The organism is Amycolatopsis taiwanensis DSM 45107, assembly GCF_000519205.1.
In the GTDB taxonomy this organism is placed as follows: domain Bacteria; phylum Actinomycetota; class Actinomycetes; order Mycobacteriales; family Pseudonocardiaceae; genus Amycolatopsis_E; species Amycolatopsis_E taiwanensis.
The window spans coordinates 1-230686 of record NZ_JAFB01000016.1; the positions used below are offsets into that span (position 1 = coordinate 1).

The window sequence follows — 230686 nt, forward strand, 5'->3', positions numbered from 1 at the left end:
CACCGCCATCGGCCGCCGCCACGGCCCCAACGCCGCCGAGAGCTCCCGGTCCAGCCCCAGCGCCCGCGCGGTATCAGCCAGCAGCACCGCACCCGCGTGAGAAACCACCCCGTTTCCGGCCGCGTCAACAACAGGCATGGGATAGAACCCCGTAGACTCACTCACCAGAAAGGTGCTCCAGATCTCGGAAAAATCGGTCCTCAGCAAACCGGATTCTCCCAGGTCAGAGCACCTTTCTCCCTATCCGACACACCCACACATCGAATTACCGTGAAAGCCCTGGGTTAAGCCGACCACTAACGGGCGCGGGCGGTGGGCGACCATGGCATATTCGCCACGGTGAACCACGAACTGTTCCTGCTCCGACACGGACAGACGGAGTGGTCGGTCAACGGCCGCCACACCGGCCGCACCGACGTCCCGCTGACCGCCGCCGGCGAGAGCCAGGCCAGGGCATCCGGCCTCACCCTGAGCAGCCTGCGCAAGGGCTCCGCGCTCGTGCTCAGCAGCCCGCGCCGTCGCGCCGTGCGCACCGCCGAGCTCGCCGGCCTGGTCGTCGGCGAGGTCACCGAGGAACTCGCCGAATGGGACTACGGCGACTACGAGGGCCTCACCACCCCGAAAATCCGCGAAACCGTGCCGGATTGGACAATCTGGACACATCCGGTGCCGGGCGGCGAAAGCCAGGAAGAGGTGGGCGCGCGAGCCGACCGGCTACTCGTGCGGGTACGCGCGGCGCTGGCCGACACCGAGGTGATCCTGGTCGGCCACGGTCACTTCAGCCGCGTACTGCTGGCCCGCTGGATCGGCCTGCCGCCCAGCGCGGGGGTACGCTTCGCGCTCGACCCGGCCGGGGTCTCCGTGCTCGGCGACGAGCGTGGCGTGCCCCAGATCCAGCACCTCAACATCGTGCCGTCCTAGGCAGTGGTTGAAAGGGCGCGCGATCGACCTCCGGCGCGCCCCCTCCCAGAAAGGTTTGGAGTGGCAGAGATCCGCCGCATTCGCGAGTCCGATGTAGACACCGTGGTGGGGTTGGTGCACGATCTCGCGGCGTACGAGAAGGCACCCACCGAATGCCACCTCACCCCGGACAGGCTGCGCGCGGCGCTGTTCGCCCCGGCGCCCGCACTGTTCGGGCACGTCGCCGTGGCCGACGACGAAATCGTCGGATTCATGCTGTGGTTCTTGAACTTCTCGACCTGGCGAGGCGTGCACGGCATCTATCTCGAGGACCTCTACGTGCGACCGGAGCTGCGCGGCTCGGGTCTGGGCAAGGCGTTGCTGGCCACGCTGGCCCGCGAATGCGTCGACAACGGCTACGCGCGACTGGAATGGTCAGTGCTCGACTGGAACCCGGCCACCGGGTTCTATCGCACACTCGGAGCGAAACCGATGGACGAGTGGACCGTCTACCGCCTCACCGACAGCGCCCTCGACTCGCTCGCCACGCACGCCCCGAAAGCGGCGGAGTAACCGGTTCCGGCCGGCGGGAGGCGCGCCGTCACGACTCGGGGTCGTCGGACCCCTCACGCTCTCGGCGGCGCCCCTCCAGGCCACCGCGCTCCGCGGCCTCCTCCTCGGTCTCGTCCGCATGCTGGCCCAGCGCCCAGGCGCGGGACGGCTGGCGGAACAGGAGCACCAGGACCAGCACACCGACCGCGATGAGCGGCACGCCCGGCGCCGGCTGTTCCGACGGCAACGCGAGGTACCAGCCGACCCCGATGGTCATGAGGGCGAGCACGACCCCGGGCGAGCGCGCCCAGGTGTGGCCGGCGGCGAGTCCCACGCCGCACATCAGCACGGCGATCGCGAACAGGGCGTAGAAACCGGCCTCGGCGAGCACGTTGCTACCGGTGGCGCTCGGCGAGGCCAGCAACACGCCGTCGAGCACCAGCAGCGCGACACCAAGCAGCGCTGTGATCAGCCCGGCTACCCGGACTTCGCGCGGAGCTGGTGCGACCTTGTCTGCGAGCGGCACTGGCGGCTTCCGTCCCTCGTTGCGGTATCCCGCGATCGGTGATCATCCCGGGCGCCCTGCCGCCCGATTCCGCGGTGGACCTGCGGCGACAACGGTCCGTGAACGCTACCGATGGTAAGCCACCCGGTCGGCCGTTTTCGAATCGCGGTCAACCGAGTCAAGATCTGATTGTCGTCGACGAGCCGGCGGTCGCCCGGGGTGCACTTGTCACGGCAGGGGGTCTGGGGGCTTGCCCCCAGTCGGGGGTGTGGGGGCTTGCCCCCACAGAGCGCAGTAACCCGTTGGCTAGTGATGGGAGGTTCACCGGCAAGTCGTGGCGTTGGCTCGCGTGGAAGTGAGAACCTTCCCAATGGCGGCGGGCTGGTCGCCGATTGACCTACCCTGCGGTAGTGCGCGCGATTCTCGTCGTCAACCCGCAGGCCACCTCGACCACGCCCGGAGGCCGGGACGTGCTGGCCCACGCGCTGGCCAGCCAGGTGAAGCTGGAGGTCGTCGAGACCGACTACCGGGGACATGCGCTCACGGTCGCCCACGCGGCGGCGCGTGACGGGGTGGACCTCGTGGTCGCGCACGGGGGCGACGGGACCGTCAACGAGGTGGTCAACGGCCTGCTCGCCGACGGTGTCGGCGAGGCTCCGGCACTCGGCGTCGTGCCCGGCGGGTCGGCCAACGTTTTCGCCCGCGCCTTGGGCATCTCGCACGACCCGGTGGAGGCCACCCACCAGCTGCTGCATGCCATCGAAGACGGGCACAGCCGGGTGGTCGGGCTCGGCCGCGCCGACGACCAATGGTTCACCTTCAACGCCGGGCTGGGCTGGGACGCCGATGTCGTCACCACCGTCGCCGACCGCCGGGGCAAACAGACCAACTCGCTGCTCTACATGCGCGCGGCGATCGCCTGCTACTTCCGGCCACCCCAGGGCCGCCACGCACTGTCCGTGCACCTGCCGGGCGAGGAACCGTTCGAGGTCCGCACCGCCTTCATCTCCAACACCGGGCCATGGAGCTATCTCGGTGACCGGCCGCTGCATCTGAACGCCGGCACCTCCTTCGACACCGGCCTCGGCCTGTTCGCGCTCCGCCGCCTGAGCCTGCCGACGGTGTTCCGGCACACCCGGCAGGCGCTGCGCAAGGAAGCGAAAAGGCACCGCGGACGGCAACTGGCCTGTTACGACGACCTTTCCGAACTCAGCGTCTCCGCCGAAGAACCAGTAAACTTCCAGGTGGATGGCGATCCGGTCGGTCCGCGCCGGCTGGTCAGGTTTTCGAGCGTGCCCGCCGCCTTGACGGTGCTCGTCTGACGGACACGTGCGACGACCATCCCCAGGTGATCGCACGAGGCAAACTCCGGATTGCCGTTCGTCGACGCCAGGGACCCGCTTACCGCACAGACTTCCGCCTCGAACGGTCGCTTCGCGGGGAAACCGCAGGTCAGCGGGGTCGCCTGACCAGGTGAGCTGACTCACCGATCACCACTAAGCCCTTGTCGAAAGCGGTGCTTCGTGAAAGCATTCACAAGCACCCCAAAAACGACCGCCATGACGACCTGTGGCGCAGCACAATGCGCCCTCAGAAGGAGCTCAGAGAAATGGACTGGCGCCACGACGCGGCCTGCCGAGACGAGGACCCCGAACTGTTCTTCCCGGTGGGAAGCAGCGGTCCCGCTCTGCTGCAGATCGCCGAGGCGAAAGCCGTATGCCACCGCTGCACTGTGGCGTCTGACTGCCTGGCCTGGGCTCTGGCCAGTGGTCAGGACGCCGGCGTGTGGGGCGGTATGAGCGAAGACGAGCGGCGTGCCCTCAAGCGGCGTCGCGCTCACATCGGTATGCGCAGCAACGCCTGAAACAGATGCGTCGCCGACTGTCGCGCACCTGATCAAGGTCCGCGGCGGTCCGCCACATCGCCCAATCGCGCAAGAGCCGGTACCCACCCAGCGGGTACCGGCTCTTGTGCGTCTCACTCCCACAACAGCGGCCACGTAAGCGGTTGTTTCAAAGCGGCGAAGCCGCTCGCCGTGAGGCACGCAACTTGCACCGCCGCGGGTTCTGAGGCGGTTCCTGGCGAGGACAGCGCCGACGTGGTGAATTGGCCATTCATGAGGAGGCGATCCCGGAGCCAGGGACCGCCTCAGGTTCCGCTACCCGCACCGCCACGCAAGCCGCCTCAATACAACCCTCAGAGACGGCGGCTTAGGGGGATGCGTAGGGCGGCCTCTGTACCGTGCTTGTTCCCGTCCCGCAGGCGGCGCAGCGAAAGCGACCCGCGCAGTTCCGACTCGACGAGCGTGCGAACGATCTGCAGGCCCAGGCCGTCGGCCCGCTCCAGGGAGAAGCCCGACGGCAGTCCCCGGCCGTTGTCCCGGATCAGCACGTCCAGCCACCGCGCGGAGCGCGACACGGAGATCTCCACCCGCCCCGGGCGTCCGTGCGGAAAGGCGTGCTCGACGGCGTTCTGCACGAGTTCGGCCAGCACCATCACCAGCGGCGTGGCGATCTCGGCCACCACCACCCCGAACGAACCCGTCCGCGCGATGTCCACCCGCGACTCCGCGGTGGCCACCTCGCTGACCATCGGCAGCACCTTGTCCAGCAACTGGTCGAGGTCCACCCGCTCGTCGACGGACACCGACAGGGCCTCGTGGACCATCGCGATGGAGGCGACGCGGCGAACCGATTCGGTCAGCGCCTGCCGAGCCTGCGGGCTCGACGTCCGGCGCGACTGCAGGCGCAGCAACGCCGCCACGGTCTGCAGGTTGTTCTTCACGCGATGGTGAATCTCGCGGATCGTGGCGTCCTTGGACAGCAGGGCGCGGTCGCGGCGCTTCACCTCGGTGACATCCCGCACCAGCACCAGCGCGCCGGCCGGCTGCCCGTGCGGGCGCAGCGGCAGGGCCCGGAACAGCACCACCGCGCCGCGGCGCGAGTCCGCCTCCGTCCGGCTGCCGGGCTTGCCGTCGAGCGCGTCCAGGATGCGGTGCGCCACCTCGGTCGCGTCGAACGGGTCGCGGATCAAGGACCGGGTCAGCGGGGCCAGCCGGGTGCCCACCAGGTCCGACTCGTGCCCCATGCGGTGGTAGGCGGACAGCCCGTTCGGGCTGGCGAAAACCACGTTCCCGGTCGCGTCGAGCCGGATCAGCCCGTCGCCCACGCGCGGGCTCGTGTGCACGTCGGCCTGTGAATCCGGGAACGGGAACGTGCCGTCGGCGATCATCTGGCACAGGTCGCCCGCGCTGCCCAGATAGGCCACCTCCAGCGGGCTGGGCACCCGCGGCACGGCCAGGTTCGTCTCCCGGCTCAGCACCGCGATGACCTTGCCGCCAAACGTGACCGGGACGGCCTCGCGGCGCATCGGCAGATCACGGAACCAGTGCGGGTCCTCCTCGCGGCAGATCCGCACCTCACGCGTCGCCCGCGCCAACTGGGGGTGCTCGTCGAGGGTGCACCGGGTACCGACCACGTCTTCGGGATGCGCGGTCGGCCCCGTCGTGGGCCGGGCCTGCGCGACGCACACGAAGTCGCCGCCCTGCGCGTTCAGTTCGGGCGAGACCGGCACCCAGAGCAGGAAGTCCGCGAACGACAGATCGGCCAGCAGCTGCCACTCGGCAACCACGGCCTGCAGATGGTCGGCGGCTTCGCCGGACAAACCGGTGTTCTCGGCCAAAAGATCCGAAAGCGTGGACAAAGCTCTACGTCACCTCTCTGCCCCAGTCCGGTCCTCTGAGACAGCATGACACACTGAGGGACACCGTCAGATGGAGGAATGGCATGTCGAAGCGAGCCCGCAAGCGCCGCGACCGCAAGAAGAGCGGTGCCAACCACGGCAAGCGGCCCAACGCCTGATCAAACGAGAAGGGCCCCGGCACTCGCCGGGGCCTTTCTCACTCAGGTCGTGGGTCAGCTGGTGGTCGCCGACTGGTCGTCGCGGCGTTCGATGGTGACCTCGGTGCGTTCGACGGTCAGCCCGCCACGGTCTTCCACCATCCGCTGGATCGACGCGCGCAGCTTTCGCTTCAGCTCCTCGGGTGCGTGGTCGCCGCCGCATTTGCGGGCGAACAACTGCTTGAGGTGCTCGTCGATGCCGTACTCCTCCAGGCAGGGCGGGCAGTCCTCGAGGTGCCGCCTGAGTTCGGCGTCACGTTCCGGGCCGCACTCCCGGTCCAGCAGCAGGTAGATCTCGGCGAGAGCCTCCGCACAGTCGACCTTGTCCTCAGCGTGCTCGGAGTTCATCGCTGTCCCTCCGCGCAGAGACCGTAGTGACCCTGATTGCCGCGGCTTGACCGGCCGGTCATCGCGCTACCTCCTGCCGGGCGCCCCGGATGAAACCACGCTCACGTGCGACGTCCGCGAGCAGGCTGCGCAGCTGGGCGCGGCCACGGTGCAGGCGGGACATCACGGTGCCGATGGGCGTGTCCATGATCTCGGCAATTTCCTTGTACGCGAAGCCTTCGACGTCTGCAAGGTAGACCGCCAGGCGGAACTCTTCCGGCAGTTGCTGGAGCGCCGCCTTCACGTCCGTGTCCGGCAGCCGGTCCATGGCCTCGACCTCGGCCGAGCGCAAGCCACTGGAGGTGTGGCTTTCCGCCTGGGCGATCTGCCAGTCGGTGATCTCCTCGGTGGGCTGCTGCAACGGCTGACGCTGACGCTTGCGGTAACCGTTGATGTAAGTGTTGGTGAGGATGCGATACAGCCAGGCCTTGAGGTTCGTGCCTTCCCTGAACGAGGAAAACGCGCCAAAAGCCTTCAGGTAGGTCTCCTGCACCAGGTCTTCGGCGTCGGCCGGATTGCGAGTCATCCGCATGGCGGCCGAGTACAGCTGGTCCAGCAGGGGCATGGCGTCCCGTTCGAAACGCTCAACTCGCTCCCGCTCGGTCGAGCCGGACTCCAGTGCCGCGGAATTCTGCGTGCTCGGCAAACTGTTCCCTTCCCCGTGCGCGCCGCTGCGGGCGGTGCCCGCTGTTTGCGGAACGCATGTCCCCCTCGAGAATACGCGGGTACGCCCGCCGGGGCCGGGTACGTCGGGCCAGGTCACACCCCGCGTGGGCCGTTCGCGGGTCGCAAGCTTGGTAACCACGTCTGGCACAACAAGCTCCGGCGTGGACTCATTCCCGCTCCGCCCCCCACACCCCCGGTTGTTAGCCTGCGCACATGGCGGGAAAGGGAACACCGGCGACCGCGTTGCTCGCCAGGCAGAAGGTCGTGCACAAGATCCACGGCTACGACCACGACCCCAAGCACGAGTCGTACGGCACGGAAGCGGCCGAGGCGCTCGGTGTCGAGCCCGAGCGGGTGTTCAAGACGCTGGTCGCCGAGGTCGACGGCGCACTCACCGTCGGCGTGGTCCCGGTCACCGGACAGCTGGACCTCAAGGCCCTCGCGGCGGCGGCCGGCGGTAAGCGGGCGAAGATGGCCGACGCCGCCGCTGCTCAACGCGCCACCGGCTACGTGCTGGGCGGTATCTCGCCACTCGGCCAGCGAAGCTGGCTACCGGTCGTGATCGACGAGTCGGCCAACAAGTTCGAGACGGTGTTCTGCTCGGGCGGGCGCCGTGGCCTGGAAATCGAACTGGCGCCGGAGGACCTGATCCGGCTGGCAGCCGCCACCGTCGCCCCGATCGCAAGCTGAGCTTGGCTTTGACGTGATTCACGTGGCGGTGCGGGTAGCGGAACCCACAACGTGCGGCCTAGCCCCGCGAAGCGGGGCCTACTCGAGCGGGCGGAGGACTCGCGACAGCCACTCCGAGGTGATCCGCGTCAGCGCGTCGAGGTCCGAATCGAGCGCGTGTGTGCCGGGAATCACGACGACCTCGTGGTGCGGCCCGGCCTCGGGCCGGCCGAACGGGTCGCTCTCGCCCTGCACGACGAGCGTCGGCACCTCCACGGCGTCGAGTTCCGGCTGACGGGTCCGTTCCGGCTTGCCGGGCGGGTGCTCGGGAAACGCGAGGCACAGCACCGCGAACGCCTGCCCGGCCGAGGCCGTCCGGCACGCCACCCGCGCCCCCGACGAGCGGCCGCCGAACACCTGCGGCAGGTCGTCGAACCGTTCGGCCAGTTCCTCGGCAACCGCCAGCCAAGCCGCGTCGAGCTGCCTCGCGGGCGCCGGCGCCCGGCGACCGGCCACCCGATAGGGCTGCTCGACCAGCGCCACGTGCACACCGACCGCGTGTGCCGCGCGGGCGACCGCGACCAGGTCCTTGGCGGCGACCCCACCGCCCGCCCCATGTCCGAGCAGCAGCACCGCGAAGCCCTCCTCGGCACAGTGCAACTCGGCCCGTGCCGGGCCGTGCGGGGTCTCGATGGTGAGCGAGGTCATGGGGTCAGGTCACGTCGAACAGGGACTGGTCGAGGTCGGGTGCCGGGGCCGCGGCCGGTTCGATCAGGCCGGGACCGTTGTTGCGGACGCTGTTGACCTGGTCCGAGACCGGGCGCAGTTCGAGCGAGTCGACGAGTTCCGGCGTCGGCGCCAGCAACTCGCTCACGTCGCCGGTGTCCGGGTCGAGCCAGGCCGCCCAGTCGCGCCGGGGCACGAGCAACGGCATGCGGTCGTGGATTTCGGTGAGCCGTCCGGTGGCGGCGGTGGTGATGATCGAGAACGTGATCAGCGGGCTCGCGTCCGGATCCTTCTTGTCCCGCCAGCTTTCCCAGATTCCGGCGAAGGCGAGCGACGAAGAGTCGGGGCCGGTCATGAAGAACGGCTCCTTCACCTTGCCGTTGCGCCGCCACTCGTACCAGCCGTCCGCGGGCACCAGGCACCGGCGCTTCGCGAGCGCCGTCCGGAACGCGGGTTTCTCGGTCGCGGTCTCCGCCCGAGTGTTGATCATCCGGTTACCCACGGACGGGTCCTTGGCCCAGAACGGCACCAGGCCCCAGCGCATCAGGCGCAGGGTCCGCTCGGTCGGCTCATGGGTCAGCACGTTGCCTTCCGCGTCGCGCGGATGGCGCTGCACCACGGTGACGACGTTCTTGGTCGGCGCCACGTTGTAGTCGGCGTCGCGCGCCTTGCCTTCCGTCTGGTCGGCGGCACCGAATTCCTCGACCAGTTTGGCCGGGCTCTTCGATGCCGAATAGCGGCCACACATCTCGCCCAACTCCTTCGCGCCCGGGGTACCCGGGACCCATCGTGACATCATGCATGTCGCGTTGTGGATAGCGTTCCATCTAAGCACCGGAGACGGAAAGGGACGGAAATTTGGCGGCACGGGACTGGCGCAGGCTCGACGAGAGCGATGTCCGGGTGCGCCCCGGACGTGGCTCCCGGCCTCGAAGCAAGCGGCGGCCCGAGCACGCCGATGCGACGCGCGCCATGGTCGTGGCCGTCGACCGGGGCCGCTGGACGTGCGCGGTGGACGGCGATCCCCACCGGCTGGTGACGGCCATGCGGGCGCGGGAGCTGGGCCGCACTCCGGTGGTGGTGGGTGACGAAGTGGGCCTGGTCGGCGACGTCAGCGGACGGCCGGACACGCTGGCCAGGATCGTCCGGGTCACCGAGCGCACCAGCGTGCTCCGCCGCACCGCCGACGACACCGACCCGTTCGAACGGGTCGTCGTGGCCAACGCCGAGCAGTTGCTCATCGTCACCGCGCTGGCCGATCCCCCGCCACGCACCGGGTTCATCGACCGGTGCCTGGTCGCCTGCTACGCGGGTGGTCTGCAACCGGTGCTCTGCCTCACCAAGGCCGACCTCGCCGACGCCGGCGAGCTGACCGCCCGCTACGCCGAACTGGCGGTGCCGACCCTGGTGACCCGCTACGACCAGGACTTCCCGGAGCTGACCGAGACGGTGCGCGGCCGGGTGTCCGCGCTCGTCGGGCATTCCGGGGTCGGCAAGTCGACACTGGTCAACCGGCTGGTGCCGGACGCGGGGCTGGCCACCGGTGTGGTGACCGCGGCCGGCAAGGGCCGCCACACCTCCGTCGCGGCCGTCGCGCTGCCGCTGCCCGACGGCGGGTGGGTGGTCGACACGCCCGGGGTGCGGTCGTTCGGGCTCGCGCACGTCACCGCCGACGACATCGTCGCCGCCTTCGAGGAGTTCGCCGAGGCCGCCGAGGAATGCCCGCCCGGTTGCGGCCATCTCGGCCCGCCGGAAGATCCGGGCTGCATGCTCGACGAGGTCGAGGACAAGCACCGGCTCCCTTCGCTCCGGCGCCTGCTCGCCTCCCGCGCGGGCCTGGAACCTTGAGGCTCCCGAGCGAGTCCAATGGAAACCCGCACAAACAGGACCTGGGCAACAGGTACCGTCACGGAAACCTGAGCGGGTCGAAACTGGAGGGAACCATGACGAAGGCCCGGCTCGCCGTCGGCGGACTCGCGCTGGCCATCACGATCGGCGCATGCGGCGCGGGACCCGTGAGCGGGCAGGCATCACCGGCCGGCTCGGACACGCTGTTCGGCAACGCGAAGGAGTTGGTGCGGGTCGCATCCGCGAAGACCGACCAGGCGAAGACGGCGAAGTTCACGATCACCGAGACGATCGGCGGCACACCGATCACCACCCACGGTGAGGGCCGCTACGACGGCCCCAACACCGCCATCAAGACGACGATGAGCGTGGTGGGCATGGAAATGGAAACGCGGATCGTGGACCAGGCCGTCTACGTCAAGTTTCCGGCGGAGATGGGCCGCGCGATGACCGCCGGCAAGCCGTGGGGCCGGTTTTCCGCGGGCAACCCGATAGCCAAGGTCATGGGCGCCACCGCGGGCACGGCCGAGCAGAACGACCCGACCAGGATTCTCGACCAGGTCCAGCAGGCGGGCACGATCACCAAGAGCGAGAAGACCACCCTCGACGGACAGCCGGTTACCCATTACTGGGTGGACATCGACTTCGCCAAGGCGCTCGAAACGTTCGCCACGGGCTTCGGCTTGCCCGCCGATGGGATGCAGGGGCTCGCGGACGCCCAGGTCGTGATCCCGATGGAGCTGTGGCTCAATCAGGACTCCCTGCCCGTACAGATCACCGAAGACCTGACCGCGATCACGAACGAGTCCGGCCTGGCCGAAGCCGGCATGCCCGTGAACATCATGGTGAAGTACAGCGACTGGGGGACCCCGGTGGACGTCCAGGCCCCGCCCGCCGACCAGGTCGGCGAGCTGACCCTGGACCTCGACCACAACTAGCCGCGCGCCTTTCTTCACCGGACGGCACGGCGTTCTTCTTCCCTGATCTTCCGGTGCGGATCACGAATTCCTTGCTGTTTATCATGATCGCAACGCCCCGCCTGCCTGAACCGAAGAACCACTGATGTCTCAGGCGATGCATGTCGAAACCGGAGGAACCATGAAGAAGGCCATACTGGCCGTAAGCGGACTCGCGCTGGTCGTCACGATCAGCGCGTGCGGTGCGAGACCCGAGACCGGGCAGGCACCATCGGGCGGCTCGGACAGCCTGTTCGGCAACGCTCAGGAACTCGTGCGGGCCGCGTCCGCGAAGACCGACCAGGCTCAGTCGACGAAGTTCACGCTCACCGAGACGTTGGGCAGCATGGGAAAGATCACCGCCCACGGTGAGGGCCGCTTCGGCGCCGACCCCGTCATGGACATGAAGATGAATGTCCTGGGGGGCCCACAGAGCATGGAAATGGAAATGCGGCTCGTGGACAAAACCTTCTACATCAAGGTTCCGCCGGAGCAGAGCGCGAAGACCGGCGGCAAACCCTGGGGCCGGGTTGTCGTGGACGAAAAGACCGCGAAGGCCATGGGCGACGTTACACAGACGGCCGAGCAGAACGACCCGACCAAGATTCTCGACCAGATCCAGCAGGCAGGCACGATCACCAAGAGCGAGAAGACCACCCTCGACGGCCAACCGGCCAGCCATTACTGGGTGGACATCGACTTCGCCAAGGCCGCCACGTTGTTGGCCGACAGCTCTGGATTGTCTGCCGAGGAAGTGCAGGAGCTCGCCAAGAAACAGCTCCCGCCGATCCCGATGGAGCTGTGGCTCAACCAGGACTCCCTGCCAATGCAGATCACCGAGGACCTGTCTCCCCTCATGAAGGCGGCCGGGGCGCCGGAGAGCCTCCTGCCCATCAGCGTCATGATGAACTACAGCGACTGGGGAACCCCGGTCGACGTCCAGGCCCCACCCGCCAACCAGGTCGGCGAGTTCAAACCCGACGCCAAGTAAACGGGCCCGGAGGCTTGCCCCAGGCGCCGTCTGGGTTTTCCACTCAGAAAACAGACGTGGCCCCGCACAGCCGTGCGGGGCCACGTCGACTCGTTCGGCCCGTCCACCAGTTCGAGAATCCGTCCGTATTCGGCGTCCGGCTGAACAATTCGCGATGAATGCGCGCCCGGCCCCGACCATCTCGGCCCGCCGGAAGGTCCGGACTGCCCGCTCGACGAGGTCGAGGACAAGCACAGGTTCCCTTCGCTCAGACGCCTTTATCGCGTCTGAGCCATAGTCCCGCAACCACCGATGTTTCCGGCGACGCATGTCGAAATTGGAGGAACCATGAACAGGGCCATGCTGGCCGTAGGCGGACTCGCACTGCTCGTCACCGTTGGCGCGTGCGGCACGAGTTCCGGGACCGGACAGGCATCACCGACCGGCTCGGACACGCTGTTCGGCAACGCACAGGAACTGGTACGGGTCGTGTCCACGAAGACCGGCCAGGCAAAGTCGACGAGGTTCACGCTCACCGAGACGATCGGTAGCGAGGGGACGATCGTCACCCACGGTGAGGGCCGCTTCGGCGCCGACCCCGCCATGGGCCTGACGATAAACGTCTTGGGTCTAGGGGGAGGCTTCGGGGGCCAGGAATTGGAACTGCGGTTCGTGGGCCCAACCGTCTACCTCAAGATCCCGCCGAAGGAGCGCGCGAAGGTCGGCGGAAAGCCATGGGCCCGGATTACGGACAACCAACTCGGGGAGGAGTTCGCCAAAATTTTAGACATGACTAAGCAGAACGACCCGACCAAGATTCTCGACCAGATCCAGCAGGCGGGCACGATCACCAAGAGCGAGAAGACCACCCTCGACGGGCAGCCGGCCAGCCATTACTGGGTGGACATCGACTTCGCCAAGGCCACCGAGTCGCTCGCCACGATCTCCCTATTGCCCGCCGAGGAAGTGCAGAAACTCGTCGGCCAGGTGAAAGCGATTCCGATGGAGCTGTGGCTCAACCAGGACTCCCTGCCGGTACAGATCACCGAGGACCTGACCGAGATCGCGAAGGTGGCCGGTGAGGCGGAATACGAAACGCCCATGAACATCAGGCTCACGTACGACGCCTGGGGAACTCCGGTCGACATCCAGGACCCACCCGCCGACCAGCTCGCCAACTAGAAAAGCTCGCTGAAGGCTTGCACCCAGGCGTGGTCTGGGGGCTTGGGCCATAACAAGCCGACGCAAACCCGTACAAAAAGACCCGCATCACGCGCGCAACGGCTACCGTCACTGCGAAGACCCGAGCAGGGTCCAAACCCGGGGTGGTAAGGCCCCAAACGCCTGAACCACAGGCCCAGAACCACCGTGTTTCAGGCTACGAAGGTCGAAACCGGAGGAACCATGAAGAAGGCGCTACTGGCCGTGAGTGGACTCGCGCTGATCGTCACGGTCAGCGCATGCGGCTCAAGACCCGAGAGCGGGCAGGCATCGCCGCCCGCATCGGACACGCTGTTCGGCAACGCGCAGGAGCTGGTACGGGCGGCAACCGCGAAAACCGGCCAAGCGCAGTCGGCGAAGTTCACGCTCACCGAGACGGTCGGCAACGAGATGGTCACCGCCCATGGTGAGGGCCGCTTCGGCACCAACGCCGCCATGGACCTGACGATGAAAGTCCAGGGCGAAGAAGTGGAAATGCGGTTCGTGGACAAAACCTTCTACATCAAGGTTCCGCCGGAGCAGATGGAGGCGACCGGCGGCAAGCCGTGGGGCCGGATTTCCGCGGACAACGAGCTCGGGAAGGTCCTGGGCAGCCTTGCGAACACGGCCGAGCAGAACGACCCGGCCAAGATTCTCGACCAGATCCAGCAGGCAGGCACGATCACCAAGAGCGAGAAGACCACTCTCGACGGCCAACCGGCCAGCCATTACTGGGTGGACATCGACTTCGCCAAGGCCGCCGCGTCGTTCGCCGAAAGCTCCGGATTGCCCCCCGAGGAACTGCAGAAACTCGCCGGCAACAAGATCAAGACGATCCCGGTGGAGCTGTGGCTCAACCAGGACTCCCTGCCGGTGCAGATCACCGAGGACATAACCCCGATCCTGAAGGCGGCCGGCGGGCCAGAAGCCGGCCAGTCCGCGAACATCATCATGAAGTACAGCGACTGGGGAGCTCCGGTCGACGTCCAGGCCCCGCCCGCCGACCAGGTCGCCGACCTGGACCTCGGCCTCAACTAGAAAAGAGCTTCCGCGGCTGAATCCGGGGTTTTGCATTCCAGACGACACAGGTGGCCCCGCACGGCCGTGCGGGGCCACCCGCCGGTCAACCCATATGCGGGTAGCGGATGTCGGTTGGCGCGTCGAAGGTTTCCTTGATCGAGCGCGGGCTGGCCCAGCGAAGCAGGTTGAACATCGAGCCGGCCTTGTCGTTGGTGCCGGAGGCACGCGAGCCGCCGAAGGGCTGCTGTCCGACGATCGACCCGGTCGGCTTGTCATTGACGTAGAAGTTGCCGGCCGTGAAGCGCAACGCATGATGCGCCTGCTGTACCGCGGCCCGGTCATCGGCGAACACCGAACCCGTCAGCGCATACGGCGAGGTTTCGTCCACCGCCTCGAGAATCCGTTCGTATTCGGCATCCGGGTAAACGTGCACCGCGAGGATCGGGCCGAAGTATTCGGTCGAGAAGACCTGGTGCGTGGGGTCGTCGGACACGAGCACGGTCGGCTCGACGAAGTACCCGACCGAGTCGTCACACTTCCCGCCGGCCAGGAGCGTCAGTGCCGGGTCGTTGTCCACTGTAGACAGCAGCGCGCGGTGCTTGGCGAACGCGCGCGCGTCGATCACCGCGCCGCCGAACAGCGAGAAGTCCGTGATGTCACCGAATTTCACGGTCCTGGTGAGATCCGCCAGCTCCTCGGCGAGCCCGCCTTCCCACAGCGACCGGGGCAGGTAGGCGCGGGAAGCGGCCGAACATTTCTGGCCCTGGTATTCGAACGCGCCCCGCACCAGGGCCGGCGCGAGCTTGTCCTGGCGCGCCGAGGAATGGGCGACGACAAAATCCTTGCCGCCCGTTTCACCGACGATTCTCGGGTAGCTGTGGTAAGTGTCGAGGTTCTCCGCGATCCGCCGCCACAGCAGCTTGAACGTCGCGGTGGAACCGGTGAAGTGCAGCCCGGCGAAGCCCGGGTCGGCGAGCGCCACCTCGCTGACCGCCCGCCCGTCGCCGGTCACCAGGTTGATCACGCCCGGCGGCAGCCCGGCCTCCTCGAAGATCCGCATCGTGTAGTGCGCGGCCAGTTGCTGGGTCGGGGTGGGCTTCCACACCACGGTGTTGCCCATCAACGCGGGCGAGCTGGGCAGGTTGCCGGCGATCGCGGTGAAGTTGAACGGGGTGATCGCCACGACGAACCCGTCCAGCGGCCGGTACTCCATCCGGTTCCACACCCCGGGCGCCGAGTTCGGCTGCTCGGCCAGGATGCGGCGGGCGTAATGCACGTTGAACCGCAAGAAGTCGATCAGCTCGCAGGCCGCGTCGATCTCGGCCTGCTGGACCGACTTCGACTGCCCGAGCATGGTCGCCGCGTTCAACGTGTCCCGGTAGGGGCCGGCGATCTTCTCCGCGGCGCGCAGGAAGATCGCGGCGCGCTCGTCGAAGGGCATTTCCCGCCAGCCGGGCGCGGCCCGCTTCGCCGCCGCCACCGCGTCCGCCACGTCCTCCCCGGTCGCCTGCGCGGACTCCCCGAGCACGTGGCCGTGGTCGTGCGGCTGGACGACGTCGAACACCTCGCCCCGGGCCAGGCGCTGCTGCCCGCCGATGGTCTGGGGAAGCTCGTGTTTCTCCGACTCCAGCTCCGCGATCCGCCGCCGCAATGATTCTCGCTCGGCGGAACCGGGCGCGTACCCGCGAACCGGTTCGTTCACCGGCGTAGGCACCTTCGTGACGCCGTCCATGTCCGTCAACCTCCTCGGCTTGTGGCCCAGCACTCATTGTGCTTCGTGAGGACTCCGCGTCCACACCCCCAAGTTTTGCCCGACACGGAACCAACGTCACGTCTCCATCGAATCCGGCTTCATCCCCCCTCTCGCCTGACCGACTGCATCCACTCTCCCGCGTCCTACAGGACCCAAGCCAGGTGGTGTCTTCAAGCGGCGTCAGCCGCTTGCGGTGAGGCACGCAACCGGTTCCGCTACCCGCACCGCCCCGCAAGTCCCTGGACACCACACTGGCTAGAGGAGTTCCAGGAGGAAGGGGAGCTCCTGCGGCGCGTACCAGGCCAGTTCGTGGTCCTCGGCGTCGCCGAGCGCGAACTCGGCGTCCAGATCGCCCAGGTCCGCGGCGTCGATCACGTTCGCCGCGGTCCGCACCGCCTCCTCGGCTTCCTCGGAGTCGACGTGCACCGCCGCCACCTCCGCGAGCACCACGGGCCCGGCCAGCCGGACGACCGCGGCGTCCAGGTCGGGCCGGGCGGTGGCGTTGTCCACGTCGACCGAGACCACGACCCGCCGTGGCCTCTCCTTCTCGTCGTCGGCCAGCAGCCGCAACGAGGCGCGCGCCGCGTCCAGCAGCGCGGCGTACTCCAGTTCCTCCGTGGACCCACTGGTGTAGGACTCACGCAGTGCCGGGGTGAGCGCGAACCCGGTGCCACTGACCGGTTGCAGCTTCCCCTCCGAGACCAGCTTCCGCAGCATCCCGATCGTCGCGGGGAGATAGACCCTCACCAATCCGCACCCTTCAGTCGGAGTGTTCGTCACGCCTGGGGAGCCGCGGCCGGCCCACCCAGCACGGTGCCTCACCAATTCCTACCCTGCAATTCCGCCAGGGACTCCTCGATCATGGAAGCGAGGTATCCCACGTCGGACACCGCCTTGCGGTCCGCGTTGAGTCCGAAACAGACCGCTCCGCGGTAGGACGTGACACCGATGGCCAGCGCCTGGTTCCGGGCCAGCGGGATCACCGGGTACATCTCGGCCATTCTCGCCTGGCCGGCGTACAGCGGTATCTGCGGTCCCGGCGAGTTCGTGATCACCAGGTTGAAGATCCGCCCGGAGAACGAGCGGGCCGTCCGCGCGGCCAGCGAATGCATGGTGGCCGGCGCGAAACCGCCGACCTTCAGCATGGCGCGCGCGGTCACCGAACGGCGCGTGTCCGTGTAGGCCCGCATCGCGTGGCTGATGTGCTGCAGCCGCAGCACCGGGTTCGCCTCGCCGACCGGCAACTCCACCAGGTGCGCCTCCAACTGGTTGTTCACCAGCCCGGCCGTGGAGAACTCCATCGAGCCCGGCTCGAGGACGGCCATCGGCACCAGGGCGCGCAGCGACGCGCTCGGGGCGAGGCTTTCGCCCCGCGACAGCAGCCATTGCCGCAACGCGCCGGTGATCGAGGCCAGCACGATGTCGTTGACCGTCCCGCCGTGCTCGCCCCGCACCTTGCGGTAGTCCTCCAGTCGCGTACGCACCACCGTGAAGATCCGGCCGCCGGACACGGGCCCGTTCAGCGGCCCGGCCGGTGCCGGGCGGATCAGCGTGCGCGCCACGGAGGCCAGTCCACCGACGGTGTCGACGAGTTTGCCCGCCGTCGCCGCGACATCGCCCACCACCGCGCGAAGGTTCTCCGCCAGCTCGCCAGGCCGCCGGACGGTCTCGCTGACCGCGTCCAGCACGAGTTGCGTGGTCGACGGCTGCCGTCGGGGCACCCAGGTGTCCTCGGCCGGCTCGCAGCGCTGCGGGGTCGAGTCCAGGATGAGCTGGCCCAGCTCCACCGTGCCGACCCCGTCGACCACGGCCTGATGGGTCTTGGTGACCAACGCCACCCGGCCGTTCTCCAGTCCCTCGATGAAGTAGGTCTCCCACAGCGGGCGCTCGTGGTCCAGTGGCCGCGCCATCAACCTCGCCACCAGCTCGAACAGCTGCCCGTCGGTCCCGGGTGCGGGCAGCGCGGAGCGCCGGACGTGGTAGCTCAGGTCGAAGTCCACGTCGTCCGCCCAGACCGGCCGGGCGAGGTATCCGGGCACGCTCACGACCCGTTCCCGATACCGCGGCAGGTACGCCAGCCGCTGCCCGACCAGGCACAACACCTGCTCGTAGTCGAAGCCATCGCGCGGCCGCTCGAATATCGCCACCCCACCCACATGCATCGGAGTCACGGCGTCTTCCAGGTACAGGAACGACGCGTCCAGCGCGGAAAGGCGGTCTGGCATGACGCGATCCTGACACAACCTGCTGTACTTGGTGCTGTGCCTCAAGCGAACACTGCCGTTTCCCCGAAGGACCGGTTCCTCACCGTCTATGGACGCAAGCCCGTCCTGGAGGCACTGGACAACCCGGACCTCGAGGTGGACAAGGTGATTCTCGCCGACACCGCGCGCGAGCCGGCCGCGGCGGAGATCCAGCGTGCGGCGCGGTCCGCCGGGGTCGCGGTACACCGGGCCAGCGCGCACCGGGTGAAGGTGCTCGCCGGAAACGGCAAGCAGGACCAGGGCGTCCTGGCCGACGTGGTGGCTCCGCGGATGCGCCCGCTCAACGCCGCGTTGTCGGCGAAGCGGCTCCCCGCGCGGGTGCTCGTGCTCGACGGGATCACCACGCCCGCGAACGTCGGCATGATCCTGCGCACCGCCACGGCAGCCGGGCTGGGCGGGATCGTCGTGCCGCGGCGCGGGGTCGCGGCCCTGGATCCGTTGGTGGTGAAGGCTTCCGCGGGCGTCGCCTTCCGGGCGCCGGTGCTGCGCTGTGGCACCGCGGCCGAGGCCGCGCGGGCGCTCGTCGACGCCGGGTACCGGCTCTATGGGCTGGGCTCGTCCAACGGCGAGCCGCTCTTCGACGCCGAGTTGCCCGGCCGGGCCGCCTTCGTACTGGGCGGCGAGACGGCCGGGGTCTCGGCGGAGGTCGCGGAGCTGGTGACCGGCTGGCTGTCCATTCCGATGCCGGGCGACGTGGAGTCCCTCAACGTCGCCGCCGCGGCCGCCGTTCTCTGCTTCGACCTGGTGCGCCGACTCAGCTGACGCGAGTCCCCCACTCCCGTCGCGCGAGTCCCACGTTCCCGACCCGCGAGTCCCACGTTCCTGTCGCGCGAGTCCCACGTTCCTGTCGCGCGAGTCCCACGTTCCTGTCGCGCGAGTCCCGGTTTCCCGCCTACCGGAAGGTGAGACACGCGCTACGCGAGTGTGGGACTCGCGCTACCGGAAGGTGGGACACGCGCTACGGGAATGGGGGACTCGCGCTGCTTGCCGGAACCCGTTTTCACCATTTCGTGCGGTGTTTGTCCGAATCCGCGCCCCCGCGCGCTCTATCGGGCACACACGATCAGCGAACCCATGGGGGAACGGCGCAATGACGCACACCACCGTCGACACGGCCCTGAGCCCACTGCGACCCTACGAGCCCGACCGCGAGCACGTGGACCTCCTGGAAACCGGTGCGGACGTGCCGTCCGGACCGGGCGGGCCCGGCGGTAAACCCAACGGCCCGCCGATCGAACTACGGCACCTGCGCGCCGTGCTCAACCTCATCCTGGAAGTCCGCGCCGGGTACCGGCCACCGGCCCAGCTCCACGCCCTCGTCCACCCGCGCCTGGTGCGCCTGCTGAGCGAGGAACCCACGGTCACGACCGGCCGGTACACGTTGAAGTCGGTGCGCGCCTGCCGGGTCGCGCCCGATGCGGTCGAAGCCTGCGGCACCGCGCACAGCCAAGGCCGCGCCTACGCCGTCGTCGCCCGTTTCGAGCGCGCCGATCAGGGTTGGCGGTGCGTCTGCTTCAACCTCATCCGCCCGCGCCGCACCTGAGGATCAACGGCCCCGCTTGGTCTTCTTGGCCTGGGCACGTGCGGCGGCGCGGCGCTCGCGGCGGGTGCCGCCGCCCGCCTGGCCGCCACCGGCTTGGCCGCCACCGGCCTGCCCGCCGCCCGCCTTGCCGGACGAACCGCCGCTGCGCCGCGACTGCACGCCGCCCTGTTCGGCGGGCCCGGAGTAGGTCAGCCCCTGCTGCGGGGCCTGCCCGTCGAGGCCCCGGCCACGCAACGCGGTGGGCACCGGCTGCGGTTCGGGTGCCGCGACCGGCTGCTGCGGCGGAACCGGCTGAGCATGCCGGCCGGCCGAGAGCACCGCCTGCGCCGGGTCCGACGCGGGCTGTGGCTCGGGCTGGGTGGGCTGCTCGAACTGGGCGTGGAACAGCAGCGAGACGGACTCTTCCTTCAGCGAGTCGAGCATCGCGCTGAACATGTCGAAGCCCTCGCGCTGGTACTCGATGAGCGGGTCGCGCTGGGCCATCGCACGCAGGCCGATGCCCTCCTTGAGGTAGTCCATCTCATAGAGGTGCTCGCGCCACTTTCGGTCCAGGACGAAGAGCAGCACCTGCCGCTCGACCTGGCGCATCGCGCCTTCGCCGCCCACGGCGTCGACCTCGGCTTCGCGCTGCCGGTACGCCTTACGTGCGTCCTCGACCAGGGTCTCGGTCAGGAACTCGGAGCTGATGTCCTCGTCGTCCTCGGTCAGCGACTCCCAGGTCACCGACACCGGGTACAGCTGCTTCAGCGCGATCCACAGCTTCTCGTGGTCCCAGTCCTCGGCGTACCCCTCGGACGTGGCGGCCTGTACGTAGGCCGTGACCACGTCGACGAGCATGTTCTCCATCTGGTCGCTCAGGTCCTCACCCTCGAGCACGCGCCGGCGCTCGCCGTAGATGACCTTGCGCTGCTCGTTCATGACCTCGTCGTACTTGAGGACGTTCTTGCGCTGCTCCATGTTCTGCTGCTCGACCTGCGTCTGCGCGCTCTTGATGGCGCGCGAGACCATCTTGGCCTCGATCGGCACGTCGTCCGGCAGCCGCATGGTGGTCATCACGCGCTCGACCATCACGGCGTTGAACCGCCGCATCAGCTCGTCACCCAGGGACAGGTAGAATCGCGACTCACCCGGGTCGCCCTGGCGACCGGAACGGCCGCGCAGCTGGTTGTCGATGCGCCGGGACTCGTGCCGCTCGGTGCCGAGCACGTACAGCCCGCCGGCCTCACGGACCTCCTCGGCCTCCGCCTTCGCCTCGGCCTTGACCTCCTCGAGCACCTGCGGCCACGCGGCCTCGTACTCCTCGGAGTTCTCCACCGGGTCGAGCCCACGCTCGCGCAGCCGTTCGTCGGCGATGATGTCCGGGTTGCCGCCGAGCACGATGTCGGTGCCGCGGCCGGCCATGTTGGTGGCCACGGTGACCGCGCCCTTGCGCCCGGCGCGGGCCACGATCAGCGCTTCCCGGTCGTGGTGCTTCGCGTTGAGCACCTCGTGCGGCACGCTCAGCTTGAGCAGCAGCTTCGACAGGTACTCCGACTTCTCCACGCTGGTGGTGCCGACCAGCACTGGCTGGCCGTTCTCGTGCCGCTCGGCGATGTCCTCGGCGACCGCCTCGAACTTGGCCTGCTCGCTCTTGTAGATCAGGTCGGGCTGGTCCTGCCTGATCATCGCGCGGTTGGTCGGGATCGGAACCACACCGAGCTTGTAGGTCTGGTGGAACTCGGCCGCCTCGGTCTCGGCGGTACCGGTCATGCCGGCGAGCTTGTCGTAGAGGCGGAAGTAGTTCTGCAGCGTGATCGTGGCCAAGGTCTGGTTCTCGGCCTTGATCTCGACGCCTTCCTTGGCCTCGATCGCCTGGTGCATGCCCTCGTTGTAGCGGCGCCCGTGCAGGATGCGGCCGGTGAACTCGTCGACGATGAGCACTTCGGCGTTGCGGACGATGTAGTCCTTGTCGCGCTTGAACAGCTCCTTGGCCTTCAGCGCGTTGTTGAGGTAGCCGACCAGCGGCGTGTTCGCGGCTTCGTAGAGGTTGTCGATGCCGAGCTGGTCCTCGACGTACGCGACGCCCTTCTCCGTGACACCGACGGTCCGCTTGCGGATGTCGACCTCGTAGTGGACGTCCGGCTTCATCAGCGGTGCCATCCGGGCGAACTCGACGTACCAGCGCGCGGACTGCTCGGCGGGGCCGGAGATGATCAGCGGAGTGCGGGCCTCGTCGATGAGGATCGAGTCGACCTCGTCGACGATGGCGAAGTTGTGCCCGCGCTGCACACAGTCTTCCAGCGTCCAGGCCATGTTGTCGCGCAGGTAGTCGAAGCCGAACTCGTTGTTGGTCCCGTAGGTGATGTCGGCCTGGTATGCCTCACGGCGCACGTTCGGCGGCAGCTCGGACAAGACGACCCCGACCTCGAGACCGAGGAACCGGTGAATACGGCCCATCCATTCGGAGTCACGTTTGGCCAGATAGTCGTTCGTGGTGACCAGGTGAACGCCCTTGCCCGACAGCGCGTTCAAATAGACCGCCAGCGCCGAGGTCAGGGTCTTGCCTTCACCGGTCTTCATCTCGGCGACCTGGCCGAGGTGCAACGCGGCGGCCCCCATGAGCTGCACGTCGAACGGTCGCTGGCCGAGTACCCGCAGCGCGGCCTCTCTGGCCACGGCGAACGCCTCCGGCAGCAGCTCGTCCAGCGATTCCCCCGCACCACCGTCGTAGCGCTTGCGGAACTCGTCCGTTTTCGCGCGCAGCTCGGCGTCGGAAAGGTCCTTCACGTCATCTTCGAGGGTGTTGATGTGGTCGGCGATCGTGCGCAGCCGCTTGAGCATCTTGCCCTCGCCCGCGCGCAGCAGGCGGTTGAGAACCATCCGGTCGACCTCACTAGCTGTCAGAGTTGTCCGACCCCATGGTAGGGAAGGACCGGCGGGTGGCGCACGCACCGCACCCATATACACGATGACAACGCTGAACGGCCCGCACGCACTCCGAGCGCGTGCGGGCCGCCAGAGCGGAAAAGTTACCCGAGCCTGATCACCCCGTAGTCGAATCCCTTCCTGCGGTACACAACGCTGGGCCGGCCCGTTTCGGCGTCGTTGAACAAGTAGAAGTCGTGGCCGACCAACTCCATGTTGTGGAGTGCCCGGTCGACGGTCATGGGCTCGGCGGAATGGTGCTTCTCGCGCACGATCCGACCGGGGGTGTGGTCGATCGCGTCAGTGTCCCAACGTGGTTGCGGGACCTCGACTTCGGAACTGGGGATGGCGTCCCCGGACTGCTCGGCCGCGGGCGCCTCGAGCACCGCCGTGCTCGTGCCGGCCAGGGGGCCGCTCCCGGTGGTCGCGCCGGCACCGACGGCCGAAGTCGCTTCCGCGACCGATTCCGGGCGACTGCGCCCGTAGTGCACCCGGCGGCGGTCGTGTATCCGCCGCAGGCGGTTCTCCAGCTTGCTCACCGCGGCATCGAGGGCGGCGTAGAAATCACCCGCGGAAGCCTCCGCGCGGACGACCGGGCCCCTGCCCTTGACGGTGATCTCGACCCGCTGGCAACTCTTGGCCTGCCTGCGGTTGGGTTCGTGGAAGAGCTCCACGTCGTAACGGAAGACCTTCTTGTCGTAGCGTTCCAGACGGGCGAGCTTGCCGCTCACGTGCGTCCGGTAATGGTCGGGCACCTCCACGTTGCGCCCCTTGACGACGATGTCCATACACGACCTCCCTCATTCCTGATGAGTTCGAGCTCTTCGGATATGGCGCCGGAACCCGGCGCCAAGTCATCGGCTGCCCACCTCCTGCCGGGCGGAAATCGCTATAGCGCTGCACGGTAGCCCGGCAGCCCGCGTCACAACACCCCCCGCGTCGGGGGATGTGACGACGCGGAAACGGTGACCGTGCGCGCCCGAAGGCGGTAACGGAGGCGCTACGGATTGGGCCTTTCGGGGTAACGCCGGTCCGCCGATTTCATCTTGACAACGGCGCGTGTTCGAGCGTTCTCGCCACTTCATGACGCTGCGGCGACGGCGAGGCGTCAAGTCGTTCCCACTCCGGTGTCGCGCTGATCCGAGCGTGCTCACCGTTATGGCGTACCGCAGGCACGAGAATCCCTCGGCTGTGTTCGACGAAGGGAAAACCGCCGGCAGAAAAGGGAAATCCGGCGGAGTCCGCCAGTTCGGCGGGGCTTGCTCACGATCGCGATCGTATCGACGTGGCGCCCCGTTCATAACCGAACAACGGACCAGCCCGCACGCGCGTTCCCGGGCGACCACCCGAACCGGGTGAGTCTCAGCACGCGTTGGTCAAGGTGAGCACCGCGGTGACCGGAAACCCTCCTTCGTGCAGCACGCGGGTGCATGCGGTCGCCGTCGCACCGGTGGTGATCACGTCGTCGAGTAGCACCACGGGAGTGGCCGGCGGTGGCAAGCCGCGGGAGTCCAGCCGGATCCGGCCCGCCAGGTTCGCCGCCCGCTGCTCACGGTCGAGGCCGACGGCGTCGCGGACACCCCGGCCCAGGCGCAGCGCCGGAGCCACCGCGGCGGCGTGCCCCGCGGCGGCGAGTTCGGCAGCGCAGGCACGGGCCAGCCGCAGCAGGTGCGGGCCACCCCGGACCCGGGAGGCGGCCCGCCGCGACGGCACGGGCACCAGCCACCACCGGCCCGTGGCGTCGGCACGCGCCGAGGGCAGGTACGGGAGCGCGGCGGCGAGCGCCGCGCCCAGCCGGCCGGCGACGTCACGGCGGCCGCGCTCCTTGTAGGCCAGCACGAGGCGCCGCGCCGGGCCCGCGTACCGGGCCAACGCATACACCGGCGACATCCCGGTCGGCCCGCGGACCACCGGCTCCGGCCGCGCCAGTACGGCGAAACAGTCCGGGCAACACGCCGAACCCGCGGCGTCGCAGCCCGCGCAGGTCGCCGGCAGAACCAGGTCGAGGACACCCTTGACGAACCCCATGCCAGGAGTGTGCCCCGGGGCACCGACAGTTCCGGGCCGGCGCTGAATCGGGTCTGCCGCGGAGGCGGGTAAACCCGGGCCGGGTTGTGTTTCCAAGGCGGCGGAGTCGCTTGCTGTGGGCCATCCACTCGCACAGCGAAACAGTTTCTAGCCGGGGTAGAAGGGATCCGCCCCTGGGAAGGTGTGCGCCTGTGGGCGCCACACCTCGCCGAGATCGGAGGCGGTCCACAGGCCACCGCTGTCCGCCACCACAATGGGCCGGCCTGGCGCCGCGGTGATCGAACTGACCCTCGGCGTGAGGTTGGAGCTGTTGAACGGGTCGACACGGAGCCCGTCGACCGGCACCTTGACCACCGGTTGCGACGACGACTGGGTCGCCACGACCAGGCTGTCCTGGCTCAGCCAGTCGACATCCACCGCCTGTGCGTCGCTGCCGACCGGCAGGATCCGCGACCCGCGCAGCTGCACTGCGTCCTGGCTGCGGACCACCGAGGCCACCATCAGCTGCCCGTTGACCACCATCGCAACCCGGGCACCGTCCCGCGAGAGCCTCAGCACCGTGATCGAGCCGTTGGCCACCACGTCCCCGGCGTTGACCGCCTGCGGCACCCAGCCGAGGTCGGAGGTGCGCAGCACCCGGATTACGTTCACCCCGCCCACCACCGTCCACACCTCGCCGGTGCTGTCGGTGCTCGCCGTGGGACGCCAGGTCGGGCGAGTCATCGTGCTGCCGGCCAGGGGGTCGGTCGACGTTTCCACCGTCAGCGCGTCGCGGCCGAACGCACCGATGCGCAGTCGCTCACGGTTACCGTCCTGCTCCACGATGGCCAACTGCCGGCCGTCGAGGGACTGGGCGGCGCTCTTCACGTGGTAGACGCCCTGCCCGGCCGGGCCGGCGATGGGCTCGCCGTCGCCCAGTGACCGGATGCGGTCGTTGACCACCATCAAGCCCGGCTGGTCCGCACTCGGGGAAGCCATCCCCGTGTAGGACGGCAGGTCCGAGGGCAGCCATTCCGACTGCCCGTCGACCAGCGGACTCCCGTCGGAGAGCAGCCGGAGCCGGTTCGGGGTCACGGTCTGCAAGGACAGCACGATCTGCGCGGCGATCAGGCGCTTTATGTCAGGCGGCTGGCCGCTGACGCCGGTCAGCGGCACGACCAGCGCGCCATCGCCGGTGGCGGTCACGGGCCCATCCGCGTTGGCGCCTTCGGGGAGCGCGTTGCGCACCGCCCCGCGGAGCTGGTCGGAAGGCCCGTCCAGCAGCAGCCGCACCACCCGGTCCGCCAGCCCGGACTGTGGCACACCGGCGACATAGCGCAGGTCCGGCACCACGGTATTCGAGTCCGCGGCGAAGAAGTACACCGGTACCCGCACGTAGTTCATGGTGAAATCGCTGTAGGCGAGCACCATCTTGGGCGGCGGGTTCACGATCCGCCACTGGCCGTCGGGCTGCTTCTGCACCGTGACCGACTGGTTGTAGGAACCTTTGGAAGCGATGAAAGCGCTGTCCGAATTGAGCGTGCCGACGGTTTGGCCGTGGATGACCACCTCGACCTGGTTGGGGTCGGTCTGCGTCTCCGGTGCGTACACGGTGTTGAACTGGTCATCGATGATGTTCATGATGTTGTCCGGATGCCAGTTCTTGTCCGCACCCTCCGTCAGGTAGAGGCGGGCCGCGCCGTTGTTGGACAGAGGCGCGGCACTGGCGTGCACGAAGTCGCGCACCACGGTGAGCGCGTCGATGTCCTTCTCCGGCTTCTGCAGGTCCGGGTTCGTGGTCTGCCCCAGCTCCCCCCGGGGGACGGCGACCGGCTGGGACTCCTCCACCACGGTCGCGCAGCCCGCGGTCACCACGGCGGCCATGGCCAGCGCTGCGCCGGCAACGCCACGCAACATGGCGTCGCGGGTGACTCGCCTCACTTACGCGTCCTCCTTGTGCAGTTCGGGGACGCACACCACGGCGATCACCCCGTTGCGGGTCTGGCCGTTCGTCCCGGCGTCGGGCGGCACGAGCGGAAGCGGGATCTTCTCGAACGGCTCACCCTGCCGCCGCGGCAGGGTGAGCCGGAAGCACGCACCCTCGCCCGGCGCACCCCAGGCCTCCAGGAACCCGCCATGCAGCCGGGCGTCCTCGTGGCTGATGGCCAGCCCGAGCCCGGTGCCCCCGGTCCGCCGGTTCCGCGACGGGTCCGCCCGCCAGAACCGGTTGAACACCAGATCGGCCTCACCGGGCCGCAGGCCCACGCCGTGGTCCCGCACGGCGAACGCCACGGCGTGCTCGTTGGCGCGCAGGATGATCCGGACGGGCCTGCCTTCGCTGTGGTCCACCGCGTTGGCGAGCAGGTTGCGCAGGATGCGCTCGACCCGACGCGCATCGATTTCCGCCGGGGTCTCCTCGTCGGGCAGGTCCACCTCGATGGCGCTGCCCGCGTTGCCCGCGATCACCCGGACCTGCTCGACCGCGCGCAACGCGACCGGCGCCACGTCGATGTACTCGGCGGACAGCTCCTCGACACCGGCGTCCAGCCGGCTGATCTCCAGCAGGTCGCCGAGGAGGGCCTCGAACCGGTCGAGTTCGTCGACGAGCAGTTCGGTGGAGCGGGCGAGCCCGGCGGGGAACTGCTCGCGGGAGGCATGGAGGACGTCCGCCGCCATGCGCACGGTCGTCAGCGGGGTACGCAGCTCATGGGACACGTCGGAGGTGAACCGGCGTTGCAACGTGCCGAACTCCTCCAGTTGCCGGATCTGACGCTGGATGCTCGCCGCCATCTCGTTGTAGGACACCGCGAGCTTCGACAGGTCGTCCTCACCGGTCACGGGCAGCCGCTGGTCGAGATCACCTCCGGCGAACCGCGCCGCCGCGGCGGCGGCCTGCCGGACCGGCCGCACGACCTGCCGGGTGACCAGGTTGCTGATCCCCGCCAGCAACCCGAGCAGCACCAGGCCACCGACCAGCAGCGTGTTCTGCACCGTGGACACGGTGTTCTGCTCGGCCGTCATCGGGAACAGCAGGTACAGCTGGATGGGGCGGCCGGTGGTGGTGACCGGCGCGCCGACGATCAGGTACGTGGTGTGGGCGCCGGAGTTGTCTCCGACGGTGTGGATCTGCCAGGCCACCTCGTTCGCCTCGGCGAAGCGCTGCAGCGCGTCGGGCACCTTCCCGATCGGCCCGGCCGACTCGGCCGAGTTCGACCCGCCGGCGCTGAGCACGGGTTCGAAGGCGCCGGCGGCCGAGGTGGCGGAGCCTCCCGGCTCCTCGGACGAGCTGCTGGTGATCTTCTTGAGCACGTTGGTCAGCCGGTCGGTCAGCGCGTCCTGGTCGCTGATGCCGACCAGCTCGCTCTCGGCGGTGCCGACCACCTGCAGTGTCTGCGCCACCGCGGCCTGACGCTTGGTGTCGGTCAGCCGCGTGGTGATCTGGTTCTGCAGCACCATGCCGAGCACGAACACCACGGCCGAAGACAGCGCGAGCGTCGACACGGTGACCCGGAACTGCAGCGAATGACGCCACAACTCGCCAAACGCCACCACGCGGCCCCGGCCGAAGGCGATCACGCGGTGCACCAGCCGCCCCAGGCGCCCGGCGGGGTTACGCGGTGCCGGCCCGCCCGTAGGCGAACGCTCAGCCCGGGCACCACCGGTCAGGTCCGGTTGCGCTGAGCCGGCGTCGCCCTCGGCGTTGGCACGCTCAGTCGTCATCTCGTCCTGCCGCCTCGCGATTCCGCGAACTTGTTCCTGGTCGCCGGTGCTTACGGCGGGCCCGCCTTGTATCCGACCCCGCGCACGGTGAGCACCACTTCAGGATGCTCCGGGTCACGCTCGACCTTCGAGCGCAGCCGCTGGACGTGCACGTTGACCAGCCGGGTGTCGGCCGCGTGCCGGTAACCCCACACCTGTTCCAGCAGCACTTCCCGAGTGAACACCTGGCGGGGCTTGCGGGCCAGCGCGACGAGCAGGTCGAACTCGAGCGGGGTGAGCGGGATGGCCTTGCCCTCCCTGGTCACCTCGTGTCCAGGCACGTCGATGGTGAGGTCCCCGATGGCCAGCGACTCGGCGGGTTCGGCCTCCGTCCGGCGCAGCCGCGCCCGGACCCGCGCCACCAGCTCCTTCGGCTTGAACGGCTTCACCACGTAGTCGTCGGCGCCGGATTCCAGGCCGAGGACGATGTCCACCGTGTCACTCTTGGCGGTGAGCATCACGATCGGAACCCCGGACTCCGCCCTGATCGCCTTGCAGACGTCGATGCCGTTCATGCCGGGGAGCATCAGGTCCAGCAGCACGAGATCGGGCTTGAGGTCCCGCACGGCGGGCAGCGCCCGAGAGCCGTCGGGGACGACGGCCGTATCGAAGCCCTCGCCACGCAGCACGATGGTAAGCATCTCCGCGAGTGCAGGGTCGTCGTCGACCACCAAGACACGTGCCTTCATGTCCACATATTCGCACTGCGGACGCTGTTCGTGACTTCCGACCCGGCATCTGGCGACAGCTTAGCTCGGATGGCCCAGCGATCCGACCTGATCCGTTACTGGAGAGTCCTTGTCGGTCAAGGTAAATCGAGTACCCGGACGAGTTCGGCGGCGTCGTGGGTGGTCCCGCCGTCGAGCACCCGCCACGGCGAAAGCCACGCCTCGGCGGCCAGCTGGTCGTAGACCCGCGCGCAGCGGGCCTGGAGTTCGTCGTCGGATTCGAAGGCGTCCTTCGCGCGCCCCTCCTCGGTCGCGGCGCGCCGCTCGGCCCGCTCGGCGGCGACCTCCGGAGCGACCCGGAACAGGAGCTGCACGGTGGGTACCGGCAGGCCGAACCGGTCGATTTCCAGCTCACGCACCCAGCGCACGAACTCTCCGTGCGCATCCTGGTGCAGCCGCGCCGCACCGTATGCGGAGTTGGACGCAACGTAACGGTCGAGCAGGACGACGTCATGCAGTTTCAGCGCGGCCTCGATTTCCTCAACGGCGTCGCGGCGGTCGAGCGCGTACAGCATGGCCATGCCGTAGACCGAATCCCCGAGGTCACCGTGACCGCGGTGCAGCGCCTCGTGGATGAGGTCGGCGTGCACGCTCCTGCCATAACGGGGAAAGGCGAGCGTCGCCACGCTCGCGCCCGCGTCGTGCCACGCCTTGGTCAGCGCTTCGGCGAGCGTGCGCTTGCCCGCCCCGTCCAGCCCCTCGATCACCACCAGTCGGCCCACGTCACGAGCCTATCGGCAGTCCTTCAACGGACTTCGAGGCCATTGGCCTTGGCCGCCTCAGCCTGGCGCCGGTCGCGGGTGACCAATGTGGGTGGTTCCCCGATGAGCTTCGGCACGTCGTGCAGGGCGACCGCGAGGTGGATGGCGTCCAGCGTGCGAAGTGAGGGGTGGTCCAGCACGAGCCGCCTGGCCACGGGCAGGATCCGATGCGGCGCGAGCGGCACCATCGCGACAACACCGGAATCAGTGTCCTCATCGAAGCGTGAGAGGGCTGGCCCTTCATTCTTGACCCGCCCTGCGTCGCGCGCCGAAGCCAGGGCACTGGCGAACTCCACGCGGGTCAAGTCGCTGGTAAGCACGTCGTGCTCACCAGCAAAGAGGAGATTCGCGAGTTCCCGGTGCTCCAGTTCATCCGGCAGGTACGCGCGAACAAAAGCGCTTGTATCCACATACAGCGTTTTCACCATTCCCCCCGGGTCCACTCAAGAGCCTCACTGACCGCGGTTCCGCTGCCCCGCATGAGCTCTTCCAACTCCTCACGGCTGGGCACCGGGCCCTCCGGTTTGAAGGAGATAATCTTTCCTTCCCGACGCAGGCGCCGGTGCCGTTCCTGTGGGGTTTCCTTCCGGTCCACGGCCGCCCGTAGGGTTTCGGTGACGAACTCGTTGACGCTGCGCCCCTCCGCCTCGGCCATCGCCTTGATGCGGGCGTGAAGCTCGTCATCGAGCCGCGTGATCATTTGTTTCATACTTCGATGATAGCGCGTCAGCGCAAGATGATAGCGCGGTTGGCCGAGGCCAACCGCGCTATATCGGGGGTACAAATCAGTAGCGGTAGTGATCGGGCTTGAACGGGCCTTCGGGGTCCACGTCGATGTATTCGGCCTGTTCCTTGGTCAGCTTGGTGAGTTCGCCGCCCAGCGCCCGCAGGTGGATCTGCGCGACCTTCTCGTCGAGCTTCTTGGGCAGCCGGTAGACCTCGCGGTCGTACTCCTCGTGCTTGGTGAACAGCTCGATCTGCGCGATCACCTGGTTGGAAAAGCTGTTGGACATCACGAAGCTCGGGTGCCCGGTCGCGTTCCCGAGATTGAGCAGGCGACCCTCCGACAGCACGATGATCGAATGCCCGTCCGGGAAGGTCCACTCGTCGACCTGCGGCTTGATGTTCACCCGCCGGATGCCCGGGTAGCGGGCCAGGCCGGCCATGTCGATCTCGTTGTCGAAGTGCCCGATGTTGCCCACGATCGTCTGGTGCTTCATGCGGGCCATGTGCTCGGCCAGCACCACGTCCTTGTTACCGGTGGTGGTGATCACGATGTCCGCCTCGGCCAGTGCCGATTCCAGGGTCTTGACCTGGAAGCCGTCCATCGCCGCCTGCAGCGCGCAGATCGGGTCGATCTCGGTGACGATCACGCGGGCGCCCTGCCCGGACAGCGACTCCGCCGCCCCCTTCCCCACGTCGCCGTAACCGCACACCACCGCGACCTTCCCGCCGATGAGCACGTCGGTGCCCCGGTTGATGCCGTCGATGAGCGAGTGGCGGATGCCGTAGCGGTTGTCGAACTTCGACTTGGTCACCGCGTCGTTGACGTTGATCGCCGGGAACAGCAGGTCACCGGCGGCGGCCAGCTGGTACAGCCGCAGCACGCCGGTGGTGGTCTCCTCGGTCACGCCCCGGATGCCCTCGCCGATCCGCGTCCACTTGCCCGCGTCCGCCTTGAGCGACTCCCGCAGCAGCGACAGGAAGACCTTCCACTCGTCGGGGTCGTCGTCCTCCGGGGTGGGCACCACACCGGCCTTCTCGTACTGGGTGCCGCGGTGCACCAGCATCGTCGCGTCCCCGCCGTCGTCGAGGATCATGTTCGGGCCCGCACCGTCCCAGGTCAGCGCCCGATCCGTGCACCACCAGTACTCCGGCAGCGACTCGCCCTTCCACGCGAAGACCGGCACGCCCCGCGGGTTCTCCGGGGTGCCGTGCGGGCCGACGACCACGGCCGCCGCCGCGTGGTCCTGCGTCGAAAAGATGTTGCACGACGCCCAGCGGACCTCCGCACCGAGCGCGACCAACGTCTCGATGAGCACCGCTGTCTGGACCGTCATGTGCAGTGAGCCCGAGACCCGCGCCCCGCGCAGGGGGTAGACCTCGGCGTATTCGCGGCGAAGCGCCATCAGACCCGGCATCTCGTGCTCGGCCAGCCGGATCTCCTTCCGGCCGAACTCGGCGAGTTCGAGATCCGCTACCGCGAACTCCACGCCATTACGGGTGTCGTGGCGCTTGGCAACGCTTTCGGGGGTCATCTGGCATTTCCTCCAAGGATCGGCGACAAGTGAACAGTACCGTCCAGTTGTCCTATGCGTTTCACCGTGAAAAGGGAGGCTGCACGTGCCGATACCCGGCCCCGAGACCCGGATCGTCGAGCTGCGCGTGCCCGGCTCGGGCGGCACCGGCGGCGAATCGCTGCTCGATGCCGTGAGCACGGTCGAGGTGGCCGGGGACGGGATCGGCCGGGTGGTCCGCCCGTCCGACCGGCTGCGCCGCCCGGCGCCCGGCCCCGTGCTGCGGGCGCTCGGCCGCCCGGTGCCTCGCACCCTCGAAGGCTACCTGTGGAGCGGAATGACCTCCGGTGGGGCGGCGAAGGCGAGCTGGGCACTGCTGTTCCCGTTCTCGCTCGCGAACGTGGCGCACTGGATGCTGCCGCCGGTACCCGAAGGCAGCCGTGCCGCGACGGCGCTCGGCGGGATCTGCCGTGGTCTCCTGCGGGTCGCCGGGTTGCTGCTGACCATGCTGCTGGTCAGTCAGCTCGCGGTGGTCGCGCTCGACGAGTTCGCGATGCAGTGCCTTGCCCCGGCGAGTGGCTGTCTCACCGCGGTACCCGACCGGCTGCGGGAGATCGCGCCGCTGCGCATGGCGGCCGGACTGCTGCCGCTCGGCGTGGTGATCTTCGTGCTGCACCGGCTGTCCGGCACCGACTGGCAGGTCACCACGAACGACGTCACACCACGGGGCGTCGCATTGCCCGGCGACGCCCTGCGCCGGACTCGCTCGTCCGCGCTGCACGGCCTGCACACCCTGGCGGCGCTGGCATCGGTCGCGCTGGTCGCGCTGGGCGGGCCCACGCATCCGCCGGGGCTGTTGCCCGAGCTCGTCGCCTGGGTCTTCGCCCTTGCCCTGGTCCTCGCGGCCGTCGTGCTCGCGGGGTCCGGAGTCTGGGGCCTGCGCACGAGCGCGCGCCGGATCGTGATCGCGTTCGCCGCCCTCGTCATGGTCGCGACGGCGGGATTCGAACCGCCGGGCCCACGGGAATCCGGCATCGCCGATACCACCGTGGAGACGATCGGCGCAGCGCTGCTCGGCGTGTGCGTACTGTTCGCGCTCCTCCTCGTTCCGGCCGCGCTGCTGGCCCGCCGGTCCTGGCGCACCCTGCCCAACCGGCTACGCCCGTGGCTGGGCGGCTGGGCGGCCGCGCCGGTGCTCGCCCTGGCGGTGCTGCTGGGCGCCGGCTTCGGCGCCGGGCTGGCGATCGGCGCCCGCCGCGCGCTCAGGGCCGAAGGGCTGCGCCTGCCCGCCGGCTATACCGCGATCACCACGGTGTGGGGCGCCGGGCTGGTGCTGGCCGGAGTCGTCGCGCTGCTCGCGTTCGCGATCGGCGTGCCGGTGCGACGGAGGAAGCGCGGTGTGCCCGACGTGGTGCGGCTGTTGCAGGACAATCCGGGCGACGAGCGCCTCGCCGCCCGGGCCTGGGCCCGCTCGGCCTGGGAGCGGCGCCACCTGCACCATCTCGCGCTGGCCGTGGTCCTGGGTATGTCCGCCTGCGCCGCCGCGCTGCCGGCTGCCCGGTTCGGCTTCCACCGGCTGCCCGGCTGGCTCGATCAGCTGTCCGGCGTCGGGCTCTTCGCGCTGGGCGCGATGGCCGCCGGGCTGCTGCGCGTGGTGTACACCGCGGCCAGGAAACCGGGCCGCAACCGGCATCTGGGCGCACTGGCGGACCTGGTCTGCTTCTGGCCCCGCGCCGCGCACCCCACGGTTCCGCCGTGCTACGCGCTCAAGGCCGTGCCGGAGCTGACCGCCCGGGCCAAGCACCATCTCGCCGAGCCGAACACGCGGGTCGTTCTGGGCGGGCACGACCAGGGCAGCCTGCTCGCGCTGGTCGCCACCGCCCGGCTCCTGCACAGCCCGGACGTCGACCGGGAGCGCGTGGGCCTGCTGACGGCCGGTTCCCCGCTGCAGTGGGGCTACCAGCGCGCCTTCCCCGCCGTGCTCTCCCACCAGTCGCTGACCTCGTTGTACGGGGCGCTCGAAGGCCGGTGGCGGGGACTGGCACGCGGCACCGACATCTTCGGCGGCGGGGTGACCACCTGGCGCCAGCAGGTGGTGGACGGGAAGTTGATCGGCGACGGCTACCGCGTCAACGGCACCACCGGACCGTTGCCGCCCGCGCGGCCCCAGCCGACCGGCGCGCTGGTGCTCGGCGGCGATCACTGGCTGCCCGACCCGATCCGCGACACGCCCGGCCTTCGCCGGTGGCCCGCCGGCATCCTCGGGCACACCGGCTACGAGGTCGATCCCGAATGGGACCGGGCGGTGGCGATGGCCGCCGGCCTGGAGCGGCCGGACAGCCCGTCCCGCGCGCTCGGCGAGCAGGTGCCGCTGTTTCCCGACCTGCCCCGGTTCAACATCAACCTCGCGCGGTGACGTTCATTCACTAGACGGCCTCGGCGGGCTGCCGCCGTTGCTTGCCGAGGACGGCGTGCTGCCGGCCGTAGGCGAAATAGATCAACACGCCGACCACCATCCAGACCGCGAACCGGATCCAGGTGAGCACGGCCAGGTTCAGCATCAACCACACGCAGGTCAGGATCGCCAGGATCGGGACCACCGGCATGCCGGGCACGCGGAATGCCCGCGGCAGCTCGGGATGCGTCCGCCGCAGCACCAGTACGCCACCCGAGACCAGCACGAACGCGAACAGCGTGCCCACGTTGACCATCTCCTCCAGCTTCTCGGCCGGGAAGAAGCCCGCCGTGACCGCGACCAGCAGGGCGACCAGCAGGGTCGCGCCGACGGGGGTAGCGCGCCGCCCGGTGCGGGCCAGCGCTTGCGGCAGCAGACCGTCACGCGACATCGCGAACAGGATCCGGGCCTGGCCCAGCATCAGCACCAGCACGACGGTGGTGAGCCCGGCCAACGCGCCGACCGAGATCACCTGGGCCGCCCAGTTGACACCGTTGAGCGCGAACGCCGTGGCCAGCGTCTTGTGGCTGCCGTCTCCCGCCGCGGTCGCGAGGTTGGTGTAGGGCACCATGCCGACGATCACCAGCGCCACCCCGACGTACAGCACGGTCACGATGACCAGCGAGCCGAGGATGCCGCGCGGCACCGACTTGCTCGGGTTGCGGGTCTCCTCCGCCGTGGTCGCCACGATGTCGAACCCGATGAACGCGAAGAACACCAGCGAAGCGCCGGCCAGCAACCCGAACGCGCCGTAGGTGCTCGTGGTGCCGCCCGCCAGCAACGAGAACAGTGACTGGTTGAGCCCGCTCTCGCCGGCACCGCTGGTCGCGGCGGGCGGAATGAACGGGTGATAGTTGACGGTCTTGACGTAGAGCAGGCCGAGCACGATGACGAACACCACGATCGCCACCTTGATCGCGGTGATCACCATGGACACTCGTGAGGAGAGCTTCGTGCCGAGCGCCAGCACGGTGGCCAGTACCACCACCAGCGCCAGGGCGCCCCAGTCCATGCTCACTGCCCCCAGCGGAATGGTGGTCTTCGCGCCCGCGCCGAACAGGTAGCCCAGGATCGTCTGCAGATAGATCGACCAGCCCTTGGCCACCGCGGCGGCGCCGACCGCCAGCTCCAGCACCAGGTCCCAGCCGATGATCCAGGCGGCGAACTCGCCGAAAGTGGCGTAGGAAAACGTGTAAGCGCTTCCCGCGACCGGCACCGTGGAGGCGAACTCGGCGTAGCAGAGCGCCGCCAGCCCGCAGGCGATCGCCGCCAGTACGAAGGAAATCGCGACCGACGGCCCGGCGTAGTCGCCGGCGGCGCGGGCGGTCAGCGTGAAGATACCGGCGCCGATCACCACCGCGACGCCGAAGACAGTGAGGTCCCATGTGGACAGATTCCGCCGCAGTTTGGTTCGGGGTTCGTCGGTGTCCCTGATCGACTGCTCGACCGACTTCGTCCGGAACAACCCCGTACCGGGCACGCCTGCCTCCCGATGTCCTCCGCTCGCTGGCTGCGTGAATTCACCGTAACCCGGCGAAGGAGGGTGGGCATTTCAGCGAGCGCGCACAGCGGAGGCCATGGAGTGGCCTGCGGGGTGGTGCAGCCGGCGAAACCTCGACCGCCTACGAGGTCAACTCGCGGTCAAGGTCGGGTTCGAGGTAGATCAACCGCGCCGAAGGCACCTTCGCCCGCACCCGGGCCTCGGCCTCGTCGATCGCCCGCGCGACTTCCCCGGCGGTCAGCTTCGGGGTCAGCGCGAGCTTGGCAGCCACCAGCAGTTCGTCCGGGCCGAGGTAGAGGGTGCGGATGTGGATCACACGCTGCACCGGGCTGGACACCAGTTCGGCGACGATCGTCCGGAGTTCGGTCTCGGTCGCGCCCTCGCCGATGAGCAGGCTCTTCATCTCGACGATGAGGATGATCGCGATGACGCCCAGCAGCACACCGATGGCCAGCGTGCCGATCCCGTCCCACACGGGGTTCCCGGTCAGCACCGACAGGCCGACCCCGGCCAGCGCGAACGCGAGGCCCAGCAGCGCGCCGCTGTCCTCCAGCAGTACCACCGGGAGTTCCGGGGTGCGCGACTGGCGGATGAAGCCCCACCACGACACCGAGCCCTTGATCTTCTTCGACTCGCGCATCGCGGTCACGAAGCTGTAGCCCTCGAGCGAGATCGCGACCACCAGGATGATCACCGCGACCAGCGGGGTGCGCAGCGGCTCGGGGTGCAGGACCTTCTCGATGCCCTCGTACACCGCGAACGCCGACCCGAGGGTGAACAGCATCAGCGCGACGATGAACGAGTAGAAGTACCGCTCACGCCCGAAACCGAACGGATGCTCCGGCGTCGCCCGGCGCCGTGACTGCTTCTGGCCGAGCAGCAGCAGGCCCTGGTTGGAGGTGTCAGCGAGCGAGTGCACCGACTCGGCCAGCATCGACGACGAGCCGGTGAACAGGAAGCCGGCGAACTTCGCCAGCGCGATGCCCGCGTTGGCGGCGAGCGCCGCCATGATCGCCTTGGTTCCGCCGCTTGCCGACACGCGACCCCTCTCGGATCGGTTCCGGCCTTGCCGGACTACCGCCGCGGATTCTAACCGGTTGCGGGGTGACCGCCGGCGAGGCCGCCGGTCCGGCACGGTCCGTCATCGAGGCACGGCAAGTTGATGACAGATAACCGAAAGCAATCTAGTGAGTTTCTTACAAACCAAATGTCCGGTTATGGTGGCCCTCCCACGGAGGAAGGCGAGATGACGAAATTCGGCGTGCTGGGACCCCTGACGATCGAAAACGGCAGGGGTGAGGGCCTCCAGCTACGCGGAGAGCGGTTGAGGTCACTCCTCGCGATGCTGCTGTTCCGGGCCAACCAGCGCATCTCCATCCCACAACTGGTCGACGCCATCTGGACCGATCTGCCCCCGAAGTCCTACGCCTCGAACCTGCACACCTACGTTTCGCGGCTCCGCGAGCGGCTGGACGGAGTCCAGATCGACCACGCGTCCGACGGCTACCGGCTACAGGTCCAGCCCGAAGACCTCGACCTGCTGATGTTCCGCGAAGAAGCCGACGCCGGCATCCGGGCCGCACGCAGCGGCGATCCGGCCCGTGCGGCGAAGCATCTGCGCCGGGCCCTGGCCCAATGGCGTGGCCAGCCACTGAGCGACCTGCACGTGCCCCAGCTCACCACCGAAGCGAGCTGGCTGGAGGCGGAACGCCTTGCGGTACAGGAAGAATGCATCGATGCCGAGCTTGCCAGCGGCCACCACGCCGAACTGGTCGGTCCGTTGCAGGGCATGCTCGCCGAGAACCCGCTCCGGGAACGCACCGCGTCCCAGCTGATGTATGCCCTGCACTATTGCGGACAGCGTGCCCAGGCGCTGGAGGTTTATCAGCGGACTCGGGCAGCCCTGGTCGAAGAACTCGGTGTCGAGCCGGGCGCGATACTCCGCCGCGCGCATACCGCGGTCCTCAACGGCGACGATCGAAGACCGCGCACGCCGGCCGTCTGCGCGTCGCCGTGGCCGGTCTGCCAGTTGCCCCCGATGGTCACCGATTTCTCCGGCCGCGAAAGGGAAATCGGCACGCTGACCGATCCGGCCCCGGTGACCGTGATCAGCGGCGAGCCGGGGGTGGGCAAGACCACACTCGCGGTTCAGGTCGCGCACCGGCTGCGGTCGGACTTCCCGGACGGCCAGCTGTTCATCTCGTTGAACGGCACGACGGCGCCGCGGGAAGTCGGTGCCGTGCTCACCGACGTGCTTCGTTCCCTGGGCGTCGGCGCAGCGGATATTTCCGAAGACCTGCAAGCCCGCGCGTCGGCCTACCGCGGCATGCTCACCGACCGCCGGGTGCTCGTCGTGCTCGACGACGCCGCCGACCCGGCCCAGGTCCGGCCGCTGCTCCCGGGCCTGCGGGGCTGCGCGGTACTGGTGACCAGCCGCCGGAAGCTCAGCGCGCTCGAAGGGGCACGGCGGATCGAACTCGGCCCGCTCAGCGACACGGAGGCCGGGCAGTTGCTGGGCCGGATCGCCGGCGCGGACCGCATCAAGGAGGACTGGGCGGCGGCTACCCGGATCATGGCCGCATGCGGCAACCTTCCGCTGGCGCTGCGGATCGCGGGCACCCGATTGACGGTCCGCCCGCATCTCGACCTGGCCACGCTGGCCCACAAGCTCGAGGACGAGCGACGCCGCCTGGACGAGCTGAGGGCCAGCGACCTCGAGGTGCGCGGCAGCATCGCGCTCAGTTATCAGGGGTTGAGTCCACCCGCACAAGACGCCTTACGCGCGATCGCTTGGTGCCGTAACACGGAGCAACCTGCCTGGGCGACCACCGCGCTGATCAACCATCCGGCCTCCGACGGCATCGTCGAGGAACTGGTGGAGGCGAGCCTGCTCCAGCCCGTCCGGAAGGACGCCACCGGAGAGCCCCGGTACCGATTGCACGACATGGTCCGGCTCTACGCGACGGAACTCGGGGCGGCGATGGACTCACGTGCCGACCGGGTGGCCTCCATCCGTGGGCTCGCGGACGCCGCGATCGGACTGGCGGACCAGGCCGCCCGCGAGCTTTCGCCGGCTACGCTCACCCCCGCCGAGCTGCCGCCGCAACCGTTGCCGACCGATCTGGTCGAACGCCTGGTTGCCGACCCGGAGGCATGGTTCGCCACCGAGCGGGAAAACCTGGTCGGCGCCGTCGAGTCCATGTGCGCGCTGGGCTGGCGCTCCGAGGCGGTGCTGCTGACCGAGCGCCTCGCCGTCTACCTCCGGATGCACGGACACCACACCGACCTGCACACCTGTCACCACACCCTCGCCCAATACACCTCGTAGGGTCACCTTGCCGAGCCGGCAAGGTGACCCTCGTGGCAGATCGGTCAGGCGGCCTGCTTGGCCTTCACGTAGCGACGGTTGGCGGGCATCCAGACCATCACCAGCGTCGCGATGGCCAGGAGAGAGGTCAAGCCTGCCAGTCCGTTCATGGCGCCGGTGCCGACGTCGATGAGTTGGATAAGGCCCACGACGATCGCCACCGCGGCCACGATCGTGGTCAGCACGTTCGCCCAGACCCGCCCTGCCAGCACACCGAACACGAGCAGGAGTACCGCGAGCACGATGGCGACGTAGGCGCGGGTGTTCAGGGTGCTGACCGCGTCGTCGATCATCGAGCCGGCGCCGAGTTCGTTGGCCAGATCCGCCAGATCACCCAACACGCTCACCGCGGCGTCGCGACCGCCGGTGAGGAACAGGATCTGGTCGATAATGCTGACGACAGCGGTGAGGACGGCCAGGCCCAGGGTGACGGTCAGAGTGCCTGGGCGACTCATGACGGCCGCGCCATTCGGGCTGGTGACCTGGGCAGTGGGATGGGACATGACGACCGTGTTCTCCTCGTAGCGAATTGAGTTCCCTCTTTTGGGTCTTGACTGACCCGAGTGGGGGAAGGATGCCGCAACCCACTACACGGAACGAACACAATTCGTCACAACGTCCATCAGCGACGGAAGCGAGAACTCACCTGGGTGGAGTCTTGCGTCTCAACGCCGATGTACCGAGCCGGAGGTGGCGCGGAAGAGCTGGGCGCGCCCCTCGCCGACCGGGCGAAGGGTGACCGGAGGGTTCGACGCGGGCAGCCACATCGACTGGCCGCGGGCCAGCTCCACCGAACGACCGTCGTCCGCGCGGACGGACACCGCACCGGCGGTGCAGAGCAGGATCTGCGGACGGCCCCCGTGTGTCCGGAGCTCACCGCGGTCCCCCGCGTCCCATTCGCACCGCACCAACTCGAACTCGGGCGCGTCCGTGGTGTAAACGTCGCCGCAATCGCCCGCTTCACCGCGCAACACCGGCATGTCACAGCACGTGAAGTCCACCACGCGCAGCAGTTCCGGCACGTCGACGTGCTTCGGGGTCAGCCCGCAGCGCAGGATGTTGTCGGAGTTGGCCAGTATCTCCACGGCGGTGCCGTGCAGATAGAGGTGCAGGTTCCCGGCCGGCAGATAGATCGCCTCGCCCGCGCCCAGGATGAGCCGGTTGAGCAGCAGCGCGGCCAGGACCCCGGCGTCCCGCGGGTGCGCCTCGCCCAGTTCCAGGATTGTCCGGCACTCGGTGTCGAACTCTCCGTGGTCCTTGACGTGGAGCACGCATGCGTCCAGCACCTCGGGCAGCAGCTCGTCAAGGGTGGCCTGCGGCAGCGTGATCCAGGTCGTGAACAGCGCCCGCATGCCGTCGGAGTCGGGCTGCGCGGCCAGCAGTTCGGTGTACTTGGCCAGGCCGGGCGTCTCCACCGCACGCAGCAGTTCGACCGTCCGGTGCGGGTCGCGGAATCCGGCCAGCGCGTGGAACTCGGTGAGGGCGCAGACCAGCTCCGGCTTGGCCGTCGGGTCCGGGTAGTTGCGGTTCGGCGCGTCCCGCGTGATGCCTGCCGCCTCCTCGCGGGCGTAGCCCTCGCGCGCCTGCCCGGCCGACGGGTGCGCCTGCATCGACAGCGGTTCCTCCACCGCCAGGATCTTCAGCAGGAACGGCAGCCGGTTCTCCCAGCGCTGCGCGCAGTCTCGCCCGAGCTGCCCCTCGGGGTCGGCCTCGATGAGTTCGAGCAGGCTGCGCTCCACCCCATCGGTGCCGATCACCAGGGACGGGTCGCCGGGGTGGGCCCCCATCCACAACTCCGCCTCCGGATGCGGCGACGGCACCTCCCTGCCCTGCAACTCCGGGATGGTCGTCCTGGACCCCCACGCGTAGGGCCGCACGGCATTGCGGAGCAGCTCCACTTGTTTCTCAACTCCTAGTCAGTGGCCATCGTTCGAGGCGAACAAGCCGGCACTCAGGCGGTCGCCGGCGTGAAGTGACCGGCCCCGCCCATGGTTCCCGCCGCGAGCCCGAGGTAGAGCGCGGCGAGTTCGAACCGTAGCGCGAGCACGCCCGCGCGCACCGGGTCCTCCCCGGCGATCTCGTCCGCGGGTGCGATCAGGCCCGCTCCGGGCAGGGTGTGCGTCGCCTCGTACCGGGCCGTGTCCGCGGCTGGGCCGGTGTGCACCGCCAGCAGCAGGACGCGCGGTTTGGGGCCGGCCGGATCGGTGTCCGGGTCGGCGAAGATGTCCCGCTCGCTGCTGCTCGCCAGTGCCGCGCGCAGCAGCGCCGGACGGGCCACCGCCTGGCGGAAGTCGGCGACGTCGCACACCGTGCCCGCATGCGCGCCGAGCGAGTAGGCAGCGTGTTCGGCAACCGCCAGAGCAAGCGGATCGAGCCCCCACAGCAGCGGGACTCGCTCGGCGAGCTGCAGCGCCAGTGCCTTCGCGGGGTTGGCGAAGGAGTCACGGCCCAGGTGCCCGCGTTCCGCCTCGGCGTCGAGCTGGTCGGCCAGCGACTCGACGTCGGCCACGAGCAGGCCGAGCGCGTTCGCGGTGAGCAGGCCGGCGGCGAGACCGCGGGCGAAGGTCAGTTCCGGCGGCACCGGGACGCGCGGGGTCAGCAGGATGCCCTTGCCCGCGATCGACGCGGCCACGGGCCCCTCCTGCGGGCCGGACAGCACGACACTCGCGCCGTACCGCGCCGCCCGTTCGATGCCGGCGGCCAGTTCCCGGTCTCCCGGGTCGTCGGTGTGCGCGAAGACGACATCGAGCGCGCCGATCCAGGGCGGTACGGCGTCGGCGGTCACGATCGGGACGGGGCAGGAGGGCGCCAGCAGGGCGGCGAGCAGCCTCGTCACCGCCCGGCCCACGCCAGGCCGCACCACCAGCACCACCGCACGCGGCCGGCCGACGTCGAGCCGGTCGGCGAGTTCGGTCTCGGCGGCGACCTCGGTGGTCGACCGGACCTGGGCACCGGCCATCGCCGCGGCTCGCAGCAGCCCGTGCGAATCGGCCTCCGCCAGCCTCGCGGGGTCGTCGAGCAGGGTGTCGTCAAGCACCGTCGGCACTGGTGTCATCCGGGTTCGTGGCCTCGTCGAGCAGGAGCACCGGGATGCCGTCGCGCACCGGGAACACCCGCCCGCATGCGGTGCAGGTCAGTGCGTCCGCATCGGGGTCGCTCGGCGTGCCCACCCGCAGCGGCGCGTGGTCCGGCGAGGGACACGCGAGGATCTCCAGCAACTGGGCATCGAGCGTGACAGCCATAGCTTCTCCTTACCACGCCTCACCGGCGATCAACCACGGACAATCGCAAGCACGTCACCGGCGAGGGCGTCCACCGCCTCCTGGGTGGGCGCCTCGACGTTGAGCCGCAGCAGCGGTTCGGTGTTGGAAGGCCGGAGGTTGAACCAGGCGCCGTCGGGCAGGTGCACGCTGAGGCCGTCGAGCTCCTCGATCGTCACGCCGGGGCGGCCGGAATAGGCGTCCTTGACCGCCTGCTGGCGCGCCCGCTGGTCGCCCACCGTCGAGTTGATCTCGCCGGAAGCGGCGTAGCGCTGGTACTCGGCGGTCAGTCGAGAGAGCGGGACGTCCTGCTCGCCGAGCGCGGCGAGCACGTGCAGCGCGGCGAGCATGCCCGTGTCGGCGCGCCAGAAGTCGCGGAAGTAGTAGTGCGCGGAGTGCTCACCACCGAAGATCGCCCCGGTGCGCGCCATCTCCGCCTTGATGAACGAGTGACCGACGCGAGTGCGCACCACCTTCCCGCCGTGCTCGGCCACGATCTCGGGCACGGCCTTCGAAGTGATCAGGTTGTGGATGATCGTCGCGCCCGGTTCCTTGGCCAGCTCACGGGTGGCCACCAGCGCGGTGATCGCGCTCGGCGACACCGGGTCGCCGTTCTCGTCGACCACGAAGCAGCGGTCGGCGTCGCCGTCGAAGGCCAGGCCCGCGTCGGCGCCCACCTCGCGGACCTTGGCCTGCAGGTCGACCAGGTTCTTCGGGTCGAGCGGGTTGGCCTCGTGGTTCGGGAAGGAGCCGTCGAGCTCGAAGTACATCGGCACGACCTCGATCGGCAGGGGAGGCAGCGCACCGGATGCCGACGGCATGCCGAAAACGGTGGGGACGGTGTGCCCGCCCATGCCGTTACCGGCGTCCACCACGACCTTGAGCGGCCGGATCGCCGAGAGATCGACCAGGTCGCGCAGGTAGGCGGCGTAGTCGGCGAGCACGTCACGCTCGGTCACCGTGCCCGGCGCACCCTGGAACTGCGGCACGCCCTGCTCGACGGCCGCGCGGATCTCGGCCAGCCCGGTGTCCTGGCCGACCGGCGCGGCGCCGGCCCGGCACAGCTTGATGCCGTTGTACTCGGCCGGGTTGTGGCTCGCGGTGAACATGGCGCCGGGCAGGTTCAGCGAGCCGGAGGCGAAGTAGAGCTGGTCGGTGCTGGCCAGGCCGATCGACACCACGTCGACGCCCTGGGAGGTGACGCCTTCGGCGAACGCGGCGGCCAGCGACGGGGAAGACTCGCGCATGTCGTGCCCGACGACCACCGATGCCGACTCGGACTTGATCAGCCGCGCGAACGCGGCGCCGAAGTCGCGTACCAGGCCGGCGTCGAGTTGCTTTCCGACCAAGCCACGGATGTCATAGGCCTTCACGATGGCCGACAGGTCTGACACGCGTTCTCTCCGGCTCCTTCGACGACTGCGGATAAGGGAAGCCTACCGGGCTCGACCAGCGGACTCCCATGAGATCGGCACGCGGGCGCCACCGATTTTCGGATGCGCCAGGTGCACTCGTTCAGGAAATCGGGTCGGGCAGGACGCGCAGGTGCCCGCGCCGGCCGGAGGAGACGTCCGGTTCGGGGGGCGGCGCCGGGCGGTCCGAGCGGCCGGCCTCGCGGACCGCCTCGGCGAGCGCGGTCAGCTCGTCGTCGGAACGGTCGGGAGCGGCGAACTCGCCCTCGTGCCGGACGACCTCCCAGCCCTTCGGGGCGGTCAGCCGGAGCGCGTGCTGCTCGCACAGGTCGTAGGAATGCGGCTCGGACGCCGTCGCGAGGGGACCGACCACCGCGGTCGAATCGCTGTAGGCGTAGGTAAGCGTGGCGACCGCGGGATGTGCGCACCCCGTCCGCGAACACTTTCGTACGCTCGACACGAAGATGGACGATAGCGCGTCTCACCGACAACTCCACGCAGGCGCACCGGCATGCTGACCGGGAACGCCATTCAAAACGCAAGATCGGCACCCATGGCGACGGACAACGAGGGCTTGGCTGCCCGCACACGTTCTGAACAACACTGCAGGCACTTCGCGGTGGCTTCGGCGGGTAACCTTCCATCTGTGTCCACGGCTCGCAGCTCCCGACAACGACGGCTGATCCGCCGAGACCGGCATGGGCGCGGGCTGCGGGGGCCGCTCTACCCGGCGTCGCTGCCCGCGGCGACCAGCCGGGCGGAGAAGTTCGACCAGCTGGTGCTGGACGCGCTGGAGCCGATCGAGGCCCGCTGGCGCGACCAGCTGACCAAGCTCGATGTCGCCGTGGACGACGTGCCCGAGGTGCGCGGCCAGGCCGCGGAGGAGACCGAGGGCGTGCTGCACGACGGCGCGGTTCCGCTGTCGCGGCTGGTACCGGCCGGTGTGGACCGCACGGGAATGCCGACGCGCGCCCGGATCGTGCTCTACCGCCGCCCGCTGGAGGCGCGCGCCAAGGATCCGGCCGAGCTGGCCGAGTTGGTGCACGACGTGCTGGTCGAGCAGGTGGCCGGCTACCTGGGCGTGGAACCGGACATCATCGAGGGAGATTGACCTCGGCGTCCGGATCGGAGACCACGGGCTGGCCGGCCGCGGACGCGGGTGCGCGACGACGGCCGGGAACGGCGGTCAGCGCCGCGAACAACACCGCGGCGATCTCCACGAGCAGCAGAACGTCGCGCAGCGTCGACGAATGCTCGACGATGACCGTGGACACCGTGGGCGGCACCGCGACCGCCACCTGATGCCCCCAGGCCGGCACGATCGGCGTCACCTGCCCATCGACCGTGGCCCGCCAGCCGGGCTCGACCTCGGCACCGAGCACGAGCAACCGTCCCGGCACGCCCTCGGACACCCGCACCCGCACGGACGGCAGGCCGGCCTCGACCGGTGTCACGCCCAGTGTCGAGGTCGGCGACGTGCCGGTGACGGACTGCTTGGCGACTCCGGGTGGGACCAGCACGACCTGGCCGGCGGGCGGCAGCAGCCGCAGCACCTGCCGCCCGTCACGGGTCGGCGACTCAGTGGCCACGAGATCGGGTGCGAGCGCGACGATCGGCGAGGCCTCGGCGCCGTGCGGCAGGACCACGAACAGCGCCCCGGAGGCCGCGGCGCCCGACAGCGCGGCGCGTGTCGAGCCCGTCGAAGGTTGCTCCAGCGCGATCTGCCAGCTCGCGAGCCGGTCCGGGGCACCCGGGGCGAGGGCGAGCTGATCGTCACCGAAGAGCGGAAGCCGCCCGCCGGACTGGCTCGGCAGCTGGTCGCCTTCGCCGAGCACGAGCACGGACCGGCCGGTGCGGGCGAGCTCGTCGGCCTGGGCCACGGCGAGCCGGTCACCGCCGCCGGCCTGCAATGGACCACCCCGGCCGCCGAGGAACGCGCCCACCCCGACCACCACGACCAGCACGGCCCACGCGATGCCGAGCGGCCTGGGCAGCCGTGGCGGTCCACCGGAGAGGACCAGCCACAGCAGGCCCGCGCCGATGACGAGCAGGGGCACGCCGGCGAAGCCGGGCGCCGGTGCGCCGCCCTGTACCGGCTTCACCAGCACGAGCTGGACCACGGCCAAGCCGCAGACACCGGCCACGGCCACGCCGAGCCCGGGGCCGGCCAGTGATCTCGGCCGCAGCACGACGGCGACCACCGCGGCGACCACGACCACCAGGCCGACCGGCAGCGCGCCCGGGCCGCCGGGGTCGAGACCAAGCAGTTCGGCGGGGGTGGCGGGCGCCGCCGGGCCGCCGAGGCCGTGCAGGAGCAACGCGGGCTCGTTGACCACCACCGTCGGCCACGGCAGCAGCAGCGCCAGCGGCAGCAGCACCACGATGACGACCGAGGCGACCCGCCGGAGCAGGGCCCGCCGGCCGCCGTCCGGCTCGGTGGGCAGCACGACGAACCCGGTGACCAGGCCGAGCAGCGCGAGCCCGTGTGCGAGCGGCGAGAACGCACCGAGCAGCGCCACCCCCAGCGCGCACCAGGACGACCGGTGCAGCCATCCCCGGCCGCCACGGGCCAGCACCGCGGCGATACCGGCGATCACCGGGGGCAGCAGGATGTGCACGGCGACGACGTCCAGGCGCCCCTGGGCCACGGCGGCGGTCGCTGGCGGCAGGAGGGCGTAGCTCGCCGCGGCACCGGCCCGCGCCCAGCGCGCGACCGGCAGTGCCCGCGTGGCGGCGTAGGCGGTCAGCCCGGCGAGCGGCGCATCGCCGAGCAGGAGCACGGCGACGAGTGCGGGCGGGCCGCCCAGCGGCGTGAAGATCGCACCGAGCGCACCCAGCACGGCGAATGCGGTGGGCGCGGAACTGGCCGTGCCGCCCCCGACCGGGTGCCAGCCGGAGAGGTAGGCCGACCACAGTTCGCCGGCGCCACCGACCGGCAGCAGCCGGCCGCCCGCGAGATCGAGGCCGAGCCGGTGCCCGTTGACCAGCAGGCCCAGCGCCGTCAACACGACCAGCAGGCTCAGTGGCGGCGCCACCCTGGCGGCCAGGGACGGGCCATCCCCTGACTTCTGCACGAGTGGCCCGTTCCTGCCGATTTTCGGGAGTAACGGGTCACTCATGCCGGTGCTCGTCCCGAAGCGCGCCGGTCCGGCGCGTTCGGTCACACACGTCGAACAGGCAGGTCACGGTTGGAAAGCAGCCTCTCAGTCCCATTGCGAGCCCCAGGTGCGGGTGATCCCGCAACATACCGCGCACGGTTGCGCACGGAACTCGGGCATGGCGCCATGGGTCGTGCTTGCTCCTTCGCGATAGTCCGCGCGCGACCGCAAGTGTCATGCCATGCACCCGCCGGCGCGACGGAGCCCGCACGCCTTGACCAAACGCTGCCTAGACGGCGCGCTTCTTCAGTTTCCTTCGTTCACGTTCGGACAACCCGCCCCAGATGCCGAAGCGCTCGTCGTGCTCCAGGGCATACTCGAGGCACTCGCCCTTGACCTCGCACCCTTGGCAGATGCGCTTGGCCTCGCGGGTCGATCCGCCTTTCTCCGGAAAAAACGCCTCCGGGTCGGTCTGCGCGCACAGCGCACGCTCCTGCCACTCCGGTGGTTCGGCCGGGTCGAAGATCTCGGTGAGGTCGCCCAGGTCGAACTCCGGGCCCTCTCCCCAATCCACGACGTGCCCCCGTTCCCTTCCGTTCGTTTCCAACCGCACGTCCGCCTCCTCCGCGTCCACGCACTCCCCAGGCTGGCGGTGTTGAATGCCGTCCTCGTCGCCCCCTTGCCAGCAACGAATAACAGCAATGTGATTACACCTGTGTAATGCGGTGAGGTCAAGCGGAGTAGCGAGTTTGGGGGACACCTGGAGGCGGATCGCGCAAGGTGACACGCCGAGCCAAACGGACGCTGTCTGTCCCACATACAGGACAAACCAGGCCCACGGCCGGCCGTGGCCAACTGCTCCCTTTCGCTCCCCTTCACCGGTGGATAGGACAAACTGGAGACGTGCAGCGATCAGCGGTCCGCCCCAGTCCCCTCTTCTTCGGCCTTCTCGCACTCACCGTAGTCGGTGGCGTACTGGCGGCTCTCAGCAATCCCACCACAACCTCCGACGCGATGTTGACGGCCGGGGTCTTCCTGCTCGTGATCGGCGGGTGGGCGGTCTCCCTCACCCTGCATGAGTTCGGTCACGCCTTCCTCGCCTTCAAGGGCGGGGATCACAGCGTCGCCGCCAAGGGGTACCTGAACATGGACATCCGGCGCTATGCCGACCCCGTGCTGTCCCTGGTGCTCCCGCTGGTGTTCCTGGCCATCGGCGGCATCCCGCTGCCCGGTGGCGCGGTGTGGATCAACCGCTGGGCACTGCGGACCCGGGCGACGGCGTCCTGGGTCTCCCTGGCCGGCCCGCTGACGAACGTGGCGCTCGGAATCCTGCTGAGCCTCGCGGTGGTCTTTGTCCCGATGTCGCTTGGGCTCGCGATCGGCCTGTCCTACCTCGCCCTGCTGCAGATCCTGGCCTTCGTGCTGAACATCCTGCCGGTGCCTGGCCTGGACGGGTTCGGTGCGATCGAGCCCTACCTGTCGCCGGACGCTCGCGACTTCGCCGCGAAGGTCCGGCCGTGGGCGCCGCTCGCGCTGTTCGCGCTGCTCTTCGCCGCCCCGCCGGTGCGGGACGCGTTCTGGGCGCTGTCCAGCTTCATCTTCCGCGCCGTCGGCGGCGACGAGTACCTGGCGTACGTCGGACAGGTCACGTTCATATTCTGGCGATGACTCGGCCCATGCATCACTGACGTTTGCGCTCGGGCTTGACGGCCAGCGAGCCGCCGAGGGCCATGGCGGCCGGCAGTGCCCCACCGGCGAGCAGGAGCAGCGCGCGCCAGTCCTGGATCAGCACCTGGTCCCCGCCCGGCCCGAACAGTCCGAGCGCCAGCACGGTCAGCACCCAGACGACGAGCGGGGCGAACGCGGCCCGGGGATGCACCAGCCGGCCCGCGGAGGACACGAGCAACGGGGTGGTGAGCACGGCGACGAGCACCGTCACCGGGACCGGGATCCAGCCCGCGAGCGGCAGCAGCGTGCCGTCCAACCGGAGCGGGAGGAAGAACAGCTCGAGCGCCGCGAGCAGCACGGTGTCGATCACCAGCACCGCGAGGACCACCCAGCCCAGCGGCCGGATCTCCTTCACCATCACAGCCCTCCGAACAGATCCGTCGCCGCCCCGTCCGCGGGCCCCTGGGCAAGCACGTAGCCCTCGCTCTCCGCGATCGGCTGGGGCACGCCGTTGGACAACGCGAAGTTGGGCGGGCGCACCGTGACCTGGGTCGCATGAGCCCGCAGTGCGGCGATCTTCGCGGCCAGCTGGGCGCGGATGTCGATCACGGTGCTCGCCTCGCGTTCGGCGCCCGGCACCGCGCCGCCGGGCGCGGCGATGTGGAAGACGCGGCGGACCGACGACGCGTCCCGGACCGCGGCCATGGTGACCTCGTGCGCCCGGATGTGGTCGGGGTGACCGTAGCCGCCGGACGAGTCGTAGGTGACCACCACCTCCGGCCTCCGCTCGTCGAGGATCTCCCGCAGCTGGGCTACCTGCTCGGCCAGCCGTCCGCCGGCGAACGCCCGCGGATGATTCGCGGCGGGGGTACCGGCCATGCCGGAGTCACGCCAGCGGCCGATACCGCCCAGATAGCGGTGCTCGGTCACCCGCAACGAGCGGAGCGCGGCCATCAACTCTCCCGCGCGGTAGCCACCGAGTTGGTCACCGGCCCACGAACCGAGCTGATCCAGACCGTGCGGAATGATCTCGCCCTCCTCGCCGAGCGTGCAGGTCACCACGGTCACGTCGGCGCCGGAAGCGGCGTACGCGGCGATGGTTCCGCCGGTGGTGATGCTCTCGTCGTCCGGGTGGGCATGGACCAGCAACAGCCTTCGGGTCACGAGATGAGAATATTTGCCTCGTCCCGGCCATCGTCGAAGCGACCTCGGTTATTCTCTCGCGAAAGTCCTACCGACCAGTCGGTGACGCACACATCCCCCACGAAGGGCCCCTGGTGAGTTCTGACGCGACGACGGCGAGACTGGCCGCCTCCGGTTCTGTTCTGTCCATCTCCGACCTGAAGATCAGCTTCACCACCGAAGACGGCGTCGTCGAGGCGGTCAAGGGCATCGGGTTCGATGTGAAGCCGGGTGAGATCGTCGCCGTCGTCGGCGAGTCGGGTTCGGGCAAGTCCGTGACCTCGATGTCGGTGCTGGGCCTGCTGCCCAAGACCAGCAAGATCGAGGGCCAGCTGGTCCTTGCCGACCAGGATCTGGGCGGTCTCAAGGACAAGGATCTGCGCAAGATCCGGGGCAACGACGTCGCGATGATCTTCCAGGAGCCGATGAGCGCGCTCAACCCGGTCTTCACGGTGGGCTGGCAGATCCGCGAAGCGCTGCGCGCGCACCAGGACATCGCCAAGGACGCCGCGAACAAACGAGCCATCGAACTGCTCGAAATGGTCGGCATCCCGAATCCCGAGGAACGGTTCAAGCAGTACCCTCACCAGCTCTCCGGCGGTCTGCGGCAGCGCGTGGTCATCGCGATGGCGATCGCCTGCGATCCCAAGGTGATCATCGCCGACGAGCCGACCACCGCGCTCGACGTGACCGTCCAGGCGGAGATTCTCGGCCTGCTGCGCAAGCTGCGGGACACCCTGAACACCGCGATCGTGCTGATCACCCACGACATGGGCGTGGTCGCCGACCTGGCCGACCGGGTCGTGGTGATGTACAACGGCGAGATCGTCGAGCAGGCGCCCGTGCGAGAGCTGTTCGCCTCCCCTCAGGAGGACTACACGAAGCGGCTGCTGGCCGCCGTCCCGGTCCTCGGGCAGCGCCCGGCGAGCGGACGGCTGCTCGCCGACTCGTCGCTGGACGTGTCCAGCGAGGAGTCGGCGAAGATCGCCGAGGAGATCCGGCTCGCCGACGCCGAACTCGAGAAGCAGATCGAACAGGACGCTCCCGCACTGGAGATCAAGGACCTGGTGCTGGAGTACCCAGGCAAACGCGGCCAGGCCCGCAACCGCGCGGTCGACGGCGTCTCGTTGCACATCAACAAGGGCGAAATCCTCGGCCTGGTGGGCGAATCCGGGTCCGGCAAGTCCACCGTCGGCCGGTGCGCCATCCGCCTGCTCAAGCCGACCCAGGGCACGGTTTCGATCGCGGGCCGCGACATCACCAAGCTGTCCACGAAGCAACTGCGGCCGCTGCGCCGCTACTTCGCCATCGTGTTCCAGGACCCGGCGTCCACTTTGGACCCGAAGATGACGATCGGCGAGTCGATCGCCGAGCCGATGATCCTGCACAAGATGTTCTCCGGCAAGGCGCTCAACGAGCGCGTCGCCTCCCTGCTGGACAAGGTGGAGCTGTCCGGGCACTACCGGAACCGCTATCCGCACGAGCTTTCCGGTGGCCAACGGCAGCGCGTGTCGATCGCCCGCGCGCTCGCGCTCGACCCGCAACTGCTGATCGCGGACGAGCCCACCTCGGCGCTGGACGTGTCGGTGCAGGCGCGGGTCCTGGACCTGTTCCTCGGCCTGCAGCAGACCCTCGGCTTCGCCTGCCTGTTCATCAGCCACGACCTGGCGGTCGTCGATCTGCTCGCCGACCGGGTCGCGGTGATGCGGCGCGGCAAGTTGATCGAGCAGGGCTCGCGCGACCAGGTGCTGCACTCGCCGCAACAGGACTACACGAAGCGGCTGCTCTCCGCCGCCCCGGTGGCCGACCCGGTGGTGCAGGCAAAGCGTCGTGCCGCCTGGGAGGCCGGCAAGCTCGCCTCTGTCACCGGCGACTGAGCAACGGCCGACAGCCGCACGAACCCGGGAGTCGCACGTGAATCCGCCCGTACCGGGGACGCTTCACCACGTCGAGTTGTGGGTGCCCGACCTGGACCGTGCCGTGGCCGGCTTCGGCTGGCTGCTCGGTGAACTCGGCTACACCGAGTTCCAGTCCTGGTCGGCCGGGCGCAGTTGGCGCCTCGGGCAAACCTACCTGGTCGTCGAAGTCTCACCGGATCTCGCCGCCGCCGAGCACGAGCGGTGCCGTCCCGGGCTCAACCATCTCGCCTTCCACGTCGGCGACCGTGCTCGCCTCGACCGGCTGGTCGCCGACGCGCCCGGGCACGGCTGGCGGCTGATGTTCGCCGACCGTCATCCGCACGCGGGCGGCCCCGACCACGTCGCCGGCTACCTCGAGAACATCGACGGCTTCGAAATCGAACTGGTTGTCTCCTGAGAACTATCGGACGAGTTCGACCTCGCACGGCAGCCCGGACGCCTTACTCAACCGGATGTCGCCAGTGAGCAACGGAAGGCCCAGCCGCTGGGCCAGCACGGCATAAAGCCCGTCGTAGAACGAGATCGCGTGCCGGACAGTCCACGCATCGCCGAGCAGCACCACATGGTCGTAACGCTCGTCGATCAGTCCGCGAATCCCGTGCAGTCCGGCCAGGGCCTCCTCGCCGGTGATCTCGCCCCGCCGCTCCAGGCCTCGCAGAGCCTGCCCGACCTCCGCGTCGATGAGATACGGGGCATGCGTCCGGCTGCTGCCGATCAGCTTGCGGAGAGCCGCACCGACGGCGTCCTTGCGCGCCAGGCACGCCACCATCGCCGAAGCGTCAATGACGTACTCACTCACCTCTGGCCTCGCGCAGCGTCTCGTCGATCGACTCGGCCGTCGCGCCCGGAGACGAACTCGTCGCCAACTGCTCCTCAATGAGCTTGAGGTACTCGGACTTTGTGCGCCGACGTGCAAGCTCGATCAACTGCTGACGCATGTAGGCCTGCAGGGACTGACCGGCGTCGGCCGCGCGACGCCGCAGCAACTCGGCAACGTCATCCGGCACATCCTTTACCTGAATAGTGCTCATAGCGCCATAATAGCGCCAGACCAACTTCGCATTGGCGCCAAAAGTCCACCCCCGGACCCGTCAGGCCGTTGACTTCTCCGACCAGATGAGCGGGGCGAGCCAGACTCCGCCCTGGCCCCAGCCGGCGCTGCTCACCCACCACGTGCCATGGTCCTCCACCACCTCGGCGGCGTGCGACGCCAGGTGGCCGGTGAGGCCGGCGGTGCTGAAGGAGAACGGGTCGCGGCTGCGGAACACGTCAGTGCCCACGTAGTCGCCGCGCGGACCGATGAACAGGTACCACCAGCCATGGTGGAACACCACGTACGGCGACTCGGTGCCGCCGCCAAAGGTGCCGGTGGCGGGATCGGTGAACGCGGTGGCGCTGGCACTCCAGTGGGTCAGGTCGGTGCTGGTGCGGTAGCGCACGACGTGGTTGCCGCCGGCCGGCGCGCTGGTCGCTGTGTAGTAGAGCACCCACTTGGAGCCAACCCGGGTGACCATCGGATCGCGCGCGTCGTAGCCGTCCCTGAACAGCGGGCCGGAGGGCAGCCGGGTCCAGTGGTAGAGGTCGGTCGAGGTGGCCAGGTTGATCTCGGCCTGGGTGTGGTCGGGCCCGCCGCCGGCGTAGAACATGTAGTAGACACGGCCGACGCGGATGACCTGCGGCGCCCAGAGATGGGTCTCGCCGTAGCCGGGGTCCACGGTGAGCGCGGGGGCCTGTTTGGTCCACGGGCCGGTCATGCTGGGTGCGGTGGCGTGCGCGAACTCGATCTCGTTGTCGGGGTCGGCCGGTTCGGCGTGGGTGATGCCGAACAGGTGCCAGGTACCCGAGGTGTCTTGAATGAAGGTGTGGTCGTTGACGTACCACTGCTGCGGCTCGCCGATGCTCGGGTCGTAGATCTTGGTGAAGGTACCGGCGCTGACCGTGTCTGGACTGCTCGCGACGGGATCGCCGGCCGCCATCGAGGGGGGCGCGGCCAGGGCGCCGAACAGCAGCCCGGCGATCGTCATCGCGGGCAGAAGTCTCCTGCTCCGCCGTTGCATGGAGTTCCTTCTCAACCTGGTAGCGGGAAAATCGTCAACCCGCGACGCAATATAACCGGTTTCGGTCGGGCGGAGCCACATACGAACGGAGGGGCGGCTCGGTGAGCCACCCCTCCGTTGTTCGAAAGAACCCTTATGCCTGTTTCTTCGCGAGTTTGCGCGCGACCGCGATCGTGTCGACGGGGCGCTCCATCCGAGGTCGAGTCACGTTCCTCGACATAGGCGCCCCGCCGCCCCGATAGCGGGCCTTCGGGGCGCGCGCGTGGTGGTCACTTTGATTGCCGCGACTCGGCACAGCGCTACTCATGCCTTGACGCGGCGCTGGCGCGGATCGAACGCGTCGCGCAGACCGTCGCCGATGAAGTTGATCGACAAGGAGATCAGCACGAGCACGACGAACGGGCCGAAGAACAGCCACGGCCGGTTCTGCACCTGGGCGTAGTTCTCCAGGATGATCCGGCCCAGTGACGTGTCCGGCGGCTGTACGCCGAGACCGATGAACGACAGCGCCGCCTCGACGAGCACCGCCTGGGCGACCGCCAGGGTCGCGTTCACCGTGATGCTGCCGACCATGTTCGGCACCAGGTGCCGGAAGATGATCCGTGGCGTCCCGGCTCCCGCGGCCTTGGCGGCCTCGACGAACTCGCGCTGCGACAAGGCCATCGCCTCGGCCCGTGTGATGCGCGCGATCGGCATCCAGGCGAACAGCGCCAGCACGCCGGCGACCACGTACCAGTTACCGTGCCCGAACACCTTCGCCATGATCGCGGCCGCCGCGATCTGCGGGACGATCAGGAAGAGGTCGGTCAGGCGGGACAACGCCGAGTCGGTGAAGCCCCGCAGGTACCCGGCCAGTGAGCCGAACACCACGCCGATCACCGTGGCCCCCACCGACACCACGACGGCGATCAACAGGGACAGCTGGGTGCCGCGCAGGATATTCGCCACCATGTCCTTGCCGACCTGCGTGGTACCCAGCGGAAAGTCCGAAGTGGGTTTCGAGAACGACGGGAAGCTGGTGTCCTCGTAGGCATGCGGCCAGAACAACGGCATGATGACCGCGATCAGCACGATCAGCAGGAGCACCCCTGTGCTGATCATGGCCAGCTTGTGACGGAGGAACTTGCGCAGGACGAGCTTGCCCTGGCTGACTGGTTCCGGAAGTACCTCGGGCGGTAGCGTGCCTTCGCGTTCAGCGGCCGCGGCCGCCTCGCCGGCAAGCAGTGAATTCATGTCAGCCAACGCGAATCCTCGGGTCCAGAATGCCGTAAATCAGGTCTGCGATCAGGTTGGCGACCACCACCAGGACAGCCACCACGACAAGCCAACCCATGAGTGTGTTGGGGTCGTTGTGGTTGACCGCGTCGACCAACAAGGTGCCCATACCGTGCCAGTTGAACACGGTTTCCGTGATGATCGCACCGGTCAGCACTCCGGCGAAGTTCACCGAGAACAGCGTCGCCACCGGAATCATCGCATTGCGGAAGGCGTGCCGGAAGATCACTCGCGCGCCCGACAACCCCTTGGCACGAGCCGTGCGCACGAAGTCCGTGTTCAGGGTCTCCAGCATCGAAGCGCGCTGGAACCGGCTGTAGGCGGCGAAACTGATCGCCATGATCGACAAAGTGGGTAGCAGGAACGCGCCCGAATATTTCGCCAGAAAATCGCCGACGCCGGTGGCCGTGAGGTTCTCCGGGCTAGTGGTTCGCAGCCACGGGTTACCGAGTACGTCGGACAATCCGAGGTCACGCACCCAGCCGTTGATCTGGATCGCGTACGTCTTGAGCACGATGGCGACACAGAAGATCGGCATCGAGAAGAGGAAGAACGCCAGCGTGGTGGCGGTGTAGTCGATGGCCGAGTACTGCTTGACCGCGGCCAGCACACCGATCGCGACACCGATGATGACCGCGAGGATCTCGGCGCCGATCACCAACCGGAGCGTGACCTCGAAGGCGGCCATCACCTTCGGGAACACCGGCTGCATGGCGTTACCCTGCGCGACCGAGACACCCCAGTCGCCCTGCACGAAGTTGGTGAGCCAGTGGAAGTAACGCGGAATCAACGGGAGGTCGAGGCCGAGTGACTTCTCTGTCGCGGCGATCGCCTCCGGGTTGACGTTGGGTCGCCCTTTGAGCTCACCCAGCGGATCCCCGGCGGCCGCGACCATCATGAAGACCGCGAAGGTCCCGACGAGCAGGACCGGGATCGAAATCGCCAGACGGCGAAGAATGTAGATAACCAGGTTCAACGAGAGTGCTCCTCATCCGGGCCTGGCCGAAAGTATGCAGCCGCACCCGTGTCCGCCGCGATTGGGGGTCGCCCAACGGACGACAGCTACTTCCGGAGGTACTCCGGTACTTCCGGAGGTAATCCGGGGGCCGGGCTCGTGGCCTGGCCCCCGGACTACATGTGGTCAGTGCCGAAGATCAGCTGGTCTTCTTCCACTCACCAGCGTTCCACAGCGCACCGTTGTACGACTGCATGTAAACGCTGTCCAGGCCACGGAAGGCCCACATGGACGGGGTCGAGAACAGCGGCATCGACGGGTAGTCCTCGGCGATCGCCGCGTCAGCGTCCTGGTAGTGCTTGACCGCCGTGGCCTCGTCGGTGGCCAGCACTGCCTGACTCAACGCCTCGTCGACCTTCGGGTTGGAGTACGCCTGGTAGTTCTGGCTACCCATCCCGTTCGCGCCCTTGGTCTCGAAGATCGGCTTCTGCCCCGACTTGAACGGCGGCGCGGACCAGCCGAACAGCGCGATGTCCCACTGACCCGTGCTGAGCCGGCCACCCTTGAGGAAGTTGGGGTCGAGGTCGTTCTTGACCTCGATGCCCGCGGCCTTGGCCTGCGAAATGACGATGTCGACCGTCTGGTTGCGGCGCGCGTTGTCGTTGTGCGAGATCGTCACCGAGAACCGCTGGCCGTTCTTCTGGTAGATACCGTCAGGCCCCAGGGTCCAGCCATCGGCCTCCAGCGTCTTCTTCGCCGCGTCGGCGCCCAGGCCCGTCTTCGAGCCGTACAGGTCCTTGTAGCCGGCTTCACCCGGGAAGTACAGCAGGTCGTTCAGCGGGGTGATGTCCGGCTGGACTTCCTTGAGCAGCTTGTCGGTGATCTCGGTCCGGTTGATCGCCTCGAAGAACGCCTTCCGGGCGGAGAGCTGGGACAGGACCGGGTTCTTGAAGTTGAGGTCCAGGTGCTCGTAGGTCAGCTGCGGCGCGGAACCGTAGATGACGCCCTGGGAGGACAGGCCCTTCATGGTGTCGGCCGCGGTCGCGTCGGGCTGCGTCGACGCCGCGATGTCGATCTCACCGTTCTGCAGCGCGGTCGCCATCGCCTTGGTGTCCGTGAACGCCTTGACGATGATCTTCTCCGGGCCGCCCTTGGCGCCGACCCAGTTCGGGTTCTTCTCGAGGGTGACGGCCTGCTGGTTCTCGTCGAAGGCGGTGATCATGTAGGGGCCGGACCCCGGCATGATGTCCTTCTTGAAACCCTTCCACTCGTTGGTCCAGAAGTCGCCGGCCTTCTTCAGGGTCGCGGGGTCGCTGGTCGGCGTGACCTTGGTGATGTCCGGGATGCCGGTCTGCTGCTCGAGGACGTGCGCGGGCAGCATCACACCGTTGTCGAACAGACCCTTGTAGTCGACATACGGCTGCGAGTAGGTGGTGACGAAGGTCTGGTCATCGGTGCACTCGGCCTTGTCGATCAGCTCGTAGCCGGTGGTGGAAACCGCGTTGAAGTCTTTCACCTTGCCGCTGTCGGCAAGCCACGCCAGGTAGTAGTCCTTGCAGTTCCACGGGGCCCCGTCGGACCACTTGACGCCCGGCTTGATCTTGTAGGTCACCGTGAACGGGCTCGTGGAGGTCACATCCCAGGAGTCCAGCACGTCACTGTTCAACAGCACCTTGTTGTTGCCGTCGAGCACGTCAGAGCCGGAGAGAACCTGGTTGATGACGTAGATGTTGTACGAGGTGTTGGTGTCCGGCGTGACGTTGTTGTACGCCGAGAAGCCCTCGTCGACGCCCACCGTGACCGGGCCCGGGAAGCTCGGTACGTCACCCAGCTTGAACGTGCCGGCGGCGGCGTTTTCCGCCTTGCCGACCGCCATGGCCTTGATATCGGTGCTCGAACCGTTCGGGCTCGTGCCACCGTTATCGCTGCTGCCTCCGCATGCGCTCAGCACAAGCGCGGCAGCCGCAGCCATGGTTACGGCTGAGGCTGCTTTCAGTCTCATCATTTACTGGTGCCCTCCTAGCACTGGGCCAAAGCCCACACCACTCCGGTGTCGGGCCGGAGCTTATGCCACACCGTTGGAAGTGTCGGAAGCGTCCGGCGCACTGCGGATGAACGGTAGAAAGGCGAGCACAAGGAGTCATCTACCCGGGGGTAATTGTAACCAAAGGGTGACTTCCAGATACCATGAGGACACTCGTTGGTTACTTACCGCCACGCATCGGCCGGTTCCTCGTTAACCCGAATGGAGCATCCGGGGTGATCGGCCGGCGACCTCAGCGACCGCTGGTGCGGGTGGGAGTGGGTCCACGCGTCCATTCGACGGGGGTTGAACCGAACGGGCCGACCATGGGTGGCCCCTGAGTCACCCCGGCGATGGTGGAGTTGATCGCCAGCGTGTCGGCGAGCTGGAACAGCGGCAGGACGATGTGTTGAGCCCACAGTTTCGGCTCCAGCTCGGCGAGCGCGTCGTTGAGCGGCTTCACACCGGAGAGGGCGTCATCGATCGTCGGCTGAAGCGCCGGGTCGCACACCCCCGCCGGATTGGCCGGGACGATCGGTGCGGCGCTGCCCTTGGTGGCCTGCCCAGGCCGGCAACCGAAGGTCGACGCCAATACCGAGGCGTGGTCCCCGCCGACCGGCATCGGCACCACGGCGATGTCCACACCCACGCTGCCGGAGCTGTCCGTGGCGGGCTGCCCGCTCTGGCTCACCGGCATGGCCAGCAGGGTGGAGAACAGGTCGCGCGGTTGCGGGTTGATCGTGGTGACGGCGATCCCGGCGGCGGTCAGCTCCCGGGCCAGCTCCTTGGCGATGCTCGCGTAGGGCTCCAGGCGTCCGGGCGAGGCGATCACGAGTGTCAGCTGTTTACCGTCCTTCCGCCAGGTGCCCGCCTCCTTGAGATAGCCGGCGCTGTTCAACAGCTCCTCGGCCTTGGCCGGGTCCGGCACGCCGGTGCCGCCGGGGATGGTGGCCGCGTATCCGGGCGCGGACGGCGGAATCACCTGCGCGTCGGCCCGCAGGCTCGCCGACGGACCACCGGAAGTGCCTTCGTCGATCAGCTTGTTGCGGTCGATCAACGCGGCCACTCCGGCTCGCACGTCGTCGTTGGCCAACAGGCCGTTCACCGGCCGCAACAGGACATCGGCCGTGCGCGCGTCCGGGATCGTCTGCAACTGCACTGCGTCGCCGAGCTGCTGGAACAGATTCAGGCCGGCGCTGTCGGTGCGGGACAACACGAACTGGTCGTTGCCGGACAGCAACGCGGCCCGCATGCTCGGCTCGTCCGCACGGCGGAGCACAAGCTGGTCGATCGCCGCGGGCCTGTCCCAGTACCGCTCGTTGCGCTCGAGGATGATCTCACCGCGCGCGTTGTCCAGTTGCTTGATGGAAAACGGGCCGCCATAGGCCGGGAAGCTGGTGGCCAGCGCGCCCTGCCAGCCGCCAGGAGCGTCCTTGAGCAGGTGCGAGGGCAGCAGGTCGGAGAACAGCGTCTGCCAACCCGGGTACGGCTGCGAGAAGGTGACCACCACCCCCTTGCCGCCGTCCTTGGGCTGGATGTCGGAGATCAGCCGGTAGCCCGCCGGCCCGACCACCCCGGGCTGGTCCCGCATCACTTCCCGGAGGTAGGTGAAGTCCTCGACGGCGATCGGCGCGCCATCGGACCAGGAGGCGTCCGGCCGGATCTGGTAGGTCACCGTGAACGGCTCCTGCGAGGTGACCTCGGCCGAGCGCATCAACGTCGGGTCCAGCTGGTACTGGCCTTCGTCGGTAAGCCGGAACACCGAGGGAAGGAGCAGCTGGGACAGCGCGGTGGTGATGCTCGACTGGTCGGCGAGGTTGTGCGGGTTGTAGCCGCCGGCGATGTCGTCGACGCCGATCACGATCTGCGACGGGGTGGTCGCGGTCGAGGACTGGGAGACCGGCGAGGTCACCACCGGCGCGGGCGGCGTCGATGTGCAGGCAGCGAGGGTGGCCGCGAGCGCCAGTACCAGTACCAGTGCTGCCGCTTTGCCACTCTTCCGCAACGCTGCCTCCCCTTGGCGCCGACGTGCCCCGGTGGTGTCACAGGGGCAATTACCGCGGTAACGAGACTGCCAGATCCCCTCCGCAGCCTTCACGGCGGACAAAGGTACCGCCAAAAGGCGGACGCGAGGCAGCGGCTCTCGGTTCCCACGGATACGGTGCGTTCAGCCGGCAAGGCCGGCTTTCACAAGCGGCGGAGCCGCTTACCGTGAGGCCGTCTTTGACAGAGCGGCGTCAGCCGCTTGCGGTGAGGCCGTCTTCCAACAAGCGGTGTCAGCCGCTTGCGGTGAGGCACGCAACCGGCACCCTGCAGCCAAACTCTCACGCACCGCCACGCAAACCAGGCGAAACAGTCTCCGCGGTTAGCTTGCGGCGTCGCGGGACTTGGCTCGAGACCGCTCCTTGGCGCGCTGTGCGCCGTCGAGCGTCACCTTGCGTACCCGGATGGCCTCCGGCCCGACCTCGACACACTCGTCGACCGAGCAGAACTCCAGCGCCTCCTCCAGGCCCAGCTTGCGCGGACGGGCCAGGCGCTCCAGCTCGTCGCCGGTCGACGAGCGCATGTTGGTTAGTTTCTTTTCCTTGGTGATGTTGATGTCGAGGTCCTCGGCCCGCGGGTTCTCACCCACCACCATGCCCTCGTACACGTCGGCGCCCGGCTCCACGAAGAACGTGCCACGATCCGCGAGCTGAATCATCGCGTACCCGGTCACCGGGCCCGAGCGGTCGGCGACCAACGAGCCGCTGTGCCGGGTGCGGATCTCGCCCGCCCACGGGAAGTAGCCCTCGAACACGTGGTTGGCGATGCCGGTGCCGCGGGTCTCGGTCAGGAAGTCGGTGCGGAACCCGATCAGCCCGCGCGCGGGCAGCACGTACTCCAGGCGGATGCGGCCGGAGCCGTTGCCGCCCATGTGCTCCATGCGGCCCTTGCGCGCGGCCAGCAGCTGGGTGATCGCGCCGAGGTGCTCCTCGGGCGAGTCGATGGTCAGCCGCTCGAACGGCTCGTGCACCTTGCCGTCGATGATCCTGGTGACCACCTGCGGCTTGCCGGCGGTCAGCTCGAAGCCCTCCCGCCGCATCTGCTCGACCAGGATCGCCAGCGCGAGCTCGCCCCGGCCCTGCACCTCCCAGGTGTCCGGCCGATCGGTGGGCAGCACGCGGATGCTCACGTTGCCCACCAGTTCGGCGTCCAGCCGCGACTTCACCAGCCGCGCGGTGAGCTTGTCACCGCCGTTGCGCCCGGCCAGCGGGGAGGTGTTGACACCGATGGTCATCGAGATGGCGGGCTCGTCCACGGTGATCCGCGGCAACGCCTCGGGGTGCTCCGGATCGGCCAGCGTGTCGCCGATGGTGATGTCCGGGATGCCCGCGATGGCCACCAGATCGCCGGCCGCGGCCTCCTGCGCGGGCACCCGCGCCAGGCCCTCGGTGACCAGCAGCTCGGAGACGCGGACCTGCTGGGTGCTGCCGTCGGCGCGCAGCCACGCGACGGTCTGGCCCTTGCGCAGCCGGCCGGAGTGGATGCGGATCAACGCGATGCGGCCCAGGAAGTTGGACGCGTCGAGGTTGGTGACCAGCGCGCGCAGCGGGGCCTCGGCGTCGGCGCGGGGCGGCGGCACGTGGCGCAGCAGGGTCTCGAACAGCGGGTCGAGGTTGTCGTCCTCCGGCAGGGAGGCGTCCGCGGGCCGCTCCAGGCTTGCCCGGCCCGCCCGCGCGGACGCATAGACGACCGGCAGGTCCAGCACGGCATCCAGGTCGGCGTCTTCGATGTCGCCGGCGAGATCCAGCAGAAGGTCGTGCGTTTCCTCGACGACCTCGGCGATCCGCGCGTCCGGACGGTCCACCTTGTTCACCACGAGCACGACCGGCAGGCCCGCCTCGAGCGTCTTGCGGAGCACGAAACGCGTCTGCGGCAAGGGGCCTTCGCTCGCGTCGACGAGCAGCACCACACCGTCCACCATGGACAGGCCGCGTTCCACCTCGCCGCCGAAGTCGGCGTGGCCGGGCGTGTCGATCACGTTGATGGTGACCGGGCCGTCCGGGGTCCCCCGGCGGATCGCGGTGTTCTTGGCGAGAATGGTGATGCCCTTCTCGCGCTCCAGCTCACCGGAGTCGAGCACCCGGTCGACGACCTCCGCCCGCTCGGCGAACGCACCGGACTGACGCAGCATGGCATCGACCAGGGTGGTCTTGCCGTGGTCCACGTGTGCCACGATGGCCACATTGCGCAGGTCTGTGCGGACCTTCTGGGCGGTTACTGCGGGCACGCGTAGGCTCCTGTGGTTAGTGCGGGTGGGAGACCGCCTGCGGGCCCCGCGGCCATACGCGGTCGCATTCAGGATACCCGCCGCCCGTCTGTGACCAGCGCCACCGTTGACCCGAAGTGGTGAACGTAGGGCTGAAGGCGCTTTCAAAGTCCATGAGTGGCCCGTTCGTGTCGATTTTTGGGAGTAACGGGTCACTCATACCCGGGAACGCAACGGTGCCGGTGGCCGGTGGCGTCCGGCCTGGGTTATGGTTGCGGGATGAACAGCTTCGTGACCACCTGGTGGCCGCCCGACGGCGGCCCGCGAAGCTGACAATCCTGTCCGATGGCCGCCCGGTGGGCGGCCTTCGTTCTTCCAGGAGTCTTCCCCGGGCGGCAAAACCCCAGGGAAAGCAAACATGAAAGTCTCCGGGATCACCCCCTCCGGCCGTCCGCAGCTCGGCAACTACCTGGGCGCGATCCGGCGCTGGGCGGTCGACGGGTCCGAGCACGACCTCTATTTCATCGGCGACCTGCACGCGATGACCACCACGCACAATCCCGCGAAACTGCGGGCGCAGGCCGACGAGTCGCTGGCCGTGCTCGTCGCGTCGGGAATCTCACCGGAACGGGTGTTCGTGCAGTCCGATCTGGCGCGGGAACTCGGCGCGCTCACCTGGGTGCTGGAATGCACCTGCAGTTACGGCGAGGCGGCCCGGATGATTCAGTTCAAGGAGAAGGCCGACGGGCAGGCCGGCGTCCGGCTGAGCCTGTTCACCTACCCGGTACTGATGGCGGCCGACATCCTGCTGCAGGGCGCCTCGGAGGTGCCGGTCGGCGAAGACCAGAGTCAGCACGTCGAACTGGCCCGGGCGCTCGCGCGGCGCTTCAACGCGACCTACGGCGAGGTGTTCACCGTCCCTCGCGCCGTGCTGCCGCTCACCGGGGCGCGGGTGCGTGACCTGACCGACCCGTCCCGGAAGATGTCGAAATCCAGTCCGGACGCGGGAGGCGTGGTGTTCGTGCTCGATGAGCCCGACCTGATCCGGCGCAAGATCCGGCGCGCGGTGACCGACAGCGGGTCCACCCCGGTCTACGACCCGGACGGGCGGCCCGGCGTGGCGAACCTGCTGGAGATCCTCGCGGCCTGCACCGATCGCAGTCCACGGGACGTGGCGGGCGAGCATGCCACGTATGGCGCCTTGAAGGAGGCCGTCGCCGAGGCAGTGGTCGAGGCGCTACGCCCCGTCCGGGAGCGCACCACCGAACTGCTCGGCGACCCGGCCGAGCTGGCGCGCATCCGCAAGGCCGGTGCCGCCCGCGCGGCCGAACGCGGCGAGCACCGGTTGAACTCGGCGCTGCGGCTCATCGGCGCGACGGCGTCCTGAACCGGAACTCAGCCTCCCGAACCCAGAACTCAGCCTCCCGAACCGGGAACTCAGCCTCCCGAACCGGGAACTCAGCGTCCTGAGCCGGGGACACGCCGGGACTCGGTGTGTCCCCGGCTCAGGCACGCGAGTCCCCGGTCCAGGCACGCGAGTTCCCGGTCCAGGCACGCATGTGCCCGGTCCAGGCACGCATGTGCCCGGTCCAGGCACGCATGTGCCCGGTTCGGGCGCGCGTGTGCCCGGTTGAGCCCGCTAGTCCGTCAGCAGGGACCTCAGCGCGGGCAGGAGCTCGAGGTCGGCCGGGAGCCACGGCACGCTCTCCAGCGAGGAGGCGTGAATCCACCGCAATGCGTGATGCTCCAACGGTTTCGGATCCGCCGCCGGGTCGGCGAGCCGGGCGGCGTAGGCGTGCAACACGAGCCCGGCTCGCAACGGCACCTCGCTGCCCACGCGCTCGCCCACGACCACGTCGACCCCGAGTTCCTCGTGGCATTCCCGGCGCAGGGCGTCCACTTCGGACTCGCCCGGCTCGACCCGGCCGCCGGGCAGCTCCCACCGGCCGGCCACCTCCACCGGGTAGGACCGCTGCTGGGCGAGCAGGGCGCCGCCCCGCACGATGGCCGCACCCACGATGACCTTCACGGGGTGCACACGGTACCGGCACCCACACGGGTGGGCCCTCACGCCCCGGGACCCGCCACGCGCCAGATCACCTGGAACCGCGCGCCGCCCTCGGGGGACTCGCCCACCGAGACCCGGCCGCCGCGCCGCCGCACCGTCTCGGCGACCATCGCCAGCCCGAGTCCGGTCCCGCCGGACGAGCGGGCCCGGTCGTCGGAAACCCGGTAGAACCGGTCGAAGACGCGCCCCCGGTGCTCGGGCGGGACGCCCGGCCCGTCGTCGTCCACCACCACCCGGACCGTGGACCGGCCGGGCAGCACGGAAACCACGATCTGTGAACGCGCGTACCGGCAAGCGTTGCGCAGCAAGTTGTTCAGCACCAGTTCGACCTCGGCCTGCGTGGCATGCGCCCACGCCCGGCCAAGGGGTCCCGACACTCGAGCCGGTGGGGCACCGGGCGGCAACCGGTGCACCGCGGCGCGCGCCTCGGTGACCAGTTCCACCGGCTCGGCCGGGGGCAGCTCGCCCGCGTCCGACCTGGCGAGCGCGAGCAGACCGTCCAGCAGCGCGGACAGCCGTTCGGACTCGGCGAGGATGTCGGCGAGCGTTTCCTGGGCCAGCTCCGGGTCCGGATTGGCCACCGCGACCTCGGCCTGCACCCGGATCGACGCCACCGGAGACCGCAGTTCGTGCGCGGCGTCGCCGGTGAACCGCCGCAACCGCTGCGCGGCCTCCTCCTGCCGGGCCAGCAACGCGTTGAAGTCGGAGGCCAGCGCGCGCAGCTCGTCGTCGGCGTCGGGCAGCGGCAGCCGGCTCCCCGATGGCAGGGCGCGCACCGAGCGCCGCATCCGCCCGACCGGCCGTAGCGCAAGCCGCACCACCATCCAGGTCGCCACCGCGGCCAGCACCGCGCCGATCGACGCCGCCCACAGCAGCCAGTGCGAAGCCATTCGCACCGAGGCGTTGAGCCCGATCAGGCCGGTTCCGGCGACCACGAGACGCGGCGTGCCCTCCGGCGTGAACACGACGGAGCCCAGCCACCGCACCCGCGGCTGATCCGCGCCGGTGTTGAGCGGCTGCCCCGCCTTGAGCGTGCGGACCTCAAGCGCGTCGAGGCCGGTCGCCGGGCCGCCGTCGACCGGCGAACCGGCGATGTCGAGCACGCGGAGGGTGACCCCGTCCACCGGGCCGGGCAGCCGTCCCGCCGACACGGCCGCCGTCGCCGGGGCCAGGGCCTGCGCGAGTTCGTTGTCCGCCGACTCCATCCGCAGCGGCCCGAGCCCGCGGCCGGCGACCACCGCCAGCCCGAGCAGGGCGGCCAGCGTGACCGCCGCCACCGACACGGTGATCCGCAGCCACATCGGCCGGCGGCTCCACAGCGCGGCCGGCGAAGGCATTCGTGGCCGTGATCGCGCCTGGATCGGCAAGGCTTCCGTCCGTGCCGGCTCGCCGGCCTGGCGCGACCGAACCCGCTCAATGGTCACCCGGACAGAACCTCGTCGAGCTGTGGATCCGAAGCCAGGTAGCCGTGCCCGCGCACGGTGCGCACCAGCGACCCGGCGCCCACTGCGTCGAGCTTGCGCCGCACGTAGCCGACGTACACCTCGACGACGTTGCGCGTGGCCGCCTGCTCGTCACCCCACACCGCGCGCAGCAACTCGTCCTTGGTCACCACCGTGCCTGCCCGCCCGACCAGCACCTCCAGCAGCCCGAACTCGCGCGGGCTCAGCGCGACCGGGTCATCGTGCCAGCGCACCTCGCGGGTCGCCCGGTCCACCACCAGCCCGCCGATCCGCAGCGGGCCACGGCCCTGACCCTCCTGCTGCGCACGGCGCAGCACCGCACGCACCTGCGCGACCAGCACCACGAACGAGAAGGGCTTGACCAGGTAGCCATCGGCGCCCAGATCGAGCCCGTCCGCCTGATCTATCTCGCCGTCCTTCGCCGACACCAGCAGCACGGGCGTGGAGATTCCCTCCGCGCGCAACCGCTGAAGCACGCGGTAACCGGACAAGCCCGGCAGCATGATGTCCAACAGCAGTACATCGAACGAGCCGGTCTGGGCGAGCCGCAGCCCGCTCGGCCCGTCCACCGCGGTAACGACGTCCATACCCTCCGCGCGCAGCCCACGCTGCAATGCCTTGCGCACACCGGGTTCGTCGTCCACCACCAGCACTCGAGGCTTCACACGCCCAAGACTGCCGTGAAGTCCAGCGAAAAGTCGAATCGGTTGCCGCCTCTTTCCGCCGATAATGCCCGTATTCTCAGCACTCTCTCAGCCCGATCGCCTGGCGCGGCGCTTTCTCAGGTCGATCTCAGAACCCGTCGAGCATCGTGATCGCAGGGGAAAGAGCACACTGAGGGTGCTCGCCGACACAGGAAGAGACTGAGGATGCAAGCGAAGACGAAGGCGATCACAGCGGCGGTGACCGGGTGCGCGCTGGGCGTGGGCGGGCTGGCATGGCTCGCGATGCCGGCCAGTGCGGGCGAGGCTCCGCCCTCACTCCCGCCGGTCAGCGCCGAGGAGCTGGTGCAGTCGGTGCTGTCGACCACGACTCCCGCGCTCGACGGAACCGTGCAAGTGACCAACAACCTCGGGCTGCCGACGTCCACACTGCCGGGCGGTACCAGCCTGAACATCGACTCGGCCCACGTCTACAACGACGGCAACGGCAACTCCAAGCTGTCGGTGCAGCAGGGAGACGCCGACACGACCGTCGTGCACAACGGCACCACGGTCTGGACGTACCAGTCGAAGGACAACAAGGCGACCAAGGTCACCGTGCCCGCCGACAAGTGGGATTCGAAGGCCGAAACCTCCGACCCGGCGGCCATGGCCAGCCAGCTGGTCGCGAAGATCCGGGAAACCAGCACGGTCAACATCGAGGGCACCGCGCGGGTCGCCGGCCGGGCCGCCTACGAGGTGGTGCTCACGCCCAAGCCGACCGAGCGCACGCTGCTGCGCGAGATCCGCATCGACGTGGACGCCGAGAAGCGCGTGCCGCTGCGGCTGGCCGTGATGTCCAACGGCACCGACAAGCCGGCGCTGCAGGTCGGGTTCACCGACGTCCAGTTCCGCGCGCAGCCCGCGAGCGAGTTCCAGTTCACCCCGCCCCAGGGCGCGAAGGTGACCGAGGAGCAGGCCAACATGCCGGAGCCCAACCGCGCCGAGGGGATGACCAAGCTCGTCGGCGACGGCTGGGACACCGTGCTCACCGGCTCCATGCCGGCCACCGCGCTGCAGCCGCAGCAGCAGGGCAAGGGCAAGTACGGGCAGCAGGCCGACCCGCAGCAACTGCTGCAGCGCTTCGCCAAGCCGGTCAGCGGCCCGTTCGGGACCGGCTACGTGTTCAGCACGACCGCCGGCACGGCGTTGCTCACCGACGACGGCCGGTTCGCCATCGGCGCGGTGCCCGAGCAGGTGCTGATCGAGGCGCTGGGGTCGAAGTGACTTCAGCGGCATCCGGGGTGACCGTCTCGAATGAGGCGGTCACCCCCGCTCCGGCGCTGGCCGCGCGGACCAGGGGGCTGCGCAAGGTGTACCGGAGCACGGTGGCGGTGGACCAGGTGGATCTGGAGGTGCCCGAGGGCGCCGTGCTGGGCATGCTGGGCCCCAACGGGTCCGGCAAGACCACGACCATCCGGATGCTGCTCGGCCTGGTCCGGCCCACCGAGGGCGAGGTGGAACTGCTCGGCCAGCCGATGCCCGAAGGGGCCGGCTGCGCGCTGCCGGATGTGGGCGCGCTGGTGGAAGGGCCGGGCTTCCACCCGTTCCTGTCCGGCTGGGAGAACCTGTACCGGGCCGCCGCCGCGGAACCCCGACTGTCCGATCCGGACCGGAAGGGCGCGGTGTCGGATGCGCTGGAACGCGTCGGGCTGGCCGGCGCGGCGCACCGGCGCTACCGCGCCTACTCGCTGGGCATGAAGCAGCGCCTCGGGCTCGCGGCCGCGCTGCTGGTGCCCCGGCGCCTGGTGGTGCTGGACGAGCCGACCAACGGGCTCGACCCGGCAGGCACCCGGGAGATCCGCAAGATCATCGGCGAACTCCATGCGGAGGGGGTCACCGTACTGGTGTCCTCACACCTACTCGCCGAGGTCGAGGCCACCTGCACGCACGTCGCCGTGCTCCACGACGGCATGATCGTCGCCCAGGGCGAACTGGACGAGTTGCTGGAGTCGGGCAGCGCGGGCCTGCTGGTGTCCACACCGGACGGCGACCAGGCCTTGGGGGCGTTGCGGGACAACAGGATTCCCGGCAAGCTCACCCGAGACGGAGTCCGGGCCGATCTGACCGCGGCCACCGCGCCACAGGTGGTGGCGGCCCTGGTGAACGCCGGGGTGGCGGTGTACGAGGTGCGCCGCGAGCGCACCGGGCTGGAGGACCTGTTCGCCCGGCTCACCCAGCACGAGGAGACCGGACCGCACAGTCTGTCCGAAGTGGACGAGGTGACCACATGACGGCGATGGCCGTGACCGCGCCGAAGGCGGCGCACGTCGGGATGTTCCGGCTCTACCGGGCCGAGTTGCGGTGGATCTTCCGTCGCCCGCGGACCCTGGTCGTGCTCGGGCTCCTCGCGATCATCCCCGCGGTGATCGGGACAGCGCTGGCCATCGGCCGCGCGACCAACAATGGCCCCGGCAACGGCGGCGAGGCGCTGCTCACCTCGGCCACCGGGAACGCGCTGGCCCTGCCCATCGCCGCGCTCATGGTGTCGCTGAACCTGATGCTGCCGCTGACCAGCGCCATGTCGGCCGGAGACGCACTGGCCGGCGAGCTGACGCACGGCACGCTGCGGGGCTGGCTGCTGGCTCCGGTGAGCCGGGGCCGGCTGCTGGCCGTGAAGGCGCTAGGCGTGGCCACGTTCACCCTGGCCTCGACGGTGCTGATGGCGATCGTCGGCGTGATCACCGGGTTGGTGATGAACGGTACCGGCGGGCTGTTCACCCTGTCCGGCACCACACTCTCGTTCCCGCAAGCGATGGGCAACGTGGCGCTCGCGGCGGTCTGGGTAACGCTCCAGCTGTGGGCGATCGGGGCGGTGGCGCTGGCGATCTCCGCATGCACCGAACATCCGATGCTGGTGGTGGTCTCGGTGCTGGCCGGCACGATCGTGTTCACCGTGCTGCTCCTGCTGTCCGCTGTGGACTGGCTGCACCCGTTCCTGTTGCCGCGTTCCTGGGACTCGCTCGTCGACGTGCTGCGCGATCCGATTCCCAGCGCGGGCCTGACCGAGGGAGCCGTCCGCGCGCTGTGCTACATCGTGATCGGGCTGTCCCTCGCCTACGCGCGCCTGTCCACCCGTGACGGCTGAGACTTGCGCGGGTAGCCAGCGGAGTGACTTCCGGTGTCTCATGGAGCACATGGCAGAGTTACTTAACGACGAAGAGATCTCGGACGCGTTGACGAAGCTGCCCACCTGGCAGCGCGAGGGCGACTCCATCACGCGCACCGCGGAGCTCGCCAGCTTCGGCCAGGCGATGGAGGCGGTGAACCGGGTCGCCGAGCTCGCGGAGAGCGTCAACCACCACCCGGACATCGACATCCGGTGGCGGAACGTGACCTTCCGGCTCAGCACGCACTCGGCCGGCGGGCTGACCGCCAAGGACGTCTCCCTCGCCGAGCAGATCGACGAGACCATCGACAACCTGTGATCCCGGCGCCCGGGCAACCCCCGGGTGAGCGTCACCGGCCACGTGGGCGCGACGCTCGCCAGCGACCGTCTCGACGTGAAGGTCAAGGCGACGCAGAGGGGACGCGCGATGGCGAAAATCATGGTCAGGGCGGGCCGAAAGCTGGCCGGCTTGGCCCTGCTCTTCACCCTGTCGATCCTGTCCACACCGGCTTTCCTGGGCACCGCACAGGCCGCGGAGAGCGCGAGCACCGCACCAACGACCCAAAGTGCGCGGCGCGTGCCTCCGGCGGCTCCCGCGAGCGACACGCGGGTGATCGTCGTGGGCGCGGTGGTGCTGGCGATAATCGTCGGGATCGCGGCCGCGGTGTTGTGGTACGCGTCGCGTCATCGTGATCCGCTCAGGTGAGGCTCCCGATGGCGTGAACCGGGAACTCACTGACCCCAATCGGGAACTCAGGGTCCTCAATCGGGAACTCGGCGTCCCCGGGCGGGGACACGCGTGCCTGAAGCGGGGACACGCCTAGCTGCGGTTGGCGAGCACGATGTAGGTCACGATCGCGCCGATGACCAGGACCGCGGTGACGACCGCCAGAGTGATCTTGAGAGCGCTGTAGGGACGTTCGCCCCGCACCTCGCCGGTACGGCCGTTGATGAACACGTGGAACCGCTTGCCGCCGTAGATGTAGAACGCGACCCAGACCGGCAGCAACATCAGCTTGAACGTCACGTCCGCGTAGCTGGTATCGACCCGGTCGACGCGCTGTTGGTCACCGCCGATGTCGTGGCGGCAATCGTCGTGGATCACCGGCGCCATCCGGCGTTTGGCCTCCTCCAGGCCGACCTCCGGCTCCACGTCGTAGCGGAGGGTGTGATACCCCGCGAGGTACTGCGCCTGGAACGGAACCGCGTCTCGCAGCGGCCACGGCGCCAGCTCGTCGAGCCGCTTCACCGGCACGTACCCGGTTCCCGGCACCAGAACGTCATCGAAGAACCGGCTGACCGTGCCGCTGGCCGGGTACCAGCGGGTCCGGCGAACCTGCCGGGTGCGCCGGTTTCCGTTGCTGTCGGTGTAGTGCTCGGTCACGTAGTAGTACTGGCCGCGTGCGCCGGTGTACCGCGAGGTCGTGTTCGCGTCGTAGGTCCAGTGCGGCAGGTAGGTGCCCTTGGTGGACTCCGCTTCCGAGACCTTCTTCAGTGCCGACGGTGCGAACCGGCGGGACGAGACCCACCCACGCAGCGCGAGCCGCATGCCGCCGGTATCGACGGCGAAGGGCAGCACCGCTTCCGGCAGGATCTGGCCGACCGCCGCCGGGTCCACCACGAGTGGTGCAGAGCAGAACTGGCACCGCCCGGACAGCTCGTTGCTCTGAGTCCGGGCACCACACTGCTGACAGAGGAGCTCGTGCGTTCCCACCGTGCCGACCGGCTTGCGGGGCAGCGTCGCCAGCTCGGCGATCGGATGCTCCAGCACCGGCCGGTGGTCCGCCTGGATCTGCTGCTCGTACCCGCAGTACGGGCAGCGCAGCACGGTGGTGCCGGGAGCGAACTCGACGCGGGCACCACAACCACCGCACGGGTAGGACTGTGGCGACACCGACGGATACGAGGTCTCTGTCATCGCCTCTCCTCCGCGGGTTTGCGCGCGACCGTGTCCTGTGGGGGTTCAGCCTCCACGCCCCGACCGAGGGCAAACCGCCAGACGCTCTGCCTTGCGGGGGCTCCGCCCCCACACCCCCGACTGGGGGCAAGCCCCCAGACCCCCTTGACCGTGTCGACGAAGCGCTGCATAGAGGGTCGGGTCAGGTCCACGACGCGGGCGCCGCGCGGCCCCGAGAGCGGGACAAAGGCGCGCGCTCGGTGGTCACCGTGGTTGCCGCGACTTGCCACAGGGAGTGTCATGCTCAGGCCTGCGGCGGCAGGGGCGGCGGGGTGCTGCCCAGCAACGTCGCCAGCTCCGGCACCTGCGCGGCCGGCACCCAGCCCGCCATCCCCGTCTTCCAGACCAGCGTGGCCGGGGTGAGCGTGCCATCCGCAACGTGCGCGGCGAGCGCGCCGTGGTCGAACGGCCCCAACTGCTGGCCGTTCGCGCCCAGATACCACTGATCGGTGGTGGGCAGCGGCGGCGGTGCGGACGTTGGTTGCGGTGCGGGCGCCGGTGGTTGCGCTGCCGGCGCGGGTTGCGCGAGACCGGCCGCCATCTGCTGGCCCAGCGCCACGCCCATGCCGATCCCGAGTCCCTCGCCGGCCCCGCCACCCGGGTTGTTCGCCGCGTCGCCGATGGCGTTCGCGGTCTGGAACCTCGTGTACTGGCCGAGGTCGCCGAGGATGCCCATCTGGGTCCGCTTGTCCAGCGCCGCCTCGACCTCCGGCGGCAGCGAGATGTTCTCGACGACGAACTTCGCGATCTGGATGCCGCTGCCGGTCAGCTCCTGGTTGAGCACCCCGGCCAGCCGGTCGCCGATCTCACCCTGGCGAGCGGCCAGGTCGAGCATCGGGACCCCGGCGTTGGCCAGCGCGGTCCCGAGCCGGCCGACGATGAGCTGCCGCAGGAACTCCGACACCTCCTCGGTGCGAAACTCCGGATCGGTGCCGACCAGCTCGCGCAGCAGGGTCGGCGGATCGACCACGCGCACGGCGAAGGCGCCGAAGGCCCGCAGCCGGACCATGCCGAACTCGGGGTCCCGCAGGATGACCGGGTTCTGGGTGCCCCACTTCAGGTCGGTGAACTGGCGGGTGTTGACGAAGTAGACCTCGGCCTTGAACGGCGACTGGAAGCCGTATTTCCAGCCCTTCAAGGTGGACAGGATCGGCATGTTCTGCGTCTGGAGCGTGTACGTGCCGGGAGCGAAGGCATCGGCGATCCGGCCCTCGTTGACGAACACGGCCGACTGGGACTCACGGACGATGAGCTTGGCGCCCATCTTGATCTCGTTCTCGTAGCGCGGGAAACGCCAGACGATCGTGTCGCGGCTGGCGTCCAGCCACTCGATGATGTCGATCAGCTCGCCGCGGAGCTTGTCCATGAAACCCACGTGGGTTCCCCCCTCGTCACCTCGCCGCTGTCCGGCCGACCATAGCAAAAAGGGCCCGGACCGAAAGCAATATCGGCTGAGGTCCTGACCTGCGCATGCGAGGCGACCCCGGCTCACGATGCGGCTTTCCGCGCTATGCCGCGGAAAGCCGACCACCATTACGTTTCTCTGCGTGAGGAATCGCTCAGGCCGACTGGTCCTTGGCGAGCCAGGCCGCGACCTGGGTCCGCGTGCTGAAGCCGAGCTTGGCCAGGATGTGGTCGACGTGGCTGTCCACGGTGCGTCGCGAAATCACCAGCGCATCGGCGATCTCCCGGTTCGTCCTGCCCGCCGCGACCAGCTCGGCAACCTGCCGCTCCCGCTTGGTCAACACCGCCGGCGCGTCTTCCGGCTTCGGCTCCGCCGCGGGAGGAGGCACCTGCTCACCCAGTGCGAAGGCGAACGCTTCCTGCGACGACAGCTGCGCGCCACGCTGTTCGGCGGTCCGATAAGCCCGCTCACCCAGCGCGGCGCGGGTGCGCTCGATGGCTTGCGTGTGCCAGTTGAGCAGCCTGTCGAAGCCGAACAGCGGCTTGCCGATCGCCTGCCACCGCCTGCCCGCCGCACCGAACAGCACCGCCGCCCGCCGCGGATCGTCTTCCGCGATCGCCACCCAGCCGAACACCTCCATGCAGAACGGGATGCCCAACTGGTCGTCGAACTGCTCCATCGTCCGCAAAGACTCGTGGAGTTCGGCGGCAGCTTCGGCGTGCTGCCCTATTTCCCAGCGCACCACGCCGAGGTTCCAGGCCGTCCACGACAAGGCCCAGCGCTCGCCCTGCGCGGCACAGATCGCCTTGCCCTCGTTCAGCAGGTCCACCGCGTCGCCGACCCGGCCCTCCATCATCGCGACCCTCGCGAGTTGCGAGAAGATGATCAGAGCCGGCGCGGTCCACTGGCCGCGCCGACGATGCCGGGACAGCGCGTCCGAAAGCAGGGGCATCGCGCGATCGAGGTTGTTGAGAAAGGTCTCGGCTCCGCCGAGGAACTGGAGCACGTAGGTGAGGTCGGTCTCGTCACTCACCTGTCGCGCCAGATCGCGCGCTTCGGTGAGCAGACCGACACTCGCCGCGTTGTCCCCCTGGAGGAACGCGACCCACCCGGTCTGCCAAAGCGCCCTGGCCCGTTCCTGACTCGGCTCCGGATTGGTCGCCAGCGCCTTTTCCAGCCAGTGCCGGCCGTCGCGCACCCGGCCGCAACCGACCCAGTACAGCGCCAACGCCGAGGCCAGGCGCAGGCCGTCCATCGCCTCGCCGGGCGCGGTAAAGCAGTACTCCAGCGCCTCCCACGCATTGGGCCACTCGGCCCGCAACCGCTTCGCCCACTCGACCTGCCGGTGCCCGTGAGAGTCCACACTGGCCTGCTCGGCGAGCTGGAGATAGCAGTCCCGGTGCAGACGGCGTAGCCGGTCCTGCTCACCGGCCTCGGTCAGGCGTTCCGCGCCGTACTGGCGGATCGTCTCCAGCATGTGGTACCGCACGAGCGAGCCGTGGTCCTCGCGGGCGAGCACGGACTTGTCGACCAGTCCGGCGATTCCGGTGAAGATCTCCTCCTCGCCCAGCCCATCACCCGCGCACACGCATTCCGCGGTGTCCAGGTCGAAATCACCGGCGAACACCGAACACCGTGCCCACAGCACTCGTTCCTGCTCGGTGCACAGGTCGTAACTCCAGTCCACCGCCGCTCGCAAGGTCTGGTGACGCGGCAACGCCGCTCGGTTACCGGCGGTCAACAAGTCGAACCGGTGTTCCAAACGCGACAGAATCTGCTCGACCGACAGCATCCGGACCCGCACCGCGGCCAGTTCCAGTGCCAACGGCACCCCGTCCAGCCGTTGGCACAGCCGGATCACCGCCTTGGCGTTGTCCTCGCTCAACGTGAACCCCGGCACCGCGGCCGCGGCCCGGTCCTCGAACAGCCGCACCGCCTCGAACCGGCGCGCGCCCTCCGGCCCCGAGCGGGTCGTGCGCGGCACCGTCAACGGCGAAACGGGCCACACATGCTCCGCGGCGATCCCCAGCGGCTCCTGGCTGGTCGCCAGTACCCGGAGCCCGGGTACGGCCGACAACAACGTGTGCGCCACCTTGCCGGCCGCCTCCAGCACGTGCTCGCAGTTGTCCAGCACGATCAGCATGCGCTTATCGGCCAGGAAGTCCGCCAGCACCGCTTCGTCGTCTCGCGCCGATTGCACCAGCACGCCCAACTCGGCCATCAACGCCGACGGCACTTCCACGGGATCGTGCACATTCGCCAGCTCGACCAGGCAGACACCATCGGGGAACGCCCGGCGCAACTCGCCGACGACGTGCAATGCCAACCGTGACTTGCCGACGCCGCCGACCCCGGTCAGGGTCACCAGGCGCGAGTTCGACAGGGCACGCTTGATCCCGGCCGTCTCGTGCCGACGTCCCACAAAGCTCGTCATCTCACTGGGCAGTCCCACACTGTCCCGGCGTAACATCTTTGCCACACAAATCACCAGACGGTCCAGGCTACGCCGGTCTCCGGCGCCTGACCTGCCACGATACGTTCGCTGTGACGAAGGAAACGCATTCGGAACCGAGCGTCGCCGGTCGTGCGCGCAGGGCTGGAGACGGAACTCGGGCCGCGGAACCCGGAACTCAAGCGCCAGAACCGGGGACATGGACGCCTGAGCCGGGAACTCGGGCGCCGGAACCGGGAACTCGGGCGCCGGAGCCGGGGACACAGGGGCCGGGAGCGCGGGACTCGCGAAAACTGAAAACCGGTGCTGCCGGCTAGCCCTTGGACTTCGTCGGGGTGCCGTGCCGGAACTCGACCACGTCGCCGTCGGCCATCACGTAGTCCTTGCCCTCCATCCGCACCTTGCCCGCGGCGCGGGCGGCGGCGACCGAACCGGCCTCCACCAGGTCGTCGAACGAGACCACCTCGGCCTTGATGAAGGCGCGTTCGAAGTCGGAGTGGATCACCCCGGCGGCCTGGGGCGCGGTGGCGCCCTTCGGGATGGTCCAGGCCCGCGCCTCCTTGGGCCCCGCGGTGAGGTAGGTCTGCAGGCCGAGGGTGTGGAACCCGGCACGGGCCAGCGCGTGCAGGCCGGGCTCGGCCTGGCCGACCGACTCCAGCAGCTCCCGGACGGCCTCCTCGTCGTCCAGCTCCAGCAGTTCGGCCTCGACCTTGGCGTCGAGGAAGACCGCGTCGCCGGGCGCGACGAGCTTGGTCAGTTCCGCACGCCTGTCCTCGTCGGTGAGCACACCCTCGTCGGCGTTGAACACGTACAGGAACGGCTTGGTGGTGAGCAGGCTCAGCTCGCGCAGCAGATCGGCGTCGACTTCGTCGGCGGCGGCGAACAACGTGCGGCCGGAGTCGAGGATTTCCTTGGCCCGCTGCGCGTTCTCCAGTGCCGGCCGGCTCTCCTTCCGGGTGCGCGCCTCCTTTTCCAGGCGGGGCAATGCCTTCTCCAGCGTCTGCAGGTCGGCGAGGATCAGCTCGGTGTTGATCGTCTCGATGTCAGACGACGGGTCGATGTTCCCGTCGACGTGCACCACGTCCGGGTCGTCGAACACCCGGATGACCTGGCAGATGGCGTTGGCCTCGCGGATGTTCGCGAGGAACTTGTTGCCCAGCCCGGCCCCCTCGGACGCACCCTTGACGATGCCCGCGATATCCACAAAGGACACCGTGGCCGGCACGATCTTCTCGGAGTGGAAGATCTCGGCGAGCTTGGTCAGCCTGTCGTCGGGCAACGGCACGACACCGACGTTGGGCTCGATGGTGGCGAACGGGTAGTTCGCGGCGAGCACGTCGTTTCGGGTCAGCGCGTTGAACAGAGTGGACTTGCCGACGTTGGGCAGGCCTACGATGCCGAGGGTCAGACTCACGACTTCCGAGTCTAGAGACTGTTTCGACGCGGCTTGCGTGGCGGTGCGGGTAGCGGAACCCGAGGCGGCTGTGTTCTCTGGGGTCCCCCCGACTGGCAGCAAGCGCCCAGACCTCCTTGGCTCCGGGATCGCCTCCTCCTGAATGTCCAATTCACCACGTCGAAGCTGTCCTCGCCAGGAATCACCCGCCCGTCTCCCACCACCCTCAACGGAGGCGCTACAGCCTCAATCCAGAACCCGCGGCGGTGCAGGCTGACGGCCCCACGGCAAGCGGCTCCGCCGCTTTTATAGGCGGCCCGGCACCGGCGAGGCGCACCGGCACCGCGGGCGGTGGGTGACGTCGGATTTCCGCCAGCCGGGGCTGACCTGGGGTGGCACCATCGAGTTCATGAGCACGGAGTGGGCACTGTGGCGCGACGCCGAACGCTGCTACCGCGCGGTCGCCTCGCGTGACGCACGGTTCGACGGACAGTTCATCACGGCGGTGAAGACCACCGGCATCTACTGCCGCCCGTCCTGCCCCGCGGTCACCCCGAAGGCCACCAACGTTCGGTTCTACCCCACGACCGCGGCAGCACAGGCGGGCGGTTTCCGGGCATGCCGGCGCTGCCTGCCCGACGCGGTGCCGGGGTCACCCGACTGGAACCTGCGCGCCGACCTGGCCGCCCGCGCGATGCGGCTGATCGCCGACGGCACCGTGGAGCGCGAAGGGGTGCCGGGGCTGGCCCGGCGGCTCGGCTATTCGGAACGTCAGCTCGGCCGGGTCCTCACCGCCGAACTCGGCGCCGGTCCGCTCGCGCTGGCCCGGGCGCACCGGGCGCATTCCGCCCGGCTGCTCATCGAGCTGTCCGAGCTGCCCCTGACCGACGTCGCCTTCGCCGCCGGGTTCGCCAGCGTCCGGCAGTTCAACGACACCATCCGCGAGGTGTTCGCACGCACCCCCTCGCAGCTGCGCGCCGCGGCGACCCACCGGCGCGACCGCGCGGCCAGCGCGGACACCGCTACCAGCACGGGCACGGGCACCGCTATCGCCACCGGCACCGGCACCGGCACCGGCACCAGGCTCAGCCTGCGCCTGCCGTACCGGCCGCCGTTCGACGCGGCCGGGCTGTTCCGCTTCCTCGCCGACCGGGCCGTGCCCGGCGTGGAGGCCATGCAGGACGGCGGTTACGGCCGGACACTCCGGCTGCCCCACGGCCCGGCCACCGTCCGGCTCACGCCACGGGATGGACACGTCCGGTGCGAACTGAGCCTCGCCGACGTGCGGGACCTCGCCAGCGCGGTCGCCAGGGCCCGCCGCCTGCTCGACCTGGACGCCGACCCGGCGGCCGTCGCTGACGTGCTGGGCGCGGACCCCCTGCTGGCGCCCGCGGTCGCCGCCGCCCCCGGTATCCGGGTGCCTGGTGCGGTCGACGGCTTCGAGCTGCTGTTGCGCGCCATGCTCGGGCAGCAGGTTTCGGTCGCCGCGGCCCGCACCGCCGCCGGCCGGCTGGCCGCGGCCCTCGGCGAAACACCGGACGGCGACGAGGAGAGCCTCACCCACCTGTTCCCCACCGCGGAGGCGGTGGCCGAACGAGGGCGCGAGGTGCTGCGCGGACCGCGGCAGCGGGTCGAGGCGATCTGCGCGATGGCCGAGGCGGTGGCCTCCGGTGCCGTGGAGGTGCATGTCGGCCGGGACCCGCGGGAATTGCGCGCCGAGCTGCTTGGCTTGCGCGGCGTCGGCCCGTGGACCGCCGACTACGTGGTGATGCGCGTGCTCGGCGCTCCCGATGTGCTGCTCACCGGCGACCTCGTCGTGCAGAAGGGCGCGGCCACGCTGGGCATCCTCGACCTGCCCACCCACGCCCGGTCCTGGCGCCCGTGGCGTTCCTACGCTGGCATGTACCTCTGGCGCAGCGCCTGATCCCACCCCAGACCCGCGCATCCCCACCCCAGACCCCCGAGTTCCCAGCTCAGGCGCCCGTGTCCCCGCTTCAGGCACCCGAGTTCCCGACTCAGGTCACCGAGTCCCCGGCTCAGGTCACCGAGTCCCCGGCTCAAGTGCGCGTGTCCCCGACTCAGGCGCCCATGCCCCCGCTTGAGGCGTCCAAGTTCCCGCTTCAGGCGTCCGAGTTCCCGGCTCAGGCGCGCGTGTCCCCGATTCAGGCGCCCGAGTTCCCAGCTCAGGTCAGTGTGTCCCCGACTCAGGCGCCTGAGTTCCCGGTTCCGGGGTGTGATCGAGGTCGGTGCGCGAACGCAACCCGGGTTCGACGGGACTCAGGCGGTCATCTCCACCGTCGAACCGACGCGCGACTTGCGCACCCGCAGCCGGGTCGGGATGCGCTGCCGGAGCTCCTCCACATGTGACACGAGCCCAACCACCCGGCCACCGGCCCGCAGCTCGTCGAGGATGTTCATCACCACGTCCAGGGTCTCGGCGTCGAGCGTGCCGAAACCCTCGTCGACGAACAGCGTGTCCAGCAGCGCACCGCCAGTCTCCGCGGCTACGACGTCCGCGAGACCGAGCGCAAGGGAGAGCGAGGCGAGGAAGGATTCCCCGCCGGACAGGGTCTTCGCGGGACGGATCCGCCCGGAGTAGTCGTCCAGGACATCGAGCCCGAGCCCGCCACGCGTGCCGTGCGCGCCCGCCGCGTCGGAGTGCACGAACGAATAGCGGCCCTGGCTCATCTTCCGCAGCCGTGCGGTGGCCGCCACCGCGACCTCTTCCAGCCGCGCGGCCAGCACGTACGAGCGCAGCGACATCTTCCGGGCGTTCTGCCCGCGACCGTTGACGACGTCGGTCAACGCGTCGAGTTCCGCGAAGGCTTCCTCGGCGGGGGCCAGTTCGCGGCCCACCGTCTCCAGGCGTCGCGTGAGCCCCGTCAGCTCGTCGGATCTGGTGCTCGCCGCCCGCAACGTGGCGGCCGCGGCTTCGGCCCGTTCACGCGCGGATTTCGCGGCTTCGACGGCCGACGCCACGTCCACGTCGTCGTCCGGGCTGACCCCGGCCAGCTCTGGTTCGGCCAGCGTCGCGACGGCGGCGGCCTCCTCGGCCGCGGCCTCCGACAGCTGCTTTTCCAGCCGTGCCACCGTTTTCTCGTCACGGACCGCGGCTCGCATCGCCTCGACGGTCGCGAAATCAACCCGCGCCAACGCCTCCCGCACCGCGGCCCGTTGCTGGTCCAGTCCTTCCCGCACGCTCGCGCACGCCGACCTGGCTTCGACGAGTGTGTCGATCGCCCGCACCAGCCGCACGAGGTACTCGCGGCGAGCGCCGACGTCGGAGTGTTCGCCGCGCGCCTCGTCGAGCCGGCGGGCACGTTCCGCGACGAGCTCGGCCAACGCGTGCCGTTGGGTCTCGGCGGCCGTCGCCGCCTGCTCGGCGGATCGACGCTGCTCGGCGAAGTCGCCGGCTTCCTCGTCCATGGCCTGGACCTTGCTTGCCAGCTTCGCCTTCGCGCCCGCCAGCCCGGCCAGCCGCACAAGTTGTTCTTTCAGCGCGGCGAGTTCCGCGTTCAGCTCCTCGCCGGTGCGTCCGCGTAGCCGCTCCCGCAGCGCGGCCAGCCTGGTCTCCGCCGCATGCCGGGCAGTCTCGGCCGCCTTGCGCCGGCTCTCCGCCCGGTTCTCGGCTTCTTCCGCGGCCGCTTCCCCTGCCCGGTCGACCTGCTCGCCGGCAGGCCGGGCCAGGGCCGGATGCGCTTCGGAACCGCAGACCGGGCAGGCGGCGCCGGCGGCCAGCCCGGCGGCCAGTTCGGCGGCCATCCCGTCGAGCCGCAGCTCCCGCAGCCGGAGCCGGTACTCGCGTGCCTGAAGGTGCTGCTCGTGCGCCTGCCGCAGATCTTCGCCCGCCTTGGCGAGCGCACGCTCGGCCTCGGGCAGGGTCGCCGCGTCCCGGACCGCGGCGACCAGTTCGGTTTTCCGCTCCCGCAGCGCTTCCAGCTTCACCTCGGCCTCGGTGGCCGCATCCAGTCGCAGCCTCAGCTCGCGAACCTGCTCCGGGATGCCGGCCAGCTTCTCCGACAACACCTCGGCCCGCGCGCGCTCCCGTGCCGCGGTCTCGCCGAGCCGTGCGAGCTCCCGCCGGTCCCGGTGTTGCTGGTCGGCCTCGGCGACCAGCCCGGCCAGCGCCCCGGCCTCTTCCCGCAGCTTCCCGGCGTGCCGGCGCAACTCCACGATGTCCGCGCCGGTTTCGGCGTAACCGGTGGCCGCCAGCTCGCGGACGCGAAGCTCCTCGGTGCGCCGGGCCTGCTCCAGCTGTGCCGCAAGCCGATCGGCCTGCGTGACGGCGCCGATCACCGTGTCCGCCCGCCTGGCCGCCGCGACCTCGTCGGCCCACCGGGAGCGTTCGGCCTCCCCCGCGGCCAGGCTCGCCAGCCGCTGGTGCGCGGCGCGCACGCGCTGGACCCGTTCCGCGGCGATCCGCCGGCCGGCCAGCTCCTGCTCGGCGGTCTCGCGTGCCGAGACGGCCGCCGTCCGCGCGACCTCCGCCTCTGTCACGGCCTGCTCCGCGCGATGCCGGACATCGGCGACCCAGGCGGAAACGTCGGCCTCCGGCGGGTCCTCGCCGGCCACCTGCGCGAACCGGGCCAGCCACTCGCGCCGTTCGCCCCGGCGGCGCTCCAGCTCCCGCTTGCGCTCGACGCGCAGGTCACGGAACCACGCCTCGACGTCGGCGAACCGTCTGGTGCCGAACAGCTTCTCCAGCAACCGTTCCCGTTCGCTGGTGTCGGCGCGCAGGAACTTCGCGAACTCGCCCTGCGGCAGGAGAACGACCTGAAAGAACTGGGCGGCGTTCATGCCGAGGAGCCGCTCCACCGTCCGGCCGACCTCGTCGATCCGGATGAGCCCGTCCGGCGAGTGGCCGGCCGGTGCCCCGTCGAGCCAGCTCAGCGACGCCTTGGCGGGTTGCGTGGTGGTGCCATCGCCGCGCCGCTTCGGCCGCTGGTACTCGGGACTGCGCACCAACCGGATTCGCTGGCCCTGCACGGTCAGTTCGAGCGCGACCTCGGTCGGATCATCCGCCCCCGCCAGGTCGCACCGTAGCCGTTTCACCTCGCCCCGGGCGCCGGGCACCGACCCGAACAGCGCGAAGGCCACCGCATCGAGCAGCGTCGTCTTGCCCGCGCCCGTGTCGCCGTGCAAGAGGAACAACCCGTCCGCGCCGAGCGCGTCGAAGTCCACGATTTCGCGTGCCCGGTAGGGCCCGAACGCGGAGACTTCCAGACGGTGCAGTCTCATCAGTCCCCCTTGCCCGCGGCTTGCAAGGCCCGCCGCAACAACCCGCGTTCGCGCTCGTTGGGCGGCGCACCACGGCAGTCGGCGAGGAAGCTGTCCGCGATCTCGCCGTCCGACCGGCCGCGCACCGCCTCCGCGTACCGCAGGACCGCGGCGGTGCCGTGCTCCGGTTGCCAGTCGAGGTGCACCGCGAACGGGAACCGCTCGCGCAGGCGGCGCATCGCGTCGATCGGGCGGACCGGGTCGGTGAGCGTGATCGAAAGGTAGCAGTCCACCAGACCGGCGTGCTCGTCGCCGGACAGCAACTCGTCGAGGCGGCCGGACAGCCTGGCCAGCCGGCGGGGCACCGGTAGCTCGTGCCGCCGGACCCCGGCCAGGCCGCCGGCGTCGAGGTCCACCAGCCACACCGATTTTCGTTGCGCCGCTTCGGAAAACGAGTAGGCCACCGGGCTGCCCGAGTAGCGCAGGCCCTCGGCGAGGGTCTGCGGGCCGTGCAAGTGTCCTAACGCGACATAGTCGGCGCCGTCGAAGACCGCGCCCGACACCTGCTCCACACCGCCCGACGAGATCGGCCGTTCCGACTCGGTCCCCTTGCCACCGTTGACAAAGGCATGCGCGAGGACGACCGACCGAGTCCCCGGCGCGCGGTTCGCCAGATCGGCGCGAACGCGGCGCATCGCCTCACTCAGCACACCGGTGTGCCCCTTCGCCCCGGGCGCATCGAGCGCGTGCCGCGCCGGTTCCGGCTCCAGGTAGGGAATCCCGTAGATCGCGACCGGCCCGTGCGCGTCCGCGAGCAGCACGGGATCGTCGATCCGGTCGATCTCGGTACGCAGGTGGAGGCCGCCCGCCGCGGCGAACTCGCCGAACGCACCGAGCCTGGCCGCCGAGTCGTGGTTGCCGGAGGTGATCACCAGCTCCGCCCCGGCGCGCCGGATCCGCGCCATGGCCCGCGTGGCCACCCGCACCGCCTCCGCCGCGGGCACCGCCCGGTCGTAGACGTCGCCCGCGACGAGCACCACGTCGACCGCCTCGGCCGTCACCAGGTCCGCGAGGTGCCCGAGCACGGCGTCCTGCTCGGCGAGCAGGTCCGCACCGTGGAAGGTACGGCCCACGTGCCAGTCGGAGGTGTGCAGGAATCTCACGGGCACAAGCTAGGGGGGATCATCGCCGGAAACACGGCACCACGCCGTCTCCGCGTGTCCCCGGTTCCGGCACGTGAATTCCCGGCTCAGGCAGCCGAGTTCTCGGTTCGGGCGGTGGCGTGGAGGTTTTGTCGGTGGCCTGGGCCATGATGTCGGCAGGACCGGGAAGGGAGGGGTTACGGTGGCATCCACCGTGATCAGCACGGCGGCGTTGGCCATCGCCGTGGTGCTGCTGGTGGCGATCGTCCTGCTCTGGCGGTTGTACACCGACAGCGTGCGCCGCGCGGATGCGGCCGCGCGGCGGGTCGAGGCCGAACGGTCACGGGTGGATCAACAGCAGCTGGCGCTACGTCGCTACGAGGTCGCCTTCGCCTCCATCCGGGGCCGGGGCGAGCTGGGCGAACAGGTGCTGGTGGAGACCGCGCGGATGCTCGGGCTGCGCGAGGGCCTGCACTTCACCCTGCAGACCGACCTCGCCGGCGGCGGTGCGGCGAAACCGGATCTGGTACTGCGCGTCGGCGGTGACCGGACCGTTCCGGTGGACGCCAAGGCGAGCCTGGCCTGCTGGGCGGAGGCGGTGGAGACCGACGACGCCGAGGAGCGGCTGGACGCGCTGCGCGTGCACGTGCGCAACCTGCGGTCGCGGGCGGCCGAGCTGGCGGGCAAGGGATACCAGCGCTGGGCGGACGCGATCTACGGCACGATCATGTTCGTCCCGTCGGACGCGGCGGTGGTCGCCGCGCTGGACACCGACCCCGACCTCCTGCGCTGGATGCTGGACCGGCGGATCTTCCTGTGTGGCCCCACTGGGTTCGCCGTGCTCGCGTCGGCGGCGCTGTTCGCGGCCAGCGAGCGGGCCGTGGTCGAAGACGTCGAACGGGTGCGGGCGGGCGCGGCCGCGGCGCACCGGGCGGCGAGCGCGGCGGTCGAGGCGGTCAACCTGTCCGGCACCCACCTGCAGCGGTTCCTGTCGGCGCGGCGACGCGAACTGGATGCGTTGGAAGGGTTCCGGGCGGTGGTCGCACCACTGTCGGAGGCGGCGGGCAGCCCGGCGGAGATCGCGACGATCCGTAAGGGGGACGAAATGGCCGCGAGCTGACCGTGAATGTGACCGTTGTCGCACCCGGTACTGCGCGAACGGGTTGGCGTCGAGGCCGGCTTCGGGAGGAGATGGGAGGAAATTCTGCGTAACAGCTGAGTTGAAGCCTATGCTGGCGTGGCGTGAAACCGCTGGTGGAAGGGAACCCACCGGGTTCCGGCACAGCAGCGGCGCTCAACTCCGAGGAGTGGCAACCACTTGACGTCCAGTACGGGTTACGGTGTTCCCTCGTGACCGCCCTACGCGATCGCCCGAGCGATGCCGACGCCGACGAACTCGACGTGCCTTGGGACGCACGTCCGATCGTAGGTGACAGACGAGGTCTGCCCTGGTGGGCCGCCGTGCTGCTCGCATTCATCCTCGCCGCGGTCGGTGCCGTCGTCGACATGAAGATGAGCAACACGCTGGGCTGGGTGTTTCGCATCTGCTACTTCGTCGGCTCGGTAGGCGCGGTCTGCGCGGTCCAGCGACGCAGCCTGTTCGGGCCCATGGTGCAACCGCCGCTGGTCCTCGCCGTCACGGTGCCGGCGGTGGTGCTGCTGGTCTCCGGGACGCCGGCGAGCAGCGACACCTTGGGCAAGGCGCTCGCCGTCGGGACCCCGCTGATCAACGGCTTCCCGACCATGGCGGTCACAACGGGTTTCACCCTGGCTGTCGGTATTTTCCGGTTTTACCAGGAGCGTAATCCGGAATCCCGGCGGAAGGACAAGGCGCCGGACCGGCCGAGCGCCCGCCAGCGTCCGAGCACCGCGCGGCGGCCGGGCGAGGACGGCCGCCCGCGCCCGGCCGATGACGGTCGGGCACGGCCTGCTGACGAGGGTCGCCCACGATCTGGTGACGACGGTCGGCCACGACCTGGTCAGCCGAACCGGGGGGGCCGGGGGCAGCGGCCCCCCGAGCGGACCGGCGGCCAGCGCCGTCCGACCGGGGAAAACCCGTTGCCGCCCGCTGGACGTCGGCAGCCACCCGACGAGCTCCCGCGCCGGAGCGACCCAGGCGGCCGATCCGGCCAGACCCCGCCCCCGCCGGGCGCCCGGCGGGGGCGGGGTCCCGCACCCGACGACGCCGACCGGCGGCGCTCCGGCGGACAGCCGGGAGCCGACCCTCGTGGACGCCGTATGCCACCCCGTTCGGGCGACCCCCGCGGCGGCGGTCCCCGCGGCGACGGTGCCCGCGGCGACCTCCCCCGCCGTGCCCCGGGCCGAGGGACCCCACCCCCTCGCCGCCGCCCCTGGGACGATGCCTGACCGGCCGTGAGCCGTGGCGAACCGCTGTCCACCTCACCGGAATCGCCCTACGCGCAGGCTTGCGTGCCCGGACGCCGGGACGCGACCAGCGCTGACAAGCTGATCGCCCTCACCCTGACCCGCACCGGCGATGCCGAACGACGCACCGTCCTGCCGTCATCCGGAGACTGGCGGACCGCGATGGGGGACGTTTTCGGCATTCCCACCAACGCATTCAGCAGGGCGGAACGGGAACTGCTCTGGCGAACGGCCGTCAGTCAGCACGAAGCCCGCGCGAGTTGAGCACTCCCATGTGCGCCCCGTGAACTCGGCCCGGCCGGGTCACGGGGAGAGCTTGCGCAGTTCGCGGGGCAGTGCGAAGGCGATCTTCTCGTTCGCCGTGGTGACCTCTTCGACCGCGGTCCAGCCGCGCTCGCCCAGCCATTCGAGCAGCTCCATCACCAGCACGTCCGGAACCGAGGCGCCGCTGGTCACGCCCACCGTCGAGACGCCGTCGAGCCACGACGGATCGACCTCGCGGGCGTAGTCGATCAGGTGCGCGTCCCGGGCGCCGGCCTGCCGGGCGACCTCGACCAGCCGCTTGGAGTTCGACGAGTTCCGCGAACCCACCACGAGCACCAGGTCGCATTCGGCGGCCATCGCCTTGACCGCGGTCTGCCGGTTGGACGTGGCGTAGCAGATGTCGTCGCTCGGTGGATCCGCCAGTTCGGGGAAGCGCTCACGCAGTTGCTCGACCCGTTCCATGGTCTCGTCGACGCTCAGCGTGGTCTGGGACAGCCACACCACCTTCGACGGGTCGCGCACGTCTGCCTTCGCCACGTCCTCGCGCGTGTCGATCAGCTGCACGTTCTCCGGCGCCTCCCCCGCGGTGCCCTCGACCTCCTCGTGGCCCTCGTGGCCGATCAGCAGGATGTCGTAGTCGTCCTTGGCGAACCGGTTGACCTCCTTGTGCACCTTCGTCACCAGCGGGCAGGTCGCGTCGATCGTGCGCAGGTTGCGTTGCGCCGCCTCGGCATGCACGGCGGGAGACACACCGTGCGCGGAGAACACGACCAGTTCACCCTCGGGCACTTCGGATGTCTCGTCGACGAAGATGACACCGCGTTCCCGGAGCGTGTCCACGACATGCCGGTTGTGCACGATTTCCTTGCGCACGTAGACGGGCGGGCCATAAAGTTCGAGGGCCTTCTCAACCGCGATCACCGCGCGGTCCACGCCCGCGCAGTAGCCACGCGGTTTGGCCAGTAGCACTCGCTTGGCGGAGGAGGTCGCTCCAGTCATGGCTCCAGGGTACGGGCGAGGCGGATCAGCCCGCGAAATGACTCCGTGGCTTGCACCGTGTGTGTCCGGTCACCACGACCCGCCCGCGCAGCGTGGTCGTTTGGGCAGGATGGCCAACATGCGGCAGGCTGTACGCATGAAGCCGCTCCCGCTTCCGCTTCGAGTCGCCGCTGGCTTGGCCATGACCGTCGTGGAGCACGCGCGGGACCTGCCGAAGCAGCTGCTGGGCCTGCCGGTCACGGTGCTGTCGCAGGTGCTGCAGTGTTCCATGCGTGTGCAGCAGCAGCTCACCGAGCTGGCGATCAAGGGCGACGAGGCGCTGTCGACATTCCGCCCGGTCGAAGAGACGCCGAGCTGGGCCACCTTCGACGAGGACCTCCAGCCGGCGCCCAGCGACAACGGTCGCCGGACCGAACCCGTGCCCGACCAGCGTGACCCCTGGGAACAGGAGGAACGGGCGCTGGCCGAGGACCACACCGAAGGTGAGTTCGACAGCACCGCCGCCACCGCCGACGAGGTGGCCGAGAGCACGCCCGAAGCGGTGCTGGCACCCGTGGGCCTGGCCAACTACGACGAGCTCACCCTGCCGCAGCTGCGGGCCAGGCTTCGCCGGTTCTCCCTGGCGGAGCTGGAGGAACTGCTGGCCTACGAGCGCACGCACGCCAACCGTCCGTCGTTCGTCGGCATGCTCACTCGCCGCATCGGCAACGTGCAGCGGCTGTCCGAGGGCAGCACGGACAACGGCAGTCAGTGACCACCGAAACAGCCAGGGAACAGACGAGCGCCGAGCACCCGTGGCCGGTCCGCACGGTGGCGCGCAAGATCGCCGACTGGATCCACCGGCTCGGCGCGGTGTGGGTGGAGGGTCAGGTCACCCAGATCTCGGCCCGGCCGGGCACGCAGACGGCGTTTTTGACGCTGCGCGATCCCGCCGCCGACGTGTCGATGACGGTCACCTGTCCGATGCGGCTGGTCCGCGGCATCGAACCGCCGCTGCGGGACGGCGCCAGCGTCGTGTTGTACGCCAAGCCCTCGTTCTTCCTCGGCCGCGGCACGATCAGCCTGCGGGCAAGCGAAATCCGCCCGGTCGGCATCGGCGAGTTGCTCGCCCGCATCGAACGGCTGCGCCGCCTCCTCGACGCCGAGGGCCTGTTCGCTCCGGAACGCAAACGCCGGCTTCCCTTTCTGCCCAAGGGAATCGGGCTGATCACCGGGCGCGCCTCGGCCGCCGAGCACGACGTGCTGGCCAATGCGCACGCCCGCTGGCCGGCCGCGCGCTTCCAGGTGGTCAACACGGCGGTACAGGGCCCGACGGCGGTGCCGCAGATCCGTAAAGCACTGTCTCTTTTGGACGCCGATCCGGATGTCGACGTGATCGTGATCGCGCGCGGCGGTGGCAGCGTCGAGGATCTGCTGCCCTTTTCCGACGAAACGCTCTGCCGTGCCGTCGCGGCGGCGGGAACCCCGGTGGTCAGTGCGATCGGGCACGAGCCGGATTCGCCGCTGCTCGACTACGTCGCCGATCTCCGCTGCTCGACGCCGACCGACGCGGGCAAGCGGATCGTGCCCGACGTCAAGGAGGAAACCGCGCGGGTGCTCCAGCTGCGGGATCGGGCCCGCCGTGCCCTGCACGGCTGGGTGGACACGCAGTGCCGGTTGCTCGATCAGCTGCGCAGCCGCCCGGTGCTCGCCGATCCGCTCGGACCGATCGAGCGGCGTGCCGAGGACGTCGAACTCCATACCGAACGCGGGCGCCGCGCGATCCTCGCCACACTGTCCACCGAGCAGGCCGCCATCGCCGCTGCCCGGGCGCGGCTGACCGCGCTCGGACCTGCCGCGACGATGGCCCGCGGGTATACCGTCGTGCAATATCCGGACGCGGAAGGCAACCTCCAGGTACTCCGATCCATCTCTGAAGTATCGGAGGGAACTCCGCTGCGCGTGCGCGTCGTGGATGGCGCCGTGCACGCGATGACGACGACCACCGAACCAGGAGAGTAGGACGTGCACCCGAAGTTCCTCCCGCTCACCGCGGATGCCGCCGCGGCAGCAGGAGCCGGTGCCGTGTTGAGCAGCGCCGCCGAGGCCGATGCGGCGGCCAATGTCTGCTGGGCTTCCCTGCTGGGCGGCTGCGCGCCGGTCAAGCGCTGGGGCCTGGACCGGCGGCTGCGCCAGCTGTCCGAGGCCGCCGGCGAGTTCGCCGGCAGCAGGTGGTGGTTCCACGATGGCGCCGCGTACCGGCGGCGCGTGACGCACGCGCAAGGGCGTATCGAGGAAGCGATCAGCGAAGGCGACGGCCCGGAGTTCGCCCGGGCTTTCGCCGGCTACGACCACGCCGTGGCCAGCGTTGTCGTCGCGGCGCATTCCCGCCGTAACGCACGGATACGGCACGGACACGCCGTCGAACGGACGCGCCGCTGAAACCCGCATGCGCGCGATGCCGCGCAAGACAGTAGTGTGCGCACGTGAGCGAGGAACCCGGCTACGAACAGGCACGTGACCAGCTCGTGGAGGTCGTGCGCGAACTCGAGGCCGGCGGGCTTTCCCTGGAGCAGTCCCTCTCCCTGTGGGAAAAGGGTGAGCATCTGGCGAAGGTCTGCGAGCGGCATCTCGAGGGCGCACGGGAACGCATCGAGACCGCGCTCAAGTCCGTGGAAGAAGAACCCGCCGACGAAGCGTAAGCGCCCCTGTCTCGACTCGCACCTACCGCGAGTCCCCCATTCCCGACGCGCGAGTCCCACACTCCCGACGCGCGAGTCCCACACTCCCGACGTGCGAGTTCCACGTTCCCGTAGGCCGCGCTCGCCTGCGGCGAGTGAGCACCATCGCGCTGCGAGGTCTGCCTGGTTTGAGAGAATCGTTGTCCGCCCAACATGCAGGAGGCAGCGATGTCCCAGTCCCCCATGCACAAGGAAACCCCGGATCGCAACCTCGCGATGGAGCTGGTCCGCGTCACCGAGGCCGCGGCGATGGCAGCCGGCCGCTGGGTCGGCAAGGGCGACAAGAACGGTGGTGACGGCGCCGCGGTCGACGCGATGCGCCACCTCATCTCGACGGTGTCGATGCGCGGCGTGGTCGTCATCGGCGAGGGCGAGAAGGACGAAGCGCCGATGCTGTACAACGGCGAGAGTGTCGGTAACGGCGACGGTCCCCACTGTGACGTGGCGGTGGACCCGATCGACGGCACGACGTTGATGTCCAAGGGCATGCCGAACGCGCTGGCAGTGCTCGCGGTGGCCGAGCGCGGCGCGATGTTCGACCCGTCCGCGGTGTTCTACATGGAAAAGCTCGCGGTCGGCCCGGAGGCCGCGGGCACGGTGGACCTGTCGGCGCCGATCGCGGAGAACATCCGGAGAGTGGCGAAGGCCAAGAGCAGCGGTGTCTCCGACGTGACGGTCTGCATCCTGGACCGGCCACGGCACGAGCAGATCGTCAAGGAGGTCCGGGAGGCGGGCGCCCGTATCCGCTTCATCTCCGACGGCGATGTGGCCGGTGCGATCGCGGCGGCGCGCCCCACCACGGGCGTCGACTTGCTGCTGGGCATCGGTGGTACCCCGGAGGGAATCATCGCGGCGTGCGCGATGAAGTGTCTCGGCGGCGAGTTGCAGGGCCGCTTGTGGCCCAAGGATGACGCCGAACGTGAGAAGGCCCTCGCCGCGGGTCACGACCTCGACCGGGTGCTCACCACCGACGATCTGGTTCGTGGCGACAACGTGTTCTTCTGCGCGACCGGTGTCACCGACGGCGACCTGTTGCGGGGCGTGCACTACCGCGCCGGCGGCGCCACCACGCAGTCGATCGTCATGCGGTCGAAGTCGGGCACGGTGCGGATGATCGACGGCTACCACCGGTTGACCAAGCTGCGCGCCTACTCGTCCATCGACTTCGACGGCAACCTCGAGGCGACCGGCGACGACGAGAACCTGGTCCCGCCGCTGCCTTAGCCGGCGGATCCACCACAAGGCGCGGGTGGTGGAACACACGGGGCCGGCGCGGCTTCGCTGAGCGAAACTGGCCTCATGGCTGAACAGGAATACCGGATCGAACACGACACGATGGGCGAAGTGAAGGTGCCCGTCGACGCGCTGTACCGGGCCCAGACCCAGCGGGCCGTGGAGAACTTCCCGATCTCCGGCCGCGGTCTAGAGCGGGCTCAGATCCGTGCGCTGGGCCTGCTCAAGGCCGCCGCGGCCCGGGTGAACGCCAAGCTCGGAGTGCTCGACGCCAAGATGGCGGAGGCGATCGCCGCGGCGGCCGACGAGGTGGCCGAGGGGCGCTACGACGAGCATTTCCCGATCGACGTGTTCCAGACCGGTTCCGGCACCTCGTCGAACATGAATGCCAACGAGGTGATCGCCACCCTGGCCGGCCGCCGGCTCGGGGCCGACGTGCATCCGAACGACCACGTCAACGCCTCGCAGTCGTCGAACGACACGTTTCCGACGACGATTCACGTGGCCGCCACGGAAGCCGTGCTCACCGACGTCATCCCCGCGCTGGAACACCTCGCCGCGACGATCTCCGCGCGCGCCGGGGAATGGCGGGACCTGGTGAAGTCCGGCCGCACCCACCTGATGGACGCGGTGCCGATCACGCTGGGCCAGGAGGCCGGCGCGTGGGCCGCGCAGGTGCGGTTCGGCATCGAGCGGCTCCGCTCGGGCCTGGACCGGCTGGGCGAGCTGCCGATCGGCGGCACCGCGGTGGGTTCCGGTCTCAACGCGCCCGACGGCTTCGGCGCGGCGGTGGCCGAGGAGCTCGCCAGGGTGACCGGACTGCCGCTGACCGAGGCGCGCGACCACTTCGAGGCCCAGGCGTCGCAGGACAGCGTCGTGGAGACCTCGGCACACCTGCGCACGGTCGCGGTGTCCCTCAACAAGATCGCCAATGACCTGCGCTGGCTGGGTTCCGGCCCGCGCGCCGGCCTGGCCGAGCTGGCGCTGCCCGACCTGCAGCCCGGCTCGTCGATCATGCCGGGCAAGGTGAATCCGGTGATCCCGGAGGCGACCTTGCAGGTGGTCGCGCAGGTGATCGGCAACGACGCGGCGGTGGCTTACGCCGGCGCGCAGGGCAACTTCCAGCTCAACGTGAACCTGCCGGTGATCGCCCGGAACGTGCTCGAATCGGCCCGGCTGCTCGCGGCGGTCTCCAGGCTGCTGGCGGACAAGGTTTTCGCTGGTATAGAGCCGAATGTCGAGCGTCTCAGGGCTTACGCGGAGGGCTCGCCGTCGATCGTCACGCCGCTCAATGCCTACCTTGGCTACGAGGAGGCCGCCTCCGTCGCGAAACAGGCCCTGAAGGAACTGAAGACGATCCGTGAGGTCGTCATCGAACGTGGCCACGTGGCGAACGGCAAGCTCACCGAGGCCCAGCTCGACGAGGCCCTCGACGTGCTCCGGATGGCCCGCGGCGGCAAGTGACCCGGAATTGTCGGTGGGGCCAGGCATGATGTCCTCATGCAGCTCTCCGAAGTGGTCACCGCCTCCGCGACGCTCGCCGCCACGCGCTCGCGCAAGGCAAAGATCGCCACGCTCGCCGGGTTGCTGCACCGCGCCGGCGAGCGGGAACTCCCCGCCGTCGTCGCGTTCCTGACCGGCCGGCCCACCCAGGGCCGGATCGGAGCGGGCTGGCGCACCGTCGCCGGCCTGGAGGTGGCAGCCAGGGCCGGGCCACCCGAGCTGACCGTGTCCGAGGTCGACGACGCGCTGGGCGAGGTCGCCGCGGCCGCGGGCAGCGGCTCGACTCTGCGCCGTGCGGAGATCCTGCGGACGCTGCTGGCCAGGGCCACCGAGCCGGAACGGGACTTCCTGTTCCGGCTGCTCACCGGCGAGCTCAGGCAGGGAGCCCTGGAGGGCGTGATGCTCGATGCGATCGCCTCGGCCGCCGCGGTACCGGCCGAGGCGGTGCGACGCGCGTTCATGCTCTCCGGCCGGCTGCCCGTCACCGCACACGCGGCCATGACCGGGGGCGCGGGCGCGCTGGCCGAGTTCCGGCTGGAGCTCGGCCGGCCGCTGCGGCCGATGCTGGCGTCGCCGGCCGAGTCCCTGGACGAGGCGCTGGCGGAGCACACCGCGGCGATCGTCGAGTACAAAATGGACGGTGCGCGGATTCAGGTGCACCGGGACGGTGACGAGGTGCACGTCTACACCCGCACGCTGCGCGAGATCACCGCACATGTCGGCGAGCTGGTCGAGTTGGTGCGGGCGCTGCCGTGCCGGTCGGTCGTGCTCGACGGGGAAACCCTCGCGCTCACCGACGACGGCCGGCCGAGGCCGTTTCAGGAGACGATGAGCCGGTTCGGCAGCCAGCCCGGCAACAACGGGCCGCCGAAGATCCCGCGTTCCCACGAGGAACAGGTACGGGCGTTGCTGCTGCGGCCGTACTTCTTCGACTGTCTGCACCTGGACGGCGCGGACCTGCTCGATGCGCCGTTGCGGGAACGGAACGCGGCGCTGCGGCGGGTCGCCGGCGAGCACCTGATGCCCGGTGAGATCGAGCCCGAGGATGCCGCCTCGGTGCTCGACGCCGCGCTCGACTCCGGACACGAGGGTGTGCTGGTGAAATCGCTCGATTCCGGTTACGCCGCGGGCCGCCGGGGCCGCGCGTGGCTCAAGGTCAAGCCGGTGTGCACGCTCGACCTCGTCGTGCTCGCCGCCGAATGGGGGCACGGTAGGCGCACCGGATACCTGTCGAACCTGCACCTGGGCGCCCGTGACCCGGACGGTGGTCCGCCGATCATGGTGGGCAAGACGTTCAAGGGCCTCACGGACGAGTTGCTCGCCTGGCAGACCAGGACGTTCCAGGAAATCGAGACCCACCGGGACGGCTGGACCGTGTACGTGCGGCCGGAACTGGTCGTCGAGATCGAACTGGACGGCGCCCAGGTCAGCACCCGCTATCCCGGCGGGGTGGCGCTGCGGTTCGCCCGGGTCATGCGGTACCGGCCGGACAAGGAACCCGGCGACGCCGACACGATCGAGGAGGTGCGAGCAACCCTGCGCTGACCGTCCGTGCCAAGGTGCACCCTCGTCTCCGCGAGTTGGACCTAAAGCGACGGAGCCGCTTGCGGTGGGTCGTCCGCTTGCACCGCTGCGAGTTCTGAGGTGGTTTCTCGCGAGGACAGCGCCGACGTGGTGAACTGGGCAGGTCTCGACGCTTCCGACAGTTCCTCGCGGAGTCCTTCCAGAGCGGTGTGGTCGTCGTCCGTACCGGTGTGTGGGGCGGCGAACCAGCGCGCGTACTCGGCGATCTCGGCAAGGCGCCAGTCGAGGGCGAACAACTCGACCATCGCCGGGTCGGCGTCCAGCCGGTCGCCCGCACCGGCCGCGATCAGGTCGGCGTAGTCCCGTTCGCGTGGCGCGAGAGCCAGTGACTCCCAGTCGACCAGCTTCAGCCCGCATGCCCCCACAACCTGGTTGCGGTTGTGCGGCTCGCCGTGGGTCGGCACCCACAAGTGCCGACGGGTGCGAGCGAGATCCGCCAACTCGAGGTAGCGGTCCGTCCAGCGCTCGATCACGACGCCGCGTGCGGCGATCGCGCCACGCGCTGCCTCCGCCAACGGGCCGGACCTCCAGGGCTGAGCGGTGCGCGCCCGCAATTCATCGGCGAAGTCGGGACCGACCTGAGGAGTCCAGCGCCGCAGACCGGCCGGTGGTGTGGCGCGATGCAGCACGGCCAGCGCGGCTTCGACCTGATGGACGTGCTGCGGCTCGCCTGCCTCCGCCTCGGTGGGACTCCGTCCGTCCAACCACGGCGTCGCGCTGAGCGCACCGGCCTCGACGCCGACAGTGAACCGGCCGGACGAGCGGGCGGGCAACGGCGCGCACACCGCTTCCACACCGGCGGCGGCCAGTGCGGCCGCCCCCGCGTAGGCGGCTTCCAGCGACGCCTCGGTGTGCCGGGGCTCCAACTGGTCCAATGTCACGAACAGGGTCCGCCCGCCACCGGCCACCCGCCAGTGGTGTGCGCCGAAACCCCAGGGCAGGTAGGCGATCTCGGCGACATCCGGCAGCCAATGCGTGGTGACAGCACTCGCGATCGCGTCATCGCTGACGAAGGAGGGGCGGGAGAGCACGAGATCGATCGTAAAGGGCGCGTAGACCGCCGTCACCGGAATTTCGCCGGTCTCGCTCTACGCTCGAGGCATGACAACCGTGCAAAACGTGGTGACGTCGGGAGTTTTCGAGCTCGATGGTGGGCAGTGGGACGTCGACAACAATGTCTGGCTGATCGGTGACGACAGCGAGGTGCTGGTCATCGACGCCGCCCACGACGCGGCCAAGATCGCCGAGGCCGTCGGGGACCGGACGGTCCGTGCGATCGTGTGCACCCACGCACACAACGATCACGTCAACGCCGCACCTGAGCTGGCCGAACGGACCGGCGCGCCGATCCTGCTGCATCCCGACGACCGGGTGCTGTGGAACCTCACCCACTCCGATCGCGCGCCCGACGCCGACCTCTCCGACGGCCAGGTCCTCACGATCGGCGGCACCGACCTGACCGTGCTGCACACGCCCGGCCACGCGCCTGGCGCCGTCTGCCTCTACGCGCCGCAACTCGGCGTCGTGTTCACCGGTGACACGCTGTTCCACGGCGGGCCCGGCGCCACCGGCCGGTCCTACTCGGACTATCCGACGATCGTGCGCTCGATCCGCGAACGCCTGTTCACGCTCCCGGACGCCACGACCGTCAACACCGGTCACGGCGAGTCCACCACCATCGGGACGGAGAAGGCTAACTCCGCAGGCTGGGCGGACTGAGCTCACCCGGCGGGTGCTCCGCGCGGGCCCAACGGACCAGGCCGGTGACGTCGAGGCCATGCGGCGGTGCGTCGGCGTACGGTTCGATGGCGTCGGCGCCACGCTGGAGAAGCGACAGCGCGCCCTTCTCGTTGCCACGGGCGGCATGCGTGACCCCCACGGCGAGCTGCGCCAGGCCCTTCCACAGGGCACGCTCGGGGCCGTCCGCCGACTTCCAGGCGTCCTCGAAGACTTCGTGCGCGTGGAAGGGCTTGCCCTCGTCGAGCAGCCGCTGCGCCTCGCTGATCGTCTCCTCCGGCGTGCGCACGACGCCCTCCGGCTGGCGCTCGACGCCGGGCGAGCCGTACGGCAACGGCCGCCCGAGCCCGTCCCGTGGCCGGGCGTTGCGGGCCCGGCCCTGCGCGTCTCGGTCGCGATCGGCCACGAGAGACGATTGTGCCCGAAACTCCGGCGCCCGGGGAGAGCGGTTCCACGACCCAGAGCAGGTAGTCTGAGGACTCGTGCGCTTTCTCGATGGCCACGGGCCCGCTCACGACCTGACCTACAACGACGTCTTCCTCGTGCCGAACCGGTCGGACGTGGAGTCCCGGTTCGACGTCGACCTCGCCACCGCGGACGGCACCGGCGCGACCATCCCGGTGGTCGTGGCCAACATGACCGCCGTCGCCGGCCGCCGGATGGCCGAGACGGTGGCGCGACGCGGTGGCCTGGTCGTGCTGCCCCAGGACGTCGACCCGGCGGCGGTGGCCGACATCGTCGCCTGGGTCAAGACGCGCCACACCGTCTGGGACACCCCGCTCGTGCTAACCGGCGGCGACGCGGTGGCCGACGCGCTGAACCTGGTCGGCAAGCGCGCCCACGGCGCGGTGATCGTGGTCGACCACGACGGCCGCCCGGTGGGCGTGGTCGACGAGGCCGACTGCGCGGGTGTCGACCGGTTCACCCGGGTCTCCGAGGTCGCCCAGCCACCCGCGGTGACCTGCACCCTGGACACCCCGGCACGGGAGGTCTACGAGCGCCTGCACGCGGCGAGCGCCCGCCTCGCCGTGGGCGTGGACGACGCCGGCAGGCTGGTCGGCGTGCTGACCCAGACCGCGGCCCTGCGCACCGACATCTACACCCCCGCCGTGGACGCGCGGGGCAGGCTTCGCGTCGCGGCGGCCATCGGCGTCAACGGGGACGTGGTGGGCAAGGCCGAAGCCGTGCTGGCCTCGGGCGTGGACGTGCTCGTCGTGGACACCGCGCACGGACACCAGGAAAAGATGCTGTCGGCGCTGAAGTCGGTCCGCTCGATGGCGCCGAACGTGCCGGTGGTGGCGGGCAACGTGGTGACCGCCGAGGGCACCCGGGACCTGATCGACGCCGGGGCGGACGTGGTCAAGGTGGGCGTCGGGCCAGGCGCGATGTGCACCACCCGGATGATGACCGGCGTGGGTCGTCCCCAGTTCTCGGCCGTCGCCGAATGTGCGGCCGCCGCTCGCGCGCTGGGCAAACACGTGTGGGCCGACGGCGGCGTGCGCCACCCGCGTGACATCGCGCTCGCGCTGGCCGCCGGCGCCTCCGCCGCCATGGTGGGTTCCTGGTTCGCCGGCACCCACGAGTCGCCCGGCGACATCCGCTACGACGAGAACGGCCGCCCGTTCAAGGAATCCTTCGGGATGGCCTCAAAGCGCGCCGTGGCCGGGCGGACCCGCGCCGACGGTGCCTTCGACCGTGCCCGCAAAGCCCTGTTCGAGGAGGGCATCTCCTCGTCGAAGATGATGATCGACCCGGTGCGGCCCGGCGTCGAGGACCTGCTGGACTCGATCTGTTCGGGCGTGCGTTCGGCGTTCACCTACGCCGGTGCGCGCACCACCGAGGAGTTCGCCGAGCGTGTGGTGGTGGGCGTGCAGTCCGCCGCGGGTTTCGCCGAGGGGCACCCGCTCCCGTCCGGCTGGTAGGGCTCTATGAGTGACCCGTTCATGCCGAATTTCGACACAAAACGGGTCACTCATCTCGCGCGCGAGCCGAAAAGGTCGGACCGCCGAGCTACTATGTGTGATCCTCCAGCATCTCGGTGACCAGTGCCGCGATCGGTGAGCGTTCCGACCGGGTCAGCGTCACATGGGCGAAAAGCGGGTGTCCCTTCAGCTTTTCGATCACCGCGGAGACCCCGTCATGCCGCCCGACGCGCAGGTTGTCGCGCTGCGCCACGTCGTGCGTGAGCACGACCCGGGAGGCTGTGCCCAACCGCGACAGCACGGTCAGCAACACGTTGCGCTCGAGTGACTGGGCCTCGTCCACGATCACGAACGCGTCATGCAGCGAACGCCCGCGAATGTGGGTGAGCGGCAGGACCTCCAGCATGCCGCGGTCGAAGACCTCGTCGAGGACTTCCTGGCTGACCAGCGCGCCGAGGGTGTCGAACACCGCCTGCGCCCACGGCTGCATCTTCTCGCTCTCCGAGCCGGGCAGGTAACCGAGATCCTGCCCGCCGACCGCGTACACCGGCCGGAACACCACGACCTTGCGGTGCTCCCGGCGTTCCATCACCGATTCCAGACCGGCGCACAGCGCGAGCGCCGACTTCCCGGTGCCCGCGCGGCCACCGAGCGAGACGATGCCGATGTCCGGGTCGAGCAGCAGGTCCAGCGCGATCCGCTGCTCGGCGGATCGGCCGTGCAGGCCGAAGGCCTCCCGGTCGCCGCGCACCAGCCGTACCTTCTTGTCTGCGGTGACCCGGCCGAGCGCGCTGGAGCTGCCGGAGAGCAGCCGCAGACCGGTGTGGCAAGGCAGTTCGCCGACCTCGGCAAGGCCGAACTCGGCAAGGTCCACCGGACTGTCGGTGAACAGCGCGTCGATCGCCTCCTGCGGCACGTCCACATCGGCCATGCCGGTCCAGCCGGACGGGACGACCTCCTGGGCGCGGTACTCGTCGGCCTCGAGCCCGACCGAGCCCGCCTTGACCCGCAACGGAATGTCCTTCGTCACCAACGTCACGCCCGGACGCTCCGCGGCGAGGTTCAACGCGCAGGCCAGGATGCGGTGGTCGTTGGAGTCGGTGCGAAAGCCCGGCGGCAGCACCGTCGGGTCGGAGTGGTTGAGTTCCACATGCAGGGTGCCGCCCTGCTCACCGATCGGCACCGGCCGGTCCAGCCGGCCGTGGGTTCGCCGCAGGTCATCGAGCAGGCGTAGCGCTTCGCGCGCGAACCAGCCGAGTTCGGGATGGTGCCGCTTTGCCTCCAGTTCGCTGATCACGACCAGCGGCAAGACCACGGCATGCTCGGCGAACCTGGACAGCGCCCAGGGGTCGGAGAGCAGAACCGAGGTGTCGAGCACATAGGTGTGCCGCTGGGATTCGGAAGATTGCGGGCCCGGGTCCTCGGTGTCGAACGAACCGTCCGAGGTCTGTCGGGGCGAACGCTGCGCAGTCACGGCATCTCCCTCGTGGGCGTGGCACCACGCCCGCACTCGCTGGGCCGGGCAGCGCCCTGGTTGAACCGTCCTGCCGACGCCGGAGCGTCAGCGGGTGCGGCCAAGAGGGCCTGGTGCCGGCCCCCTCGTGCGTTGCGCGAACGGCATGCCGGCTGTCACCGCTGCCGTTCCCTCAACTACCGCCACGACCAGGGCCTCCCGCGATGATCCGCAAGGTCACGAACCATCATCTCGCAAGTTACCTGCGTTCGGCGACGTGTGCAGGCAGCCAGGCAGGTGATTCACAACTGTGTTATCTCACCGTCGGTAGAGATCACAAACACTCTTTGTGGTGTCAGTTGCCGAATCGACGGTGCCGCCACGCGTAATCGCGCAGCGCACGGAGGAAGTCGACCTTGCGGAACGCGGGCCAGTACGCCTCGGTGAACCAGAACTCGGAATGTGCCGATTGCCACAGCAGAAATCCGGACAACCGCTGCTCGCCGGAGGTGCGGATGATCAGGTCGGGGTCCGGCTGGCCCGAGGTGTAGAGATGCTCGGAGATATGGTCGACGTCCAGGATCTTGGCCAGCTCGCGGATCGACGTGCCTTCGTCGGCGTGCTGGAGCAGGAGCTTCTTGACCGCGTCGGCGATCTCCTGGCGGCCGCCGTAGCCGACCGCGATGTTGACCTCCATGCCCCGGCGGCTCTCGGACCGCGCTGCGGCCGCCTTGAGACTGCGCGCCACGTCGGCCGGCAGCAGCTCCAGCGCCCCCACCATGCGCAGGCGCCACGGGTTGGCCGGCGCAGCGAGCTCGTCGACCACATCTACGATGATCTTGAGCAGGGCCCCGACCTCTTCCGGGGCGCGGCCGAGATTGTCCGTGGACAGCAGCCACAAGGTCACGACCTCGACCTCGGCTTCGCGGCACCAGGACAGGAAGTCCGCGATCTTCTGTGCGCCGACGCGGTGACCGTCCGACACGTCGGCGAACCCGGCTTCCCGGGCCCAGCGGCGGTTGCCGTCGAGCATGATGGCGATGTGGCGCGGGTGGCGCCCGGCGGCCTGCTGCACCAGTCGCCGCCCGTAGGCGCCATACAGGACCCTGGAGACGAGGGATCGAAGGCTCACAGCGGAAGCCTACGCACGCTTGTCCGCTGCGTGGTTCCGGCCACCGTTTGACGGACGGACAACCTACGCTGTCGTAACCTGATGGCGTGACCGTCGCGCTCCCTCCCGAAGCCGCCGCCCGTCCCCGGTTGCGGGGACACATTCATTTCTGGTCCTTTTTCGGCGCGCTCCTAGCCGCGACGACGCTGGTCACGATCGCCGCGGCGATGATCGGCTCGACCGCCGCTCTGGCCACGTCCGTCTACGGCGTCACCGTGCTCGGCGTATTCGGCGTCAGCGCGCTGTATCACCGGCGTCAGTGGAGCCCGCGCGCGTATCAATGGATGAAACGCGCCGACCATTCGATGATCTTCCTGTTCATTGCCGGCACCTACACCCCGTTCACGCTGCTTTCGATGTCGAAACCGACGGGCTACGTCATATTCGGTGTCGTGTGGGGCGGCGCCCTCGCCGGAGTCGCCCTGAAGATGTTGTGGCCGACCGCGCCCCGCTGGCTGGGCGTGCCGATCTACATCGCGCTCGGCTGGGTCGCGATCTTCGTGCTCCCCGAGCTCGCCCGCCACGCCGGCGTCACCGCGCTCGTGCTGCTCCTCGTCGGTGGCGCGTTCTACACCGTCGGCGCCGTGTTCTACGCGACCCGCTGGCCCAACCACTGGCCCGAGGTCTTCGGTTATCACGAGTACTTCCACGCCTGCACGGTGCTGGCCGCCACCTCCCACTACATCGCGATCTGGCTCGCCATCTATGCCTAGCTCTGGATCTTCTCCAGGCCGTCCGGCCGCTTGGTCACGGCCTGGCCCTCCCTCCACGTTGAGAGCCTGCTCGAAGAACGCGTCGATCGCGCCCCGTGTCCGCTCGTGGCTACTCGGCAGTAGGTGCGTATAGACCCGCAGCGTGAACCGACAGCTGCGAGTCACGAAAGGTCCCCTTCTCAGGCCGCCCGCATCAAGGGCTGCTACGCCGTCGCTTTTCCCCTTGTCAGGGCGGGCCTTGCGGAGCCGCTGACCTGACTCTCATCGTGTCGGACCGCCAGACGCGGTCAGCGCAGTTTGGCATTGAGGGTCTCCGCGAACTTGGTCACGATTGCCGTGCGCACCGCGTCGTTTTCCTCAGCTGTAGCCAGCGACCCGGTGCGCGGGAATTCCTGGATTTTGCCAGCCACGTCCAGGCGCACCACCGGCTTGTCCGCGTCCTTGCCGTATTGAGAATCGAGCGTTACGCCGACACCGTAATAAAAGGACCCCGACTTGCAGGCCAACGAGTTGTCGCCCGCAGTCCCCTGACACGGCAGGCCCGCGATATCACTGACTTGACCGGCACTCTTATCCAGATCGTGATTCCAGTTCAGCTCGACAGTGTCCGGGCTGCCAACCACTAGATCGTCAACGGCGACCGTGCCGAGATAGCTGCCGTCGCCGCGACCTCCACCGTTGTCGTCGAACTTGAACGTGACCTGGTACTGGCAATCGGCGTTCGCCACGGCGGTCTCATATGACGCGGCCAGCGGATTCCCACCATTAGACACCCAGACATTCACTGTCTTGTCGTTCGGAAGACGGTCGACATGGTCGATCTGTGGCAGCACCGCCCGTAGTTCGTCATCGGACAGCAGCATGCAAGCATTGGGCCAGTCGACGCCATTGGCGACACCCCTTTCCACGCCGGCGACGTGAATCGGCGGACCGGGCTGGGCGAGACCGACCCGATATGGCGACGGCAGGTGTCTGCCAGGGCCGCACCCGCACACCGCAAGCAGCGCACCCACGACTGCCAGGACTCCCCATAGACGCATGAGTGCCCCCTTCCACACGCGATCAACAACGCTAGCGTGCGGAGCCTGACCGGAGGCAACCCGCCCCGACCAACTCGCTCTCTGGACCGTCGTCGAGCCGTGCGCAGTCGTGACGACCAAGGCCGCGGCGAACGAACCCACACAGCGTGTACGCACCAAGATTCCTCGATCACTAGATCGCGATCTGGCTCGCCCTGTACTCCTAGTTACAGGGTGCTCGCCCCGCCTACCGGACGGAGGAACTCGTCGCGCTCATGGTCAGCCCATCCAGCGGGAAACTCGCGTATCCAGGAAGACGGAGACGAAGTCCTCCTCGTCCTCGGGTCTGCAGGGAGTCAGGAGAACGCGCTCGGTGCGCAGAGCCGGTGTCATGAACGGGGGCGCCACCCAGGTGAAAATCAGTGCGACAAACTGGTTTCGCAATCGCTTCATTCGCGATCTGGGTTGCCCGGAACGGGTACGGCTGGATTCAGCCGCCCCACGATCCTCCTGTTGTCCCGGGGCCGGGGTTAATCTCCCAGTTTTCCCTTATCAGGCAGCTACCCATGCCTTGGTTTTCACACCTGTTTACTGCTTCTTGCGAGGCGCGGTCGGCCGACGAACCCCAGCCGCCTCCCCAAGCGGTTACCGCATTGTCTTGGCGATGAACGGCTACGGCCGCGTAGCCATTGTTCACCCAAACCGCTCCTTGGCAGTCGCCCTGGTACTGCGGATTGTTCATTCCCGTGCTCCGGCAACTGTTGATCGCGGCCATTTCGGCCGATTCGAGCCTTGGGCGCACCGACGCCGATACCGCGTCCATCGACATGGAGTAGGCCATGGCTCCATATGCCCCGGTAGGTGGCGCAACGGGATCAGCGGACACCGCTGCTGCCGATATCAAACCCAGGGAAGCGATCGCGAGCGGCATCAGCACTGATTTACGTACAGGCATGATGAATTGGCCCCCTACCCAGCCAAAGGCGAACACAATTCACGTTGACTTGATTGAATTATCGATCCGACCACACCACCGGATTCAACAGTTCGATCAACCGAAAAGTCAGTGTGGAACAGGCATCACGGTCTCAACTAGGGCCAAAGGCCCCGGAAAAGACGGGCCATGGACCCGACGGACCGCTCAGGTGTTCCGCCTTGTCGCCAGGTCGAAAACCGTCACGAGTTCGTCGCAATAGGCCATGACGTCGAATCCCGGATCGACGGACGACTGGGTCACCGATCCGTCGATGGCACTCCGCACCGCGGCTGCCATCAGCGGCGCGGAAAACTCGCGGAACTCCCCGGTCTGCTGGCCCAGTTCGAGAATCCGCACCGGATCCAGTTCCGCCAGGTCCCCCTGCGGCGGGTTCTGTTTGGTCGACTCCCCCATCACCTCGTCCAGCCGCTGCCCTGACGCCGACCGGTAACTGGTCCAGATGTCGAGCATCGCCAACGCATGTTCGCGGTGGGCGCTGATGAATTCGCCGTTGGAGCGGATGTAGGCGCGCAGCTTTCCGGCGGCCGTCGGCTCGGCCTTCATCGCCGGAACCATGACAGCGGCGCCGGCGAGAAAGATCTCCGTTACGACCGTGTTGAGCAGTTCGTCCTTGTTGGCGAAGTAGTAGAGCACCACGCTCTTGGCCACCCCTGCCCGCTCCGCGATCTTGCTGATAGACGTCTGGGAGTATCCGATCTCGGCGATCAGATTGATCGCACACTCCACGATCTGCGCCCGCCGGGCGCGCTCGGTAAACGTCGGACCATTGTCGCGCTTAGACCGCATGGCCAAATCATAGACCGGTGATCGGAGCAGGCCGGGGTTCGCAGGCCACCCGGCGGGAGGGCCCGAAAACGTAGCGTGGAACTCAGCCGTGCGAACAGCTACTCGGCGCCCGGAGCGCGAAACTCGGCACCGGAACGAGGAACTCGGGCGCTTTAGTGCTTGAGTGCTTCGGGTGCGGAACGAGGAACTCAGACGTCCGAAACGAGGGACTCGCGCGTCCGGAACCGGGACTCGCCCAACAGAACCCAGAACTCACGCACCCGAAGCCGGAACTCACGTGCCCGGACCGGGAACTCGCCTGGCGGAAGCCGGAACTCGCGGGCCTGAAGCCGGGACTCGCGGGCCTGAGGCGGACTCACCCTTCGAGGTCGGGGCCCTTCGCGCGCAGGTCGTCCACTTTGGACATCGCCGCGCGCAGTTCGGTCAGCCAACTCTCGGCGTGCTGGCCCACCAGGCGCACCGCCCAGGCCAACGCCTCGGAGCGGGACCGGGCGACACCGGAATCGACCAGCGTGTCCAGCACCTGCCGTTCGGGCTGCCGCAGCCGGGTCATGACCGGCACCGACAGCGTGGTGAACAGTTCGCGAGTGCCACCGATGTGCGCACCCCAGGCGACCTTGCGCTGATAGCGGTGCTCGGCCTGGCGCGCGATCTCGATGCGCTTGTCCCGGGTGTCCTCGCGGAACCGGCTGATCCGCCCCGATTCCGCCGCCGCCCGTGCCGCGTCGTCGCCGAACTCCTCGGCCAGCGGCGGCAACTCACCGACGATGAGGATCTCCTCGCGGTCGACCGTGATTTCGGGTGCCGAGACGAACCAGTCGTCCGGCAGCCTGCCGGCGAACCAGGCGGCGGCGTCCTCCGCCGACGGCGTCTCCGCCTGCTGCCAGCCGCCGCGGCCCTTCCAACCTCGATGTCCGTGCGTGCGCATGTCTCCGCCTCCACGATTACATAATTACGTCGATACACACGCTACGCGCGAGACGCCTACTTTGGTCCGATGTTCACCGCCAGCGAAAGGGCCTCGGGCGTGCTCACCGGCCGATCGCAGACGTAACCACGGCAGACGTAGGCGGCCGCGCCGCCGTCGACCAGCGGCCGGTCGGCCAGCAGCGGCGCACTGTCCGGGGTACCGGCGAGCACGACCGCGCCCCCGGGCGCCTTCCGGGCCGCCGTTTCGCGCAGTTCCGCCCAGGCCGCCGGCTCCGGGCCGACCACGGCGACCTGGATCGGCCCCGCCAGCAAGGCCTCCGCCACCGCCAGCCAGTGCCCGGCGAACCGGGGCATCTTCGCGGCCAGCCGGCCCACCCGGCTCACCGCTCGCTCGGCCGCGTCGCGATAGCGCGCGGCTCGCTCGGGGCCGACCAGCACCGAAGCCGTCAGCAGGGCGCCCGCCAACGCGGACGCGCCCGACGGGCTCGCGTTGTCGCCCGGATCGGATGGCCGCTGTACCAACGTTTCGGCATCGTCGGCGGTGTCGTGGTACGCGCCCGGTGTGTCCTCGGCCGCGAACCGGTCCAGCGCGATGTCCAGCAACGCCGTGGCTTCGCTCAGCCAGCGGGGCTCGCCGGTGGCCTGATGCAGGGCGAGCAAGCCGTCGGCGAAGCACCCGTAGTCCTCCAAGACGCCGGCCGCCGCGCCGACGCGGCCGTCCCGGGAACTACGCCGCAACCGCCCGTCGACCAGGTGCACCTCCAGCACGAACCGCGCAGCTCGCTCGGCGGCCTCGATCCAGCGCGGCTTGTCCAGCGCCGCCCCGGCTTCACACAAGGCGCCGATGGCAAGACCGTTCCACGCGGCGATCACCTTGTCGTCGCGCTCCGGCTGTGGCCGCTCGTCCCGGTTCGCCAGCAAGGCCTGCCGAACCCGTTGGTAACGCCGAGGGTCATCAGGATCCTGCCGCAACTGCAGGACGGACCTGCGCTTTTCGAACGTGCCCGAATCGGTCACGCCGAACAGCTCGGCCGCCCACGCGCCGTCCTCGTCGCCCAGCGACGCCGACAGCTCACTCTGCGTCCAGACGTACGTCAGCCCTTCCTCGCCCAACGTGTCAGCGTCCAGCGACGCCGCGAAGCCGCCTTCGGCCGTGCCCAGCCGATCGAGCAGGAAGTCACCGGTCGACCGCGCGACGTCGTGCGCACGGGAGGAACCGGTCAGGCGCGCCAGGTGTGCGTAGACCCGCAACAGCAAAGCGTTGTCGTACAACATCTTTTCGAAGTGCGGCACGGTCCAGGACGCGTCCACCGAGTACCGGGCGAACCCGCCGGCCAGGTGGTCGTGAATCCCGCCGCGTGACATCGCCTCGGCACAGGACTCCACCAGCGACAACGCCTCGGCCGAGCCCGTGCGCTCATGGTGGCGCAGCAGGAACTCCAGCACCATCGACGGTGGGAACTTCGGTGCCCCGCCGAAACCGCCGTTGACCCGGTCCGCTTCCGCGCCCAGCTTGGACACCGCCTCGGCGACGACACCGGCGTCCACGGCCGACTCCGGCAGCGGCCCCGTCCGCTGGGCCAGCTCCGCGGCGATCCGGCTCGCACCCTCGCGCAGCTCCTCCCGGCGGTCCCGCCACGCCTGCACGACCGCGAGCAACAGCTGCTGGAACGACGGCATGCCGAGCCGGGGTTCGGGCGGGTAGTAGGTGCCGCAGTGGAACGGTTCGCCGTCGGGGGTGAGGAAGCAGGTCATCGGCCAGCCGCCCTGGCCGGTCATCGCCTGGGTCGCGGCCATGTACACGGCGTCGATGTCGGGACGTTCCTCCCGGTCCACCTTGATGTTGACGAAGTTTTCGTTCATCAACCGGGCGATCCCGGGGTCTTCGAAGGACTCGTGCGCCATGACGTGGCACCAGTGGCAGGCCGCATAACCCACGGAAAGCAGGATCGGCACATCACGCCGCTCGGCCTCCGTCAGGGCTTCAGCGCTCCACGGCCACCAGTCGACCGGGTTCTCGGAGTGCTGCAGCAGGTAGGGGCTGGTGGCGGTGGCGAGTCGGTTGGCCATGCCTCCAGGGTGTCACGGCGGGCGCCCGCGGGCGGCGAACTAGCCGGAGCTTTCGCTCTTCTCCTTCGCCTCGGCCTTCTCCTTTGGCTTCTCCACCGCCTTCTCCGCTGCCTTCTCCTTGGCCTCGGCCTCGGCCTGGTCCGCAGGCGCCGCGCCTTCGTCGGCCTGCTCGCCGGAAGGGGCCTCGTCGTCCGTGGGCTCTTCGGGGTCGAAGCTGGCGGGAACGCGCTTCAGGTGTTTGGTCATCGAGCGCACCAGGAATGCCACCGCGATCAGGAAGACGAGCAACAGCAGCAAGCCCGTCGGCGAGGACTTGCCGAAGTCCTCGCCCTGACCGCCGTTGTCACCGTTACCCGGCTGAGCTGCCAGCACAATCGCGTGCGTGGCGACCGGCGCCGTCACGGCCAAGGTGACGTTCATCGGGGACTCCAATCGGCGGGAACCTCGAGAACGAGTTTAGGGGGTCTGGGCGTTCCCCCCGGCCGGGGGCGTGGGGGCGCAGCCCCCACACGGTAGGACGGCGTGCGAATGAGGCGTTCGGTCGGCCACGACTGGCCGCCGGCTACTGCCGGATGCCGGCGAACAGGTCGTCCTCCGGGAGCGTGCTGTCCACCAGAGAGCGGACCAGCTCGTATTCCTCGGTGGGCCACAGCTTGCGCTGCACGTCGAGCGGCACCGCGAACCAGCGGCTGGTCGGATCGATCTGCGTGGCGTGCGCCTTCAGCGCCTCGTCGCGGACTTCGAAGTAGTCGCCGCACTCGATGCGCGTGGTGACGCGCTCCATCACGTCGGGCCGGTCCGGGTCCCACCTCTGGAGCCACTCGGCGTAGGGCGATTCCTGGCCCGCGGCGAGAAGTGCCTCGTGGAACAGCTGCATCCTGGCCCGGGAGAACCCGTGCATGTAGTACAGCTTGAGCGGCTGCCACGGCGCGCCCGCCTCCGGGAACCGGTCCGCCTCACCCGCCGCGTCGAACGCCGCGACCGACACCTGGTGGCAGCGGATGTGGTCGGGGTGGGGGTAACCGCCGTTCTCGTCGTAGGTCAGCACCACGTGCGGACGGAACTCGCGGATGATCTTGACCAGGTCCCGCGTCGGCTCCTCGACCGGCACCGCGGCGAACGTGCCCTCGGGCACCGGGGGCGGCGGGTCGCCCTCGGGCAGCCCCGAGTCGACGAACCCTAGCCAGTGGTGGTTCACCCCGAGGATCTTCGCCGCCCTGGCCATCTCCTCGCGGCGGATCTGGGGCATGTTCTCCCGCACGCCGGGCCGGTCCATGGCCGGGTTGAGGATGCTGCCCGCCTCACCACCGGTGCAGCTGACCACCAGCACGTCGACACCCTCGGCCACGTACTTGGCCATGGTGGCCGCGCCCTTGCTCGACTCGTCGTCCGGGTGCGCGTGGACAGCGATCATGCGAAGTCGGCCCTCGGCACGTTCGGCCGCCCTCGATTCCTCCGCCAAGACGCTTTCGATCTTCTCTTCGGCCCTGGGCTGCGCCGCCACCGGCGACGGTATGGACCCTGGTTCGGACACCCGCTCGTCAGATTCCACGATGCCTGCAACGACCCCTTCTCACACCGGTATTCCCGGGCTGACGGATAATTGGCTCCATTGTTCCCCAGGGGTATGACAATCGGCGATGAGGAGGCCCGAGTTGAGCACGCGTGCGCTGCCGGAGGGCCGCTATGGGCGAGTGCGTGACCGGGCTCCCCGGCGCTGGCGGAAGTGGGTGTTCACCGCGGCCGGCCTCGTCCTGGGCGTGGTGGTGACGTGGGTCGCCTACGTGAACATCGGGCCCGCGCCGATCTCCGCCGACCGGCTGTCCTACGCCAACCGGCCCGGCAACGTCATGGAACTCACCATCAACGTGGTCCGTGACGACGAGTCACGGCCCGGGGTGTGCATCGTGCGAACCCGGGACAAGTCGGGCGCGGAGAGCGGCCGCAAAGAGGTATTCGTGCCGCCCGGGAACAATCAGAGCCTGCAGACGACCTTGATTCACAGCACCGACCTGCCCGTTATGGCCGACATCTTCGGATGCTCGTACACAGTCCCGCCTTATTTGTCAAGAAACTAGCGGCCAACGGAGTGAACGCGTCGCCGAACGTCCGATGAGTAGGACAACGGGCGGCACTGACCATGGTTTGCGTGCTATTCTGGTCTTTCGGCACGGCCCGAGCGGGCCGTGTCTTCCTTTATCTCAGCCGCGCCGACGTGTCGGCGGGGCTGGCCGGCTTGTATACCCATGCCCGGCAGGCCACGACGAGGAGATGGTGACCGTGAGCGACACCCAGGTGACCTGGCTTACTCAGGAAGCCTACGACAGGCTCAAGCACGAGCTCGACCAACTGATCGAGAATCGTCCGGTCATCGCCGCGAAGATCAACGACAGCCGGGAAGAGGGCGACCTCAAGGAAAACGGGGGCTACCACGCGGCTCGCGAGGAGCAGGGCCAGGCCGAGGCGCGGATCCGCCACCTGCAGGAACTGCTGCGGGCGGCGAAGGTCGGCGAGGCACCGCCGAACGACGGCATCGCGGAACCGGGCATGGTGCTCACCGTGCGTTACGAGGGCGACGACGAAGACGAGACCTTCCTGCTCGCCACTCGTGAAGAGGGTGCCGAGGGCGAGCTCGACGTGTACTCGCCGGAATCGCCGCTGGGCAAGGCTCTGCTGGGCGCCAAGGAGGGCGAGACCCGCGAGTACGACCTGCCCAACGGCAAGACCCAGCAGGTCAAGCTGGTCAAGGCCGTGCCCTACACCGGGTAATCGGCGAGGGAGTGGGAGGAGTGTGCTCGCGGAGAGCGCTCGCCGTTGATCCCTCGCCGGTGTCTTCTGGGGGTGCAACCCCCAGGCCCCGCCCGGGGGCGAGCCCCCGGACCCCCCGGAGCGGGTCGCGTTGCGTTGTTCACCTGCTGAACCGTCGTGATCGCTACGGAGACACCGTGGCTGGATTACTGAGTCGCAATGATTCGCGTGCTGAGGTGATGGGGACGCTATGAGTTCTGAACCGATTTGCGTCACGTGTGGCACACAGTACGCGGCGCCGCGGGCCGACTGCCCGATCTGCCTGGACGACCGGCAGTGGGTGCCGGCGTCCGGGCAGCAGTGGACCGACCTGGACACGCTCCGGGCCGGCGAGCACACCGCGCAGATCGAGGACGAGGGTCCCGGGCTGGTCGGCGTCGGCAGCACGCCCCGGTTCGCCATCGGCCAGCGCGCCCTGCTGGTCCGGGCCGGTTCCGGGAACTTCCTCTGGGACTGCGCCGCCTACCTCGACGACGAGATCGTCGCGCGGATCACCGAACTCGGCGGCCTCACCGGCATCGCGATCAGCCACCCACACTATTACACGACCATGGTGGAGTGGGCACACGCCTTCGACGTGCCGGTGTACCTGCACGAGAAGGACCGGGAGTGGATCGGCCGCCCAGACGACGCGCTCCAGCTGTGGAGCGGCGAGACGAAGCAGCTCGGCGACGCGCTCACGCTGATCAACCTCGGGGTGCACTTCCCCGGCGGCACCGTGCTGCACTGGCCGGCCGGTGAGGACGGCCGTGGCGCACTGCTCTCCGGCGACATCGTGTTCGCCAACCCGGACCGCAAGTCCGTCAGCTTCATGTACAGCTATCCCAACCACATCCCGGAGCGGCCGGCGATCGTGCGGCGGGCCGCCCAGATGCTGCAGGGGTACCAGTTCAACGCCATCTACGGCGCCTGGTGGGGCACCATCATTCCCGACGACGCGCACGCGGTCGTGCAGCGCTCGGCCAAGCGCTACCTCGACTTCGTTTCCTGAGCAAGCCGTTCCAGCAACGGGCGGACGCGTGGCGGGATCGGGGTCGACAGGGCCATAGACGTCGAGGTGCGGAGCACGTCGGGCACGCTGACCATTTCGTCGATCACGCGCTGCAGGTCGTCGTGGTCGCGGGCGACCAGGCGCACGAACAGGTCACCCTGGCCGGTGGTGGCGTGCGCCTCGCACACCTGCTCGATGGCCGACAGCGCCTCGATCACCCTGGCCCGCCGCCCCTGCGCGATCTCCAGCACCGCGAACGCGGTCAGCCCGTAGCCCATCGCGGCCAGGTTCAGCTCGGGCGGGAACCCGGCCAGCACGCCGCGTTCGGCCAGCCGGTCCAGCCGGGCCTGCACGGTGCCACGCGCGACGCCGAGCCGCCGTGCGCATTCGAGTACGCCGAGTCGGGGCGCGTCCGTGAGCAAAAGCAGCAACCGCGCGTCCAGATCATCCAATGTGCCCACCTCCGGACCACCATACTGGCTATTCACTAGTCAGATTGTCCAGCAAAACAGCTCGCCATTGCCCAACCTGTCCGGCGTGACGATTCTTATGCCATGACCAACAGCCTCGACGACCTCACCTACGACCAGTTGCGCCAGCTCGTCGGCCTGGTGGAGCACGACTCCACGGCCGACCCGTTCCCGGTCCGGGCCATGGACGCCGTCGTGTTCAATGTCGGCAACGCCACCCAGACCGCGTGGTTCTACCAGGCCGCCTTCGGCATGCGGCTGGTCGCCTACGCCGGGCCGGAAACCGGGCAGGCCGACCACAAGTCCTTCGTGCTCAAATCGGGTGGCGCCCGGTTCGTGATCAACGGCGGGGTCCGGCCGGACTCGCCGCTGCTCGACCACCACCGCCGCCACGGTGACGGGGTGACCGACCTGGCCCTCGAGGTGCCCGACGTCGACAAGTGCGTGGCGCACGCCAGGGCACAGGGCGCCACGATCCTGGAGGAACCGCACGACATCTCCGACGAGCACGGGGTGGTCCGGCTCGCCGCGATCGCCACGTACGGCGAAACCCGCCACACGCTGGTCGACCGGTCCCGCTATTCCGGCCCGTACCTGCCGGGCTACCAGGCCCGTGACGGCGTGCAGCGCAAGCGGTTGTTCCAGGCCGTCGACCACTGCGTCGGCAACGTCGAGCTGGGCAAGATGGACTACTGGGTGGACTGGTACCACCGCGTGATGGGCTTCGTGAACATGGCGGAGTTCATCGGCGACGACATCGCCACCGACTATTCGGCGCTGATGAGCAAGGTGGTGTCCAACGGCAACCACCGGGTCAAGTTCCCGCTCAACGAACCGGCCGTCGCCAAGAAGAAGTCGCAGATCGACGAGTACCTGGAGTTCTACGAAGGGGCAGGCTGCCAGCACATCGCACTGGCCACCAACGACATCGTCGGCACGGTGACCGCGATGCGCGAGGCGGGGGTGGAGTTCCTGGACACCCCGGACTCCTACTACGACGATCCGGAGCTGCGGGCCCGCATCGGCGAGGTCCGCGTGCCGATCGAAACGCTGAAGGAACACCGGATCCTGGTGGACCGCGACGAGGACGGCTACCTGCTGCAGATCTTCACCAAGCCGATCGGCGACCGCCCCACCGTGTTCTACGAGCTCATCGAGCGGCACGGCTCGCTGGGCTTCGGCAAGGGCAACTTCAAGGCGCTGTTCGAGGCGATCGAGCGGGAACAGGAGCGCCGCGGCAACCTGTAACTGCTTGGCGGTGTTTCACAGCAGCGGAGCCACTCGCGGTGGGGCCGTCAGCTGCACACCGCTGGGGGTTCTGAGGCGGTTCCTGGCGAGGACAGCGCCGACGTGGTGAATTGGTTTTTCATCAGGAGGCGACCCCAGACCCAGGGACCGCCTCAGGTTCCGCTACCCGCACCGCCACGCAAGCCTCTCCGACAGTCTTCTAGAGGACGGTGAAGCCGGCGCGCCGAAGCTCGGCGGTGACGCCGGCGCAGTGGTCGGGGCCGCGCGTCTCCAGGTTGAGCGCGACCTCGACCTCCCCGAGCTCAAGCGCGCCGGAGATCCGCCGATGCTCGATGTCCAGCACGTTCGCGCCGAGCTCGCTGATCCGCGACAGGACCGCGGCGAGCGATCCGGGCCGGTCGGGCACGCGTAGCCGCAGGGAAAGGTAACGCCCGCCCGCGGTCATGCCGTGCTGGATGATCTGCAGCAACAGCAGTGGATCGACGTTGCCGCCGGAGAGCACCCCCACGATCGGCGGCCGGAACGCGCCCGGATGCTCCAGCAGCGCGGCGACCGCGGCCGCGCCCGCGGGCTCGACCACCAGCTTGCGCCGCTCCAGGCACAGCAGCACGGCCCGGGACAGCGACTCCTCGCTCACCGTCACCACGTCGTCGACCAGGTCGGTGACATGGGCGAAGGTGAGCTCTCCCGGCTGCCCGACGGCGATCCCGTCGGCCATGGTGTGCGGGTCGGCCAGCCGTCCCGGCTTGCCCGCGGCCAGCGACGGCGGGAAGGCGGCGGCGCCCTCGGCCTGCACGGCGACGACCCGCACGTCCGGGCGCAGCGCCCGGACCGCCGCCGCGACCCCGGACACCAGTCCACCGCCGCCGGTGGGCACCAGCACCGTGGCCACCTCGGGAACCTGCTCCAGCAGTTCGAGTCCCACCGTGCCCTGCCCGGCGATGACGTCTTCGTGGTCGAACGGGTGGATGAACACCGCGCCGGTGTGCTCGGCGAAGGCGATGGCCTCGGCGAGGGTCTCGTCGAACACGTCACCGTGCAGCGTGACGTCCGCGCCGTAACCACGGGTGGCCGCCAGCTTCGGCAGCGGGACGCGCGCGGGCATGAACACGGTGGCCTTGATGCCGAGCAGCGAGGCCGCGAGCGCGACGCCCTGCGCGTGGTTGCCGGCGCTGGCCGCGACAACGCCGCGCCCCCGCTCGGCCTCGCTCAGCCCGTGAATCCTGGTGTACGCACCGCGAATCTTGAACGAGCCGGTGCGTTGCAGGTTCTCACATTTGAGATGAACGGCACCGCCGTGAACCTGTTCGAGGTCCCGCGCGTGTTCCATGGGGGTGCCTCGCACAACCCCTTCCAGAAGACGGCGCGCCTCGGTGATCCGATCCAGGTTCACCAGTCGCATAACACGGGATCATGCCACCCGTCACGGCAGCACAGGTACCCTGGACGCGGTCGGCATCGGAATCAGGAGTCACCATGCGAAGGCGGAACGACACGGACAGCGGCGGCGGCCGGCCTGCCACTCGTTCAGCCGGGACGCTACCCCTGGTCGCGGCTGTCGCTTCCGCGCTGGCGCTCACCGGAGCCGCGTTCTACACGGTGGACCGGGCGGGCTGCGCCGAGCCCGGACAGTATGTGCGGCACGGCAACCGGATCGAGCTGGTGGGCGGCTGCGTCGACGCCTCCACCCTGTCCGGCGTCGCAACTCCGCCGCCTCACCAGCCGGGTCAGAACCCCGACAACTACCGTCCGTAATATCCTGTTGAGGTTTGCGTGGCGGAGCCGGTCGCGTGCCTCACAGCAAGCGGCTCCGCCGCTTGTTCAAGTCATTTGAGCGCGTGGCGGAGGTCGGTGATCAGATCGCTCGCATCCTCGATGCCGACGGACAGGCGCAGGAGGTCGTCCGGGACCTCGAGCAGCGAGCCGCTCGTGCTGGCGTGCGTCATCCGGCCCGGGTGTTCGATCAGCGACTCGATGCCGCCGAGCGATTCGGCCAGGGTGAACAGCGAGGTCCGCGCGGCGGCGGCCAGCGCCCCCGACTCCCCATCGGCGTGCCGGAAGGAGATCATGCCGCCGAACCGGCTCATCTGCTTGGCGGCCACCTCGTGCCCGGGATGCTCGGCCAGGCCGGGGTAGTAGACCTTCGTGACCTTGGGGTGCGCGGCGAGCGCTTCGGCGACCAGTTCGGCGTTGTCGCAGTGCCGTTCCATGCGCACGGCGAGGGTCTTGACGCCGCGCAGGGTCAGCCAGGCGTCGAAGGGGCCCGGCACCGCGCCCGACGCGTTGCGCAGGAAGAACAGTTGCTCGCGGAGCTCGTCCTCGTTGGTCAGCACCGCTCCGCCCACGACATCGGAGTGGCCACCGAGGTACTTCGTCGTCGAATGCACGACGATGTCCGCGCCGAGTGCCAAGGGGTTCTGCAGGTACGGGGTCGCGAAGGTGTTGTCCACCACCAGTCGTGCCCCCGCGTCGTGCGCGGCTTCGGCCAGCGCCGCGATGTCGGCGATGCCCAGCAGCGGGTTCGACGGCGACTCGCACCAGATGAGCTTCGTCTCCGGGCGGATCGCCGCGCGCACACTCGCCACCTCGGAGAGGTCGGTCACGGTGTAGCCGATGCCCCAGCCGGTGAGCACCTTGTCGATCAGCCGGAAAGTCCCGCCGTAAGCGTCGTTGCCGAGTACCAGATGATCGCCCGGCCGGAGCACCGACCGCAGCACGCTGTCGGAGGCGGCCATCCCGGAGGCGAAGGCCAGCCCGTGCCGCGCGCCCTCCAGCGAGGCCAGCTGTGCCTCCAGCGCGGTGCGGGTCGGGTTCGCCGTGCGGGAATACTCGTAGTCGCCGTCCCGGGTGCCCCCGACGCCGTCCTGGGCGTAGGTCGAAGTCTGGTAGATCGGCACGATCACCGCACCGGTCCGCGGGTCGGTGCCCTGACCTGCGTGAATGGCACGGGTTTCGAAACCGAAGTTTTCCATACCGCCCAATGTAGCCGCCACGCGTGGCGCGTCCTTTGTGGGTGGCGGTGGGCGTTTCAGGACCAGCCGCTCCGCACCCATCGCCGGGTCGGCGGAGCGCATGCCAGCACCAGGGTCGTGACGGCGGGAACGCACAGGATCACGGTGTAGCCGAGGGGAAGCGTGCCGTCGGTCAACCCCAGGAAGAAGACGCCTGACCCGCCGAGCATGAGCACCGCCAGGTAGAGCAGGATCGCCGCCACGCAGCCGGCGATCGTGGCCCGGCGGCCGAACGGCTTGGCCAGCACCAGCCCGACCCCGCCGGTGATCAGCAGGCCGGCCACGACCAGGTGCAGCAGGAAGGTCAGCAGCGCGCGCCCGAGATCCCCGTCGCCGGCCATCAGCACCGCGCCCCCGGCCACGCCGACGAGATGGAACAGGCCACCCAGCAGGGCGAGCACCGCGGCGGGAATTCCCGTGCCGCCGCCCCGGGATGGCTCCCCGGCGCCCGTTGGAGTCGAAGGCAGGCGTTCGGGCATGGCCATCAGCTCACCAGCCCTGGCGGGAATAACCCAGCGGCACGCCGTAGCTCAGCTCGGAGGGCCGGTAGCGCAGGTAGCGGAAGGTCGAAGGAAGGACGGCCAGCAGGAAGACGAGCGGACCACCGACCGCCCCGGCGATGCGGGCGAAGGCGAGTTCGGGGGCCAGTTGGAACACGGCCTGGAAGAACTCGGCGAACATGCCCGGATACAACAGGATCGGCTCCAGCACGACCGCGGCGATCGCGACAAGCGCGCCGAGCAACAGCAGGATCGCCCCGGCGACCGAGCGGAAGAAGGTCATCAGCGCGCCCCACACCAGCAGCAACGCGCCACCCAGATACAGGCCGAGGACGACGAGCAGGCGGGCCGGCGCCATCTCGACACCGCTGACGATGAAGCGCTGAACCGGCAGGGCACCGAGCATGCCGCCGACGGCGAGCGCGGCGATTCCGGCGATGATGGCGGTGGCGCCATTGGGTCTGCGCGGCGCGGGCGCCGCCCAGCCGCGCGGCGGAGGCTCGCCGAACTGGTTCGTCATGACGCCCCTTTGCCGCCGGGGCGGCCGGGCCGGGCAGTGCTCGAAGTCACCTCCGGACCGGGCCACCACCTCCCGCCAACGCTGCCGGGCTCACTGTAGCGACTCCTCCGGGGGTTACGACCGGTTTTCCGGAAAACTGCCACAAAACTGAGCGCAGTAAACCGCCGGATCGGCACCCATGGCGACAGACAACGAGGGTGCACGTAGGCGGGGAGGCAGGCCGCCCCCGTGACCGACCGGCAGCCGAAAACGGATGGCACGGCCTGGCTACCCGCACACGTTGTGAATACAGACACGAGTGCCCCGGCCGGTGGGCCGGGGCACTCGGAGAGTCAGCGAGCGTTGGTCACCACTGCGGTGGCTGGCCGGGCTGCTGCTGGCCGAAGCCACCCGGCTGCTGACCGGGCTGCCCGAAACCTCCGGGCTGGCCGGGGAATCCACCCGGCTGCGGTGGCTGGCCCGGCTGCGGGAAGCCACCGCTGGACGGGTTCGGCCCGCCCGGCTGGCCGAACGGGGCCGGCTGGCCGAAACCGCCCGGCTGGCCGAACGGCGCCGGCTGACCGGGGAAGCCGCCGCTCGGCGGCCCGAAGCCACCACCGGGTCCACCCGGCGTGCCACCGCCCATCCCGATGAACTGCGCGGTCTGCGGGAAGAAGCCCAGCACGCCGATGCCCAGCACCAGGATGCCGAAGATCAGGTCGAACACGATCCGGGTGAGCTGGAACGTGTACTGCGCGCCGAAGATGATGGCGAACAGGAGGAGCAGGAAACCACCCGCGACGGCCAGGAAGTGCGCGAACTTCTGCTTCAGAATGATCATCACACCGCCGGCGGCCGCGAGCAGCCCACCGACGATCAGCATGATGAAGTAGAAGATCGCCGCGCCCGGAATGGACGAGTCAACCGAGCTCGTCGTTTCCGATACGGCGTCCAGGCAGCTCTGCCTCGCGGAGGCGGGAAGCCCGTCGCAGTAGGAGGACGGGTCCGGCGCCGAGGAGGCGGCGCTACCGGCCTCCGCCCAGAGCGTGATGGTGAGAATGGAACCCAGCAGGCCGAACAGGATCAGCGCACCCGCGGCGATCCAGCCGAATATCTGGTTGTTGGCGCCGGCTCCGCCACCGGGCGGGCCGTAGCCGGGCGGCGGGCCACCGAAGCCACCGGGCTGCGCCGGTGGGCCGAAGCCTGGGGCGCCCGGGGGCGGCTGCTGCCCGAACGGTTGCGGCTGCTGGGGCGCGAACCCACCGGACGGCGGGCCGAAGGCGGGCTGCGGCGGGGCTCCCATCGGGCTGTCCGCCGCGCTCGGCGGCGGCGCGTACGGAATAGCGGGCGGCTGCATGCCGGGCGGCACCACCTGCGTCGAGTCGCCGCCGGGCGTCTCACCGCCACCCGGCTGACCCGGCTGGCCTGGCTGCGCCGGTTGGCCTGGCTGCGCCGGTTGGCCTGGCTGCGCCGGTTGGCCTGGCTGCACGACCTGCGTCGGCTCGGGGGCGTCGCCGAAGCCACCGCCCTGTGGCGGCGCCTGGCCGGGCTGAACCACCTGGGTCGGCTCCGACGATGCGAACGGGTTGTCCTGTTGCGGTTGCGGGCCACTTGGCGGGCCCTGCGACGGCTGACCGCCGCCCCACGGCTGGTTCGGTGGCTGCGGAGCGCTCATGTGGGTCTATAACCCCCTTGAAGAGACCAATGATTCTGCTGGCGGCACACGCTATCGGATACGGTACGCCCTCGCTTGTAACGGCCTGGGCAGATCCGGCGATGTGATCAACCTTCTACCCTCTGCGACCGGCCAGAAAGCTCAGGAGATCGTGACGAGTTACCACACCCGCTGGTTTTCCGTCAAGGAGCACGAGCGCACCGTCCGCTCCAGAAAGCGCTTTCAGCGCGGCGCCCACCGGCTCGCTCCCCCCGATTGTCGGCAGTGGCGGGGACATGTGCCGATCCAGCCGGTCGGCCAGCTCGGCCTTGCCGGTGAACAGGGCGTCCAGCAGGTCGCGCTCGTTCACCGCACCCACCACCTCGGCGGCCATCACCGGCGGTTCGGCACTGACGACCGGCATCTGGCTCACGCCGAACTCGGACAGGATCGAGATCGCTTCCGCGACCGTCTCGTTGGGATGCGTGTGCACCAGATCGGGAAGCACCCCGGTCTTGGCTCGGAGCACGTCGCCGACCGTGGCGTCGGAGGAATCCGCCGGCAGGAAACCGTAGGCGGACATCCACTGGTCGTTGAACACCTTGCCCAGGTAGCCGCGGCCGCCATCGGGCAACAGCACGACGACCACGTCCTGGGGCCCGAGCCGCTTGGCCAGCCGCAGCGCCGCCGCGACCGCCATCCCGCACGATCCGCCGACCAGCAGGCCCTCTTCCAGTGCCAACCGGCGGGTCACCGCGAAAGACTCGGCGTCCGAGACCGCGATGATCTCGTCGGCGATCGAGCGGTCGTAGGTTTGCGGCCAGAAGTCCTCGCCCACGCCTTCGACCAGGTACGGCCGGCCGGTGCCGCCCGAGTAGACCGAGCCCTCGGGATCGGCGCCGATGACCTTGACCCGGCCGTCCGAGATCTCCTTGAGGTAGCGCCCGGTGCCGGAGATGGTGCCGCCGGTCCCGACCCCGGCGACGAAATGCGTGATCCGCCCGTCGGTCTGCCGCCACAGTTCCGGACCGGTCGAGTGGTAGTGGCTGGCCGGGTTCTCCGGGTTCGCGTACTGGTTGGGTTTCCAGGCGCCGTCGATCTCGGCGACCAGACGGTCGGACACCGAGTAGTAGGAGTCCGGGTGCTCCGGCGGGACGGCTGTGGGACACACCACGACCCGGGCGCCGTAGGCCTTGAGCACGTTTCGCTTGTCCTCGCTGACCTTGTCCGGGCAGACGAACACGCACTGGTAACCCTTGCGCTGCGCGACCATGGCCAGGCCCACCCCGGTGTTCCCGGAGGTCGGCTCCACGATGGTGCCGCCGGGGCGCAGCTCACCGGATGCTTCGGCCGCCTCCACCATGCGCAGCGCGATGCGGTCCTTCACACTGCCGCCCGGGTTGAGGTACTCGACCTTCGCCAGTACCAGGGGCGATAGCCCGTCGGCCAGCGAGTTCAGCTTGACCAACGGGGTGTTGCCCACGAGGTCAACGACATGCTCGGCGTAATCCACGCGCCCAGCCTAAACGTCCGCTTCGCAATGGTCACCGCCCGCCGGAAGTCGGAGAGCTGTTCGAAAGTCCGTGCACCCTACGGAAGTCAGTTCGCCGACGAGGAAGCCGTGCGCAGGCTTGTGCAACGCCTCGCCCTGTCGGCGGGCCGGAGGCTCGACGTTCGTGCTTCGGCGAGTGGAAGGCGCGCCGCCGGAGGCCTCGCGAACGCGGCTGCGGGCCAGCCGATGCGGTTGACCGAGTGCGCGGCGCCAGGTCACGGTCCGTAGACGCGCTCGTCGATCACGCGTCTTGCATAACACGGTCACCTAGACTGCACTAAGCATGCGCTTACCTGAGGTGAAGGAGCCCGTCATGCCCGAAGCCGTAATAGTCTCCGCCGCTCGGTCGCCGATCGGGCGCGCCAACAAGGGATCGCTGGTGAGCATCCGCCCCGACGACCTCACGGCGCAGATGGTCCGCGCGGCGCTGGACAAGGTTCCCCAACTGGACCCCGCCGACATCGACGACCTGATCCTCGGCTGCGGCCTGCCCGGCGGCGAGTCCGGGTTCAACATGGGGCGGGCGGTGGCGGTCCAGCTCGGCTACGACCACCTGCCCGGCTGCACGATCACCCGGTACTGCTCCTCCAGCCTGCAGACCACGCGGATGGCGTTCCACGCCATCAAGGCCGGCGAGGGCGACGTGTTCATCTCCGCCGGCGTCGAAACGGTGTCGCGGTTCAGCAAGGGCAGCTCCGATTCCTGGCCCGACACGCACAACCCGCTGTTCGCCGAGGCGGAGGCGCGCACCGCGCAGGTCGCCGCCGAAGGCGCCGAAGACTGGACCGACCCGCGCGGCGAAGGCAAGGTGCCGGACATCTACATCGCGATGGGCCAGACCGCGGAGAACCTTGCGCGGCTGAAGAACGTTTCGCGGGAAGAGATGGACGAGTTCGGCGTCCGGTCGCAGAACCTGGCGGAAAAGGCGATCGCGGACGGGTTCTGGGCCAAGGACATCACGCCGGTCACACTTGCGGACGGAACGGTGGTGGCCAAGGACGACGGCCCCCGCCCCGGCGTGACCATGGCGGGCGTGTCGCAGCTCAAGCCCGTGTTCCGGCCGGACGGACGGGTCACCGCGGGCAACTGCTGCCCGCTCAACGACGGCGCCGCCGCGCTGGTCGTCATGTCCGACACGAAGGCGCACGAGCTGGGCCTGACGCCGCTGGCCCGGATCGTGTCGACCGGGGTTTCCGCGCTGTCGCCGGAAATCATGGGCTACGGCCCGGTCGAGGCGTCCCGGCAGGCACTGAGCCGCGCTGGTCTGTCCATTTCGGACATCGACCTGGTGGAGATCAACGAGGCGTTCGCCGCCCAGGTCATCCCGTCCTACCAGGATCTGGGCATCGAACTGGACCGGCTCAACGTCAACGGCGGGGCGATCGCGGTCGGCCACCCGTTCGGCATGACCGGGGCCCGGATCACCAGCACGCTGATCAACTCCCTGCAGCACCACGACAAGCAGTTCGGCCTGGAGACCATGTGCGTCGGCGGTGGCCAGGGGATGGCCATGGTCCTGGAACGCCTGAGCTAGTGGTACCGAAGCGGCTTGCTCGGCGGTGCGGGTAGACCTGGCCTCCCGCGCGAAGCGGGGACTCGCCGGTGGCCGGCGAGTCCCCGCCCCAGGAAGTCGAGTTCCCGCTCGGGGAAGCCGTGTCCCCGGTCAGGGACAACGAGTCCCCGCCCCAGGAAGCCGTGTCCCCGGTCAGGGACAACGAGTCCCCGCCCCAGGAAGCCGAGTTCCCGGTCAGGGACAACGAGTTCCCGCTCGGGGAAGCCGTGTCCCCGGTCAGGGACAACGAGTCCCCGCCCCAGGAAGCCGTGTCCCCGGTCAGGGACAACGAGTCCCCGCCCCAGGAAGCCGTGTCCCCGGTCAGGGACAACGAGTTCCCGGTTGGGGTCAAACGGTTGTCACCGCTCGACGTCGGCGACGTCCGCCATCACGTCGTGGTCTGGCTGACCTCGGTGTAGCAGTAGGTGCTCTTGGGGTCGGAGTAGGTGACGGGCAAGTAGCGGTCGAACTCCTCACAGACCGTCTCATCGGTAACCCCTTGCACGACCTTGGAGACCTTCACCTCGGCCCTCGGGTCGGTGCAGGCGACCTTCTGGTAGCCGGCGGTGTCGCTGGTGAAGTCGGCCATGCAGTCGCCTTCCACCACGTTGGGCATCAGGCACAGCCTGTACGACGTGCTCTTGCGACTGTAGGAATACTCGTCGTAATCCCCTTGCGGACAGCTGCCCCCGCTGCTGTCCAGCTTCACCGCGATCTTGACGTTCGCCGACGGGTCCGTGCAGTCGACCTTGGTCGGGTCGGCGTGCTTGCTGAACTCCTTGACGTTCAGGCAGTCGCCGACCGCCGCGGTGGCCGGGGAACTCTTGAAGTACCAGATGCCGCCCGCCACGACCAAACCGAGGATGACCACCGCCGCGCCGATTCGCACCCACAGCATGGTCCGCTTCTTCGACGGGGGCGGACCGTAAGGCTGGCCGGGAGGCGGGCCGAAGCCGCCGGGCTGGCCGGGCGGCGGGAAGGGCGGCCCGGGCGGCCCACCTCCCGGCGGAGGACCGTACGGGGGGCCGGCCGGAGGCATGCCACCAGGAGGAGGAACGGACGGCCCACCGAGTGGTGGGCCGTAGGGCTGCCCCGGCGGTGGAGGACCGGCGGGCTGCCCCGGCGGCGGGGGGACGCTCACATAAACCTCACGAGTGTGAAGAACGAATACGAACGCTCGCATCCAACACCGCGTGATCGCCGTCCCCTGCGCGGCCCCTCCACAAAGGCGGCAAAAACACAGAGGACACCCGGATGATTACCGAGTGTCCTCTGCTCTCTCAGGACGCAGCGAACCGGTGGCGCTATGAGTGACCCGTTACTGTCGACAAGCGGCAGCAACGGGTCACTCATGCAAACAATCGTTACGACACCGTTGAGTTCGACTGCGCCAGGTCAGCCGGGCGTCAATCGTTCTGGAGGTACGACAGCAGCCGCAGGATCTCCAGGTAGAGCCAGACCATCGTGGTCATCAGGCCGAAGGCCGCGAACCACGCCCACTTCGCGGGCATACCCTCGCGGATCATCCGGTCGGCCATGTCGAAGTCGAGCAGGAAGTTGAACGCCGCGATTCCGATCACCACGAGGCTGAAGATGATCGCGAGCGTCCCGCCGCTGCGCAGGCCCATGTTCACGCCCAACAGGCTGAGCACCAGGTTGAGCAGCATCAGGATGGCCGCGCCCGCGGTCGCACCGATGATCCACTTGGTCAGCCGCGGGGTGACCTTCACCGCGCCGGTGCGATAGACCACCAGCATCGCGATGAACACGCCCGCCGTGCCAAGGATCGCCTGCAGCGCGATACCCGGGTAGATCATCTCGAACAGGCCGCTGATCGCGCCGAGGAAGATACCTTCAGCACCCGAGTACAGCAGCGTCATCGGGCCGCTGGGCTTCTGCCGGAAGATCATCACCAGCGAGAGCACCAGGCCCACCACCAGGGAGACGACCATCAGGCCGACGACCGGCCCCATCGCCCTCGCCTCGGCCTGGCTGATCGCCCAGATCGCCGAGAGCACGCCGGTGACCAGCGCGGTCCCCAAGGACAGCCCGGTCTTGATGACGACGTCGTCCACCGTCATCGGCCGCTCGGCGGGCCCGGCGGGGGCCTGCGGCATGCCGTAATCCGGCCCGCCGCCCAGCGGCTGGCCGAAGCCTACGTTCGGTCCGTATTGACCGTGTCCCGCCCTGCCGACCGGCAGGTTGCGGAACGCGGGGTTGCCTGTGGAACGCACCTGATCCTCCTGGATCTCCTGGCACCTGCACTGGGTCCAACGGCGCCGGGCGCCGACGGGTTCCCGATCGGGTAAAGGCGACTTTACCAAGATTGCGAAGATACGGTATCCGGCCGATTGCCGCCAACACGCTCTGCTTGCTAACGCGCTCACGATCCGTGCTCGATCAGTAACGCCGCCGAGGTGATCCTGCCATGTCCGCGTGAATCGCCGGAGACCTTTCATTGAATTCCGCAACCGCATCGAGCGTTTCCACCGGCTTCGACCGAGCTCCGCGGGCTCGGACCGAGCAGCCGTAGCGGATTACGAGGAGCCCTCGGCGCTTATCCGAGGACAAGAGGCGGCCGGCTACAGCACAATGTTGGGCATGGCCGGCTACCTCGTCACGGGCGCGACTGGACTGATCGGGCGCCATTTCACCCCGCTCCTGCTCGACCGCCCGGACACCGAGCGCGTCTATCTCCTCGTTCGGGAAGCTTCCCGGGAACGGCTCACGAACCTGGTCGGCGGCTGGCCGAACGCCGAGGCGGTCACCCTCCTCGTCGGCGACCTGTCGGCGGACCGTCTGGGAATCAGCGACGAGGTCCGCGCCCAGTTGCGCGGAGAGGTCGACCACGTGGTGCACCTGGCCGCTCTCTATGACATCACCGCGGACAACGAGGCCAGCATCAAGGCCAACGTGGACGGCACGCGCAACGTGCTCGAACTGTCCGCGGACATCCACGCCGGTTGCCTGCACCACGTGTCCTCAGTCGCGGTGGCCGGTGACCACCAGGGCGTGTTCACCGAGGACATGTTCGACGTGGGGCAGCGACTGCCGACCCCCTACCATCGCACCAAGTTCGAGGCCGAGCGGCTGGTACGCGAGCAGCACGACGTGCCATGGCGGGTGTACCGGCCCGCGATCGTCGTCGGCCATTCGCGGACCGGCGAGATGGACAAGATCGATGGTCCGTACTACCTGTTCCACGCGATCGACAAGCTCAAGAGCGTGCCGAACCTGCCGCTGGCCGGCCCGGACCTCGGCGACTCGAACATCGTGCCGGTGGATTACGTGGCGAAGGCGCTGGCCGACCTCGTCGTCAAACCCGGGCTGACGGAACAGGCCTTTCACCTGGTGAGCCCGCAGCCGCAGCCGGTGGCGTCCGTCTACAACGCGTTCGCGAAGGCGGCCGGCGCGCCGACCATCGACTTCCAGCTCGACCGGCGCCTGTCCGGCGGGATCATGCGGCTGGTCAAGCTCTCCGAACACCTGCCCGGGGTCACGATCGTGCGCGACGCGTTCCTGGAGCGCCTGGGCATTCCTCCCGTGCTGCTGGAGAACATGACGTTCCCGTCGGTCTTCGCCTCCGCCGCCACGCGCAAGGTGCTCGCCGGCAGCGGCATCGAGGTGCCGCAGCTCGAGGACTACGCGGACGTGCTCTGGCGATACTGGCGCGAGCATCTCGACCCGTTCCGGGCGCGGCTGCACGGCCCGCGAGGCGAGCTCGACGGCCGACGCGTGATCATCACCGGCGCGTCGTCCGGGATCGGGCGCGCGACGGCGCTCAAGGTCGCGGCCCAAGGCGGCGTGCCGCTGCTCGTCGCAAGGCGGCAGGCCGAACTCGAAGAGGTGCGGGACGAGATCGTCGCCGAGGGCGGGTCCGCGTCGGTGTATCCGGTCGACCTGACCGACGGGGAAGCGGTCGAGAAGGCCGTCCGGCAGATGCTCGAGGAGCACGGCCGAATCGACATGGTGGTGAACAATGCGGGCCGCTCGATCCGCCGGTCGATCCGGCTCTCCTACGACCGGTTCCACGACTACGAGCGCGCCATGGCGATCAACTACTTCGGCGCGGTGCGGTTGATCCTGGCCGTGCTGCCCCACATGTCGGAGCGCAAATTCGGGCATATCGTGAACGTTTCGTCGATCGGGGTGCAGGGCATCGCGCCGCGCTTCTCCGCGTATGTGGCGTCGAAGGCGGCACTGGACTACTTCAGCAAGATCGCGGCGACCGAAACGCACGGCGACGGCATCACCTTCACCACCATTCACATGCCGTTGGTACGCACGCCGATGATCCGGCCGACCAAGATCTACGACGCGTTCCCCACCAAGTCGCCGGACCAGGCGGCGGACATGGTGCTGCGCGCGCTGAAGCAACGACCGAAACACATTGGTACTCCGGAGGGGTACCTGATGCAGGCCGCGTACACGTTCCTGCCGGGCCTGGTGGACGCGATCGCCTACGAGGGCTACCGGATCTTCCCCGATTCCGTCGCGGCCGGTGGGTCGGGAGCGCTGAAGGTCGGCAAGGGTGAAAAGCACCTGTCGAAGGCCGCGACCCGGCTGATCAAGCTCACCCGAGGCTTCCACTGGTGAGACCAATTCGCGAGTCTGACACCGGCAAGACGGTAGGCGAGGGTACGGTTTTCGGCATGGTTCCCGAGCGTGACCCGGCGATGGATCGAGCCCTGCTTCCACTGAAGCGCGAGTACAACCAGGCTTGGCACGGCTTCGATCGTGGCCAGGTCCTGCAGTACCTGGATCACATCGAGGCGAACCTACGGCGGATCATGGCTGACCGGGACACGGCCGTCGCACAGACGACCAAGCTGTCGCGGGAGCTGGAGAACGCCAAGGCGGAGATCCTCAAGCTGCGTGACCGGGTCGAGGAGCTGAAGAGACCGCCGGAGCGCCTGGAAGATCTCGACGAGCGGATGGAGCGCACCGTCACGCTGGCGAACGCGCGCGCCGAGGAGATCGTCGAGCGGGCGCAGGTGGCGGCCGACGAGCACTGGGCGGTGGCCGCGGAGCTGGCCGGGAACTTGCGGGAGCGTTACCGGAAACTGCTGGGCGAGCTGGAGTCGCATGCCGCCGCGCTGCAGGCGGAGCAGGAACACGCCTTGAAGGCGACGAAGGCCGAGGTGATCAAGTTGACCACCGAAGGGGCCCGCCGGCGCACCCAGCTGGACATCGAGGCGGAGCGCAAGCGGCGCACCATCGAGCACGAGTTCGAGCAGACGATGACCGCGCAGCGGGAGGCGTTGGAAAGGCAGATCGCCGAGCAGCAGGCGGCGAGCAAGAGCGCCGCCGAGCGGCGGCTGGCCGAGGCGACGGCGGAGGCGACCCGGCTGGTCGACGATGCCAGGACGAAGGCGGAGAAACTCCTCTCGGACGCCACGACCACCGCCCAGCGGCGGGAACGCGAGGCCAACCGCAAGGTGGAACGGCTCAACACCCTCGCCGACCAGGCGTTCGTGCGGGTGCGCAAGGCCACCGAGGTGCTGACCCGCCATCACTCCTTCCTGGACCCGCTCCCCGCCGAGTCGGCCGTCGAGATTCCCCGCGCCAGTCCTGCCACACCGCCGGCCCCGGCCGCGTCCCCGAAGCCGGCTCCGAAACCCGCCGGGAAACCGGCTGCGACCCCGGAGCCGGGGCCCTCGTCTGCCGCGTCTGCCGCCACCCTTCCGCTGTCCACGCCGGCCGTGCCCGCTTCGGCGGCGAAGCCCACCCCGTCGAGCCCCACCCACAAGCCCTGACCCCGCCAGGCGGTGTTCCAAAGCGGCGGTTCCGCTACCCGCACCGCCACACAAGCCACTGCAAACAATCTCTAGGGGACGCGGCGCCAGGGGTTGAGGCGCTCCAGCTGCGCGGCCAGGGCCAGGAGGCGGGCCTCGCCACCCGGCGTGGTGACCAGTTGGACGCCGAGCGACAGCCCGGAGGGATGGCGGGCCGCGGGCACCGAAATCGCCGGATAGCCGGCGAGGTTCCACAGGCCGGTGAACGGCCCCAGCCGGATCGCCGTGACCGCGTTGGCCGCCCAGGACCGCTCGTGCCAGCGCGCGGCCTTCGGCGGCAGGGTCGCCAGGGTCGGGGTGAGCAGGACGTCGTGGCCGCCGAAGAACTCCTCGGCCCGGGCAACCCAGCGCCGCCGGGTGCCGGGCCTGATCAGCCCCGCGGCCCGCACGGCCCGCCCGATGCGCAGGTGCGTACGGGTCCGCCGCTGCAGGAAGCTCTCGTTCAGCCCGTCGGCGTCCTCCGCCACTCCGGCGAACCAGCGACCGAGAATGCCCAGGGGCGCTTCGATCCCGTACCGCGGCGTCGCGAACTCGATCCGGTGCCCCGCGCCGACGAGCACCGCGGCGACCCGATCGACGGCGGAGCGCAGAGGTCTCGGCACCGGCGCGCGCGTCAGCGGCACCACGGTCGACACGGCGACCCGCAGCGTGCCGGGCTCGCCGATTTCGGCCAGCGAAGGCTCCTCGGCTAGCACGGAGAGCAGCAGGGCGGCGTCGGCGACGGTCGTCGCGAGGCTGCCGTGCATGGACATCCCGTACCAGTCGGCCTCGCCCAGCAGGTCGGCCCCGGCCTTGAGGCCGACGAGGCCGCACATGGCCGCCGGGAACCGCACGGACCCGAGGCCGTCGGTGCCGTGTGCGACAGGCACCAGCCCGGCGGCGACCGCGGCGCCGCTGCCGCCGGACGACCCGCCCGCCGAGTAGGCGGGCTGCCACGGGTTGCGCGTGATCGCGTCCGGCGAGTCGGTCATCGGCCAGGCGACCAGTTCCGGCACCCTGGTCAGCCCGACCAGCACCGCACCGGCCGCTCGCAACCGCCGCACGATCTCGTGGTCCTGCGTGGCGGGCTCGGCGGGAAAGGCTCGTGATCCCGAGGTGACCCGCTCGCCGCGGATCCCGACGACGTCCTTCACCGCGACCGGAACTCCGGCCAGCGGCAGCGTGGCCAGGTCGTCCCGGACCTTGACCGCCCTCGCTTCGTCGAGCGCCGCTTCGGCGCGCACCGTGCGGAACGCGCCGATGATCCGGTCGGCGGCCTCGATCCCGGCGATGGTTCGTTCCGCCACCAGCACCGGGTCGAGCCGGCCGGCCCGCACCTCGGATGCGATTTCTCTCGCTGTCGCCGCCACGGGAAAATGTTCCGTCACGCCGCCAAGGTTAGTGGTGTTTCAAAGCGGCGGGGCTGTTTTGCCACTTCGAAACAGTATCCAGGTCAGGATTCGGTGACGGCGGAGGTGGTGGCGGGACTGCCGAACCGGATTCCCTTGGCCTCCTTTCCGGCCACGGCAAGTGTCGTGGCCGCGAAAAGCGCCAGGAAGACCGTCCCGCCCAACGCGAGCGGGTAGACGGAGGTGTCCGCTATAGCCTCCTGAATAGGCAGGCTGAACGCGGCCGCCAGACAATTGCCGAGCTGATAGATCACGCCGGGATAGCAGCCACGGATCGCGTCCGGCGACATCTCCGTCAGGTGCGCCGGAATGATGCCCCACGCACCCTGCACCAGCACTTGCATCAGGACGGAGGGGACCAGGAACATTACCCCAAGGAACGAGAAAAACGCGAAGAACGGCAGAAGCGCTAATGCGAGTAGCGCGCAGAGCAGGACAGTGGAGCGCCGCCCAAACTTGTCGGACAGCGTACCGAAGCCCAACGCGCCGATGATCGCGCCGACGTTGTTGCACACGGCGATCCAGGCAACCAGGCTCGGGGTCACCCCGGAGCCGGCACCAGCGTCGCCGACACCGATCGCGTTGAGGAAGCCCGGCCCCGGATGAGCGTCCTGCGTGGCATAGCTCATCCAGTTGAACGCGGTCATCAACAGCACCAGGTAGACGAACCGCCGGATGACCTTCGGGTCGAACAGGATGTCTTTCATCGAGGTCCGGGTGACGCGCAGCCGTTCCCGGGTGCTCTGCCACACCGCCGATTCCTTGACCCTGGCCCGGATGATCAGGCTGATCAGGGCCGGAATGATGCTCAACCCGAACAGCCACCGCCAGGACAACCCCGCCCAGCTCAGCACGATCACCGAGGCGAGCGAGGCAAGCAGATAGCCGAACGGATAACCCGCCTGCAGCAGGCCGGAGAAGAAGCCACGCCGCTTGGCCGGGACCTTTTCCATGGCCAGCGCGGCACCGAGTCCCCATTCGCCACCCATGCCGATCCCATAGAGCAACCGTAGGATCACCAGCACGGTGAAGTTCGGCGCGAACGCGCAGAGAAAGCCCACGACCGAGTAGAAGGTCACGTTCACCATCAGCGGAACACGCCGTCCAACACGGTCCGCCCATAGGCCGAACAGCAGCGCGCCGACCGGCCGCATGAGCAGCGTCGCTGTCATGATGAAGGCGACTTCGGTATCGCTCACACGGAAATCTTCGGCGATATCAGCGTAGACCAGGACGACGATGAAATAGTCGAAGGCATCCATCGTCCAGCCGAGCACCGCGGCCAGGAAGGAATTCCGCTGATCCGAGGTGAGACGCTCGCGCCCCGCCGACTGCCCTGTCATGCGCCGACCTTATTGCAACAGCCCGTGATCGTCTACGGATAAATGGCGCAGATTGAAGTTCTTATCCGCCTACAAGGGGCAAAACGGTCGCCGTGAGGTGGGGTCATTTTTCGGTGACGGCGGAGGTGGTGGCGGGACTGCCGAAGCGGATTCCCTTGGCCTCCTTGCCGACCAGGACCAATATCGTGACCGCGATGAGCACCGGGATTATCGTCGCGGTCAGTGCGAACGGGTAGCCGTGGCTTTCCGCGAGAGCCTCCTGAATAGGCAGGTTGAATGCGGCAAGGCAGTTGCCGAGCTGATAGGTGACGCCGGGATAGAAGCCACGAATCGCGTCCGGCGACATCTCCGTCAGGTGTGCCGGAATGATGCCCCACGCGCCCTGCACCATCACCTGCATCAGGAACGAGCCGAGGCACAGCAACGCGGCGGTCTGGGAAAACGCGAACAGCGGCACGATCGGCAGTCCGAGCACCGCGCAGAAGGCGATCGTGTAGCGCCGCCCGAACCGCTCGGACAGCGAACCGAAGACCAGTCCACCGGTGATCGCGCCGACGTTGTAGATCACGGCGATCCAGGTGGCCGTGGTCGCGGACAGCCCGGCGCCGCCGGAACCGTGTGCCTTGAGGAAGGTCGGGTAGACGTCCTGCGTGCCGTGGCTCATCCAGTTGAACGCGGTCATCAGCAGCACCAGGTAGACGAATCGCCGGATGATCTTGGGGTCGAACACGATGTCCTTGATCGAGGTCCGGGTGACGCGCAGCCGTTCCCGGGTGCTCTGCCACACCTCCGATTCCTTGACCCTGGCCCGGATGATCAGGCTGATCAGGGCCGGAATGATGCTCAGCCCGAACAGCCACCGCCAGGACAATCCCGCCCAGTTCAGCACGATCAGCGAGGCCAGCGAAGCCAGCAGGTATCCGAACGAATAGCCTTCCTGCAGCAGGCCGGAGAAGAAGCCACGCCGCTTGACCGGAATCTTTTCCATGGCCAGCGCGGCGCCGAGCCCCCATTCGCCACCCATGCCGATGCCGTAGAGCAGCCGCAGGATCAGCAGCACCGTGAAGTTCGGCGCGAAGGCGCAGAGAAACCCGACGACCGAGTAGAACGTCACGTCCACCATCAGCGGCACGCGCCGCCCGATCCGGTCCGCCCACAGGCCGAACAGCAATGCGCCGACCGGCCGCATGAGCAGCGTCGCCGTCGTGATGAAGGCGACGTCGGTATTGGTCATCTTGAAATCTTTGGCGATATCGGCGTAGACGAAGACGACGATGAAATAGTCGAAGGCGTCCATCGTCCAGCCGAGCACCGCGGCCAGGAAGGAATTCCGCTGATCCGAGGTAAGACGCTCACGGCCCGCTGACAGCTCTGTCATGCGCCGACCCTATTCCGGCAATGCATGATCGTCTACACGAAATGTGACGACTTGTGTCGTTGTTACGGAATACCCGAAAAACGAATAAGCACCGATGTCGCCGGGCCCGGCCGAACGGGGGAGCCGGTCGAGGGCACGGTGGCGGATCCGGCAGCTAGGCCTTCCGGCCGATGGTGACCAGGCAGTGCGACCGCCAGGGCTCGATCTCCGGCGGCTCCGGGTTGAGCCAGTGCGAGGTGTAGTCCAACGGGGTCACGAGCGGAAAGTCCCCGAAGAACCTCGTGATCTCTTCCGGCGACCGCATGAATGCATTGGTGGTCGTCTGGACATATTGCTTGATGAGTTCGTGGAACTCGGGGGTCGCCCCTTCGAACGTGCCGTGTGAGATGGCCAGCAGCGAGCCCGGCGGCAGCAGATCGCGGTAGTACGCCAGGGCCCTTTCGGCGCGGTCGGAGTCTCCGACGAAGTGGAGAACGGCCATCACCATCAACAGGATCGGCTCGTCCAATCGGAGGACCCGCTCCGCGACGACCTTCTCCCAGAGGTTGTTGAACTCGAGAAGATCGGCGAAGACCGCGCGATGCCGGGCGGGATCGGCGGCACGGCCGAGGAGGATGTCGGCATGGGCGTGGGCGATGGTTTCGTTGTCGACGTAGAGCACGCTGCACTGCCCTGGCGCGACCTCGTCGGCCACTTCGTGCACGTTACCGGCCGTGGGCAGGCCGGACCCGATATCCACGATCTGCCGGATTCCGTGCTCACGGATCGCGTATTCGACGACGCGACGCACCGCGCCGCGGTTGGAGCGGTAGATGTGCCGGATATCCTGGCCGGCCTCCTTGTACCGCGCCGCCGCCCGGTCCGCCCAGACACGGTCGACGGCGTAGTTGTTCGTACCGCCGATGAAATAGTCGTACACGCGTGCCGGACTGGCTTTCTCGTCGACGTCGGTCCTGCCGGTGACACGGGCTATCTCGTGGGGCGAAACCGGTTGCTCCGACATTGCGCGTCCCCTTGTTGATCATGAAAGGCTTGGGCGTCAGCCTATCCGGGCGTCGACTGCCTGGACAACTGACCGGCCAACGCCGGCGCCCGCACCTGGCTTCTACGCATTTACCAGGAAAAGCTCGGTATCCCTGGGGCAAAATGGCCCAGAATTCAGAACTCAGCGCGGACACCGAGGAGGCGGACCGGGCGGTCGTCGGTGAATCGCTCCAGCACGTCCAGCGCCGCACGCTCGATCTCCGCGGCGTCGGTGCTCGGCGCGGGCAGCGTGACGCTTCGGGTGTGGGTCACGAACGGCGCGAACCGCACCTTCACCGCGACCCGCGCGGCCGGCCTCCCCTCGGCGAGCACGTCCGCGCTGACGCGTCGCGCCAGCATGGCGACCTGTGCGGCGATCTCCGCCCGGTCGGTGAGGTTGTGCTGGAACGTGATCTCCCGGCTGCGCGATCGCGGGACGTAGGGCGTGGCGGTGACCTCGGTGTCGCCGATGCCGAGCGCGAGGAGCCGGTACCACGGGCCCATCGTCGGCCCGAACCGCGCGGCCAGCGCGGCGGGATCGGTTGCGGCCAGCTGACCCACCGTCCGCACGCCGAGTTCCGCCAGTTTCTTCGTGGTCTTCGCGCCGACCCCCCACAGCGCGTCCGGCGGCCGCGACGACATCACCTCGACCCAGTTCTGGCCGGTCAGGCGGAAAATCCCGGCCGGCTTGGCGAAACCGGTGGCGAGCTTGGCCCGCAGCTTGTTGTCGCCGATGCCCACCGAGCACGACAGGCCCGTCTCTTCGGCGACCGCCCGCCGGATGAGTCCGGCCAGCGCCTCCGGGTCGTCGGTGCGCGCACCGAGGAACGCCTCGTCCCAGCCGAGCACCTCGACCACCACGGGCAGCTCACGCAGGGTGGCCATGACCCGTTCGGAGACCTCCTCGTAGGCGGGTGGATCGGAGGGCAGGAACACCGCCTCCGGACAGCGTTTCGCGGCCGTGCGCAACGGCATGCCGGACTGGATACCGAACTCACGGGCTTCGTACGAGGCGGTGGCCACGACCGCGCGCTGCGTCGGGTCGCCGGCCCCGCCGACCACTACCGGCCGCCCGCGCAGCTCGGGGTGGCGAGCCAGTTCCACCGCGGCGATGAACTGGTCGAGGTCCACATGCAGAATCCAGTCCGTCTCGGCCATTTGAACAGTATGCGGGCTACCACGGAACCGGTCCCTGGTCGTTGAAGAAGCCGCCGGTCGGGCCATCATCAGGCAACATGGCCAGCTCGACGATGATGCGCGCCCCGTCAGCGACGGTCCTGCCCCGGTAACCGGTGAGTTCAGTCGCGGTATAGCCGGGCGTCGCCGAATTAATCTTGATGTGCGCCAGACCGCTGTCCCGTTGGAAGGCTTGCGCATAATGGACGGTCAACATGTTCAACGCGGCCTTCGATGACGAATAGGCCGACCGGTGGCCGGCGTCCCCACCGAAGTCCGTCCCGCCGCTGGTCAACGACAACGAGGCCGTCGTGCTCGAGACATTGACAATGCGTGGCGCGGCTGAGTTTTTCAGCAGAGGCAACATCGCATGGACGACCGTGACCGCGCCGAAGACATTCACCTCGAAGGTCTGCCGCAGCTCCACCGTCGTGAGGTCTTCCACAGGGCACGCGATGACCGTGCCGGCGTTGTTGACTAGCACATCGAGACGCCCATAGTCCTCTCGCAGCCGTGCTGCCACGGCCTGCACGCTGTCGGCGTCGGTGACATCGAGCGGGACCGCCACCACCGTGGCACCGCTGGCATTCAGTTCACGGGCGGCCGCGGCACCACGCTCGGGATCACGTGCGCCAAGGAACACCGTCATGCCCCGGTGCGCGAGTTGCCACGCCGTCTCCTTGCCCAGTCCCTTGTTCCCGCCGGTCACCACCGCCACCCGACGATCGGTCATCGGCAGCACCCCTTCCAGCCGACACTCGCCTCTGGCGATACAGACTGTATCATCAGATACGAGTTGTATCATCAAATTATGACGAGCGCAGGCCATGACCAGGCGGATCGGGGGTTACGCGCCGCGGGCGTGGCGCGGAACCGGCGCAACATCCTCGCCGCCGCCCGCAAGCACCTCATCCAGGCGGGCTTTCGCAAACTGAGCCTGGACCAGGTGGCCAAGGACGCCGGCGTCACGCGGGTCACCATCTACCGGCAGTTCACCTCGAAGCTGGGGCTGCTCGACGCCGTCGCCGAAGAACTCGCCCAACGAGCGAACCTCGTCGCCGGGATACAAGCCGCTGCGGCAGTGGACGACCCGGTCGCGGCCTTCAAAGTGATGGTGGCGGAACTGTGCCGCTTCTGGAGTACCGATCCGGATCTCCTGCGCCGGTTGATCAGCCTCTCGGCCGTCGATCCAGAAGCCAACCAAGTGATCAACGACCGCGAACAGTGGCGCTTCGAACAGGTCGCGAAGTTCGTGCAACGCCTCGCCGATGCCGGCCGGCTACGCACCACGTTCGATGCGCAACAGGCCGGTGTCGCCATCGGCGCCGCGACCGGCTTCCCAGCGTGTGACGAAATGGCCAACCGTCTCCGGCTCAGCCTTGATCAGTTGGACCGGTTGCTTCTTGCCTTGCTCAGCGGCGTCGTCCGTCTCGACTAAGTGCTCAGCAGGACTCAAACGTCCTTCACCGGTCCGTCCGCGCGTAGGTAGTTGACGAGGTTGTCCGGCGAATATTCCTTCGGAAGCTGCTCATGCCGCTTGTACGCGGTCGATGCCAGGCACTGCAAGGGGTCCGTGTGGTTCAGCCACCGCTCGTAGGGGCCCAGCAGCCGGTACAGGAAGCTCATCGAGTCGTGCAGCTTCCCGAACGGGTCGGGCGCGACGGTGTCCACGTCGAGCGCCAGGCCGCAGGCGCGCGCCCGCTCCACCATCCACGCCATCGCGATGTCGGCCAGCTCGCGTTCGGGATAACCGCCGCCGACGTCGGAATGCACGCCGGAGAACCACATCTGCTCCACCTGCTGGCCGTCGGCGAGCGGGTGCTTCCGCCAGACGGCCGGCCGGAACGGGCGGCGCCGCTCGTCGATCGCCAGTGACTGGAACGCCGCCTCGACGTTCCGGCTCAGCTCGGTGTCGTGGAACTGGAAACGGCGGTTGAACAGGTTGATCAGCCGGAGCCCACTCAGCGGGATGCCCAGGGCGCCGACAGTGTCCCATACCCCGAGAAAACGGATCGGGGCCTCTTGCGAATAGGCCGAACGGAAACGCTTCGCCTCCGCCGCGGCCGGGCGCGTGCGGTCCTTCCGGTTGCGGTAGAGGGCATAGGCCTCGTCGACCTTGTCCGCGAATTCCGGGCGCAGGATTCCGCAGTTCCGGATGAAGCCCACCACGCTGCGCACGGTGTATGCGCCACGGCTGAAACCGAAGAAGAACAACTCGTCGCCGGGCGTGTAGTTCTCCACCACAAAGCGGTACGCGTCCCGGACGTTGCGCGACAGGCCGAACCCGAAAACGCCGCCGATCAACCGGTCCCAGCCGTTCGTGCCGACCCCGCGGTGGTAGAAGGTTCGCTGCTCGCGCCCCTCGGCGTCGGCGGGCCGGACGGCCTCGGCGATCCGCGCGACATTCGTCGGTGCCCGCTGATCCGGCGTGTTCCAGGTGCCGTCGCAACAGATCACGATCTTCTTGACCACCGAACCTCCCCAGCGCCTTCCCCCAGCCCGGCCCTCGAACCCCCGCGAAGGCATGGACCATTGACTTTATCGCCCTCGGCCCAGCATGTTCAGCACATCAGGACAACATTGGTTTGATCCCGTCGATGCGCGCGCCTACCGGAAAATCCGCTGCGGGCAACGTTTCTCACCGTGTCGTCGAGCGGCCTCCCGCGGTTGACTCACGCGCCGGGCAGGTCTAGCTTGGCCAGCAAGTAAGTACTTGCTTTCCAGGAGGCGCACGCATGACGGCCGACGACTCTCGCGAGTCCGTACCGACCAGGGACCGCGTCGTCGCAGAGGCGATGCGCCTGTTCGGGGAGCGGGGCTACACGGCGACCACCGTCGCCGCGATCGAGGAGGCCGCGGGGCTCTCACCCGGCTCGGGCGCCCTGTACAAGCACTTCCGCTCCAAGGCGGACATTCTGACCGAGGGCATCGGCCGGCTGATCGACGAAGGCGCCTCGCTGCGCGCGCTGCTCGGCGGTAGCTCCGAAGAACCCCAGGCCGCCGCGCTCGACCAGTTGCCCCTCCGCGCCCGCATGGCCTTCGTGGCGAACGCCGGGCTGGGCCGCATGGAGCAGGAACGCGACTTCAACCGCATCCTGGTGCGCGACCTCAAGGACTTCCCCAACCTGCTCGACCGCGCCGGAGAGGACGAGATCCGCGGCAACCACCGGGGACTCACCCGGTGGCTGGCCGCGCAGGCGGACGACGGCCACGGCGACCAGGACTGGGAAGCGCTGGCCGCCGTGGCCATGGACGCGACCGCGCACTACTGGCTGCTGCGGGACGTCTTCGGCGGCGAACACCCCACCGGCGTCTCGCCACAGCGGTACGTCACCGCGCTGGCGGGCATGGTCGCGGCGCTGGTCGCCGGCCACGAACCCGCCGGCCCCGGGCCAGGGCCCGGGAACGACGACCGTCACGCATAAAACCCACCACGACAAGGAAAGTCGCCATGAAGGTCATCATCGCCGGTGCGACCGGCGCCATCGGCACCCCGCTCGCCGCCCGCCTCATCGCCGACGGCCACGAGGTCGCCGGCCTGACCCGGACACAGCGGGGCGCCGCCCGGCTGACCGCCGTAGGTGTGCAGCCCATCGTCGCCGACGCCATGGACCGGTCCGCGTTGCTGCGCGCACTGGACGGCCACACCGCGGACGCCGTCATTCACGAACTGACCGCGCTCGCCAAGGCCCCCTTGCGGCACAGCCACATGACGGAAACCAACCGGCTGCGCACCGACGGCACGCGAAACCTGCTGGAGGCGGCCAGGGTGGTCGGCGCACGCAGGTTCGTCACCCAGTCCATCGTGCTCGGCTACGGCTACACCGACCACGGGTCGAAGACACTCACCGAGGACGACCCGTTCGGCCGGGAGCAGGGCCCGTGCGCACCACACCTCGCTGCCATGGCCGAAAACGAGCGGCTGGCGTTCACCGCCGCCGGCATCGAAGGTGTGGCCCTGCGCTACGGCATGTTCTACGGCCGCGACATGTCGATGATCGTCGAGATGCTCCGCAAGCGGCGGATGCCGGTGGTGGCCGGGAAGGACCGGCCGCTGTCGTGGATCCACCTGGACGACGCGGCCGCCGCGACCGCCGCTGCGCTGACGCTCGGCGAGGCGGGGACGGCATACAACATCGTCGACGACGAGCCGTGCTCCTGGGCGCGGATGATGACCGCCACGGCCGAGGTGTTCGGCGCCCCGGCGCCACGCGCGCTGCCGGGCTGGGTCGTGCGGCTCGCCGCGCCGTACGCGGCAGCGCTCACGGTGCAGACCGCCATGCGCGTTTCCAACGCCAAGGCGAAGGAAGCACTCGGCTGGAAGCCCGCGTACCCGACGTACCAAGAGGGCCTACGGGCCCCCACCACCGAGCCAGCCCCCCGCTGACAAAACCACCCCTTCGATGTAGCCCCCATACCCGGGAACGCCGCAGCCAACAACGCACCCTGACCCACGAAGTCGCGCAGCGACAAGCAGCAATCAGCGACACTCACCAGCACCAAACCCCCACGAAGTCGCGCCAGCGACAAGTAGGGACCCAGCGACACTCACCAGCACCAACCCCCCACGAAGTCGCGCAGCGACGAGTAGGGACCAGCCCCGCACGCTGGTCAACACCAAACGAAACCACGCCGGGTCGGAAGGAGCCCGCACCGTGGGGGGTTTGGGGGGCTCGGCCCCCCAATGTTATCGGCACTCGACCCCCGCGAAGTCGCGCCAGCGACGAGTAGGGTCGGCCGGTCGAGTGCCCCAGACGGGACTCGAACCCGCACTTGATCGATTTTAAGTCGACTGCCTCTGCCGATTGGGCTACTGGGGCACGGGTCAGCCTACTGTGGCGCTCCCGTCCGCGTCAGGTCCTGGAGGCGCGGGCGAATTCTTCCTTCGGGTTGTTGATCTGGCCGAGCGAGACCGCCTCGCGCCGGAACAGGCCACCGAGCATCCAGTCGAGCAGGATGCGGACCTTGCGGTTGAAGGTCGGCATCGCCTTGAGGTGGTAGACGCGGTGGAAGATCCAGGCGGGGAAGCCCTTGATCTTGATGTTGAGCGCGTCGGCGACGCCCTTGTGCAGGCCGAGACCGGCGACCGCGCCGAGGTTCGCGTGGTAGTAGTCCTTCGGCTGGCCACCGCGCAGGACGCGGACGATGTTCTTGGCCAGCAGGCGGGCCTGACGCACGGCGTGCTGGGCGTTCGGCGGGCAGGTCGCGGTCGGGTCCTGCTCGGTGCGGGCCAGGTCGGGCACCGCGGCGTTGTCGCCGGCGGCCCACACATCGGGGTGGCCGACCGCCTGGAGCGCGGCGGTCGCCTCGACGCGGCCCCTCTTGTCCACCGGCAGGTCGGAGTTCATCAGCACCGGGTTGGCCTTCACCCCGGCGGTCCAGATGATGGTGTCGCTGTCGAACTCGGTGCCGTCGGAGAGCACGACGTGCCCGTCCTCGAACGACTTCGCCGCGGTCGACAGGTAGACCTCGATGCCGCGCTTCTCCAACTGCTCCACGGTCCACACGCCGAGCGTCTCGCGCACCTCGGGCAGGATCCGGCCGGCCGCCTCGACGAGCACCCAGCGGATGTCGTCCGGCTCGATGTTCTCGTAGTAGCGCGTGGCGAAGCGGCTCATGTCTTCCAGCTCGGCCAGCGCCTCGATGCCGGCGAACCCGCCGCCGACGACAGTGAAGGTGAGTAAGCGCTTGCGCAGCTCCGGGTCCAGGGTGCTGGCCGCCTCGTCGAGCTTGGTGAGGACGTGGTTACGCAGGTAGATGGCCTCGCCGATGGTCTTGATGGCGATGCCGTTCTCGGCCAGGCCGGGAATGGGCAGCAGTCGCGCGACCGCGCCGAGCGCGACCACGAGCACGTCGTAGTGCAGCTGCTCGATGTGGCCGTCCGCCGCCTCGACGGTGACCGCCTTCTGCTCGTGCTCGATCTTGGTCACGCGCGCGGTGAGTACGTGGCATCGCTTGAGCACGCGACGCAACGGCACGACCACGTGCCGCGGCTCGATCGCCCCCGCCGCGGCTTCGGGCAGGAACGGCGCGTACGTCATGTGTGGCTGCGGGTCGACCACGGTCACGGAGGCTTCGTTGGCACGGAGCATCTTTTGGAGTCCGAGGGCCGTGTAGAGCCCGACGTAGCCACCGCCCAGGATCAGGATCCGGGCCGGTTCTTTCTTCACTGCGGCCATACGTGCATCTTCCCACTCGTTTACCTGTCACGCTCGAACACCCCGACCAGGTGTGACCAGTATCGCCCAGCGCAAAACGATTCAGATGAACACGCAGCACCGATGGCGCCGACCCGCCGCGGCGCAGGCCTTACGAAACGGGCTCCACCCGGCAATAACTCGCCGCTGTTCGCGCGAGCCTCGCGTCGGAAGTGACCAGCGGGATGGCGCGCTCCTCCGCCAGCGCGACATATGCGGCGGCGTACCCAGAAATACTGGAGCGAAGCTGCCACATGCGGGGCAGTAGTTCATCGAGCGAGACGTGATCGACACCGAGCAGCAAAAGTCGATCAACTGCTCGGACCGCCTGCTCTTCCTTGATCTTGCTGCCCAACGTGAGGCCACGAACAACCGAGAAGACCTCGGCCTTCCAATGCGAGGATCACTCCCACGCGCACCTCGGGTCAGCCCCTGGACGGAGAGCCGGCTGTCTTCGCGAGGTGTACCAGTTGGTAGGCGCCGTTCGCAGTGCGATGGGTTTCTCGGTACCCCAGCCTGGAGTACAGCCGGAGGTTCGCCTCACTGTGCTCGCCCGTGAACAACCGAACAGTCGTGATCTCCGATGGCAGCCGTTGTTCGGCAGTCGTCAACAGCGCGCTCCCCAAACCATTGCCCTGCCGATCAGGCACTACCGCCAGCCTGCGGATCTCGGCGACCACCGCATCGACGCGCCGGACCCGCACGCTCGCCACCAACCGGCCTGATTCACGAACACCCCAGGTCACGCAGGACGGATCGGCCAACTCGGCTCGCAACTCGTCGAGCGTTTGGGTCAGCGCCGGCAATGCGAGATCGTTGTGGGACAGAGCCTCTGTCACGTAGGCGGCGCGTTGCAGCGTCAACACCTCACCAGCGTCCGCCACCGTCAACTGCAATGTCTCGATCTTGACACCGACCACGCCGGAAGCATGCACCAGCTTTGCGCACAGTGGAAGTCGTTTACCGGCGCTGGCACATCTACTCCGCATTTACTGACGCCCACCAGGAAGCCAAGGGGCGGATGCGATCCAATGTGCCGGCCAGTTTGTCCTTCTCCCGCTCAAGGTCGTACCGCGATTGCAGAACGCGTCGAAGCCGACGGGCGCGCACACTTGTAGCCGTGCCCTCCGAGGACAGGCAGGCTTACGCGCGTCTGCGGGCCGCGCACCTGAGTGCGGTGCGGGCCTCGCTCGAGGACCACGTGGCGCGGCTGGCGTGGCCGCGCGAGCGGATCGAGCGCTACCAGGTCGAACGACTCCGGTCGTTGCTCGGATTGGCGCGCGAGCGTTCGCCGTTCCACGCGGCCCGGATGGCCGACGTCGACCCGGCCACGGCGACCGTCGACGACCTCGCACGGCTGCCGGTCATGGTCAAGCAGGAGGCCCAGGACGAATGGGACAGGATCGTGACCGCGCCCGGCATCGACCGCGCCGGCGCCGAGCGGGTGCTGGCCGAGCAGCGCTGGTTCTCCTACACCTCCGCCCGGCACCAGGTGTTCAGCTCGGGCGGCTCGAGCGGCGTGCGCGGGGTGTACGTGTGGGACTGGGACCAGTTCGTCACGCTCGCCTGCCTCGCCTGGCGGTGGCAGGTGCGTGCCGACCGCGCCTGGAGACCGGCCGTGCGCCGGGCCCGGCTGGTCGTGCTGGAGGCCGGCGAGCCGCCGCACGCGAGCACACCGTTGTTCGACGTCGCGACGGGGCCGTCTGCGGCGACCGTCGTAGTCCCGGCGGCCGCGCCGTTCGACCTGGTGCTTGCGGCCGTGGCCGAAGCCCGGCCGACCCATCTCGTCGGCTACGCCTCGGTGATCGGGCGCCTCGCCCGTGCCGCGATCGCGGGTTCGCTCGACATTCCGCTGGTCCGGGTCAGCACGAACTCCGAGCCGCTGACCGAGGAGGACCGCAAGGCGATCGACACCGCCTGGGGTGTGCCCGTCCACAACCTGTGGGGCTCGACCGAGATCGGCGTCCAGGCGGTCGGCTGCGGGCTGGGCGACGGTCTCCACGTCTGCGAGGACGAGGTGATCCTCGAACGCGTCGACCCGGCCGGGCGTCCGGTCGGCCCAAGCGAGCCGGCCGCGCGCACGCTCGCGACCGGGCTCGCCGGGCACACCTTCCCCTTCATCCGCTACGACCTCGGCGACGAGGTCACGCTGCTGCCCGGACGCTGCGGCTGCGGCAGTGCGATGCTGCGCGTCAGCGACATCGCCGGACGGCGCGACGACGACTTCCGCTACGGCGAGCGCAGGGTCCCGGCCAGCGCGTTCCGGCACGTGCTGGGAACTGACCCGCTGATCTCGGAGTACCAGGTCCGTCAGACCGCGGGCGGGGCGGACGTGCTCGTCGTCGGCGCGCCAGACGTGTCTGCCGTGACCGCGGCGCTGGTCTCCTCGCTACTCCCCTACGGGCTCGCGCACCCCGAGATCAACCTTCGGTCCGTCGACCGGATCCCGCGCCACGCCGCGACGGGCAAACTCAAGCGGTTCGTCCCGCTGAGCGACTAGCGGATCCCATGGCCAATACCTCCAGCTCAGGGCCAGCCGGCCGGTAAAAGTGTTCTGCTGGCTCAACGTTGCTTGTTCACTGGTATCAGCCCCCTGGTGGGCACTCAGCAAATGCACAGGTCAACGGGGCTCGATCGAGTCCCGGATGCGGGCTGCGATGGCAGCGACATCGTCCAAGTCACCCGTGGCGACAGCGATGATGAAGTCGTATGCCTCGTCGTTGGAGAAGGTCAGCCGCCTTCCGTTCACACCGAGAAAGGCGATCGTCGCGGCCAAGGCAAGCCGCTTGTTTCCGTCGACCAGAGCATGGTTGCGAGCAAGGGAATGCAGCAAGGCCGCCGTCTTCGCTTTAAGATCCGGGTACGCATCGCCACCGAAGACTGAGGCGCGCGGCCGCGCCACCGCCGCTTCCAGCAAGCCGTAGTCTCGAACTTCGACCTTGCCGCCCAGCGTTCGCTCAGCGACGTGGACCAGTTCGTCGAGCGTCAGATAGATCACCGACCGAGCCGCTCCAGCGCCTCGGAGTAGCGCGGCAGTTCCTCGTCAAGCACCTGGTCGAGCAGATCGGCCCTGCTGTGGTTATCCACGTACTCCCGGATGGCCTGCCGGGCAACATCCTGCATCGACCGGTCCTCGTATTCGGCGCGACGGCGCAGAGCCTCGGCTTCGTCATCCGACAGACGCAAAGTCATCGCCATAGCGACATGGTATCACGCATGATACCACTCTGCCCGTCAGGCTAATCCCGCCGACTCTTTCGCCCGCTCCAGCACTTCACGCAGCATCTCAGGGGTCAGCCGGCCGGTAAAAGTGTTCTGCTGCGACACGTGATACGACCCGAACAGCCGTAGATCTCCGAGCGGCACCTCGACGCCGTGCCCGAACCGGGGCGCGGGTTTCGGCACCGGCCAGAGCGGGGCGAGCACCGGCAGCACCGCCTGCCAGCCGAACGCGCCGAGCACCACCATGGCCCGCAGCGTGGGCCGCAACATTTCGAGTTCGCGCACCAGCCAGGGTCGGCAGGTGTCCCGTTCGGCCGGGGTCGGCTTGTTCGCGGGCGGGGCGCAGTGCACGGGCGCGGTGATCCTCGTCCCGAACAACTGCAGGCCGTCGCCGATGCACGTCGACTGCGGCTGCGAAGCGAGCCCAACGTCGTAGAGCGCTTGAAAAAGCACATCGCCGGAACGATCTCCGGTGAACATGCGACCGGTGCGGTTCCCGCCGTGTGCCGCGGGGGCGAGACCGACGATCGCCAGCGACGCGTCCGCGGGACCGAACCCCGGAACCGGGCGGCCCCAATAGGTTTCGTTCGCGTAGGACGCGCGTTTGGTCTCGGCGACGTGCTCGCGCCACTCGACCAGCCGCGGGCAGCGGCGGCATTTCGACACCGCAATGTCGAGCTCCGCCAACGTGGTTTCCGTCGTCACCAGGCCAGACTAAGTTAGGATCATGCCCGAAACCACCGACGAGGAAACCGGCGAAACCTCCACCGCCGAACGGCCCGCCGAACCAGTCGACAACCTGGTCACCACCCAACACACGCTGACGGTCAAGCGCCGGAAGCTGGCCTACACCGCCCAGACCGGGCGCATCGTGCTGCGCAAGGAAGTGGTGACCGACGGCAAGTTCGACGGTCATCAGGCCAAGGCCGAGGTGTTCCTCACCGCATACACCGTCGACGACGCGGACCCCGGCTCCCGGCCCGTGACGTTCGCGTTCAACGGCGGGCCCGGTTCGGCGAGCGTGTGGCTGCACATGGGGCTGCTCGGGCCGCGCCGGGTGGTCTCTGGTGACGTGGACGCGCCCGAGCCGCCGCCGTACCGGCTGGCCGACAACGCCGAATCCCTGCTGGCGCACAGCGACCTGGTGTTCATCGACCCGGTTTCCACCGGCTACTCGCGGCCGGCCACCGGCGAGAAATCCCAGGACTACCACGGCTTCACCCAGGATGTGGAGTCCGTCGGGGAGGTCATCCGCCTGTGGACATCGCGCAACGGCCGCTGGCTGTCGCCGAAGTTCCTGGCCGGTGAGTCCTACGGCACGCTGCGCGCGGCCGCGCTCGCCGAGCACCTGCAGGAGCGGCACGGCCTGTTCCTCAACGGGATCATGCTGATCTCGAGCGTGCTGGACATGGGCACGATCCGGTTCACCGAAGGCAACGACCTGCCCTACTCGCTGTTCGTCCCGACCTACGCGGCGATCGCGCACTACCACGGCCGGCACGGCGACCGGCCACTCGACGACGTGCTCGCCGACGCGGAGGAGTTCGCGGCGCGCGACCTGCCGTGGGCGTTGCAGCGCGGTGCCCGCATGACCACCGAGGAACGCACCGAGACCGTGCGGACGCTGGCTTCCCTCACCGGACTCGAAGAGTCCTATGTGGACAAGGTGAACCTGCGCATCGAGCACGTGCGGTTCTTCACCGAACTGCTGCGCGACCGCGGGCTGACCACCGGGCGCATGGACGGCCGGTTCACCACCTGGGAGCCGGACGGCGGTCGCGAGCACATGCGGGACGACGCTTCGACCTCGCGCATCATCGGCGCCTATTCGGCCGGCTTCAACCACTATGTCCGCACGGAACTCGGGTACGAAAACGACCTGCCGTACGAGGTGCTGTCGCTGGATGTCAACCGGGCGTGGTCATTCGCCGACTTCGAGGGACGCGCGGTCTCCGCCGTCGAGTCGCTCGCTTCGGCCATGCGCGCCAACCCGCACCTGAAGGTGCACGTCGCGCTCGGCCACTACGACGGCGCCACACCGTACTTCGCCGCCGAACACGTGCTGGCGCACCTGCCCATCCCGGAAGAACTGCGGGAGAACATCGAATCGGCCTACTACCCCGCGGGCCACATGATGTACGTCCACGAACCCTCGCGACTCCAGCAGTCGCGAGACCTGGCGGCCTTCATCTCCACCAGCAGCAATCGGTAAGTCAAGCCGATCCAGCGCCGCGGCCGGCGTGGGACAAACGCGGGTCGGAATGGTCCTCGACCCGCGTGGCCCATGTCGGCCGCCACCGCCGTCCGTGAAGCCGCGGAAGAAGTCGGCGTACTCATCGAGGCCGCCGACCTCATTCATGTCCACACCATCCACGTCAACGGCTCCGGCCGCGAACCCCGCCTCGGCCTGTTCTTCGCCACCCACCACTGGACCGGCGAACCCGCCAACCGCGAACCCGACAAATGCTTCAAGCTCGCTTGGTTCGCGCTCGATGACCTCCCCGAACAGATCATCGACTACCCAGCCGCGGGCATAGCCGCCTACCGCACCGGCTCGACCTTCAGCATCCGGGGATGGACGCCTCCGTCGTCCACACAGCGAGCCGCCATCAGCTGATCTCCCTTCAGCATCAAGCACGGCCCCGGCACCCGAGCACCGAGTCGGCGCGGCAACGTGTCCCGAAACCGGAACTCGACAGCCTGAACCGGGGACACACGCGCCTGAACCGGGAACTCGGCCGCCTGAAGCCGGAACTCGGGTGCCTGGACCGGGAACTCGGGTGCCTGGGGTGGGGACACGCGGGGCGGGCGAGGAGACGGCGGGTCAGGTGCGGTCGGTGGCGGAGGCCGCCAGGCGCATCCCCTCGGCGAGTTCCTCCGCGCTGGGGGCGAGTTCGGGGTCGATCAGCCATTGCACGAGCAGTCCGCTCATCAGCACCTGGTAGAACATCCCGGCCACGCGCGCGGCCTGCTCGTCGTCCTGGTGGTTCAGGCCCAGGAAGATCTCCGCCAGCCCGAAGCGGCCCGCGCTCTGCATCGCCGAGACCTCGCGACGCAACTCGGGTTCGTGCTTGAGGTGGGCAACCATTTCAACCTGGGTCTGCCACAGCGGGCGGTCGGCGCGATAGGAGTCGAGTACCCGCCGCAGGATGGCCTCGAAGCTCCGTTCGCCGGTGGCCATCGCCTGGCCCAGCTTGTCGCCCCAGTCCGCCATCGCCTCGAAGACAGCGGCGTTGAGCAGCGCCTTCGTCGACCCGAAGTGGTAGCCGATCGAGGCGAGGCTGACGCCTGCCGCGGACGCGATGTCCCGCGCGGTCGTGCGGCTGTAGCCCTTCTCGTACAGGCAGCGCTTGGCGCCGGCCAGCAGATCCTCACGATTTCCCATATGACCCAGCTTAACAGGCGTCTCAGACAAGTGTCTTGCACAATTGTCTGACACATGTGTACGGTTCCGGTCATGGAAACCAGAACCGTCCTCATCTCCGGCGCCGGCATCGCAGGTTCGACCCTCGCCTACTGGCTGCACCGCCACGGTTTCGCTGTCACCGTGGTGGAGCGCGCTCCCCGCCTGCGCGAAGGCGGCTACAACATCGACATCCGCGGCACGGCCCTGGAAGTCGTGCGGCGCATGGGACTTCTGGACGAGGTGCGGCGCTACGCGACCGACATGCTGGGCAGCACGATCGTCGACGAGGAAGGGCACGAGAAGGCGGTCATGAGCGCCGAGCTGTTCTCCATGCACGAGGAAGACGACGTCGAGTTGATGCGCGGCGACCTCGCCAAAATCCTTTACGACGCAACCAAAAACGACGTCGAGTACCTCTTCGGCGACACGATCACCGCGCTGCGGCAGGACGGGGACGGCGTGGATGTCACCTTCGAGGCCGCGCCGTCGCGGCGGTTCGACCTCCTCGTCGGCGCGGACGGCCTGCACTCCAGGGTGCGCGAACTGGCCTTCGGGCCGGAGGAGAACTTCCGCCGCGATCTGGGCTGCCAGGTCGCGATCGGCACGGTGCCCAACTACCTGAACCTGGACCGCTGGGAAGTCACCTACCCCATGGCGGGCCGGGTGGCGCTCGTCTACCGCGCGAGGCAGGCCGACGAGGCCCGCGCGATGTTCCTGTTCAAGTCGGAGGGCTCACTGTCCGAGGCCTTCGCCGGCGCCGGCTGGGAAGTGCCGCGCCTGCTGGACAGCGTGCGCGAGGCACCGGACTTCTACGTCGACACCGTCAGCCAGATCCACTGCGAGAACTGGGCGAAGGGGCGTGTCGTCCTGCTCGGCGACGCGGCCTGCGCGCCGTCGCTCGCTTCCGGGCAGGGCACGAGCGTGGCACTGGTCGGCGCGTATGTGCTGGCCGGCGAGCTCAAGGCGGCGGCAGGCCACACCAAGGCGTTCGCGGGCTACGAGGCACAGCTGCGGAAGTTCGCCGACCTGAACCAGCAACTGGGTCCGAAGCAGCTCAAGGGGATGATCCAGCACAGTCGCGCCCAGCTGTGGTTCCAGTTGAAGATGCTCCGCCTGATGCCGAAAATGCCCGGCAAGGACAAGATGGTCGCGCGCATCACGGAACCGATGCGCGAGGCCGCGAACGCGGTCGCGCTGCAGGACTACTGACCGGCGCCGGCGTGCGGACGCGGTCGCGGCTACCGAAGCGACAGGGCGATCCCGTCGAGGATGTCGTGCTCGCTCACCAGCAGGTCCGCCGGGCCACCCCGGGCGGCCAGTTCCTCGGACAGGACTCGCACGATCAGCGCGCCACCGCCGATCACGTCCACCCGGCCGGGGTGGATCACCGGGTTGGCGGCCCTGCTCTCGTGGTCGGCGGCGAGCAGTTCGTCGGCCACCCGATGAATGTCCTCAGTGGACAGCCGGGAGAGATGCGTGCGCGTGGCGTCGTATTCGTCCAGCCGCTGGGCCACCGCGGACAGCGTGGTGACCGTGCCGGCGACGCCGATCCACGTCTTGGCCTTGGTGACGTCCACCGCTTCGAATGCCTCGGCCAGCACGCCGCAGGCGAACTGCCGGGCTGCCTCGATCTCGTCCGCCGTGGGCGGATCGGACCGTAGCGCGCGCTCGGTGATCCGCACGCAGCCGATGTCGACCGAGCGCGCCGAGGTCACCGACACGCTTTCACCGTCCCACTCGCCGAGAACCAGCTCCGTGGATCCGCCACCGACATCGACGACCAGGAACGGGCCGTCGTCGGGGTCCTGCTCGCCGACGGCGCCGGCGAAGGACAGGCGTGCCTCCTCGTCACCGCTGATGATCTCGGCCTCGACGCCCAGAACCTCCCGTGTCATGGCGAAAAACTCGTCGCGGTTGCTCGCGTCGCGGGTGGCGGACGTGGCGACCATGCGCACTCGCTCGACACCCTTCCGGCGCGCGGCGATGGTGTAGTCGGCGAGCGCGGCGCGGGTGCGCCTCAGCGCTTCGGGCGCCAGCCGGCCGGTCGCGTCCACGCCCTGACCGAGACGCACGATGCGCATTTCGCGGTGCAGATCGCGCAGGTCGACGGTGCCGTCATGGCGGTGCGTCAACTCGGCGACGAGCAGCCGGATGGAGTTCGTTCCACAGTCGATCGCGGCAACCCTGGGCATGTCCCAACTCTAAGGGCCCCGGCCGGGCGCGTGGGGGGCGGAGCCCCCACAACGCTATGGCGTCGTCATGACGGTCGTCGTGGTGGTGTCGTCGCCGGGCGACTCACCGGGTGACGCACCGGGCGGCTCGCACGGCGACGGGCTGCCGGTCGTGGAGGTCGGCGGAGTGGTCGTGGTGGTGGTCGTGGTGGTTGAGCTGGAATCGCTGGTGGTCGGGCAGGTCGGCGGAGTGGACGGCGGGTCGGGGCCGTCGGACGAGGGCACGCTCGTCGAATTCGTGCTCGTATCGGTCGGGCTCGGCGGCGTGCTGGTGCCCGGAGGCGGCGGGGCAGGCGATGGTGGCGGGGTCACCGGTGGCGCCACCGGCGGCGGGGCCGGCAACAGGGGCGGGCCCGGCGCGCCGATCGGCACCGGGCTGTCCGGCAGCGGCAGCACACCGTTGCGGTAGGCATCCGCCCACGCCAGGACGATCGCCAGGTAGATGGCTGAGTTGTTGTAGCGGAGGATCGCCGCCCGCAGCTGATCGGGGTTGGCGAGGTCCGCGCCGCCCGCACACAGGTAGCGGGCGGCGGCGAGCGTCGCGTCGAAGATGTTGTTCGGGTCGGAGATGCCGTCGCTGTTGCCGTCGGCACCCCACCGGCGCCAGGTGGACGGGATGAACTGCATGGGCCCCACCGCGCGATCCCAGACCTGGTCGGAGTCGTACAGGCCGTGGTCGGTGTCCGGGATCGCGGCGAAGCCACCGGCCCCGTTGAGCTGTGGGCCGAGAATCGGTTCGAGCGTCTTGCCATTCTTGTCGATATATCCGCCGCGGGCGTGGTTGGACTCGATACGGCCGATGCTGGCGAGCAGCGCCCAATCAAGGTGGCAGTTCGGCTGCTCCATGGACAGGATGTCGGCGGCGTTGTGGTAGGCGGTCAACACGGTGGCGGGGATGCCGAGTAACCCACCGGGCAACACGTAGGCGGCTGGTAGTTCGTAGTCGGACAGCGGCAGGTCGCTGGGCGCGAGAGCCTGCGGCAGTGACCCGTCGACGTTGACCTGCACGTGCTCCGGATTGAAGCCTTCGATGAGCGCCAGATCCCGGGTGTCCGTGGATTTGACCCGGCTGGCCCAATCGACGGCGCCGCCGCTGGCCACGAGGGCGGGCAGCACGGCGAGCACCCCACCGACCACCGCGACCAGGGTCCGGTAATGCAGGCCGATCCTGCGAATCTTGCGCCGGGCGATCCGCGCCCGTCTCAGGCTCACCGCGCCACCTCCCCAGTCACACCCGACCCTAGATCTTCACCCGGCCGCTGTTAAGTGCATGTTTGCCCGGCCGACCATCGTGGCATGAGTGACTCGTTACTGTCGAAATTCGGCATGAACGGGCCACTCATGCACTCCGGCCGGACCGCCTCGAGTGCGATTTCAGCGCAGGGGGAATCAGGCCGGAGCGGCGCAGTCGCCGGACGGCCAGTCGGGCCGCAGCAGTTCGAGGGTCTCGTCGCCGAACGGGTTCACACCAGGCCCGCATGCCAAGGTGTGAGCGAGATGTACGTGCAGGCATTTCACGCGACCGGGCATGCCGCCCGCGGTGATCTCGTGGCCGAGTGGCTCGATGGCGTCGCGCTGGGCGAGGTAGGACTCGTGCGCGCGGCGGTAGGCGGCGGCGAGCTCCGGATCGGTGGCCAACCGCTCGGTCATCTCGCGCATGATCCCGGACGCCTCCAGCCTGCCGACGAGCGAGGCCAGGCGCGGGCAGGTCAGGTAGTAGAGGGTCGGAAACGGCGTCCCGTTCTCCAACCTCGGGCTGGTCTGCACCACGGCCGGGTGCCCGCTCGGGCAGCGGGCCGCGACCGCGCGCAGCGCCCGGGGTGGCCGGCCGAGCTGCGCGGCGATGATCTCCCGGTCGGCATCGGTCACCGGCTCGAACACGGGCATTTCCGTCCTACTCACACCCTCAAGGCTAGCTGAGGCCGTCCTCCACAAGCGGCGAAGCCACTCACGGTGAAACCGCCTTTCACAAGCGGCGAAGCCGCTTACCGTGAGGCCATCTTTCACAAGCGGCGAAGCCGCTTACGGTGAGGCACGCAACCCGCACCGCCGCGGGTTCTCAGAGGCCTTCTCGCGAGGACAGCGCCGACGTGGTGAATTGGACATTCATGAGGAGGCGATCCCGGAGCGAGAAGGCCTCTGAGGTTCCGCCACCCGCACCGCCACGCAAGCCACCCGTCAAAATCTCAGCCGGAGAGGCTGGACCATAGTTGCTGATACCAGGCCTGGCTGGGGCCTGGCTTCTGCTGGCCACCTTGCTGGGGACTCTGCGGACTGTCCTCGGGGAGCTGGACCAGGTACGGGGTTTCGCCGGGCATCACGTACCGCAGGCGACGGCGCGCCTCGGCCTCCACCTCGGCCGGGTCGCTCAGCGCGGCCTTGCGTGCCTCCAGCTGTGCGACCTCGGCCTGCAGCTCGGCCTGATGCTGTTCCTGCACCTTGATCTCCGCACGCTGGCTGAGATACGTGCGCAGCGGCACGGCCAGGGTGAACGCCAGCGCGCAGATCACGATGGCGAGCACGGCGGCCCGGCGGGTGGTGGATATGCCCAGCACCCGCGCGGCGTTGCCGGCCTGCTTGGCCGCGAACCCACGTCGCAGCCGTGCCCGGACGGCCCCGGCGCGCGGCACCCGCCGGCCACGCAGCGGGTGCCGCGCCGGGACACCTTCCGTGCGGCGAACGCGTGAACTTTCCGTGCGGCGCCCACGGCTGCTGCGCTCCCGCGCCCGCTTGGTCACTCGACGACCGTCGCTCTCGCGGCGAGCACCTGGCTTCGCGACGGGCGCATCAGCCCTCCGGCGTGAACCGCGGGAAGGCCAGGTCGCCCGCGTAGCGGGCCGCGTCGCCGAGCATCTCCTCGATGCGCAGCAACTGGTTGTACTTGGCGATGCGTTCGCCGCGCGCCGGGGCGCCGGTCTTGATCTGGCCGACCCCGGTGGCCACGGCCAGGTCGGCGATCGTGGTGTCCTCCGTCTCGCCCGACCGGTGGCTCATCATCGACTTGTAGCCGTAGGAGGTGGCCAGCGTGATCGCGTCCAGGGTCTCCGAGAGCGTGCCGATCTGGTTGACCTTGACCAGCAGCGCGTTGGCCGCGCCACGCTCGATGCCCTGCTCCAGCCGGTCCGGGTTGGTCACGAACAGGTCGTCCCCGACCAGCTGGACGGCCTCGCCGAGCTGCTCGGTCAGCGCGACCCAGCCGTCCCAGTCGTCCTCCGAGAGCGGGTCCTCGATCGAGACCAGCGGGTAGGCGTCGACCAGTTCGGTGTAGTACGCGGCGAGTTGCTCGGCGCTGCGCTTGCTGCCCTCGAAGGTGTAGACACCGTCGCCGAAGAACTCGGTGGCGGCCACGTCCAGCGCGAGCGCGACGTCCCGGCCCGGGGTGTAGCCGGCCTTCTCGATGGCCGTGGTGATCAGGTCCAGGGCCTCCCGGTTGCTGGACAGGCTCGGTGCGAAGCCGCCCTCGTCGCCCAGGCCGGTGGCCAGTCCCCGGGCCTTGAGCACGGACTTGAGCGCGTGGTAGACCTCGGCGCCCCAGCGCAGCGCCTCGCGGAAGGACTCGGCGCCGATCGGCGCGATCATGAACTCCTGGATGTCGACGTCGGTGTCGGCGTGCGCGCCACCGTTGAGGATGTTGAGCATCGGCACCGGCAGCACGTGCGCGTTCGGCCCGCCGAGGTAGCGGAACAGCTCCAGCTCGACCGATTCGGCCGCCGCCTTGGCCACCGCCAGCGACACGCCGAGCAGCGCGTTCGCGCCCAGCCGCGACTTGTCCGGGGTGCCGTCGAGGTCGACCAGCTTCTGGTCGACGATCCGCTGCTCGACCGCCTCCGTGCCGATGAGTTCCGGGCCGATCTCGTCGAACACGGCCGCGACCGCGCGCTCGACGCCCTTGCCGCCGTAGCGGGCGGCGTCACCGTCGCGCAGCTCCACGGCCTCGTGCTCGCCGGTCGACGCACCCGACGGGACCGCGGCCCGCGCCAGCGTGCCGTCGTCCAGAGCGACCTCCACTTCGACCGTCGGGTTGCCGCGCGAGTCGAGGATCTCGCGCGCACCTACCTGCTCGATGACCGCCACGGTTCGCTCCCTCATCGATAGTCCAGCGACGTCGGGTTCAGACTAATAACCGCCGCGTGGCGGGTGGCGATGGGGAGACGCTTGGTCAACCCCTGCCGGAAAAGGCGAGTGGCGGGTAACGTCGATCAGACTATGGATGACGAGGACCTGGCCCGGGACCATACGGGCGAGCACCGGTTCAAGGCATTCCGGCAGGCCGAGGCGCTGATCGAGAACAGGCGGCCGCTGGACGCGCTGAAAGTCCTCCAACCGGTGCTCGAAGCAGAGCCGGACAAGCCGAGCGTGCAGCTGCTCGCCGCACGCGCCTACTTCCATTCCGCCCAGCTCAACCGTGCGGAGCGGGCGTTCACCCGGGTGCTCGAACTGGACCCCTCCGACCACTACGCCCGGTTCGTGCTCGGCCGCACGCTGCAGCGCCTCGGTCGCCTGGTCGAGGCCCTGGGCCAGCTCCGGATGGCGTGGGCGATGAACCCCGTGCCGGAGTACCAGGACGCGCTGTCCGAGGTCAACGCCCGGGTTCACCTCCAGGAGGGGTGATTCGAGTCACCGGAAGTACTTTCGGTCGACCAACGTGATGACGCGCTCGGCGAGTTCGGCCCTGGCCGGCTCCAGCGTCGCGGTCGAGGTGCCCCGGACTCCCCTCGGGTGATCCGCCGCCAGGTGAATGTGCAGGTTTCCCGGCCGGCTGATGTCGCCATAGGGCGAGTAGTAGACGTCGTACTCGGACCTGCGGGTGTCCCAGAAGGTCACCGACTGCTTCCCGTCGATCGGCTTGACTTGCCGATCGGCCCACAGGCTCGGGTCCGTTCCGTAATCGGCGGGGACGTTCTTCCCGTCGATGTCCACGTACACCAGCATGGCGTGGGTGGGCTCGACGAACATACAGTGAGTGCCCCAGATGACGGGCGAAAACGAGGAACCGTAAGCACTCTTGACGGCCTCGGAGAACGCCTCGCACTGCACCGCCTGGTCGGCTTGGGAATCCGCCGCTGCGGCTTCGAACGTGGGCGCGACGGTGACGCCGCCCTGGTATGGCGCGCACGGAGAGTTGAAGAGGTCCGCGCAGGCACCGATCCGGCCGGTGTCGTTGTCGTCGGGCCCATAGAGCAATGGGCGTTGTGGACGCGCCGCGCTTCCCTCCGGCGCCCGCTCGGCGAGTTCAACCGCTTCGGCGGCGTGGCGCTCGGCCGCGACGCAGTCGGCGTCGGCCAACTCGAAGATCACCGAACCGAACCACTCGTTGGGGCTCGACGACCCGCCTTGGTTCCACGACACGGTGCAAGCGCCCGCGGCGCCCCGGACGGCGGCGTCCTTGCCCGCGATCCGGATGAGCTGGTCGGTGCGTTTCGGCGCCCATTTGTCGTAGGTGACCTTGAGGCTCGGCCCGGTCTTCCCCCGCTCGTTACTGGATTCGCACCCGCTGAATGGGTCGCTGCTGCGGCTGTTCGGTGTCAACCGGTATCCGTCGAGGTCCGGCCCGTAGAGGCTGGTGAGGAAGGCGCAGCCGTCCCACGCGGACAAGGGGCGTTTCGCCGTGTCGACGCCGCGAGCGTCCGGGTCGGCCAGCTTGGCCACCGTCGCCGCGCCGTAGTCCTTCACGAGTTGGCAGCCCGCTGACGCGTCCGTCTTCAGCTCGATGGACAGGGTGTAGCTCACCGGAAGATCGAGCACGCAGTCCGGGAGCGAGTCGTCACCCTGATCGATTTCATACGCCTTCGCGCCGCCGAGGGCGATCGGTTTCTCACTGAACCGGCCCTCGAAATCATTATTGGCGCCGACCGCGAGGGAGAGCCTGTTGTAGCCGGGACTCCAGTTGGCGTCCGCGACGAGTGAGCAGGAATGCGGCCCGGTCGGAATCGTGACGGCGTTGGGATTCCGGTGCGATTTCGCGTAGTCCAGATCGAGCAGTGCGCAGGCGTCGAGTGCGCGCAAGGCGGCGATGACCGCCTCGCGCTCCCGGTCCGGCGGTCCCGGCTCGGGGACCACGCCGTGCGGGAACCACCCGTGCCCGCCGGTCTTCGGGCTGGCTTGCGGGCTGGCTTGCGGGCTCTGGTCAGCACGACCGCGGCCGAGCAGGAAGGCGCCGACGACGCCGAGAGCCAGCAGGACGACCGCGCCGACGCTCAGGCCTGTCCACAGGCGCTTCCGTGCTGGTGGCCGTGGCTCGCCGGCGCGATTTGACTTGGTCACCACAATTCCCCCTCCAGTGCTATTCAGCTCATGTGCGGGCCGCCCGGCGCGGGTCCCACACTCCCGTCGCGCGAGTCCCACACTCCCGTCACGCGGGTCCCACACTCCCGTCGCGCGAGTCCCACACTCCCGTCGTGCGAGTCCCACATTCTCGTCGTGCGAGTTCCACATTCCCGTCGTGCGAGTTCCACATTCCCGTCGTGCGAGTTCCNCGTCGTGCGAGTTCCACATTCCCGTCGTGCGAGTTCCACATTCCCGTCGTGCGAGTTCCGCGTACCGGGCTACCGGAACGTGGGACACGCGCTACCGGAAGGTGGGACACGCGCTACGGGAACGTGGGACACGCGCTACGGGAACGTGGGACTCGCGCTACCGGAAGGTGGGACTCGCGAGGGGAATTTAACGGACGCTTTCCGCGGTTATCCGCTTCTGTCTGAATAGCGCAGCGATAGGACGCGGCCGCAAATCAGGCGGACACAGTGGCGAAATTGTTGGCCGCGGCGAGAATGTCCCGGGTATCGGCGGGGGATTGGGTGTAGCCGAGCACCGCGGCCCACCAGCCCGGCCCGGTGGACAGGTCGGCACCACCGGCGCAGAGCGCACGGGCGGCGGTGAGCGCGGCGTCGTCGGCATTACGCGGGTCGGGGCGCTTCCCGTCGTTGGTGGCCCGCACCGACCACTGCTGCCAGATCGCGTCCGGCACCGGCAGCGGCCCCGAGCCGACCGCCTGCACCTGGCCGATCCCCGCGAGCGTGGCCCACGACAGATGGCAGCCGGGCGCTTCGTCACGCAGCCACATCTCGGCCCTGCCGTAGGCCATGAGGACGTTCGACGCGAGATGCGTGGTTTTGGCCAGCCCTCTCGCCCAACTGTCCAATGCGGCGAAGTCCGAGGCGTGCGGCCGGTCCGGCGGCGCGGCGACGGCGGCGCTCGGCGCGGGCCCCGCGGGCACGGGGTTCGACTGGGCCGACTCGACCGGCTGTGGCTGGCCGGACTGTTCGGGCCGTTCACGCCCGCCGACCCCGATGGTCAGCAACAGCACCAGCCCGGTGACGACCACGCCGGCGCCGAGCAGCAGCCGGTTGGGAATGCGACGGCTGCCGATGCCGACTGGTTGCATGGGTCCGGCCACCCGGACAGGTTAGCCGGAAATGCCCGAAGGCCAGTAGACCCGCCAGCCGTCGGCTTCGAGCGTGGCCGGGTCCACCCCGTCGGCGCGGGCCGCTTGTTCCGCGGCGCGCACGTCGGCCGCGAACCGTTTGGCCACGGCGCGCAGCTCGCCCTCGGGGTCGAGGCCGGACCGCCGGGCCGAGGCGGCCAGCCGGAAGAGCCGGGCGGCCGGGTCCGTGCCCGCCGGGAACAGGTCGGACGGAATGCCGGCGCGGCCGCTGCGTTGTCCCAGCTTGCCCGCCAGCGCAGCCGCCGGCTGACCGAGCGCGACGCCGTCCACTATGGACTCCCGCCGCTTCTCGGCCTGCTTGAGTTCCTCCCACCGGCCTTCATGGTGCTCGGCCGTGGCGTCGGCGAAGACGTGCGGATGCCGGCCGACGAGCTTGGAGACCAGCTCCCCCGCGACCGCGTCGAGGTCGAACGGGTCGGTCGGATGCTCGGCGGCCACCCGGGCGTGGAAGATCACCTGGAGCAGCACGTCGCCGAGTTCCTCGCGCAGTGCGTCGCGGTCGCCTTCCTCGATGGCTTCGAGCAGTTCGTAGGTCTCCTCGACGAGGTACTGCCGCAACGACTCGTGTGTCTGCTTCTCGTCCCACGGGCAGCCGCCCGGCGAACGCAGCCGGTCCATCACGTCCACCGCGGCCAGCAGCCCGGCGCCCTTGATGGACTGGCCGATCACGCGAGAACCCGCGTCACGCAGGGCCACCACACGGGGATCGTCGAGCCGGGCGGCGAACAGCACGATCGACTGTTCCTGGGCCTCGGCCAGCAGCTCTTCCACGTCCGGAGCCGGCTTCGCCCCGAGCTGGTCCGGATCCACCCCTGCGGCGTAAACGGCGCCGGCAGCGCGCAACGCCGGCACCGCATCGGCCGGCACGCCGAGGTCAGGATGCCGCAGTAGGACAACCGTCAAGGCTGAACGTATCCCTCCACCGGTAGAACGAAGCCGGAGACTTCCGCCGCGCTGGGCGCGACGTCCATCGCGACCGGGTCCCATACACCGTAACGCGGGTTGATTTTCACCCCGGAACGCTCCACGTCCTGCTGCAGCAGCCGGATGCCGACCGAGGCGAGCTGCCCCGCGGTGGCCTGCTGGGCCTGGTCGACGGCCGGCGAGGCGTTCAGGTCACGCTTGCGGATGACCGCGACGAGCCAGACCGACTGACTGGGATCGGCCTCGAAACTGACCACCGTGCCGGCGGGAACGCCGAAGAGCACCGAGCCCGCGAACATCGGCGACTGCAGGGCGGGCAGGGTCGTGCCCAGCTCGGCGTCCATCCCCGCGCCGGCGTCGGCGCGCACCAGCGTGGTGGCCGCGTTCGGCGAGGCGGCGAACTGCTTGGCCTTGGCCTCCGCCTGCTCGCGCCGCGGGCCGTTGTCGTCGGTGCTCACGGTCGTGTAGTCGAAGTCGACCGACAGCTTGTCGAAGTACTTTTCACCGAGCGCCCGTTCCAGCACGTAGTCCGTGGCGGCCTCGGTGTGGTCGCGGGCGCGGAGGGCGATGTCCCCGGCCAGCACTGCCGGGTCGATGCCACTGGTCGGCGACGGTTGGCTCAGCGCGTTGACGGCCTGGGCGACCAGCGCCGGGTCGGCCCGCAGGCCCTCCCGCTGCGCCGCCCGGGTGATCATCTCGTGCACCACCAACTGGCCCACGATCGCGCGGCCGAGCAGGTCCAGCTTGTGCTGCTGGGCCAACTGCTGCGCGGCCGGTTCCTGGGTCACCGCGCGGTCGATCACCTGCTGCACCTGGTCCACGGTGATCTCGTGGTCACCGATGAGGATGGCGGCCCGCGTCTGGCTCGGCCCGGACCCACAACCGGCGAGCAGCAGACAACCGAGAACGACGGAAACAAGCGCACGAGGACGACCCATGATCCGCATCACACCGGTACCCTCTCACAACCCGGGCGGACGGTGAGTGGGAGTCCTTGTGAACCCCGTCCAGTGCGGCATCGCTCGCGATCTCCGGATCCAACATTACGACAGCAGAATCGGCGATTTACCCGATTCCGCGATCGACCGCGACAGGACGCGCTAAACTCCTTGACGCGCTTACAGACGACTACGGGGAGTGACGTCTTGGCCGGGGAAGTTAACCAAAGCCGTATCAGTGGCGTGCTCGATGGCAACATCGGCGGCTGGGGCGGTTCAGCTGCCGACCTGGTCCAGCAGACCCAAAGCGCGGCCCTGGCCAGGGCTGCGGTGGAGCGCACCCGGGCCCACCTAAAGCGCGAGGCCGCCGCGATGCAGTCGGCCACCCACCCGGCCCCCGCTCAGGCCACACCTGGATCCGGCAGTGGCTACCACTTTGACGCCGAGACCATCGCCCAGCGCATCAAAGACTGGCAAAAGGTTCTTGACGACATCAGGGCGGACCGGTTGCAGTTGGAGGCCGCCTTTCAAAGCTCGAACCCCCCATCGCCAGACAGACCCGCATTGAAGAACGCCGAGGCAACTCGAAACTCGATCAAGGCTGCCATGCAGCACAACCAAGCGATGCAGCAATACGCCCTGGCATGGCTTGATGCACTTCACAAGGCCAACGGAACCTATGTCGAACACGACGAGGACACCGGCAAGGGACTGTCCAGCGCAGGAAGCGCCACGGACGGCAGCAAGCTCAACTCGTAGGAGGTCAGTTTGCTCAGGGGAAAGACCGCCACGAGCGCGGCAATCGTCTGTATGGCAATGTTGGCGGTGAGCGCCTGCACGCAGAACGGAGGCGGCACCCCGACCCCAAGCAGCAGCGCGCCCGCCACTGGCAATACCGCTTCAAGCGCCACGCCGAGCGCGACCGGTGGTGCCAACACCGTACCGGCGATCACCAATCCGCTGGACGTGTCCAAGTTCATGGCCGACCCATGTCTCAGCATCACCTCGGCCCAAGCAGCCAATCTCACCATCAGTTCGCAAGGCAAACGGGTCAACATCGAATCAGGTGAGAGCTGCACCTGGAAGTACGGCTCTAACTCCGAATGGGAAATAGGGGTCACTTACATCGTTCCCGAGGCAAATAATGGCCTGCAGAACCTGTACAACTTGCAGGCTACGGTTGGCTATGGCGATGGTTATTTCGAGCCAGCCACAGTCGATAACTACCCGGCTGTGTACCAGGACATCTCAGACGACCGCCAAAATGGTCGGTGTCAACTGTCGGTCGGGGTCAACAATCAGGTCTTCTTCACCGTGTCAAACGATGGGCCGAAGAACACTGATCTCTGCAAGGGCGCCGGCAAAGCGGCGAACGCCGTGGTGGAGACCATCAAGAGGGGGTAGGAGATGACGACGGCGGCGTTGGGTCAAGATGGCTTCGAAAACTCCATGTCGGCGCAGCAGATCTACGACAATTTCATAAACGCGAAAGGTCCCGGTGACCTCACCCAAGCACAAGTCCACCTGGTCAAGGTGATGTCCACATACCAGGACCGTGCCCAGCAGATCACGTCGCTGGCCGCGTCGATGGAAGAAGGCTGGTCGGGGGACGCCTCGCAGGCTGCGCAGGGGAGCGCCGCCCGACTCTCGATAGCCCACGACAAGGCCGCGATGCATATGGTGGAGGCGTCACAGCTAATCGACGCTCAATCGCAGGCGTTCTACGACACCAAGAACCGGGTCGTTCCGGTGCCGGAGGTCCCGAAGGCTCCGTCGTTCGTGGACACCGTCATCACCATGGGCTCAGCCAACACGACCTACCAAACCAAGGTCGAAGAATCGCTGGCTGCCGGGCGACAAAACGTGCAAGCGATGGACGGCTGGACCACGACCAGCAACGACAACGGTGCCCGGATGCCGTCGTCCTACGGAAACCTCGACCCCGGCGCCCTCAACGTCTCCATGACGAGCCCCTCGTCGGCCCCCTCGGTGGGCGGCGGCGGAGCGGCCACCATCCCCGGCGGCGGTGGCGGGGCGACCGGGCACGGCCCTGGCGGCGGCGGCTACGCCCCGGGCGGCGGTGGTTACAGCCCACCAGCCGGGACGGGCACGCCCCAGTTCGGCCTGCCGCCCAACCAGAACACCAGCGCCCAGGGATACGTTCCCCCGCCCGTCACCCGAACCCCGAGCTTCCCCGGCCCGATTTCGGGCCCCAACGGCGGCCCCCCACGCGGCGGGCTCGACGGCTGGCCACCCGTCTCCGGCACGCTCGGCCCGGACACCACCGACGGCTACCGCAGTGGCACCGGATCGCCCCGTGGCGGACCAGGAGGGGGCCCCGGCGGCGGCTCCGCCGGGCGAGGCGCGGATCGGCTCTACGGCGGCGCACCCGGGGAAAAGGGAATCGGCGCGGGAAACCGGGTCGGCGCCGGGGCGCCCGGCTCGCCGAACGGACCCGGCGGCGGCTCCGCCGGGCGCGCCGGGTCGGCGCCGGCCGGCGCCGCGGGCAGGCCGGGTGCCAGTGGCATGGGTGGCGCGCACGGCGGCAAGGGCAACGGTGAAGAGGACGCCGAGCACCAGCGCAAGTACATTTTGGACGATGACGAAGCCTTCCAGCTCACCGCCGAGGGCGAACGGCTCGTCGACCCCGTCACCGGACTGCCCGTCACTCCACCCGTCATCGGGTAACAGCGGCGAATGTGGTTCGACGACCCCGAGCGGTTTCACATCGACGAACTCGCCGCGCTGGTAGCCAACGAAACGGGAAACGAACTGCACATCGTCCTCGCGCCGCAACCCGTGTGGCGCGAGGACGAGCCGGCCGCGAAACCCGTTCCGCGCGGCACCCGCAACCGTGGCGAGCCGAGTCCGGCCGATGTCGCGAAACTGCTCAGCACTCCACCGGAAGCCCGCTACGGCTGGTCCAGCGACCTGATCAACGATGTGCACCTCAGCACGCTCGTCGCCGCCGACCCTAGGTTCGGGTTGATCGCGGTGAAGGAAAACGACGAGGTGTTCCTCCGCACGTTCTGGCAGGACCATCTCAGCTCGGTGCTCGCCGCCGTGCTACCCCAAGCAGCGCGGAAGAGCCCGAATCCGCCGTTCAACGTGCTGCGCAGCGAGATTCTCGCCGCACGCTCGGAACGGTTCGGCGCGCCCCGTCCGACCCGGGCGGTGACCAAAGCCGAGAGCATCGCCGCGGCACGCACGATGGCGGTCGCCGAGTTCTACGCCGAAGTCCGCGACCGCGACGGCCACCACCGCAGCAGCAAGTCCCCGCTACGCGTGTACGACATCGAGGAGGGACGCTGGCTGTTGATGGTCCAGCCCCAGTACGACGACGAGCTGCTGAAGTTCGAGCCCGCCGGCGCGGACGACGTGGCCCACCGTCTCGACGAACTCCGCTACGACCTCAACTGACCGCGCACTCCTAACCGCGTACAGGTGCGCTCGACGTGTAGACGGATAGGAGGTGACGTGTTGGCAATGATCGACCTGGCACCCCGTGTTCACGCTCGACGATGCCCGAGCGGCTGGAGTACGCAAGGACCAAGTCTACGACATGCTCGCAGCCGGTGAGATCGAGCGCGTCGGCCGCGGCGTCTACCTACGCCCCGGACGCTGTAGACCCCGCTTGCGCCTCGCTGGCGGCAGCGACCGCGGTGCGGGCACCTGCGACAAGGTGCTTGACCAGTGCGCTCGCGCATCACGACCTGACCGACGCGATCCCGTTCGAGACCGATATTGCGCTCCCGCGCGGCGCTCGCTACCCGGCCGGGCTCGCGCGCTGAACGCCGACGGCGCCTCCTTAGCGGACCGCAAGGCGTACCGGTTCTACTGGGAGCGACTGAACCCGGCTACCGGCAGCTGATGCGGTGACCACCTCGGAACAGCCCACGTAAAGTGGATCCGTCACTCGTCAGCAGCCAGGATTTGCCCGCAACATCACGTGAGCGGTGCAATGGGGTAACCCCAGGTCGGGACAGCTCCGTCCGGTCGATTACGCCAACGAACCACGACGTGACGGTGCTTGCTTTGCAGAACTGTATCCTATTCACAGGAGCAAATAGTTCACTCGCGATCTCGATAAGAGGGACGAAAGTCCGTTGCATGCGGCGGTGGTGGCCGCGCAGCCTCGGTGCGTGGACGAGGGGAAGCCTTCCTCGAAGACCATCGATCAGCGTGTTCTTCAGGAAGTGGCCTCCTTCGGGGAGTGAGAGCCATGAACGCTCGTGACGAGTCGCCGCGGAGACCGACAAGGCCGTGCACCCCAGAAACGAAGCTTATTAACTACGCCATCGAAGCGACTAGTCTCGCCCCCATCAACCCCGCGCGTTGATGCGGGAACGACGGAGCACCTGACCGTTTAGCTGTGCAGCAAAGGACATTCCCAGACTGCAGGACTATCAACAGCGATCCCAGCAGCGGGGCGTAGGTATACGGAGGTCCATCCAGCCGCACGCGCACCACCGTCGATTACGGCCGATGAAAGGGTTCACCAATGGATAACCAGCTCGTAACGTGGATTCCCCTGGGCCCTGCCCCCATACAGAGCTTCCCAGGCGCAACGGGCGGCGTATCCGGCAGGGTGTGGTGTATCGCAGCCTCACCCAACTACGACGGCGCGAATCATCCTGCCATGTACATAGGAACCAACGGTGGCGGGGTCTGGCGCAGCACCGACTTCGCCGCGGCCTCACCCACCTGGACCCCGTTGACCGACCGCTGGCCCAACGTCTCACCGCAGCATGGGCAAAACCTACTGAATGTTGGAGCGCTCGCCGTGGATCCGTGGAATCCGCGAACCATCTACGCGGGCACTGGCGACCCGCAGAGTCTGGCCGGCGAGTACGCCCGGGGGTACATGCTCAAGTCCACAAACGGCGGCGACACCTGGGGGCTGCTGGACTTCGCGCCGCATGAGGAACCCGCGCCCGGAATCGGGCAGATCTTCGTTGACCCGACTGACCCTACCGGCAACACCGTCTACGCCAGCGGCGGGTTCGACGCGGCGACAAAAACCGAATTCGTAATTCGCAAGAGCACCGACGGCGGCAACGGTTGGCTCATCTCGCAGAATGGCCTGCCTGCCGATATCACCATCACGGGATTCGACTCCAGCATTCGCGATGGACGCCTGGTGCTGTACGCGGGCGTCAAGGACAACAGCGGCACGAATCCTGACGCGAGCACGGTCTGGAAGAGCGACGACAAGGGTGCGTCGTGGGCTCCGATGACGTTCGCACCGCTGATCGACCGCCTAGGGCGACGGCGATCGCAATCCGAGATCGGCTGGGTCGCGCCCGTAACGAATGCCCCTCAGAATCCCACTTTTATCGGGGGCCGTCCCGCGTTTGCTGCTGTCGGATGGTTCGACCCCACTCACGACCCTCCCGTCTGGGACATTCTCAACATCTTCGAACTAGTCGGTGACACATGGGAGCCCGCGGCGCGGGGGCTCCCCAATACGCGCAACAGCATGATCCAGGTTGACAGCGGATTCGCCATGGCCATGTCCCCCGGAAACGATCTCTACATGGGTGGCGTCACGAACCACAGCTTGGGCTTATGGCAGCGACTGTTCGCGACCGGAACATGGGTGTCAATAGATAACGGAGTGGACGGCTCAAGGCCGCACACCGACCATCACGCCTGGTGTTTCGTGGCCGGAGACGTCTACAACGGTAACGACGGAGGGATCAACCGGTTCCAACCCCGCCCGGACGGTACTCCGGGACCGGGTATCTGGCAAAGCCTGAACACCCCGAGCCTGCAAACGATCCTGGTCAACGGCGTCGGAATGCACCCCACCTATCCGAATGTGCTCGCCGAGGGGAGCCAGGACAACGGAGTGGCCGTGCGCGAGCGCAACTCCTGGACTCACGTCAGTATTCCCACCGAAAGTGATGACAAAGGACCGGTTCGGTTCGATCCGTACGACGGGCGCTACGTCTACTCGACCGGTAACTCCGACGTCAAGTTCTTTTCGCGCTCGGATGACGGCGGGCACACCTGGGTGGACAAGAGCGTTCCCAATCCCCAGAACGTCCCTGATTACGCGAGCTTTGCATTCCACACCTTCGACTCCGGACGGATATGCGTCGGGTTGGATCGGGTTCACGAGACGGTGACCAGGGGGGATCAGTGGAGGACGATCAGCCCTCCACTCGGACAGCCTGGGGATCAAATTAGCGCGGTCGCTTACGGGCGGGCGGGGAGCGACATGAGCAGCCAAACGATCTTTGCCGCCTACAAAAATGGACGCCTGTTCCGAACGACAAACGGTGGAGGCCTCGCCGGTAACTGGCCGGAGGTCAATCCGGGAACCGACTGGCACGGGACAATAGTCTCAATCGTGACCGATCCCCACAGCCAAACGCGCGTCTACGCTGCGACGGACCAGGGCGCGATCTGGCGCAGCGGGGATGGCGGCGCCACGTGGAGTGAGCTCCAAAGCAACCTCGCAGGCGATGGGGGCGGACTCCGGGTGTACGCCATGGAGCTGCGATCAGACACAGGTGACCGCGAGCCGACCTTGTTCGCTGCCACATCGGTGGGCGTCTGGACGTCCACCGAAAGGAACGGGAAATTGGACTGGCAGCAGATGGCCGGCGGATTGCCCGACACCGACGTCAAAGGACTGCAATTCCATCAGACGAATAAGAACATCGTTGCAGGTCTGTACGGCCGCGGGGTGTTTGGCGCATACCTGCACCTCAAGACCGGCCTCGGGCCAGGGAGTGTCGCGGTCCGCGACCGCATATTCACCTTCGCGGTAGATCTCGACGAACGCGTGTTGGTCAACCAAGCCAAGCTCGATGACGCGTTCAGCGGCTGGTTCGAGGTCCAGGGCAACGAGTTGAGTGCCATAGCGGCGTTTCCGAGCCAGAAAACCAATGCCGCGCCGGCGGCTGTCGCCGTCGGCGACCGGGTGTTCGTGTTCATCAAGGACGCTCTGACCGGACTCGTCCTTGTCAATATGGCCGTACTGGGCGGCCTGTTCGACGACTATTGGTACGAGGTGCAGAACAGTGTGCAAGCCGATGCCGCGCCCTCGGCACTGGCCATCGGCAACCGACTGTTCGTGTTCATCAAAGACGCTGTCACCGGGTATGTCCTGCTTAACCAGGCCGTTCTCGACAGCGCGTTCCTCCCCCAATGGCTCGAGGTAGGAGGCGGTCTGGGCTAAGGAGATGCTGCTATACGGCGACGAACGAGCCTGGATACGACGGAGGGGCCGCATCTAGCCGCCTCGGACGATCCGCGACGAACTCCGCTACGACCTCAACTGACCGCAGCCGGCTTCTTCGTGAGGTTGGTCAGCAGCTTCGTGCACCACTCCAGCAGCGGCTCGTCGCGCAGTGCGGGCGCCCCGATCCGGCCGCCCGCGGGCCCCTCGGTGGGCTTCGGCACCGAAACCGTGTTGGTGACCGCCTTGAATATGGCCTTGGGGTACAACCGCTTGAGCCGCACCTGCTGCGAGTCGGCCAGCGGCAGCGGCGCGAACCGGATGGTGTTGCCCTGTGTGGAAACCTCCGTCACCCCCGCCGTGCGGCAGACGTGCCGGAACGCGGCGACCGCGAGCAGGCGGCGTACCGGGGCGGGCGGCTGGCCGTAGCGGTCGATCAGCTCCTCCTCGACGGCGCGCAGCCCTTCCGCGTCCAGCGCCGAAGCGATCTTGCGGTACGCCTCCAGGCGCAGCCGCTCGCCGGGCACGTAGTCGTACGGGATGTGCGCGTCCACCGGCAGGTCGACCCGCACCTCGCGCAGTTCCGCCTCCTCCTCGACCGGTTCGGCGCCCGCGTGCCGCCGGAAGACGTCCACGGCTTCGCCGACCAGCCGCACATACAGGTCGAAGCCGACGCCCGCGATGTGCCCGGACTGCTCGGCACCGAGGATGTTCCCGGCGCCGCGGATTTCCAGGTCCTTCATCGCCACGGCCATACCCGCGCCGAGCTCGGTGTTCTGGGCGATGGTGGCGAGCCGGTCGTGCGCGGTCTCGGTGAGCGGAACCTCCGGCGGATAAAGGAAATACGCGTACCCGCGCTCGCGGCCGCGGCCGACCCGGCCGCGCAACTGGTGCAGCTGAGCCAGACCGAGCAGGTCGCCCCGCTCCACGATGAGCGTGTTCGCGTTGGAGATGTCCAGACCGGTCTCCACGATCGTCGTGCACACCAGCACGTCGTATTCGCGTTCCCAGAAACCCTGGATGATCTTTTCCAGCCGCTCCTCGTTCATCTGCCCGTGCGCGGTGACCACCCGCGCCTCGGGTATCAGCTCACGCAGCCGCCGCGCGGCCTTCTCGATCGAGGAAACCCGGTTGTGCACGTAGAAAACCTGGCCGTCGCGCAGCAACTCGCGGCGGATCGCGGCGGCCACCTGCTTTTCGTCGTAGGCCCCGACATAGGTGAGGATCGGGTGCCGGTCCTCGGGCGGGGTGAGGATCGTGGACATCTCCCGGATCCCGGCCAGCGACATCTCCAGGGTGCGCGGAATGGGCGTGGCGGACATGGTGAGCACGTCGACGTGGGTACGCAGCGCCTTGATGTGTTCCTTGTGCTCGACGCCGAACCGCTGCTCCTCGTCCACAATGACCAGACCGAGGTCCTTGTAGCGCACGCCGGTCTGCAGCAAGCGGTGCGTGCCGATCACGATGTCGACCTCGCCGTCCGCCAGCCCGGCCAGCACGGTGTCCACTTCGGACTTCGCGGTGAACCGGGACAGCCCCTGGATGGTGACCGGGAACGAGTGCATGCGCTCGGTGAAGGTGTTCAGGTGCTGCTGGGCCAGCAGCGTGGTGGGCACCAGCACGGCGACCTGCTTGCCGTCCTGCACCGCCTTGAACGCCGCCCGCACCGCGATCTCGGTCTTGCCGTAGCCGACGTCGCCGCAGATCACCCGGTCCATCGGGACGCCGCGCTCCATGTCGGCCTTGACCTCGTCGATCGCGGCGAGCTGGTCGGTGGTCTCGATGAACGGGAACGCGTCCTCCAGCTCACGCTGCCACGGCGAGTCGGCGCCGAACGGGTGCCCGGGCGCGGCCTGCCGCGCCGCGTAGAGCTGGACCAGTTCCGCGGCGATCTCCTTGACCGCCTTGCGGGCCTTGGCCTTCGTGTTCTTCCAGTCGGAGCCGCCGAGCTTGTTCAGCGTCGGCAATTCCCCGCCCACGTAACGAGAAACCTCGTCCAGCTGATCGGTCGGCACATACAGCCGGTCTCCGGGATGCCCGCGTTTGGACGACGCGTACTCCAGCAGCAGGTACTCGCGCGTCGCCCCGGCGACCGTGCGCTGCACCATTTCCACGAACCGGCCGATGCCGTGCTGGTCGTGCACCACATAGTCGCCCGGTTTGAGCGCCAGCGGGTCGACCGCGTTGCGCCGCCGGGACGGCATCTTGGTGCCGAGGTCCCTTGTGGACGCCGCCGCGGTCGCGCCGCGCCCGGTCAGGTCCGCCTCGGTGAGCACGACCAGGCCCAGCTCCGGCGCGACGAACCCTTCGGTGAGCCCGCCGCAGGCGACCAGCACCACGCCGCCCGCGGGCGCGAAGTCCGCGTCGGCCAGCCGCGCCGGGACGTCGGCGCCGGTCAGCTGCTCGACGGCCCGCTCGGCGGTCCCGTGGCCCAGGACGACCAGCACCGCGGAGCCGCCGGTGGCCAGGTGGGCGCGCAGGTCGGCGGCGGCCCGGGCGAAATCGCCGCGGTAGCTCGGCGCGGCCTCGACCTCGATCCGGAAGACGTCGCCGTCCTCGCTGGTCAGCTGGGAAAGCGTCCACCACGGCCGGTTCGTCTCACCCGCGTGCTTGGCCACCTCGGCCAGGTCCCGGTAGGCGGACGCGCCGAGGTCGACCGGCGCCCGGCCGCCGTCCGCCGCGGTCAGCCAGGACGCCTCCAGGAACTCCTGCCCGGTGCGCACCAGGTCGTGCGCGCGGGCACGGATCTTCTCCGGGTCGGCGAGCACCACGTGCGTGCCCTCCGGCATCGCATCGGTGAGCAGCTCCAACTCGCCCTCGCACAGCACGGGAATGAGCGCTTCCATGCCTTCGCACGGGATCCCGTCGGCGAGTTTGGTGAACATCTCGGCCAGGTGCGCGTCGGCGGTGTGCATCTGTGCCAGTTCGCCGGCACGCGCCTTCACATCCGGGGTGAGCAGCAACTCGCGGCACGGAGGGGCGTGCACGGCCTTGATCTCGCCCGGCAGCGACCGCTGGTCGGCGACCGCGAACGCGCGGATCTCGCTCACCTCGTCGCCCCAGAACTCGACCCGGTACGGGTGGTCGGCGGTGGGCGGGAACACGTCGAGAATCCCGCCCCGGACCGCGAACTCGCCGCGCTTCTCGACCATGTCGACGCGGGTGTAGGCGAGTTCGACGAGCCGGTCGAGCACGCCCTCGAACTCGTGCTCCTCGCCGAGCACCAAATCGATCGGGGACAGCGAGCCGAGCCCGGGCGCCATCGGCTGGATCAGGCTGCGCACGGTCGCGACGACCACCTTGGGCGCGTCCTGTCCGCGCAGGCGGCGCAACACGTCGAGCCGGCGGCCGACGGTGTCGGCGCGGGGCGAGAGGCGTTCGTGCGGCAGCGTTTCCCAGGACGGGAACCCGGCGACCGCGTGGGGTCCCAGCAGGCTCTCCAGCGCGGCGGTGAGCTCGTCGGCCTCGCGTCCGGTGGCGGTGACCGCCAACACCGGCCGCGAGGCGCCGTCGGCCAGCGCGGCGACCACGAGCTGACGGGTCGTGGTCGCGCCCTCCAGCTCGAGCAGCGGCGCTCCGGCGCGGTCGACGATCCCGCGCAGCGTCGCTTCGCCGAGCACTGAGGACAGCAGAGAAGACAACACGCCGTCGGTCACAAGAAGACACCCCTCGCGCACATGAAGACAGACTCTGCTTTGTGGGGGCTCTGCCCCCACACCCCCGGCTGGGGGGAGCCCCCAGGCCCCCGCCGCTCTGGTGGATGGGCCAGAAGCTCTCCCCTACACCCTACGTCGAAGGTGAGACAGTAATTCCGCGACTCCTGTGAGCTGCTTCTCGAAGCCGGCGGGCTCGAGGGCCCCGATCCGGATCAGTACGTCCTGCGCGCCGGCGTCGAGAAAGCGGCCGATCTGGTCGGCAACGTCCGGCCCGGTCATCATCACCTGGATCTGTTCGACCTGATCGAGCGGCATGCGGTAGGTGGCCGCGCAGTACTCGTCCAGCGCAGCGCGCCCCCGCGCGATGTCGTCGTCGAGGTGGACCGTGGCGAACAGCGCGGGCTTCACCGGGCGATCGCCGGCCACCTCCCGGATCCTCGCGAGCGCGGTGGCGTAGTCGGCCGGATCGGGTGGGTAGGGCAGCCAGCCGTCGTAGAGCCGCCCCGTGCGCTCCAGCGCCGAGGGGGTGATTCCGCCGAGCCAGATCGGTGGACCGCCGGGCCGGTCCGGTCGCGGCACCTCCGGCAACCAGTCGTAGTGCAGCACCTTGCCGTGAAACGACTCCGGCTGTCCGCTCCACAGTTCACGCCACAGCGTGACGGTGTCGTCCACATACGAGAACCTGCGGCGGAACGGCACGCCCGCCACGGCCAGTTCCTGCTCGCTGAAGCCCGGAAAGCCCGCTCCGACGCCGACGACGAGCCGTCCGCGCGAGAGCTGGTCGATGGATGAGAGGACGAGCGCGGTGTGCACCGGGTGCCGGTAGGGCATCAGGAGCGCGGTACCGACGGTGAGGCGCTCGGTGGCCTGCGCGATCGCGGTCAGCAGAGTCAGCGGCTCGATCCGGGCCCGCACCATCGAGTCACCCGCCCACACGGAGTCGAAGCCGAGGCGCTCGGCGCGCACGGCGACGTCGACGAGTCCGGATGCGGAACCGCCGGCCTGCAACTGGGCCTGGCCGGAGGGAAGAAGTAGTCCGTAGCTCATGAGATCAAGGCTCGTCGAGCGCAGGTCATATCTTCAATTCCCGCCAGGGAATAGCCATGAGAAGACTGCGGAACGCTGTTCAAAACGCGAGATGAGCAGCCAGGTAACGCCGAACAACGCTGCACGGGGATGGGGAGGCAGGCCGCCATCGCCGCCCACCGGCAGCCGGCAACGGATGCCACGGCCCGGCTACCCGCACACGTTCCGATAATGACCGTGTGAACGACTTTCCTGCCGCGCTCCGGGAATGGCGGGTGCAGCGGCGCCTCTCCCAACTGGAACTCGCGTTACGCGCCGGGACGACTCAACGGCACGTGAGCTTCCTGGAGAACGGCCGCTCGGCCCCGGGGCGCGGGATCGTGGTGCGGATCGCGGAGTCGCTGCGCTTGCCGTTACGGGAGCGCAACGCGTTGCTGCGCATGGCCGGGTACGCGCCGAGCTACCCGGAAACCAGGCTCGACGACCCCTCGCTACGACCGGTGCTCGACGGGCTGCGCCGACTGCTGGACGGGCATCGGCCGTACCCGGCGATCGTCGTGAACGCCTTCAGCGATCTCGTCGCCGCCAACGACGGTTTCAACGTTCTCACCGAAGGCGTGGCGCCGGAACTGTTGGGGCCACCGGTGAACGTGCTCCGGTTGGCGCTGCATCCGCGCGGTATGGCACCCCGGATCATCAACTTCGACGACTGGGCGCAGCACGTGCTGGAGCGGCCTCGTCAGGAACACGCACGGGCGCCGCATGAGCGGCACGTGGCGATGCTCGCCGAGTTGGAGGGATACCTGCCGAGGCCGCGGGCCCTCGGCGAGGAGCATCTCGGCTTCGCCGTGCCGATGAGGCTGCGGAGTTCGCACGGCGAGTTGCGGCTGATCACGGCCATCACGACGTTCACCACCGCGGTGGACGTCACCATCTCCGAGCTGCGGCTGGAAACCTTCCTACCTGCCGACGCCGAGACCGCGGCCGCGCTGGGCGCATCTTCGCCGGCCATTTCGGCCGGGCGCCAAGCGGCCGTCACCTGAGTGGCTGCCTGTTTGATCAATTTTCACCATTTGAGCTATTTGAGCGGCATAGCCGGTCCCCGCCGGGGAATCGGCGCACCACCCGCGGCGTCGGCATATTCCTTGAGCAGCTCGCCGAGAGCGATCAGAAGGCCACCGAACTCCCGCTGCTTTCCCGCCGGCAAGGTGTCCGTCACAAGGGCGTCGATAATGCAGGGAACCTGATGGTTCACCGCCTTCAACGCGGTGACCAGGGCCGTGGTCATCTCGTTCATCGTTGCGCATACACCTCCCGAATTGTTCAGAACACAGGTATCCAGCTCCCGTCCTGAACAACGTTGAGGACCAAGCATATTACGGAGAGTATGAGCCCATGCCGGTTTGGGACAGTGCACGAATGGTGCACGTTCGCTGCATTCCTGGTGCCGGAGGGTCAGCGCAGCGCCCGTCCGAGTGAAATAGCGGCCGAAAATGGCTGAGCAGCGGCCGGACGCGGCGCCGAATTCCCTTTCGCGGTAATCAGCGACCGAGGTGCGCTCCGCCGTTGAGATGCACGACCTGCCCGGTGAGGTGACCGGCCCCCGGGCTGGCCAGAAACGCCACGGTTTCCGCGAGATCCGCCACGGTTCCGGCCCGCTTGTTACGAGTGTTCGCGATCAGGGTGGCGCGCCGCTCGTCGGTGAGGGTGCCACGGAAGAACTCGGTGCCCTCGATCAGGCCGGGAGCGACCACGTTCGCGGTGATGCCGCGCGGCCCGAGGTCACGCGAGAGTCCCGCCGTCCACGATTCGACGGCCGCCTTGGCCGCACCGTATGACCCGCTGCCCTGCGGGGCGGCGATCGAACCAATCGTGACGATCCGCGCGTTATCAGGAAACCGTGGAATTAGCGCGTTGGTCACCAAAACGGCGGAAAGCACATTCGCCCGAAAGTTAGCCGTCCAGGCATCGGCCATCGCAGCGAGGTCTCCGGTGGCGTTCGCCCCACCGATGTCGGTATTTCCACCGGCATTGTTGACCAGTACGTCAACGCGATCGGGCAAATCGGCCAGGGCACCGGTGACCGCGGCGGGATCCGATGCGTCGAACGCGACATATTGGACCCCCAGTGACGAAGCCGCTTCGGCAAGCACCTTCTCCCGGCGTCCGGTGATCGTCACATGATCGCCCGTCGCGGCGAACTTCGCGGCGACCGCGTAACCGATCCCGGTGCCACCGCCGGTCACCACCACTTGTCTTGGCATTGTCATGCCCATGTCCTTTACTGCTAAAGTACTTTCATGATGGACGGTACAGGCGCCGCGGAAACACCGTCAAGTGACGAAGCAGACGCCATCGCCGCCGCCTGGGCACGCGAGCGTCCCGGTACGCCGGTTGCGTCGATCGGCGTGATCACGCGCATCTGGCGGCTGGCGAAACTCCTCGAAGACGATCGACGCGAAACGATGCTGCGACTCGGCATGGACGTGGGTACCCGCGACCTGCTGTCGACGCTGCGCCGGGCGGGCCCGCCGTACCGGTTGCCGCCGAGCGAACTCGCGCGGCGAAGCCTCGTCAGCGCCGGCGCCGTCTCACAACGCGTGGCGCGCTGCGAACGCGCGGGCCTCGTACGCCGCCTGCGTTCGCCCGAGGACGGCCGCGGCGTGCTCGTCGAGCTCACCGCGGCCGGGCACGCCGAAGTCGAACGCACCGTCGACGACCTGCTGCGTCACGAGGAGGAGCTACTCTCCGCGCTCTCGACCGAGCAGCGGGCTCAGCTGTCGGACCTGCTCCGCATCCTGCTCTCGGACCTCACCGCGCGCGCCCACCACACCGCGAGTCCCCCACTCCCGTAGCGCGAGTCCCCCGTTCCCGACGCGCGAGTCCCACACTCCCGTAACGCGTGTCCCACACTCCCGACGCGCGAGTCCCACGTTCCGGTAGCGCGAGTTCCGCATTCCGGTCGACCGGAATGTGGGACTCACACGACGGGAAGGTGGGACTCGCGCGGCAGTCAGTCAGTTCGGCCGGCGAACCCGCAACTCACTCGCCTGAAGCGGGAACTCAGCTTCCTGAACCCGCAACTCACTCGCCTGAAGCGGGAACTCAGCTTCCTGAACCCGCAACTCGCCCGCCTGAAGCGGGAACTCGGCTTCCTGAAGCGGGGACACGCCGGGAGCCATCCGCGCGTTATACACACGCCGGGTTCGAAGTGCTCAGTTCAGCCGCAGCTGGGGCTTGTGTTCCAGGTGGGACAGGCCGTTCCAGGCCAAATTGACCAGGTGGGCGACCACCTCGTCACGCTTGGGCTTGCGGGCGTCCAGCCACCACTGTCCGGTCAGCGCGACCATGCCGACCAGCGCCTGCGCATAGAGCGCGGCGAGCTTTTCGTCGTAGCCGCGGGCGGAAAACTGCTGGCCCAGGATGTGCTCGACCTGCCCGGCGATGTCGTTGAGCAGGGTGGAGAAGGTGCCGGTGGAGCTGGCGACCGGCGAGTCGCGCACCAGGATCCGGAACCCTTCGTGCGATTCCTCGACATAGCCGAGCAGCGCGCTCGCGGCCTGCTCCAGCATGGCCCGCGGATGTCCACCGTGCAAAGTGGACACCATGCGGTCCAGCAGGGTCTGCGTCTCGCGGTCCACGACGACGGCGTAAATGCCCTCCTTGCCGCCGAAGTGCTCGTACACCACGGGTTTCGACACGTTGGCGCGGTTGGCGATCTCCTCGATGGATGTCCCCTCGAAGCCCTTCTCCGCGAACAGCGACCGTGCCACGGTCACCAGCTGTTGACGGCGCTCCGCCCCGGTCATCCGGACCCGGGTCACCGGGGCCGCCGGCCGTGCCCCGGTAACCGTCTCACGTTTCCCACGCCTCCTCGCCGCAGCCATCATCGGAGACTACTGCGACGCGTACCGCCCGGGCCGAACGCGGTGAGGATCACCAGTCCGTCGCCGGAAAACCGAGGCGCGCTCCATGGTCGCTTCGATGGCCGCGGCCTGCCACAAGCGGTCAAGCCTCTTCTCGCGCCAGGCGGGCCAGCCGCGATGGGGTGGGCCAACGGACGTCGTAAATCCAGCCGAGCTTCTCGAACAGCCAGAGTACCCGGGCCGAAATGTCGATCTGCCCGCGCTTGACCCCGTGCCGGGCCGAGGTGGGGTCGGCGTGGTGCAGGTTGTGCCAGGACTCGCCGAAGGACAGGATCGCCAGCGGCCAGAAGTTCGCGGACTTGTCGCGCGCGGCGAACGGGCGCTCGCCGATCATGTGACAGATCGAGTTGACCGACCAGGTCACGTGGTGCAGCACGCAGACCCGCACCAGCCCGGCCCAGAAGAACCCGGTCACCGCGCCCCACCACGACCACGTGATGAGCCCGCCGAGCAGCCCCGGCACCACCAGCGACAGCAGGGTCCACAGCCAGAACAGCTTGTCCACCACCTGGATCGCCCGGTCCTTGAGCAGATCGGGGGCGAACCGTTCGACGTTGGTGCGGTCACGCTCGAACAGCCACCCCATGTGGGCGTGCCAGAAGCCCTTCGCGATGGCCAGCGGTGACGTCCCGTAGAGCCACGGCGAGTGCGGGTCGCCGTCACGGTCGGAGAACGCGTGGTGACGACGGTGGTCCGCAACCCACGTGATCACCGGGCCCTGCACCGCGATACTGCCCGCGATCGCCAGCGCCACCCGCAACCACCGCTTGGCCTTGAACGAGCCATGCGTGAAGTAACGGTGGTAGGCCACCGTGATCCCGAGACCGCTGAGTCCGTAGAACACCACGAACAGCGCGACGTCGGTCCAACCGAGCCCCCAGCCCCAGGCGAAAGGCACCGCGGCGATCAGCGCCACCAGCGGCAGCGACACACCGAGGTAAACCGAGAGCTGCACGGAAGCGGGCCGTTGGCCGCTGGTGATCGGCTTGGGGCCTTTCTTTACCGGTGATTCGAGGGTAGCCGTCATGCACAACACTTCTTCCTGGAAATCGGCGCCGTAGGCAAGGACCACCTCGTAACCTACGCTTGCGTAACTTACGGTACAGGAGGTTTGCCGCCCTGGGGAGAGTCAGCGCGAGTTCGGACCGCGCCCACTCACCTGACCAGGTGTCGCGCGGCCTGCCGGAAGCCGGTGAACCCACCCGGCACGGCCGATTTCGTGATCGGTATCCTGACCAGGCACGATCCGCCGTAGTGTAATTGGCAGCACTTCAGATTTTGGTTCTGACAGTTCAGGTTCGAATCCTGGCGGCGGAGCAGCTACAAAACGTGCCCGACCAGGCGAGGGGGTCCGGTGCTAGGCGAAAGGGAACAGACGAGCAGGCGTCCCGCGCTGGCGGACCTCTCGGACGCCTGGCTCGTCGGGCGGTCCCGCGAACTGGTCGCGACCGTCCAGCACACCAACCCGGCCGAGCAGCGGGAGATCGCGAGCACGCTGGACGAGATGCTCGAAGAGGCGCAGCGCCGCGGTGAACCGGTGCTCGTCGCCCAGTTGCTTCGCGCGACCGCGGTGGCCCGGCTGGTCGTGGCGCCGATGGCCGCCGAGTCCGAACCCCTGCTCGACGAGATACTCGCGCACTCCCGTCGTCACGGTCTCTCGCTGTACCGGGCCGACGCGCACGCGTTGCGGGGCCGCCTGCTCGTCCTGACCGGGCAGGAGGACGCGGCGCTCACCGAGATCGCCAGGGCGCTGGCGATCCTGGACGACATGGCCGGCCAGGACATGCAGATGTCCCGCCGCGAGTGGGCCAAGATGCAGGCCGCCGCGCTCATCGACTGCTGGCTGGTGCTCAACCAGCTCGGCGTCTACGAGGCGGCGGAGGAGGTGATTGCCAGAGCACACCGGGCGAACCGGGAGTCCGCCGGCCCGCACGACATCACGCTCCAGCTGATCAACCGGGTCAAGATGCTGCTGGGCTGGGGCCTGCGGCTGGAACGGGTCGACCGGCACAGCGAGGCCGCGGCGAAGTTCACCACGGCCGCGTCGATGGCGATCGCGGTGGAGGCCCCGTTCGCCGAGTCGCTGTTCCCGCGCAAGATGGGCGTCCCGGCCGTGGACCAGATCGGCGTGCTCGCCGCCGCGCTCGCCCTGGCCGCCCCGGACGCCGCCCACATCGAGCGCCTGGAGCAGCTGACCGCCGAGCCCCGGTTCCCGCACGAGCAGGTCATCATCGCCATCGCGCTGGCGCGCTGCCACGATCACGCGGGGCAGCGCGCGGAGGCGCTCAAGGTGCTGAACGCGACCCGGGCCAGCCTCGGCGAGGACTACTCGGCGACGACCATGCGGCTCAACCTGATGCGCGAGCTGGCCCGCCTCGACAGCGACGGCGAGCACGGGGCGGCCAGCTCGATGGTCGACTACATCACCGCGCTCGAGGCCGAGCTGTGGTCCATGCGGGAGTCGCAGATCGCGACGCTCAACACGCGGCGCGAGCACGAGCGGTTGTCCGCGCAGCACGGCGCGATCAGCCAGCAGGCGCTGCAGGACCCGCTCACCGGGCTACCGAACCGGCGGGCGCTGGACGAGCACCTGCGCGCCCTGTCGGCCAAGACGACCGCCCAGCCGCTCGCGGTGGCGCTGATCGACCTGGACCGGTTCAAGGGCGTCAACGACGAACACTCGCACGCCGAGGGCGACGACGTCCTGCGCGTGGTGGCGAGCACCCTGCGCGACGCGCTGCGTGGTGACGACCTGGTTGCCCGTTACGGCGGTGACGAATTCGTGGCGCTCCTGCCGGGCGCACCGGTCTCGGCGGCCAAGCAGGCACTGGGCCGCGCGGTCTCCGCCGTGGCATCGCTGCCGATTCACCTTTCCCACGGCGTGACGCTTTCGGTCGGCCTGGTCTCACTGCGCCCGCAGGAGCGCGCGGACCAGGTGCTCTCACGCGCCGACGCCGCGATGTACCAGGCGAAACGCCGTGGCGGCAACCAGGTCGCCACGACCAGCTCGGCCCCGCCCGAACAACCCGTCGCGCCGCCGGAGACCGACCCGGCGCCGGAGGCTGAAGAGCACCCGTAGGATCGAGCGCCGTGACCGGCAATAGCGAAGTGAGTGGCGGCACCGCGGTGACAACTGAGCGCGCCATCGCCGAAGGCGTACGCTATCACGACGGCAGGGCGTCCTACCTGCCAAAATGCACATTCACCCGGCTGTCACGCCCTGGCGGCGTGATCGCGTGAGCGCGCAGATCGCGGGAAACACAGTGACCGGCTTGCTGAGCACAGTGGTCCTCGCTGCGGGCGAGGGCAAGAGGATGCGTTCTGCGACCCCGAAGGTGCTGCACCCGATCGCCGGCAGACCGCTGGTGGAGCACGCGGTGCGGGCCGCTGCCGGGCTGCGGCCGGACCACCTGGTCGTGGTCGTCGGGCACGGGCGCGAGGCGGTTACCGAGCACCTCGAACACCTCGGCGGGGAGCTGGGCAAGCCGGTCGGCACGGCCGTGCAGCAGGCGCGGCAGGGCACCGGGCATGCGGTCGCGTGCGCGCTGGAGGTGCTGCCGCAGCCATTGCACGGGACCGTCGTCGTGAGCTACGGAGACGTACCGCTGCTGGACACCGAAACGCTGTCCGCGCTGCTGGCCGAGCACCGGGGTGGCGGCCACGCGGTGACGGTGCTGACGGCCGTCGTCGAGGACCCGACCGGCTACGGGCGCATCCTCCGGGACGCGGAGGGCGCGGTGACCGGGATCGTCGAGCAGCGCGACGCCACGCCCGAACAGCTCGACATCACGGAGATCAATTCCGGCGTCTACGCGTTCGACGCCGCCGTGCTCGTCGAGGGACTCACCAGGCTGTCCACCGACAACGCGCAGGGCGAGCTTTACGTCACCGACGTGCTCACCAACGCCTGCGCCGACGGTCTCGAGGTGGGCGCGCTGGTCGTCGACGACCCATGGCTCACCGAGGGGATCAACGACCGGGTGCAGCTGGCCGCGGTCGGCGCCGAGCTCAACCGGCGGATCCTGCGCCGGTGGCAGCTGGCCGGCGTGACGATCACGGACCCGGCGACGACCTGGGTGGACGCCGCCGTCACCCTCGCCCGTGACGTCACGCTGGAGCCCGGGGTGCAGCTCAAGGGCACCACCTCGGTCGGCGAGGGCGCGGTGATCGGCCCGGACTGCACGCTGACCAACGTCGAGGTCGGCGCCGGGGCCCGCGTGATCCGCGCCCACGGCATCGACGCGATGATCGGCGACGGGGCCGTCGTCGGGCCGTTCGCCTACCTCCGGCCGGGTACCCGGCTCGGCGAGCGGGGCAAGATCGGCACGTTCGTGGAGACGAAGAACGCCGAGATCGGCACCGGCACCAAGGTGCCGCACCTGACCTACGTCGGCGACGCGACGATCGGCGAGTACAGCAACATCGGCGCGTCCAGCGTCTTCGTCAACTACGACGGGGTGGCCAAGAGCCACACCACGATCGGTTCCCATGTGCGGACCGGCTCGGACAACATGTTCGTGGCGCCCGTCTCCGTCGGGGACGGCGCGTATACCGGGGCAGGTACCGTGGTGCGGCGCGACGTGCCGCCGGGGGCGCTGGCGGTGTCCACTGGACCGCAGCGAAACATCGAAGGCTGGGTGGCCCGGCGAAGGCCGGGTACCCCTGCGGCGGAGGCAGCACTCGCCGCGCAGGAGAAGGACAGCGCGGAACAGCGTGGCCACGGCCACGCTCCAAGCGCAGGAGAAACCGAGCGGGAGCCGTCAGATGAGTCCTAAGTCCGGCACGCCGAAGAAGAACTTGATGCTCTTCTCCGGCCGCGCACACCGGGAGCTCGCGGAAGAGGTCGCCAAGCACCTCAACGTGACGATCACCCCGCAGACCGCGCACACGTTCGCCAACGGCGAGCTGTTCGTGCGGTTCGAGGAATCCGTACGCGGCACCGACGCGTTCGTGATCCAGAGCCACACCACACCGATCAACGAGTGGGTGATGGAACAGCTGATCATGGTGGACGCCCTGAAGCGGGCGAGCGCCAAGCGGATCACCGTGGTGATGCCGTTCTACCCGTACGCCCGCCAGGACAAGAAGCACAAGGGGCGCGAACCGATCTCGGCGCGGCTGATCGCCGACCTGTTCAAGACCGCCGGCGCCGACCGGATCATGACCGTGGACCTGCACACCGCCCAGATCCAGGGATTCTTCGACGGCCCGGTGGACCACCTGTTCGCGCAGAGCCTGCTCGCCGAGCACATCAAGAAGACCTACGGTGGCGCCGACATCGCGGTGGTCTCGCCGGACTCCGGCCGGGTGCGGCTGGCGGAGAAGTGGGCACAGCAGCTCGGCGACCGGCCGATCGCCTTCATCCACAAGACCCGGGACCCCGACAAGCCCAACCAGGCGGTGGCCAACCGGGTGGTGGGCCAGGTAGAGGGCAAGCTGTGTGTGCTGGTCGACGACATGATCGACACCGGCGGCACGATCGTGAAGGCCACCGACGCGCTGCTGGAGGAGGGCGCGGCGGACGTGGTCATCGCGACGACGCACGGCATCCTGTCCGACCCGGCCACCGAGCGGCTGTCGAACTGCAAGGCCCGCGAGGTGATCGTCACCAACTCGCTGCCGATCCCGCCGGAGAAGCGGTTCGCCCGGCTGACCGTGCTGTCCATCGCGCCGATGCTGGCCGAGGCGATCCAGCAGGTCTTCGAGGACGGCTCGGTGACCAGCCTCTTCGACGGCCACGCCTGACGCGTCGTCACCGGTTCACGCATCGCCAGGATCGCCGGTCCCTGGCGCGACCATGGTCGGGCCCGTGACATACCCGGGCCCGACCACATAGCCGCTGATACCTCGGCTGATCACGACGTTCAGTGCCAGCGTGCCGGTCGAGCCGGCACATCGCGGGTGCCACCGCCGATGGCGCTGATGTCGTGGCGGCCCGCGGTGAACCCGTCGGGCGCGTTATCGGGGTCCTCGCCATACACGGCCGTGACAGTGTGGGAGTTTGCTGGTGCCGTGAACGAAGCGACCGCGAGCACGCCGGTGCGCCGCGTCGACCAAGCGACTCTCACGTGGCCTCCTCGGGCCGTGGGCGAACGGTACTGACCTCCTCGACCGGGGGAAACGGTCGTTGATCGTGATTCTTACGGCCCTCCAGGCAGGACCGACAACCCTTGCCGGGGAAATTACGACCCATCGATGGAAGATTTCACCCCGAGAAAGCCGGAAGTCGGGCCGTGAGGACGCGGGCGGCGAGATCGGCGAACCGCGCCCCCACGGCTTTTCACCACCGGGCCGACGTTTTCCGGGGAGGCGGGAGCGTGGCCTCGGCTACGCCCCCGCGGACCAGCCTCCTCCGGATCAGCTGCCCGGCGGGGCCTGGTGAGCGAGCGCGCCGATCGGTCATGTGATTCACGGTAACCCTGTTTTTACGCAGTGCAATCGGCTGTCCCGGTTCACTTGTGCCGCTGTCCGGGTGTCTGCGGCTCCTCGGCTACCCACCGCGACCCGGGTCCGAGCGGTTTCCTAAACTGGATAGGTTGTCTCGGCGAGGCGGGTTCCACGTATCTGAGGTACCCGGCGTGATCGACGCGGCGGCTCGAGTGGCCCCGCGCTGCGCACGTCCGCGGAACTCGCCGCCGCCGGGCACCGCCCGCCTGATTCGCAGTCATCAGCTTTGAAGGAGCAAAACCGTGTCCGAGGTACGTTTGTCCGTCGAGCCGCGCACCGAGTTCGGCAAGGGCGCCGCGCGCCGTACCCGCCGCGCCGGAAAGATCCCGGCCGTGCTGTACGGCCACGGCAGCGACCCGCGCCATCTGGCTCTCCCGGCGATCGAGTTCGCCCGGGTCATCCGGGAGAACGGCAGCAACGCCGTGCTCACCCTGGACGTGGACGAGACCAGCCAGCTGGCGCTGACGAAGACGATCACCGTGCACCCGCTCAAGAACTACATCGAGCACGTCGACCTGCTCGTCGTCCAGCGCGGTGAGCGCGTCGCGGTGGACGTGCCCGTGGTGGTCACCGGCGAGCCCGGCCCGGGCACCCTGGTGCACCAGGAGCTGGACACGATCTCGGTCGAGGCCGAGGCGCTGCACATCCCCGAGCAGGTCGAGGTCTCGATCGAAGGCGCCGCCCCCGGCACGCAGATCCTCGCCGCGCAGATCACCCTGCCCCGCGGCGCGGCCCTGCTGACCGATGGCGAAGCCCTGGTGCTGGGCGTCAACGAGGCACCGACCGCGGCCGAGACCGAGGAGTCGGCCGAGGCGGCGGACGAGACCGAGTAACTCGAGCGGCATGACTGCGGTGCCTTGTGGGGGTTCAACCCCCACACCCAGGCTGGGGGCAAGCCCTCAGACCCCCTTTCTTCCCGGGGCCGGCGAGCAGGTGCTGCTCGTCGGCCTCGGCAACCCCGGGCCGCGCTATGCCGGGAACCGGCACAACGCCGGTTTCATGGTGCTGGACGAGCTGGCCGCCCGCGTCGGCGGGAAGTTCAAGGCGCACCGGGCCGGGGCGGAGGTCCTGGAGGGGCGCCTGGCCGGCCGGCGGGTGGTGCTGGCGAAGCCACGCTCGTTCATGAACCTCTCCGGCGGGCCGGTCGCCGGCACCGCCAAGTTCTTCAAGATCGACCCCAGCGGCATCGTCGTCGTCCACGACGAGCTGGACCTGCCCTTCGGCGCGATCAGGCTGAAGCTCGGTGGTGGCGACAACGGCCACAACGGGCTCCGTTCGATCACCAAGTCGCTAGGCACCAAGGACTACTTCCGGGTGCGCTTCGGTATCGGCCGGCCGCCCGGCCGGCAGGATCCCGCCGATTTCGTGCTCAAGGACTTCTCCAGCGTGGAGCGCAAGGAACTCGCGCTCGAAGTGGACAGCTGCGCGGACGCCGTCGAAGCGCTGGTCGGCAAGGGACTGACGGCAGCGCAGAACGCCTTCCACGCGCAGTGAGAAAATATTCACTCACACGCGTATCAAGTCTCGCCCGTACGAGGTGATACCGCGTAGCTGATCTTTCTCGGCCGACCGGGCGCGACTAGGACGAAGGCATGTCCTTTACCGCGAAAGACGTCTACGCCATCGAGTTCTCCAACTCCCCGATGGGCCGCCGCGGCTACGCCAAGAACGAGGTCGACCAGTTCGTGCAGCGAATTGCGAAGACACTCGCCGAGGAGGACGACCTCACCGCCGCCGAGGTCCACCACGTGATGTTCGGCAAGCCGCTGCTCGGCCGGCGCGGCTACGACGAACGTGAAGTTGACGACTTCCTCGACGCCGTCGAGGAACAGCTGGCCGCCCGTTTCGGCGAGGTGCCGGTGCCGCCGGCCGCCCGGGAAGAGTCCCAGGCGATCGAGGCATGCGCCGCCGCCGAGCCGGACCCGGGTGGACTAACCCTGGACTAGCTGCCGGAACGCGGAATTCGCCCGCCCCAACCGGGAATTCGCCCGCCCCAACCGGGGACACGCCAGCCCCGGGCGTGTCCCCGGTTCAGGAGCCTGAGTTCCCGGTTCAGACCGGCGTGTCCCCGGTTCAGGAGCCTGAGTTCCCGGTTCAGACCGGCGTGTCCCCGGTTCAGGAGCCTGAGTTCCCGGTTCAGGCCGGCGTGTCCCCGGTTCAGACCGGCATGTCCCCGGTTCAGGCCGGCGTGTCCCCGGTTCAGGCGCCTGCGGCCGCGTTGATCTGCTCGGCGAACCGGGTGGCGGTCTCGGCCCGCTTTACCTTGCCCGACGGCGTCTTCGGCAGGCTGCCCGCGGGCAGCACCACCACCGCGTACGGCCGGAGATCGACGGCGTCCCGCACCCTGGCCGCCACATCCTTCGCCAGCGCGCGTTCGGCCTCGGTCCCGGCCAGCTTCGACTCCAGCACCACGGCGAACCGCTCGCGCCGCGTGCCGGCGTCGATCCGGACGGCCACCGCGTTGCCTGCGCGCACGCCTTCGACGGACGTGGCGGCACGTTCGATGTCGGTCGGGTAGATGTTGCGGCCGCCCATGATGATGACGTCCTTGCGGCGCCCGCAGATCACGATCTGCCCGTCGATCAGGTAGCCGAGGTCACCGGTGGCCAGCCAGCCCTCGGCGTCCTGGGTCTCGACCGGCCCGTCGACCGTCAGGTAGCCCGGGGTCACGGCCTCGCCGCGCAGCTGGATCTCCCCGACCTGCCGGTCGCCGCGCGGGTTTCCGTGCTCGTCCACGATCTGCGCTTCCAGCCCGTCGAGCGGCCGGCCGAGCACCGCGAACGAGCGGACGGCATCCGTACCGCGTCGCGGGTCGCCCTCGGCCACCGGCACCGCGCGGTTCTCCGCTTCCAGCGCCTGAGCCTCGACGTAATCGAGCGTCAGGCCGGTGAAAAGCGGAGCGAAGGACACCGCGAGCGTCGCCTCGGCCATGCCGTAGGCGGGAAACACGCATTCCGGCGGCATCTTGAACCGGGCACCGGCCTCGGTGAACGTCTGGACCGCGGTCTCGTCGATGGGTTCGGCGCCGTTGAGCGCGATCCGCAGGGTCGACAGGTCGTAGGCGTCGTCGTCGTCGACACGCGCCATGCGGCGGCCCACGATGGCGTAGGCGAAGTTGGGCGCGGCGGTCGTGGTCGCCCGGTACTTGCTGATCAGTTCCGGCCAGATCAGCGGCCCCGACAGGAACTCGACCGGCGTGATCTTGATCAGCTCCACGCCGAAGGTCATCGGCACGGTGAGGAAGCCGACCATGCCCATGTCGTGGAACGTCGGCAGCCAGGACACCATGACGTCGGTGTCGAAGTCGAACTCCGCCCGCTCCACCATGGCCTTGACGTTGCGGTAGAGGTTGCCGTGCGTGATCCGCACGGCCTTGGGCTCGGCGGTCGAGCCGCTGGTCAGCTGGAGCAACGCGAGGTCGTCCTCGCCGACGGGCACCGGCGCTGGAATCGGGTCGGACTCGAGCAACTCGGTGATCATCCGGAAGCCGATGCCGTGCTCGGCGAGCACCGGGCCGAGCGCGTCGAACGGCTCACCGAGCAGGACCAGGTCCGAGCCGATCATGCGCAGGACCTTGACGGTGTCCTCCGCCCACAGCGCGAGGTCCGTGCGCGCGGTCGGCTGGTGCAGCATGGTGACGCTGCCGCCGGCCAACCACACCGCCTGCACGGTCGGCGCGATCAGGGCGGGCGCGGCGGCCAGCACCGCGACCGCGCTGCCGGGTCGCAGACCGTGCCCGATCAGGCCACCGGCCAGGCGCTTGGCCTCCTCGTGCACCTGCGCCCAGGTCCGGCGCACCGGCTCCTTGGGTTCTCCGGTGACCATCCCGCGCAGCTGACCGCCGCCCGCCGCCGTCGCAACGAGCGTGTCCACGAACCGACTCATGGGAGGGAGATTACCCGGCGGGTCACGGCGGCCATCGCGGTGAGGACCGTCCACTGTGCGCACGCCGACGATCACGGCCACCTCGGCGGCCCGAGGCGGGGACACGGAGGCCCGAAGCGCGGACGCGGCTCGAAGAGCGCACGAGTGACCCGTTCATGCCGAATTTCGACAGTAACGGGTCACTCATGCCACTCGAATCCGGCACACGGACGCCTGAAGCGGGAACTCACGTGCCTGAAGCCGGAACTCGGACGCCTGGAGCGGGAACTCGCGCGCCTGAAGCCGGAACTCGGACGCCTGGGGCGGGGACACGGGCGCTGCGGGTTACTCGACCAGCTCGGAGGTCTCCAGCCAGCGCGCCTCGACGTCGTCCTTTTCCGTGAGTACGTTCTTCAGCTCGGCGTTGAACTCGACCAGCTTGTCCGGGTCGGTGGCGTTCGCGGCGAGCAGTTCGTGGAGCTCGCTTTCCCGCTTGTGCAAGGCATCCAGCCTGCGCTCCAGCCGGCCGAGCTCCTTCATCGCGGCACGGTGCTCGGCCGCGCTCGGCCTCCCGTTCGGCGCCGCTGGGCGTTCAACGCTGGTAACGGCGGCTGGGGCCGACAGGAGGTCCGTGCGCCGGGCGAGGTACTCGTCGATACCACCGGGAAGATGCGTTACGCGCCCGTCCCCGAACAACGCGTAGACGGCGTCACAGACGCGCTCCACGAGATAACGGTCGTGCGAGACGACGACCAGGGTGCCGGGCCAGGAATCGAGCAGATCCTCCAACTGCTGCAGGGTGTCGATGTCGAGGTCGTTGGTGGGCTCGTCCAGCAGCAGCACGTTGGGCTCGGCCATCAGCAGCCGCGCGAGTTGCAGGCGACGGCGCTCGCCGCCGGACAGGTCGTCGACCGGCGTCCACTGGCGGGCGGCCGGAAAACCCAGCCGTTCGGCGAGTTGCGACGCGCTGAGCTCGTACTTGCCCAGCACGACGCGGCCGGCGATCTCCTCCACCGACTCCAGCACCCGCCGCCCGCCGTCCAGTTCCTCCAGCTCCTGCGAAAGGTGCGCGAGGCGGACGGTCTTACCCTGGATCCGCTTGCCGGACAACGGTTCCGCCTCGCCCGCGAGCAACCGCAGCAGCGTGGTCTTGCCCGAGCCGTTGACGCCGACCAGGCCGATCCGGTCGCCCGGGCCGATGCGCCAGGTGACGTGGTCCAGCACGGTCTTCTCCCCCGCACGTAGCGCCACATCTTCCAGCTCCAGCACCGTCTTGCCCAGCCGGCGGCGGGCAAAGGCGCTCAGCGTGAGGGAATCGCGCGGCTCGGGCACGTCCGCGATGAGCGCCTCGGCGGCTTCGATCCGGTAGCGCGGCTTCGACGTCCGAGCCTTCGCGCCGCGTTGCAGCCAGGCGAGTTCCTTGCGCGCCAGGTTGCGCCGCTTCTCCTCTGCGGTGGCGGCGAGCCGGGCCCGCTCCGCGCGCGCGAAGATCCAGTCCGCGTAACCGCCTTCGTACTGCTCGACCCGGCCATCGGCGACCTCCCAGGTTCGCTGGCAGACGGTGTCGAGGAACCAGCGGTCGTGCGTGACCACGACGGCCGCGATGCGGCGGGCCACCAGATGGTCGGCCAGCCACCGCACGCCTTCGATGTCGAGATGGTTGGTCGGCTCGTCGAGCACGACCAGGTCGAGGTCACCCACCAGCGCGGCCGCCAGCGCGACCCGTCGCCGCTCCCCACCGGAAAGCGTGCCGGAAGGTGTGTCCAGCCCGAGCGCGGTGATCCCCAGTCCATCCACAATGGACCGAACGCGCGCGTCGGCGGCCCATTCGTGCTCGGCGGAGTAATGGGAGAGCACGGCGTCGCGGACGGTGCCGGCCGGCAGCTCGGTGCGCTGGGTGACCACCGCCATCCGCAGGTCCCGCATCCGGCTGACCCGGCCCGAGTCCGGTTCGCCGAGCCCGGCCAGTACTTCCAGCAGCGTCGTCTTGCCGCCGCCGTTGAGGCCGACCACGCCGATCCGCTCGCCCTCGGCCACCCCGGCGGAGACCCCGTCCAGCAGCGGCCGGACGCCGTAGGACTTGCTCACTGCCTCGAGATTGATGAGGTTGACCATCACGCGTGCACCTGGGGCGGAGTGGGGCGGTTCAGGTCGTCGCCGCCGACGAACCGTGCTCCTGGCACGGGGCCGTGCGCGACGCGGACCGTCCGGCACACCCCCGCCCCGGCGAGCTCGGCCGCGACCTCGAGTGCCGACCGCGCGTCGGCGCACAGGAACGCGCAGGTCGGACCCGAGCCGGACACCGTCCCGGCGAGCGCGCCCGCATTCACCCCGGCACGCAAGGTCCGGCGCAGGCCCGGACGTAGCGAGACGGCCGCGGCCTGCAAATCGTTGCCCAGCAACAAGGCCAGTTGGCGCGGATCACCGGAGGCCAGCGCTTCCACGAGCGGCGCGTGCGAGCCGACCCGCGGCGGTTTCCCGGCCTCCCGCAACCGGTCCAGTTCGCTGAAGACGCGTGGTGTGGACAACCCGCGCTGGTCGAAGGCGAGCACCCAGTGAAAGGTGTGCCGGGAGAGCACCGGAACCAGTTGCTCACCGCGGCCGGTGCCCAGCGCGGTGCCGCCGTAGAGCGGGAACGGGACGTCGCTGCCGAGCTTCGCCCCGATCTCGGCCAGCTCGTCGCGCCCGATATCGAGCTTCCACAGCGAGGTAAGCGCGACCAGCGTGCCGGCCGCGTCCGCGCTGCCCCCCGCCATCCCGCCGGCCACCGGGATCCCCTTGCGCAACACCACGCGCACCTTCGGGTCGGCCTTGCCGACGTGCGCCGCGAGCGCCTGCACGGCACGCCAGGCGAGGTTGTTCGCACCAGCCGGCACGGAGTGCTCGCCCTCGCCGTGAACCTCGACGCCGGGCTCCTCGGCCACCGCGACGGTCACCTCGTCGGTGAGCGACAGCGCCTGGAACACGGTGGTCAGCTCGTGAAAGCCGTCTGTGCGCAGGTCGCCGACCGAGAGGTGCAAGTTGATCTTCGACGGTACCCGGACCGTGACAGGCGGCGGTACGACGGCAAGCACGTCTCCAAGCCTACGTTGCCGCTTGGAACCGATCTCCGTGAGGAGAAGCAAGCCCCGCTCGGGGACATCAGCTCACAACCTGTGACACCCACGAGTGCACACAGTTACGACAAGTAGTGGCCGTGCTTGGAGGAGTGAGATCTGGCGTGACACGGCTGACTGCGTGCAGCCCAGTCGGTCGGCGGCCGTCGAGAACGAACCGTACGGGCGGCCTCACGGACCACACGCAGGCCGGCCACCGTAAAGCACCATGCGAAATGCTGATAGCGGGGATGCGAAGCAGTCGTTTGTCGCATGGCTGCGGTGTCCCTAGCGTCATACGCATGGGGACAGCCGAAAACAAGCAGCTGATCCGGGGCATCTTCGACCGGATGGCACAGGGCGACACGCGGGCGATGAGCGAAGCAATGGCCGAGGATGCCCGCTGGGTGTTTCCGGGCAACTGGTCATGGGCGGGAAGCTGGGGACCGAAGTCCGTTGCGCTGGAGGACATGCTGCGACCGCTCATGGCCCAGTTCGCTGGTGACTATCGCAGCGAAGTGGACTTCATCCTCGCCGACGGCGACCGCGTCGTCGTTCAAGCCCGCGGCTACGCGACCACCAAGCGCGGCGAGCGCTATCACCAGACCTACTGCTACATCTTCAGGATCGCCGACGGTCACATTTCCGAGGTGATCGAGCACTGCGATACCGCACTGGTCGAACGGGTCCTCGACCCGCCTCCTACCCGCAGGTGACCGGGGGCCGATACCCAGGCCCCCGGCCTCCCTCGCGGCCAAACCACCAGGTCACCCGCGGGTTCGCCGGTTGTTCCGCAGCAAATCCACCTTGCTCCGAAACGACGGATCAGGCGGCGGCGGGGCAGGACAGGGTAGGGACGGCGCGCACGTGGGCCCCGTGGTCGCGGATCCAGGCCAGCGCGGCGTCGGTCCGCCGACCGCGCAGGCCGAGCCGGAAGTGGGCGACCGGGGTGTCGCCGAACCGCGTGAGACCGCCGCCGATGGTGGCCACCTCCACGTCGAAGCGGCTGGCTGCCTCGGGCAGCAGCGCACCGACGGAGGCGAACCCGATCAGCACTGCGTCGACCGTGCAGTCATAGACCGCGGCCTGCGCCCTGGACGTTTCGATCGACGGGAGCAACGCCTGCGCGGCGTGACTGCCGGGGTCGGCGAGCAGGTCGAGCACGCTGCCCTGCTCGACCAGCCGACCGGCCTGGAGCATGCCGACCTCGTCGCAGATCCGCCGCACCACGGCGCCGTCCTGGGTGGTGAGCAGCATGGTCACGCCGAGCTCGGCGCGCACTCGGTCGAGGACGGTCAGCACCGCGCCGGCCTCGTCCGGGCCGACCCCGGCCGTCGGGTCGTCGGCGAGCAGCACGGCGGGTGAGACCGCGAGCGCCCGGCCGAGGCTGACCCGGCGGCGCTGCCCTTCGGACAGCTCAGCGGGACGCTGCCCGGCGCGCTGGGTCAGCCCGACCAGGTCGAGGATCCGGCCGACCTGGCGTCGCCGCTGCGGCCCGTCGACGCCGAGCTGTTCGAGCGGCGCGGCGACGTTCCCCGCGACCGTGCGCTCGGCATACAGCGGCGGGTTCGCTTCGAGCACGGCGACCTTCCGCCGCACCTCACGCAGCCGGCGGCCGTCCAGTGCCGCGACGTTGAGTCCATCCAGCCGCACCGTGCCGCGGTCGGGTTTTTCTTGCAGGGCAACGCATCGAGCGAGGGTCGACTTGCCCGCGCCGGCGGGACCGACCACACCGTAGAGCGCCCCGGCGCTCACGTCGATGCTCACATCGCGCAGCGCAAGCACCGGCTCGGCCTTGCTGGGAAAGGATTTCGTCAGGTGTTCGACAGTGATCACGAGAAGGCTCCACGTAGACAGGCGCCATCACCTTGCGGGGGCGCCGGACGTAACCAAGTATCGTCCACAATGGACGATCATGAACAGGGAGATACAGCCGGAAAGGACGCCTCAGCTACGACACGCGGATACCGTGCGGCGGCATTCATCGACGACTCGACGCTTGGTGAGCATCGTGCGAAACACAGGTCCTCCATCGATCCTGGCGTTAGCACCTGCCCCGAAGGGAGTGGTTGCTGCGACTTCGGCGAGCCAGGTCTCTCAGTCGCTCGGGATGGATACATTAAGAGTAGAGCGGACTCCACATCCCGGGCGCAAGTCCCCGGTCATAGATCACACACCGGCATCACACGGACGGCCGCATGCCGATACTCTCCGCGATTTGGGCAAACGCCCTTACCCCCAGTTGCTCACCCCGCGCGCCCGGGTCGATGCCGGCCGCCCGGAGCAGGGCCGCCGACTCTTCGGCCGAACCCGCCCAGGACGCCAGTGCGGCGCGCAGGGTCTTCCGACGCTGGGAAAACGCCTTGTCGATCAGGGAGAAGACGAGGTCGCGGTCGGCCGCGGAGACCGGCTCCGCGCGCTCGAACGACACCAGCGCCGAGTCGACGTTCGGCACCGGCCAGAACACCGAACGCGGTACCGCGGCGACCTTCCGCGCGACGCCGTACCAGGAGAGTTTCACGCTCGGCACGCCGTACACGCGGCTGCCCGGCCCAGCGGCCATTCGATCGGCGACCTCGGCCTGCACCATGACCAGCCCGCGCCGAAGGCTCGGCAGTTCGGCGAGCAGATGCAGCACGACCGGCACCGCGACGTTGTAGGGCAGGTTGGCGACCAGGATGTCCGGCGGCGCGGGCAACTCGCCGGCGCGCAGCTTCAAGGCATCCCGGGTCAGCACGGTCAGTCGCGCGGCGGCCTCGGGCGCGTGCTCGGCGACGGTCACCGGCAGCCGGCCGGCCAGCACGGGATCGATCTCCACGGCCGACACCCGCGCCCCGGACGCGAGCAGGCCCAGCGTCAACGAGCCAAGCCCGGGCCCGACCTCCAGCACGTGTTCGGCCGGGTCGACCCGGGCGAGTTCGACGATCCGGCGCACCGTGTTCGGGTCGTGCACGAAGTTCTGGCCGAGCTTCTTCGTCGGCCGGACGTCCAACTCGGCCGCCAGCCGCCGGATCTCGACCGGCCCGAGCAAACTGCCTTGTCCGCGAGTTCGCGAGGCGCCATCACCCAGTTCAGAAGGGCGCCCTGCCGCCCCGACAGCGGACGAACAAGGCGCGCTCGGTGGGCGCCTCGATTGCCGCGACTCGGCAGCAGGGGTAGCTGGGTCCACGCCGCGACCCTACCGCCTTCGCGCGCTCACCAGACGGGACGGTAACGGGCGCCCGGTAGAACCGGGCGCCCGGGTGATTCCCACAGCGATCAGCGGAGGCCGATCTTCCTGGAGCACACCGGCCAGGCGCCCCAGCCCTGGCCCGCCTGGACCCGCGTGGCGACGGCGATCTGCTCCTCACGGGTGGCCTGGTACGCATGCTGCGCGTAAGCGCCACCGCCGTAGGCAAGCCACGTGCTGTTGGTGAACTGCAGACCACCCTCGAAACCGTTGCCGGTGTTGGCGGCCCAGTTGCCGGTCGCCTCACACTGCGCGAGGGCGTCCCACGTGCCGGCATTGGAGATGGCCGGCTGCTTGGTGCCGATGCGGACGATCTTCGGCTTGGCCGGTGTGGTCACGTCGACCGACACCTGGACCCGGCCGGTCTCCTTGCCGTTCTTCGTGGTGATCCGGTAGGTGACCTGCTGCGTGCCCGGCGCGCCCGGGTCCTCGACCACCTGCTTGCCCGAGTCCAGCGTCGAGTCCTTGATCTGCTGGACCGGCGCGTCGATGGTCTCCTGCTGCGTGATCATCGACACGCCGGTGCGGCTGATGCGCACCTCGGCACCATCGGTCAGCTTCATGTCCAGACCGCCCTCCAGGGCATCCTCCGGACCGAGGCTGAGCTGCTGCTCGTTGAGGAAGTCGGCGGCGGTGAGCGCGGTGGTGGTCACCTCGCGCGGCGCCTTGGCGCCATCGGAGACCGTGAGGTGCTTGAGCGTGTGCACCTCCACTGTCTCGCCGTTGAGCGACAGGTCCTTGTTCAGCGGCTGGGAGAACCAGGTGCCCTGGCCGAACTTGGCGCTGAGGCCGAGTTGGTCGAGCGCCTCGGCCAGGGTGTTCGCGCGAACCCAGGATTCGTGGGCGACCCCGTCGACGACCAGGTTCAGCTTGCGGCCGTGGTCCAGCTTGATGACCCCGCCGTCGCCCACCGGCGCCTGCGGCGACGGCGAGAGCGAGTCGTGCTCGCCGACGGTAAGGCCCGCGTCCTTGAGGACCTCGCCGACCGTCTTGCCGAAGCTGTGCACGGTCTGCTCGTGGCCATCGACGTCGACGGTCACGCTCTTGTTCATGGCCAGGGCGGCGGCGCCACCACCGGTGATGCTGATCAGCAGCGCGAGCACGGAACCGCGGAGGAACCGGCGCTTCCAGCTCTTGACCGCGGACACCAGCTCGTCCGGCGGGTCGTCGCTCTTGGCGGAGACGGTGCGGTCCACGGAGACCGGGTCCGGCAGCTTGAGCGCCGGCAGCAGCGTGGTTTCCGCGTTGATCAGCCGGATCAGTTCGTCGACGCCGACCTCGGCCGAGGCCATCAGTTCGTCGGCGTCGGGCCCCAGCACCGTGCGGATGTCGTGCTCGGTGATCGCGAGATCGTCCGAGAAGTCCCAGTCTTCCTCCTGGGCCGGCCAGTCCAGCGTCCCTACGCCCGCACCCGTGCTGGCGAACCAGTCCGCGGTGTCGTCCGTCTGAGCCTGTCTACTACCACTCACAGCAGGTCGATCCCTTTCGCACTAGCGGCATCCACAGCCTGTGTCATCCCCGATCCCGACCTGCACTGACACGACTGCGGGGCGTCTCGTCGGGCACTCAGGTGAGAACCCTCCGGCACGATCACGGGACAGTAACGAACCTCGACGGGTTGCGCAAACATTCCGACCAAATCTAGTGGCGTTCGTCACCATTCTCTCGGAGTAACGCTACTCACGGTGGGTAACCGAAAGACCCGTTCGGCGTTCCGGCAAGCGGACGACGCGACCTCTTCGACGCGCTGGCCGCGCAGGTCGGCGAGATAACGGACGGTGTAGGCGGTGCAGTACGGCTCGTTCGGCCGCCCGCGGAAGGGATGCGGGGTCAGGAACGGGGCGTCGGTCTCCACCAGGAACTGCTCCGCCGGAACGAACTTCGCCGCCTCCTGGAGTGCCCGGGCGTTCCGGAAGGTCACCGTCCCGGCGAATGACAGTACGTAACCGGCGTTCACACACCGTCGTGCCATCTCGAGATCGCCGGAGAAACAGTGAAAGACGACGACTTCCGGCGCGCCCTCCTCGTCCAGGATGCGAAGGACGTCATCGTGCGCGTCCCGGTCGTGGATCATCAGTGGCTTGCCGACCCGCTTGGCCAGGTCGATGTGCCAGCGAAACGCCCGTTGCTGAGCATCATGCGGCGAGTAGTCCCAGTAATGGTCGAGGCCGGTCTCGCCGACCGCCACCACCCTGTCCTGTCGCGCCAGGCGCTCTATTTCGGACTGTTCCGCCGCGCCGAACTCCTTGGTGCGGGTCGGATGTATCGCGACCGCGGCGAAGACCCGACTGTCCCATGTGGCCGCCTCGGCGGCCCAGCGGGCGGCGGCGAGGTCGTCCGCGACGGTCACCACCCTGGTCACGCCGGCGGCTTCCGCGCGGTCGACCATGGCGGTCACGTCCGCCGCCGTGACCGCGCCACAGGCGTCCAGATGGGTGTGCGCGTCGACCACCGGCGCTGGAAGCCGCTCCGGCACCGGCGGCCGTTCCCCTTTCACCACGAGACCTCCAGAGTCAGGCTAAAGCGGCGCACCGCGCTACTCACGCTTGTTCGTCCGCGAGCTTGCACACGACCGCGATCGTGTCGACAGGCGCTCTTATCACGTCATCGACGATCCGACCACGCCGCGCGTGTATGAGTGACCCGTTACTCCCCGAAAATCGGCATGAACGGGTCACTCATGCACGCGCCGACGACGGATGAATGGACGTTGAGTGCCGCGACTTGGCACCGCGCCACCCAACTACGAAGCCTCGATGGGCGCCCACTCCGGCCCGGTCTCGCCCAGCTTCGGGTCGAGCTTGGTGAACAACGGGGTCGGCTTCGTCAGCGGGTGCCCCACCTCGATCGGTGTGGACTCCCAGCGAGCCCGCTCGGCGGCGTAGTCGCCGGTGAGGATCGGGTTGATCTGGCCCGCGATGTCCAGGTCCTCGACCTCCTGCAACTCGGGCTGCGCCGCCCATACCCCGGTGCCGCCGAGCGCCTCGTACACCTTCTGCGCCGAATGCGGCAGGAACGGCGTGAGCAGCGTGTTCGCGTCCGACACCACCTGCAGCGCGGTGTGCAGCACCGAGTCGCGCCGCGCGGTGGCCTCATCGTCGCCCTTGAGCTTCCAGGGCTCCTGGTCCGACAGGTACCTGTTCGCCGCGGTGACCACGCGCATGGCCTCGTTCGCCGCGAGCTTGAACCGCGAGCGCTGCAGGTGGGCGCCCGCGGTCTCGAACGCCTTGCGCGCCAGCGCCTTGAGCTCCTCGTCGGCCGGCTGCGGCCGCGACGGGGCCGGGATCGCACCGTTGTTCTTGTACGCCATGGAGATCGAGCGGTTGACCAGGTTGCCCCACTCGTTGGCCAGCTCGAAGTTCGTCCGGCGGACGAACTCGTCCCAGGTGAAGTCGGTGTCCTGGGTCTCCGGGCCGGCCACCGAGATGAAGTAGCGCAGCGAGTCCGGGCCGAACTCGCGCAGGAAGTCGTGGACGTAGATCACGGTGCCGCGCGAGGTGGAGAACTTCGACCCGCTCATGGTGAGGAACTCGCTGGAGACGATCTCGTCCGGCAGGTTGAGCCGGCCGTACGGGCCGACCTCGCCGCCGTGATCCCCGGCACCGTTGTGGCCGAGCAGCAGCGCCGGCCAGATCTGGGCGTGGAAGGTGATGTTGTCCTTGCCCATGAAGTAATAGGTGCGCGCGTCGGGGTTGGTCCACCATTCGCGCCAGGCGTCCGGCTCGCCCGAGCGGCGCGCCCACTCGACGCTGGCCGAGAAGTACCCGATCACCGCGTCGAACCAGACGTAGAACCGCTTGAGCGGCTGGTCCCGCCAGCCGTCCAGCGGGATCTTCACGCCCCAGTCGAGGTCACGCGTGATCGGCCGGGGCCGCATGTCGTCCACCAGGTTCTTGGTGAACTTCAGGACGTTCGGCCGCCAGTCGGTGCGGGTGGACAGCCAGTCGCCGAGCGTCTTGGTGAACGCCGGCAGGTCCAGGAACAGGTGCTCGGTCTCGACGAACTTCGGCGTCTCGCCGTTGATCCGCGACCGTGGGTTGATCAGGTCGGCGGCGTCGAGCTGGTTGCCGCAGTTGTCGCACTGGTCGCCGCGTGCGCCGTCGTAGCCGCAGATCGGGCAGGTGCCCTCGATGTAACGGTCGGGCAGGGTGCGTCCGGTGGACGGGCTGATCGCGCCGGTGGTGGTCCGGGGCACCACGTACCCGTTGCGGTACAGGGCCAGGAAGATCTCCTGCACCGCGTGCGCGTGGTTGCCCGTGGTGGTGCGTGTGAACAGGTCGTAGGACAGGCCGAGGCCGCGCAGGTCTTCGCCGATCTGGCGGGCGTACTTGTCGGCGGTGTGCTGCGCGGTCAGTCCTTCCTTGTCCGCCTGCACCGTGATCGGGGTGCCGTGCTCGTCCGTGCCGGAAACCATGAGCACCCGGTTGCCGGCCATTCGCTGGTAACGGGAGAAGACGTCGGACGGGACGCCGAAACCGGACACGTGGCCGATGTGACGGGGGCCGTTGGCATACGGCCAGGCCACCGCCGTCAACACTGGGGTACTCATGCTTTATTAGCCTACGGAAGCTGTCACGGGTATTTACAACGCGCCCACGGCCGTGGGCCGTCGGGGCACCGTTGTGGGTGCTCTCCGCAGTAACGTCAGTGTTATTCAGAACGTGGGCGGGTAGCCAGACCGTGACATCCGTTTTCGGCTGCCGGTCGATCATGGCGGCGGCCTGCCTCCCCGCCCACGTGCAGCGTCGTGGTCTGTCACTATGGGTGCCGACCTTACGTTTTGAAGAGCGTTCCGTCACATGAGTACGTTCCCCGCGTTCGGAGGAGTTGGACGTGTCGGCCACCCGGCTGCTCGTACTGGGCGTCGTGCGCATGCACGGGAAGGCACACGGGTATCAGGTGCGCCGCGAGCTGCTCACCTGGTCAGCCGACCGGTGGGCCAACATCCAGCCCGGCTCGGTGTATCACGCGCTGAAGAAGATGACCGCCGAGCAGCTGCTGGAGCAGGTCGACGTCGAGCCGGGGCAGGGGCCGGACCGAACCGCCTATCGGATCACCGCGGACGGGGAGACCGAGTTTCACGTCCAACTCGCGCAGACGCTGTCCTCGGCAGACAGCGTCACCGATGCGGAGCTGGCGGCCGGGATCACCCTGATGACCACGCTGCCCCGCGAGCGGGTGATCACGCTGCTCCGGCACAGCACGATCCAGCTCGAGGCCCGGCAGCAGAGTGCGCAGTTGATGGCCGAGCAGCTGGCCGGGCAACGCGAGGGCTGGGGCCAGCCGGCGCACATCAGGGAGTTGTTCCTGGTCTGGCAGATGCAGAACGAGACGAGCCTGAGCTGGCTGCGCGGGCTGATCGAGCGCCTGGAGGCAGGCGAGTACGTGATGGCCGACGACTCCGGACGGGCATTCGGCCAGCCGGCCAAGTAATCAAGTTTGACTAGTGGGCGACACTGGGTACAGTGGCCATCAGGAGCGTAGTCAAGTTTGACTACTTTCTCCGTAGTTGAACAGGCGCCCGTTATCACGGGATATGCGTTGCCCGAGCGGGCGCACCACAGGGAGAACCAGAGGGAGAACCACAGGGAGACGGAGGGGTCCACATGATCAGGGCTCGTGGTCTGGCGCGCACCTTCACTGCGCGCGGGCGCACCGTGGAAGCCGTCAAAGGCGTGGACATCGATGTGACGGAGGGGGAACTCGTCGGTTTTCTCGGCGCCAACGGCGCCGGAAAGACGACCACCCTGCGCATGCTCACCACGCTGTTGCAACCGACCGCCGGGGAGGCCATCGTCGGCGGCTGCGACCTACGCACAGATCCGGTGGGGGTACGCCGGCGAATCGGATACGTCGCCCAGAACGGCGGCACCCACCCCGAAAGCAAGGTTGCCGAGGAAATCGCGCTACAGGGGCAGCTGTACGGAATGACCAAATCCGCGGCGCAACGGCGTGGCGCGGAACTGGCCGAGCAACTCGACCTCATCGGTCTCGACCAGCGCTCGACAAAAACGCTTTCCGGCGGGCAGCGGCGCCGGCTCGACATCGCGCTGAGCCTGATCCACGGCCCCAAGCTCATCTTCTTCGACGAGCCGACCAACGGGCTCGACCCGCAGAGCCGGGCCAACCTGTGGGAGCACATCCGCCGGCTGCGCGCCGAGCAGGGCGCGACGTTGTTCCTGACCACGCACTACCTCGACGAGGCCGACTCGCTGTGTGACCGGATCCTGGTGATCGACAACGGCGAGATCGTCGCCACGGGTTCGCCGGATGCCCTCAAGGCCAAGGTGTCCGGCGACGGCATCAGCATCGAGGTACCCCAGGACCTGGCCGAGCAGGCGGCCGAGCTCGTGGCACGTCTGCAAGGCGCGCACCAGGTGTCCATTATGGACTCCACGGTGCGGTTCCGGGTGCCGCGTGGCGACATCGCGATACCGGAGCTGCTGCGCGGGCTCGACGCCGCGGGGATCGCGATGACCGCGATCCAGGTACAGCGGCCGACGCTGGACGACGTGTTCCTCAGTCTGACCGGGCGTTCGCTGCGCGACCCCGGGGCTTCACCCGTCGCACAGGAAAAAGTGCCCGCGCAGGTGTAAGCCGTTTCACGGGGCTCGTGCCCCCACCTCAGGACATCCGTGTCCCCAGTTCAGGACATCTGTGTCCCCGGTTCAGGACGCCGTGTCCCCGGTTCAGGACGCCGTGTCCCCAGTTCAGGACATCTGTGTCCCCGGTTCAGGACGCCGTGTCCCCAGTTCAGGACATCTGTGTCCCCAGTTCAGGACGCCGTGTCTCCGGTTCAGGACGCCGTGTTCCTGATTCAAGAAGCCGTGTCCCCGGCTTCCCGACTTCCGTTCGTGGGGTTCAACCACGCCAACCGGCAATACGGATGCCCGAACCCGGAATTCGGGCCTGGCGAACCGGGGACACATATCGAAACAACAGTGAAAGGATGTGGTCGGGAATGGTGCGGGACGCCTGGTTGATCTTCCGGCGGGAACTGGCGCTTTCGCGGCGCAACCCCGCGTGGATCATCGTCGGCATCATGCAGCCACTGCTGTACCTGGTGCTGTTCGGCCCGCTGATGGAAAAGGTCGTCGCGAGCACGCCGGGCTTCCCGCCCGGCAGCAGCTGGACGATCCTCACCCCGGCACTGATCGTCCAGCTGGCGCTGTACAGCTCGTCGTTCGCCGGATTCGCACTACTCACGGACTACCGCAGTGGGGTGCTCGAACGGCTGCGGGTAACGCCGGCCAGCCGGAGCGGGCTGCTGCTGGGAAAGGTACTCCACAACGCGTTACAGACGACGCTGCAGGCGATCCTGATCACGGTACTGGCCTACGTCGCGTTCGACCTGAGCGTGCCGATCGGCGGGGTGCTGCTCAGCCTGCTGATCGTCGCGCTGACCGCGGTGAGCCTGGCTTCGGCCTCCTACGCGCTGGCGCTGACGCTCAAGAACGAGCAAGCGTTTCCCGCGGTACTCAACGCCGTCCTGATGCCGGTCCTGCTACTGTCCGGAATTCTCCTGCCGATCACCAGCATCCTGGCGCCGAACTGGCTCTACGTCATTTCGCGGATCAACCCGTTCACTCACATCGTCGAGGCCGAGCGGGCCAGCTTCCGCGGTGACATCGCCTTCAACGGCCTGTTCACCGGTGCCGTCGTCGTGCTGGTGCTGGCGATCCTCGGCATGTGGTGGGGCACCCGCACCTTCCACCGCGAAAACGCTTGATGATTCTTTGCGTCGGCCTGCGTGGCGACGCAAGTAGCGGAGCCGGTTGCGTGTCTCACAGCAAGCGGCTCCGCCGCTTATAAAAGACAGGCCCTGCTCGGGGTCACTGGTGATCTTGCGGCTATCCGCCTGAACGGCGGATAGCCGCATCTTTCGAAATATGCCTGCGTTCGACGTAGGGTGTCGGTACGGCACCCGGGAGGACTATTGACAGAAGACGGCGTCGAGCGCGGGATCAGCCTGTCGCTGCATGCGACCGTGGCCGACTGGGCCATGGTCCGGTCCGGTGCACTCTGCTTCGCCTCGATCACCGTCACGGAGAGCCTCAACTGGAGCGACATCGGCGCCGAACGGCAGATCGAGGAGGCCCAGCACGCGGGCGTCCGGGCCGGCATCCGGCACTACGCCCGCCCCGGCGCCGCCGGCGACCAGGCCGAGCACTGCGCTTCGGTCGGCAAGCGGCTCGGCGTGTTCTGCCCCGGGTCACTGGCGCCCGCCCTCGACGTGGAGGCCGAAGGTGTGGACGACCGCTTCGTCCGGACCTGGATCAAGGCCGTGCGGCAGGCGGCCGGCATCCGGCGGGTGCTGATCGCCGCCCCCTACGACCACTGGCTGCGCCGGCTGCGTCCGGACCGCTGGGCGGACCGGGACGTGGTGCTGTGGGTGAGCCGGCACAACGGGATTCCCGGCCGTCCGGGCTGGTTCCATCCCCGGCTCGGGGTCCACCAGCACGGCCCGGCCCCCGTCGGCGGCGAGTTCGACGGGCCGATCGGGTTCGACTCCCTCGTCTACCCGTTCACGCTCGCCGACCTCCTGGTCTGAAGCACGCCCACAGCTTGCCATGGGCACCGGCCGCGCCAGTGCGTCCAGTACATTGAGGACAGAATCGGCTTGCTGGTGGCTGCTGGGGAGAACGCGAAGAATGACACCGACCGAACGCGTCGAGGAAATCGCCGCCGACCCCAGCCTCTCGGTGGCTGACCGAGCACAACACATCATCGAATACTTCTCCGCACACGGCGCCCAGGGGCCGGACCGTGCCGTTTCCTGTCTGCTGGAGACGACCGACGAGGCGGTGGCCGAGTACGTCGCGGAATACCTCGAACTCGTCCCCGCTGCCCGCGAAGCGAAGACCCGAGCAGCCGAGCGACTGCGCGAGGCGGGACAACTCGTGCGTTCGGCGGCCAGGCTCGTCCCCTGGCTTCCCGAGTCCTTGATCGACGCCTTCGTCGGCGACTATCTCTCGTCCCCGAACCCGGCCTCTCCGCTTTCTTCCGTCATCTATTCCATCGGCATCCACCACCCGGACCGGCTGCGCCCGCACGCCGACCGCCTCGGCACTCCACTTCACCAATCCAGCCTCCTGTCCGGGGCCCCGGACGAGCTGGCCGACTCGCTGCTGGACGACTGGCGCCAGACCCGTGACCAGAACGACCTGATCGCCCTCGCTCTCATCAGGACGCCCCACGCGGCCAACCTGATCGCCTCCGTCCGCGACGAGGTCGACACGCCCGAGGAGTGGGAGTGCCTGATGCCGCTCGCGGGCCGGTTGCCCGACACTCCGACCGCGGCGGGATTCCCGCCCGCCTTCATGGGATTCGTCACCAATCGGGGCGAAAGCCCGCACGTGATGGGCGGACGGTACGAACACGACGTCCCCCTGTGCGTACGATGCGACGCGCCTGCGGACAGGCTGCTGACCCTCTCCGCGAACGACCTGCCGCAGACGCTCAGCAGCGATCCCTCGTTCTTCTGGTTCTCCTGCGACTGCGACGAAGTCGACATCCTGATCGTGCAGTTCACCGAAAACGGCACCCGCGCTTACTTCCAGCCGCAGGGGCCTGCCGCGGAAACGTCACGCGTCGTTCCCGGCGAAAGGTCCATGACGCTGGAACCGCACCCCAACCAGACCGGGGTGAGCCGGCCCGCGATCACCGGCAGGTCGCGACACCAGGTGGGCGGGCTACCGCGCTGGCCCGCCCCGGAGACCCACGCCATCTGCCCCGGGTGTGGAAACTTCATGCCCTTCCTGGTCGCCTTGGACAGCGGCCCGACTCCCTTCGGCCCGATGGGCTTCGACGGTTCGCTCTTCGGCTTCTGGTGCGACCATTGCTCGGTTTCGGCCACGCGGACGCAGAGCTGAATTCTTTGGGGGGCCGCGCTACCCGCGCCAGGAGTATTCGTGTTCAGGGCGGCCGGTGGAGGCGGTGTTCGCGACGCCCGCGACCACGAACCCGGGTACCTCACCGACGAAATCCGCGTGCACACCGGCGACGCGGAAGTCGTCGTCCACGATGAGCGTGCGGATCATGCGTCTCCCTCGGTCGTGGTGCGGCCACCATGGTTCCCGCCGGGGAATCCAGCAGGCCAGGCAGGGCGGCGACGAACAGCGCTCCGCCGTCGGCACCGCCCGGCGTGGCGAGCCAGGCGTCACCGCCACGCGTGCGGGCCGCCTGGCGGGCCAGCGCCAGCCCCAGCCCGTGACCCGGCGCCACCTTGGTGGACACGCCTTCGTCGAACAGGGTTTCACGCAACGGGGGGGCGACTCCCGGGCCACTGTCCACAACGGATACGTAGAGCGTGGTTTCCTCGGCGAGCAGCACGATCTCCACGGTGGGCGGCCGGCGCCGTCCCATGCGCGCGGCCCGCAACGCGTTGTCCAGAAGGTTGCCCACGACGGTGTTCATCGCGGCGGGGTCCAGTACGTCGCGCGTACCCACGAGTCTTCCGAAAGCCGCAAGAGAACACCCTTTTCCTTGGCCTGCGCCATCTTCGCGACCAGCAAGGCCTGTAGGTAGGGATCGGTCACCGAATCCGAGACCGGGGCCGTGCCCGCAACCCCGGTTTCGGTAAGCGCTTGCAGGTACTCGACCGCCTCGCCGTTGTGCCCCAGTTGCAGCAGGCCGGAAATCGTATGCAGCCGATTGCTGTACTCGTGCCGCTGTGCGGGCAGCCCGTCGGAAAGTGACCGCACAGCGTCGAGTTCCCGGGTGAGCGCGTCCAGATCGGTGCGGTCCCGGAAGGTCAGCACGGAGCCCAGGTCCTCCTCGTCCCTGGTCACCAGCCGGGAGTTGACCACCAGCACCCGGTTTCCGGCCACCACGAGCAGGGTCTTCGCGGTGTTCTTCAACGCGTTCACCGGCGCCCGCGAGGTGGACCGCAACCTCATCGACAACGCGCGGATCCTGGGCGCGCGACGGCTGCAGGTGCTGCGCGCGATCGTGCTGCCGAGCGCCACGTCGTGGATCCTGTTGTCCCTGCACACCGCGTTCGGCTTCGCCCTGATCGGCGCGGTCGTCGGCGAGTACACCGGCGCGAGGACCGGGGTGGGCTTCCTCATCTCCGACGCCCAGGGAACCTTCGATCCGGCGACCTCGCTGTACCTGAACTGCGACTTCGTCGAGAAGAACCACGACGTGGTGCAGAAACTCGCCAACGCCTTCGTGGGCACGCTCCGCTGGATCAGCCAGCACAGCCCGGAGGAGATCGCGGCGAAGATGCCGCCCTCCTTCAACGGGGGCGACCCCGCCCTCTACGCCCAGTCCATTAAGGACAGCATCGCGATGTTCAACGCCGACGGGCGGATGGACGCCGACGGGGCCAGGAACGTGCTCGACGTGCTGGCCTCCTTCTCGACGAACGTGCAGCCGCGCAAGGACTCCATCGACCTGTCGAAGACCTACACGACGCAGTTCGTCGACGCGGTGCCGATTCAGCCCTGACCGGGCCGTCTTCCCGCGGGCCGCCGCGCACCACGCGCGGCGGCCCGCATTTTACCGACCATTTAGGTCGTATTTTACGGACTGTCTATTTATTCCGTCCGAAAGTAGCTACCCGGGGAAAGGTGCACCACGAATACTTGGTCACGGTCGGCCGCCCTTCCTGTCGGTTCACGGATTGGATCCCGTCATGAAATCGACCCTCGCCAAGCGCACGAGCCTGCTCGCCGTCGTGGCCGCCGCATCAAGCGTGCTGGCCGGCGCTGGATTCTCGGCCGCCCCCGTGTTCGGAGCGCACAACTTCTCCGGTGGCAACTGGGGCGGCTACGTGAGTTTCGGCAGTTTCACCACGGCGACCGCCAACTGGACCGAACCGGCCGTCACCTGCAATTCGAGAAACAACCTGTTCGCCCCGTGGGTCGGCATCGATGGCGACGGCTCGTCCACCGTCGAGCAGACCGGTGTCGCGACCGACTGTTCCAGCGGCTCGCCGGTCTATCAGGCGTGGTACGAGATGTACCCGGCCGCCCCGGTGTACTACAACAACCCGGTCAGCGCCGGGGACCACATCACCGCCACGGTCACGCGGACCGGCACGAACACCTACCAGCTCGACATCAGCGACACCACGAAGGGCTGGACCCGGAGCACCACTCAGTCGCTGACTTCGCGGCACGCCTCGGCCGAGGCGATCATCGAATCGCCGACCGACTCCTACCCGACCATCAGTAGCGGCGTGACGTTCACCGGGGTCGAGTTCAACGGCGCGAACCTCGCGAACACCAGCCCGAGCGCCCTCGACGCCGATGATCGCGGGGTCTTCACCTGGACCCCCAGCGGGATCACCAACGGCACCAACTTCACCATGACCCGGCACTGACTCCCGACCCGGCCGTGAGCGCCCGACGCCGCGGGCCCAACGGCGTCCGCTCACGGCCGGCCACCGGAGAATTTCGTTGAAGTGGCTCAAGTGATGGCGGCTTCCTTGTGGCCGTATCGGTGCTGATCGCATAGCGTTCGGCGAGTGATAGAGCGACTCGCCATCCTCAGCGGCTCGACGTTCGAGGAGCAGATTGGCTATGCCCGTGCCGTGGTCGACGGCGACTGGGTGCATGTGTCCGGGACGACCGGATTCGACTATGCCACCATGACGATCTCCGACGACGTGGTGGAGCAGGCCGAGCAGTGCCTGCGGAACATCGAGGCCGTACTGGCCGAGGCGAACTGCACGTTCGCCGACGTGGTGCGGGTGCGCTACCTGCTGCCGGACCGCGAAGACTTCGAGCCGTGCTGGCCGGTTTTGCGGCGCTGTTTCGGCGAGATCCGGCCGGCCGCCACGATGCTCGTGTGTGGTCTCGCCGACCCCCGCATGAAGATCGAGATCGAGGTGTACGCGCGGAAGGCCACCGCATAGCCGCGATCATCCTTTGTGGATCGGTTCGACCGGTGTGCGCTGCGTTGCTCACACCGCGAGTTCGGCGGCGGTGGCAGTGTTGTCGAGCTGGGCGACCGGTCCTTGGTAGAGGATCCGGCCGCCGTGCTTACCGGGGCCCGGGCCGAGGTCGATGACCCAGTCCGCGTGCCGGATGACGTCGAGGTTGTGTTCGATCACGACCACGGTGTGGCGCTGCTCCACGAGTTGGTCGAGGACGCCGACCAGGGTGGCGATGTCGCGCAGGTGCAGGCCCGTGGTGGGTTCATCGAGAACGTAAAGGGCCGGCTCGGCGGTCTCGCGGAGTTCCTTGGCTATTTTGACGCGCTGGCATTCGCCGCCGGACAGCGTCGTAAGTGGCTGGCCGAGACGCAGGTAGCCGAGTCCGACCCGCTCGAGGTGCCGTAGTGCGTTACGGATCTGCTTGTCCGGCAGGCGCTCGATGGCGTCGGTGATCGTCAGGTCATCGATGTCCGCGATGGACAGTCCGGCGACCCGGTGGCGGAGCACGTCACCGATGAACCGTCGCCCCTGACAGGTCTCGCACACGGTTTCCTGGCCGTCCATGAACGCCAGGTCCGTGTAGATGACGCCCAAACCCTTGCACTCGGGGCAAGCGCCTTCGGAGTTGGCGCTGAACCAGCTGGCGGGTAAACCGCTGTGCTGGGCGAAAAGTTTCCGGATCGGAGTCGCTATTCCCGTGTAGGTGATCGGGGTCGAACGGCGGTTGGTGCCGACCGGACGCTGGTCGATCACGACCGCGTCGTGCTGGTCGACCAGTTCTGCCGCGAGGCTGGACTTGCCCGAGCCCGCGACACCGGTGAAGACGGTGAGGATCTCGGCCGGGATGTCGACAGTCACGTTCTGGAGGTTGTTGCGGGTGGCGTTCTTCACCGTGATCGCACCGGTCGCCGTTCGCGGCCGGGTGTTGACCGGCGCCCGCCTGCCGAGGGCATCCGACGTCGGCGTCCGCACCGTCCGGAGCTCGTCGAAGCTGCCTTGGAAGATCAGTTGTCCCCCGCCGGCGCCCGCGTCGGGCCCGATCTCGATTACCTGGTCGGCGATCGCCATGACCGCGGGATCGTGCTCGACGACCAGGACGGTGTTGCCCTTGTCGCGGAGTTGCCGCAAAAGACTTGTCATGTTGGCGATGTCGCGTGGGTGGAGGCCGACCGTGGGTTCGTCGAAGACATAGAGCATCTCGATGAGGCTGCTGCCCAGGTGCTTGACGGTCTTGATTCGTTGCGACTCCCCGCCGGACAGGCTGGTGGTGGCACGGCCGAGATGCAGGTACCCGAGCCCGATGGTGACCATGGCCCGCAGCCGGTCCTGGAGGGCGGCCACCACCGGCGCGACCGCAGGGTCGGGCACCCCGTCCAGGACGCCGACGAGCTCGGTGATCTCCATGCGGGCCAGTTCGCCGATGGTATGGCCGAGCACGGTGGCGGTGCGGGCGGCCTCGTTCAGCCGATCACCGTGACAGGCCGGGCAGATCCCGGAGCGGGTGAACCGGGCGATGGTCTCCCTCTTGCGATCCGACAGGTTGTCGGAGGCGCCCAGGTAGATCCGTTCGAACCAGGCCAGGAGGCTCTCGTAGTCCTTGGGAGGCTTGGTGCGCAGACGGTCGACGTGCTCGCCGCCGTGCAGCAACGCCTGGCGCTCGTCCTCCGTCCAGTCCCGGAGCGGGGTGTCGGGTTCGAAGCTGCCGATGTCGGCGTATTTGGCGTACCAGTAGCCGCCGACGCGGAACCCGGGTAGCAGGATCGCGCCCTGGGCGAGTGACTTGTCCAGATCAACGAAGCGCTCAACGGCATGCACCATGACCTCGCCGAGCCCGGAGCAGGTCGGGCACATGCCGGCGGGATCGTTGAAGGAGAAGTGGTTCGACTCCCCCACATGTGGTGAGCTGATGCGAGAGAACAGCAGTCGCAGGTAGGTCCAGGCCTCGGTGCTCGTGCCCACCGTGGACCGGGCGTTCCCGCCGATCCGGCGCTGGTCGATCACCACCACCGGCGATAGTCCGTCGATCTCGTCGACCTCGGGGCGCGTCCACTTCGGCAGCCGGTTGCGGGCGAACGGCGGGAAGGTCTCGTTCAGCTGATGCCCGGCCTCCGCCGCGATCGTCTCGAACACCAGTGACGACTTGCCCGACCCGGACACCCCCGCGAACACGACCAGCCGGCCGCGTGGGATGTCCAAGTCCAGGCATTTGAGGTTGTTGGTCCGGGCACCCCGGATGCGGATCATGCGCTCTTGCATGTGGCGAGGCTATGAGCAGATGTGGCCACATTCTGGCCGCGATATCGCGCAAACTGGATATATGGCTGATGTCACCCAACGCGTCCTCGCCCTGCTGGCCACGCTCCAGACCGGGCGGGCGTTCAGCACCGACGAACTGGTCGCACGGCTCGACGTAAGCCCCCGGACGCTGCGCCGCGACATCGACCGCCTCCGCGGCTACGGCTACCCGGTCCAGACTCGACCCGGTCCCGGCGGCCATTACCGGCTCACCGCGGGCACCGCCATGCCACCGCTCGCGCTCGACGACGACGAGGCGATCGCGACCCTCCTCGGACTGGCCACCTTCGCCGCCACCGGCAGCGCCGCGGAAGGCAGCCTGGGCGAGGCCGCCACCCGGGCCTACGGCAAGGTCGACCAGTACCTCCCCAAACGGCTGCGTCACCGCGCCGCGCAGCTGCGCGCAAGCCTGGAAACCAGCACCACCGTGGGCCCGAGCGTCAGCGCCGACGTCATGGCGACACTGGCCGACGCCATCCAGCACCGCCACGTCATCACGTTCGACTACGTCAGCAAGCACGGCTCGGCCACGTCCCGGCGTGTCGATCCCTACCGCCACGTCCACCACCTCATGCGGTGGTACCTCCTTGCCTGGGACGTGCAAAGGGACGACTGGCGCGTGTTCCGCATCGACCGCATCAGCCGCCTCCAGGCGTCCACCAGCACCTATACGCCGAGACCCTTGCCCGCCGACACCGCGCTCGACTACCTCCGTCAAGGGCTCGGCAAGGAGCGCGAGCGCGTCGTCCTCACCGTGGAGGCGCCCCTGCCCACCGTCGCCGACGCCTTCAAGTACCAGGAAGCCGAATTCGTGGCCCTGAGCGACCAGCGGACCAGGATGGTCCTGATGCTCGACACCTGGCAGTGGCTGCTTCTGGGCCTCGCCTTCCTGGACGCCGACTTCACCGTCCACGAACCGTCCGGCTTCCGAGCCGCTTGCCGAGCCTTCGGCGCACGACTGCTCGATCACGAGTGATCAGCCGGCGCGGCGAGCCTGAAGGACCGCGTTGTAGAGCTCCTTTGAGGAAACCCCGGTAGCCGCGGCGACCTCCGCCGCGACGGACTTGAGCCGCTCACCGGCGGCGACGCGCGACGACACCTCACCGACCAGGTCCGCCACGCTGACCGCCCGGGGCCGCGCGCCCGCCAGCACCACCGTGATCTCGCCCCGGACGCCGTCCGACGCCCAGTCCGCCAGCTCGGCGAGGGTCCCGCGCCGGACCTCCTCGTAGGTCTTGGTCAGCTCGCGGCACACCGCGGCGCGGCGGTCGCCGAGCGCCTCGGCGGCCTCCGCGAGCGTGGCGGCCAGCCGGTGCGGGGACTCGAAGAACACCACCGTGCGCGGCTGGCCGGCCAGCTCGGCGAACCACCTGGCCTTCTCGCCCGGCTTGCGCGGGACGAACCCCTCGAAACAGAACCGGTCGCTCGGCAACCCGGAAACCGCCAGCGCGGTGGTCACCGCGGAGGGCCCCGGCAGGCAGGTGACCGGCAGGTCCTCGGCCACGCACGCCGCCACGAGCCGGTACCCGGGGTCGGACACGCTCGGCATGCCCGCGTCGGTCACCAGCAGCACGGTTTCCCCGGTACGCAGGGCGTCCATCAGCCGCGGCAGTCGCGCCGTTTCCACGTCCTCGTAGAAGCTGACCACCCGGCCGGCCGGGGTGACGTTCAGGGCCGCGGCCAGCGCACGCAGGCGGCGGGTGTCCTCGGCGGCGATCACGTCGGCGTCCGCGAGCGCCGAGACCAGGCGGGGCGAAGCGTCGCGGGAATCACCGAGCGGGGTTGCGGCGAGGACGAGCGGCATAGCGCCAGCGTATCCGGGCCGGTCATGCTCGCTCCTTCGCGAGTTCGCGCACGACCGTGTCCTGTGGGGGCTCCGCCCCCACACCCCGACTGGGGGCAAGCCCCCAGACCCCCTTGATCGTGTCGACGGGGGCGCTGCATTGGGGGTCGGGTCAGGGCCCCCGCCGCCCCGATAGCGGGACAGCGGCGCGCTCGGTGGTCACCGTGATTGCCGCGGGTTGGCACAAGGGGGTGTCCTGCCTGCGGTCGACCCGCCAGAGGGACGACCTCGGCGGGTCACCGGCGACCTCACGGCGCCGCCCCTAGGATCGGTCTCCGTGACTGCCCTGCTGACCCGCCCGCACCCCAATCCGGTCGAGTCGCCGCGCCCCCCGACGGACCGCGAGGCCACCCTGCTGGGTCGCCCCATGCCCGCCGACCGCCTGCGCGGCTGGGTCGTCACGCTCGTCCTCGGACTCATCGGCGGGATCACCCGGTTCCAGAACCTCGGGTTCCCGACCGACAAGGGCACCCCCGTCTTCGACGAGAAGCACTACGTGCCGCAGGCGTGGCAGATGCTGCGCAACGGCTGGTTCGAGGACAACGCCGGCTACGAACTCGTCGTCCACCCGCCACTGGCCAAGCAGTTGATCGCGCTCGGCGAGTGGATGTTCGGCTACAACGGGTGGGGCTGGCGGTTCAGCTCCGCCGTGGCCGGGACGATCATCATCGTGCTCACCGTCCGGGTCGCCCGGCGGCTGACCCGGTCGACCCTGCTCGCCGGGGTCGCCGGCATCCTGGTCATCTGCGACGGCGTGCTGTTCATCCAGTCCCGGATGGGCATGCTGGACATCTTCATCGCGCTGTTCGTGATCGCCGCCTTCGCCTGCCTGATCGCCGACCGCGACCAGGTGCGCGAGCGGCTCGCGGTGGCGGTGCGGGAGGGATGGGCCGACGAGTCCCCCTGGGGACCGCGCCTCGGTTTCCGCTGGTGGCGCTTCGCGGCCGGCCTGTGCGTCGGGCTGACGTTCGCCGTCAAGTGGTCCGGTCTGTACTACATGGCGTTCTTCGGCCTGCTGGCCGTGGGCTTCGACGTCGCGGCACGCCGCGCCGCGGGCGTGCGGCACCCGTGGCTGGGCACCCTGATCCGGGACGTCGCACCCGCGCTGTGGGCCTTCGTCGGCCTCCCGGTCGTGATCTACCTGTCCAGCTGGTGGGCCTGGTTCGCCAGCGAGTCGGGGACCGACCGGCACTACACCGAGATCAAGAACATCGCGCCCGGCTTCTGGGCCTGGGTGCCGCCCGCGCTGCGCTCCCTCGGCGACTACTCGATGAACGTGCTGCACTTCCACGAGACCCTGCTGACGCCGAAGAACGACCCGCACCCCTGGGAATCGAAGCCGTGGACCTGGCCGATGGGCCTGCGGCCGATGCTCTACTACTACGAGACCGATCCCCCGACCTGCGGGGCCAACCCGTGCGTACAGGCCACGATGCTGATCGGCACCCCGGCGACCTGGTGGCTCTCGCTGCCGATGCTCGGGTGGGGGCTGTGGCGCTGGCTCTTCCGCTTCGACTGGCGGTACGCGGCCGTCCTCGTCGGCTACCTGGCCGGCCTGCTGCCGTGGTTCATGAACATCGACCGGCAGATGTACTTCTTCTACGCCACCCCGATGGCAACGTTCCTGGCACTCGGGCTGACGCTGGCGCTCGGGCAGATCCTGGGCAGCGCCCAGCTGAGCTTCGAGCGAAGAGGCACCGGCCTCCTCGTCGTCTCGCTCTACGTCGGCCTGGTCGTGGCCAACTTCGCCTGGCTGTGGCCGATCCTCAACGGCGACCCGATCACGAACGACCACTGGCAGGCCGAACTCTGGCTCCCGTCCTGGCGCTGATCCGGCCCGGTCCGGATCAGCCGCGGCGGTTGCGTTGCCTGGCGTCGTAGGCCGCGCGGGCCCGCTCGACCTCCTCCAGGTTGACCGACCACTTGGAAAGCGCCGAGAACAGCGGTGCCAGGCTGCGCCCCAGGTCGCTGATCTCGTACTCCACCCGCGGGGGAACCTCGGCGTGGTAGGTGCGCACGACGAGACCGTCGCGTTCCAAGGTGCGCAGCCGCTGGGTCAGCACCTTCGGGGTGATCGGACGAAGCGCTGGCGGCCGTATTCACAGAGGGTTCCACAGGATCGGAGTGGTCCAGCGGCTGAAGACGACGTCGACCACGGGGGCGATCGGGCAGGCGTGCTCGGGGAGAGCAATCATGATTGTGGTGACGGGCGCGACCGGGAATGTCGGGCGGCCACTGGTGCGGGCGTTGGTCGAGGCGGGCGAGAAGGTCAGGGCGGTCTCCCGCCAGATCTCCGGCCAGGATGTGCCGCCAGGGGTTGAGCACCGGCGCGTCGATCTCGCCGAGCCAGCGGACCTCGAACCCGCCCTTGCCGGGGCCACGGCGTTGTTTCTCCTGACCTCGGGCGCTTTCGTGACCCGGGGGGATATCGCCGAGGTGCTGGACATCGTGCGGGGCAGTGGGGTCCAGCGGGTCGTCTTGCTGTCCTCTCAGGTCAGCAGCGGGGACCACCCGTCGGAACTGGAGGACGCGGTCACGCGGTCGGGCTTGGCGTGGACCATGCTGCGGCCGGGCAACTTCGCGTCCAACTCGTTCCAGTGGGCCGAGTCGGTCCAAACGCGACGGACGGTTGCCGCGCCGTTCGGCGATATCGCACTTCCGGCCATGCCCGAGCCGATCGCCGAGCGCACCCTCGACATCCTGGGTTCACCGGCACCCGAGCTACAGCGGGTCAGCCCAGACGTCGAGCGGGTCCTCGGCCGCCCGGCAGGCACCTTCGCCGAATGGGCAGCCCGCAACGTCGTCGCCTTCAAGTGACTCGGTTCAGCGCCGGGGAGGCACGACCCGGGTGGTGCCGGACTCGAAGCGCGGGACCACCCGGGTGACCGGACCATCGGGGGTCTTGCCCGCCCGGGCGAGCCAGCCTTCGATCTCGCGGCGGATGGCGTTCAGCGTGGGACGGCGCCGGGGCTCGGCGTCCAGGGACGCAGCGAGCAGCCGCGCGTGCGCGGAACGCTGCGGCAACCGGTTCGGCGGCTCGGCGCGCGCGGCCGCCATCAGCGCCGCCATCGGCGTCTCCCGGGTGCCGCGCGGCGGGTAGCCCGCCAAGGCGTAACTCACCGTCGCGGCGAGCTGCCAGGCGTCGGAGGCCGGGCTGGCCGGGGCGCCCGCGGCCTGCTCGGGGGCGACGAAGTCGGGCGTGCCGACCACCATCCCGGTGGCGGTCATCGACGAGTCGCCGCGGCTGCGCGCGATACCGAAGTCGATCAGGTGAGGCAGGCCCTGCGGGTCCACGATGATGTTGGACGGCTTGATGTCCCGGTGCAGGACCCCCTTCTCATGCGCCGCCTCCAGCGCGCCCGCCATGGTGGCCCACAGCCGTCCGGCGGCGACGTCGTCGAGCGGGCCCTGCGTGTCCACCGCGGTCGCCAGCGCCTGCCCGTCCAGGTACTCCATCACCAGCGCGAGCCCGTCGGGTTCTTCGACGAGGTCGTACACACGCACGCAGTTCGGGTGGTTCACCATCGCCAGCGCCCGCGCTTCGCGGCGCATGCGTTCCTCGGTGTCCCGGTCCGGCGCGTGCGCGATCTTCAGCGCGACCGTCCGGCCGAGCTGGTTGTCCACGGCCTGCCAGACGGTGCCGAACCCGCCACGACCCAGGCGCCGCGTGCGGCGGTAGCGCTCGCTGCCGTTGGCGGACGCCCCGGGCGGCGCCGGCATGGGGCCAGGCGTGGCCGCGAGCTCCTGCGCCGACGGCGCGATTGCGGTCGGCGTGTACTGCTTTTGCTGGGGGTTCTGCGGTGGCGGTGGCGGCTGAGCCGGCCGGGCCGGCTCGCGCTCCGGTTCGGGCTCGGGGCGTTGCCGGTCCCGGGTTCCCCGGTTGATGACCGCCCAGGGTGGCGCGCCCACGAGTGCCAGCGGGATGAGCCCGAGCACGCTGACCGGCAGGAAGCCGAGCCAGAGGAACACCGCCGCGTTCGCCTCGACGGTCAGGCTGAACACGGCGAACACCACGTACGACAGCCACAGCAGCCGGCCCGGCCACTTCTGGCCACGCCGCATGGCCGAGCGGGCCTGCAAGATCATGAACAGCAGCGTGAGCGCCGGGAGCCCGACCAGCCCGCCGAGGTAGAAGATGTAGGCCAGGGTGTTGCCCGACGGGTAGAACAGGCTCTCGAAACCGTTCTGGCCACCACCGAGATACTCGCTCTGCACCCCGACGAAGCAGTAGCTTTGGTGCAGCGTGGTCACGTCCGCCGCCGACAGGCCGGACGCCGATCCCTCGTTCACCGCGCGGTAGATGCCGGAAATACCGTTGAACGCCAGCCAAGGCAACAGGAAGACGAACAGAAGCCCGGTCACCGCGATGACGCTGACCGTCGTCGCGTTGTAGTTGTTGCCGGTGAACTTGCGCATGATCGACACGATCAGCGCGCCAATCACCGGGAACAGGGCGACCAACGCACCCGCCGCGATCGTCGCCCACACCCAGTCCCCCGGGCAGAACCCGGGTTGGAACAGGTCGTGCGCGAGCGAAAGCAGCCAGCTCGCGAATCCGTTCACCGCCGGTGTCCTCCTACCCCGATTGGCACTGTGCGGACTTCCACCTTATTCGTATCGTCAGACGTGGCCGTTGCCCGGCGGGTTGCTCATCCGCCAAGTCGCCGCCCGCTGCACAGCCCAGTGACGCCGGAGGAGCCGCGATGCTACCCTCGGGCCCCATCTTGGCCGGAACCGTTCCGGGTAAGGCGTCTGTTGGGTTCGTTGCTACGCCGGCAACAACACCGTGCCATCAAACCCGGGCCGCTGGAAACTGCCGGTCAGCGCCCTTTACTCGTCCCCTAAAGTGAGTGCGCGAGGGGCTGGCAACGAGGAGAGCAACTCAGATGGGTATCTACGCCGAGGAGTACCAGCGCAGCCTGAGCGACCCGGAGGGTTTCTGGCTGGACGCGGCCAAGGCGATCGACTGGACGAGAGAACCCGATCAGGCGCTCGATTCGTCGAACATCCCGTTCTATCGCTGGTTCCCGGGTGGCGAACTCAACACCTCCTACAACGCGCTGGACCGGCACGTGGAGCGTGGCCGCGGCGAGCAGCCCGCGCTCATCTGGGACTCGCCCGTCACCTCCGCACAGCGCACCTACAGCTACGCACAGTTGCGCGACGAAGTGGCGCGCTTCGCCGGCGGGTTGGTCTCGCTCGGCGTCACCAAGGGTGACCGGGTGATCATCTACATGCCGATGGTGCCGGAGGCCGCCATCGCGATGCTCGCGTGCGCCCGGATCGGCGCGGTGCACTCGGTGGTGTTCGGCGGGTTCGCGCCGAAGGAACTCGCCGTGCGCATCGACGACGCGAAGCCGAAGGTGATCGTCGCGGCCTCCTGCGGGGTCGAGCCGGCCCGGATCGTGGAGTACCAGCCGATCATCTCCGCCGCGCTGGAGACGACCGAGCACCAGCCGGAAAAGATCGTTGTGCTGCAACGGACGGGGGTCCGGGGGCTGGCCCCCGGGCGGGGTCTGGAGGTTGCACCCCCAGAGGACAGAGCGGCGCGGGCCGAGCCGGGTCCACGGGACGTGGACTGGCACGACCTGATGAGCGCGGCCACCCCGGCCGACCCGGTCCCGGTCGCTTCGACCGACCCGCTCTACATCCTCTACACGTCTGGTACCACAGGGAAACCGAAGGGCGTCGTGCGCGACACCGGCGGCCACGCCGTCGCGCTGGCCTACTCGATGCGGGCGGTGTATGACGTCCAGCCCGGCGACATCTGGTGGACGGCGTCCGACGTGGGGTGGGTCGTCGGCCATTCCTACATCGTCTACGCGCCGCTGCTGATCGGCGCGACAACCGTGATGTACGAAGGAAAACCGGTCGGCACGCCCGACGCCGGCGCCTTCTGGCGGGTGATCTCCGAGCATCGGGTCAAGGCGCTGTTCACCGCGCCCACCGCGCTGCGCGCCATCAAGCGGCTCGACCCGGAAGCCGGGGAACTGGCCAAGTACGACCTCTCGGCGTTCCAAACGCTCTTCATGGCCGGAGAGCGTCTCGACCCGGAGACCTATCACTGGGCCCACGGGAAGCTCGGCGTTCCGGTGATCGATCACTGGTGGCAGACCGAGACCGGCTGGGCGATCGCGGCCAACCCGCGGGGGCTGGAACCGTTGCCGGTCAAGGCCGGTTCGCCGACGGTGCCGGCGCCGGGGTACGACGTCCGCGTGCTGGACCAGCAGGGGACGGAACTGCCGGCCGGGCAGGAGGGCGCGATCGCGATCAAGCTCCCGCTGCCGCCCGGCACCCTGCCCACGCTGTGGGGCGATGACGACCGGTACGTCGAGGGATACCTCTCGCGGTACCAGGGCTATTACCTGACCGGCGACTCGGGATACCTCGACGAGGACGGCTACCTGTTCGTCATGGGCCGCACCGACGACGTGATCAACGTGGCGGGGCACCGGCTGTCCACCGGCTCGATGGAGGCCGTGCTCGCCGCGCATCCGGCGGTGGCCGAGTGCGCGGTGATCGGCGTGCACGACCAGCTCAAGGGCCAGTTGCCGCGCGGGCTCGTGGTGCTCAAGGCCGGCGTCGAGGTCGACGAGGAAACCCTGTGCGGGGAGCTGATCGCCGCGGTGCGCCGTGACATCGGCCCGGTGGCGGCCTTTCGCCAGGTGTCCATTGTGGACGCGTTGCCGAAGACGCGGTCCGGCAAGATCCTGCGCAAGACGATGCGCGGCATCGCCGAGGGCCGCGATGAGCCGGTTCCGTCCACGATCGAAGACCCGAGCGTCCTCGACGGCCTGCGCGCCATCCTCCGTCCCTGACGGCCCTACCACGGAAGCCGCGGCCGGCCGCGGCTTCCGTGATGCTTTGGTCAACCGATGTCGAGTACTGCCTTGCCGGCTACCTTGCGGGTAAGCAGCGCTTCGGCTGCGTCGCCGGCGCGCTCCCAGCTTCCACGCCAGCCCACCTGAGGGTCGAGCTGGCCGGCGGCCACCAGCGAGGACAGGTAGGCCAGATCCGGACCGAAGCCGGGACCGACCATGAAGGCCTCGATCCGGGCGCCCGGATTGGCCAGCCGAGCCTGTTCGAAGTCGATCGTGGTCGGTTCCCGTGACGCCTTGCCGACCCCCACGGCCAGGCCACCCGGGGTGAGCAGCGCGTAGGCGTCCGCCAACAGCTGCCCGCCAACGTTGTCGATCACGCCGTACACCGGCTCCCGCAGCTCCGCCAGACCACCGGACACCACCTCGGCCGCCCCCAGTTCCGCGAGCCCCGCACCACGCTCCGGCCGGCCGACCGCGGCGACCACATGTGCGCCGGCCCGCGCGGCGAGTTGGACGGCGAACCGGCCGACCCCGCCGGACGCCCCGGTGATCAGCACCCGCTGCCCGAGTACCGGGCCCAGTCGACGCAGTGCGCGCAACGCGGTTACCCCGGCCACCGGTAGCGCTGCCGCCGCGCCGTGATCAACGGCGTCGGGCAGTACCGCCAGCTCGCCGACGTCCACCGCACGCAGCTCGGCCCACCCGCCGGACCAGCCGAAGGTGACCACCCGTGCCCCGATCGCCGGGCCGCTTCCATCCGCGGCCGCGGCCACCACGACCCCGGCGGCGTCCCAGCCGGCCACCCCGCCGGGCGCGTAGTTCTCGCCAAGGTAGGCGACCTCGCCGAAGTTGAGCGAGGTCGCCGCGACCCGCACCAGGGCCTGCCCGGGGCCGGGTACCGGATCCGGCGCTTCGCCGAGCCGGAGACCATGCCGTGCGTCCGGGTCGTACACCAAAGCCTTCATGATCCCGACAACCCTCGACACGAGACTGAAATTCCGCATGCCGGCCGGTCGGTGGCGGCTACCGTGATCCGTCGTGACCGAGGAAACATTCCTGAGTACGACGCGAACTGCCTACAACACCGTCGCGGCCAGCTACGCCGAAGTCGTACCTTCCGTCGAAGAAGATCACCCGGTGAACCGGGCCGTGCTCACCGCCTTCGCGGACCTCGTCCGAGCGGCCGGCGCCGGGCCGGTCGCCGACATCGGTTGCGGCACCGGGCGGGTGACCGCATATCTGGACAAGCTTGGCCTCGACGTCTCCGGTATCGACCTGTCGCCGGAGATGCTCGCGATGGCCCGGCGGGACCACCCCGAGCTTCGCTTCACCGAGGGTTCGATACTCGCCCTGGACCTCCCCGATGCGGGCCTGGCCGGGGTCGTGGCCTGGTATTCGGTCATCCACATGCCTACCGACCGGCTGCCCCTGGCCTTCTCGGAGTGCTATCGCGTGCTCGCGCCGGGCGGTTATCTGCAACTCGCCTTCCACGTCGGTGACCAGCGCAATCACCGGACCCAGGGATACGGGCACGACGGAATCTCGCTGGACGTCTACCGGCTGCCGGTCGAGAGGATCTGTTCGCTGCTGAAGGAAGCCGGGTTCGCGCTGGACACGAAGGTGGTCCGGGAGGCCGACGGAACTCCGGCGGCCCGGGTACCGCAGGCATACCTGCTGGCCCAAAAGCCTGCCGGATCCTGACGCCCGTCGACCTCTCCGTACCCAGCTCCCAACCCAGAACTCACCTTCCCCAACCCGCCACACACCCACCCGAACCCGCCACACACCCACCCGAACCCGCCACACACCCACCCGAACCCGCCACACACCCACCCGAACCCGCCACACACCCCCCCGAACCCGCCACACACCCACCCGAACCCGCCACACACCCGCCTGAACCGGGGACACACGCGCCCGAACCGGGGACACACCAGGTCCCGGCGTGTCCCCGGCCCCGGACAGCGAGTTCCCGGTTCAGGACCGCGTGTCCCGGGTTCAGGACGGCAAGTTCCCGGCTCAGGACCGCGTGTCCCCGGTTCAGGACGGCGTGTCCCCGGTTCAGGACGGCGAGTTCCCGGTTCGGGACGGCGAGTTCTGGGTTCGGGCAGCTGAGTTACCGGTCCGCGAAGTACTGCCAGCTCACGAAGTACTGCCGGGCCGCGAAGCGCGGCGGGACGGAAGCTGCCTGGATAGTTGCCATGGATATAGTTGCCATGTAAGGTATTTGCCATGGCGCCTACCACGGGCTATCTGATGTGGCGAACGGTGACGAAGTGGCGCACGGCCGTGGACCGGGCACTGGCACCGATCGGCTTGACGCACGCACAGTTCTCCGTACTGGGCTCACTGAGCGGTCTGTCTCGCACAGGTCAGGAGCCCAGCCAGCGCGAACTGGCGGATGTCACCGGTCTCGAACCCGTGTACGTGTCCAAATTGGTCAGAGCGCTGGAGAAGGCGGGGATCGTGCGCCGCCCAGTGGACCCCCGCGACCCGCGGGCCGTCCGGCTGAGCCTCACCGACCACGGGCGCAAGGTCGCGGCCGAGGCGATCGATCGAGTGCACGCGATTCATCAGGAACTCACCGGACCGATCGGCGGCCCGGATGGCGAGCACGACCGCCGGCTGCGCGAAATCCTACTCGCTCTCCTGGGCGAAACACCGTCGCTCCACGAGAAGAAAGGCACGAACATGACCGCACCCACAACCGTAATCAGCCGCGACATCAGCGTCGCCGGGACGGCCACCCGCTCACTCCTCGACACGCTGCTGGACCGGAACGGGCTCACCTTCCACCAGTGGGTCACCCTCCGCACGACAGTGGCCCACGCCTCGGCTACCCGGGAAACGATCATCAAGGAAGCGGCCGGCATTGACGAGAACGTGGTGCGGGACGCGCTCGACAAGATCGAGGCCGACGGCCTGATCGGTCCGGACGGGGACGGATTGGCGCCGACAGCGAAGGGCCGCGAGGTGGTCCAGCGGATCGCCGAGGAGACCGCCCGCATCGCCAGCGAGTTGTACGGAGGAATGTCAGAGGAGGATCTCGTCACCGCGAAACGAGTGCTCGAGCAGGTCATCGAACGCGCGGGCAAGGTCCGGGCCAGCCTGTAGAACAGTGCAGCAAGGGGTATTTGCTACGGATCATCCGTAGCAAATACCCCTTGCTGTTGCGGGGGCGTCGGCCGTCAGAGATCAACACCTTCCACCCACCCGCGTGCACTAGAAGTGTGACGGTGGACTCTGTCTACGCCAATTTGCTAAACAGATCTCCCAGGCGGACACGGCATGACGGAGATCTGGATGGGCTACCAACGGTTCGTCGCACTGGGCGACAGCTGCACGGAAGGGTTGCACGATCGCTACCCCGGCAGTGAGCGGTACCGGGGCTGGGCGGACCTGGCTGCGATGGTGCTTGCCGGCCGTGATCCGGAGTTCCGGTACGCCAACCTGGGCGTACGCGGCCGGCGGCTGGACCAGATCATCGTCGAGCAGGTCCCGACCGCGCTGGATCTCCGCCCCGACCTGGTCGCCCTGTTCGGCGGCGCGAACGACGTGCTCACCCGTAACTTCCGGCCCGAGGTCGTGGCCACGCGAGTGGACGCGGCCCTGCGCATCCTGACCAGGGCCGCGCCAACCGTCGTCGTGTTCACGATCAGTGACGTGTCGAGCCGGATGCCTGGGGTGCTTCGTGTGCGGTCGCGGCTGGAAGCGCTCAACGACGCGATCCGGTCCGCGACGGCCGAGCACGGGGCGCTGCTGGTGGACCTGTGGGAGGAAGAGGCCGTCCACGACCTGCGGTATTTCGGCCCCGACCGGCTGCACCTGTCCGCGCCGGGTCACCGCAGGCTCGCCGCGCACCTGTTGAACCGGCTGGACATCGCGTGCGATCCGGCCTGGCTGGCCCCGCTGCCGGGCGCCCCCCTCGACCCGGGGCTGCAGGCGCACCTGAAGTGGATGTGGCGCGAGGTGTTGCCGGTGGCGGTGACCCGCACGCGCGGCTGGTTCACCGGCCGTTCGCCCGGTGACGGGGTCATGCCGAAACGACCGGAGCTGCTACCCGTCCTCGCCGACGAGCTGAACAAGTGGTCAGCGATCCCTGGCAACGTCTGATCTCCGGCGCGGTCACCTCGATGTGCATGAGTGACCCGTTCATGCCGAATTTCGACAGTAACGGGTCACTTCATCACAATTGCTGGTTGACACGCTGGATGGCCGCCCAGGCAGTCTTGACATGGTCGCTCGTGGTCAGCGGCGCCCCGACGGCCAAGCGCAGGAAGACCTGTCCGTTGATCTTGGTGTGGCTGAGGTACAGCTCGCCGGAGTCGTTGATCCGCTCCAGTAGCGCCATCGTCTCCTCGTTCGTCCTCAGTGGACGGAAGCAGACCAGCCCGAACGGATGCGGCCGGCGCAGCTCGAAATCCTGGTCCGCGGCCACCAGTGCGGCGAATTCCGCGGCCTGTGCGATTCCGGCCTGGATGTGCTCCCGCAGGCCCTCCGCGCCATACCAGCGAATCACCGACCACAGCTTGAGCGCGCGGAACCGCCGCCCGAGCGGCACCTGCCAGTCCCGGTAGTCGATCACGGCACCGGATTCGGTGGCCGAGTTGCGCAGGTACTCCGGCAAGATCGACAACGCGTCGATCATGGGTTGGCGGTCGCTCACCCACAGCACGCTGCAGTCGAAGTTCGTGAGCAGCCACTTGTGCGGGTCCGTCGCATACGAGTCGGCGTAGGAGGCGACGCCGTCGTTGATCCAGCGCAGTTCCGGGCAGACCGCCGCGACCCCGGCATAGGCGGCGTCGATGTGCAGCCAGATCCCGTGTTCCCGGCACACCGCACCGATTTCGGCCACCGGGTCGATCGCGGTCGTCGATGTGGTGCCGATCGTCGCGCACACCATCGCCGGCGTCGCGCCTGCCGAGATGTCCGCGTCGATCAGCGCCCGCAGGTGCACCGGATCCATGGCCTGGGTGACCGGGTCGATGTCGACCACTCGCACGTTGCTGGCCCCGATCCCGGCGATCCGGCCTGCCTTCTCCAACGAGGAATGCGTCTGCGACGACACATACATCGTGTAGCGCCCGGAAATCCCGTCCGCGCCAACCTTGCCGCCACTTGCGCGGTGCAGCGCCGCCAGCGTCGCGACGAGCGACGCGCTGGACGCGGAGTCCTGGATCACGCCGCCGCCGGCGGCGTCGGTGCGGAAACGATCGGGCAGGCCGAGCAGTTCGGCGAGCCAGTCCACGACCACCGTCTCCAGCTCGGTGCAGGCGGGGCTGGTCGCCCACACCATGCCCTGCACGCCGAGCCCCGAGGACAGCAGGTCACCGAGAATGCCCGGCCCGCTCGCGTTCGCCGGGAAATAGGCGAAGAAGTTCGGGTGCTGCCAGTGGGTGACGCCCGGCAGGATCACCCTGGTCAAGTCCTGCAGCACGGCCTCGTACGGCTCGCCCTGCTCCGGCGGGTGCGCAGGCAGCGCCGCGCGGACCTGCCCGGGCCGCGCCTGCGAACGCACCGGGTGGGCTTCGATCGTGCTGAGATAGTCGGCGATCCAGTCGACGACCTGCCTGCCGTACCGCCGGAACTCCTCTGGTGACATATGACCCGTCATAGCCGCCAATCTAGCGGTCGGGCCGGGCGAGAACGGTGAGGAGCGCGTGGCGGGTGCCTGGGACGCAGTGCAGCACGGGCTCACCGTTGGGCGGTTGCACGACGTAGGTCAGGATCCGGCCGCCCTCGGCCAAGTCGATCACGGTGATCGGCCGGCCGCGTCGACGCTGACCGCTTCGGTCACGCCTGGCCGCCGACAACTGGTGCATACCGGCACGGGGCGCGTTCATGACCGCACGCACCAGGGCGGCCGGATCGGGCGGCTGACCCCGGGTGTCCATTTCGAATTCGTATTCTTCCGGACCCGGCTGTTCGGTGTATCGCGAAACCGGTGCCGAAATTTCGCCGATCTCCGCACTGTCCACATTGGGCAGCGCATCGACCAGCGCACCCGCCAGATCGTCCGCCCGTACCGAGTCGACGACCACGACCTTGTCGTCGCGCACCACCCGGACCGCTTCCCCGCCGATCGCGGCGACCAGCGCCGCACCCGTCTCGCCCTGCCGAGAAATCCAGCCGCAGTATTCGCGCTCGGCGCGGGCCAGCACCGCCAGTTTGCGCCGGAATTCCGGCGTGGGCACCCCGTTGATCCCAACCCCAGCCTGGTCCAGCAGACGATCGACCTCGCGCTGCATCATCGTTTTCGCCACGTCGTTGAACCACAGGTCGTCCACACCGATCACCGGATGCGGCTTACCGTAACCAGCCAGTTCCCACGCTCTGATAAAGGCATAGCGCGGCAACACGACAGTATTCACTTCTCCCCCTTGAACTTCCGGCTACAACCCGATCACCGGCGGCGCGGTCCGCTCATCGGTGCCGAAGATCTCGTCGCCGTCCTCGTCGACGAGGTACTTGGTCTCGTGCTCCTCGTCGTCACCACCCTGCCCCGCGCCACGAGCGCCGCCCATCCCGGCCATCCCCGACATCCCCGAGCGGCCGGCCGCGCCCGCAGCCCCGGCCGAACCCGGCCTCGACGCGTAGCCGCCACTCTCACCGGCACCGACCCTGGGGCCGGCCTGGAGCGCGCCCGCGGCCCCAGCGCCGCCACTCGCTCCACCACCCGCGCCATGGCCACCGCCTCCAGTGCCGCCGCCGATCGGTGCGAAACCAGCCGCTGGTAAACCGCTCGACGGATCCGTGCCGCCTCCACTGGCCGGGCCGAAGGTGCTTGGCCCAGAACCGCTCGGCTGGTGGGCGGCAGTGTTACGGGTCGGGACGTAACCGGCAGTGCTGGTCACGTCGCTGTCGCCGCCCGTCGACGGCATCGAGTAGCCTGGCTGCCCGGTGGTACCACTCGTCGGCGGCATCGAGTAGCCCGGCTGCCCGGTGGTGCCGCTCGTCGGATGAACCGAGGCGGCCGGAAGCGAGTAGTTGTCCGCCCCTACCGGCGCCTGGTACCGGTCCGCCACACCGTGCGTCGAACCGCGGTCACGGTAATCCTGCGCCCCACCGTCCTGATCCTGCCGCGAGTCGCCGTCAAGCTGGAAGGTACTGACCAGAGCGTCCTGCGCGTCGGGCAGATTCCCGTAGTCGACCTGAATACCCTGCTGAACCGTGGTACTGCTCTGGTGATACTGGTCGTAGATCTGCCGGTTCTGCTCCAACTGCCTGTTGTACTGCTCGACCGCCTTCTCGGCGTCCGTGGTCCAGGGCACGAAATTGTCGTACCAGTTCTTCTCCGGCGCCGGATCCGCCATCGGCAGCAGCGAATTCCTGATCTGGTCGAACATATCGGCCTGCGTCTGAATGTGCTGCCTGTTCGAGGACAACGTCCGCGACGCGTCGTCGGCCGAGACCGCCAACGGCCGGATGTTCTCCCGAGCCGCATCCGCCCCCTGCCCACTCCACGCCGCCTCCAACCGCTGCACCAGATCATGCGCGACGTCCGAGATCGCCATCTGGCTGTTCGACTGGTCCCTGGTCGATTGTGCGCCCTCGTGAAGGTCTCGTGACCCATACCCCGACTGGATCTGCCTGACGATCTCCTGGATCGACATCGCCTGTGCTTCCGGATATCCGTCAAACACGTGCGCGAACCAGTTCTCGGCGTCACTGATCCGCTGGTCCAGCCACTGCTCGGCCTGCCCGACCGCACCTACAGCGTCCTTGAACCGATCCCCCACCCACGACAAGAGGCTCATCTCGCCGCCGCCTTCAAGTTCTCCAGCACATCCTGCGCGACGATCTTCGCGACATCACACGGATCCTGCTTGCCGGCGCGGTTACCACCGACGACAAAACCGACGTCATAAGCGACGGTGTCGGTGATACCAACGGCGACGTGACAATCGGAAACAGGTGCCGTCTCGGTCGAGTTGTACGCGAGCGCGGGATAGCCCCCGACCTCCAGCGCCTCGTAATAAGCATCACCTTGCTGTCTATCATTGACTTGACTCAAACCGCCGGACACGTTGGTCAGGTAGCCAACACCGATAGTTGCCCCTGTTGACGTCTTCTGCCATCCGCACACGGGGCCCGTGGGGTCGTCTTCACGCCGGGCTGAAGGGACCATGCCAAGCAGTTCCGTGAGCTGCGCATCGGTCAACGCACTGTCGCAGGGATGTTTGCTGACCACTGACGCCGGGAGCGGGTTCTGCACCTTCGACACCTTCGGCGCGGACACGACACTGGAACCGCCCGATGACGGCGCGGCGCTCGCCGGTGTGCCTGTCATCGAGGGCGACGAACACCCCTGGAGCAGCACCAGACTGATCACCACAGCGGAAACCAGGATTTTCCTGCTCACCCGGCAATCCCCTCTCCAGCTCTGTTCACCGTGCCTGCGGCCTGCTCGTCGCCCTGCACCGTCATGCCCAACGCCTTTTGCATCCTCTCGACGACCTTGTCCAGGTACGCCTTCTGCCGACGCAGATGCCCCACGTAGTACTTCCCGCCGTTGTTCGCACTGTCTGTGGCGGCGACAGTGGCTGGGTCTTTGGCGGGTGCCCGCATGTTCTGCAGACGCGGAGCGGATTCCATCGCGTAATTGATGTCCGCGAGCAGGTTCTGGGCTCGCTTGAGGGTGTCTTCCATCTCCTCGCGGCTCATGCTGATCACGCCCGCCGAGCCGCTGCCCGAACTCACCGCGGCTCCCGCCGTACCCGTCGTGAATCCAGCCTGCCCGAGTGCGGCGCCCGAGGCCTTCCGCGCAAAGGCTTGGCCCACCATCTTGACCGCGGTGCCCTGCTCCCCGGTCACCACGAATTTGACATCATCCCACCAACTCATGACTCCCCCTGCTAAAAGTTTCAAATTACCCAAAGCGTACTCCGTCGTGTCAAGACGCGAGGCTCGTTAATGATTATTGCCGAATAGGGATTTTTGATCATGGAATGCGCCTGGGGGCGGCATGGAGCAAACGAACGCGGCAAGAACGATCTTGGGTTTGCATTGGGCGCTTTCTGTTTACCGAGAGCAGGCCACAGTGCGGTTTTGAAAGGATCTTGTTCCCTTATAGCCGGGGTGCTGAGTACGGAAGAGTTTGCGATGCCTCACAACACGGTGCCGTGGGCCTGCTGGACGGTGCGCACGCGAGGCGTTCGCTGGCAGAGTGACGGTATGACGCAACCCGTGCTCGACCTGCGCCCGCCAGAGAATCTGGTGAGCAGCCGGGCGGTGCTGTACTGGGCGGCCCGTGCCGCGCTCGGCTGGCTGGTGCCGCTGGCCGCGGAGGTGCTCTGGCAGCGCTTCGGCGACGTCGGCTTGCCGGTCACCATCCTGCTGATCGCGACCGCGGTGCTGGCGCTCGCGCACGTGATCGTGATGCCGGAATGGCGGTACCGGGTGCACCGCTGGGAGACCACGCCGGACGTGGTGTACACCCAATCGGGTTGGTTCAACCAGGAGCGGCGGATCGCCCCGGTGTCGCGGATCCAGACCGTCGACACCGAGCGCGGGCCGATCGAGCGGATCTTCGGGCTGGCGAACCTGACCGTCACCACCGCCTCGGCACGGGGCCCGGTGCGCATCCACGCTCTCGACTTCACCACCGCGCAACGGATCGCGGCCGAACTGGCCGCGCGCACCCAGGCGAGCGTGGGAGACGCGACGTGACCTGGCACCGGCTCAGCCCGAAGATGCTCGCGGTGCACCCGGTGCAGGAGGCGGTCCGGTTCCTGCCCGTGCTCGTCGGGGTGCTGTTCATCGGCAGCAAGGGCCAGGGGCACATCTGGAGCCTGGCCGGCCTCGGCCTGGCGATCGCCGCCGGGCTGCTGCGCTGGTTCACCACGACCTACCGGATCACGCCGACCCACGTGCTCCTACGGCGCGGGCTGCTGCGGCGGCAGGAAATGTCCGTGCCGCGGGATCGGGTCCGCTCAGTCGATCTCACCGCGCATCCGATGCAGCGGCTACTCGGGTTGAGCCGCGTGGTGATCGGCACCGGCCGGTCGGACCGCACCAACGAAGGCCTCACGCTGGACGCACTGGACCGGCTGGATGCGGCCCGCCTGCGCGAAGAGTTACTGAAACGCTCCACTGTGGACACCGTGGAGGCCGGAACGGCACGCACCGGTGCCGCCATCGCGACACTGTCCCCGGCGTGGATCCGCTTCGGACCCTTCACGTTGTCCGGGTTCGCGACCATCGGCGTCGTGGTCGGCTCGCTGGCGAACCTCGTCAACGAAAGCCATCTCGAACCGGACCAGTTCGGCCTGCTGCGGTCGGTGATCGGCTGGCTGGATGCGATGGGAGTGGCCACGGCGGTGGCCGTGCTCGCGGTGATCGCCGTGATCGTGGTGGCCGTGTTGTCCGCGATCGCCTATGTGCTGGCGTTCTGGAACTTCCGGCTCACCCGCGGGGACGGCACCCTGCGCGTGACCCGCGGGCTGCTCACCACCCGCTCCACGACCATCGAGTTGCGACGGCTGCGCGGCACGGAGATCAGCGAGCCGCTGCTGCTGCGCGCGGCCGGCGGCGCGCGGTGCCTGGCGATCACCACCGGCCTGCGCGTCGGCCGGGGCGCCGAGCACGGCGGGTCCGTGCTGCTGCCGCCCGCGCCGCTGGTCGAGGCCCGCCGGGTGGCGGGAGAGGTGATCGGCGACCACGACCCGACGACGGCTCCTCTCGCGCGGCACGGGCGACGAGCGCGCCTTCGCCGTCATGTCCGGGCTTTCGCCTTCGCCACGGTCGTCACCGGGGTCCTGCTTCTCCTGTGGTGGCTGGCCGGCTGGTCCGCGTGGCAATGGCAGGTCGCGCTGGCGCTGTTCCCGATCGGCGCGCTGCTGGCGGAGGACCGCTACCGCAACCTCGGGCACGCGTTCATCGGCGGACGGCTGGTGTTCCGGTCCGGCAGCGTGCTGCGGCGAAGGCACATCCTGGCCAGCGAAGGCGTGATCGGCTGGACCGTGCGCCGCTCGTTCTTCCAGCGACGTGCCGGCTTGGTCACGCTGACCGCGACGACCGCGGCCGGACGGCAGCATTACTCCACAATGGACATTCCGGCCACGGAAGCGATCACGCTCGCGGAGGCCGCCACGCCCGGCGTGCTCACGCCGTTCCTCCGTTCCCGACCAGGCTCAGCGGCGCGAGCGACGGAAGCTCGGTGATGCCGAATTCGTTGCGCAATACCGATTTCGCCGCGAAGTACCCGCACATGCCGTGCACGCCCGGTCCCGGCGGGGTCGCCGCCGAGCACAGGTAAACGCCCTCTATCGGGGTGCGGTAGGGATTCCACCGGGGCACCGGCCGGGCCAGAAACTGCCTCAGGTTCACCGCGCCGGTCGCGATGTCACCGCCCACGTAATTGGCGTTGTACGCGGCGATCTGCGGCGCGGTCGTGCTCTGCGAGGCCAGGATGGTGTCGGAAAAGCCGGGCGCGAACCGCTCGATCTGGCGGCGGATCTTCTCCGCCGGGTCGACCGGGTCGCCGTTCGGCACATGGCAGTAGGCCCACACCGGCCGCTTGCCGGGCAACCCGCGGGACGGATCGGCGACCATGGGCTCCGACAGCAGGACGTAGGGGCGGTCCGGCAGCCGTCCCCGCACCGCCGCGTTCTCGCTGGCGAAGACCTCCGCCTGGTCCCCGCACACGTGCACGGTCCCGGCCTTGCGCAGTTCGGGGTTGGCCCACGGGATCGGCTCGGACACCAGGAAATCCACCTTGGCGACGGCCGGCCCGTACCGGTATGCCTCCAGCCGGCGCCGGTAGGAGGCGGGGAGCAGCGGCCCGGCGAGGTCGACCAGGCCACGCGGACCGACGTCGAGCAGCACCGCCCGGAACTTCGCCAGTTCCTTCAGGTCGGTGACCGGGGTACCGGTGTGCAGGATCCCGTTGTGGGCAAGGATGTCGTCGGCCATGGCGTTGGTGATGCGCCGGCTACCGCCGCGCGGCACCGGCCAGCCGTTGACGTGGGCGAGATGGCCCAGCAGCAGCACGATCCCGCCCGCCGTGAGGCTGGGCAGCTTGCCGATCGCGTGCCCGGCGATCCCGGCGAGCATCGCGGGCGCCGCCGCGCCCCTGAACTGGCGCCGCACCAGCGACGTGCCCTGCGCGAGCACACGCGCCGGCAACTGGAGCAGGGCAAGCGGGTCGGGTGGCAGTCGACGCAGGTCGGAGAGGAACGCGTCCACCAGGCTCTGACTGTGCTCGACCAGCGGGGCCATCAGCCAGCGGTACCGGGCGCCGTCCACCCCGAGTTGCTCGCAGGTCTGCGTCAGGCTCCGGTAGGCCAGCCCGGCCCGCCCGCCGTCGAGCGGGTGCCCGTAGGCGATCTCCGGCCGGCACAGCTCGACCCCGCGGCCGGGCAGGTCGAACTCGCGGAAGAACCGCGCGGCGGCGGCCATCGGATGTACCGCCGAGCAGACGTCGTGGACCACTCCAGAGTCGAACAGCGCCTTCGAACGCAGGCCGCCGCCCAACTCCGGCGCGCCCTCGCGGATCTCGACCCGCAGGCCGGCGCGCGCCAGGATGACTCCGGCCGCCAGACCATTCGGCCCGGACCCGACCACGACCACATCCGAAGACGTCACGTTTCCCCTCCGCGGGTTTGCGCGCGAAAGTGTCCTGCGGGGGCTCGGCCCCCACACCCCGTCTGGGGGCAAGCCCCCAGACGCTCTGCCTTGCGGGGGCTCCGCCCCCACACCCCCAACTGGGGGCAAGCCCCCAGACCCCCTTGATCGTGTCGACGGGGTATCACACTTAAACCATACGAGCGCCGGCCCGAGAACGGCTTGCGACGGCGCGGCGCTACGAGAGGATGCCAGACTGGACGGATGAAGTTCGGCGCTTGGGGAATCCTTGGGATCGTGCTCGTCGCCGGCGCCTGCGCCGTGGCACCGGGCGACCCGCCCGCGCCGTCGAGTTCGGCGTCCGCTCCGAGCACCTCCGCGTCGGGCGACCCGCTGGCCAACCCGGACCCGTCGCGCTACGCCTCGCAGGTGGTCAACTACGCACGGGAAGCGGGCATCAACGCGCAGCTGCTCATGGCGATTCTCTACAACGAGAACTACAAGCCGCACGACCCGGCCGCCGAGCGCGCCTGGCAGAAGATCAAGCCGGACGCCGCGTTCGGCGTCGCGAACATGCACAAGGCCACGTTCGACGAGACCAAGCGGAGTCGCCCGTTCGCCGGCCGTGCCTGGGACGAACTGCCCGACGACCCGGGCCTGGCCATCGAGGCAGCGGCCTGGTACCTCCACGACCTGAAGACCAGCCTTCCGGCCGCGCACGCCGGCTTCACCACTGACGAGCTGCTCGCGCTCGGGTACAACACCGGGCCAGGCAACATGCGGGCATTCGCGAAGGGCACCAAGCCGGGGTCGGCCGCCCAGTCGTACCTGGACAGCCTCCACAGCAACTGGGGCAAGGCCGCGCAGGCGCTTCAGCACTCCTGAGCTCGGGGTGGCGGAATAGATCTTGTATCGAGGGCCGCTCCTCCAGGACGTGTTCGATGCGCAACCGGGCCGAGGTACGGACGTAAGTGGATCAAAGGAGGTCTGGGGGGCTTGCCCCCAGACGGGGTCTGGGGGTCGCACCCCCCAGACAACACAGTGGCGCTCGTCACTTTTCTGTGATGCAACCCCCGCGTGGGTTCCGGGGCTGTCTGTGGTGTGGGGAAAGATCGAACTGCTCGAGGCGGAGCGCCGTGGGAAGGCGACTACGCCGAGTTCGTGCGGTCGCGGACGGCTTCGCTGCGTGGCACGGCGTACGTGCTCTGCGGTGACTGGCACCGGGCCGAAGATCTTCTCCAGACAGCGCTGCTCAAGCTGTACCTGGTGTGGCCGCGCCTGGTACGCCACGGCGAACTCGACGGCTACGTCCGCAAGATGCTCGTGCGGGCCTTCCTCAAGGAAAACCGGCGGAAGTGGCGCGGCCGGGAACAGTCGTTCGCCGAGCTGCCCGACACCGTGGCGACGTGGGATTCCGACCACTCGCAGCGACTGGCGGTGCGTACCGCTCTCGCGGACGTGCCGCCGAAACAGCGCGCCGTGCTCGTACTTCGGTACTGGAACGACCTGAGCGTCGCCGAGACCGCCGCCGCGCTGGGCTGTTCGCCGGGCACGGTGAAAAGCCAGGCCGCGCGTGGGCTGGCCACGCTGCGGCAGTCGCTGTCTCCGGAGTTGCATGCCTGCGGGCAAGGAGGGTCCACGGCATGAACGTGCGAAACGCGCGGGAACTGCTGGCACTGGCCGGGCCCACCGGCCCGACCGGGCACGAGCCCGACCTCGACGCGATCATCGCGCGGGGACGCCGGAGCCGAAAGATACAGACCATCACGGTCGTGGGTGGCAGCGCGCTCGCGACACTCTGTGTCGTCTTCACGGTCGCGCTGACCGGCCTCCGCGGCACCGACACGGTGGAACCTGCCGCCCCGCCACCGCCCGCATCCGTCGTCTCCCCGCCGCCGACCGAGCAGGTCCCGCCGCCGACCACGGAGACCATGACGTCGACCACGCAGATCACGACGTCGACCACGCAGACCTCGATGTCGACCACGCAGGCCACGACGTCGAGCACCACCACACCGTTCACGGACACAACGACTCCCTAACCGCTCCCCAGTCACCTCACCCGACACCGCGGGGCCTTGGCCGCCGCGGCGATCGACCCTGCCCGGAAACCATTGGAGGAAAGGCATGCCACCGCTTGTGTCGACTCGCGGCAATCACGGTGACCACCGCGCGCGCCACCGCCAAACCCCGCGATCGGGGCGGCGGCGCGCCGTCGTTGAGGACGTGACTTGATCCCTCATGGAGCGCCCCGTCGACACGGTCAAGGGGGTCTGGGGGCTTGCCCCCAGTCGGGGACGTGGGGGCGGAGCCACCACAAGACAGAGCGGTCTGGGGGCTTGCCCCCAGACCGGGGTGTGGGGGCGGAGTCCCCACAAGGCAGAGCGTCTGGGGGCGAAGCCACCACAAGACACAGTCGCGCGCAAGCTCGCAAAGGAAAGAGCATGACCGCGCTCAGCGTGCGCGAAACCCGCCGGCGTGCCTCCCGGCCGTACCTGTGGGCGGCCGGGATCTACCTCGGCGTCCGTGTGTTCGGCGTCCTCGTGCTCGCCGTATTCGCCGCCCGGAACGGTCAGCCGCTGCTCGATCGCCTCACCGCGTGGGACGGGCAGTGGTACCTCGCGATCGCCGACCACGGCTACACCGGTATCACTGGTGGACTCCTCGACGCGGACGGCAATTTCGCCCCGAGCACCCCGCGCGCGTTCTTCCCCGCGTATCCAGTCCTGCTGCACGCGCTGGCCACCGTCGCCGGATTCGGCTCCGCCTTCACCGGGCTGCTGATCAGTGTCGTAGCCGGGGTCGTGGCGGCCTGCGGCGTGTTTCGCTGCGCCCGCCTCGCCGGTGGCGACGAGCGCATCGGGCTTTTGCTCGTCGCACTCTGGGCGGGCGGGCCGATGGCCATCACCCTGTCCATGGTCTACACGGAAGCCTTGTTCACGGCCTTCGCGGCGTGGGCGCTGGCCGGGGTGATGGAGCGACGATGGCTGCTCACCGCGTTGTGCTGTGTGGGAGCCGGGCTGACCCGTCCGACCGCGGTCGTCCTGGTCACCGTGGTCGTCATCGCCGCGCTGGTCGCGTTCGGGCGGTCGCCGGGCCGGGGTCCCGCCGCGTGCGCCCTGCTCGCACCGGTGGGGCTGGTGGGTTACTGGGTCTGGGTCGCCGACCGGACGGGCTCGGTGACCGGCTGGTTCGACCTCGAACGCGCGGGCTGGCACACCCGGTTCGACGGGGGCGCGGAGACCGCCAGATTCGTCTGGGAGCAACTGACTTCGGGCAGTTCGGTGATGGAAACGCTGAACGTCTTCATCGTGCTGCTCGCCATGGCCTCGGCCGTGCTGCTGGCGCGGTGGCTGAAGGCCCGCCCGGTGTGGTGGCCCATCGCGCTGTTCGGCATCGGGATGGTCGTGCTGGCCGTCGGCACGGCCGGGATCCCGTTCACCAAGGCCCGGTTCCTGGTGCCGGGATTCCCGTTGCTGCTGCCCGTGGCGTTCGGCCTTGCCCACCGGCGCCGCGCCACCGCGCTCACCACCGCGGCCGCGCTGGTGGCGGTCGGCACCTGGTTCGGCGCATACGCCCTCACCGGCTGGCAGTACGCGATCTGAACAAGGACTTGATCTTCGACCTCGTGGCCCGGTGGGAATGCCCGGTTGATCATGGACGAGCAAAGCTGACTGGTCAGCGAACGGTCATCACGACCAGTGGCGCGTTCGGGGCCCCCGCGGCCTCGATGGCCGCCGGCAGCTCGTCGAGTGCGAAGGTGGTGCGGCGGATGCGGCCGAAGTCGAGCAGCCCGGCCGCGGCGAGATCGAGCACCTCGGACACCGCCTTCGGCGGGTACATGTAGTTACCGATGATCTCGTGCCCGGACAGCATCAGCTCGTTGTAGTCGATGGGCAGCGGCACGCGCATGCTGCCCATCAGCACTAGCCGTCCGCCCCGCCGCAGGCTGCCCAGCGTGGCGAGCGTGCCGTTGGCGTCTCCGGCGCGGCCGACCATGTCGAGGGCACAGTGCGCCCCGCCACCGGCC

The 230686-nt window shown here is 68.8% G+C and carries 212 protein-coding genes, 2 tRNA genes, 5 pseudogenes and 1 riboswitch (1 of these 220 cut by a window edge); of the genes and pseudogenes, 95 read left to right on the forward strand and 124 right to left on the reverse strand.

The features are described from left to right. Positions 1-165 (reverse strand): annotated as a pseudogene (locus tag A3CU_RS54450) (IS1380 family transposase); the annotation flags it as partial. A gap of 174 nt (positions 166-339) precedes the next feature. On the opposite strand from A3CU_RS54450, the gene A3CU_RS0114675 reads away from it, so the two are divergent. Both A3CU_RS0114675 and A3CU_RS0114680 read left to right on the forward strand, forming a co-directional pair. Further along, positions 340-921 carry an acid phosphatase gene (locus A3CU_RS0114675; protein WP_027942931.1) on the forward strand — a complete coding sequence of 194 codons (582 nt, stop codon included), beginning with the start codon at positions 340-342 and terminating at the stop codon, positions 919-921. 60 nt (positions 922-981) lie between these two features. After that, on the forward strand, positions 982-1473 hold the full coding sequence (locus tag A3CU_RS0114680; protein WP_027942932.1) for a GNAT family N-acetyltransferase: 492 nt from the start codon (positions 982-984) through the stop codon (positions 1471-1473). 28 nt (positions 1474-1501) lie between these two features. Here the strand turns inward: A3CU_RS0114680 and A3CU_RS0114685 are convergent, their stop codons facing one another. Continuing rightward, the gene (locus A3CU_RS0114685) at positions 1502-1978 is read right to left on the reverse strand and encodes a DUF7144 family membrane protein (protein WP_027942933.1); all 477 of its coding nucleotides are present in this window, start codon (positions 1976-1978) and stop codon (positions 1502-1504) included. A gap of 389 nt (positions 1979-2367) precedes the next feature. On the opposite strand from A3CU_RS0114685, the gene A3CU_RS0114690 reads away from it, so the two are divergent. Further along, entirely contained in the window at positions 2368-3279 is a 912-nt protein-coding gene (locus A3CU_RS0114690; protein ID WP_027942934.1) for a diacylglycerol/lipid kinase family protein, read from the forward strand. 287 nt (positions 3280-3566) lie between these two features. Continuing rightward, on the forward strand, positions 3567-3821 hold the full coding sequence (locus A3CU_RS0114695) for a WhiB family transcriptional regulator (protein ID WP_027942935.1): 255 nt from the start codon (positions 3567-3569) through the stop codon (positions 3819-3821). Between the two features lie 332 nt (positions 3822-4153). On the opposite strand, the gene A3CU_RS0114700 is transcribed toward A3CU_RS0114695, so the two are convergent. Continuing rightward, positions 4154-5659: a sensor histidine kinase gene (locus A3CU_RS0114700; protein ID WP_027942936.1), complete on the reverse strand. Its 1506-nt coding sequence runs from the start codon at positions 5657-5659 to the stop codon at positions 4154-4156. A gap of 83 nt (positions 5660-5742) precedes the next feature. On the opposite strand from A3CU_RS0114700, the gene A3CU_RS55600 reads away from it, so the two are divergent. Next, positions 5743-5817, forward strand: coding sequence for a 50S ribosomal protein bL37 (locus A3CU_RS55600; RefSeq protein ID WP_425388248.1), 75 nt, complete (start codon positions 5743-5745; stop codon positions 5815-5817). A 54-nt stretch (positions 5818-5871) separates the two neighbouring features. Here the strand turns inward: A3CU_RS55600 and rsrA are convergent, their stop codons facing one another. Beyond that, positions 5872-6204: a mycothiol system anti-sigma-R factor gene (rsrA, locus tag A3CU_RS0114705; protein WP_027942937.1), complete on the reverse strand. Its 333-nt coding sequence runs from the start codon at positions 6202-6204 to the stop codon at positions 5872-5874. A gap of 58 nt (positions 6205-6262) precedes the next feature. Beyond that, entirely contained in the window at positions 6263-6889 is a 627-nt protein-coding gene (locus A3CU_RS0114710; RefSeq protein WP_027942938.1) for a sigma-70 family RNA polymerase sigma factor, read from the reverse strand. A 233-nt stretch (positions 6890-7122) separates the two neighbouring features. Between A3CU_RS0114710 and ybaK the strand changes: the two genes are divergently transcribed. Continuing rightward, positions 7123-7599 (forward strand): Cys-tRNA(Pro) deacylase, encoded by a 477-nt coding sequence (ybaK, locus tag A3CU_RS0114715; protein ID WP_027942939.1) that lies wholly within the window; start codon positions 7123-7125, stop codon positions 7597-7599. Positions 7600-7677: 78 nt separating this feature from the next. On the opposite strand, the gene A3CU_RS0114720 is transcribed toward ybaK, so the two are convergent. Both A3CU_RS0114720 and A3CU_RS0114725 read right to left on the reverse strand, forming a co-directional pair. Continuing rightward, complete coding sequence (locus A3CU_RS0114720) at positions 7678-8286, reverse strand: alpha/beta hydrolase family protein (RefSeq protein WP_027942940.1); 609 nt, start codon at positions 8284-8286, stop codon at positions 7678-7680. 4 nt (positions 8287-8290) lie between these two features. Next, on the reverse strand, positions 8291-9052 hold the full coding sequence (locus A3CU_RS0114725; protein ID WP_027942941.1) for an SOS response-associated peptidase: 762 nt from the start codon (positions 9050-9052) through the stop codon (positions 8291-8293). Between the two features lie 110 nt (positions 9053-9162). On the opposite strand from A3CU_RS0114725, the gene rsgA reads away from it, so the two are divergent. The 5 genes from rsgA to A3CU_RS0114750 all read left to right on the forward strand — a co-directional run bounded on the left by rsgA (position 9163) and on the right by A3CU_RS0114750 (position 14316). Next, positions 9163-10152: a ribosome small subunit-dependent GTPase A gene (gene rsgA / locus A3CU_RS0114730; RefSeq protein ID WP_027942942.1), complete on the forward strand. Its 990-nt coding sequence runs from the start codon at positions 9163-9165 to the stop codon at positions 10150-10152. A gap of 95 nt (positions 10153-10247) precedes the next feature. After that, on the forward strand, positions 10248-11090 hold the full coding sequence (locus A3CU_RS0114735) for an SCO4651 family lipoprotein (protein WP_027942943.1): 843 nt from the start codon (positions 10248-10250) through the stop codon (positions 11088-11090). A gap of 160 nt (positions 11091-11250) precedes the next feature. Beyond that, the gene (locus A3CU_RS0114740) at positions 11251-12099 is read left to right on the forward strand and encodes an SCO4651 family lipoprotein (protein WP_027942944.1); all 849 of its coding nucleotides are present in this window, start codon (positions 11251-11253) and stop codon (positions 12097-12099) included. 327 nt (positions 12100-12426) lie between these two features. After that, entirely contained in the window at positions 12427-13260 is an 834-nt protein-coding gene (locus tag A3CU_RS0114745) for an SCO4651 family lipoprotein (protein ID WP_043841183.1), read from the forward strand. 222 nt (positions 13261-13482) lie between these two features. Continuing rightward, on the forward strand, positions 13483-14316 hold the full coding sequence (locus A3CU_RS0114750; protein ID WP_027942946.1) for an SCO4651 family lipoprotein: 834 nt from the start codon (positions 13483-13485) through the stop codon (positions 14314-14316). Positions 14317-14401: 85 nt separating this feature from the next. Here A3CU_RS0114750 and pruA read toward each other — a convergent pair whose 3' ends face one another. The 3 genes from pruA to A3CU_RS0114765 form a co-directional block, all read right to left on the reverse strand. Next, on the reverse strand, positions 14402-16030 hold the full coding sequence (gene pruA / locus A3CU_RS0114755; protein WP_027942947.1) for an L-glutamate gamma-semialdehyde dehydrogenase: 1629 nt from the start codon (positions 16028-16030) through the stop codon (positions 14402-14404). Between the two features lie 276 nt (positions 16031-16306). Beyond that, entirely contained in the window at positions 16307-16798 is a 492-nt protein-coding gene (locus A3CU_RS0114760) for a DUF6912 family protein (RefSeq protein WP_027942948.1), read from the reverse strand. 71 nt (positions 16799-16869) lie between these two features. After that, the gene (locus A3CU_RS0114765; RefSeq protein ID WP_027942949.1) at positions 16870-18276 is read right to left on the reverse strand and encodes a WS/DGAT/MGAT family O-acyltransferase; all 1407 of its coding nucleotides are present in this window, start codon (positions 18274-18276) and stop codon (positions 16870-16872) included. A 36-nt stretch (positions 18277-18312) separates the two neighbouring features. Here A3CU_RS0114765 and A3CU_RS0114770 point away from each other — a divergent pair, with 36 nt between their 5' ends. Next, complete coding sequence (locus tag A3CU_RS0114770; RefSeq protein ID WP_027942950.1) at positions 18313-19077, forward strand: TrmH family RNA methyltransferase; 765 nt, start codon at positions 18313-18315, stop codon at positions 19075-19077. Between the two features lie 328 nt (positions 19078-19405). Further along, entirely contained in the window at positions 19406-19858 is a 453-nt protein-coding gene (locus tag A3CU_RS44835) for an Rv3235 family protein (protein WP_052371737.1), read from the forward strand. 3 nt (positions 19859-19861) lie between these two features. Here the strand turns inward: A3CU_RS44835 and secA are convergent, their stop codons facing one another. From secA to ahcY, 10 genes are all read right to left on the reverse strand, one after another. Beyond that, positions 19862-22717, reverse strand: coding sequence for a preprotein translocase subunit SecA (secA, locus tag A3CU_RS0114780; RefSeq protein ID WP_027942951.1), 2856 nt, complete (start codon positions 22715-22717; stop codon positions 19862-19864). Between the two features lie 149 nt (positions 22718-22866). Next, complete coding sequence (gene hpf / locus A3CU_RS0114785) at positions 22867-23550, reverse strand: ribosome hibernation-promoting factor, HPF/YfiA family (protein ID WP_027942952.1); 684 nt, start codon at positions 23548-23550, stop codon at positions 22867-22869. Positions 23551-24124: 574 nt separating this feature from the next. After that, positions 24125-24790, reverse strand: a complete 666-nt coding sequence (locus tag A3CU_RS0114790) for a ComF family protein (protein WP_027942953.1) — start codon at positions 24788-24790, stop codon at positions 24125-24127. 147 nt (positions 24791-24937) lie between these two features. Continuing rightward, a complete protein-coding gene (locus tag A3CU_RS0114795; RefSeq protein WP_043841184.1) occupies positions 24938-26686 on the reverse strand; it encodes an LpqB family beta-propeller domain-containing protein in 1749 nt (582 codons plus the stop codon). A gap of 24 nt (positions 26687-26710) precedes the next feature. Next, positions 26711-28366 carry an MtrAB system histidine kinase MtrB gene (mtrB, locus tag A3CU_RS0114800; protein WP_027942955.1) on the reverse strand — a complete coding sequence of 552 codons (1656 nt, stop codon included), beginning with the start codon at positions 28364-28366 and terminating at the stop codon, positions 26711-26713. A 173-nt stretch (positions 28367-28539) separates the two neighbouring features. Next, positions 28540-29217 carry an MtrAB system response regulator MtrA gene (mtrA, locus tag A3CU_RS0114805; protein ID WP_027942956.1) on the reverse strand — a complete coding sequence of 226 codons (678 nt, stop codon included), beginning with the start codon at positions 29215-29217 and terminating at the stop codon, positions 28540-28542. A 116-nt stretch (positions 29218-29333) separates the two neighbouring features. After that, entirely contained in the window at positions 29334-29978 is a 645-nt protein-coding gene (locus A3CU_RS0114810) for a dTMP kinase (protein WP_027942957.1), read from the reverse strand. 23 nt (positions 29979-30001) lie between these two features. Continuing rightward, positions 30002-30445, reverse strand: a complete 444-nt coding sequence (locus A3CU_RS0114815) for a type II toxin-antitoxin system VapC family toxin (protein WP_027942958.1) — start codon at positions 30443-30445, stop codon at positions 30002-30004. Further along, complete coding sequence (locus tag A3CU_RS0114820; protein ID WP_027942959.1) at positions 30439-30726, reverse strand: toxin-antitoxin system HicB family antitoxin; 288 nt, start codon at positions 30724-30726, stop codon at positions 30439-30441. The genes A3CU_RS0114815 and A3CU_RS0114820 overlap by 7 nt, the downstream gene beginning before the upstream one ends. 76 nt (positions 30727-30802) lie before the next feature. Beyond that, positions 30803-32275 (reverse strand): adenosylhomocysteinase, encoded by a 1473-nt coding sequence (gene ahcY / locus A3CU_RS0114825; protein ID WP_027942960.1) that lies wholly within the window; start codon positions 32273-32275, stop codon positions 30803-30805. 91 nt (positions 32276-32366) lie between these two features. Between ahcY and A3CU_RS0114830 the strand changes: the two genes are divergently transcribed. Continuing rightward, a complete protein-coding gene (locus A3CU_RS0114830) occupies positions 32367-34670 on the forward strand; it encodes a membrane protein (RefSeq protein WP_043841225.1) in 2304 nt (767 codons plus the stop codon). Positions 34671-34680: 10 nt separating this feature from the next. Here A3CU_RS0114830 and A3CU_RS0114835 read toward each other — a convergent pair whose 3' ends face one another. Next, the gene (locus A3CU_RS0114835) at positions 34681-36189 is read right to left on the reverse strand and encodes an amino acid permease (RefSeq protein ID WP_027942962.1); all 1509 of its coding nucleotides are present in this window, start codon (positions 36187-36189) and stop codon (positions 34681-34683) included. Between the two features lie 142 nt (positions 36190-36331). Beyond that, positions 36332-37249, reverse strand: a complete 918-nt coding sequence (locus tag A3CU_RS0114840; RefSeq protein WP_027942963.1) for a cation diffusion facilitator family transporter — start codon at positions 37247-37249, stop codon at positions 36332-36334. A gap of 207 nt (positions 37250-37456) precedes the next feature. Between A3CU_RS0114840 and A3CU_RS44840 the strand changes: the two genes are divergently transcribed. Next, positions 37457-39538, forward strand: coding sequence for an AfsR/SARP family transcriptional regulator (locus tag A3CU_RS44840; protein WP_052371738.1), 2082 nt, complete (start codon positions 37457-37459; stop codon positions 39536-39538). A gap of 44 nt (positions 39539-39582) precedes the next feature. Here the strand turns inward: A3CU_RS44840 and A3CU_RS0114850 are convergent, their stop codons facing one another. From A3CU_RS0114850 to A3CU_RS0114875, 6 genes are all read right to left on the reverse strand, one after another. Then, positions 39583-40080, reverse strand: coding sequence for a hypothetical protein (locus A3CU_RS0114850; RefSeq protein WP_027942964.1), 498 nt, complete (start codon positions 40078-40080; stop codon positions 39583-39585). A 162-nt stretch (positions 40081-40242) separates the two neighbouring features. Then, positions 40243-41475 carry a mannose-6-phosphate isomerase, class I gene (gene manA, locus A3CU_RS0114855; RefSeq protein ID WP_027942965.1) on the reverse strand — a complete coding sequence of 411 codons (1233 nt, stop codon included), beginning with the start codon at positions 41473-41475 and terminating at the stop codon, positions 40243-40245. 53 nt (positions 41476-41528) lie between these two features. Then, the gene (locus tag A3CU_RS0114860; RefSeq protein WP_084143277.1) at positions 41529-42632 is read right to left on the reverse strand and encodes an SIS domain-containing protein; all 1104 of its coding nucleotides are present in this window, start codon (positions 42630-42632) and stop codon (positions 41529-41531) included. Beyond that, entirely contained in the window at positions 42607-42819 is a 213-nt protein-coding gene (locus A3CU_RS0114865) for a Trm112 family protein (protein ID WP_027942967.1), read from the reverse strand. The genes A3CU_RS0114860 and A3CU_RS0114865 overlap by 26 nt, the downstream gene beginning before the upstream one ends. A gap of 29 nt (positions 42820-42848) precedes the next feature. Beyond that, on the reverse strand, positions 42849-44231 hold the full coding sequence (locus A3CU_RS0114870; RefSeq protein WP_027942968.1) for a phosphomannomutase/phosphoglucomutase: 1383 nt from the start codon (positions 44229-44231) through the stop codon (positions 42849-42851). Between the two features lie 121 nt (positions 44232-44352). After that, complete coding sequence (locus A3CU_RS0114875; protein WP_027942969.1) at positions 44353-44709, reverse strand: DUF3499 domain-containing protein; 357 nt, start codon at positions 44707-44709, stop codon at positions 44353-44355. A 186-nt stretch (positions 44710-44895) separates the two neighbouring features. Between A3CU_RS0114875 and A3CU_RS0114880 the strand changes: the two genes are divergently transcribed. Next, a complete protein-coding gene (locus A3CU_RS0114880; protein WP_027942970.1) occupies positions 44896-45360 on the forward strand; it encodes a metallopeptidase family protein in 465 nt (154 codons plus the stop codon). Here the strand turns inward: A3CU_RS0114880 and A3CU_RS44845 are convergent. Both A3CU_RS44845 and A3CU_RS0114890 read right to left on the reverse strand, forming a co-directional pair. Continuing rightward, entirely contained in the window at positions 45344-47368 is a 2025-nt protein-coding gene (locus tag A3CU_RS44845) for a hypothetical protein (protein WP_245617089.1), read from the reverse strand. The two genes, A3CU_RS0114880 and A3CU_RS44845, sit on opposite strands and share 17 nt — an antisense overlap. Before the next feature lie 268 nt (positions 47369-47636). Next, a complete protein-coding gene (locus tag A3CU_RS0114890) occupies positions 47637-47960 on the reverse strand; it encodes a WhiB family transcriptional regulator (protein ID WP_027942971.1) in 324 nt (107 codons plus the stop codon). A 290-nt stretch (positions 47961-48250) separates the two neighbouring features. On the opposite strand from A3CU_RS0114890, the gene A3CU_RS0114895 reads away from it, so the two are divergent. Then, complete coding sequence (locus tag A3CU_RS0114895; RefSeq protein WP_027942972.1) at positions 48251-49015, forward strand: site-2 protease family protein; 765 nt, start codon at positions 48251-48253, stop codon at positions 49013-49015. Between the two features lie 13 nt (positions 49016-49028). On the opposite strand, the gene A3CU_RS0114900 is transcribed toward A3CU_RS0114895, so the two are convergent. Together A3CU_RS0114900 and mshB are read right to left on the reverse strand one after the other, a co-directional pair. After that, on the reverse strand, positions 49029-49433 hold the full coding sequence (locus A3CU_RS0114900; RefSeq protein ID WP_027942973.1) for a hypothetical protein: 405 nt from the start codon (positions 49431-49433) through the stop codon (positions 49029-49031). After that, a complete protein-coding gene (gene mshB, locus A3CU_RS0114905; RefSeq protein ID WP_027942974.1) occupies positions 49433-50167 on the reverse strand; it encodes an N-acetyl-1-D-myo-inositol-2-amino-2-deoxy-alpha-D-glucopyranoside deacetylase in 735 nt (244 codons plus the stop codon). The genes A3CU_RS0114900 and mshB overlap by 1 nt, the downstream gene beginning before the upstream one ends. A 125-nt stretch (positions 50168-50292) precedes the next feature. On the opposite strand from mshB, the gene A3CU_RS0114910 reads away from it, so the two are divergent. Then, positions 50293-52074 carry an ABC transporter ATP-binding protein gene (locus A3CU_RS0114910; RefSeq protein ID WP_043841186.1) on the forward strand — a complete coding sequence of 594 codons (1782 nt, stop codon included), beginning with the start codon at positions 50293-50295 and terminating at the stop codon, positions 52072-52074. A gap of 37 nt (positions 52075-52111) precedes the next feature. Beyond that, positions 52112-52513, forward strand: a complete 402-nt coding sequence (locus A3CU_RS0114915) for a VOC family protein (protein ID WP_027942976.1) — start codon at positions 52112-52114, stop codon at positions 52511-52513. Between the two features lie 3 nt (positions 52514-52516). On the opposite strand, the gene A3CU_RS0114920 is transcribed toward A3CU_RS0114915, so the two are convergent. From A3CU_RS0114920 to typA, 8 genes are all read right to left on the reverse strand, one after another. Continuing rightward, the gene (locus tag A3CU_RS0114920) at positions 52517-52915 is read right to left on the reverse strand and encodes a type II toxin-antitoxin system VapC family toxin (protein ID WP_027942977.1); all 399 of its coding nucleotides are present in this window, start codon (positions 52913-52915) and stop codon (positions 52517-52519) included. Next, positions 52908-53147, reverse strand: a complete 240-nt coding sequence (locus A3CU_RS0114925) for a FitA-like ribbon-helix-helix domain-containing protein (protein WP_027942978.1) — start codon at positions 53145-53147, stop codon at positions 52908-52910. Before A3CU_RS0114925 ends, A3CU_RS0114920 begins: the two co-directional genes overlap by 8 nt. Before the next feature lie 60 nt (positions 53148-53207). Continuing rightward, a complete protein-coding gene (locus tag A3CU_RS0114930) occupies positions 53208-54173 on the reverse strand; it encodes a glycoside hydrolase family protein (RefSeq protein WP_245617091.1) in 966 nt (321 codons plus the stop codon). A gap of 303 nt (positions 54174-54476) precedes the next feature. Further along, complete coding sequence (locus A3CU_RS0114935) at positions 54477-55406, reverse strand: ABC transporter permease (protein ID WP_027942980.1); 930 nt, start codon at positions 55404-55406, stop codon at positions 54477-54479. Position 55407: 1 nt separating this feature from the next. Continuing rightward, the gene (locus tag A3CU_RS0114940; protein WP_027942981.1) at positions 55408-56424 is read right to left on the reverse strand and encodes an ABC transporter permease; all 1017 of its coding nucleotides are present in this window, start codon (positions 56422-56424) and stop codon (positions 55408-55410) included. 178 nt (positions 56425-56602) lie between these two features. Then, positions 56603-58408: an ABC transporter family substrate-binding protein gene (locus A3CU_RS0114945; protein ID WP_027942982.1), complete on the reverse strand. Its 1806-nt coding sequence runs from the start codon at positions 58406-58408 to the stop codon at positions 56603-56605. Positions 58409-58679: 271 nt separating this feature from the next. Continuing rightward, positions 58680-60431: an ABC transporter family substrate-binding protein gene (locus A3CU_RS0114950; RefSeq protein WP_027942983.1), complete on the reverse strand. Its 1752-nt coding sequence runs from the start codon at positions 60429-60431 to the stop codon at positions 58680-58682. Positions 60432-60791: 360 nt separating this feature from the next. Continuing rightward, complete coding sequence (gene typA, locus A3CU_RS0114955) at positions 60792-62696, reverse strand: translational GTPase TypA (protein WP_027942984.1); 1905 nt, start codon at positions 62694-62696, stop codon at positions 60792-60794. Between the two features lie 397 nt (positions 62697-63093). Here typA and trpS point away from each other — a divergent pair, with 397 nt between their 5' ends. Continuing rightward, complete coding sequence (gene trpS, locus A3CU_RS0114960) at positions 63094-64062, forward strand: tryptophan--tRNA ligase (protein ID WP_027942985.1); 969 nt, start codon at positions 63094-63096, stop codon at positions 64060-64062. Between the two features lie 252 nt (positions 64063-64314). Here the strand turns inward: trpS and A3CU_RS0114965 are convergent, their stop codons facing one another. The 3 genes from A3CU_RS0114965 to A3CU_RS0114975 all read right to left on the reverse strand — a co-directional run bounded on the left by A3CU_RS0114965 (position 64315) and on the right by A3CU_RS0114975 (position 66871). Next, a complete protein-coding gene (locus tag A3CU_RS0114965) occupies positions 64315-64704 on the reverse strand; it encodes a (deoxy)nucleoside triphosphate pyrophosphohydrolase (protein WP_027942986.1) in 390 nt (129 codons plus the stop codon). Between the two features lie 38 nt (positions 64705-64742). Continuing rightward, a complete protein-coding gene (locus A3CU_RS0114970) occupies positions 64743-66080 on the reverse strand; it encodes an ATP-binding protein (protein ID WP_027942987.1) in 1338 nt (445 codons plus the stop codon). A gap of 83 nt (positions 66081-66163) precedes the next feature. Then, the gene (locus A3CU_RS0114975; protein ID WP_084143278.1) at positions 66164-66871 is read right to left on the reverse strand and encodes a response regulator transcription factor; all 708 of its coding nucleotides are present in this window, start codon (positions 66869-66871) and stop codon (positions 66164-66166) included. Positions 66872-67075: 204 nt separating this feature from the next. On the opposite strand from A3CU_RS0114975, the gene A3CU_RS0114980 reads away from it, so the two are divergent. Genes A3CU_RS0114980 through A3CU_RS0115000 form a run of 5 tightly spaced genes read left to right on the forward strand, consistent with a single transcriptional unit; the run spans position 67076 to position 70722 of the window. Beyond that, positions 67076-68134, forward strand: a complete 1059-nt coding sequence (locus tag A3CU_RS0114980; protein WP_027942989.1) for a LolA family protein — start codon at positions 67076-67078, stop codon at positions 68132-68134. A gap of 17 nt (positions 68135-68151) precedes the next feature. Continuing rightward, complete coding sequence (locus A3CU_RS44850; RefSeq protein WP_245617092.1) at positions 68152-69141, forward strand: ABC transporter ATP-binding protein; 990 nt, start codon at positions 68152-68154, stop codon at positions 69139-69141. After that, a complete protein-coding gene (locus A3CU_RS0114990; protein WP_027942990.1) occupies positions 69138-69995 on the forward strand; it encodes an ABC transporter permease in 858 nt (285 codons plus the stop codon). Before A3CU_RS44850 ends, A3CU_RS0114990 begins: the two co-directional genes overlap by 4 nt. 49 nt (positions 69996-70044) lie before the next feature. Further along, positions 70045-70335: a 4a-hydroxytetrahydrobiopterin dehydratase gene (locus A3CU_RS0114995; RefSeq protein WP_027942991.1), complete on the forward strand. Its 291-nt coding sequence runs from the start codon at positions 70045-70047 to the stop codon at positions 70333-70335. A gap of 24 nt (positions 70336-70359) precedes the next feature. Beyond that, positions 70360-70722: a hypothetical protein gene (locus A3CU_RS0115000; RefSeq protein ID WP_027942992.1), complete on the forward strand. Its 363-nt coding sequence runs from the start codon at positions 70360-70362 to the stop codon at positions 70720-70722. Between the two features lie 114 nt (positions 70723-70836). Here A3CU_RS0115000 and A3CU_RS0115005 read toward each other — a convergent pair whose 3' ends face one another. The 4 genes from A3CU_RS0115005 to ychF form a co-directional block, all read right to left on the reverse strand. Further along, positions 70837-71934 carry a TFIIB-type zinc ribbon-containing protein gene (locus A3CU_RS0115005; RefSeq protein ID WP_027942993.1) on the reverse strand — a complete coding sequence of 366 codons (1098 nt, stop codon included), beginning with the start codon at positions 71932-71934 and terminating at the stop codon, positions 70837-70839. Positions 71935-72217: 283 nt separating this feature from the next. Beyond that, entirely contained in the window at positions 72218-73339 is a 1122-nt protein-coding gene (locus tag A3CU_RS0115010; protein ID WP_245617114.1) for an SPFH domain-containing protein, read from the reverse strand. A 193-nt stretch (positions 73340-73532) separates the two neighbouring features. Next, a complete protein-coding gene (locus A3CU_RS0115015; RefSeq protein ID WP_245617093.1) occupies positions 73533-75812 on the reverse strand; it encodes an ATP-binding protein in 2280 nt (759 codons plus the stop codon). 331 nt (positions 75813-76143) lie between these two features. After that, the gene (gene ychF / locus A3CU_RS0115020; protein ID WP_027942996.1) at positions 76144-77244 is read right to left on the reverse strand and encodes a redox-regulated ATPase YchF; all 1101 of its coding nucleotides are present in this window, start codon (positions 77242-77244) and stop codon (positions 76144-76146) included. Between the two features lie 388 nt (positions 77245-77632). Between ychF and A3CU_RS0115025 the strand changes: the two genes are divergently transcribed. Beyond that, positions 77633-79147, forward strand: coding sequence for an AlkA N-terminal domain-containing protein (locus A3CU_RS0115025; protein ID WP_043841237.1), 1515 nt, complete (start codon positions 77633-77635; stop codon positions 79145-79147). 353 nt (positions 79148-79500) lie between these two features. Here A3CU_RS0115025 and A3CU_RS0115030 read toward each other — a convergent pair whose 3' ends face one another. Both A3CU_RS0115030 and A3CU_RS0115035 read right to left on the reverse strand, forming a co-directional pair. Continuing rightward, positions 79501-82461, reverse strand: coding sequence for an AAA family ATPase (locus A3CU_RS0115030; RefSeq protein WP_027942998.1), 2961 nt, complete (start codon positions 82459-82461; stop codon positions 79501-79503). Continuing rightward, positions 82461-83603 (reverse strand): exonuclease SbcCD subunit D, encoded by a 1143-nt coding sequence (locus tag A3CU_RS0115035; RefSeq protein WP_027942999.1) that lies wholly within the window; start codon positions 83601-83603, stop codon positions 82461-82463. The genes A3CU_RS0115030 and A3CU_RS0115035 overlap by 1 nt, the downstream gene beginning before the upstream one ends. A 181-nt stretch (positions 83604-83784) precedes the next feature. Between A3CU_RS0115035 and rmuC the strand changes: the two genes are divergently transcribed. The 3 genes from rmuC to A3CU_RS0115055 all read left to right on the forward strand — a co-directional run bounded on the left by rmuC (position 83785) and on the right by A3CU_RS0115055 (position 86231). Further along, entirely contained in the window at positions 83785-84702 is a 918-nt protein-coding gene (gene rmuC / locus A3CU_RS0115040; RefSeq protein WP_027943000.1) for a DNA recombination protein RmuC, read from the forward strand. 230 nt (positions 84703-84932) lie between these two features. After that, entirely contained in the window at positions 84933-85949 is a 1017-nt protein-coding gene (locus tag A3CU_RS51060) for a DUF6542 domain-containing protein (protein ID WP_043841189.1), read from the forward strand. 6 nt (positions 85950-85955) lie between these two features. Continuing rightward, a complete protein-coding gene (locus A3CU_RS0115055; protein ID WP_027943003.1) occupies positions 85956-86231 on the forward strand; it encodes an arylamine N-acetyltransferase family protein in 276 nt (91 codons plus the stop codon). Positions 86232-86270: 39 nt separating this feature from the next. Here A3CU_RS0115055 and A3CU_RS0115060 read toward each other — a convergent pair whose 3' ends face one another. Continuing rightward, on the reverse strand, positions 86271-87230 hold the full coding sequence (locus A3CU_RS0115060; RefSeq protein ID WP_043841194.1) for a 4-hydroxy-3-methylbut-2-enyl diphosphate reductase: 960 nt from the start codon (positions 87228-87230) through the stop codon (positions 86271-86273). Between the two features lie 136 nt (positions 87231-87366). Here A3CU_RS0115060 and A3CU_RS0115065 point away from each other — a divergent pair, with 136 nt between their 5' ends. From A3CU_RS0115065 to A3CU_RS0115095, 7 genes are all read left to right on the forward strand, one after another. Next, entirely contained in the window at positions 87367-87984 is a 618-nt protein-coding gene (locus A3CU_RS0115065) for a lipid droplet-associated protein (protein ID WP_027943005.1), read from the forward strand. Next, positions 87981-89231, forward strand: a complete 1251-nt coding sequence (gene xseA / locus A3CU_RS0115070; protein ID WP_027943006.1) for an exodeoxyribonuclease VII large subunit — start codon at positions 87981-87983, stop codon at positions 89229-89231. Before A3CU_RS0115065 ends, xseA begins: the two co-directional genes overlap by 4 nt. Positions 89232-89234: 3 nt before the next feature. After that, a complete protein-coding gene (locus A3CU_RS44860; RefSeq protein ID WP_052371740.1) occupies positions 89235-89651 on the forward strand; it encodes a hypothetical protein in 417 nt (138 codons plus the stop codon). A gap of 44 nt (positions 89652-89695) precedes the next feature. Continuing rightward, positions 89696-89911, forward strand: a complete 216-nt coding sequence (locus A3CU_RS0115080; protein WP_027943007.1) for an exodeoxyribonuclease VII small subunit — start codon at positions 89696-89698, stop codon at positions 89909-89911. Positions 89912-90118: 207 nt separating this feature from the next. Then, positions 90119-91174: a class II fructose-bisphosphatase gene (glpX, locus tag A3CU_RS0115085; protein WP_156960377.1), complete on the forward strand. Its 1056-nt coding sequence runs from the start codon at positions 90119-90121 to the stop codon at positions 91172-91174. A gap of 75 nt (positions 91175-91249) precedes the next feature. Then, positions 91250-92647: a class II fumarate hydratase gene (locus A3CU_RS0115090; RefSeq protein ID WP_027943009.1), complete on the forward strand. Its 1398-nt coding sequence runs from the start codon at positions 91250-91252 to the stop codon at positions 92645-92647. 36 nt (positions 92648-92683) lie between these two features. Beyond that, positions 92684-94231 carry an ATP-dependent DNA ligase gene (locus tag A3CU_RS0115095; RefSeq protein ID WP_027943010.1) on the forward strand — a complete coding sequence of 516 codons (1548 nt, stop codon included), beginning with the start codon at positions 92684-92686 and terminating at the stop codon, positions 94229-94231. A 41-nt stretch (positions 94232-94272) separates the two neighbouring features. On the opposite strand, the gene A3CU_RS44865 is transcribed toward A3CU_RS0115095, so the two are convergent. Then, entirely contained in the window at positions 94273-95301 is a 1029-nt protein-coding gene (locus A3CU_RS44865) for a phosphotransferase family protein (RefSeq protein WP_211246425.1), read from the reverse strand. A gap of 70 nt (positions 95302-95371) precedes the next feature. Between A3CU_RS44865 and A3CU_RS0115105 the strand changes: the two genes are divergently transcribed. Next, positions 95372-95989, forward strand: coding sequence for an MBL fold metallo-hydrolase (locus tag A3CU_RS0115105; RefSeq protein WP_027943011.1), 618 nt, complete (start codon positions 95372-95374; stop codon positions 95987-95989). Here A3CU_RS0115105 and A3CU_RS0115110 read toward each other — a convergent pair. Further along, positions 95964-96413 carry a DUF309 domain-containing protein gene (locus A3CU_RS0115110; protein ID WP_027943012.1) on the reverse strand — a complete coding sequence of 150 codons (450 nt, stop codon included), beginning with the start codon at positions 96411-96413 and terminating at the stop codon, positions 95964-95966. The two genes, A3CU_RS0115105 and A3CU_RS0115110, sit on opposite strands and share 26 nt — an antisense overlap. Before the next feature lie 76 nt (positions 96414-96489). Between A3CU_RS0115110 and guaB1 the strand changes: the two genes are divergently transcribed. Then, positions 96490-97929: a GMP reductase gene (guaB1, locus tag A3CU_RS0115115; RefSeq protein ID WP_027943013.1), complete on the forward strand. Its 1440-nt coding sequence runs from the start codon at positions 96490-96492 to the stop codon at positions 97927-97929. 91 nt (positions 97930-98020) lie between these two features. Here the strand turns inward: guaB1 and phoH2 are convergent, their stop codons facing one another. Both phoH2 and A3CU_RS0115125 read right to left on the reverse strand, forming a co-directional pair. Further along, positions 98021-99307: an RNA 5'-3' helicase PhoH2 gene (phoH2, locus tag A3CU_RS0115120; protein WP_027943014.1), complete on the reverse strand. Its 1287-nt coding sequence runs from the start codon at positions 99305-99307 to the stop codon at positions 98021-98023. A 430-nt stretch (positions 99308-99737) separates the two neighbouring features. Then, positions 99738-100514: an isoprenyl transferase gene (locus A3CU_RS0115125; protein WP_027943015.1), complete on the reverse strand. Its 777-nt coding sequence runs from the start codon at positions 100512-100514 to the stop codon at positions 99738-99740. A gap of 86 nt (positions 100515-100600) precedes the next feature. Here A3CU_RS0115125 and trhA point away from each other — a divergent pair, with 86 nt between their 5' ends. Further along, on the forward strand, positions 100601-101266 hold the full coding sequence (trhA, locus tag A3CU_RS0115130; protein ID WP_027943016.1) for a PAQR family membrane homeostasis protein TrhA: 666 nt from the start codon (positions 100601-100603) through the stop codon (positions 101264-101266). Positions 101267-101553: 287 nt separating this feature from the next. Here the strand turns inward: trhA and A3CU_RS0115135 are convergent, their stop codons facing one another. From A3CU_RS0115135 to mca, 7 genes are all read right to left on the reverse strand, one after another. Then, positions 101554-102279 (reverse strand): hypothetical protein, encoded by a 726-nt coding sequence (locus A3CU_RS0115135; RefSeq protein WP_156960378.1) that lies wholly within the window; start codon positions 102277-102279, stop codon positions 101554-101556. 496 nt (positions 102280-102775) lie between these two features. After that, positions 102776-103126: a DUF4189 domain-containing protein gene (locus tag A3CU_RS51075; RefSeq protein WP_169739634.1), complete on the reverse strand. Its 351-nt coding sequence runs from the start codon at positions 103124-103126 to the stop codon at positions 102776-102778. A gap of 300 nt (positions 103127-103426) precedes the next feature. Next, on the reverse strand, positions 103427-104068 hold the full coding sequence (locus A3CU_RS0115150) for a TetR/AcrR family transcriptional regulator (protein WP_027943018.1): 642 nt from the start codon (positions 104066-104068) through the stop codon (positions 103427-103429). Positions 104069-104423: 355 nt separating this feature from the next. Continuing rightward, a complete protein-coding gene (locus tag A3CU_RS0115160) occupies positions 104424-104996 on the reverse strand; it encodes a hypothetical protein (RefSeq protein ID WP_027943019.1) in 573 nt (190 codons plus the stop codon). 56 nt (positions 104997-105052) lie between these two features. Then, positions 105053-107068: a thioredoxin domain-containing protein gene (locus A3CU_RS0115165; RefSeq protein ID WP_027943020.1), complete on the reverse strand. Its 2016-nt coding sequence runs from the start codon at positions 107066-107068 to the stop codon at positions 105053-105055. Between the two features lie 39 nt (positions 107069-107107). Beyond that, positions 107108-107488 carry a hypothetical protein gene (locus A3CU_RS0115170; protein ID WP_043841196.1) on the reverse strand — a complete coding sequence of 127 codons (381 nt, stop codon included), beginning with the start codon at positions 107486-107488 and terminating at the stop codon, positions 107108-107110. A 142-nt stretch (positions 107489-107630) separates the two neighbouring features. Further along, positions 107631-108482, reverse strand: coding sequence for a mycothiol conjugate amidase Mca (mca, locus tag A3CU_RS0115175; protein ID WP_052371764.1), 852 nt, complete (start codon positions 108480-108482; stop codon positions 107631-107633). 226 nt (positions 108483-108708) lie between these two features. Between mca and A3CU_RS0115180 the strand changes: the two genes are divergently transcribed. From A3CU_RS0115180 to A3CU_RS0115190, 3 genes are all read left to right on the forward strand, one after another. Next, entirely contained in the window at positions 108709-109146 is a 438-nt protein-coding gene (locus tag A3CU_RS0115180; RefSeq protein WP_027943023.1) for a DUF4307 domain-containing protein, read from the forward strand. 193 nt (positions 109147-109339) lie between these two features. Continuing rightward, a complete protein-coding gene (greA, locus tag A3CU_RS0115185) occupies positions 109340-109837 on the forward strand; it encodes a transcription elongation factor GreA (protein WP_027943024.1) in 498 nt (165 codons plus the stop codon). Positions 109838-110066: 229 nt separating this feature from the next. Further along, positions 110067-110867 (forward strand): MBL fold metallo-hydrolase, encoded by an 801-nt coding sequence (locus A3CU_RS0115190; RefSeq protein WP_027943025.1) that lies wholly within the window; start codon positions 110067-110069, stop codon positions 110865-110867. Here the strand turns inward: A3CU_RS0115190 and A3CU_RS0115195 are convergent. Then, positions 110846-111328, reverse strand: coding sequence for an Lrp/AsnC family transcriptional regulator (locus A3CU_RS0115195; protein ID WP_043841198.1), 483 nt, complete (start codon positions 111326-111328; stop codon positions 110846-110848). The two genes, A3CU_RS0115190 and A3CU_RS0115195, sit on opposite strands and share 22 nt — an antisense overlap. A 93-nt stretch (positions 111329-111421) precedes the next feature. On the opposite strand from A3CU_RS0115195, the gene hppD reads away from it, so the two are divergent. Then, positions 111422-112585 carry a 4-hydroxyphenylpyruvate dioxygenase gene (gene hppD / locus A3CU_RS0115200; protein ID WP_027943027.1) on the forward strand — a complete coding sequence of 388 codons (1164 nt, stop codon included), beginning with the start codon at positions 111422-111424 and terminating at the stop codon, positions 112583-112585. 199 nt (positions 112586-112784) lie between these two features. Here the strand turns inward: hppD and ilvA are convergent, their stop codons facing one another. Beyond that, a complete protein-coding gene (gene ilvA, locus A3CU_RS0115205; RefSeq protein WP_027943028.1) occupies positions 112785-113987 on the reverse strand; it encodes a threonine ammonia-lyase in 1203 nt (400 codons plus the stop codon). Between the two features lie 74 nt (positions 113988-114061). On the opposite strand from ilvA, the gene A3CU_RS44870 reads away from it, so the two are divergent. Then, positions 114062-114340 (forward strand): hypothetical protein, encoded by a 279-nt coding sequence (locus tag A3CU_RS44870; protein ID WP_052371742.1) that lies wholly within the window; start codon positions 114062-114064, stop codon positions 114338-114340. Between the two features lie 71 nt (positions 114341-114411). On the opposite strand, the gene A3CU_RS0115215 is transcribed toward A3CU_RS44870, so the two are convergent. The 5 genes from A3CU_RS0115215 to A3CU_RS0115235 all read right to left on the reverse strand — a co-directional run bounded on the left by A3CU_RS0115215 (position 114412) and on the right by A3CU_RS0115235 (position 119762). Then, positions 114412-115557, reverse strand: coding sequence for a cystathionine gamma-synthase (locus tag A3CU_RS0115215; RefSeq protein ID WP_043841201.1), 1146 nt, complete (start codon positions 115555-115557; stop codon positions 114412-114414). Between the two features lie 56 nt (positions 115558-115613). After that, positions 115614-116081, reverse strand: coding sequence for a hypothetical protein (locus A3CU_RS0115220; protein WP_245617095.1), 468 nt, complete (start codon positions 116079-116081; stop codon positions 115614-115616). Positions 116082-116085: 4 nt separating this feature from the next. Beyond that, positions 116086-116616, reverse strand: a complete 531-nt coding sequence (locus A3CU_RS44875; RefSeq protein ID WP_052371766.1) for a hypothetical protein — start codon at positions 116614-116616, stop codon at positions 116086-116088. A 346-nt stretch (positions 116617-116962) separates the two neighbouring features. Beyond that, positions 116963-118270, reverse strand: a complete 1308-nt coding sequence (locus A3CU_RS0115230; RefSeq protein WP_027943031.1) for a hypothetical protein — start codon at positions 118268-118270, stop codon at positions 116963-116965. A gap of 115 nt (positions 118271-118385) precedes the next feature. Continuing rightward, complete coding sequence (locus tag A3CU_RS0115235) at positions 118386-119762, reverse strand: cystathionine beta-synthase (RefSeq protein ID WP_027943032.1); 1377 nt, start codon at positions 119760-119762, stop codon at positions 118386-118388. Between the two features lie 352 nt (positions 119763-120114). Here A3CU_RS0115235 and A3CU_RS0115240 point away from each other — a divergent pair, with 352 nt between their 5' ends. Together A3CU_RS0115240 and A3CU_RS0115245 are read left to right on the forward strand one after the other, a co-directional pair. Further along, positions 120115-121335 carry an acetyl-CoA C-acetyltransferase gene (locus A3CU_RS0115240; protein WP_027943033.1) on the forward strand — a complete coding sequence of 407 codons (1221 nt, stop codon included), beginning with the start codon at positions 120115-120117 and terminating at the stop codon, positions 121333-121335. A 68-nt stretch (positions 121336-121403) separates the two neighbouring features. Next, a complete protein-coding gene (locus tag A3CU_RS0115245) occupies positions 121404-121772 on the forward strand; it encodes a hypothetical protein (protein ID WP_027943034.1) in 369 nt (122 codons plus the stop codon). Here A3CU_RS0115245 and A3CU_RS44880 read toward each other — a convergent pair. Together A3CU_RS44880 and A3CU_RS0115255 are read right to left on the reverse strand one after the other, a co-directional pair. Then, positions 121742-122251 carry an LppU/SCO3897 family protein gene (locus A3CU_RS44880; protein WP_084143282.1) on the reverse strand — a complete coding sequence of 170 codons (510 nt, stop codon included), beginning with the start codon at positions 122249-122251 and terminating at the stop codon, positions 121742-121744. The two genes, A3CU_RS0115245 and A3CU_RS44880, sit on opposite strands and share 31 nt — an antisense overlap. A 508-nt stretch (positions 122252-122759) precedes the next feature. Further along, positions 122760-123587 carry a Bax inhibitor-1/YccA family protein gene (locus tag A3CU_RS0115255; protein WP_027943035.1) on the reverse strand — a complete coding sequence of 276 codons (828 nt, stop codon included), beginning with the start codon at positions 123585-123587 and terminating at the stop codon, positions 122760-122762. A gap of 367 nt (positions 123588-123954) precedes the next feature. Between A3CU_RS0115255 and A3CU_RS0115260 the strand changes: the two genes are divergently transcribed. Then, on the forward strand, positions 123955-125949 hold the full coding sequence (locus tag A3CU_RS0115260; protein ID WP_027943036.1) for an SDR family oxidoreductase: 1995 nt from the start codon (positions 123955-123957) through the stop codon (positions 125947-125949). 56 nt (positions 125950-126005) lie between these two features. After that, on the forward strand, positions 126006-127109 hold the full coding sequence (locus tag A3CU_RS0115265) for a coiled-coil domain-containing protein (RefSeq protein WP_027943037.1): 1104 nt from the start codon (positions 126006-126008) through the stop codon (positions 127107-127109). A gap of 71 nt (positions 127110-127180) precedes the next feature. Here the strand turns inward: A3CU_RS0115265 and A3CU_RS0115270 are convergent, their stop codons facing one another. From A3CU_RS0115270 to A3CU_RS0115295, 6 genes are all read right to left on the reverse strand, one after another. After that, the gene (locus A3CU_RS0115270) at positions 127181-128515 is read right to left on the reverse strand and encodes an amidase (protein WP_425388246.1); all 1335 of its coding nucleotides are present in this window, start codon (positions 128513-128515) and stop codon (positions 127181-127183) included. Between the two features lie 65 nt (positions 128516-128580). Further along, a complete protein-coding gene (locus A3CU_RS0115275) occupies positions 128581-129879 on the reverse strand; it encodes an MFS transporter (RefSeq protein WP_027943039.1) in 1299 nt (432 codons plus the stop codon). Between the two features lie 103 nt (positions 129880-129982). After that, positions 129983-131257: an MFS transporter gene (locus A3CU_RS0115280; RefSeq protein ID WP_027943040.1), complete on the reverse strand. Its 1275-nt coding sequence runs from the start codon at positions 131255-131257 to the stop codon at positions 129983-129985. Positions 131258-131411: 154 nt separating this feature from the next. Beyond that, positions 131412-132260 carry an SAM-dependent methyltransferase gene (locus A3CU_RS0115285; protein ID WP_052371743.1) on the reverse strand — a complete coding sequence of 283 codons (849 nt, stop codon included), beginning with the start codon at positions 132258-132260 and terminating at the stop codon, positions 131412-131414. A 155-nt stretch (positions 132261-132415) separates the two neighbouring features. Beyond that, the gene (locus tag A3CU_RS0115290) at positions 132416-133438 is read right to left on the reverse strand and encodes a DNA polymerase IV (protein WP_027943042.1); all 1023 of its coding nucleotides are present in this window, start codon (positions 133436-133438) and stop codon (positions 132416-132418) included. 16 nt (positions 133439-133454) lie between these two features. Beyond that, complete coding sequence (locus A3CU_RS0115295; RefSeq protein ID WP_027943043.1) at positions 133455-134189, reverse strand: SDR family oxidoreductase; 735 nt, start codon at positions 134187-134189, stop codon at positions 133455-133457. Between the two features lie 78 nt (positions 134190-134267). Between A3CU_RS0115295 and A3CU_RS49810 the strand changes: the two genes are divergently transcribed. Next, on the forward strand, positions 134268-134894 hold the full coding sequence (locus A3CU_RS49810; RefSeq protein WP_084143283.1) for a TetR/AcrR family transcriptional regulator: 627 nt from the start codon (positions 134268-134270) through the stop codon (positions 134892-134894). 14 nt (positions 134895-134908) lie between these two features. Here A3CU_RS49810 and A3CU_RS0115305 read toward each other — a convergent pair whose 3' ends face one another. Next, positions 134909-135928 (reverse strand): DUF2235 domain-containing protein, encoded by a 1020-nt coding sequence (locus tag A3CU_RS0115305; RefSeq protein WP_027943044.1) that lies wholly within the window; start codon positions 135926-135928, stop codon positions 134909-134911. 263 nt (positions 135929-136191) lie between these two features. On the opposite strand from A3CU_RS0115305, the gene A3CU_RS44890 reads away from it, so the two are divergent. Together A3CU_RS44890 and A3CU_RS0115315 are read left to right on the forward strand one after the other, a co-directional pair. Further along, a complete protein-coding gene (locus A3CU_RS44890; RefSeq protein ID WP_052371745.1) occupies positions 136192-136881 on the forward strand; it encodes a TetR/AcrR family transcriptional regulator in 690 nt (229 codons plus the stop codon). 26 nt (positions 136882-136907) lie between these two features. Then, a complete protein-coding gene (locus A3CU_RS0115315) occupies positions 136908-137843 on the forward strand; it encodes an NAD-dependent epimerase/dehydratase family protein (protein WP_027943045.1) in 936 nt (311 codons plus the stop codon). 359 nt (positions 137844-138202) lie between these two features. On the opposite strand, the gene A3CU_RS0115320 is transcribed toward A3CU_RS0115315, so the two are convergent. The 4 genes from A3CU_RS0115320 to A3CU_RS0115335 form a co-directional block, all read right to left on the reverse strand. Continuing rightward, a tRNA-Leu gene (locus A3CU_RS0115320) sits at positions 138203-138276 on the reverse strand. 33 nt (positions 138277-138309) lie between these two features. Continuing rightward, on the reverse strand, positions 138310-139635 hold the full coding sequence (locus tag A3CU_RS0115325; protein WP_027943046.1) for an NAD(P)/FAD-dependent oxidoreductase: 1326 nt from the start codon (positions 139633-139635) through the stop codon (positions 138310-138312). A gap of 130 nt (positions 139636-139765) precedes the next feature. Next, positions 139766-140008 carry a type II toxin-antitoxin system VapC family toxin gene (locus tag A3CU_RS44895; protein ID WP_156960381.1) on the reverse strand — a complete coding sequence of 81 codons (243 nt, stop codon included), beginning with the start codon at positions 140006-140008 and terminating at the stop codon, positions 139766-139768. A gap of 70 nt (positions 140009-140078) precedes the next feature. Beyond that, positions 140079-140573 (reverse strand): GNAT family N-acetyltransferase, encoded by a 495-nt coding sequence (locus A3CU_RS0115335; protein ID WP_027943047.1) that lies wholly within the window; start codon positions 140571-140573, stop codon positions 140079-140081. Between the two features lie 200 nt (positions 140574-140773). Here A3CU_RS0115335 and A3CU_RS0115340 point away from each other — a divergent pair, with 200 nt between their 5' ends. Then, entirely contained in the window at positions 140774-142153 is a 1380-nt protein-coding gene (locus A3CU_RS0115340; protein ID WP_027943048.1) for a phenylacetate--CoA ligase family protein, read from the forward strand. Between the two features lie 120 nt (positions 142154-142273). On the opposite strand, the gene A3CU_RS0115345 is transcribed toward A3CU_RS0115340, so the two are convergent. The 3 genes from A3CU_RS0115345 to A3CU_RS0115355 are packed head-to-tail and all read right to left on the reverse strand — an operon-like array spanning position 142274 to position 143580. Then, the gene (locus A3CU_RS0115345; protein WP_027943049.1) at positions 142274-142651 is read right to left on the reverse strand and encodes a type II toxin-antitoxin system death-on-curing family toxin; all 378 of its coding nucleotides are present in this window, start codon (positions 142649-142651) and stop codon (positions 142274-142276) included. Continuing rightward, positions 142648-142851 carry a ribbon-helix-helix protein, CopG family gene (locus tag A3CU_RS0115350; protein WP_027943050.1) on the reverse strand — a complete coding sequence of 68 codons (204 nt, stop codon included), beginning with the start codon at positions 142849-142851 and terminating at the stop codon, positions 142648-142650. The genes A3CU_RS0115345 and A3CU_RS0115350 overlap by 4 nt, the downstream gene beginning before the upstream one ends. A gap of 36 nt (positions 142852-142887) precedes the next feature. After that, complete coding sequence (locus tag A3CU_RS0115355) at positions 142888-143580, reverse strand: uracil-DNA glycosylase (RefSeq protein WP_425388247.1); 693 nt, start codon at positions 143578-143580, stop codon at positions 142888-142890. A 22-nt stretch (positions 143581-143602) separates the two neighbouring features. On the opposite strand from A3CU_RS0115355, the gene A3CU_RS0115360 reads away from it, so the two are divergent. Continuing rightward, positions 143603-145087, forward strand: coding sequence for a S10 family peptidase (locus A3CU_RS0115360; protein ID WP_027943052.1), 1485 nt, complete (start codon positions 143603-143605; stop codon positions 145085-145087). Positions 145088-145159: 72 nt separating this feature from the next. Continuing rightward, on the forward strand, positions 145160-145492 hold the full coding sequence (locus A3CU_RS44900; RefSeq protein ID WP_052371747.1) for an NUDIX domain-containing protein: 333 nt from the start codon (positions 145160-145162) through the stop codon (positions 145490-145492). A gap of 207 nt (positions 145493-145699) precedes the next feature. Here the strand turns inward: A3CU_RS44900 and A3CU_RS0115370 are convergent, their stop codons facing one another. Then, on the reverse strand, positions 145700-146260 hold the full coding sequence (locus A3CU_RS0115370; RefSeq protein WP_027943053.1) for a TetR/AcrR family transcriptional regulator: 561 nt from the start codon (positions 146258-146260) through the stop codon (positions 145700-145702). A gap of 72 nt (positions 146261-146332) precedes the next feature. Between A3CU_RS0115370 and A3CU_RS0115375 the strand changes: the two genes are divergently transcribed. Further along, the gene (locus A3CU_RS0115375) at positions 146333-147490 is read left to right on the forward strand and encodes an FAD-dependent monooxygenase (RefSeq protein ID WP_027943054.1); all 1158 of its coding nucleotides are present in this window, start codon (positions 146333-146335) and stop codon (positions 147488-147490) included. A 29-nt stretch (positions 147491-147519) separates the two neighbouring features. Here A3CU_RS0115375 and A3CU_RS0115380 read toward each other — a convergent pair whose 3' ends face one another. From A3CU_RS0115380 to eno, 5 genes are all read right to left on the reverse strand, one after another. Beyond that, positions 147520-148473 carry a Ppx/GppA phosphatase family protein gene (locus A3CU_RS0115380; RefSeq protein WP_027943055.1) on the reverse strand — a complete coding sequence of 318 codons (954 nt, stop codon included), beginning with the start codon at positions 148471-148473 and terminating at the stop codon, positions 147520-147522. Positions 148474-148527: 54 nt separating this feature from the next. Beyond that, positions 148528-149724: a lytic transglycosylase domain-containing protein gene (locus A3CU_RS0115385; protein ID WP_156960382.1), complete on the reverse strand. Its 1197-nt coding sequence runs from the start codon at positions 149722-149724 to the stop codon at positions 148528-148530. A gap of 177 nt (positions 149725-149901) precedes the next feature. Continuing rightward, positions 149902-150399 carry a DUF501 domain-containing protein gene (locus A3CU_RS0115390; RefSeq protein WP_425388249.1) on the reverse strand — a complete coding sequence of 166 codons (498 nt, stop codon included), beginning with the start codon at positions 150397-150399 and terminating at the stop codon, positions 149902-149904. A gap of 299 nt (positions 150400-150698) precedes the next feature. Beyond that, a complete protein-coding gene (locus tag A3CU_RS44905; protein WP_043841208.1) occupies positions 150699-151250 on the reverse strand; it encodes a septum formation initiator family protein in 552 nt (183 codons plus the stop codon). 49 nt (positions 151251-151299) lie between these two features. Further along, positions 151300-152586 carry a phosphopyruvate hydratase gene (eno, locus tag A3CU_RS0115400; protein ID WP_027943059.1) on the reverse strand — a complete coding sequence of 429 codons (1287 nt, stop codon included), beginning with the start codon at positions 152584-152586 and terminating at the stop codon, positions 151300-151302. A 132-nt stretch (positions 152587-152718) separates the two neighbouring features. On the opposite strand from eno, the gene A3CU_RS0115405 reads away from it, so the two are divergent. After that, on the forward strand, positions 152719-153123 hold the full coding sequence (locus A3CU_RS0115405; protein WP_027943060.1) for a tetratricopeptide repeat protein: 405 nt from the start codon (positions 152719-152721) through the stop codon (positions 153121-153123). A gap of 6 nt (positions 153124-153129) precedes the next feature. Here A3CU_RS0115405 and A3CU_RS0115410 read toward each other — a convergent pair whose 3' ends face one another. The 4 genes from A3CU_RS0115410 to A3CU_RS0115425 form a co-directional block, all read right to left on the reverse strand. Then, positions 153130-154776, reverse strand: a complete 1647-nt coding sequence (locus A3CU_RS0115410) for a hypothetical protein (protein WP_156960383.1) — start codon at positions 154774-154776, stop codon at positions 153130-153132. Between the two features lie 466 nt (positions 154777-155242). Then, entirely contained in the window at positions 155243-155908 is a 666-nt protein-coding gene (locus A3CU_RS0115415; RefSeq protein ID WP_027943062.1) for a lysozyme family protein, read from the reverse strand. 9 nt (positions 155909-155917) lie between these two features. After that, positions 155918-156859 (reverse strand): nucleoside triphosphate pyrophosphohydrolase, encoded by a 942-nt coding sequence (locus A3CU_RS0115420; RefSeq protein WP_027943063.1) that lies wholly within the window; start codon positions 156857-156859, stop codon positions 155918-155920. Continuing rightward, complete coding sequence (locus A3CU_RS0115425; RefSeq protein WP_245617096.1) at positions 156856-157818, reverse strand: SurA N-terminal domain-containing protein; 963 nt, start codon at positions 157816-157818, stop codon at positions 156856-156858. The genes A3CU_RS0115420 and A3CU_RS0115425 overlap by 4 nt, the downstream gene beginning before the upstream one ends. A 207-nt stretch (positions 157819-158025) precedes the next feature. On the opposite strand from A3CU_RS0115425, the gene A3CU_RS44910 reads away from it, so the two are divergent. From A3CU_RS44910 to A3CU_RS0115455, 7 genes and pseudogenes are all read left to right on the forward strand, one after another. Beyond that, entirely contained in the window at positions 158026-158577 is a 552-nt protein-coding gene (locus tag A3CU_RS44910; RefSeq protein WP_156960384.1) for a hypothetical protein, read from the forward strand. 51 nt (positions 158578-158628) lie between these two features. Beyond that, positions 158629-159222 (forward strand): DUF3558 domain-containing protein, encoded by a 594-nt coding sequence (locus tag A3CU_RS0115435; RefSeq protein ID WP_084143285.1) that lies wholly within the window; start codon positions 158629-158631, stop codon positions 159220-159222. A gap of 45 nt (positions 159223-159267) precedes the next feature. Then, positions 159268-160506 (forward strand): hypothetical protein, encoded by a 1239-nt coding sequence (locus A3CU_RS0115440; protein ID WP_027943066.1) that lies wholly within the window; start codon positions 159268-159270, stop codon positions 160504-160506. Positions 160507-160515: 9 nt separating this feature from the next. Further along, entirely contained in the window at positions 160516-161238 is a 723-nt protein-coding gene (locus A3CU_RS0115445; protein WP_027943067.1) for an ESX secretion-associated protein EspG, read from the forward strand. Between the two features lie 85 nt (positions 161239-161323). Further along, a pseudogene (locus tag A3CU_RS55605) lies at positions 161324-161380 on the forward strand (hypothetical protein); the annotation flags it as partial. A gap of 13 nt (positions 161381-161393) precedes the next feature. After that, complete coding sequence (locus A3CU_RS54455; protein ID WP_245617098.1) at positions 161394-161609, forward strand: hypothetical protein; 216 nt, start codon at positions 161394-161396, stop codon at positions 161607-161609. Between the two features lie 848 nt (positions 161610-162457). Then, a complete protein-coding gene (locus tag A3CU_RS0115455; protein WP_027943068.1) occupies positions 162458-165007 on the forward strand; it encodes a sialidase family protein in 2550 nt (849 codons plus the stop codon). Between the two features lie 95 nt (positions 165008-165102). Here the strand turns inward: A3CU_RS0115455 and mfd are convergent, their stop codons facing one another. Both mfd and A3CU_RS0115465 read right to left on the reverse strand, forming a co-directional pair. Next, positions 165103-168648 (reverse strand): transcription-repair coupling factor, encoded by a 3546-nt coding sequence (gene mfd / locus A3CU_RS0115460; protein ID WP_027943069.1) that lies wholly within the window; start codon positions 168646-168648, stop codon positions 165103-165105. 138 nt (positions 168649-168786) lie between these two features. Further along, positions 168787-169710, reverse strand: a complete 924-nt coding sequence (locus A3CU_RS0115465) for an LLM class flavin-dependent oxidoreductase (RefSeq protein WP_027943070.1) — start codon at positions 169708-169710, stop codon at positions 168787-168789. A gap of 218 nt (positions 169711-169928) precedes the next feature. Between A3CU_RS0115465 and A3CU_RS44920 the strand changes: the two genes are divergently transcribed. Next, complete coding sequence (locus A3CU_RS44920; RefSeq protein WP_043841212.1) at positions 169929-170732, forward strand: helix-turn-helix domain-containing protein; 804 nt, start codon at positions 169929-169931, stop codon at positions 170730-170732. Between the two features lie 35 nt (positions 170733-170767). On the opposite strand, the gene A3CU_RS0115475 is transcribed toward A3CU_RS44920, so the two are convergent. Together A3CU_RS0115475 and A3CU_RS0115480 are read right to left on the reverse strand one after the other, a co-directional pair. Then, positions 170768-170986, reverse strand: coding sequence for a hypothetical protein (locus A3CU_RS0115475; protein ID WP_027943071.1), 219 nt, complete (start codon positions 170984-170986; stop codon positions 170768-170770). 244 nt (positions 170987-171230) lie between these two features. Continuing rightward, positions 171231-171959 carry an SDR family NAD(P)-dependent oxidoreductase gene (locus A3CU_RS0115480; RefSeq protein WP_027943072.1) on the reverse strand — a complete coding sequence of 243 codons (729 nt, stop codon included), beginning with the start codon at positions 171957-171959 and terminating at the stop codon, positions 171231-171233. Between the two features lie 30 nt (positions 171960-171989). On the opposite strand from A3CU_RS0115480, the gene A3CU_RS0115485 reads away from it, so the two are divergent. Beyond that, on the forward strand, positions 171990-172544 hold the full coding sequence (locus tag A3CU_RS0115485) for a MarR family winged helix-turn-helix transcriptional regulator (protein WP_027943073.1): 555 nt from the start codon (positions 171990-171992) through the stop codon (positions 172542-172544). A gap of 360 nt (positions 172545-172904) precedes the next feature. Here A3CU_RS0115485 and A3CU_RS0115495 read toward each other — a convergent pair whose 3' ends face one another. Then, the gene (locus A3CU_RS0115495) at positions 172905-173498 is read right to left on the reverse strand and encodes a TetR/AcrR family transcriptional regulator (protein ID WP_027943074.1); all 594 of its coding nucleotides are present in this window, start codon (positions 173496-173498) and stop codon (positions 172905-172907) included. Positions 173499-173697: 199 nt separating this feature from the next. Further along, positions 173698-174642 (reverse strand): acyl-CoA desaturase, encoded by a 945-nt coding sequence (locus A3CU_RS0115500; RefSeq protein WP_027943075.1) that lies wholly within the window; start codon positions 174640-174642, stop codon positions 173698-173700. Between the two features lie 218 nt (positions 174643-174860). Here A3CU_RS0115500 and A3CU_RS0115505 point away from each other — a divergent pair. From A3CU_RS0115505 to A3CU_RS0115520, 5 genes are all read left to right on the forward strand, one after another. Further along, a tRNA-Gln gene (locus A3CU_RS0115505) sits at positions 174861-174932 on the forward strand. A 187-nt stretch (positions 174933-175119) separates the two neighbouring features. Next, positions 175120-176694 (forward strand): GGDEF domain-containing protein, encoded by a 1575-nt coding sequence (locus tag A3CU_RS0115510; protein ID WP_156960390.1) that lies wholly within the window; start codon positions 175120-175122, stop codon positions 176692-176694. A gap of 11 nt (positions 176695-176705) precedes the next feature. After that, a complete protein-coding gene (locus A3CU_RS52430) occupies positions 176706-176855 on the forward strand; it encodes a hypothetical protein (protein WP_156960386.1) in 150 nt (49 codons plus the stop codon). Between the two features lie 23 nt (positions 176856-176878). Then, the gene (gene glmU / locus A3CU_RS44925) at positions 176879-178390 is read left to right on the forward strand and encodes a bifunctional UDP-N-acetylglucosamine diphosphorylase/glucosamine-1-phosphate N-acetyltransferase GlmU (protein ID WP_052371751.1); all 1512 of its coding nucleotides are present in this window, start codon (positions 176879-176881) and stop codon (positions 178388-178390) included. Further along, complete coding sequence (locus A3CU_RS0115520; protein ID WP_027943077.1) at positions 178380-179360, forward strand: ribose-phosphate diphosphokinase; 981 nt, start codon at positions 178380-178382, stop codon at positions 179358-179360. The genes glmU and A3CU_RS0115520 overlap by 11 nt, the downstream gene beginning before the upstream one ends. A gap of 119 nt (positions 179361-179479) precedes the next feature. Here the strand turns inward: A3CU_RS0115520 and A3CU_RS0115525 are convergent, their stop codons facing one another. After that, positions 179480-179683 carry a hypothetical protein gene (locus A3CU_RS0115525; RefSeq protein ID WP_027943078.1) on the reverse strand — a complete coding sequence of 68 codons (204 nt, stop codon included), beginning with the start codon at positions 179681-179683 and terminating at the stop codon, positions 179480-179482. 621 nt (positions 179684-180304) lie between these two features. On the opposite strand from A3CU_RS0115525, the gene A3CU_RS0115530 reads away from it, so the two are divergent. The 3 genes from A3CU_RS0115530 (at position 180305) to A3CU_RS0115540 (ending at position 182008) form a co-directional block, all read left to right on the forward strand. Beyond that, positions 180305-180895, forward strand: coding sequence for a 50S ribosomal protein L25/general stress protein Ctc (locus A3CU_RS0115530; protein ID WP_027943079.1), 591 nt, complete (start codon positions 180305-180307; stop codon positions 180893-180895). A 10-nt stretch (positions 180896-180905) separates the two neighbouring features. Continuing rightward, positions 180906-181556, forward strand: coding sequence for an aminoacyl-tRNA hydrolase (gene pth, locus A3CU_RS0115535; RefSeq protein WP_084143286.1), 651 nt, complete (start codon positions 180906-180908; stop codon positions 181554-181556). Between the two features lie 98 nt (positions 181557-181654). Next, entirely contained in the window at positions 181655-182008 is a 354-nt protein-coding gene (locus A3CU_RS0115540; protein ID WP_027943081.1) for a DivIVA domain-containing protein, read from the forward strand. 253 nt (positions 182009-182261) lie between these two features. Here the strand turns inward: A3CU_RS0115540 and A3CU_RS0115545 are convergent, their stop codons facing one another. The 4 genes and pseudogenes from A3CU_RS0115545 to A3CU_RS55610 all read right to left on the reverse strand — a co-directional run. After that, positions 182262-183947, reverse strand: a complete 1686-nt coding sequence (locus A3CU_RS0115545; RefSeq protein WP_027943082.1) for a fatty acyl-AMP ligase — start codon at positions 183945-183947, stop codon at positions 182262-182264. 324 nt (positions 183948-184271) lie between these two features. Continuing rightward, positions 184272-186041, reverse strand: coding sequence for an ABC-F family ATP-binding cassette domain-containing protein (locus A3CU_RS0115555; RefSeq protein ID WP_027943083.1), 1770 nt, complete (start codon positions 186039-186041; stop codon positions 184272-184274). After that, positions 186041-187000, reverse strand: a complete 960-nt coding sequence (locus A3CU_RS0115560; RefSeq protein WP_027943084.1) for a 4-(cytidine 5'-diphospho)-2-C-methyl-D-erythritol kinase — start codon at positions 186998-187000, stop codon at positions 186041-186043. The genes A3CU_RS0115555 and A3CU_RS0115560 overlap by 1 nt, the downstream gene beginning before the upstream one ends. A gap of 72 nt (positions 187001-187072) precedes the next feature. Next, positions 187073-187189, reverse strand: a pseudogene (locus tag A3CU_RS55610) (hypothetical protein); the annotation flags it as partial. A 134-nt stretch (positions 187190-187323) separates the two neighbouring features. Here A3CU_RS55610 and A3CU_RS0115565 point away from each other — a divergent pair. Continuing rightward, positions 187324-187737 carry a nuclear transport factor 2 family protein gene (locus A3CU_RS0115565; RefSeq protein ID WP_027943085.1) on the forward strand — a complete coding sequence of 138 codons (414 nt, stop codon included), beginning with the start codon at positions 187324-187326 and terminating at the stop codon, positions 187735-187737. A 109-nt stretch (positions 187738-187846) separates the two neighbouring features. On the opposite strand, the gene A3CU_RS44930 is transcribed toward A3CU_RS0115565, so the two are convergent. The 5 genes from A3CU_RS44930 to metG all read right to left on the reverse strand — a co-directional run bounded on the left by A3CU_RS44930 (position 187847) and on the right by metG (position 194799). Further along, positions 187847-188857, reverse strand: coding sequence for a methionine ABC transporter ATP-binding protein (locus A3CU_RS44930; protein WP_052371752.1), 1011 nt, complete (start codon positions 188855-188857; stop codon positions 187847-187849). A 190-nt stretch (positions 188858-189047) separates the two neighbouring features. Beyond that, positions 189048-189138: riboswitch (SAM riboswitch) on the reverse strand. Positions 189139-189203: 65 nt separating this feature from the next. Then, entirely contained in the window at positions 189204-190052 is an 849-nt protein-coding gene (gene rsmA / locus A3CU_RS0115575; protein ID WP_027943086.1) for a 16S rRNA (adenine(1518)-N(6)/adenine(1519)-N(6))-dimethyltransferase RsmA, read from the reverse strand. Between the two features lie 227 nt (positions 190053-190279). Further along, positions 190280-191644, reverse strand: coding sequence for a resuscitation-promoting factor (locus A3CU_RS0115580; protein ID WP_027943087.1), 1365 nt, complete (start codon positions 191642-191644; stop codon positions 190280-190282). Between the two features lie 260 nt (positions 191645-191904). Next, entirely contained in the window at positions 191905-192750 is an 846-nt protein-coding gene (locus tag A3CU_RS0115585) for a TatD family hydrolase (protein ID WP_027943088.1), read from the reverse strand. 243 nt (positions 192751-192993) lie between these two features. Beyond that, a complete protein-coding gene (gene metG, locus A3CU_RS0115590; RefSeq protein WP_084143290.1) occupies positions 192994-194799 on the reverse strand; it encodes a methionine--tRNA ligase in 1806 nt (601 codons plus the stop codon). 284 nt (positions 194800-195083) lie between these two features. Here metG and A3CU_RS0115595 point away from each other — a divergent pair, with 284 nt between their 5' ends. The 5 genes from A3CU_RS0115595 to A3CU_RS0115615 all read left to right on the forward strand — a co-directional run bounded on the left by A3CU_RS0115595 (position 195084) and on the right by A3CU_RS0115615 (position 200122). After that, complete coding sequence (locus A3CU_RS0115595) at positions 195084-195683, forward strand: PadR family transcriptional regulator (RefSeq protein ID WP_027943090.1); 600 nt, start codon at positions 195084-195086, stop codon at positions 195681-195683. 173 nt (positions 195684-195856) lie between these two features. Beyond that, positions 195857-196846 carry an ATP-binding cassette domain-containing protein gene (locus A3CU_RS44935; protein WP_043841213.1) on the forward strand — a complete coding sequence of 330 codons (990 nt, stop codon included), beginning with the start codon at positions 195857-195859 and terminating at the stop codon, positions 196844-196846. Between the two features lie 365 nt (positions 196847-197211). Then, the gene (locus A3CU_RS0115605) at positions 197212-197979 is read left to right on the forward strand and encodes an ABC transporter permease (protein WP_027943091.1); all 768 of its coding nucleotides are present in this window, start codon (positions 197212-197214) and stop codon (positions 197977-197979) included. Positions 197980-198186: 207 nt separating this feature from the next. Beyond that, entirely contained in the window at positions 198187-198801 is a 615-nt protein-coding gene (locus A3CU_RS0115610; RefSeq protein WP_027943092.1) for a GH25 family lysozyme, read from the forward strand. A 100-nt stretch (positions 198802-198901) separates the two neighbouring features. Beyond that, positions 198902-200122: a hypothetical protein gene (locus A3CU_RS0115615; protein ID WP_027943093.1), complete on the forward strand. Its 1221-nt coding sequence runs from the start codon at positions 198902-198904 to the stop codon at positions 200120-200122. 100 nt (positions 200123-200222) lie between these two features. Here the strand turns inward: A3CU_RS0115615 and A3CU_RS55615 are convergent, their stop codons facing one another. Together A3CU_RS55615 and A3CU_RS54470 are read right to left on the reverse strand one after the other, a co-directional pair. Continuing rightward, on the reverse strand, positions 200223-200699 hold the full coding sequence (locus tag A3CU_RS55615) for a sensor histidine kinase (protein WP_027943094.1): 477 nt from the start codon (positions 200697-200699) through the stop codon (positions 200223-200225). Next, positions 200663-201148 carry a sensor histidine kinase gene (locus A3CU_RS54470; protein WP_245617101.1) on the reverse strand — a complete coding sequence of 162 codons (486 nt, stop codon included), beginning with the start codon at positions 201146-201148 and terminating at the stop codon, positions 200663-200665. Before A3CU_RS54470 ends, A3CU_RS55615 begins: the two co-directional genes overlap by 37 nt. Between A3CU_RS54470 and A3CU_RS55620 the strand changes: the two are divergent. From A3CU_RS55620 to A3CU_RS0115640, 3 genes and pseudogenes are all read left to right on the forward strand, one after another. Continuing rightward, positions 201093-201701: pseudogene (locus A3CU_RS55620) on the forward strand (ABC transporter permease subunit); the annotation flags it as partial. The gene A3CU_RS54470 and the pseudogene A3CU_RS55620 sit on opposite strands and share 56 nt — an antisense overlap. Before the next feature lie 187 nt (positions 201702-201888). Then, positions 201889-202578 carry a G1 family glutamic endopeptidase gene (locus A3CU_RS0115635; protein WP_027943096.1) on the forward strand — a complete coding sequence of 230 codons (690 nt, stop codon included), beginning with the start codon at positions 201889-201891 and terminating at the stop codon, positions 202576-202578. 144 nt (positions 202579-202722) lie between these two features. After that, positions 202723-203112, forward strand: coding sequence for a RidA family protein (locus A3CU_RS0115640; protein ID WP_027943097.1), 390 nt, complete (start codon positions 202723-202725; stop codon positions 203110-203112). 48 nt (positions 203113-203160) lie between these two features. Here A3CU_RS0115640 and A3CU_RS0115645 read toward each other — a convergent pair whose 3' ends face one another. Continuing rightward, positions 203161-205389 carry an ATP-binding cassette domain-containing protein gene (locus A3CU_RS0115645; protein WP_027943098.1) on the reverse strand — a complete coding sequence of 743 codons (2229 nt, stop codon included), beginning with the start codon at positions 205387-205389 and terminating at the stop codon, positions 203161-203163. Between the two features lie 61 nt (positions 205390-205450). Here A3CU_RS0115645 and A3CU_RS0115650 point away from each other — a divergent pair, with 61 nt between their 5' ends. After that, on the forward strand, positions 205451-206404 hold the full coding sequence (locus tag A3CU_RS0115650) for a helix-turn-helix transcriptional regulator (protein WP_027943099.1): 954 nt from the start codon (positions 205451-205453) through the stop codon (positions 206402-206404). On the opposite strand, the gene rsmI is transcribed toward A3CU_RS0115650, so the two are convergent. After that, complete coding sequence (gene rsmI / locus A3CU_RS0115655) at positions 206405-207232, reverse strand: 16S rRNA (cytidine(1402)-2'-O)-methyltransferase (RefSeq protein ID WP_027943100.1); 828 nt, start codon at positions 207230-207232, stop codon at positions 206405-206407. A 316-nt stretch (positions 207233-207548) separates the two neighbouring features. On the opposite strand from rsmI, the gene A3CU_RS0115660 reads away from it, so the two are divergent. Continuing rightward, positions 207549-209102: a dolichyl-phosphate-mannose--protein mannosyltransferase gene (locus tag A3CU_RS0115660; RefSeq protein ID WP_027943101.1), complete on the forward strand. Its 1554-nt coding sequence runs from the start codon at positions 207549-207551 to the stop codon at positions 209100-209102. 16 nt (positions 209103-209118) lie between these two features. Here the strand turns inward: A3CU_RS0115660 and A3CU_RS44955 are convergent. Continuing rightward, positions 209119-209466 (reverse strand): annotated as a pseudogene (locus A3CU_RS44955) (winged helix-turn-helix transcriptional regulator). Here A3CU_RS44955 and A3CU_RS0115670 point away from each other — a divergent pair. After that, positions 209465-210088 (forward strand): SDR family oxidoreductase, encoded by a 624-nt coding sequence (locus A3CU_RS0115670; protein ID WP_027943102.1) that lies wholly within the window; start codon positions 209465-209467, stop codon positions 210086-210088. The pseudogene A3CU_RS44955 and the gene A3CU_RS0115670 overlap by 2 nt on opposite strands. Before the next feature lie 6 nt (positions 210089-210094). Here the strand turns inward: A3CU_RS0115670 and A3CU_RS0115675 are convergent, their stop codons facing one another. Next, a complete protein-coding gene (locus A3CU_RS0115675) occupies positions 210095-211834 on the reverse strand; it encodes a serine/threonine-protein kinase (RefSeq protein ID WP_027943103.1) in 1740 nt (579 codons plus the stop codon). Positions 211835-212157: 323 nt separating this feature from the next. Between A3CU_RS0115675 and A3CU_RS0115680 the strand changes: the two genes are divergently transcribed. Next, entirely contained in the window at positions 212158-214089 is a 1932-nt protein-coding gene (locus tag A3CU_RS0115680; protein ID WP_027943104.1) for a propionyl-CoA synthetase, read from the forward strand. 50 nt (positions 214090-214139) lie between these two features. Here A3CU_RS0115680 and A3CU_RS0115685 read toward each other — a convergent pair whose 3' ends face one another. Continuing rightward, positions 214140-215057 (reverse strand): zinc-binding dehydrogenase, encoded by a 918-nt coding sequence (locus A3CU_RS0115685; RefSeq protein ID WP_027943105.1) that lies wholly within the window; start codon positions 215055-215057, stop codon positions 214140-214142. Positions 215058-215130: 73 nt separating this feature from the next. On the opposite strand from A3CU_RS0115685, the gene A3CU_RS0115690 reads away from it, so the two are divergent. From A3CU_RS0115690 to A3CU_RS0115705, 3 genes are all read left to right on the forward strand, one after another. Continuing rightward, the gene (locus A3CU_RS0115690; protein ID WP_027943106.1) at positions 215131-215793 is read left to right on the forward strand and encodes a class I SAM-dependent methyltransferase; all 663 of its coding nucleotides are present in this window, start codon (positions 215131-215133) and stop codon (positions 215791-215793) included. Positions 215794-216324: 531 nt separating this feature from the next. Then, entirely contained in the window at positions 216325-217206 is an 882-nt protein-coding gene (locus A3CU_RS50575) for a MarR family winged helix-turn-helix transcriptional regulator (RefSeq protein ID WP_063628836.1), read from the forward strand. A 189-nt stretch (positions 217207-217395) separates the two neighbouring features. After that, positions 217396-218205 carry an SGNH/GDSL hydrolase family protein gene (locus tag A3CU_RS0115705; protein ID WP_027943107.1) on the forward strand — a complete coding sequence of 270 codons (810 nt, stop codon included), beginning with the start codon at positions 217396-217398 and terminating at the stop codon, positions 218203-218205. Positions 218206-218278: 73 nt separating this feature from the next. On the opposite strand, the gene A3CU_RS0115710 is transcribed toward A3CU_RS0115705, so the two are convergent. From A3CU_RS0115710 to A3CU_RS49820, 5 genes are read right to left on the reverse strand one after another with little or no spacing between them, the layout of a single operon-like run. Next, complete coding sequence (locus A3CU_RS0115710) at positions 218279-219694, reverse strand: pyridoxal-dependent decarboxylase (protein WP_027943108.1); 1416 nt, start codon at positions 219692-219694, stop codon at positions 218279-218281. Positions 219695-219716: 22 nt separating this feature from the next. Next, complete coding sequence (locus tag A3CU_RS0115715; RefSeq protein ID WP_084143292.1) at positions 219717-220463, reverse strand: ESX secretion-associated protein EspG; 747 nt, start codon at positions 220461-220463, stop codon at positions 219717-219719. Positions 220464-220484: 21 nt separating this feature from the next. After that, positions 220485-221849 carry a hypothetical protein gene (locus A3CU_RS49815; protein ID WP_027943110.1) on the reverse strand — a complete coding sequence of 455 codons (1365 nt, stop codon included), beginning with the start codon at positions 221847-221849 and terminating at the stop codon, positions 220485-220487. After that, entirely contained in the window at positions 221846-222454 is a 609-nt protein-coding gene (locus tag A3CU_RS0115725) for a DUF3558 domain-containing protein (RefSeq protein ID WP_052371753.1), read from the reverse strand. Before A3CU_RS0115725 ends, A3CU_RS49815 begins: the two co-directional genes overlap by 4 nt. Further along, positions 222451-222936 (reverse strand): hypothetical protein, encoded by a 486-nt coding sequence (locus A3CU_RS49820; RefSeq protein WP_052371754.1) that lies wholly within the window; start codon positions 222934-222936, stop codon positions 222451-222453. The genes A3CU_RS0115725 and A3CU_RS49820 overlap by 4 nt, the downstream gene beginning before the upstream one ends. A gap of 330 nt (positions 222937-223266) precedes the next feature. Here A3CU_RS49820 and A3CU_RS0115735 point away from each other — a divergent pair, with 330 nt between their 5' ends. Both A3CU_RS0115735 and A3CU_RS44975 read left to right on the forward strand, forming a co-directional pair. Further along, on the forward strand, positions 223267-223761 hold the full coding sequence (locus tag A3CU_RS0115735) for a PH domain-containing protein (RefSeq protein ID WP_043841216.1): 495 nt from the start codon (positions 223267-223269) through the stop codon (positions 223759-223761). Further along, complete coding sequence (locus A3CU_RS44975; RefSeq protein ID WP_245617103.1) at positions 223758-225254, forward strand: PH domain-containing protein; 1497 nt, start codon at positions 223758-223760, stop codon at positions 225252-225254. Before A3CU_RS0115735 ends, A3CU_RS44975 begins: the two co-directional genes overlap by 4 nt. Here the strand turns inward: A3CU_RS44975 and A3CU_RS0115745 are convergent. Then, positions 225196-226677, reverse strand: coding sequence for a phytoene desaturase family protein (locus A3CU_RS0115745; protein ID WP_027943113.1), 1482 nt, complete (start codon positions 226675-226677; stop codon positions 225196-225198). The two genes, A3CU_RS44975 and A3CU_RS0115745, sit on opposite strands and share 59 nt — an antisense overlap. Positions 226678-226920: 243 nt before the next feature. Between A3CU_RS0115745 and A3CU_RS0115750 the strand changes: the two genes are divergently transcribed. From A3CU_RS0115750 to A3CU_RS0115765, 4 genes are all read left to right on the forward strand, one after another. Then, positions 226921-227541, forward strand: a complete 621-nt coding sequence (locus A3CU_RS0115750; protein ID WP_084143293.1) for a transglycosylase SLT domain-containing protein — start codon at positions 226921-226923, stop codon at positions 227539-227541. Between the two features lie 216 nt (positions 227542-227757). Beyond that, positions 227758-228303, forward strand: a complete 546-nt coding sequence (locus A3CU_RS0115755; RefSeq protein ID WP_027943115.1) for a SigE family RNA polymerase sigma factor — start codon at positions 227758-227760, stop codon at positions 228301-228303. Beyond that, positions 228300-228698 (forward strand): hypothetical protein, encoded by a 399-nt coding sequence (locus tag A3CU_RS0115760; protein WP_027943116.1) that lies wholly within the window; start codon positions 228300-228302, stop codon positions 228696-228698. Before A3CU_RS0115755 ends, A3CU_RS0115760 begins: the two co-directional genes overlap by 4 nt. A 402-nt stretch (positions 228699-229100) precedes the next feature. Continuing rightward, a complete protein-coding gene (locus A3CU_RS0115765; protein ID WP_052371755.1) occupies positions 229101-230261 on the forward strand; it encodes a hypothetical protein in 1161 nt (386 codons plus the stop codon). Between the two features lie 73 nt (positions 230262-230334). Here A3CU_RS0115765 and A3CU_RS0115770 read toward each other — a convergent pair whose 3' ends face one another. Next, positions 230335-230686 carry the 3' end of a zinc-binding dehydrogenase gene (locus A3CU_RS0115770; RefSeq protein WP_027943118.1) on the reverse strand. It continues 704 nt past the right edge of the window, so the window shows 352 of its 1056 coding nt (coding positions 705-1056); its start codon lies beyond the right edge, outside the window — the gene reads right to left on this strand; it ends in the stop codon at positions 230335-230337.

What these genes read in the sequence shown, in the direction of transcription:
- A3CU_RS0115275 (WP_027943039.1), bottom strand. Translation starts at nt 129,879, where the DNA reads ATGACAGGGCAGTCGGCGGGGCGCGAGCGTCTCACCTCGGATCAGCGG.
- mca (WP_052371764.1), bottom strand. Translation starts at nt 108,482, where the DNA reads ATGATCGCTGTCCACGCGCACCCGGACGACGAGTCGAGCAAGGGCGCG.
- A3CU_RS0115670 (WP_027943102.1), top strand. Translation starts at nt 209,465, where the DNA reads ATGATTGTGGTGACGGGCGCGACCGGGAATGTCGGGCGGCCACTGGTG.
- A3CU_RS0115475 (WP_027943071.1), bottom strand. Translation starts at nt 170,986, where the DNA reads ATGAACGAGATGACCACGGCCCTGGTCACCGCGTTGAAGGCGGTGAAC.
- A3CU_RS44835 (WP_052371737.1), top strand. Translation starts at nt 19,406, where the DNA reads ATGACGCACACCACCGTCGACACGGCCCTGAGCCCACTGCGACCCTAC.
- A3CU_RS44890 (WP_052371745.1), top strand. Translation starts at nt 136,192, where the DNA reads ATGACGGCCGACGACTCTCGCGAGTCCGTACCGACCAGGGACCGCGTC.
- hppD (WP_027943027.1), top strand. Translation starts at nt 111,422, where the DNA reads ATGACCAACAGCCTCGACGACCTCACCTACGACCAGTTGCGCCAGCTC.
- A3CU_RS0115095 (WP_027943010.1), top strand. Translation starts at nt 92,684, where the DNA reads ATGCAGCTCTCCGAAGTGGTCACCGCCTCCGCGACGCTCGCCGCCACG.
- A3CU_RS0115150 (WP_027943018.1), bottom strand. Translation starts at nt 104,068, where the DNA reads ATGCGGTCTAAGCGCGACAATGGTCCGACGTTTACCGAGCGCGCCCGG.
- A3CU_RS0115230 (WP_027943031.1), bottom strand. Translation starts at nt 118,270, where the DNA reads ATGAGCGCTCCGCAGCCACCGAACCAGCCGTGGGGCGGCGGTCAGCCG.
- A3CU_RS0114765 (WP_027942949.1), bottom strand. Translation starts at nt 18,276, where the DNA reads ATGCCAGACCGCCTTTCCGCGCTGGACGCGTCGTTCCTGTACCTGGAA.
- pth (WP_084143286.1), top strand. Translation starts at nt 180,906, where the DNA reads ATGACTGCGGTGCCTTGTGGGGGTTCAACCCCCACACCCAGGCTGGGG.
- A3CU_RS0115465 (WP_027943070.1), bottom strand. Translation starts at nt 169,710, where the DNA reads ATGAGCTACGGACTACTTCTTCCCTCCGGCCAGGCCCAGTTGCAGGCC.
- A3CU_RS0115350 (WP_027943050.1), bottom strand. Translation starts at nt 142,851, where the DNA reads ATGGCGATGACTTTGCGTCTGTCGGATGACGAAGCCGAGGCTCTGCGC.
- A3CU_RS49810 (WP_084143283.1), top strand. Translation starts at nt 134,268, where the DNA reads ATGACGAGCGCAGGCCATGACCAGGCGGATCGGGGGTTACGCGCCGCG.
- A3CU_RS0115030 (WP_027942998.1), bottom strand. Translation starts at nt 82,461, where the DNA reads ATGAGACTGCACCGTCTGGAAGTCTCCGCGTTCGGGCCCTACCGGGCA.
- A3CU_RS0114935 (WP_027942980.1), bottom strand. Translation starts at nt 55,406, where the DNA reads ATGAATTCACTGCTTGCCGGCGAGGCGGCCGCGGCCGCTGAACGCGAA.
- A3CU_RS0115260 (WP_027943036.1), top strand. Translation starts at nt 123,955, where the DNA reads ATGGCCGGCTACCTCGTCACGGGCGCGACTGGACTGATCGGGCGCCAT.
- A3CU_RS0115190 (WP_027943025.1), top strand. Translation starts at nt 110,067, where the DNA reads ATGAGTTCTGAACCGATTTGCGTCACGTGTGGCACACAGTACGCGGCG.
- A3CU_RS0114850 (WP_027942964.1), bottom strand. Translation starts at nt 40,080, where the DNA reads ATGTCCCATCCCACTGCCCAGGTCACCAGCCCGAATGGCGCGGCCGTC.
- A3CU_RS0115265 (WP_027943037.1), top strand. Translation starts at nt 126,006, where the DNA reads ATGGTTCCCGAGCGTGACCCGGCGATGGATCGAGCCCTGCTTCCACTG.
- A3CU_RS0115500 (WP_027943075.1), bottom strand. Translation starts at nt 174,642, where the DNA reads ATGACGGCTACCCTCGAATCACCGGTAAAGAAAGGCCCCAAGCCGATC.
- A3CU_RS0115010 (WP_245617114.1), bottom strand. Translation starts at nt 73,339, where the DNA reads ATGGACAAGCTCCGCGGCGAGCTGATCGACATCATCGAGTGGCTGGAC.
- A3CU_RS0114745 (WP_043841183.1), top strand. Translation starts at nt 12,427, where the DNA reads ATGAACAGGGCCATGCTGGCCGTAGGCGGACTCGCACTGCTCGTCACC.
- A3CU_RS0115750 (WP_084143293.1), top strand. Translation starts at nt 226,921, where the DNA reads ATGAAGTTCGGCGCTTGGGGAATCCTTGGGATCGTGCTCGTCGCCGGC.
- A3CU_RS0115765 (WP_052371755.1), top strand. Translation starts at nt 229,101, where the DNA reads ATGACCGCGCTCAGCGTGCGCGAAACCCGCCGGCGTGCCTCCCGGCCG.
- A3CU_RS0115025 (WP_043841237.1), top strand. Translation starts at nt 77,633, where the DNA reads ATGAGCACGGAGTGGGCACTGTGGCGCGACGCCGAACGCTGCTACCGC.
- A3CU_RS0114945 (WP_027942982.1), bottom strand. Translation starts at nt 58,408, where the DNA reads ATGATGAGACTGAAAGCAGCCTCAGCCGTAACCATGGCTGCGGCTGCC.
- A3CU_RS0115160 (WP_027943019.1), bottom strand. Translation starts at nt 104,996, where the DNA reads ATGCGCACGCACGGACATCGAGGTTGGAAGGGCCGCGGCGGCTGGCAG.
- A3CU_RS0115090 (WP_027943009.1), top strand. Translation starts at nt 91,250, where the DNA reads ATGGCTGAACAGGAATACCGGATCGAACACGACACGATGGGCGAAGTG.
- rsmI (WP_027943100.1), bottom strand. Translation starts at nt 207,232, where the DNA reads ATGCCGCTCGTCCTCGCCGCAACCCCGCTCGGTGATTCCCGCGACGCT.
- A3CU_RS0115215 (WP_043841201.1), bottom strand. Translation starts at nt 115,557, where the DNA reads ATGGAAAACTTCGGTTTCGAAACCCGTGCCATTCACGCAGGTCAGGGC.
- A3CU_RS0115445 (WP_027943067.1), top strand. Translation starts at nt 160,516, where the DNA reads ATGTGGTTCGACGACCCCGAGCGGTTTCACATCGACGAACTCGCCGCG.
- A3CU_RS0115440 (WP_027943066.1), top strand. Translation starts at nt 159,268, where the DNA reads ATGTCGGCGCAGCAGATCTACGACAATTTCATAAACGCGAAAGGTCCC.
- A3CU_RS44875 (WP_052371766.1), bottom strand. Translation starts at nt 116,616, where the DNA reads ATGACGAACCAGTTCGGCGAGCCTCCGCCGCGCGGCTGGGCGGCGCCC.
- A3CU_RS0115680 (WP_027943104.1), top strand. Translation starts at nt 212,158, where the DNA reads ATGGGTATCTACGCCGAGGAGTACCAGCGCAGCCTGAGCGACCCGGAG.
- A3CU_RS44935 (WP_043841213.1), top strand. Translation starts at nt 195,857, where the DNA reads ATGATCAGGGCTCGTGGTCTGGCGCGCACCTTCACTGCGCGCGGGCGC.
- A3CU_RS0115005 (WP_027942993.1), bottom strand. Translation starts at nt 71,934, where the DNA reads ATGACAGAGACCTCGTATCCGTCGGTGTCGCCACAGTCCTACCCGTGC.
- A3CU_RS0115685 (WP_027943105.1), bottom strand. Translation starts at nt 215,057, where the DNA reads ATGAAGGCTTTGGTGTACGACCCGGACGCACGGCATGGTCTCCGGCTC.
- A3CU_RS0115635 (WP_027943096.1), top strand. Translation starts at nt 201,889, where the DNA reads ATGAAATCGACCCTCGCCAAGCGCACGAGCCTGCTCGCCGTCGTGGCC.
- A3CU_RS0115405 (WP_027943060.1), top strand. Translation starts at nt 152,719, where the DNA reads ATGGATGACGAGGACCTGGCCCGGGACCATACGGGCGAGCACCGGTTC.
- A3CU_RS0114750 (WP_027942946.1), top strand. Translation starts at nt 13,483, where the DNA reads ATGAAGAAGGCGCTACTGGCCGTGAGTGGACTCGCGCTGATCGTCACG.
- A3CU_RS0115360 (WP_027943052.1), top strand. Translation starts at nt 143,603, where the DNA reads ATGCCCGAAACCACCGACGAGGAAACCGGCGAAACCTCCACCGCCGAA.
- A3CU_RS0115370 (WP_027943053.1), bottom strand. Translation starts at nt 146,260, where the DNA reads ATGGGAAATCGTGAGGATCTGCTGGCCGGCGCCAAGCGCTGCCTGTAC.
- A3CU_RS0114865 (WP_027942967.1), bottom strand. Translation starts at nt 42,819, where the DNA reads ATGGCTGTCACGCTCGATGCCCAGTTGCTGGAGATCCTCGCGTGTCCC.
- A3CU_RS50575 (WP_063628836.1), top strand. Translation starts at nt 216,325, where the DNA reads ATGGCGCCTACCACGGGCTATCTGATGTGGCGAACGGTGACGAAGTGG.
- A3CU_RS44900 (WP_052371747.1), top strand. Translation starts at nt 145,160, where the DNA reads ATGTCGGCCGCCACCGCCGTCCGTGAAGCCGCGGAAGAAGTCGGCGTA.
- A3CU_RS0115480 (WP_027943072.1), bottom strand. Translation starts at nt 171,959, where the DNA reads ATGACAATGCCAAGACAAGTGGTGGTGACCGGCGGTGGCACCGGGATC.
- rsrA (WP_027942937.1), bottom strand. Translation starts at nt 6,204, where the DNA reads ATGAACTCCGAGCACGCTGAGGACAAGGTCGACTGTGCGGAGGCTCTC.
- A3CU_RS0115105 (WP_027943011.1), top strand. Translation starts at nt 95,372, where the DNA reads ATGACAACCGTGCAAAACGTGGTGACGTCGGGAGTTTTCGAGCTCGAT.
- A3CU_RS0114790 (WP_027942953.1), bottom strand. Translation starts at nt 24,790, where the DNA reads ATGGGGTTCGTCAAGGGTGTCCTCGACCTGGTTCTGCCGGCGACCTGC.
- A3CU_RS0115380 (WP_027943055.1), bottom strand. Translation starts at nt 148,473, where the DNA reads ATGCCCAGGGTTGCCGCGATCGACTGTGGAACGAACTCCATCCGGCTG.
- A3CU_RS0115735 (WP_043841216.1), top strand. Translation starts at nt 223,267, where the DNA reads ATGACGCAACCCGTGCTCGACCTGCGCCCGCCAGAGAATCTGGTGAGC.
- A3CU_RS0114860 (WP_084143277.1), bottom strand. Translation starts at nt 42,632, where the DNA reads ATGACACCAGTGCCGACGGTGCTTGACGACACCCTGCTCGACGACCCC.
- A3CU_RS49815 (WP_027943110.1), bottom strand. Translation starts at nt 221,849, where the DNA reads ATGAGCCTCTTGTCGTGGGTGGGGGATCGGTTCAAGGACGCTGTAGGT.
- A3CU_RS0115170 (WP_043841196.1), bottom strand. Translation starts at nt 107,488, where the DNA reads ATGAACGTCACCTTGGCCGTGACGGCGCCGGTCGCCACGCACGCGATT.
- A3CU_RS0114795 (WP_043841184.1), bottom strand. Translation starts at nt 26,686, where the DNA reads ATGTTGCGTGGCGTTGCCGGCGCAGCGCTGGCCATGGCCGCCGTGGTG.
- greA (WP_027943024.1), top strand. Translation starts at nt 109,340, where the DNA reads ATGGTGACCGTGAGCGACACCCAGGTGACCTGGCTTACTCAGGAAGCC.
- hpf (WP_027942952.1), bottom strand. Translation starts at nt 23,550, where the DNA reads ATGGACATCGTCGTCAAGGGGCGCAACGTGGAGGTGCCCGACCATTAC.
- A3CU_RS0114900 (WP_027942973.1), bottom strand. Translation starts at nt 49,433, where the DNA reads ATGGTGAAGGAGATCCGGCCGCTGGGCTGGGTGGTCCTCGCGGTGCTG.
- A3CU_RS0114980 (WP_027942989.1), top strand. Translation starts at nt 67,076, where the DNA reads ATGCAAGCGAAGACGAAGGCGATCACAGCGGCGGTGACCGGGTGCGCG.
- pruA (WP_027942947.1), bottom strand. Translation starts at nt 16,030, where the DNA reads ATGGACGGCGTCACGAAGGTGCCTACGCCGGTGAACGAACCGGTTCGC.
- A3CU_RS0115510 (WP_156960390.1), top strand. Translation starts at nt 175,120, where the DNA reads ATGCTCGAAGAGGCGCAGCGCCGCGGTGAACCGGTGCTCGTCGCCCAG.
- A3CU_RS0115180 (WP_027943023.1), top strand. Translation starts at nt 108,709, where the DNA reads ATGAGGAGGCCCGAGTTGAGCACGCGTGCGCTGCCGGAGGGCCGCTAT.
- A3CU_RS0114925 (WP_027942978.1), bottom strand. Translation starts at nt 53,147, where the DNA reads ATGAGCACTATTCAGGTAAAGGATGTGCCGGATGACGTTGCCGAGTTG.
- A3CU_RS0115540 (WP_027943081.1), top strand. Translation starts at nt 181,655, where the DNA reads ATGTCCTTTACCGCGAAAGACGTCTACGCCATCGAGTTCTCCAACTCC.
- A3CU_RS0115390 (WP_425388249.1), bottom strand. Translation starts at nt 150,399, where the DNA reads ATGCCCGTGTTCGAGCCGGTGACCGATGCCGACCGGGAGATCATCGCC.
- secA (WP_027942951.1), bottom strand. Translation starts at nt 22,717, where the DNA reads ATGGTTCTCAACCGCCTGCTGCGCGCGGGCGAGGGCAAGATGCTCAAG.
- trpS (WP_027942985.1), top strand. Translation starts at nt 63,094, where the DNA reads ATGAAAGTCTCCGGGATCACCCCCTCCGGCCGTCCGCAGCTCGGCAAC.
- A3CU_RS54470 (WP_245617101.1), bottom strand. Translation starts at nt 201,148, where the DNA reads ATGAGGTTGCGGTCCACCTCGCGGGCGCCGGTGAACGCGTTGAAGAAC.
- A3CU_RS0115325 (WP_027943046.1), bottom strand. Translation starts at nt 139,635, where the DNA reads ATGGCCGCAGTGAAGAAAGAACCGGCCCGGATCCTGATCCTGGGCGGT.
- A3CU_RS0115285 (WP_052371743.1), bottom strand. Translation starts at nt 132,260, where the DNA reads ATGTCGGAGCAACCGGTTTCGCCCCACGAGATAGCCCGTGTCACCGGC.
- A3CU_RS0115520 (WP_027943077.1), top strand. Translation starts at nt 178,380, where the DNA reads ATGAGTCCTAAGTCCGGCACGCCGAAGAAGAACTTGATGCTCTTCTCC.
- A3CU_RS0114720 (WP_027942940.1), bottom strand. Translation starts at nt 8,286, where the DNA reads ATGACCTCGCTCACCATCGAGACCCCGCACGGCCCGGCACGGGCCGAG.
- A3CU_RS0115165 (WP_027943020.1), bottom strand. Translation starts at nt 107,068, where the DNA reads ATGGCCAACCGACTCGCCACCGCCACCAGCCCCTACCTGCTGCAGCAC.
- A3CU_RS44880 (WP_084143282.1), bottom strand. Translation starts at nt 122,251, where the DNA reads ATGCTGTGGGTGCGAATCGGCGCGGCGGTGGTCATCCTCGGTTTGGTC.
- A3CU_RS0115455 (WP_027943068.1), top strand. Translation starts at nt 162,458, where the DNA reads ATGTACATAGGAACCAACGGTGGCGGGGTCTGGCGCAGCACCGACTTC.
- A3CU_RS0115015 (WP_245617093.1), bottom strand. Translation starts at nt 75,812, where the DNA reads ATGACGAGCTTTGTGGGACGTCGGCACGAGACGGCCGGGATCAAGCGT.
- A3CU_RS0114815 (WP_027942958.1), bottom strand. Translation starts at nt 30,445, where the DNA reads ATGGTGAAAACGCTGTATGTGGATACAAGCGCTTTTGTTCGCGCGTAC.
- A3CU_RS0115645 (WP_027943098.1), bottom strand. Translation starts at nt 205,389, where the DNA reads ATGCAAGAGCGCATGATCCGCATCCGGGGTGCCCGGACCAACAACCTC.
- ahcY (WP_027942960.1), bottom strand. Translation starts at nt 32,275, where the DNA reads ATGACCCCCGAAAGCGTTGCCAAGCGCCACGACACCCGTAATGGCGTG.
- A3CU_RS0115425 (WP_245617096.1), bottom strand. Translation starts at nt 157,818, where the DNA reads ATGGGTCGTCCTCGTGCGCTTGTTTCCGTCGTTCTCGGTTGTCTGCTG.
- A3CU_RS0114740 (WP_027942944.1), top strand. Translation starts at nt 11,251, where the DNA reads ATGAAGAAGGCCATACTGGCCGTAAGCGGACTCGCGCTGGTCGTCACG.
- A3CU_RS0114725 (WP_027942941.1), bottom strand. Translation starts at nt 9,052, where the DNA reads ATGTGTGGCCGCTATTCGGCATCGAAGAGCCCGGCCAAACTGGTCGAG.
- A3CU_RS0115280 (WP_027943040.1), bottom strand. Translation starts at nt 131,257, where the DNA reads ATGACAGAGCTGTCAGCGGGCCGTGAGCGTCTTACCTCGGATCAGCGG.
- A3CU_RS44870 (WP_052371742.1), top strand. Translation starts at nt 114,062, where the DNA reads ATGCGAAGGCGGAACGACACGGACAGCGGCGGCGGCCGGCCTGCCACT.
- A3CU_RS51075 (WP_169739634.1), bottom strand. Translation starts at nt 103,126, where the DNA reads ATGGCCTACTCCATGTCGATGGACGCGGTATCGGCGTCGGTGCGCCCA.
- A3CU_RS0115545 (WP_027943082.1), bottom strand. Translation starts at nt 183,947, where the DNA reads ATGAGTCGGTTCGTGGACACGCTCGTTGCGACGGCGGCGGGCGGCGGT.
- A3CU_RS0114970 (WP_027942987.1), bottom strand. Translation starts at nt 66,080, where the DNA reads ATGCCTTCGCCGGCCGCGCTGTGGAGCCGCCGGCCGATGTGGCTGCGG.
- A3CU_RS0114695 (WP_027942935.1), top strand. Translation starts at nt 3,567, where the DNA reads ATGGACTGGCGCCACGACGCGGCCTGCCGAGACGAGGACCCCGAACTG.
- glpX (WP_156960377.1), top strand. Translation starts at nt 90,119, where the DNA reads ATGTCCCAGTCCCCCATGCACAAGGAAACCCCGGATCGCAACCTCGCG.
- A3CU_RS0115060 (WP_043841194.1), bottom strand. Translation starts at nt 87,230, where the DNA reads ATGACTGGAGCGACCTCCTCCGCCAAGCGAGTGCTACTGGCCAAACCG.
- A3CU_RS0115565 (WP_027943085.1), top strand. Translation starts at nt 187,324, where the DNA reads ATGGGGACAGCCGAAAACAAGCAGCTGATCCGGGGCATCTTCGACCGG.
- A3CU_RS0114990 (WP_027942990.1), top strand. Translation starts at nt 69,138, where the DNA reads ATGACGGCGATGGCCGTGACCGCGCCGAAGGCGGCGCACGTCGGGATG.
- A3CU_RS0114995 (WP_027942991.1), top strand. Translation starts at nt 70,045, where the DNA reads ATGGCAGAGTTACTTAACGACGAAGAGATCTCGGACGCGTTGACGAAG.
- A3CU_RS49820 (WP_052371754.1), bottom strand. Translation starts at nt 222,936, where the DNA reads ATGAGTTGGTGGGATGATGTCAAATTCGTGGTGACCGGGGAGCAGGGC.
- A3CU_RS44840 (WP_052371738.1), top strand. Translation starts at nt 37,457, where the DNA reads ATGACGAAATTCGGCGTGCTGGGACCCCTGACGATCGAAAACGGCAGG.
- A3CU_RS0115495 (WP_027943074.1), bottom strand. Translation starts at nt 173,498, where the DNA reads ATGACCGGGGCGGAGCGCCGTCAACAGCTGGTGACCGTGGCACGGTCG.
- A3CU_RS0114930 (WP_245617091.1), bottom strand. Translation starts at nt 54,173, where the DNA reads ATGCAACGGCGGAGCAGGAGACTTCTGCCCGCGATGACGATCGCCGGG.
- ybaK (WP_027942939.1), top strand. Translation starts at nt 7,123, where the DNA reads ATGGCGGGAAAGGGAACACCGGCGACCGCGTTGCTCGCCAGGCAGAAG.
- A3CU_RS0114820 (WP_027942959.1), bottom strand. Translation starts at nt 30,726, where the DNA reads ATGAAACAAATGATCACGCGGCTCGATGACGAGCTTCACGCCCGCATC.
- A3CU_RS0115705 (WP_027943107.1), top strand. Translation starts at nt 217,396, where the DNA reads ATGGGCTACCAACGGTTCGTCGCACTGGGCGACAGCTGCACGGAAGGG.
- A3CU_RS0115710 (WP_027943108.1), bottom strand. Translation starts at nt 219,694, where the DNA reads ATGTCACCAGAGGAGTTCCGGCGGTACGGCAGGCAGGTCGTCGACTGG.
- ilvA (WP_027943028.1), bottom strand. Translation starts at nt 113,987, where the DNA reads ATGCGACTGGTGAACCTGGATCGGATCACCGAGGCGCGCCGTCTTCTG.
- A3CU_RS0115485 (WP_027943073.1), top strand. Translation starts at nt 171,990, where the DNA reads ATGATGGACGGTACAGGCGCCGCGGAAACACCGTCAAGTGACGAAGCA.
- A3CU_RS0115375 (WP_027943054.1), top strand. Translation starts at nt 146,333, where the DNA reads ATGGAAACCAGAACCGTCCTCATCTCCGGCGCCGGCATCGCAGGTTCG.
- A3CU_RS0115295 (WP_027943043.1), bottom strand. Translation starts at nt 134,189, where the DNA reads ATGACCGATCGTCGGGTGGCGGTGGTGACCGGCGGGAACAAGGGACTG.
- A3CU_RS0115220 (WP_245617095.1), bottom strand. Translation starts at nt 116,081, where the DNA reads ATGGCCATGCCCGAACGCCTGCCTTCGACTCCAACGGGCGCCGGGGAG.
- A3CU_RS44845 (WP_245617089.1), bottom strand. Translation starts at nt 47,368, where the DNA reads ATGAGTGACCCGTTACTCCCGAAAATCGGCAGGAACGGGCCACTCGTG.
- A3CU_RS0115760 (WP_027943116.1), top strand. Translation starts at nt 228,300, where the DNA reads ATGAACGTGCGAAACGCGCGGGAACTGCTGGCACTGGCCGGGCCCACC.
- A3CU_RS0115650 (WP_027943099.1), top strand. Translation starts at nt 205,451, where the DNA reads ATGGCTGATGTCACCCAACGCGTCCTCGCCCTGCTGGCCACGCTCCAG.
- A3CU_RS0115065 (WP_027943005.1), top strand. Translation starts at nt 87,367, where the DNA reads ATGAAGCCGCTCCCGCTTCCGCTTCGAGTCGCCGCTGGCTTGGCCATG.
- A3CU_RS0115290 (WP_027943042.1), bottom strand. Translation starts at nt 133,438, where the DNA reads ATGGCCGAGACGGACTGGATTCTGCATGTGGACCTCGACCAGTTCATC.
- A3CU_RS0115240 (WP_027943033.1), top strand. Translation starts at nt 120,115, where the DNA reads ATGCCCGAAGCCGTAATAGTCTCCGCCGCTCGGTCGCCGATCGGGCGC.
- A3CU_RS0115605 (WP_027943091.1), top strand. Translation starts at nt 197,212, where the DNA reads ATGGTGCGGGACGCCTGGTTGATCTTCCGGCGGGAACTGGCGCTTTCG.
- metG (WP_084143290.1), bottom strand. Translation starts at nt 194,799, where the DNA reads ATGAGTACCCCAGTGTTGACGGCGGTGGCCTGGCCGTATGCCAACGGC.
- A3CU_RS0114735 (WP_027942943.1), top strand. Translation starts at nt 10,248, where the DNA reads ATGACGAAGGCCCGGCTCGCCGTCGGCGGACTCGCGCTGGCCATCACG.
- A3CU_RS0115555 (WP_027943083.1), bottom strand. Translation starts at nt 186,041, where the DNA reads ATGGTCAACCTCATCAATCTCGAGGCAGTGAGCAAGTCCTACGGCGTC.
- A3CU_RS0115615 (WP_027943093.1), top strand. Translation starts at nt 198,902, where the DNA reads ATGACACCGACCGAACGCGTCGAGGAAATCGCCGCCGACCCCAGCCTC.
- mtrA (WP_027942956.1), bottom strand. Translation starts at nt 29,217, where the DNA reads ATGAAGGCACGTGTCTTGGTGGTCGACGACGACCCTGCACTCGCGGAG.
- A3CU_RS0115315 (WP_027943045.1), top strand. Translation starts at nt 136,908, where the DNA reads ATGAAGGTCATCATCGCCGGTGCGACCGGCGCCATCGGCACCCCGCTC.
- A3CU_RS0115435 (WP_084143285.1), top strand. Translation starts at nt 158,629, where the DNA reads ATGGCAATGTTGGCGGTGAGCGCCTGCACGCAGAACGGAGGCGGCACC.